The following is a 229,861-nucleotide window of genomic DNA, read 5'->3' as shown; positions in this document are numbered from 1 at the left end:
CCAGCGCGCGGGTGACCTGCTCGGCGGCCAGCGTGGCGTGCGCGACCGCGGGCGCGGTCTTGGCGAGGTCGAGGCGGTCGCCGTCGGGGGTCAGGATCGCCTCAGCGCCGATCTCGTCGCCCTGCGCCATCAGGACCGCGCGATGGATGGTGTTCTCGAGCTCGCGGACGTTGCCCTGCCAGCGGTTCGCGGTCAGGATGCGGCGGGCATCAGTCGAGATCGGACGGACCGGCATGCCGTTGGCCTCGGCATATTTCCTGGCGAAATGCTGCGCCAGCTCGAGGATGTCGGCCGGGCGGTCGCGCAGCGGCGGAATCTTCAGGTTGACGACGTTGAGGCGGAACAGCAGGTCCTCGCGGAAGGTGCCTTCGCGCACCGCCTCCGAGAGGTTGCGGTTCGAGGTCGCGATGATGCGGATGTCGACCGGGACCGGCTTGGTGCCGCCGACGCGGTCGATCACGCGCTCCTGGATCGCGCGCAGCAGCTTGGACTGCAGCCGCACGTCCATCTCGGAGATTTCGTCGAGCAACAGCGTGCCGCCGGTCGCTTCCTCGAACTTGCCGATGCGGCGCGCGACCGCGCCGGTGAAGGCACCCTTCTCATGGCCGAACAGCTCGGATTCCAAGAGGTGCTCGGGGATCGCGGCGCAGTTGATCGAGATGAACGGCCGCTTGGCGCGGGCCGAGCGGGAATGGACGTAGCGCGCCAGCACTTCCTTGCCGGTGCCGGACTCGCCGGTGATCATGACGGAGGCGTCCGAGCCCGCGATCTGCTGCGCCAGCTTGATCACCCGGCCCATCGCCTCGTCGCGGTAGATCAAATCGCGCGCGTCATTGGCGACCGCGGCCAGCACCGCTGCGATCAACTCGGGGTCCGGCGGCAGCGGGATGTATTCCTTGGCGCCGGCATGGATCGCGGCGACCGCGGCGCGGGCGTCGTTGGAGATGCCGCAGGCGACGATCGGCACGTGGATGTGCTCGGCGTCGAGCCGCATCACGAGGTCGCGGATGTCGAGACCGACATCGACCAGCAGGAGGTCGGCGCCCTTGCCGCCGCGCAGCACGTTCATCGCCTGTTCGGCGGCCTCGGCGTGGGTCACGGAGGCGCCGTTGTCCATCGCGATCTTGGTCGCGGTCGTGAGTTGGCCCTTCAGGGTGCCAACGATGAGAAGCCGCATGATGATCTCCTGTTCGTCTGGTCGCGCAGGTCCCGCGCGTGACCGCCTGAGTTATTAAGAGCGTTCTGCCTTGATGATTTCGGTCATGGTCACGCCGAGCTTGTCTTCCACCAGCACCACTTCGCCACGCGCCACCAGGCGGTTGTTGACGTAGATGTCGATCGCCTCGCCGACGCGGCGGTCGAGTTCGAGCACGGTGCCCGGTCCGAGTTTCAAGAGGTCGCCGACGTCCATCTTGGAGCGGCCGAGCACCGCCGAGACCTGCACCGGCACGTCGAACACGGCCTCCAGATCGGCCGCGATGCGCGCGGCATGTTCGTCCTCGTTGTAGCCGATGTCGTCGATGGTGGGCGCGTCGGCGGAATTGAGATCGGGAAGCGGGACTTGGGTGTCGGTGTCGGTCATGGTTCAGCCCTCAATCGCCTTCAGCCGGCCTCGCCGCGGGACGCCAGATAGCGCCCGACGAGTTCGTTGATCTTGCCTTCGATCGCGGCGCGTTCCAGCACGACGCCGCCATCGGCCCATTCGATCCGGCAGTCGCCGGTCGCAATCGTCGGCTCGGCCAGGATCACCAGCCGGCCCTGAAAGCCGGAATGCGCCGCCATCCGCTCGATATTGTCATGCGCCGCCTCGTAGAGCGCGTCGTTGATGCGGACCACGAGATGCGGCGTCGCCACCAGATGCGAGAAGCAGTCGGAGACCAGCGCGGTGATCTCGCCGAGCGGCTCGCGCGCGATCAGCTCGGAACAAAGCTTGCGGGCGACCGCCACCGCGACGTCCACCGCCTCGGTCTCCATCCGCGTCTCGATGCCGGCGAAGCGCGCCGCGATGCCCTTGATCGCGGTGCCGATCTCCTCCAACGCCTGCGCGGCCCGGCGGTCGCTCTCGACCTTGGCCTCGCGCAGCGCGGCCTCGTAGCCGGCGCGATAGGCCCGCGCCTCGGCGTCGGCGACCTTCTGCGCGACCTCGGCCGGCGTCGGCGCGCGTTCGCGTGCGCGGTCCGGCGCCGAGAAATCCGTGTCGAACAGGAATTTTGCGGGCGCGGCCATCAATACACCAGCTCGTCGTCGGCGCGGTTCTTGGTCAGCGTGATCTCGCCGCGGGCGGCGAGATCCTTGGCGAGGTTGACCAGAAGGGCCTGGGCCTCGTCGACGTCGCGCAGCCGCACCGGGCCCATCGCGGCCATGTCGTCCATCAGCATCTTGCCGGCGCGCGAGGACATGTTGCCGAGGAAGAAGCTGCGCACCTCCTCGTTGGCGCTCTTCAGCGCGACGCCGAGCTTGTCCTTGTCGATGTTGCGCATCAGCGTCTGGGCCGAGGCGGTATCGAGCTTGATCAAATCGTCGAAGGTGAACATCAGCGCCTTGATGCGCTCGGCGGATTCGCGGTTTTCCTCTTCCAGCGAGGTGATGAAGCGGGTCTCGGTCTGGCGGTCGAAATTGTTGAAGATCTCGGCCATCACCTCATGGGCGTCGCGGCGGCGGGTCTGCGACAGGTTCGACATGAACTCGGTGCGCAGCGTCTGCTCGACGCGCTCGATGACTTCCTTCTGCACGGCTTCCATCCGCAGCATGCGGCCGACCACGTCGAGGGCGATGTCCTCGGGCAGGATCGCGAGCACGCGCGCGGCGTGCTCCGGCTTCAGCTTCGACAGCACCACGGCGATGGTCTGCGGGTATTCGTTCTTGAGGTAGTTGGCGAGCACCTCTTCCTGCACGTTGGAGAGCTTCTCCCACATGTTGCGGCCGGCCGGGCCGCGGATCTCGTCCATGATGCCGGAGACGCGCTCGGCCGGCAGGTATTGCTGCAGCAGCCGTTCGGTGGCGTCGAAATTGCCCATCAGCGCGCCGGAGGCCGACATCCGCGAGACGAATTCCAGCATCAAGTCCTCGACCACGTCGGCCTCGACGGTGCCGAGGGTCGACATGTGGACCGACAGCTCGCGGACTTCCTCGTCGTCGAGCATCGACCAGATCTTGCCGCCATACTGCTCGCCGAGTGCGAGCATCAGGATTGCCGCGCGCTTGGGGCCGGGTAACGGCTTGCCCTTGGGCCGGGCGCTTTGCCGGTTCGCCAGCGTCGAGAGGACGGTGGCGATGTCGTTGGCGTTGGTGGTCTGGGGTACGGCGGCCATGTCAGTTCTCTACCGGCTCGCTCAGCCATTGACGGACGATGGAGACGGTTTCGTTCGGATTGCGTTCGGCGAGCTCGCCGACCCGGTGCACGGCCTGGGCGTGGACCTGGCCCTGGATCTGGGCGACGTCGATCAATTGCGCCGCGCCGCTGCCGCTCGGGATCAGCGCCTGACCTGGCGTTGCGGCGCTCTCGGCATGCGCTTCCGCCAACGCGGGCATGCCCGCGCCGGCCAGCGCCGGAATGACGTCGGCCGCCACGATGCGCTTGACCAGCGGGCGGACCACCATGAACAGCACGACGAGGCCGAGCATCATCATGACGCCGAGCTCGATGACGTACATCACGTCATCCTTGGTGAACTGCAGCATGCCGAGCACGCCGGTCGGCTCGGCGATCGGCTGCGCGGCGGGCGGCTCGGCGAAGCGCAGGTTGACGACCTCGACCTGGTCGCCGCGCTTCTGGTCGAAGCCGATCGCGGAGCGGACCAAAGCGGCGATGCGGTCGAGCTGCTCCTTGGTGCGGTCCTGATAGACCAGCTCGCCTTTTTCGTTCTTGGAGTAGCTGCCGTCGACCAGCACCGCGACCGAGATGCGATTGACGCGGCCGGCCTCGGTCACCTCGGTCTTGGTGGTGCGCGAAATCTCGTAATTGTTGGTCTCTTCGCTCTTCTTGCTCTGGTCGCGGGCGCGGGCGGCGTTGTCCTGGTTCTGGCCGCCCGGCAGCTCGTTGGCGACGGTGACCTGGCCGGAATTGTCGGCGGTGAGGCTACTTTCCTCGCGGGTCTGGGTCGAGCGCAGCACCCGTCCTTCGGGGTCGAACTTGTCCGAGGTCTGGGTGATCTTGTTGTAGTCGAAGTCGGCGGAGAGCTGGACGCGGGCGCGGCCGGCGCCGACCACCGAGGAGACGATGTCCTCGACCTGCTTGCGCATCCGCTTCTCGAAGGCGGCGCGGCGCTCGTCGCCGACCGCGGCGTCGGCATCGGACTGGGCGCCGTCGGCGAGCAGTTGCCCGGCCTCGTCGACGATCGAGACCCGCTGCGGCTTCAGCCCGTTGACGGCGGAGGCGACGACGTGGCGGATAGCCCGGATCTGCTGCGGCTCCAGCGCGCCACGCACCCTGAGCACGATCGAAGCGGAGGGCTCCGGCGTCTCGCGCGAGAACAGCGGCTTCTCCGGCAGTACCAGATGGACGCGCGCGGCCTGGACGCGGTCGATGGCGCGGATGGTGCGGGCGAGCTCGCCCTCCAGCGCCCGCAGATGATTGATGTTCTGGACGAAGCTCGTGGTGCCCAGGGCATCCGACTTGTCGAAGATCTCGTAGCCGACGCCGCCGCCCTTGGGCATGCCGCCCTCGGCGAGCTTCATCCTGAGCCGCGTCACCTTGTCCTTCGGCACCATGATTGCGGCGCCGTCATTGCGCAGCTCGAACGGGATCGCCTGGCGTTCCAGCTCCTTGATGATTCCAGAGGAATCCTCGGTCGACAGGTCGGTGAAGAGGGTGGTCATCTGTGGCGTCGTGACGCGCATGATGACGAAGGCGAAGAAGCCGATCAGGGCCGCGGTGACCGCAACCATGGCCGCGAGGCGGGCCGCACCAAGACCTCTCAGGAAAGCAACCAGACTTTGCACCAACGGCCCCCAGGATTCGGCCCGCGCGGGTCCGACTGGGCAAATATTGCCTAGGGTATGGTTTCCATATGGTTAACGAAGGTTAAGGACCGCGGCAAAATCGCGGACATGAAAAAAACCGGCTTCGCAAGGCGAGGCCGGTTTTCGTCAAATGCCACAGGATCGGCGCCGAATTACTGCCGATATTGCTGGATGCGGGTGGTGCGCAGCCCGGCCAGACCGTGCTGGTCGATCGAGAACTGCCAGGAAAGGAATTCATCGACGGTCAATGTGTAGCGGCTGCAGGCCTCCTCGAGAGAGAGCAGGCCGCCGCGGACCGCAGCGACGACTTCGGCCTTGCGGCGGATGACCCACCGTTTGGTACCGGGGGCCGGCAAATCCGCAATCGTTAACGGGCTGCCGTCAGGCCCGATGACGTATTTCACCCTCGGGCGATGGGGTTCTGTCATGGCGTACTCACAAACTCTCAACCACTGAACTCGCAAGGGGTAAGCTACGCCTCCCGGTTTAAAATTTGCCTAAGCCCAAGCGTTCAATACGAATCTCGTTGGAACGGCCGGGAACATTCGGGTCTGCCCGCCGTCGGGCAGACCGGCGCGCGGCGCAATTCGCGGTTCGGCGCGCTCAAATCGTGGGGCGCAGGGGACCGCGCGCCAGCGTCAGCAAGGCATCGGCGAGCGCCTCTGAGGCCTTGTCCGGCCGTCTTTTCTCGTAGATGGCGAATTCTAGATCGGGAAGCGGCGGCAGGCCGTCGCCAATTCCGAGAACGCGCAGGCCCGTGGTGACCGCGCTGAGCGGCAGCGGGGTGACGGCAAGTCCCGCGACGGCGGCGGCACGGACGCCGGTCAGGCTCGGGCTGGTATAGACGATCTCCCAGCCGAGCTCGCCGTCGCGCAGCGCGGAGAGTGCGGCATCGCGCGACACCGATCGTTCGCGGTACAGCGCCAGCGGCAGCGGCGCGCCGGGAACGAGATCGAACGTTTCCGCCGCGGTCCACACCAGCGGTTCGCGCCACACCAGACGGCCTTTCGACGTTCCGAGCGGCCGCTTGGCGAACACCAGATCGAGCCGGCCCGCATTGAGCTGCTCGATCAGTTCGGCGCTGACACCGATCTGCACCTCGAGCTTGACCCCGCGATGCAGCGCGGCGAAGCGGCCCAGCGCCGACGGCAATGAGCCGCCGGCGACTTCCTCGACCACGCCGAGACGGATCGAGCCGGACAGCCGCGGCGCCACCAGCCGCTGCCGCGCCGCTTCCTCGAGCTGCAGCAAACGCCGCGCATCGCCGAGCAGCATCTCGCCTTCGTCGGTCAGCGCGACGCTGCGCGTCGTGCGCCGGAACAGCGGCCGCCGGGTCTCGAGCTCGAGCCGCTTGATCTGCTGGCTGATGGTCGACTGGGTCAGATGCAATTGCTCGGCGGCGCGGTGGAAGCCGCCGCAATCGGCGACCGCGACGAAGGCCCGCAAAAGTTCGAGGTCGAGCATCGATTAATCCATATCTGTAATCAATCATATTATAGAATATCGTTTCTATTATCAATTCCGCCCGCCTACCTTCGCTTCAGATGATCAAGCAAGGAGAGGCCATCATGTCGGAGACGACACCACGAACCGATCGCACGGCGCGCCTCGTGCGCGCGCGAACTGTCTGCGGCACAAACGGAAAGGTCTGCCCGCCCGACCGCGCGATCGAGCTGCTGGAGGCGGTTATCGCATCCGGCGACCGGGTGGCACTCGAGGGCGACAACCAGAAACAGGCCGACTTCCTGGCCGCGTGCCTCGCCGGGGTGGACCCGGCGCGGGTGCATGATCTGCACATGGTGCAGTCGGTGCTGGCGCTTCCCGATCATCTCGCGGTGTTCGAGCGCGGCATCGCCAACCGCCTGGACTTCGCCTTTGCCGGCCCGCAGAGCCGCCGCCTTGCCGAGCTCGTCGCCGCCAAGGCGCTGCGGATCGGCGCGATCCATACCTATCTCGAGCTTTACGCGCGGATGCTGGTGGATCTGACGCCGCAGGTTGCGCTCATCGTGGCCGACAAGGCCGATCGCGACGGCAATCTGTACACCGGTCCGAACACCGAGGACACGCCGACCATCGCCGAGGCCGCGGCGTTCCGCGGCGGCGTCGTCGTGGCGCAGGTCAACGAAATCGTCGATCGCCTGCCGCGCGTCGATATCCCCGGCGACTGGGTCGATGTCGTGGTGCCCGGTCCGAAGCCGTATGCGATCGATCCGCTGTTCACGCGCGATCCCGCCAAGATCAGGGACGAGAACGTCCTGATGGCGATGATGGCGATTGCGGCGGTGTACGAACCTTATCAGGTGACACGGCTCAATCACGGCATCGGCTATGCCACCGCAGCGATCGAGCTGATCCTGCCGACCTTTGCCGCCAGGCGCGGGCTGAAGGGCAAGGTCGCGCGGAATTTCGTGCTCAACCCGCATCCGACGCTGATCCCCGCGATCGAAGCCGGCTTCGTCGACAACGTCTATTGCTTCGGCTCGGAGCTCGGCATGGAGCGCTATGTCGCCAGCCGTCCCGACGTGTTTCCGGTCGGCGCCGACGGCAATCTGCGCTCCAACCGCGCGCTGGCGCAGGTCGCCGGACAATATGCCTGCGATCTGTTCGTCGGCGGCACCTTGCAGATCGATCCCGAGGGCAACAGCTCGACCGCCACCAAGGACCGCATCACCGGCTTCGGCGGCGCGCCGAACATGGGGTGCCGATCCGCGCGGCCGACGCCACGACAGCGTTGCCTGGCTGCGTGCCGGCGAGGAAGCAGGCGAGCGCCTGCGCGGCCGCAAGCTCGTGGTGCAGATGGTCCAGACCTGGCAGCCGAACGGCGCGCCGAGCTTCGTCGAGCGCCTCGACGCGTTCGACCTCGCGGCCTCGGCCGGCTTCGCGCTGCCGCCCGTCATGATCCATGGCGACGATGTCACCCACGTGATCACCGAACGCGGCGTCTGCAACCTGTTGCGTTGCCGCTCGCCGCAGGAGCGCGAGGCCGCCCTGCGCGCGGTCGCCGGCGACACCGAGTTCGGCCGGCGGCAGGACGCCGGGACGACCGACGGTCTGCGCCGCCGCGGCATCGTGATGCTGCCGTCCGATCTCGGCCTCGACGTCGAGACGGCGACGCGCGACTGGCTCGCCGCGAAATCCATCGACGATCTCGTCGCCGCATCGGGCAACCTCTACACGCCGCCCGCCAAATTCCGCCGCTAGAAGGAGGCTCCCATGACCCACGCCGAGCACATCCCAGGCAGTCCACCGGCCTCACTCGACAAAGCGAGGCAGCTCGCCGCGGCATTGTTGTCCGAGCGCGGCGAAGCGTCGGGCGCCCTGATCGCGCGCCAATTGCAGCAGACCATGCGCGCGCTCGATGCCACCGGCCGGCACGGCTTTCAACGCTATCTGGCGAGCGCGTTCCAGCCCGACGCGACGGCGCTGCAGGATGCGGCGAAGCGCTATCTTGCCGACGGCACCGCGGCGGCCGCGGCCGCCTTGGCCGACGCCGCCGATCCGCCGCGCCAGGAGGTGCTGCGGCGGATGAATATGGCGCCCGGCGGCACGGCGAGCCTGATCGCGATGCGCAGCGAGATCGCCGGCCGTCTCGGCCCCGAACCGGAGCTGAAGCTGCTCGATGCCGATCTCAAGCATCTGTTCGTCTCATGGTTCAATCGCGGCTTCCTCGAGCTTCGCCGCATCGACTGGCAGTCGCCGGCCGCCGTGCTCGAGAAGCTGATCGCCTATGAGGCGGTGCACGAGATCAAGGGCTGGGACGATCTGCGCCGCCGCCTTGCGCCCGACCGCCGCTGCTTTGCCTTCTTCCACCCCGCGCTGCCCGGCGAGCCGCTGATCTTCGTCGAGGTCGCGCTGGTGCAGGGATTGGCCACCGCCGTGCGACCGCTGCTGGTGCAGGATGCGGATCAAGACAGCGCCGGCCTCAGGGCCGCGCATGCCGACACCGCGATCTTCTATTCGATCTCCAACTGCCAGGACGGACTGCGCGGCGTGTCGTTCGGCAACTTCCTGATCAAGCAGGTGGTCGAGGAGCTGCAAACGGAATTCCCGCAGCTGAAACGCTTCTCCACGCTGTCACCGATCCCGGGCTTTCGGCGCTGGCTCAGCCAGCAGCCGCAATCCGGCGGCAACGAGGTCGCGATGCTGCGCGAGCTGGACCGCGAAGGCTGGTGGCACGACGCGGCGACCAGCGAGACCTGGCGTCCGGTCCTGATGAGGCTATGCGCGCAATATCTCACGCGCTCGCCGGCGTCAGGAAATCGCATCGATCCGGTGGCGCGCTTCCATCTCGGCAACGGTGCCCGATTGGAGCGGATCAATTGGCTCGGCAACACGGCCGATCGCGCGATGGCGGAATCCTTCGGCATCATGGTCAACTATCTTTACGATCACGACAGCATCGAGCGTAACCATGAGGCCTTTGCGCGCGTAGGAGAGATTGTCCGTTCACCGCAGGTGGACGCGCTTCTCTGATTTTCAACTCAGCATACAACAACGGAGCAGTAACATGATGATGAACAGACGCGCCTTCTCGACCGCCTTGCTCGCTGGAGCCGCGGCTTCACTGGTGTCCACGCGCGGCATGGCCGCCACCACGCCGCCGGTCAAGGCGCGCAACGTCGTGCTGGTGCACGGCCTGTTCGCCGACGGCTCCTGCTGGTCCGAGGTCATTCCGCGCCTGCAGGCCGCCGGGCTCAACGTGACGTCGGTGCAAAATCCGTTGACCACGCTGCCTGAAGCGGTTGCCTCCGCGCAGCGGGTGCTCGATCGCCAGGATGGTCCGACCGTGCTGGTCGGCCATTCCTTCTCCGGCATGATCGTCACCGAGGCCGGCGTGCATCCGAATGTCTCGGCGCTGGTCTATGTCGCGGCGCGCGCACCCGATGCGGACGAGGATTACACCGCGCTGGCAAAGACCTATCCGACGCCGCCCGCGAGCGCGGGCATCGTGTTCGACGGCGACGAGGGCCGGCTCAGCGAACAAGCGTTCCTGCGCGATTTCGCCGGCGACCTGCCGGAGGCGAAGGCGAAGGTGCTCTATGCCGTGCAGCAGCCGTTCCACAAGCAACTGCTGACCGGCAAGACCAGCCATGCGGCCTGGCGCAGCAGGCCGAGCTACTACGCCGTCTCGACCGAAGATCGCACCATCAATCCGGATCTCGAGCGCTTCATGGCCAAGCGGATGGGCGCCACCACGATCGAGGTGAAGGCCAGCCATCTCGCGCTGATCTCGCAGCCGGACGCGATCGCGCGGCTGATCCTCGACGCCGCGCGGCAGTCGAGCTGAGCGTCGGCGTTGACCGTGCGTGGGAGAGCATCCGCTTCTCCCGCGCACGATGACGCGCTCTAGAGGATATGCGCGCCATGACCGTCGAAGATGCCGCGATCGCCGGCGCGCGGCACAAGGTCATGTCCGGCGGCATCGACATCCGGCGGCCGGGCGCGCTTGGTGCCGAGCGTGTTCAGCAGCGTCGCGACCGCGGCCATCACAAGGACACCGGCAAGACTGAGTCCGATCTGCATCGAGAGCCGGTTCGAGATGTCAAACAGGTCGCATTGGCTGGCGAGCGCCAGCAGGACGCCGAGACAATAGATCGGCAGCGAGTTCTCGCCACAACGCCTCGCGCTGCGCAGCATCGGCGTCGACAGTCCCTGCCAGCCCGCTGGAACGAGCCATGACACCACGATGGCAAGTGCCAGAAAATGCAGCAGCCGCAACGGGCTCAAATTCGACTTGTCCATCGGAAACAGCAGATCCGTCAGCGCCTGCGGCAGCAGCGGCGGCTTGATGCCGTGGCCCAGCGCAACGACGAGGCCGAACGCGAGATAGAGCGCGGACAGAACCAGCGCAGGGCGCGACGTCACCCATCCCTGGATCGTCCTTCCCTCGATGACGTACCATGCGCCCAGCACGACCGGAAGCTGCCAGGCCAGTGGGTTGAAGAACCAGACGCCGTCGGGCCAGGCGGGAATGCTCCAGCCGAAGACATGCACCAGCGCATAAAGCGACAGCGAAAGACCAAGCGCCAGGTTCGGCGCTCGCAGCAGCAGCCACAGCAGCGGTGCGAACAACACGTGACAGATCACAAAGACCGGCAGCACGTCGGTATTGACAGGGTGGAATTGCAGCACCGCGGCGTGCGCAAGCGCTGCGCCCGGACGTTCGAACAGAACCCGCGTATTGCTGTCGTCGGCGAGACGGTCGCTGCCCGCGAGGTAGACGACGATCGCGCAGGCGAGCGTCAGCAGCAGAAAGGCGGCATAGATATCCCATCCTCGCCGCAGCGAACGGCCGATCATGCCGCGCCAACCGTCGCGCTGACGCGCCCTGCCGTAGGCCAGTGCGCAGGTGACGCCCGAGATGAACATGAAGATTTCGGCGGCATCGCAGAAGCCGTAGTTGCGCAGGGTCAGCCAGCTTCCGACGTTGTCTGGAATGTGATCGAGAAAGATCCACCACAACGCGATCCCGCGACAGACATCGATGCGCGGGTCGCGGCCGGTCGATCTGAACTCCGGCGGAGTCTCGCCGAGCAATCGCTTCGAGCTGCGGGTTCGATCGTGCATCTATCGATCTGTCTGGCGGGCGCGCAGCCTCATCGGACCCAGGTCCATGAGACGCCCGGGTGCTCCGAGGCGTGCGCGTGCCGGACTAGCCTCCGGCCAACCTGTATGATTGTGCGCTCCAGCTACTACCCGAGGGTTGGCGGCGCTTCCGCCGGCCAGCCGCAATCACGGGGACCGGGTGGATCGCTATCCTCTGACGGCGCCGCCTGCGCGACGTCGCCGATGGCCGGCAACAAATGCTGCTTTCGCATTTCGGCGAGGCGGGCGCGACAGTATTCACGATAAAGCATGTCGAATATGATGGACATGATCGAACGCCTTCTTGATCACTAGGTTGACTTTCCCACGTGACAGATTTCGACCATTTCAACCGGCGGCGATAACCGACAGTGCCGCAGGCAGTCCGACGCAACCAAAATCGATATCAGTCGTTCTACTGAATGACCTGCGCGTGGCGTCTTAGCCAGGAAACCGCGTACAGGGGCACGACACTGATTTGCGCTTGCACGCTGCCCGGAATGTTTGAAACGGATCCGATGGCAGCAATTATAAATAGAGCGATCGCGACTGCTTCTTCTTAAAAGGGAAATTTGCCGCGATTTTCATGATGTCATTATATACGTAATATTCTAATCACCAAGTGAACCAGTTCACATCAGCATCAATCACAGGCGAGCAAGACTAGCAGACCGGTAGCGTGGCTTCTTGGACTCATGCGCACGGATCGAGCGAAGGCCGGTGCGTGAATCGCAAAATGCAGATACTGACTGTGGAGTGCCGCAGCATTTCATTCTGGTGTTTTGTGAAGGCTGGAGGTCCCCATGCCGATGGACGCAGCCAATTTCGCATCGTATCGATTTTCGACGTGCGAGCTTCCGGAACGCATTCGTATCCCGCTCTGGCGCGAGCACTTTGGCCGATGCATCGTGCACGCCGATATCGAGCCTCTCTCGAACGTTTCATTCCAGGCCGATGCGTCGCTGCGAGCGGTTCAGGGTCTACGCATGCTGGCGCTGAAGGGCACGTCGATGCGGTTCAAGCGTTTGCAGGCGAACCTTGCCGATGGCGATGACTCCATCGGGGTCATCTTCTGCTCTCCGGGCAGAGGTCAGCTATCGCAGCGCGGCCGAGACGCCGATTTTCGCGCCGGCGATGCAATCGCAATTCTGCATTCCGAGCCTGCCAGCGTCACCTATATCGACGGGTTGCAATTCGGCCTGGCCGTGCCGCGCGAGGCACTTGCGCAGCGCGTGAGCGACGTCGAAGGCCTGGTCATGCGGCCAATTTGGCACCGGACAGAAGCATTCCGACTCTTTATCTCATACCTGAAATCGGTGCTTAAGACGAAAGCGCTGAGCGCGCCGAAGCTTCGCGATACGGTCGTGACCCATATCCACGATCTCATCGCGCTCGCGATCGGCGAGTGTGCTGCGCTGGGCGAGAGCAGCGCGAGCGCCGTCGTCGCTGCGCGGCACCGTGCCGTGCTCGACTACATCGCCGCACACTTTGAGGAGCCCGGGCTCAACGTTCAAACGGTTGCGCGTGGCCAGGGCATCTCGTCGCGCTATCTGCAGCGCCTGATGGCGTCATCAGGACCGTCATTCACCGAGCGCTTGAATGAATTGCGGCTCCAGCGGGCGCTCAAATTGCTCACCGAGCCAGATGCCGGCCGTCGGCGAATTTCCGATATCGCGCTCGAGGTCGGTTTCTCGGATGTTTCGCATTTCAACCGTCTGTTCCGAGCCCGCTTCGGCGATTCGCCACGCGGTGTGCGGCTCGCACGAAAGGGCTCTCACTGAGCCGCCGCCCCTGATCGGCATGTGCGCGAGATGCTGCATGGGGGCGCTCCGGAGCGAAGGGCGAGGTGGGTTGAGGCCGGCTGCAAGTCTGGTTGGGGCAAAACCCGACGTTGGGGCGGGCCCGAGCCTCGAACGCCTCTCGCGGCTGTGCGCGCATTAGCTTATGTGAATCGACACAACTTATGTGAATCGAAGCGCTATGGTGGCGGCTCTGCTCCCGGAGTGGCGAGCCATTGGTCGATCTGGACGGCGCGCTCGGCCTCGCGGGCCTTCTTGAGAAGTCGTTCCCGCTCGGTGCCGGGAGGCAGATGCGAAGCCCTCGCGCGGGCCGCTTCCTCCAGCTGAATGAGGCGGTATGCGAGCGTCGTGGTTTGCTTGAAGCGATTGCGACGTTTCATGTGTGCAATTGGTGTTTCAACCCTGATGTAGGTCCGAACCGCGCTCGTCGTCGTTTGTTCCTATTGAACGGCGGGGCGTGGCCTGTCCTGGTCGCCTCCTTGAGAGCACCATGCGGCGGGCCGGCCAGGGAATGCTGGACATCGGCCGGCAGCGTCGGTCTGCGGGAAGCGAGCCGAGCCGAGCTGAGAACGATCGTTCCCCGTCAGACGCTCGTCGAAGCCAGGGGGATGCGGAAGAGTTCGCTATCGCCCGCATCGCGAACCGAAATGAAATTGCCGTCGCGAACCATCTCCGGCTTTTCGGTCCCGATCCGGTGAGCGATGAAGCTGCCGTGATCCTGGGCGTCCTTGTCGTCGGCACAGTCGTGACCGACGACGTCGTGTGCGGGGATGTCGCCCGCGAGATGGAAGAAGTATCTGGGCATCTAGGTCAGCTTGTCCAAATTGCCGAACGGCTTCGCGGGCGGCGCGTTCTCGGCCTTCTTGATCTGCTGCGCGCCTTCCTTGGCAAGCCTGCCATCGTTGATGATCTCGGCGATGAGCTGCTTGACCCGTCCGCCGATCCTGTCTGCAATGCCTGTCATGGCTTACCCTTGTTCGTGCTGCCGCCCGCGGCCTCTCACGACTGAAGTATCGCTCGTGGAGAATGTTCCTCCGAGGGGTGAGGACCCAGCCATCCAAGAAAGGAACAAATGACTGTCCGGAAGATTGGATCGCCAGCAACGGCCGAGGCTCAGGCCGAGCGGTTGACGCGAGAAATTCAGTGACGAAGCGCCTGACCAGGAAAGAGCAGTTCGATCGATCGAAGATCAACATGCACGATCTGCTTCAGGTGAGATGCTGGACACATGCCCTCGGTGTGTCGCGCGAACAGCTGCGTAAAGCCGTCGAGAAGGTCGGTGACTCAGCCGTGACGGTTCGCAAGGAGCTCGGAATTCCCGAGGAATGACATGGCCACCGTACAGCAGATCCGGGACTACGCGCGGCAGCTCTGGGAGAAGGCCGGAAAGCCCGACGGCAGGGACGAGCAATTCCGGCACGCGGCCGAGGTCGAACTGAATGCGGAGAACGAAAGTCCGGACGCGCCAGCACTGGACCAGCCGAACAAGACGATCATTCCCGGATGAAGCCGGTCTTGCCGCGAGAGGCGTGCCGGCGGCGCGATTGATGGGGATCCTCCATTAGGAACATTGCCATTCTGTCGCGGTTCTCGAAACGCCGCATGGAGCGGTGAGGAGGACGTTATGAAAAGACTGGTTTTGATTTCTGTTGCCGCCGTATTGGCGTCGACGGGCGCTTTTGCCCAGAGCACGATTGTCGGCACGACCGGTGCCGGACATGCCGCCACCGTGCAGATCGAGCCGCAATACCGTACGCGAATCCACAGCTATGTGACCGAACACAAGATCCGTCCCGTCGAGACGCGGGAGAGGATCGTCGTCGGCTCGCCTGTGCCGCGCGAGGTCGAGCTTGAAGCGGTGCCTGCCGATTGGGGCCCGTCGCTCACCAGATATCGCTATGTCTATACCGGCCAGCGCGTGATGCTGGTCGATCCCGACACCCGTACGGTCGTCCAGGAAGTCGAGTGAGGCCGCTCTGATGGCGGGCCGCCAGCAACGGCGGCGGCCCGCCATCAGCCGGAACGCCTGATCCGCGGGACAAGCGCCGTTCGGTCAGGGGTCATCGACCGCGTCGGCCGTCAGAGACCGATGCTGGCGACAGCCGCTTCCGCGATGCCCTTCGCGTCGAGGGCCCCGGTCTTGCCGATCTCGATGACCTTGCGGGCCACGATCTCGCAAAGCGGATCGTTGCGATCGACCAGACCCATCGAATGCAGCGCCAGGCTGAACGCCCTGTTGAAGAGCTCGATTTGCTCCGGCGTGTATTCGTCCGTCTTCAGCAAGCGATTGATCGGCATTGTCGAGCCCCACAGCAAGCAGCCAAGTGACGTGGCTATAGCATGGAACCGTCGCGATCGGCACCCGGCTTTCCCTGCGCCCTCCAGCAGAGGCGAGACGAGAAGCAAAAGCTCGGGCAAATCATGTCGCGAGAATGCGATCGTGTGACCACAAAACCCGCGCCACACACTCAGTGTCGTCCTGGCGAAAGCCAGGACCCATTACCCCAACTCTCAATTGTTGCGCGACGCTGGGGCCACGATCCCGTTCATTACCAAATGCGGTGGTTATGGGTCCTGGCTTTCGCCAGGACGACGATACAGTGTGGTGTGCGCGGTCGCCCGCTCAACGCGCAGCTACGGATCGTGGCAATGTGCTCAGCTCGAGCCAGTCGCCCCGCGCACCACGCGCTTGATCTTGTCGGTGGTGTAGGTCTGCCCGCCGATCGAGAGCAGCGGCGGGGAGGCGGTCAGGTCGACGGAGTCGACGACGCCCTGCACCTCGGTCGAGATGGCGATCGGGTTGCCCTTGGAATCCTTGCCGGTGGCGGTCAGCGTGTAGGTGCCGGCCGGCCATTGCGTGCCGTCATTGCCCTTGCCATCCCAGACGAAGCTGGCATTGCCCTGCTTCAGGCTGAAATTGCCGGAATAGGCGGTCTGGCCGGTCGCGCTGGTGATCGTGATGGTGGCGCTGGTGGCTTGCGGGGACACCAGATTCCAGGTCGCGGATTTGTCGAACTGCGTCTTGCTGCCGTCGACCGCGACCGTGTTGCCGACATAGACCAGCGCCTGGGTCGACTGCGCGCTCTTCTCGATCTCGATCAGCGACTTCAGCTGATCGTTGGATTTCAGCTGCTGCTCGACGCCCGCGAACTGCACCAGCTGCTGGGTGAACTGGTTGGTGTCGAGCGGGTCGAGCGGGTTCTGGTTCTGCAACTGCGTGGTCAGCAGCGTCAGGAAGGTCTGGAAATTGTCGGCGATGCCCTGCGAGGAGGTCGTCAGGCCGCTGCCGCTGCTGCTTCCAGAGTTCGTTCCGTTGCTGGTGCCCGGTGCTGAGACGACGGGCGTCGGCATAGTTGCATCGACTGCCATGGTGAACTCCTTACACTCTGATATCGACGCCGCCGAGGGCGCCGGTTGCACGGCCGTAGGAGCGGCCCGCCGCTGCGGCGGGAACGCTGTCCTCCTCGGTGACGATCAAACGATGGGCGTTCGGATTGGACTGGCCATTGTTGTTTTGGCCTGACTGCGACTGGTCGCGCAGGCTGAACTGCAATCCGCCATTGCCGGTCGAGAGGCCGGCATTGTCGAGCGCGCGCTGCAGCTGGTTGGCATCCTGGCGCAGCATCGACAGCGTTTCCGGACGTTCGACGGTGAGATGCGAGGTGACCTGGCCGTTGCGATCGACATCGATGCGGACATCGATGCGGCCGAGCTCGGCGGGGTCGAGCCGGATCTCGAAGCGACTCTTGCCGCTCTTGGCGGAGGCGGCGATCTGCATCGCAAGCCCGCTGAGCGGCACGGCGGCGCTTTGCGCAGCGTTGGTCACGGTCAATTGTGCGGTCGCAGACGGCGTCGTCTGGGTGGTCGCGGGTTGCGGCTGCAGTGCGTTCGCTGCCTGCGCGCTGGGATCGGGGGTCGTGAGCTGGGTCTGCGCGGCGGCGTGGCCGCCGACCGCCGGTGTCGGCGCGGCATTGCCGTCGCCGCCCGCGTCGGCCTTGATGGCATCGGCGGCACCGTCGGTGGCGGCCTTTGCCTTGCCGGCAACGGCGGCCGGCTGCGCGGCGGCGGGAACGATGTTGGTCGGAGCAGCCTGCGCGGTGTTGGCGCTGCCCGCTGTGGCGCCGTCCTGGTCGGCCGGCATCGTCGCCGTCGCGTCCTTCGTGGTGAGCTGTGTCTTGGCCTGCGCCGTCGTCTTGGTGGCGGGCGTTCCGGCGGCAACCGCGGCGGCGAATGTCGCATCGCCGGTTGCTGTCGCTGCGCCCGATGCCGTTGCCGCATCGCTGGTGGTGATGATCTGCGCGTCGGTCTTGACGCCGGCCGCCTTGGCGACCTTGTCGGCGTTCGCTGTGGTGGCCGCCGCCGCTGCGGTGTCGGCGCCGGCAGGCGCGCCGGTGCCGGCAGCGGCACCAGTGCCGGCGATGGCCGAGCTTGCCGCGATGGCCGCCGCCGCGATCGCGAGCGGTGCGGCCGGCTGGTCGGACGGCGCGGTGGCCGCCGGTGTCGGGGCGGTCGCCGGTGTCGCGGCAACAGGAGCAATCACGGCATTCACAGTTGCCGCACCGGGATCCTGCTGCGCAGCGGCCAGCGTCGCGTCCGGCTTGTCACTGGTCGAGTTCGCATCGGAGCTCGATTTCGAGTCGTCCGATTTCGATTTCGACTTGGTCTTGGACGGCGCGTCGCTGTCGACCTTGTTGTCGTCGCGCGAACTGCCGGAATCCCGCGACGTCCTGTCGGGGCCCGTGCTGGTGTCGCGGGGGCGTGCGTCGGTCGTCGAGGGCGGATCGTCGGACCGCCGCGAGGGCGCCGGCTGGGAGTCGTAGCGGCTGCTGTCGTTTGCGGACGCAGTGTTGCTGTCGACCAGCGCGGCAAAGCCGTCGTTCCCCGCCTGCGAAGCGGGATCGGGCCGCGCCGACCGCTGCGTCGCGCCCTGAAAAGACCGGCCTGCCAATGCTTCCGACGTGACGCTGACCACTGCCAACCCTCGCAAATGAGACTTCCGGCGTTTTGTCAGCAAGGAGTGGGCCAACCAGGGACGGCAATAAATAATGAGTTATTTCAGAAGGTTAGGGGCTGCCTTGGTCGGCTGGAGCGGGTTCCCGGCAGGTCTCCTTTTTGCCCGGCGGCAAGATTTGCCGTCCAGGCGCGGCACGGCACGGCTTCCGCGGATTGCCTCACCGGAATACGGCCTATATTAAAGGTGGCCTCCAACGCGTCCGAACCGACCGAACCGGCCTTGGATGTGTTCTAAGGCTCTCTGGACAAAAGGTTTTTTCCAATATCGTCGCGGAGCGTCTAAGCTCGCCGCGACAGTGACCAATGACCGCTTAAAGATGCTCAACAGTCTGGATCTCGAAGGCCGCCCTGAAGACACACGGATCGTCGTTGCCATGTCCGGCGGCGTCGACTCGTCGGTGACGGCTGCGCTGTTGAAGTCGCAGGGTTACGACGTGGTCGGGATCACGCTGCAGCTCTACGACCATGGCGCCGCGACCCATCGCAAGGGCGCCTGCTGCGCCGGCCGCGACATCCACGACGCGCGCAATGTCGCCGAGCGGATCGGCATCCCGCATTACGTGCTCGACTACGAAAGCCGCTTCAAGCAATCGGTGATCGACAATTTCGCCGACAGCTACGCGCTCGGCGAGACGCCGGTGCCGTGCATCGAGTGCAACCGTTCGGTCAAGTTTCGCGACCTGCTCGCGACCGCGCGCGAGCTCGGCGCGCAGGCGCTCGCAACCGGCCACTATGTCGCCTCGCGGCGGCTTGCCGACGGATCGCGCTCGCTGGTCTGTGCCGCGGATGCCGATCGCGACCAGAGCTATTTCCTGTTCGCGACCACGCGCGAGCAGCTCGACTTCCTGCGCTTCCCGCTCGGTGACATGACCAAGCCGCAGACCCGCGAGCTGGCGCGGCGCTTCGATCTCGAGGTCGCCGACAAGCAGGACAGCCAGGACATCTGCTTCGTGCCGACCGGCCGCTATACCGACATCATCGGACGGCTGAAGCCGAATGCGATCGCGCCGGGCGATATCGTCGATCTCGACGGTCATGTGATCGGCCAGCACCAGGGCATCGTTCATTTCACCGTCGGCCAGCGCAAGGGGCTCGGCATTGCCTCCGGCAGCCCGCTCTATGTGGTCAAGCTCGATGCGGCGACGCGCCGTGTCGTGGTCGGACCGCGCGAGGCACTGCGGATGGATCGCATCGCGCTGCGCGACGTCAACTGGATCGGCGACGGCGCGCTGGATCGCGTGATCGGCGAGGGCATCGAGATCTATGTCCGCGTGCGTTCGACGCGCGCGCCGCAGCCGGCGTGGTTGCGCGCCGTCGATGGCGGCTATGAGGTCGAGCTCGTCGCCGGCGAGGAGGGCGTGTCGCCCGGCCAGGCCTGCGTGTTCTACGACGCGGCCTCCGGGCAGGCGCGTGTGCTCGGCGGCGGCTTCATCAGAAGTGCAAGCGCCAGCCGCGCAATGCGGACCGCGACGCAGGACGCGTTGGCGCCGCTTGCAGAAGCGGTTCGCGGATAGCGCATGATCCGGAAAAGTGGGGACCGGTTTTCCGCGACGATCATGCGCAAACAAGAGTAACGTCGGGGCAGGGGAATGGCTGGGGACATCGACCGCGAAGGGGTCGAAAAGGCGTATGGCCGCTGGGCACCGATCTACGATCTGGTGTTCGGCAAGGTGTTCGATCAGGGCCGTCAGTCGACGATCGCGGAAGCCGACCGGATCGGCGGCCGCGTGCTGGACGTCGGCGTCGGCACCGGGCTCTCGCTGTCGGAATACAAGCGCACCACAAAACTATGCGGCGTCGATATTTCCGAGCCGATGCTGCGGCGGGCGCTCAAGCGCGTGCGCACGCAGGGCCTCAGCAATGTCGAGGCGCTGGCGGTGATGGACGCCAAGAATCTCGCATTTCCGGATGCGTTCTTCGACGCGGTGGTCGCGCAATATGTCATCACCGCGGTGCCGGATCCCGAGGCGACGCTCGACGATTTCATCCGCGTGCTGAAGCCCGGCGGCGAGCTGATCCTGGTCAATCACATCGGCGCCGAGAGCGGCCCGCGCCGCGTCTTCGAGCTCGCCTTCGCGCCGCTGGCGCGGCGGCTCGGCTGGCGTCCGGAGTTTCCGTGGGAACGGCTGACCAATTGGGCGGCGAAGCATGGCGGGGTCAGCCTTGCGGAGCGCCGCCCGATGCCGCCGATGGGGCATTTCTCGCTGATCCGCTTCCGCAAATCGTGAGGTTGCGGCGATTTTGCGAGGGAACATCGGCGCGCCGTCACGGTTTTCTCGTCATGAGGATCAATCGAACACTCGCTTTATCCTGTGTGCTGATGCTGGCACCCGCTGTTGCCGCGGCGCAGGCGCCGCCGACATCAGCCACGCCGCCGGCACAGACCGCGCCGCCGGCGCCGCAGCGCGCCGCCACGAATTGCGCGCCGCAGCAGCAGCCGTCGCATCCGGGTGCTGCAGTGCCGGAGGGAACCACGACCGGGCAGGCCGCCCAGCCGCTGGGCGACAAGCTCGCCAAATCCGATGGCGTGCTGTGCCCGCCGGCCGGTGTCGATCCCGAAATGCGTGCGCCGACCCCGCAAGGCGGCAACACGCCGGTGATTCCGCCGCCCGGCAGCCCCGGTGGCGACCCATGGGTCAGGCCGAAATAGCCCCTGCCTGCAATAAGTTGCTGCCCCGTCCGGGTTTGCTTGACAGGCGCGCATGCCACTCTTTATATGCCGCGCGTTCGCACCCGCGGCTCACCAGCCGCCGATGGCGAGCCCATGGCGGGGTAGCTCAGCTGGTTAGAGCACGGGAATCATAATCCTGGGGTCGGGGGTTCGAGTCCCTCCCCCGCTACCATGCGGCATTCGTCATACCGTCGCGGTTCACCGCCTTATCCAGCCTCCAAAGGGATGGTGCTTTCCACGCGGTCCGCCAGCTCGGGGGCCGGCGCGCTCTGCGGCCAAGGCACGAGTAGCGAGTGAAAGGCTGCCTGGTGTTCAGCTGTCGGGTCGGAGCCGCTGCATCCTCATGCTCGACTCTCGCCGTTTTGATGGCGGTCGTCATTCTAAGAGCTTCGTACGAGTGCGGTGCCTTGGCGACCATTGAGCGAATTAGTGGCGCCAAGCCTCCAGGCCGTCAGCGTCGTACCAAGATACGGCCCAGCAATGCCGTGCTGTACTCGCCGGTGGCCCTCGCCAGATTTCTTGCGCTCGAACTCGGCTGCCCCGCCGGAAAGTTGAAGGGCAGGCTGAGCGTCCAAGGCGCGATGAACCGGAATCCCCAAGAGTCGTCCTTTTGCGGCGGCTTTGAGATCGGTGCGAGTTCGATCTCCTCTGCCTTATGGGCGAAAGGCGAGGATAGCGCGATCTTGCCTTTGATGGGTTGAACGACCGCACCGCCAAGACCGTATTTCAGCATCGAGTAGATGAAATTGCCATCCGGCTGGACGCCCACCAGAGGTTGATCCAGTTTGTCGCGGAGTTGCTTGATGGCGAGATAGCTGTCGATGCCACCGGGCACGCCGTCGCGCTCGAACCAGGTTCTTATGGTGCCGGATGAGCTTCGCATGGAGAAGGAGTCATTATCATCCTGGATTCGTGCGACCTGTTTGTTGAAGCCGTAAAAATTCTGGCCGATCAACGTGGCTGCCAGCGAGCTCACGAACAATTGCGGCATGTAGCTGAACAGGACGTTCTGCAATGAAGGTGCGTTCTTATGGATAACGTCGGGAATCAGCTGGGCGATTTCGAGGTAGTGCGCGCCGCCGAAGGGCAGTGGTCCTGGACGCACGTTGCGTTGCCGGGCAAAGATCAGGACGACATGATGCGGTGGCTCGGGAATAATCTCCGGTGTCTTTTCCGTCTTGCCCTCTGCATCGGACGACGCGCCGTGATGCGCTGTCTTGATCGTGCTGTGGGGCGCTGGAGGTTCGAGGAGTGTCAGCCCATCGGGTAGCATCTTCTCGAGTTCGCAGCGCGGCCGTTGTTGGACGACGCAAAACGCCTCGATTTCGCCGGTACCGGCGACGGCGTTAGTGGCAAGCTTGCGCAACAGGTCCAATGCCGGCAACAAGGCGGTTGGCAGCGAAACGTCGTTGAAGTCGTTGGCGTTTGGCATGGCAATATCTACTCCTGCAATTGCGGCTGCCGCGGCGCGGCCCGCCATGACCGATGCTTCAATACAACCCGCATTAATACCGGTACGAACCCAGTCGCCGGCGAGAAAGAGATTGTCGACCCCCGACTTGCCGGCCTCCATGCGTTTGAACACGCTGCCGGGAACCGATAGCACATATCGGTCCGAGGGATTGATGTTCACCCTCGGATATTGCGCGAAGAACCGCCTTCGAGTCGGGGGAGAATAAGCACGATAGTCGAAGAATCGCTCCCACCGAATGGCATGGCCGGCGCCTTCAATTCCGGGCCATAGGAAGTGAAGGTTGCTCTCGACCCAGTGCAGCATCCTTCGCCTTTGCCGCGCGAGCATCCTGGCCGGATAACTGTGTTTGCAGAACGGGGGCGGCGGATTCAGGGGATCGTCGACCAGGGAGCCAACGAAATATGCCAACCCCTTGGGAGGCGGGTGAGGCCATTTTTCCAGTGGCAACATCAGGCTGAGGTCGGCCCAGGTATCGAGCGGCAATACGAATCCCGAAAGAGCCGTTCGATCCTGCTTGCAACCGAGCTCTCGCATGCCGACGTTTGTCCATGCCTGAAAGGCTACCGTCGCCGTCGTCTTGATGGCATCGACCATCTCTCGCCAGCCGGGCGTGTGGCAGATCAGGTCGCTGCATATCGTGCAAAATGCGCCGATGCCGATGCCGAGCACGACATCGTCGAAATCCCTCCCTCGCAGCAGCTTTCGGGGAGGGGCGACGCCGGGCCACTTCGTCCACGCCGATTCCAGGTCTATTCTTTGGTCCCGCAGAGCCTGTCCTTGGACCAGCTGAGAGTAGTCTGGATGGGAAGGCCAGCTCGGGATTGTGCCATCTGCGCCGATCCAGATCAGCGGATCGTAAGAATTGCCGGAGTGGGTGGTCGCCTGCACGGTGGTGTCGATGAACTCGATCGAAGCTTTGTCTTGAGACAGTCCGATGTGCTCGACCTTGGTAAAGAATTCGAATTTGACATGGCGTTTCGTGAGGACCTGGTAGAGCGGAGCGAACAGCAGCTCGCCCATGGTCGCCTTGAGAAGGTAGAAGAACGACCCGCGATATGTGAAGAGCAGCTTCAACAGGATGCGGGTGCCGGTGCCTGCCGCCACATTCCTGCAGGGAATGACATTCCCGTATTTATCCGTGTGGCGGCTACCGAAGAACCCGAACACATAATCATAGCAGCCACGGATAATGGCGGAATCCAGCGTCGAATCCGAGCAACCGTTCGACCTCATCCAATCGGTCCACTCCTGATGGTCGATGCAGTCGAAGCCCTGCCACAGCACGCCGTCGCTCAACATGCCGATCGCGATCGTCAGAGCGACCTCCGCCACGATCTCGCGCGGGTCGCGAGACATCGCAGCTGACACCGGCTTGTCGCAGAGCTGAGTCCGCGCATGCCTTAGTATCGTCTGTAGTTCGGCGGCGTCACTCGGGCTGACCGCCCTGGGATCCTGCGGCAGGATATCGATCTTCGCCCGCGCCGTTCTGAACGGACCGTCGGTTGTTCCGGCCGCCACGGCGGAGTGCTGGGTCCCCGCCGGCCATTGGTCGGTGAAACCAGCGATCGACTGGCTCTGCTGCACCGAGCATTCGAGCAGGGAGCGCAGAAAATCGACGAGTGAGACTGCGGGACGCGGTGTGCCCGGAATTCCTTCATGGGGTGGAATGTCGATAGTCCATGAAGTCCAACCGGAATTGAACGGCTCCATGAGCACGGATCGATCGAGGCCCTCGAAGGCGTTCTCGCGTGATCCGAACGGCGGGCTGAGATCGAGATCGTTCATCGCGGCATAAAGCCGGTCGACCAGTTCGAATGCGTTATCGTAGAAACCGGTCCAGACATGAAGTCCGTGTTCTTCGGCGCGATATCCTTTTTCCTTGTCGCGGCCGACCGCTCCCTTGCCGCCAAGCCGCCAGCCGATCGTGTAGACGGTGATGTCGAACAGTTGATGCTGCGGATCTTGCTCCGTCAGCTCGAACGCCGCGCTGAGCGCCGCGACACCGCCTCCCAGGATTGCAATCTTTCTGAGCGCCATGCGGCCGATCCTCATTCAGCGGGAGCGGGCGCGCAGCTGCGCATAACATCACAGAGAGACACAAATTGTCGGGTAGCGTGAAGGAAACGCTCGCCGGGAATTTCGAGCTCTGCGCCGGTGATCGCGCGCGCCGCCTGCATTCCCGAGATCACGGCTGTTTCAACGCATTCGGTGTTGAAGCCGGTGTCGATCCAGGTTCCGGCGAGGTACAGGTGCTTGAAGCCGGACTCGTCGGTCTTCAGGCGCCAGGCGCTGGTGCCGGCCGCGGTCGCGACACAGCAGTCCCAGGGACTGATATTGGCTTTGACGTGCTGAGCCCTGATCCGGCGATAGCCGTGGCGATCCTGATCGTCGTAAAGCACGGTCCAGTCAAACGCACCGTTCGTCATCACCTTCGGCCAGATGAATTTGGCCTTGTGCTCGAGCCAATCCAACGTCTTGAGATAGGCGAGCAGATTTGCCACCTCCTGGGCATGCCGGCTTGTCTGCGGCGCTGCGTACAATTTCGAAGGGAAGACGTCACAGAGGTAGTGAAGCGAGTAGGGAGGGTCGCGGCGCTCATACCGCAGGAGCTGGAACATGTCCGCCCAGATGTCGAGAGGATTGGGGCCTGACACCAGCGCGGGCTTTTGTCCGGACCAGCCGAGGCCGGCAAGCGAGCGCGTGCTCCAGAGCTGAACTGCGATGCTGGGCACCAGGCGAAGCTTTGCCGCCATATTCCAGAAGCCGGTGCTGTAGTTGTAAAGGTCGTCGAACGGCTCGTGCTTTGCTTCAATGCCAGATAGGCCTGGTCCGGGCGGTCGCTCGACACTCTTGTTGCCCGTGAACTTCTTGAAAGCGCCGAGCGGTATCGCCAGGACGACATCGTCGAAATCGTCGACGCGTGTCTTTACGTCGGTGCCGACCCGCTCGTTGCACCAGAACGATTCAAAATCAACGCAGCCGTTCGGGGGCACGTCGAGGTGAAGCCAGTCGGGTTGGCTGCTCCAGCCGGACAGTCCATCGCCAATCGGCACGGTCCATTCATAGCCGGACTTCGGTATCGCCTGCACGTCAAAGTGCAGTGAATCGACGGATCGCCCATCCGACGAGACCCTGATATCGGTCAGTTTGTGAAAGAACCGAAACTCGACGTCTCGCTGCTTGAGTATCTCGAACAGGGGAGCGACAATCACTTCGCCCGCACCGGCCTGCAGCTCCCACGCCACGGCTCCCTGATAGGTTCCGAGTGCTCGAAGCAGGACCTGGACCGCGGTTCCTGCGCCGTAGCTCGCGTTGGCGATGTCTCCGTCCGGATACTGAAACATCGTGTCGTAGAGCGCTCTCACCATTGGCGACTGCTTGACCAGTAAGGGCTCGGCGCCATGACGAACCAACCAGCGGCGAAAGTCCTCGCCGTCCATCTGCTGGATGGATCGTTGCTCAATCACGATGTCGTCGAAAATGCCGTCCACCAGCGGCCACGCTAGTCGCAAGGCCTGGTCGAACAAGTGACCGGCTGCGGTATTCGCAAAGGTCATATGACAACTGGCGCCAGCAGCGCCCTGAAGCACCCGGCGGACTAATTCCATGTCCGCGGGGCCAAACGAGATCATGTCTTCGTCGAGATGCAACAGCCATGCCGAGGCAATCTCCAGACAGGTCCTTGCCGTCACCACACCGAGTAGTCTTGAGGGGGGAAACCGCGGGTCGTCGCGCATTTTTATCGTTTCGATCGAAACTTCGTCGAGCTTGACGATCGGCGAGTCTGACCCGAGCGCATAGTCGTGGAAGTCGATCAACAGCCCTATCGCGTGCGACAGACAATTGGCGATGCTGAGGTCAGCCGGTTCTCTGCCGGGTATACCGACTTTCTTCGATGTCGGGAAGTTGACGTCATACACGGTCGGCTTGGCCCCATCGGGATCGCCGATCGGCGTGTAAGTCTGTGGGAGAATCAAGGTGTTCAAATCGACTTTCGCTCCCTTCCGCGGCAAGTTTCGGTAAACCTCAGCCAACATCTGGAAAGCGTTCAGGTAGTGGCCGAACCAGATATGCAGGCCATGCTCGATGTTGCGGCCCTGCGCATCGCGCCCGCTGGCGCACTTGCCTCCGAGCCGCCATCCCAGCTGATAGACCGTGACGTGATATTGCTTGCGCAATTCCGATGTAAGGCTGAGCTGATAGGCGGCGGAAAGTCCCGCCATTCCGCCGCCCACGATGATGATGCGGCGCTGGCTCAAGCCTGTCTCCATTGCGACGACGGCGATGGATGGACACGTTTCAGTTCGGCGAGCTCCTTGGCGGCGCCGAGGCGTTCAAAGATGTCGGCCGCCTGCCGCAGGCGAGACTCACGCTCAGGATCGCTCGCGCTGGTCGCAAGGCCGGTTCGATAGATCGCCTGCGCCTGCTCGCGGGGGGTTTGCAGCAGCTCGGCCACTTCGGCGGCGCGCTTCCAACTCTCGAGCGCCCGCGCCGGTTGACCGGTCAGGAAGCACAATCGGCCGTTCATTAACAGACTGTAGAGACGGCAGATCGGCGATGTTCGAGCCAGCCGGGAAAGCTCCCGGCACGCCAGCTTCGCCTGGCTTTGAATGTTCGAAGAGACTGCGCCGGAAGCTTGCTCCCAATGGCTCAGTAAGACATCGGCGATTCCTGCCGGCCCGAAGGCATATCCGCCCCACACAACGCCGCATTCGCGCAAGATCGGAAGTCCCCGTTCCGCAAGCTCCAGGGCGACCGCGGCCTCGCCGCGCTCGAGGTAGCCGGCCGCGGCCACGCCGGTGCAAAGCAATTGTTCCGTGCGGATCAACCGCTGGCCCGCCAGCGCTTTCAGTTTGTCGAGGCATCCGGTATCGGCCCCGCCCCGGGTGATGTCGATCAATGCCCGTAAGGAAAGACTCCAAGCGCGGATCTGCGGCGGGGAATCGTCGGAGAGTTCCGCGAACAGCCTGGCAAGCCGCTCGTCGGCGAGCGAAATATATCCCCGCAACAGCGCGATGAAGATCAACATCGTCTCGCTGTTCTGCGCACGCTTTCGGTCTCCCAGGCGCTCGTAACAACGTCTTGCATGTTCGCCATGCGCCTCGGCATTGTCCCATTCGGCGAGGCCATAAGAGAGAACGCCGAGCACGAGTCGGACCCGCGCGATCTCGGGCAGCGAGCCGTAACCTTCCGCAAGTTGGATCGCGCGCGCTGCGTAGCTGCGACCGATCCCCACCATGCCGGACATCCCCATTCCGAGCGCCAGCGCGCTGTATCCTCGAATCGTCTCCGGGGTCGCGCCGCATTTTTCGGCCAGGTTCAACGAGGCCAGGGTTCCGTTGAGCACGGCCAGCGAGTCATTCTGGTAGAAATACTGCTCCGACAGAAATTCGTGCATATGAGCGACGCGCTGCATGTCGGACCTGTCCTGCTCAGCCAGGGCCACTTGTTTCGACGAAGTGTACCGTAACCTCAACTGGGTTGCGGCGTTGCGAACAAGCGCGCCGATTCGTTCGGTCTTGCTCACCGGGAGACGATGACCAAGCAACTCCATCGCGCGGTGGTAGTGGTTGGCGGAGCTCTCGTAGTCCGACAATTCGTGACAAGCGTCACCGAGGATGACCTCCCAAGCCGCCTTGCGGCTGCGTCCGATCTGGATTGCTTCGCGCTGCGTGAGATCGAATAGCTTCTCCACGTAACGGATCGCTTCGCGATTTGCCGAGTTGTTGCGCGACTGTTGCGCCGCAAGCTCGAGGTAAGTGATCGCCCGCAACGGCTCGCCGCCAAGCTCGAGATGCCTTGCCAGGCGCGCATAATTCGGTTGCAGCTCCTCGGCGTGATGCTGCTCGATGAAGCCGGCAATCCGCCGATGGAGGATTTTTCGCTGCGCAAAAGACAAGACATGATAGGCAACCTCCATCGTTATGGAGTGCCTAAACACAAAGGAAAGTGGCCGCGTCTCGCGATCGAGTTGCAGGAAGTCGAAGTCGATCAATCGGCGGATGCATTCCGCCTTGGTGGCAGCGGACAACTCCGGGACGATTTGATCCAGCAACTCGGAGGAGAAGGCGTCGCCGACCGCGCTGGCGGCCTTGAGCACCAGCTGGTCGTCGAGCGATAGCAGGTCGATCCGGCTGACGATTGCGCGTTCAACGCTGGTCGAGAGCGAGATACTGGAATCGGCGAGGCTCTGTTCATCGAACGAACATATCCCCCGCGTAACCTGAATCTTTCCGGTGTCCCTGAGCGCGAGCGCGAGCTCCTCGCTGAAGAACGGATTTCCGCTGGCATGACCGTAGACATATCGCACCAGTTCCGGCGGAACCTCGGACGATCTCAGGCGCCGCTTCACCAGCAGCCGCACGTCGTCGCGCGACAGCCGGTCGAGCCGCAACTGCAGCGATGAGGCGAGTTCGACGACAAGACGCTGCTCTGCGATCGCTGTCGTCTGGGTCCGCTGAGTAACCACGATCAGGAAGTCCGAAAGCCGGCGCGCGACGGCGCCAAGCAGTTCGATCGAGGGGCCGTCGAACCAGTGGACGTCCTCCATCAGGAGGATGCGAACGCTCGATCGGCGAAGGATGAAGATCACGAGTTCTTCGATCGCGCTCGCGCGAGCCGAGCCGACGATCTGTTCGGTGAAGGCGAATTCGGAAAATCCCAGTGGAATGACTTCTTCGAGCAGCGGAAGCCAATTCAGCAGCGACTCGTTTTCGAGCAGCGCTTCCGACAATTCGCGTCGAACCCGCGGTCCGTCGCCCGGTCCTTCAAACTGCAAGATCTGCCGCAATACGGCGCGCCACACGAAATAGGGCGTCGATCTTTCGATCGCCGTGGCATTTGCAACCAGGACGGCGTGATTGTCGGCCTGCGCCGATCCGATGAAGTCTTCGAGTAGGCGCGATTTTCCGATGCCGGCTTCGCCTGCAATGAGGACGAGCTTACCGGTTCCCGTCTTCAGACCGTCGAGACAGCTCCTGAGCATCGCGGTTTCGCTGATGCGGTCGATGATGGTGCGCCGGGGTGGAGCATGGAAATCGTCGGTCACTGCCGCCGGACTGAACGCCAACATCGATGCGCCCGTCCCCTTGACCTGGAGATGTGGCAGCAGATTGAACACGATCCTGCGCCCGACGGCCTGGGCCGTCGTGGCGTCGCAGACGATGTCGCCCTGTGCGGCCTCGGCGAAATGCGCGGCGACATTGATCGCCTGCCCAAAAATCCCGAACGTCCTTTGATGGAGGCCGCCATAATTGCTGCAGAACAGGCGGCCGGTCGCCAGGCCGACAGAAATCGGAATGGCCTTCGCTTCCAGCTGGCGACGGAGGCGCAGACACGCCTCGACTGCCCTGAAGGGATCGTCTTCGTGGGCAAGCGGAGCCAATCCGAAGACGAGCGTAAGAGTCAGGCCCTTGTCGTCCATCAGGACCTGATGAACGGTTCCCTCGAGCCGTTCGGCGATTTGCTGGACGTCAACGACGAAGGCCTGCAGTCTCGTCAAGAAATCATCATCGAAATTGAAATCGGGGAGGCCGACCCGCGCCACTGTGAGCGTGCGAAACTCGCCGACCCAGTCGCTGGCATCGGCCTTGCCCGTGTGGCTTCCGAAGATGGTGCGGTCTATCGGTGCGACGGCATCAGGCGAGTTCATTCCAAGGAGCCGTGCTCCATAGGGCATGGGCTCGAGTTCGCACGAGCCCGTCAACAGCCGCGCGGCGTTTGCACACAACGCGATGTCGCCGATCGCGGCTTTCTGATAGGCGAGGCCGATGCTGTAAAAGGGTTCTCCGGCTGCAACATAGTGCCATTTGTCCTGCCAGCCGCCGAGCCTGCAGAAGAACACTTCGCCGGTTTCCACCGCCGTACGCGCACTGATCGCTTCTCGGCCCGGCCCGGCGGTCATGGCCTGTCGCAGCGCAAGGCCGCAGCGCACGGCCTGCGCGGTAGCGACGGCAGCGTCCGGATCGACCCAAATCGCGAGAATGGCGTCACCGGCGAAAGCGACGATGTCGCCTCCCTCGGAATCAATCACGTCGGCCAGTATCGCAAAGCAATCGTTGATGAAGTAGGTAAGGCTTTCAGCGCCGTCGCCGGCAGCGCGGTCGGTCTTCGCTGTGAAGCCGGCAATGTCGATAAGCAGCACCGCCGCGGTCCGAGCGTCCGCGCGGGGGTTGTTTGACCACTCTTGAGACCGGAGGCGTGCATTCACCCATTTTGGCGTGTGGGCGGCTTGCTCCCTCGCGACAGCTCCGGCAGGCATTGCAGGACCTCGGCTCAATGGAGCCGGAATGGAACCCTGTCTTGGAGAGAAAATCAACAAACCTGCGGTTCTCGGACCGCCGGAGACCGTCAGCGGTCTTGTCCAATGTCTAAAATGCCTTTTATCACTTCGGCCGCATGCGGGCTGTGGGGTGGCTCACAATGATCGTCAAACTTCGGGTCCGTTCGTGATCCGGAAAGAACGCGACCACAGGCGATGACCTTGTCACTCACACGCATGTCGACGTGCACATGAAGGGCTGGCCGAGCCGTGCGCATGACGCGACGCGAACGCGCGCCAAAGGACGGTGACTGGCTCTCTTGGCTTTCCAATCTTCATGAGGCTGCGCCTTCTGAACAAGCTCGACTTCCAAATTGAGGCTCAACCCATTGAAAACACTGGAGCAGGAAATGACGTGGCGATCCCGGCAGGAGGGATATCCCAAGCAAATTCAATGGCATGGACTGGATAACCTCGCGAATGCCGCCATTGCCTAGCGTTTTCGTTGCGGTGGCCACCGTGTTCGTCGCTGAAAGGGATATCAGCGCGAACAAAACGGACTAGCCGTTCTGCCCGTCGCGGGGTGCTGCCCGGCTGCAGGGATTGGATGGCTTTCAGTGCTGTGGGTTGACCAGGATCGGCTTACTGGTCGGGGCTGCCAGCCCGTCTCCGTGGGCCGTTCGCACGTCTCGATGCTTGCCGAAATTTGCGGAAATCTCCCTTGCGACGGGCAACCCGTGAAGGTCACCGACGCTCCCCGACCTCTCCCGACTGGCGGGTCGCAGGCGATACATTCTCGAACCGGTGCGCTTGCCAGCCTATGCTCAAGCCGAGCTGTCCTGCCGCCATCACCGCAGCCCGGGCCAAGATCCCTCCGTAGGTGGGGTAGGCTAGCCGCGACGTTCAGCCGCTTCGTGTCTGCGACCCAACCCACCGCCACAACCGCAAGCGAGGCTTCAGCATCCAACCGGGCTCCATTCTTCGTAAAGACCATGCGCACGCCAGCGGGTGTCTTCGCGAACGCCTCGATGGTGCCGAAACTCTCGTATCCTGAGCGTTATGGTGTCATTTGTCACTGCCTCGCAGCTCATGCCGATGCTTGCGATTTTGTTGAATCGAGAGAAGCGATGCCGTCACCCGCAACGTCGACAATCGAGCGTCTGCGTTGTGAAATTCAACCTGAGGTTAGTTAGCCCTCCGGACATGGCCGAAGACTCCTTCGCCTTTGTTTTGACGGACAGGAGTGTGACGAATGCTGCCAAGAGAGTAGCGAAGCTCCGGCCGGCAATCCCGGTATGCATCGAGGTGAGCAATGAGTTCATTCGAGGCTTTCCCGACAGCTCTGCACGACCGCCACTTGGGAGGGGTGTCGTGTGAGATGGCTGCCCACAGCGCCAGGCGGGGAGATCCAATCTCGCAACGCAAGCGGACGTCGATTCGACCGGTCTGGTTATGCATCTTGGCGCTGGCGGTGGCCGCGTTCGGCTGCGGCGCCCTTCACGCCCAAGCGGCCGCGGCGCCCGACAAGGAATTAGTCGTGGCGACCAAGCAGGCCCCTCCATTTGCCATCAAGCAGCCGGATGGGAGTTGGAGCGGTATGAGCATCGCGCTCTGGAAAAGGATCGCCGATCAGGCACACCTGCGTTTTCGCCTGGTCGAAACCCAGAGCGTGCCGGATTTGCTGGACGGCGTCGCAAACGGCAGATTCGATGTTGGCGTCGCGGCGGTCACAGTGACTGCCGAGCGTGCGCGCAAAGTCGATTTTACGCAGCCGTTCTACAACACCGGGCTCGGCGTTGCGGTACCGGTCAACGAAAACCCCTGGCTCGCGATCGGGCGGGCGCTTCTCTCTTTCGGATTCTTCCAGGCCGTCGCGGTGCTGCTTGGTTTCGCAATGGCGGTCGGATTCCTGATCTGGATGCTGGAACGGCGCAAAACGGAGCACTTCGGTGGCGGCGCCAAGGGACTCGGCTCCAGCTTCTGGTGGTCGACCATCGCCATGACGCAAGCCGGGGCCGCTCAGAATGCGCCGACAACCCTCCCCGGCAGGATCGTCGCAATGGGATGGATGATCGCTTCCGTGATCGCGATTGCGGTGTTCACCGCCGGTATCACCTCCACCCTGACGCGCAGAGGGCTCGAGGGCGCCGTTCACGGCTTCAACGACTTGCGGTCCGTGCGCGTCGGCGCGGTCGCGAACTCCGCGACGACCGACTACCTCGCTCGTCAGCGGCTTTCGTTTAGAACGTTTCCGGACATCCAAGGCGGCCTCTCCGCGCTGGGGCGTGGGACAATCGATGCCTTTGTTCATGACAAGCCGTTGCTGACCTGGATGGTTCGCAGCGACTTCCCGGCCTCGGCTCGCGTCGTCGATACCAGCTTCAGCAGCGAGAGCTATGCGATCGTGCTGCCCAAAGACAGCGCCTTGCGGCCGATGCTCGATCTCGCCGTACTCGATCAAATCGAAGGTGATTGGTGGCAGCAGACGGTGTTCGAGACGCTTGGAAACGCTCAATCTCGCTGACGATACCTGCGAGGAGCCCGGTCCGTTCAGCGCTGTCAGAGTCTCATCGTTGCAGCGGAACCGACAAAGTTCCGAACATCGGCCTCGCGAGCGATGCAAACCGTCAATAGCCCTGTGCGTAGGCGCGAGTTGCTGTTCCACCAAATCAGCTTCAAGCTTGGTTCATCCTCGGCGTGGCAGCTTGGCGCATTTTCTAACATGGCCCCCAAACCACGTGCGTGAGTTGCCGTTGCCGAGGAACTGCTCCAGCGCGCCTTGTCCGTAGGCCGAGTTCGATCCATCGGCCAACTACGCGGGCCAATCATTCCCATCTGAGCGGCCTTCCTATTGGCGCGGTCTCAACCTGTTGTCGGCAACTGTGCTGGCGCGAGTGCGTTCCATGCTTCTGCGAGATGTTCTTCGGTGCCGCGACTGGCGCCACCGGGCACGCAACGTGAGCGTGATTTCCCAACCGTCGCGTCCGTGCCTGACCAGCATTGTCGACCATCGGGGCCGGCTGCCCGCACGCTTTGATTCTTGCAGCACCAGAGTTGATCCTTTTCTCTGCCGGAGCGACTGGCATTTTCGACATCATCCTGACCGCACATCAAGCCGCCCCAACAGGCGATGGTCTCGAAAAGGAGGCCGCGTTACACGCGCGCGCACATCAGTGCGCAGCGCAGTTCCACGAAGCGAGGTTGAAAAAAAGCGCAATGGGTTTGTGCGTCGATCAATCTCTGCAATAGGGCATCAAGCACTTGAACGCAGCAGCCGTCGAGTGGCTTGCAAGTTGAAATAGGAGACCGGGTTGCAAACACATTTTTCGCGCATCAATCAGTCCAAGGCCGTCTTCGATGATATTTATGCCCTGGATGATCCCAGGGCATATTTCTCTGTCCTCGGAGATTTGGATTACATGATCCCGGACGTGGCCGAGCCGGTTGTGCGCCAAATTCTGGCAGCGAAGGTTTCGGAAACCGGCGTCAAGCCGACCGTGCTTGATGTTGGCTGTTCATACGGAATCAACGCAGCGGTGCATCGGTTTCCACTGACTTTCGGGGGCTTGCGCCATCGCTACGCCCGGCGCGAGATGAGGGCGATCGGTTCTGAGACATTGGTGCGTCTCGATCGCAATTTTTATGCGGCTTGGCCGGATGTCGGTCTCGCGCGATTTATCGGTCTCGATGTATCGGCGCCGGCGATTAGGTATGCAACGGGTGTTGGTCTGCTTGAGCAGGGCATTGTCGCAGATCTTGAAACGGAGGCGCTCTCGACCGACAGCGCGCATCTTGTCCGATCCGCTGATGTCATCATGTCGACGGGGTGCATCGGCTACGTCACCGAGAAGACGTTCAGCAAGATTCTCGATGCGACGGAGAAGCGTCCATGGATCATTTCGTTCGTGCTACGAATGTTCCCGTTCGAATCTCTAGCCGCGACGTTCGCGAAGCGTGGTCTTGTGACAGAGCGTCTTGCCGGCGCGACTTTCATCCAGCGTCGTTTTCGCGATGCTGAAGAGTTTGAAAGTTGCTTGGCCAGCCTGGCGGCTCTTGGCATCGATGCCACCGGTCTTGAGTCGGAAGGGCTGTTTCACGCCGACCTGATGTTGTCCCGTCCTGAGGCGGATGCGCGCGCCGCTCCCCTGGAAGACATTGTCACTGTTGCCAGCGGCAGGGGGCGTCCGATCGGACCGCGTTATGTCCATGTTGAGGGCGACGACGGCCTGCAGGTCGCGTTGGAGCCGTGACGGGCTCGCCTTCCGAAGATGGGCGTGGGTGTGACCCAGGGACCTGCGCATCCAAGCGGATCATGCCCTGACTCCCGCTTGGTCATTTTCTGCCAGTTCTGCAGTCTACAGGGAGGCCCTGTTCATGACAGCTTCGCCGATTTCGAATCCGTCCAATTCCGTGCCGTATATCGAGATCGATGCTGTATCGAAATCCTACGATGGGGGGCGGAGCGTTGCTGTTTCCAACGTATCGCTCGACGTACAGCAGGGGTCACTGGTCGCGCTCGTGGGCGGCTCGGGATCCGGCAAGACCACGCTGCTGAAGACGATCAATCGACTGGTCGATCCTGACGTTGGAGAAGTCAGGATCGACGGAGTGCCTGTAAGCAAAGCCGAACCGCCGATGCTGCGGCGGAGCATCGGCTACGTCTTTCAGGGGATCGGTTTGTTTCCGCACATGCGCGTTGCCGACAACATTGCCGTAACACTCAGGTTGCGTGGCTGGCAGGCGAGCGAGATCAAAGCGCGGGTGGCCGAAATGCTGGATATGGTGGACTTGCCGCAGGATTACGCCGGCCGCTTTCCGCACATGTTGTCCGGAGGTCAGCGCCAACGGGTTGGCGTCGCGCGTGCAATCGCCGCCCGACCGCGCATTGTTCTGATGGACGAGCCGCTGGGTGCGCTCGATCCTGTCACCCGCGACAGCCTGGGTTCTTCCTACCGCGAGCTGCACGACCGGTTCGGCATGACGACCCTGATGGTCACCCATGACATCCAGGAAGCTGCGCTGATGGCTGATCGAATCGTCGTCATGAAGAACGGCCGCGTACTCGCGGACGATACGCCGCACACGTTGATGATGGGCTCTGGTTCTGACGATCCGGACGTGACCGCCTTGATGGAAGTCCCGCGACGTCAAGCGGAACGCATCGCCGCGCTTGCGACCAAGAACGGACCTGCTCGTGCCTGATGCCGGCGCAGAGCTGCTTTCCAGTGCCCGATTAGACGCGTTGTTCGACGCCTGGCGCCTGCTTCCCACCTATCTCACACCACATATTGTACTTTGCGCCACGGCGCTGGCGCTTGGACTGCTCGTCAGCCTGCCGCTGGCTGCCCTCGCAGCGGAACGACCATGGCTACGCAGGCTGGTGCTTGCCATCGCCAGCTTGATCCAGACCATACCGGGACTTGCGTTGCTCGCACTGTTCTATCCATTGCTCCTTGCGCTCTCGACATTGACGGCACGGCTCTTCGGCTTCGGTATCCCCGCACTGGGATTCCTGCCGACGCTGATCGCATTGACGCTCTATGCGATGCTTCCGATCTTGCGCAACAGTGTGGTTGGTTTGAATGGCGTCAGTCCAGCTATCGTCGAAGCGGCAGAAGGCGTTGGTATGACGCCTCAGCAGATTCTGACGCGCGTCAAGGCGCCGCTCGCCACGCCCGTCATCATGGCCGGGGTGCGGACTGCAGCCGTATGGACGATTGGAGCAGCCACGCTTTCCACGCCCGTCGGCCAAACCAGCCTTGGCAATTACATTTTTACGGGGTTGCAAACCGAGAACTGGGTTTCCGTGCTGTTCGGCTGCATCGCCGCGGCCGGGCTTGCTCTGATCACCGACTTCTGTCTCGGTCTCGTGGAGACGGGGGCGTCTGAACGTAGCAGGAAACGTGTGGCGTTCGGTATAGCCGGGCTTGCTCTCGGCACGCTCGCCGGTTTCGCGCCGCTGCTCTCGAACGAAACAGCAACCTATGTCATCGGCGCGAAGAGCTTCTCCGAACAGTTCATTCTGGCGGATCTGATGGGTGACCGGCTGAAGGCCGAAGGGGTCGGCGTAACGCGTAAGGACGGGCTCGGTTCGGCTATCGCCTTTCGCGCGCTGGCTCACAATGACATTGATGCTTACGTCGATTACTCCGGCACGCTCTGGCGCAACGTTATCGGTCGCACCGATATGCCACGGCGCGAGGAGATGCAGGCGGAGATCGTCCGCTGGATGAAAGCGGAGCAGGGTGTCACGGTACTCGGTGCGCTTGGTTTCGAAAATGCCTACGTTCTCGCGATGAAACGGGAGAGAGCGCAGGAATTAAACGTCACCTCGATTGCCGATCTTGCTCGTGTTGCACCTCAACTCACCATCGGCGATGACCTTGAGTTTTTGGGCCGACCGGAATGGCGCTCGCTCAGGAATGCCTATGGTCTGTCGTTCAGAACGCGACGCTCGTACAATCCAACGATCATGTATCATGCTCTCGAGGCCGGTGAGGCCGATGTCATCTCCGCGTTCTCCAGCGACGGGCGTATCGCGGCGCTCGATCTGCTCGTGCTGGCTGACCCGAAGCATGCGATACCTTCCTATGATGCGCTGATCCTCATCGCGCCAAAGCGCGCCGCCGATGCGCGGCTGAAGCGAGCACTTGTTCCGCTTGTCGGCTCGGTGCCCGTTGAGGCGATGCGCGCCGCTAACCTCATGGTCGACGGCGATACGGACAAGGCTTCTCCGGAAGAGGCGGCGCGAGCCTTGGCAAAGGCCGTGCATTTGCAGTCGCGATAAGTACGAGAACACGATCAGGGGCGTTCTCGTTCGGGGTTCGACCATCGCCGATGGGGCGCGCTCGAGGTCGCGAACGAAATGGCGCGTCACGCAATGAACGATCACTTCGGCAGCGTGATTCATAATGAAGCCACGAATCGTTGTCACGAATGTACAACCGTATTTGGGGATGACAATGCGGGCAAAAAGAGTGGAAAGGGCGGTTGGTTCCAACCAATCGCTGCTTGAACTGCTCCAGGCAGAACTTGCAGCCCTCAACTCGCAAATCGAAGCGGTTGAAAAGACGCGGGCAGAAACGCAATCGATCGATGAGTTGAGAGAGTGTGCGATCCGCGCGTGTCGACGGATCGACGAGATTCGTTCCGTCGTTGCCGCCGAACAGTCGAATGACGCGCCCAACAGCGCAACTCCTGAATCTCCGTCTACGGTCGCTCGTTGAAGTTCGAGACGCTGTTTTAAGTCCCGGGGTCCTGGGCGGTAGACGCGATCAAGGCGCTGGCCGAGGGGGCGGCGATGCTCCGCTCGCTCGTCTGCGGCGGTCGTCCTGAAGGCGACGACGAATCTCGACCTGCGTCATGCGCTTGGGCATCGGCCCTAACCAAAATCGTCCCTTAGATCCCGACAGCGGTGCGTGTCGCAATCAGCCAACTTCCGGGTGTAGCGCGATCAGCAAGATCGCCACCGCGACCACTGCGAGCCAGCATTCAGCGGCGATGATGGCCCATTCGGTGCCTGTTCGATTTTTCATTGGCGCCACCTTTTTCGACGGCTCCGACGTGAGTCTGAGGGGCTTCAACGTCGAAGCTGTCTTCGCCAGTGCTTCGGCCTATCCGAGTTTGATGCGCTGTGGGGCTCGGCTGATCCGAATGACGATCAGATCACACTCGGCCTTGGATGGAAGTGCACTTTGTGCCAACGCAACTGGTTCCGCTGTCCTGCTTGTATCATGGTTCATGCACAACGCAGGTCGTCCTTCGTGCGGCACCCAATTGTGTTGCCGCCAGTGCATTCCAAGCCAGGCCGAAGCTCAGTCCGATGGACGACACTTGATCCGCGTTAAGCGCAAGCCTGATTTCCCATCCGCGTCCATGCTGGCGTGAAATCAAAACCTCGGACGACCCAAATCCGCGCACGTCGCGTTTCCATTCGCGCAGCATTAGAATCAATTCCTTCTCTTCCGCGCTCACTTCTATTCTCGACATCGCCATCACCGCGCATCAAGCCACCCCAACCGGCAAAGCTATTGAGCGCCGCAACGCCGCGTCAACACGCGCGCGTGCATATCCGACAATGGCACTTCACGGCTGTCGCCCATCTCGCAAGCTCCGCTGACGCAAGCGACGGCCCCGACGTGCTGTCTGAGGGCCGCGCCGGAGCCGTCTTTGCCAGTATTTCGGATTGGCCGAGCCGATGCGCGTGCTCGGTCGATCCGATGTGCGCAATGAGATCACAACCGCCTCGCGATGGGATGTGCAATCCGTGCCAACAGCGCCGGTTCCATGGTCACGATTGCATCATAATCAATCAACAACCAAAACGCCCACGCGTGTTGCTGTTCCATCGAATGCGTTTCACTTTGCATTTTCCTCGGCGGTGGTGGGCGACTCATGATCCAGCACTGGACTCGCAAAGTGTGTCGGCTAGCACTCGCCGGGGAACGGAGGCCATGATGAAACGCTGCGACCGCAAGCGCTCCGACATGACGCCGTGCGTGATTACCGACGGCGCGGATGCCTATAGCTTCGAGAGCGATCAGGACACTCAGCCGATCTGCGTTGGCTGCGGTCGCAGCCCGCAAGTTACAGGCGTGGCACCACCCGCCGATTGGGCTGAGCAGGTTGCCGACTATCTGAAGGCCGTGCAGATCAGGCAGCGGCGCTGAAGCCTCGAGCGCGCGGCGCCCATGCGGCAAATCCGACCGGCCTGCCAATCCACCAGCCCGGCCGAACCGCTCGCAACGTGTTCGCGCTCGATCAGCCCGATGAGCGTTAGCTGCCATCGTCCCTTGGAGGTCAGTTCCGTGACGCATTGATCGTCGTGCGTCATGTCGTCACGGATCAGTCCGTCAACGTGCGTCAATCGACCGCGCTAGAGGCTTCCAATCCGGGAGGAACCACCGTTCCAACGAAAAAGCTCCGGGCCTTTGTTTGGCCCGGAGCTCTCATGTCGCTTGGAGTTAAGCGAGCGATCAGTACCTGGCGACGGCCGGGCCGCCCAAGTTGAACCTGTAGTTCAAGCCCGCCTTGATGGTGTGCTGGTCGTTGCGGAAGCTGCCGATAAAGCCGAGAGAATCGGACACGTTGACGGTGCCGAAGTCATAGTACTGGTATTCGAGCTTGCCCGACCAGTTCTGGGTAAACATGTATTCGAGACCGGCACCGACGGTGTAGCCGTCACGGCCGCCGTCGCCGCCGAAGCCGTTCGAGAAGCGCGTGTCAGCCCAGGCATAGCCGCCCTTGACGTAAAGCAGCGCCGGACCCCAGGTGTAGCCGAGGCGGCCGGTTACCGAACCGAGGCCACGATTGGCGAAGCTCGAACTGGTATCCAGAAAACTATAGTTGGCTTCAAGACCCAGCACCCAGCTCGGCGCGAACTGGTAATCATAGCCAGCCTGCACGCCGCCCATGAACACACCGTCGTTGCCACCGCCGAAGCCGGGGGCGAGGACGTTGTCGTTGCCACCGAACGCACCACCGACGTGACCACCGATGTAGAAGCCGGTCCAGTTGTAGATCGGGGTCGGAGCAACATAGGGCGGAGCCTTGGTGTAGGGCTGAGGCGCGAGATCAGCCGCGGAAGCGGGCGCGACCGCGCCGAGCGCGATCATGCTGGCGGTGACAAGCAGAATTTTCTTCATCTTTTTCATTCCAACTTTCTTGTACTAGCCCAGCCCCAAGTTCATCGCCTATCAGACACGTGCGGAATTGCTGTAACTTGGCTGCAACAGGCGGCGCCAAACGCGGGCCGCTCATGGCAAGCGCGAGGGACGCTTGGCGTTAGGCGAGCTTGGAACTTTCGTGACGCGGATTATGCATTGCAGATCACATCGCAACGCGTCGGTGGATAGATGGTTGTCTTCGCATGGAACTGGGGCGAGCCCTAAAACCACCGAGAGCGAAGCGCGGGCCTGCAGCGCTTGTCGAGCCAAAAGGGAGAGTCACTATCGGGCTTCTGTCCCGTAGCGGAACGAAGTGGGAGGCCCCGACGCATACCAGCCCCGCGCCGCGGTCCGTTTGCGTGCGCGCAACACCCCGCCCGATATCTCTGACAGATTGATCCAGCGATAATGCAGGGCAGCGTCCCGATGATGGGAGTCCTGAACCAGGCTGTGTCAATCACCGGAGAGGATGTCGCAGCGGACTCGTCCGATGAGCCACGAAATAAGGCCAAGGGCGGCGATCACGACTCCAACTATTGGGGCAAACGCCACGTAATGGCGACAGGTCGTCGATTGGGGCGCTACGTAAGCCTTCTCGTTCGCTGGACGGTGCCGTTCTCGTGAAAACGGCGTGCTGTGCGTTCGGCCGGAGTAAAGTGCCCGTAATGCGGCCACATTCTCTGCGCTTGCAACGCGAACTCGGCTTCGTCGCTCGCGCTGAACTAGGAGCGCTTTTCGAGCCGCGGCCGCGGCCCTTCGGTGATGCGGAACCGGGACAGCACGTCGGTGCGAATGGCGCCGCGGAGGATCTTGCCGATTCCGTTGCGCGGCAATTCGTCGAGGGCAATCAGCAGGCGCGGACGCTTGTAGTCGGTCATGTTCGGCACCACGCGATTGATGCGCTCCTCCCAGCCTGGTGCGGGATTTTCCACCGCTGCCAGAATGACCTCGCCCCAATAGTCCGAGGGAATGCCGACCACCGCGACTTCCGATGGCTGCAGCGCCGGCGCAAGCAACCGTTCGACCTCTTCCGGCGCTACCTTGTAGCCGCCGGACTTGATGACGTCGGCGCTACGGCCGGTGAGGTGCAGCCGGCCGCGTGCATCGACGTAGCCGAGATCGCCGGTTTCGTGGAATTCATTCGGTGCGAGCGCGCTAAAACCCTCGGTGGTGAGATACCCGGTCATCAGGTGTTGTGCACGGATCAGAACCTCGCCGTCGCCGCCCCCCGCGGCGGGCCGGCCGTCCTCGCCGCGGATAACGATCTCAACACCGGGAGCGGGCCAGCCGACGCAGGCGTCCTCGCCTCCGGATGCATACCAGGACTCGGTCTCCTCAGCTTCAAGCACTGTGATCGGATTGAATACCTCGCTCTTGCCATAGGTCACCCGCACCACGGGGCCGAACATCTCCTTGACGCGCGCGTAGAGCGTGGGCTTCAGCACGGCCGTGCCGCAGAAGATCGTGCGCAGCGACGAGAACTGGCGCGTGCCCGCGGCAGCCACGATCTTTGCCAGCACGGTCGGCGGCGCAAACATCGCATCGCATGCGCCGCGTGCAAGGATATCAAGTACGCGCGGCGGGTCGACGCCGTCGAGCAGTGTCACGGCCGCACCCGACGACAGATAGGCATGCGTCATCAACGAGGAGCCGTGCGAGAATGGCGTCATCAGCAGGACGTTGCTGCCGGCACCCGGGCGGAACGGCAGGTTCGCCCGCAGCAATATGTTGGCCGTCCAGCGGCCGATCTGGCTGTGAACCGCGCCTTTCGGGCGTCCGGTGGTACCAGAGGTAAAGACGATACGCGCCGGCGCGTCGCCGTCGACCTGCGGAAAGGCGGCCGGATCCAACGCGGTCCGTTCGATGCTTTCGACCTCGATGATGATCGGACCGCCGGCGGCCTTTTCGGTCGCGACGGCCGCGCCGGTGATCAACAGACGAACGTTGGAGACCGCGAGGCAGTAAGCGCGTTCGTCGCTGCTCAGCGCAGGGTTGATCGGGACTTCGACGGCGCCCGCCAGCATGACGCCGAAAGTGGCCGCAACGGCGTCGGCGCTGTTGCGGAACAATGTAGCCACGGCATCTGTCGGCTCGATCCCGGCCTGCATCAGGGCATCCGCAACGCCGGCGGCTTTGGCGAACAACTCCGCATAGGACGTCGTGCCGGCGGCGTCGACGACAGCCGGCCTGTTGCCGTAGCGGAGCGCGAGCGCGGAGAATTCGCCGGCCCAATGGATTGATTTCGATGACATGCTCGAGCTCTCCGTCGAGACGATCCGCGTTGCTAGCCCGCGCCATAGACCAGATTGGGCAGCCAGAGCGAAAGCTGTGGGACATAGGTGATGATTGCAAGGCACAGCAGCAGCAGGCCGAGGAACGGCAGAACGCCGCGCACCACTTCGGTGACCGGCGCCGTCGAAATCGTGGCCAGCACGTAGAGGTTCAGTCCGACCGGGGGATGAACCAGCGCGATCTCCATGTTGTGGGTGAAGACGATCGCGAAATGGACGGGATCGATTCCGAGCGGTTTCAGCGCAGGCGCAAGGATCGGCATCACCACCAGCAGCGTGGCGGCGACCTCGAGAAAGCATCCGAGCACGAGCAGCAGCACGTTGATCGCGAGCAGGAATTGCCAGGGATGAAGCTGGTTGTCGAGCGTGAACTTCACCAGCGAGGCCGGGATGCCCGAGTCCGTCATCCAGTGGCCGAACGCCAAAGCGGTCGCGACGATGATCATGATCGTCGCGGCGCTCTTGATTGCCTCGGCGATCACCTCGAGCGTCTGGCTGACCTTAAAGCCGCGATAGAAGAACAGGCTGACGAGAAGAGCCACCGTGGCCGAGACCGCGGCTGCTTCGGTGACCGTCATCAGGCCGCCGTAGATTCCGACCATCACGATGAAAGGCACGCACAGCGCGGGCAGGGCATTGAGGCTCATCCGCACCAGTTCGGCGCGAGGCACGGACGGTTCGCGCGGCAGCTCGTATTTGTGCGAGTAGTAGAACACCCAGCCGAAGAACATCGCTGCCTGCAGCAGCCCGGGAAGGATGCCGGCCAGGAACAGGCGCGGCACGGACTGCTCTGCGATCAGCCCGTAAAGAATCAGCGACAGGCTGGGTGGAATCACGATGCCGATCGTGCCGGAAGCGCCGACCACGCCAAGCGCAAAATGACGCGGATAGCCGCGCTCGATCATCGCCGGCACCAGAATGGTGCCCATGGCGAGCGCAGTTGCAACTGAGGAGCCGCAGATCGCGGCAAACAAGGTACATGACACCACCGTCACGAGACCGAGTGCGCCCCGCAATCGTCCGAACCAGGCGATCGCGACATCGACCAGCGCCTTGGCGACGCCGCCGCGCCGCATGAATGCGGCGGCCATCACGAACAGCGGCAAGGCCATCAGTGTGCTGGAGTTCATTTCATCGGCGATCTTCTGCGCGATCGCCACCAAAGGCTGGTCGCTGAAGCCGAACAGGACCGCCGCGCAGAGACCCAACACCAGAAAGATCGGCATTCCCGCGCAGAGCAGCCCGAAGAACATCAGCAGGAAAAGCATCGTCCACATCGTGTCGGTCTCGTTGTTGCTGGACCTGAAGCGTCCCGATGCGGGACCACGACGGTCAGTTTGCCGATGGCAGATCGGTCATCAAGACGGCTGACGTCGTCGATCGCTCAGTGATCGTGAACGGCGATGACCATGGTGGCGGGATCGAAGCGGAATACGAGCAAATAAAGCTTGATGACGTAGCGCAACAGCATCAGCACGGCGCCGGTCAGGATGGCCGAGTAGTAGATCCACATCGGGAATTCGAGGCCCGTGATGCTGCGCTCGTCGAGGCTGCGGGCGACGTCGGCAACCTGGAAGCCGCAATAGGCCAGGCCACCACAAAACAAGATCGCGACACAGCAGTTGAATGCCTCGACCCATCTTTGCCCTTGCGGCGGCAACAGTCGCAGCACGACGTCGGGCCTGACATGCCCATCGGTCCGGACCAACTGGCTCGACGCCAGAAACACCGCCCAGACCGTCAGATAGACCACGACCTCCTCGCCATTGATGAAAGCGAAATTCTTGTTCACGTAGCGGCCGATGACCTGAGCGGTCCCGACCGTCAGTGCGGCGGCACCAAGAACTCCAATTAACAGGAGTTCAAGCCTGTTCCAGATCTTCATCATGGGGTGGCAATCAATGGCCGACGGTCGTTACATCCGCCTGCACCTGCTGCAGCAAGGCGGGCGAAATCCGCAACTCCTTCGCGATGCCGTCCTGCAAAGGCAGCATCTTGGCGCGGACCGCAGCGAGCGCGCTCTCGGACGGCGAAACGAACACGATGCCGTTCTTCTCCAGCGTGTGGCGTGCCTCGGTCTGAGCCTCTTCCATGCTCTTGCGGTAGGCCTGGATGTTCTCCTGCCAGAGATCGATGACCAGCTTCTGGAGATCCGGCGGCAGCTTCTTGTAGAAGCTCTCGCTGATCATCGGCACGTAGAACCCGACGAATTCGCGATCCGCAAATCCATATTTCACGCCGGATTCCCAGAGCTTTGCGCTGGCAAGGCTTTCATCGGTCGAGCTCAGCCCGTCGAACGTGCCTTGCGAGAGCGCCAGCGGAACGTCCGGCCAGGCTGTGACGTTCGGTGTTGCATTGAAGAACTTGGCTCGCGCCGATTGTCCGGCACCGCCGGAGTTGCGGATCTTCATGCCGGCCTGATCGGCGAAGTCGCGGATCGCCTTGTTGGTGCTGTAGGTGTTTTGATATCCGAGCTGCAGCCAGGGGCCGAGCAATTTGACATCAAGCTTGCTCTCGAATTGCTTGTTGATGATCTCGCCGATCTTGCCGTCGGCAGCAGCATAGACCACCGGATAGGGCTGCCCGAAAAATGCCGGCAGCTGGAAGACGTCTGCATCGGGGACGAAGCCGGTCAGCACCCAGGTGCCGGGGATCGCCATCTCGACGGCGCCCTGACGCAGCGCCTTCACCACGTCGCGGTCGCGAAACAACTGGCCGCTGTGGAACAGCTCGGTCGTGATCCGGCCGCCGGATTTTTCCTGCAGCTTCTTCAGGTAGTCGGCGGCAGACAATGTCCGTCCGTGTGTGGCCGACGTGTCCACCGAAGCCCGCAGCTTGAACTGAGTTTCGGCTGCTAGCGCTCCCTGGCTGCACTGAATCGCAAGCACGGCAAGCACGGCCGTCACGGCGCCCCGCATCATCGAGTTTCTCCCCTTGGCCGTCGTCTTCTGTCCGCGACGGGTCACGGAAGCTAACGGGCAGGCTAGGTTGATTCAAGTGGAACGTTTCATTGCATAGGTGTGTCAGTAGCGGTGCGTCGTTTGGAGTTCTGATGGATCGTTCGATCGACAGGGTAAATTGCTGTTATTATTCATATTTATTGCATGTCGAGAGCGGTGGCTCATCTCAAGCATAGCTGATCTGCCCTATTTTTCGTGAAACGTTTCATTGACAAGGCGACCTCCGCGCGCCTAGCGTCCCGGCGCCGAGCGATACGCGCGGCCCCGGAGCGGAACGCTTCGGGTTTCCACGCAACAAGTGGACGGCGCATGAGCCGCAACAAATTACGGGGGGAGTGATGAGCACTACGCGGAGAAATCTGCTGTTGTCCGGCATCGCCATCGGCGCTGCGCTGGCCAGTTCGAATGTTTCGGTGATGGCGGCGGGACAGGAATTGACGCTCGGCGTCGTCGGCGTTCTGTCGGGTCCCGCTGCGCAATGGGGCCTCGCGCTGCGCGGCGCGGTCGAGCTCGTCGCTGCCGAGGCCAACCGGGACGGCCTGATCAAGGTCGACGGGACGCCATGCAAGGTCAACGTCGTTGCCATCGACAGCAAGTACACGGCCGAAGGCGCCGCCGCTGCAGCCAACACGCTGGCAGGGCAGGGCGTTAAATTCATCATCGGTCCGATCGGCTCGCCCGAGCTCACCGGCGTGAAGCCGATCGCCAAGCGCAATTCGATGCTGGTGATGGGCAACGGCTACGCCAAGGATGCGCTATCGCCGCAGTTGCCGCTGGTCTTTCACATGGGGCCGGGTCCTTCGGGCTGGGCCGAGCCGATCATCAAGATCGCCAAGCAGAAGTTCGGCATGAAGAGCGTGGTGCTGGTCGCGCCGAACGACCAGGGTGGCACGGATATCGCGAGCGTCGACGCCGACGCATACAAGAGAACCGGCATCACCGCTTCCGAGGAATACTATCAGCGTGGCACCACCAATTTCGCGCCGATCGTGACCCGGATCATGAACGCGAAGCCCGACGCCGTCGATCTCGCTTCATCGCCCCCTGGCGACGCCGGCATCATCGTGAAGCAATTGCGTCAGGCTGGATTTGAGGGACCGATCGGACGTCTCGGCGGTCCGGGATACACCGAAATCTCCCGCGTCGCCGGTGGCGACGAGGTGCTGAAGGACTTCTATTGGTACGAGCCGGTTCTCATCGACGAGAAAGTGCAATTGATCGCCGACGAGTACAAGAAGTTGCTCGGCGCCGAGCGGCCGGAAAACAATCTGTTCTTTCAGTGGGTCTCCGCCGCCCGCATGGTAACCAAAGCCATCGCCAAGGCCGGTACCATCTCGGACACGGCCAAGGTTGCCGAGGCCCTGCGATCGTTGCCGGTTGAGGATCCCAATATCGGTCCCGGACACTGGATCGGGCAGGATTTCTTCGGCATCAACCAGGAACTGTCGTTCCCGTTCGGCGTCGGACTCGTGGAAAAAGGCAAGCTGCAACCGACCATCAGGGTCGAAGCGGCCGGCGGCAAGTAGCGGGTACTCCGTGCAAGGTTTTGTCGCCACCTGCCTCATCGGCATCAGCCTGGGTGCGCAGTACGCGCTGCTCGCCCTCGGCTTCACCCTGATCTTCGGCATTCTGGGAGTCGTCAATTTCGCGCATGGCGGCTTCTACGTTCTCGGAGGATATCTCGCTTATTCCGCGGTGACCTATCTTGGCGTGCCCTACGCGCTGGCGGTGATCTGCGCGGCGCTGGGCACCACGCTGCTCGGATTCTTGTTCGAACGCTTCGTACTGGATCGCGTGATCGACGATCATCTGGCGACGCTGATGCTGACGCTCGGCCTCTATTTGATGATGTCGAGCGGCATATTGGTGGTGTTCGGACCGCAATCTCCGGCCTTCGCCTTTCCATTGACCGGTGTCATTCACGGCCATGGCTTCTTTGTGCCGATCGAGAATCTCGTGGTGCTGGGCGTCTGCATCGTCGGGATCCTGTCGATCTACGGCCTGATCTATTACACCGATTTCGGCCGCGCGCTGCGAGCGCTGGCCGATGACCGCGCGGTGGCGACAGCGCAGGGACTGCGTCCTGCAATTCTGTTCCCGGCTGCCTTCGCCTTGGCGACGGGGCTCGCCGGCCTCACCGGCGCGCTGGTCACACCGATCCTGTCGCTCGCGCCGCATATCGGCGATCCTGTGCTGGCGACGTCCTTCCTGATCGTCATTCTCGGCGGTCTCGGTAGCGTCGGTGGTGCGACAGTCGCGGCTTTCATCGTCGGCATGGCGGAGGCGTTCTCTGCGGTCTATCTCGGTGGCTCGAAGGGCGCACTCGCGCTGTTCGTGCTCGTCCTGGTCATGCTGGTCGTCAAGCCATCGGGTCTGTTCGGTCACCGGGTTCGGGGAGCTTAAGCACATGACAGCCCGCACCCTTTCCAAGCGCGGCGACCTGGCCGAGGCAGCAAGCGTCGTGGTTATCGCGGCCGCCTTCGTAGTCCCCTGGCTCAGCCAGAACCCGATGGTCTATTCGCTGGCCAACCAGATGCTGATCGCGATTACGGCCGCGTTCAGCGTCTACATCATGCTGCGCATGAATCTGATGACCTTCGCGGTGCCGACCTTCATGGCGATCGGCGGTTACACCGTCGCGATCCTGGGGCTTCGTCACGGCGTGACCGATGTGCTGCTGCTGGGGCTTGCGAGCTTCGTGGTGCCGGCGCTGTTTGCGCTGCCGCTCGGCGCGCTGGTGCTCCGTCTGACCGGCGTCTATTTCGTGCTGGTCACGTTCGTCCTCACCGAGATCACGCAACTGTTGCTGTTTGAAACGCCGGGATGGACCGGCGGGTCCAATGGACTGGTCGGGATGCCGGCGGTGACGCTGTTCGGGCTGGAGCTCGCCGACAACCGCGCGGTGTTGCAGGTCACGATCGGGCTGGCGCTCGCCGGTGCTATCGTCACCGCTGCGGTGACCCGCACGCTGCGCCAGCATTTCGCGGCGATCGAGGAGAACGAACTGCTCGCCCAGAGTCTCGGCCTTGTCGTCTGGCACTACAAGGCGTTCGGCTTCGCCATCGCGGCGGGCGTATCCGGGCTCGCCGGCTTCGCCCTCGTCAACATGCTGCTCACCGCTCATCCGACCTCGTTCAGCGCGCTGTCATCGGTCAACTACATTGCCTATGCGATCATCGGTGGGAAGAGCAGCATGCTTGGCCCGGTTGTCGGTGGCGCTCTGCTGATCTGGGCGGGAGACGTCTTCGCATTGCGCGGGGAGTATTCCCAGTTCCTGTTCGGCTTCCTGATCGTGGTGGTGGTGCTGGTCGCGCGCGAGGGCGTCGTCGGGACGATCCATCGCCTCAGCGTCCGCATGCTTTCGCCATCGTCGCCGTCGCGGTCCTCCACCGTCGCCTCGTCGCCGACGCTGAGCGTGCCCAATGCGATGGAGCCCCTGCAATGACGACTGAACGCACCGGACGGACCGACGGCGGCGCGCTGCTCGAGGTCGCAGCCATCTCCAAGCGTTTCGGCGGGCTGCATGTCTTCGACAATGTCAGCTTCGCCATCCCGCCAGGCGACGTCCTTGGCGTCATCGGGCCGAACGGCGCCGGCAAGACCACGCTCATCAATGTCATTTGCGGCATGTTGCCGCCGACCACCGGCCGGGTGCGGCTCGACGGCAAGGATATGACCGGCAAGCCGCTGCATGCCGTCAGTCGCATGGGAATTATCCGCAGCTTCCAGCAGACCAACACCTTCCCCATGGCATCGGTCCGCGAGAATATTTCGCGGGCCCTTCGCTTCAGCGGCAGTGGGCCCGGATGGGACAGCGTCGCGCCGCTGATCGACGAGTTCGAGCTTGAACCGCAGCTCGACGAGCAGAGCGACAAGCTGCCGTACGGGCTCCAGAAGATGCTCGGTCTCATTCTGGCCTGCGCCGCCCGGCCGAAAGTCCTGCTGCTCGACGAGCCGGCGGCCGGCCTCGAGCGGCGGGAGCGCCTGCGGGTCGATGCTTTCGTGCGCCACGTGGGGACGGAGCTCGGTTGCGGGGTCCTGATCGTCGAGCATGACATGGATCTCGTGCGCCGCCTCTGTCCGAGAATACTGGTGCTCGATTCCGGCCGTGTCCTGGCCGAAGGCGCTCCGGCCGACGTCCTGGCACGCAAGGATGTCATCGACGCCTATCTCGGGACGGTGGACGAGGAGGTGGCCTGATGCTGGCGGTGAAAGACCTCGAAGTCCGTTATGGCGGCATCACGGCAATCAGCGGCGTCTCGATCGACGTCGCCGAGGGCGAGACGGTCCTGCTGATCGGCGCCAATGGCGCCGGCAAGTCGAGCCTGATCAACGCCATCATCGGTCTGGTCCAGGCCTCGCATGGCAGCGTGCGCTTCGCGGGCCGTGATCTCAGTGCCGTATCCTGCGATGGGCGCGCGCGGGCCGGAATTGGGTATTCGCCCGAAGGCCGCCGCGTATTCCCGACCATGTCGGTCGCCGACAACGTCCTGAGCGGCGCCTGCTGGCACGGCGGGGCGAGCCAGCGCCAAGCCTGGGCCTGGCTCTGTGGCATCTTTCCGATCCTGAAGGAGCGCGCCAGCCAGCCGGCCGGACAATTGTCGGGGGGACAACAGCAGATCGTCGCCTTGGCGCGCGCCATGAGTTCGTTTCCCAAGCTGCTGCTGCTGGATGAACCCTTCCTCGGGCTCGCGCCGGTGTGGATCGCGCAGATCAGCGAGGCGATCCGCCATATGCAACAGCGCGGCACGACCATTCTCATGACCGAGCAGATGGCGCGTCCGGCGCTCAAGCTTGCCACACGCGGCTACGTGATGCGCGGTGGCGAGGTCAGGCGGAGCGGCACCGTCGCCGAAATTCGCGACGTTGCGCTTGCCGAGGAGTATTTGTGATGTCCGCTACTTTGAACGCCACTGCGCTGCTCGGGACCTTCGCCGCAACGACGTCGGCGAGCGAACTGTCCCCGGATGTCGCCACGAAGGCAGCCATTTGCCTGCTGGACTCGCTGGGGCTCGCGCTCGCGGCGCGACACGAGCCGACGGCCGCGGCCGCGCGCGCGATGTCCGCGGAGGTGCTGCCTGGACCGCGCACCGCGCGCATCTGGGCGAGCGGCAAACATGCCGCGCTGTCCGAGGCGGTTCTCGCCAACGGCATTGCCGTTCACGCCCATTTTCAGGACGACACCGACCACGATTCATGGACGCACCCGGGATCCCTGATTGCGCCGGTCGCGGTGTCGCTTGGCGAAACGCTGGATGCGCCGCTGCGCACCGTATTGACCGCTCTCGCGGTCGGCTATTCCGCGCTCAAATGGCTTGGTGCGGGTGAAGTCGTTGCCCGCGGCCTGATCGGCCGGGGCGTGCGGACCAGCCCGACCTTCGGCACGATCGGCGCCGCGGCGGCGGCCGCCGCCGCACTTGGACTCGATCCACCGAGGTCCACCAGCGCGGTTGCAATCGCGGCCTGCACGACCGGCGGCACGCTGGAGCCGGTGCGCTGCGGCTCCGACGAATGGCGCGTACAGAACGGGCGGGCCGCCCAAGGTGGGCTGGTGGCCGCGGAGCTTGCGGCGCGCGGCGTCCAGGGGGCGCCCGATGCGCTGGAAGGACCGAAGGGATTGTTGCGCTCGCTTGCCGGCCTCGATCGCACGCCAGAACAATGGCAGCGAGGCCCCGATGTCGCGACGATGATCGGCATCATGGCAAAACCGTTCGCAACCCTGGGCGACAACATGTCGGCGGTGCTGGCGGCGCATATGCTTCACCGCGACGGCATCGATCTGTCGCAGGTGAAGCGGATCACCGTGACGATCTGGGAGCCCTATACGCAATATCCGGGAACGTCATTCAAGGGACCGTTCACGCGGACGGTGCAGACCCAGGCCAGCACCGCCTTTGCGGTCGCCGCCATGCTGCGCTACGGCCGCCTCGACTACGAGATGGGCGTCGAGCATCGCCAGGACCGGGAGATCATGACACTCGTCGAAAAGACGATCGTCGAGCCGGACGCGATCGGTACCCATCTCGACGCGACCGTCGAGTTGGAGATGGAAAATGGTGGGCGTCTTCGCCGGACCGCGCGCGAGGCGCCCAAGGTTCTGGTGTTCCAGGACGAAGCCCGCGCCATCGAGGTTTTTGATAGCCGCCTGGCCGGCACCGGAATTCCGGCCGGCGAAGGCGCCAGCCTTGCGGCCGAGGTTTTCGCCTCGGCACGTAGCGGCGGATCGATGCCTGTGCGCAGGCTGCTCGACCGCCTGACCCGATCTCAAAGGGATGCGATCAAATGAAACTTGGACTTGAAGGCAAGACTGCGATCGTCACCGGCGGCAGCAAGGGCATTGGTCTCGAGACCGTACGCCTGCTGGCGGAGGAGGGTGTCAAGGTTCTGGTCTGCGCGCGCCGCGAGGACGCGCTGGCCGAATGTCGTTCTGACGTCGAGCGGAGCACCGGCGTCAAGGTCGAAACGCTGTCGCTTGATGTGACCGATCTGAAGCAGATCGAGCGGCTGCCGGCGGTCGCCCGCGACCGTCTCGGCCGCATCGACATCCTGGTCAACAATGCCGGCACCGGCACCTACAAGCCGTTCCTCGAAGTCACCGACGAGGAATTGCAGTACGGCATGGCGATCAATTTCTTCGCTCAGTTCCGTATCTGTCAGCGCATCATCCCGATCATGATCGAGCAGAACGGCGGCAGCATCGTCAACGTGTCGGGCGAAACCGGGATCATGGTGACGATGCCGCCGTTCCTGTCGTCATGCACCGGTCCGGCCAAGTCGGCCGAAATCCGCTTCTCCAAGATTCTCGCCAACGAATTCGGGCCGCACAACATTCGCGTCAACTGCGTCGTTCCCGGTTTCGTCAATACTCCGGAACGTTTTGCAAAATGGGAGCGTGAGCTCGCCAAGCGCAATCTGGGCGAAGAGGAGGCGGAAGCCGAACGCAAGCGCTGGTCGGAAAATAACTCGATGCGCAACACGCGCTGGGGCGCGCCGGAGGAACTCGCCAATTTGATCGTCTTCGCGCTGTCCGACCGCGCGAGCTTCGTCAACGGCGCGGTGCTGGTTGCCGACAATGCGCAGGACAAGTCGTGAAAGCGACGCCGCTCGACATGATGAATCGATTGATGACAACAGGAACGGCGGCGGCCCTTGCGGCAGCCGGGAGGATTTGATGGACGTTGACAAGCCGCTCGCTGGTATCACCGTGATTGAACTCGGACACAGCGTGGCCGCCCCCTATGCCGGATTGATTCTGGCCGATCTCGGCGCCCGTGTGATCAAGGTCGAAAATCCCAAGAGCGGCGATTATGCGCGTGGCTGGGGGCCGCCGTTCTGGAACGGAACGGCAAGTGTGTTCCATAGTCTCAATCGCGGCAAGGAAGGCATCACCGTCGATTTCGGCGCAGCGGAGGACTGCGAGAGGCTGAAGTCGCTGATCCTGAACGAGGCCGATGCCGTCATCCAGAATCTGCGGCCTGGCATTCTGGACAAGTTTGGTCTCACCGCGGATGCGCTCAGCGCCGCGAAGCCATCGCTGATCTGGTGCGACATCGGCGCGTTCGGCGCCAAGGGGCCGCTCGCTAGCAAGCCCGGCTACGATCCGCTCGCCCAGGCCAGCACCGGCATCATGAGCGTCACCGGCGAGGGCGGCCGGCCGCCGGTGCGTGTCGGCGTCTCGCTGGTCGACATGGGCTCCGGCATGTGGGCAGTGATCGGCATGCTCGCCGCGTTGGTGGCGCGCAACAAGGGCGGTCAGGGCCGCAGCGTTGCGACCTCGCTTTACGAGACCGGGCTCGCGTGGATGACCGTTCCGCTGGCCGGCTATGCGGCGTCAGGTGAGGTGCGCAAGCCCTATGGATCGGGCACCGCGGAAATCGCGCCCTATCAGGCATTTGAGGCGTCCGACGGATGGCTGATGATTGCCGCCGGCAACGACAATCTGTTCCGCAAGCTGTGCGTGGCATTGAGTCTCGAGGCGCTTGCGCGCGATCCTGACTTCGCGACCAACGCGGCAAGGGTCGTCAACCGCGAACGACTGATCCCGCAAATCGCGGCCGCGGTGCGTAAGTATACGGCCGATGCGCTTGGCGGCATTCTCGACGGCGCCGGGGTTCCCAATGCACCGCTGCTGACCACCGATCAGGTTGCGGAGCATCCGCAAACCCGCGCCCTCGACATGATGGTGCGATGTGCTGGCGACGATATCGATCTTGTCGGCGTTCCGCTTGCCTTCGACGGTACGCGACCGCGCGCACGCACCGCTGCGCCGGCGCTCGGCCAGCACAATGCCATTCTTCGAAAGCCTGCGAGCAAGGGAGCCATCAATGCGAACTGATTTCCAGGCCATCAAGGTCGAACGGCGTGATGGCGATATCCTGCTGGTGACGTTGCACCGGCCGGAAGCGTCCAATGCGATGAACACCCAGATGGGCCTCGATCTGGTGGAATTGTTCGAGGGCTTCTCGACCGACATCGAAGGGTTGCGCGCGGTGATCCTGACTGGACACGGCGACAAGGCGTTCTGCGCCGGGGGCGATCTGAAGCAGCGCAACGGCATGACGGACGAGGCCTGGCAGGCACAGCATCTGGTCTTCGAGCGCATGCTGCGCGCTCTGCTGGGCTGTCCAATTCCCGTGATCGGCGCGATCAATGGTGCGGCTTATGGCGGCGGCTGTGAGATCGCGGCTGCGCTCGACTTCGTCTACGCCTCGACCAATGCACGCTTCGCGCTGACCGAAGTGACGCTCGGCATCATGCCAGGTGGCGGCGGCACGCAGAATCTGCCGCGCGCCGTCGGCGAGCGCCGCGCCAAGGAATTGATCCTGTCCGGCCAGCCGTTCTCGGCTGCCGAGGCCGAGCAGTGGGGGCTGGTCAATCGGGTGCTGCCGCCAGGGGAATTGCTGGAGGCGACCTTCGCCATCGCCCATCGCATCGCTGCCAATGGCCCGATCTCGGTGCGCCAGGCCAAGCAGGCGATCCATCGCGGTTTGCAGATGTCGCTCGCCGATGGCCTCGCCTTCGAGATCGAGGCCTACAACCGTCTGGTCCCGACCGCGGACCGGCGCGAGGGCGTGCTGGCGTTCAACGAGCGCCGCAAACCCAACTTTCAAGGCAAGTAGGAGGAGGCGCGAAATGCGTGAGAAAGCTCATGTTCGCGAGGTCGGACCCCGCGACGGCATTCAGATGGTCAAGACCATCTTGCCGAGCGCGCGCAAGCTGGCCTGGTGCCGTGGCGCGGTGGAGGCCGGAATCCGCGAGATCGAGGTGACCTCATTCGTGCCGGCCAAGGTGATCCCGCAATTTGCCGACGCGGAGGAGGTGGCCCGCGGCGCGCTGACAATGCCGGGCTTGCGGCCGTCGGTTCTGGTTCCGAATCTGAAGGGGGCCGAGCGCGCCTTCGCGCTCGGTGTGCCAATCGTCAACTATGTGCTGTCGGCGAGCGAGGAGCACAACCAGGCCAATGTTCGCCGCAGCACCGAGGAGTCGTTGCAGGATTTCGCGCGCATCGCCGCGGCGCGCGATAAGCGCGCCGGAGCACGAATCGGACTTGGTGCGGGCATCGCGACCGCGTTCGGCTGCACCATCTCGGGGGCGGTATCGGAGGCACGAGTGGTCGAGATCGCGGTGCGGCTCGCCGGGATGGGCGCCGACGAGATCATCGTCGCCGATACGGTCGGCTATGGCGATCCAGGTCAGGTCCGCCGCCTGATGGGCGCGGTGATCGCAGCGGTGCGTCCACTGCCGGTCGCCTGCCACTTCCACGACACGCGCGGTCTCGGTCTCGCCAATGTGACGGCGGCACTGGATGCGGGTGTACGCGCCTTCGACGCATCCCTCGCCGGACTCGGCGGCTGTCCGTTCGCACCCGGCGCCACCGGCAACATCGACACCGAGGATACCGTCTTCCTGCTCGAGCAACTTGGTTTCGATACCGGCGCCGATGTCGAGCGGCTGGTTGCCTTGCGACGCGAGGTCGAGAGCTGGCTGCCCGGCGAACGGTTCTCCGGCGCGATCGCCCGCGCCGGCCTGCCCAAAACGTTCCGCGTGTCGGCCAGCGCCGCCGCCTGAAAGGATATGACATGAACTATCACGACGCCGCCCAAACCGCCGACATGGAGGTCACCGTCACGTTGGGCGAGGATTTCTCCGACCTGCGCAACACGGTGCGGCAGATCTGCAAGGGCTTTCCGGGCGAATACTGGCGCAAGCTCGACGATCAAAGCGCCTATCCGACCGAATTCGTCGCGGCGTTGACGGAGGCGGGATTCCTCGGCGCGCTGATCCCGGAGGAATACGGCGGTTCGGGCCTGCCGCTGCGTGCGGCGGCAGTGATCCTCGAAGAGATCAATGCGAACGGCTGCAGCGCCAGTCCCGCGCATGCCCAGATGTACATCATGGGTACGTTGCTCCGTCACGGCAACGAGACCCAGAAGCGGACCTACCTGCCGGAAATCGCGGCGGGACGGCTGCGGCTGCAGGCCTTTGGCGTAACCGAGCCCAATACCGGCTCCGATACCACCCAGCTCAAGACCCGCGCCGAGCGTCAGGGGGACGTCTATGTCGTCAACGGCCAGAAGGTCTGGACGTCGCGGGCGCTGCACTCCGACCTGATGCTGCTGCTGGCGCGCACCAGTCCGGTCGATCAGGTGAAGCGGCGCACCGACGGACTTTCGGTGTTCCTCGTCGACTTGCGTGAGGCCAAGGGCAACGGCGTCGAAATCTGCCCGATCAAGGCGATGGTCAATCACAATACGACAGAGGTGTTCATCGAGAACCTGAAAGTGCCGGTCGCCAATCTCATCGGGGAGGAAGGCAAGGGCTTTCGCTACATCCTCGACGGCATGAACGCCGAACGAATCCTGGTTGCCTCCGAATGTGTGGGCGACGGACGCTGGCTTCTCGGCAAGGGCGTCGCCTATGCCAATGAGCGGCGCGTCTTCGGACGATCGATCGGCCAGAATCAGGGCATCCAGTTTCCACTGGCGCGCGCCTACGCCGAACTCGAAGCCGCCGACATGATGTGCCGCCGTGCCGCCGCGCTGTTCCAGGCCGGGCAGCCCTGCGGAGCAGACGCCAACATCGCCAAGCTGCTGGCGTCGGAGGCCACCTGGAAAGCGGCCGATACGACATTCCAGACCCATGGCGGCTTCGCCTTTGCGCAGGAATACGACGTCGAGCGCAAATGGCGTGAGGTCCGTCTTTACCAGACAGCCCCGATCTCGACCAACATGGTGCTGGCCTATGTGGCGCAGCACGTGCTCGGTCTTCCGCGTTCCTACTGAGGAGACGACCCATGCTGGATATCACGCGTCAGACGGCCAATTTTGTAGCCGGCCTCAAGCTGTCCGATCTGTCCGGCCGCTGCCGCGAGGCGGCGCGGATCGGCATCATCGACTGCGTCGGCGTCATGATCGCTGGTGCCGCCGAGCAGCCGGTGCGGATCGTGTCGGCGATGGTGGCCGCGTCCACCCAGAACGACGGCGCACCCGAGGTTCCGTCGGGCCGCAATCTCGCGGCGCCGGATGCTGCGCTCGTCAACGGTGTCGCAGCGCACGTGCTCGACTATGACGACGTGGCGCTCGCCGGACATCCGAGCACCGTGCTGGTGCCGGCCATCCTGGCCGAAGGCTGGTCGCTCGACTCCAGCGGTGCCGACGCGCTCGCCGCCTATGCCGCGGGCTACGAAGTCTGGGCGCAGGTCATTGCGCTGGAGCCCGGTCACCTCCATGAGCGCGGCTTTCATCCGACGGCCGTGATGGGCGCGCTCGCCACCGCGGCCGCCTGTGCGCGGCTGCGCAATCTCGACTCCACGAAGACCGCGCATGCCATCGCGATCGCCGCCTCGCTCGCCTCCGGACTGGTCGCCAATTTCGGCACCATGACCAAATCGCTGCATGCCGGCCGCACCGCCCAATCCGGCGTGCTTGCCGCGCGCCTCGCCGATCAGGGATTTACCGCATCGCTGGATGTGCTCGAACACCAAACCGGCTTCCTGCGCGCCCATTCGCCATCGGGCACGCCGGATATCGAAAACGGCACGATCGATATCGGCCGCAACTGGCGGCTTGCCGATCTCGGCATCAATGTGAAGCGCTATCCGACCTGCTATGCGACCCATCGTTCGATCGACGCGATGATTGGCCTGGTGAATGCGCACAAGCTCAAGCCCGACGACGTGAAGGAAATTCGGGTCCACACCGGCGTCACCCAAAGGCTGATGTTGCGCAACACCAATCCGCAGACCGGTCTCGAGGCCAAGTTCAGCATGGAATTCGCGATGACCGCCGCGCTGATCGCCGGCCGCGTCGGGCTGTCCGAGCTCACCGATGAGTTCGTCTCGCGGCCGGATGTCGGCGCTACCTTCGCCAAGGTCCGCTGCACGACGACGGACGAGATCATGCCGGGCGACCAGCCGTTCGCGCCGGCCGACCGCGTCAGCGTCGTGTTGACGTCGGGCGAAGTGCTTGAGCACGCGCCGGTGGTTCATGCCAAGGGCAGCTGGCAGCGCCCGCTCTCGCGCGATGAACTGCAGGATAAGTTCATGGAATGCGCGACCCGGGTGTTCAAGCAAGGCCAGGCCGCAGCGCTGTTCGAGCAGCTCTGGAATATCGAGGACCTCGGGTCGATCCGCTCGCTTCGCCTGACCAACGACCGGGGCGACGCATGAGCGCGGCAATGCCTGGGAAGGGATCGACGCCGCGCATCTGGCACCAGTCGGTCAACGAGCTCGATCATCTCGAAGTCTACAAGCGCGCGCTCGAGGCCCATGCGGCGGAAATCCTTGGCGACGACGCCGAGGTCGTCGTCCACGGGCTTCCGTCCGGATCATACGCCGGCGCTTCGGCCACTGCGGTGCTCGGCAATGCATTCGCCTATCACCGCATTCTCAGCCGGGTGATCGACAATGCGATCACCGCCGAGCGGCAGGGTTATGATGCCTTCGTGATCGGTTCGTTCAGCGAGCCGTTTCTGCGCGAGATCCGCTCCGCGGTGGATATTCCCGTCGCCTCGCTGACCGAGAGTGGTCTTCTGGTCGGCTGCTCGCTCGGCAGCTATGTGGCGTTGATCTCCAATGCGCCGGCGGTGCAGTGGATGACGAAGGTTGCGGTCGATAAGCACAAGCTCGCCGCCCGTGTGCTGGAGGTTGCGGCGATGGATCCGCCGCTCGACGAGCCGCAACTGGCGCGCGCTTACGTCGATCCGGCTCCGGTCATCGCAAATTTCACCGCCGCGGCCGAGCGCCTGGTGGCGCGCGGCGCTGACGTCATCATTCCGGCGGAAGGTGTGCTGGCGGAACTCCTGGTTCGTCACGGCGTCCACCGCATCGCCGGTGCTCCCGTGATGGACGTGTTTGCCGTCACCTGGGCCTACGCGCTGATGCAGATCAGGCTCTGGTCGAAGGCACAACTTGGCGTGGGCCGGAGCTGGCACCACAGGCGCGACGATCCAGCGATCGTTGCAAGATTTTGGCAAGGGGACGCACAATGAGCACTTCACCCTCAACGCAAGTCGCAGGAGTCTATCACCGCAGGCTTGGCGACGCGCTGGTCACCGGCCTCAGCGACGGTTACGTCGACATGGGATACACGATCTTTCGCAATATCCCCGAGGAGGAAACCAAGGCCATCCTGGCGCGCGATCATCGCACCTCGCCGCCGCGCATCTCGGTCAACGCCTTTGCCGTGCGCATGGACAACCGGACCTACCTGATCGACTGCGGATCGGCGGATCTGATGGGGCCGACCTGCGGCCGTCTGCCGGCAAATCTCGCTGCCGCCGGCATCGATCCGGCCTCGGTCGACGCGGTGCTGCTGACTCACGTCCATCCCGACCATTCCAACGGGCTGACAGATGCCGCAACCGGAACGCGGCTGTTTCCCAACGCGGAAGTCATCGTCCATGAGAACGAGATCAATCACTGGTTCAACGACGAGGCGATGGCCAAGGCGGCCGAGCGGCCCCGGCGCCGCTATTTCGAGGCCGGCCGCACCCAGCTGAAGCCCTATATGGCTGCCGATCGCGTCAAGACTTTCCGGAAGGGCGAGGTGCTCCCGGGCGTCACGGCGATCCCGATCCACGGTCATACCCCCGGCCACGCCGCCTATGTCGTATCGCGCGGCGGCGAATCAATGGTGGTTTGGGGGGACACGGTCCATGTGCCGGAGATCCAGGTTGCACGTCCGGAAGTGACGATGGAATTCGACACCGACCCCGAGGCCGCCGCAGCCGCTCGTCAGATGATGTTCGACATGGTGGTCACAGACGACATGCTGGTCGGCGGCATGCATCTGCATTTCCCCGGGTTCGGACATATGCGGCGCGAGGCAGGGCGATACAGCCTGGTGGCGGAGCAGTGGGCGTTCGAAGTATGAGCCGCAGTATCGTCGAAGCCGACGCCATCTGATCGTTTCCGGAACAAGGACGGGAGGCCAGGCCGTTTGGATCACGTTGGAGAAATGCACAAATCATTTGCCTTCGGCCGGCGGATAGCACCTGCGGCCGAATTGGCTTCCGCGTATTGTGCAGGGGATTGAGGTCTCAGCCCCGGTGATGGTGATGGCAGAACAGCAAACGGCAGGTCGCGGAAGCAAATTGACGATCCGCGACGTGGCGACCGCAGCGGGCGTATCGACCGGCACGGTGTCGCGGGTGCTCAATGCCAATGCCACCGTCCATCCCGACATCCGCCGGAAGGTCCAGCGCGCAATCGATGATCTGGGCTATACGCCGAATGCGGTGGCGCAGAGCATGCGCATCCGGTCGACCCACACGATCGGCTGCATCTTGCGTGAGATCAACATTCCGCAACTCGCTGGCTTCGTCAAAGCCGCGCACGACGTGCTGGACGAGGTCGGCTTCTCGCTGCTCATCTCCAACTCGGAAGGCCGCAAGGAGCGTGAGCGAGAGCTGCTCAGCCGGCTGTCGCGGCGGCAGGCCGACGGCGTAATGATGGGGCCATACACGCCGGTCGCCGGTGAGTTCGAGGCCTTCCTGCGCGATCTCGATATTCCGATCGTGCTGATCGATCGTGATCAGCCGGATTGGACTGATGCCGTTATGGCCGATCACGCCGAAGGGATGCGTGTCGCGGTCAGTCATCTGCTGGATCTCGGTCACCGGCGCGTGGCGCTGATCACCGGCGACGCCGGGCTCTATCCGGCGCGCGAACGCGTTCGCGGCTATCAGGAGGCTTTTGCCGCGCGAAATCTCGAGCCTGATCCTTCGCTCATTCACGCCGGGAGCTTCCTGCCCGGCGCGGGATTTCGTATCACCTCGGCATTGCTCGGCCAGCGCAACCCTCCGACCGCGATCATTTCCGGCGGCATCGACATGTTGTCGGGCGTGCTGCGCGCGGTGCGCGGGCGAGGCCTGCGGATACCGGAGGACGTGTCGCTGATCGCGTCAGGCCATTCCGAGCTCGCCGAGCTCGTCTCGCCGGCAGTCGCCATCATCGGCTGGGATCAGGCGGAGGTCGGCCGGATTGCGGCCGGCATGCTGCTCGATCGCATCCGAAACGACGGTCCGCACGAGCCGAGGCGCGTGCTCGTGCCCAACGAGTTCATTCCGCGCGCGTCGCTGGGGCCCCCAAGACGTACCTGAAGACTTGCCGTCCATGGCACGACCGGACGGCCATAGCATGCAAGGAGACAGTTCCATGAGTGGTGAGATGATCAACGGCAAGGATGACGAGCGGCCGATGCTGTTCCAGCCACTCACGATTCGAGGCCTTACGCTGAAGAACCGCCTCGTCGTGCCACCGATGGTCCATTACAGCTGCGAACCGGGAAATACCTGCGGAGCGTTTCATCTCGTGCATCTTGGTCGCTATGCGCTGGGCGGCTTCGGGCTCGTCTTCGTCGAAGTGACGGCGGTGGAGGAAGTCGGACTCACCAACGAAAACGACCTCGGCATCTGGAATGACGAGCAGGCCGAGAGCTTCAAGCCGCTGGTCGCCTTCATGAAGCGTCAGGGGACGGCGATCGGCATTCAGATCGGCCATGGCGGCCGCAAGTCGTCGGCACAGTCCGCCATGCAAGGCATGGGGCCGCTGACCGAGGAGAATCTGAAAGCCGGCGCCAGGATCTGGCAGCCGGTGGGCCCGACCGCCGAGCCGGTCGCCAAGGGCTGGCTGGCGCCACGGCAATTGACCACCGCCGAGTGCAAGGCCATGGTCGGCACCTGGGCAGCCGCTGCAAGGCGGGCGGTTGCCGCTGGGTTCGACACCATCGAGATTCACACCGCGCACGGCTATCTGCTGGCCTCGTTCCTGTCGCCGGTCTCCAACACACGCAATGACGAGTATGGCGGCGACCGCGCCGGGCGCATGCGTCTGCCGCTCGAGATCGTCGAGGCGGTGCGCCGCGAAATGCCGGTTGACATGCCGCTGTTCGTGCGCGTCTCGTCCGTCGACGGCACCGTCGAGGGCTGGAACATGGATGATACGGTCGCCTTCGCGCGCGAGCTGAAGGCGCGCGGCGTCGACGTCGTCGACTGTTCCTCCGGCGGAATCTCCGGCGCGGCTACGGCAGCGCAAGTGCCGCGCAGCCTCGGCTTCCAGGTTCCTTTCGCCGAGCGCGTGCGCAAGGAGGCGGATGTCACCACCATGGCCGTCGGCATCATTCTCGAGGCGCAGCAGGCCGAGGCCATCCTTCAGAAAGGCCAAGCCGACCTCATTGCCGTCGGGCGGCAATCGCAGTTCAATCCCAACATCGCCCACCACTGGGCGCACGATCTCGGCATCAACAGCCGTTTCGAAGATTGGTCGCCCGAGTTCGGCTGGTGGCTCGAGAAGCGGATCAAGACTCTCCACGGCTTTGCCACGCCGACGGGCGTCGTTACGCGTCACTCCTGACCGGCGTCACACACATCGCTCGCAGCCGGTGAACGGAACGCCGTCCACGGCATCGCTGCTATCTTTGAGGATCCGCGGTGCCGCGCGACGGGTATCGCAGCGCGGGTCCAGCAGCGCGTTTCAGGTTCGCTGCTGAACCTGCGCCGAGTAGATATCGGCGAAGCGGTCGCACGACAGGTTCTTCTGCACCCTCCCCATCGTGTTGCGTGGAAGTAACTCGACAAGGACAATCGAACCGGCTTCTTCGCTTTCAGCCGGATTCCGACAAGCGGCGGAATCATTTCGTGGAAGATCCGGGTTTTTACGGACTGAGCGTTAACGCTGCCGCACGAGCACAAAGGTGGGGGTCTTGTCAGGAAGCGATTTGGCCATTTTAATCGAGAGATTGCAGTACGTTATTCTTATTGTAGAGCGCATTTCCGATGAAAGCCATCGAGCAGATTGTTGCCGGCTACGTTTCGTTGAAGGATCGCCAAGCCCTGGAAAAGCTGAGGCACCATCGTCAGCAATTGCTGGATGATGTTCAGATGCACACCATCCCAGGGTTCAAGCCGTCGATCGTGAGCGATATCCTCCGCGAGGAGATCGAGGTCATCGAAGGCGCGCTAGCGCGCGTAGATGAGGATCGATCATTGTCATGAGCAAAAACTTCGACGAGATCGAGACACTGAAACCAATGGCCTGCAGTGCCATCACCGATCCCAGTCTGAGGATGATATACGAAGCTATCCGCGGCGCGCTCGAGGCCGACGATGAATTCGAGGCAAGCGGCAAAGATCCCAAATTCCGAGTCCGGTCAACGGCCGAATGGAAGCGGCATGCCCGCGATCTTGAGGCGGAGATGTTGAAGCGAGGGCTCGAGTTCGACGTTATCGATTGGACGAATGGTCAGAGTGAGCGGCGAGAAAGCCGGTGAAGGCACCCGCTGTTCATGCGTAAACGCCGTTGCGATGGCACCAACGGACAAACGTGTAGATGGACCAGACCCGCGACCAGTACATGCCGGGCGCTCCGTCGAGAAAGGCTCGCCATAGTCGCTCAACCGCGTCGGGATTCAGGCCGGTGGGTGCGATCGCCTGCGGATCGCGCATGGTTCGATCCATGGCGTCCTTCAATCCGCGGCGAATCCACCGGTCAAAGGGCATGACGAAGCCGGTCTTTGGGCGCTCGAAGAGCGCAGGATCGAGACCGCGCAATCCGATCCGCCGAAGCATTTCTTTGCGCCCCAAGGGCTGATATCGCGCTTCGTCCGACAGGGCGTCGACGCTTCCAAACAATACGTGGTCGACCAGCGGAACGCGCTGCTCGAGCGAGCTGGCCATGCTTGCTGCATCATTGTCGCGCAGGAGGCGTTCACCCAAAAAGAGACGTTGTTCCATCACGCTAATAGCGGAAACAGGGGTACGGCCGGCCGTTTCGGCCGTCAGCCGCCGGCGCATCGCGTCGGGAAGGCCTTCCATGAGCGCGCCCGCGAAATCCGGTGCAAGCAATTCACCCTGAAATCCAGGCAGGAAGAGCGCGTAGGCCATCTGGTATAACGCCAGCAGATCCTCGCTACGATCGACCATATCCGGAAGCTTCGCCCAGCGCGTTTGAGGCGGCACGGGATGCGAGGATCGTCGCAGGGGCCAAGTCAACAAAGCTGCAGCCCTGGCTTGCCATTTTCTGGGAAATGCGCGGCCCCGATGACACCACTGCTGCAAGATCGGAAGATCGCGGTACGTCGGATACCCGCCGAACAGCTCGTCACCCCCGGTTCCTGACAGCGCGACGGTAAAGCCTGCTTCGCGAATAGCCCGGGAGATGAAATAGGCGTTCAGTCCATCGAAGGTTGGCTGGTCGAGACTATCGAGGGCGTCGTCCAGACTGTCGACGAACCGCTGCTCGGACAACACCACCTCATGATGCTGAGTGCCGATTGCCGCAGCGGTCTGCCTTGCGAACGGCGCTTCGTTGAACTGCTGGTCCTCGAACGCGAGCGTGAAAGTATGAACCGGGGCGTCAGCGGTCCGTTGCGCGAGATTTGCCATCGCGGAGGAATCGATGCCGCCCGACAGGAAAACGGCGAGCGGCACATCGCTGGCGAGGTGAAGCCTCATCCCTGCGTCGAGGATCGAGGCAAGCGTCGCTTCGTCCATTGTCGGTTTTGGCGACTCTCCGGGAATGCGCCAGAAATCGCGCTCGCTTATTCTACGGCCTGTCCCGTCAAACTCGGCGTAGTGACCCGGCGCAAGAAGTTCAACGCCCTGAACGGCGGTGCAGGGGCCGACAACAAACCCGTTCCATACGTTGCTCGCAACCGCCTGCGGATCAAGACGCGGCGTTCCGAGCAAGCCTGAGGCCAGCAATGCACGCAATTCGGATGCAAATATCAGCGACCACGTCGTGTTCGGATTGCTGGACTGCGCGATATACAGCGGCTTGATGCCGAGCTGGTCGCGTGCAAGCAGAAGTCGTCGCTGTTGCGGATCCCAGCTTGCGAATGCGAACATGCCGCGCAGCCATCCAACTGCCTCCAGGCCATGCAGGCCGAGTGCCCGCAGCATGACGGCGGTGTCGCCGCTGGACCGAAAAGACTGCCCTTCGCTCTCGAGGCGTTTGCGCAGGGCGACATAGTTGTAGATTTCGCCGTTGAACGAAATCACGTGCCCGGTTGTATCGTCCACCATCGGTTGGGCGCCGGCGGACGACAGATCGAGGATCGAGAGGCGGCGGTGATCGAGCATGACACCCCAGCCGCGGGCATCCGGCGTCGAAGCCCACGAGCCATGGCCGTCCGGCCCGCGATGGATCATGGCCTTGCTCATCCGAGCGAGCGCGGCCCGGTTGTTTTCGTCAAGCCGGCCGATGATACCCGAGATACCGCACATTCAATCGTCGCCTCCGGGGCTTGAGCTTGAGCTGGACCGCACGAGGTAACGTTGCGGAGAACCTACCAAGACTGCTTCGGCAATGCTTCTACGTCGAAAATCCAAGCGGATAAATGGATACGGCGCCTTTCTATCATTGTTTCGTTAAGAGGAACGAGGCAACTATTAACGCAAGGCTCAGGCTTAAGCATTGAGTAAGCCGAGCTGTGTGAAATGTGGGCTTAGCGAGCATCTCAGTACCTGTCGATGTCGGCAGGCAGGTTTGGATCGATGCACTCAGACCGCCTAAATATTCTCTTCGTGTCACAGATGCCTGCGAGCCCGCCGCGGATCGGCGCGCAGGCACGCATGCACGGTTTGATGACGGAATTGGCTCAGCGCCATGACCTGACGGCAGTCATGCTCGTGGATGACGAGCACGACATCGACGAATGCCGAACTGCCATGCAGGCCTATTGCCGCAAGGTGGTGCTCGTGCGTAACCCGTTCGGTCGCGATGGGATGCCGAAGCGCTTGCTTCAACTGCGCTCCCTGGTGTCGCCCCTCAGCTTCGAGCGTTTGCGAATCACGGCAGACGTAGTGCGGCAGACGCTGGACGACTTGCTTGGGTCCACGCGCTTCGACGTGGTTAATCTCGAGTTCACGTTCCTTGGTCACTACGAGTTGCGCAAGGCGCCGGCAGGAGAGAAGCTTCCGGTATTGGTCGTGGATTCTCACAACATCGACTATGACCTTGCCCGCCAGTACGCCCAAAGCGGCGACAGCCTGTTTCGTCGCCTTTATTCCGAAGTCAATTGGCGCAAGCTTCGGAAGGAGGAGCTTGGGACCTATCGTGACGCAGACGGCGTCTATCTATGCAGCGCGACTGACGAACGACGGCTGCTTGAAGAAGTGCCGGAAGCCAGGACTACTGTCATTCCCAATGCCGCGGACATCGAGTTCTATCGCCCGCGTGCCGACGATCCGAAGCCCGACGGGCGCACTGTCGTGTTCTTTGGTCTTTTGTCATATGCACCGAATGTCGACGGTGTCATCCACTTCATCAATGATATATGGCCGCGCATCGCGGCCAGCCATCCAGATGCGCGTTGCAAGATCATTGGCGGTTCGCCGCCCTCCGCCCTGTTGGCGCTGGCAGGTCCCCGAATCGAGTTCACCGGCTTCGTGCCGGATTTGAGACCGCATCTTGCCGAGGCGGCGGTCGTCGTCGTCCCTCTGCGATTGGGAGGCGGGACACGGCTCAAGATTGTCGAGGCTATGGCGATGGGCAAGGCAATCGTCTCGACAACCCTGGGCGCCGAGGGGATCGAGGCCGTGCCGGATCGTGACATCATGATCGCGGACGATGTCGAGAGCTTTGCCGCCCGTGTCAGCGGCTTGCTGGGCGATGCCGATCGTGCTGCGGATCTCGGACGTTCCGCAAGGCAATTGGCTGAAAGCAAGTATGCCTGGAGTTCAGCAGCTCGCGCTCTCGAGAGCTTCTACCGAACGAGACTCGCCATCAGTTGCGGTACGGATGAGAAGGCGCCAATGCGTCGCCAGCAGCAACGGGGCGTCGAGCGCTGAAGAACCGCTTCAGTTCCAGGAAACGCTTTTCGACGAACTCATAGCTCAGATAAGCGATTAGCAGCGAGACGAGCGCGCCCGCTGTCGCCTGTATTGCCACGGCTGCGCTGTGAGAGCCAAGCCATTCGCCGAGTGTCAGTTCGGTTCGATGAGTCACAAGGTAGTACGATATGAAGTGATGGTAGACGTACAGGCCGTAGCTATAGGTCCCGAGAAGCATCAAGGGTCGGCTGCAGAAGAGGCGCGATACCAAGGAATGCTTTCGCGCAACAAGCACCCAGATGAGGAGACAAGCCAACAGCACGGTGATGATGGAAGACCGAACCGGAAGGACGAAAGCGTTGCCTTGGTCGGTCACCAGGCGCGTCCAGATGAAAGTCAGGGACAGCAAGGCAAATGCAGTGGTCGCAGCGTACGGAAGGGCGCCCACAAGTCGCTGAAGTCCGCCCGGTTGTCGGACGACCACGGCGAGAAAGGCGCCAAGGGCCAGACCGTCCAGGCGAAACGGTGTCAACACGTAGGTTGTCCACCAGCTAAGTCCGGCCAAGGAGCCGCCCAGGCGAGCGAGCATCGCAGCGACCGATAGGCCGAGGCTGACCGCAATCAACTTTCTCGGTTGCTTCGCGACCAGATATACGACGAGCGGCCAGAAGAAATAGAAATGTTCTTCGATGCAAAGCGACCAGAGATGCTCCAGATATGAGAATGACCAGTCACCGTTCCATGCGATGTAGACGTTGACTCCGTACAGCCAGGCCCAGGCCTGACGATCTATCAGATAGTCGAGGGTCGGACCACGCAGCGGGCTCACAAGCGGAGCGACGAAGAAGACAAGTGCGAGTACGCCATAGTAGAGCGGAAAAATGCGCAGCACTCGCCGTATATAGAAATTGCGGAAGAAGTTCGGGTCCTCCCGTGAATCATAGAGGATTCCGGTGATGAGAAAGCCGGACAGGACGAAGAACAACTCGACGCCATAGGAGCCGTAGTTGGTGATTCCGACGACGATCTTCTCGACAGCGTTGGTCGGCAACGTATTGCCGACGAAGTGCAGTAGCATCACCATGACGATGGCAAGTCCCCGCACGCCGTCGAGCGCAGGAATGTGTCCGTGAAGGCGTGGCCACCGGTCGCGGACTGTTGCCTCGGCGGATTCGGTTGCCGGCAGCATACCTGCCGCGCGAGCCGATTCCGCCAGGCCAATTGTCGTCATCGGGACGACGTAACGATGGTTGTCGCGCCAGAGATGCTGCCGTTGGCGAGTCCCTTCAGCGTGTAGGCATCGATCCCGGCGACGATTGGATCGCTCACTGTGCCGACGATCATCCGAAGGTAAGTCATGAACTTTGTCGCTTCGACAGAATTTGCGTTGGACGCGAAGATGACATCTTTATTCCGCATCTCGAATTCTGTCGCGATGAAGTAGCCGCCGGGATCTCTCAAATCGAGAATATAGATAACGGGGACAAGGGGTCCGCTATAGCGAGTGCAGTCGACGCCGAGCTGCTTGGCAACTTCGCGTGGCTCTCCTCGGTAGATAAACACGGATCCAGGGTCGGCGTGATCATCCTTGAGGCCGCCCGCCTTCGCCATGGCCTCGGCCAGTGTCAGGCGCCAGGCTCCAAACGAGAACTGCCCCTGTTGCCCGGAAGCGCCCATCGCGAGGAAGGTTTGCGGCTGCGTGAATACGTAGACCGTATCTTGGGGGCGAACGAAGATGTTGTTTGCCGGTTGGCTGAGCAGCGATCCGAACGGTGCGGTACCCTGCCGGCCGTCGCGTTCGAGGGTCACCCAGGTATCGAAGCCGGGATTCTTGGGGCCGCCCGCGCGTGTGATGATGTCGAGCAGCCGCTCGCCGCTGGCGCTTGCAGGCAAGCGTGCAGGCGTTCCGACCTCGCCCAATACGCTGATCGACGTTGCCTTCTGATCCACCAGCGCAACCACTGCCTGTGGTTCGATCGCACGGTCCTGCAGGGACTTCACGATCGCATTCTGGACTTCCTCCGGCGTCCGGCCCGCAGCGCGGATCGAGCCACCATACGGAACTGTGATGTTGCCTTTGTAATTCACGGCCTGATTGGGCAACGTGACATAGTTTCCCTGACGCGTGCCGGCTTCGGTCGGAGTAAACAGGCCACCGGCCATCGATTCAAACAGCGTCACGCTGACCGTGTCGCCGATGCCAAAGCGAATCTCGGGCGGGCCGCGGCGATCCGTGAAAACGCGGTCGATCCGCCTGGAGTTGCGCACCAGGACCCTCTCGGTGTCAGCCGTCAGGCGCACCAAAGCATAGTGCACGCTTTCAGGGTCGGTCTGCCCCGCGCGGACATAGGAGCTCGCCGGTCCCGAGGTCGGCATGGTCGAGCAGCCAGCGAGCGCGATTGTCGCTGTGATGGCCAGGGCGCCCAACAGGCGGCCACTGAGACGCGAGGAATTGCCAGCCGAATGCGCCGGCGCCACTTCACGAGTGGTCAGGCGCGGCGTTCGTTGACTACTCTTGCCTGCACTTCTCGGCACGACATTGGACCCTGGTTAACGAAGATTAACGAACGCAGTCTTGGTAAACGCCGGTCTCCTCTTCGCGCTTGTTTGCGCGCCGCTTGCGGTCGTCGCCGTCCGGCATCGACTGCCGTACTGCCGGACAGAGGCTCGGAAGAAATTTGCGCGAGTAAACATGTACTTACGCGGCATCCACAATTTCCCGGAATATCAATCGACCAAGCGAAACAGCCCGCCCTGTGCGCCACGCTAGGGGACAAGCGTTAACGAAGCGTTCACTATAAAAATTCAGGAAAGATTGACTTATCGTTGGTGTTCGCAGCCGTGTCTGAGTACGTGTTGGCGCCAGTGCCATTGAGAGGCTGATCGTATCGCTGCGCGGCCCCACGATCGGGCAAGGCAGGCGATTAACGATCAGCGTGCTGCCTTGGCGACTGGAGTTGACGGGCACCGAGCATGCACGAAGCCGTATTGCGTTCTCAGCGACCAGGCTTGGCGGCTCCCTCCGGTCGGGTAATCGATAGATACGCGATCATCCCGCTGCTGGCTTGTGTCTACGCCACGATTGCTTTTCCCCTGATCCTCGTGACCTGTAGTCCGACGGACTCGGCTTGTCTTTTGGAAGCTCGACCAGAGAGCAAAATCTTTTGGCCGATCCTGTCCGCAGTCGCGCTCGTCGTTGCGCTGCGCAATCGGTCGCGACTCCGCTTTCCGCCGATCCTGATCATACTGTTTGCCTATCTTGCGCTGGCGGGGGCGAGCGTTGCCTGGGCATTCAAGCCGGAGGCTTCGGGGATCAGGTTTGCGCAGCAGGCCATGATCATCGCCTCGATCGCGCTCCCGGCGATCGTTGCAACTCGATCGACCGACCTGTTGCGCGGCCTGTTCTGGTGCTTCTTTATCGCTGCCGTGCTGAACATGCTGTTCGTCATGGGCAGGCCGCCGATCGACGTGAAGTTCGCCACATGGGGCTACCCCGGCTATTTCTCGGGCAAGAACTATCTAGGTGAATGCGCTGCCGTTGCATTCCTGCTTGCGCTCCATGAGCTGCTTCATCCCGGACGGCGACGGGTTCTCGGCATCGTTACCGCGCTCATGTCTGTTGCGCTGCTGCTGCTGAGCAATTCAAAGACGGCGCTTGCTCTTGCGGTGCTTGTCCCGGCGTTCGCCTGGACCTTGCTCAAGCTTTCCAGGGCTACCCGCGTTCCGGTGTGGGTGATTGTCGTATCGATACCGATTTGCTGGATGGTCTTTTCGTTCGTTACCGGCTTCAGCATGAATCGCGTGTCGTACATGCTGTACGGCGATTCGACTTTCACGGGCCGTACCATCATTTGGGATTTTGCAAATATGCAAATCGCAAAGAAGCCGCTGCTGGGCTGGGGTTATCAGTCGTTCTGGCTGGTTGGACCCGACGCGCCGAGCATCGTGGAAGCGCCGGGCTGGGTCAAGGAGATGCCCAACGCCCACAATGGGTATGAAGACACGTTGCTCGAACTTGGCTATGCGGGATTTTTCCTGCTTGTCGCGTTCATCCTTGCGACGATACACGGCATTGGTCGCCTGGCGCGTTTTGATCTTTCGCGGGCACGGATCCTGCTGTCGATCGTTCTCTACGTTGCCATCACAAACGGTCTCGAGAGCACATGGATGCGCGGCTTCGAAATGCTGTGGGTCGTGTTCGTCATAGCCGCGGTTGAAGCTGCCAGATATTGGGGGCAGGCGTATCCCGCGGCCAGCTTGCGAATAGCCAGGCGTCCAGCAATGCGGCGCATCCACGGACCGCGGCTCAGGCCGCCGTCCACTCCCATCAACGTCGTGAGGTCACGCTAGCAGGCGCGAAGCCAGCGGGTTCTGCGCCGCAAGTCAGAGGATGTATGTTCAACCGGAAAGTCATCGCGACGCGGCGCAACCCTGGTCACGAGACGCTGCGAGCGGCCCCGCGGCGGCGGCCTTGGCGATGTTTGGCTGCAACGATGATCTTCGTTGCATGCTCAAGCCATTCGTCCGCATTTGCTCTCGACTCGATGGAGATACTGCCCTCAGATCGCGCGACCACCTGGCAACCCGGCCTGACGGCCGAGGGTGGTATACCCTCTCGAAAAACCATCTGCGCGACGCTGTCGCCTCGTGGCGGCACACTCGATGACGCTGCGGTAATCCAGGGCGCAATCAACGCATGTCCGGTAGGGCAGGTCGTGCAACTGTCCGCGGGACGGTTTCTGATCAATGGCGGCAATTTCCTGCTGCTCAACAAGGCAATTACCCTGCGCGGCTCCGGTCCGGGCCGGACGATGCTCGAAAAGCAAGATGGCGCGAAACCTTTCAACGACGCGGTCGGTGCCCGGCCATCTCCGCTGGTCGTGGTGGGACCGTCGCTTTTCTCCAGCACGAGCGATACGGTCAATGCCGTGCGGTCGGCGAACCTTCGAAATGATGCAATAAAGGGCGAAAGAACGGTCGAGGTCGACGACGCTGCGGGCTTTGTGCCTGGACAGATCGTGCTGCTCGACGAGGCGTCGGCCGCTGATTGGCGTGTCGACCCGCAGGGGCGAGGGGAGATCTGGGCGTCGGAAGATTTCAGGGTTGTCTGGCAAAAGCACAAGCCCGCAATTCAGTTTGTCGATGACTTTGCACCCGATGGGTTTCCGTCGACGCCGCAAAGCGCCGGATCGTGGTTCGGGAGACCTGATCGGCCCGTCGCCGAGATCAAGGAGATCAGCGCCGTCTCCGGTTCCAGGATCACCTTCACGACTCCAATTCACATCAGCTATCGGAAAGCAAACGCAGCTCAACTGTCGCGATTCGCGCAGCCGCATGTGAAGCACGCGGGCGTCGAAGATCTGGCGCTCAAGGGAGGCGACGCGGGCAATCTTCGCTTCAATTGGGCTGCTTCTTCGTGGGCGAAGAACGTCGACAATTCGGTTTGGCACGGCGAAGGCTTTGCAATTCACAGCTCCTTCCGCGTCGAACTGCGCGAGTTCTACGTGCACGACGCGGCCTGGGCTCAACCCGGCGGAGGCGGATATGCGATTAGCCTTTCCGCCGGATCGTCGGAAGTTCTGATCGAGAATGGAATTGCCGTGAGGGCCAACAAGCTGGTGGTGGCGCGTTCCGCCGGGGCGGGCTCCGTGGTCGGCTATAATTACATGGACATGGGCTACATCAATACGAATGGAGCCTGGATCGAGACCGGGCTCAACGCCAGCCACATGGTGGGCGCCCATCACGTCTTGTTCGAGGGCAACTACGCTCAGAACGCCGACAGCGACGACACTCACGGCAACAGCATCTATCACACGTTTTTCCGCAACTATCTGCGCGGCGTCCGGGCAGCGTTCGACAATCAGGCTGGCGGGACGATCGATGATGTGTCGCAGCCCCGCAATGGGCCGCGTCGCGCCGCCGGTCTGATGGCGTATTCCTACTGGATGTCTTTCATAGGAAACGTGCTCGGGGTTCCCGGTCAGATGGACGGCTGGTCGTATGAAACCCGTTTTACCGACGCAAAGCCCGGCGTCTGGATGCTCGGCTGGGACGCCGTGAAGCCATATCCGACGGACGCAAAGGTTGCGACGTCCACGATTCGATATGGCAATTTTGATTACCTCACCAACAAAACGCACTGGGATTCCGGAAGCGAGGATCGCGCCTTGCCTGCTTCCATGTACCTCACAAGCCGCCCCCCGTTCTTCGACGCCGGGCGCGGATACGAGTGGCCTTGGGTGGACCCGGTCGGAGAGACGAAGCTTCATGTGCTTCCGGCCAAAGCACGCTATGACGCCGGCACGCCGTTCGTGCAGCCGAATTTGGATGGATCGGCACGCAAAAGTTCGCAGTGAGCACACGCCTCGTGGGCAATGATTAAATATATTTTGAACAGGCGCGGTATTGCGTCAATGCGTCACCTGACCGACGCCGAGCTCAGAGGCTAACTAGGCGAGCGCCCCGATTTAAATGCTGCAGACGTCGTTAACTACAATAGAAGCTAAGGCCTTCTGATCCGCGCGGACCTTGGGCATTTCTGCACGTTTTGGTTTAATCAGATTGCCGATTCGCTATCCGGTTAGTCTCCGGAAGAGGAATTTGATGCGCAAATCGGTCTTTCACGAGGATTGGTGGCTGGATGCGCTGGCTCCCGGTGGCTGGCGCGAAGTCACTTGTTCGCGTGGCGGGCGCGTCGTGGGTTCTCTCCGGTTCGTCACGCGTACTGAAGGCGGGATGAACATATGTGAGATGCCTCAAATCACGCGCTTTCTCGGGCCGACGGTCACGCTGCAGTCCGGCAAGACGGAAGCGCGCATGCGGTTGGCGCATGCGGTCATCACTGACCTGCTCAAACAGGTCGCGGATTTCGATCACGTCGAGATGACGCTCGATACCGGGTTTAGCGATGTGGCCGCGTTCCTCGCGTGCGGCTACGAGGTGCGCGCGCATCCGACTTTCATGCTGAAATGCACGATCCCCCGAGACGAGCTCTGGTCGGGATTGCGCGACAAGACAAAGAACGTGATACGACGCGCGCGGGAACGGCTCGCCATTCGCGAAGTCACGTCCCCAAAATACTTCGTGAAGTATTACCAGGCCAACCTGGAGGGCGCGAAATCGTATTTCGACCTCTCTCGATTGGAAGCTGTCTATGCCGCCGCGAGCGAGCGACAGCAATGCAAGATCCTCGCGGCGGTGGACTCGAACAACAACGTCCACGCCCAGGTCTTCTTCGTCTGGGACCACAAGTTCGTGCACTATTTCCTGTCATCGCGGGACAGGAGCATTGCGCATCCAGGCGCAGTAAGTCTGCTCCTCTGGAGTGGCATCGAGCTGGCGCACGAGCGGGGCCTTCATTTCGATTTCGATGGCGGAATCGAAAACGAGGCGCGATACAAATTCGTTGTGGCGTTCGGCGGAGAACTGGCCAATCGCTTCGACGTCAGCCGCTCCACCACACGTTACCGGCTTCACCGGCAACTACGCAGAGTTCCCCAAGCGCTGCTGCGGCGTCTCTCGCCTGGCGCCGCTACCGGCGACGTCAACGATCATGGGGTACGGCTCAACCATTTTCCGTCGTCCTGAGCGGATCGTTCCCGCAATTTCAGGCGCGCCATTAACTAAGGTTTTACAAACACGTGCATCAGCGGGCGATTTTGAAATAAGTAGGCGAGATAGAAACAGAATAAATTTGGAGGCGTTTAGATGCGCGTTCTCGTGAGCGGACATCTCGGCTACATCGGAACAGTGCTCACCCCGATGCTACGGCGTGCCGGGCACGAAGTCGTGGGCCTCGACAGCGATCTGTACTCTCGCTGCACATTTGCAGAAGGCGGGTCGATCGTGGATGTGCCGGCCCTTTGCAAGGACACGCGAGACATCGAACTTGCGGACCTGAAGGCTTTTGATGCGGTCCTGCATCTTGCCGCGCTGTCGAACGATCCGCTCGGCAATCTGAGACCCGGCCTTACCGACCAGATCAATCATGTAGCCAGCGTGCGCCTCGCGCAACTGGCCAAGCAAGCCGGTGTGCGACGGTTCGTGTTCGCGTCCTCCTGCAGCAACTACGGCAAGGCGGGCGAGGGCATGATCGACGAAACCGGAGCGCTCAACCCGGTGACTGCCTATGGCGAATCCAAGGTGCAGTCGGAGCGCGATATTGCCGGCCTCGCCGGTGACGGATTTTGCCCGGTCTACCTGCGACCCGCAACGGCTTACGGCGTATCTCCCCGGCTCCGATTCGATGTCGTGCTGAACAATCTCGTTGCCTGGGCGGTGACAACGCGGAAGATCCTCTTGAAGTCGGACGGCACGCCCTGGCGGCCCATCGTTCACATCGAGGACATCTCCCGCGCCTTTATCGCGGCGATGGAGGCTCCCGAGGCGGCGGTGTTCAATGAAGCTTTCAACGTCGGCCAGACGGCGCACAACTACCAGATCCGCGATCTCGCGAAGATCGTCGCCGATGTTGTCCCCGGTTGTCAGATCGAATTTGCCGATGGCGCCGGTCCCGACACGCGGTCCTATCGCGTGAGCTTCGAAAAGATTCGAACCAGGCTGCCGGAGTTCAAGCCGCAATGGGATGCGAAGATGGGCGCGGAGCAGCTCTATAAGGCCTACCGGGTCTCGGGCATCACGCTCGAAGAGTTCGAAGGTCCCCGGTATCAGCGCATCAGCCACGTCAACAAGTTGCTGGCGGACGGCGTGCTCGATGCGGATCTCCGCCATGTAAAGTCGAGGCAGAGCGTCGGGCAATCGGCTCTCGCCGCGAACTAATACACGCGCCGATCGATTTGACACACCAGGAGGACGGCGTGTCGGCGGCAGACGATGTCACAAGTTCAGGCGCAAAGATCTTTGCGCTTGCCCAAAAGATCTACCCGATCTGCCGCAGCATTACCGGTAACGGTGTGCGGCAGACCCTTCGGGAGATCGGTGCGCACATCTCCCTTGATGTCCACGAGGTGCCGACCGGTACACCCGTTCTCGACTGGGTCGTGCCGCGCGAGTGGAACATCCGGGACGCGTACATCAAGGACCCGCGGGGCCGGAAGGTCGTGGATTTCAGCGAATCGAACCTGCACGTCATGAGCTACAGCGTGCCGGTGCGCCGCACCATGTCGCTGGACGAGCTTAAGTCCCACATCTTCACATTACCCGATCAGCCGGACCTGGTCCCCTACCGAACGTCTTACTACCAGGAAAACTGGGCTTTCTGCATGGCCCACCGACAGCTGGAGCAACTGCGGGACGATAGCTACGAGGTCGTGATCGACTCGACCCTCGCCGACGGGCATTTGAGCTATGGTGAGTATTTTCACCGGGGAGAGTCAGACGACGAGGTGCTTCTGTCGGCGCATGTTTGCCATCCCTCGCTTGCCAATGACAATTGTTCCGGTCTGGCCCTGCTTGCGGAGCTCGCAAGCCGCATCTCCCAGATGCGAACGCGATACAGCTATCGGTTTCTCTTTGCGCCGGGAACGATTGGCGCGATCACCTGGCTCGCCCGCAATGAGCATCGTGTGTCTCATATCAAGCACGGCCTCGTGGTATCAATGGTCGGAGACGGCGCCGGTCCGACATACAAGAAGAGCAGGCAGGGCGATGCCGAGATCGACCGTGCAATGATACACACGCTGCAGCATTCCAAACTGACGCCGACGATTTTGGAGTTTTCGCCCTACGGCTATGATGAGCGGCAATACTGCTCGCCCGGGTTCAACCTGCCGGTGGGATTGTTTCAGCGCAGCCGTTTCGGTGCCATCCCTCAGTATCATACCTCGGCCGACGACCTGAGCTTCATTCGGCCGGAGCACCTCGGGGAATCCTTCCGCATCATTTCCGAAGTCATCGACCTGCTCGAAGGCAACCGCAGCTACTACAACACGTCGCCGAAAGGCGAACCGCAGCTGGGTAGACGCGGACTCTATGGTGCGATCGGCGGCGACAAGGACGCCGCTGCAGCCAACATGGCGATGCTGTGGATTCTAAATCTGTCCGACGGACATCATTCTCTGCTTGATATCGCCAGGCGTGCCGACCTGCCATTCCCGGTCATTCTGAAGACAGCAAAAGTGCTCGAGCGCCACGGACTTCTCGCGCCTGTGCGGTAAGCGCTCAGGTACCGTGAAGCGGCCAGTTCAAGTCTTTATCGGAGATCGTGCTGACGGCCAGAGGCCAGCTGATGCCGAACATCGGGTCGTCGTATCGGACGCCGTTAGCAGCCGAAGGCTCGTAGAACTCCGAAATCAGGTAATTGACCTGAACGTTGTCGCTCAAGGTTTGAAAGCCGTGTGCGAACCCCTTGGGGATGTAGAGCTGCGAACCGTTCTCCGCTGAAAGCTCGAAGCCGCGCCATTGACGAAAGGTCGGCGAGCTCGCACGCAGATCGATGATGACGTCCCAAATCGATCCGTTCAAGCAGCGCACGAGCTTAACCTCGCCGTGCGGCTCATTCTGAAAGTGCATTCCGCGCAATGTTGCCTTGCGCGAGGAGCTCGAGATGCTGTGCTGGGGAAATCTGGTCACGAGCCCGTGTGCACGAAACTCGTCTTCGCAAAACGTGCGCGCGAAAAAGCCGCGCTCATCGTGTGCAGGCTCGACTTTGACGAGCCACGCTCCGTCAAGTCCTGTTGCTTCAAAGCGCATGGGACGTATCCACTCCCGGCCGAGAGGCCAATTGTCGACGACCAGTTCTATACAATTTTACTAAAATTTTCAGCAACTGCGTGGTTTACCTTGTTGTTCGATATCGCTTCATATTGTTCGCTTTCATACGATAAAATTCAATCTAACGAGCCCGATTTAAGCGCCGGCAATCTCATACTCGGCAATCCTATATTCATGGTACGGCCCAATGAACGCTCACTCGAGATTCAAATCAATTCGGTCGAAATCCTCTCACGGTAACTGCCGTCTGTGCGGCGCGACGTTGAAATCGACGTTTGTCGACCTGGGAATGTCGCCCCTCTGCGAAAGTTTTCTCACAGCCGACCAGACCGACGCCATGGAGCCGTACTATCCGCTGCACACCGTGGTTTGCGGGGCCTGCTTCCTGGTGCAACTCCAGGAATACGTCAAACCGGAGCATATCTTCACCGAGTATGCCTACTTCTCGTCTTACTCGACGTCGTGGGTGGAACATGCGCGGCGCTACTGTGAGATGATCAAGGCCAGGCTGAGCCTTGGTGCCGAGAGCCGCGTCTACGAGATCGCGAGCAACGACGGCTACCTGTTGCAGCACTTCCTGCCGCTCGGGGTGCCGGTCACGGGAATCGAGCCGGCGGCCAACGTGGCCGAAGTTGCTAGGCAGAAGAACGTCCCGACAATGGTCGAGTTCTTCGGCCTGGAGCTGGCGCGGAAGCTGGTGTCAGATTGCAAGCGCGCCGACCTGATTATCGGCAACAACGTGCTGGCACAGGTTCCGGATCTAAACGATTTCGCCGCCGGAATGGCGTGCCTGCTCACGCCGCAAGGCGTGATTACGCTCGAATTCCCGCATCTTGAGCGGCTCATCGACGAAAATCAGTTCGATACCATTTATCACGAGCATTTCTCCTATTTCTCGCTGGTCACGACCGATCGTCTGGCGCGGCGGCATGATCTGAAGGTTTTCGACGTCGAGCAGATCTCAACGCATGGCGGCTCGCTTCGCGTCTATCTCTGCCGCGCCGATGCGACTCACGCCGTCTCCGCCGCGGTGACCGCACTGCTGGCCCATGAGCGTCGGATCGGCCTGGAAGACATAGGTCAGTACGAGCAGTTTACATCGCGGGTTCATCGCACCAAGCGCGAACTGCTGTCGTTCTTGATCGCGAGCAAGAACAAGGGCGCGCGGATCTGCGGCTATGGCGCTCCCGGCAAGGGCAACACGCTGCTGAACTACTGCGGCATCGGTACGGACTTCCTCGACTTCACCGTGGACCGCAACCCCTACAAGCACGGCCGCTATACACCGGGAATGCACATTCCGATCCTCCCAGTCGAAGCCATCGACGAGGCCCGTCCCGACTACCTGTTCATCCTTCCCTGGAATTTGAAGAGGGAAATCGTCGCGCAAATGCGGCATGTCGCGGACTGGGGCTGCAAGTTCATCGTTCCGATTCCTAACGTCGAAATCATTGATCCGCGTGAGGTTGCGCCATGAAGGTTGTCCTTTTTTGCGGCGGTCTCGGTACGCGGATCCGCGAGTATTCGGAGAGCATACCGAAGCCGATGGTCCCGATCGGCCATCAGCCGATCCTCTGGCATGTGATGCAGTACTACAGCCAGTACAATCACAATGATTTCATATTGTGCCTTGGCTACAAGGCGAACGTCATCAAGGATTACTTCCTCAATTATCGCGCGACTGCGAACAGCGACTGCGTGATTTCGGAGTACGGCAAAAAGGTCGAGTTGATCGGCGAACATCAGCCGGACTGGCGGGTTTCGCTGGTGGATACGGGGACATGGCGCAACATCGGGCAGCGCTTGCTGGCCGTCCGCCATCTCGTCCAGGACGAGGAGATGTTCCTTGCGAACTACAGCGACGGGCTGACCGATGCGCCGCTGCCGGACATGATCCAGAAGTTCAAGGAAAGCGGAAAGATCGGCTGCTTCGTGGCGATCCATCCACCGATCAGCTTCCACCTTGCCGAGTTTGACGCCGAGGGGTCGGTGCAGCGGATTCGCTCGAGCCAGGAGTCCGAGATCTGGATCAACGGCGGCTACTTCATCTTCCGCAACGAAATCTTCGACTACATCAAGGAGGGAGAAGAACTCGTCCAGGAACCGTTCAACCGTTTGATCGAGGGCGGTCATCTCATGGCCTATCGCTATGAGGGTTTTTGGCGCGCCATGGATACCCTGCGCGATAGACAAGTGTTGGAGGATATGGTGGAGCGGGGCGACACGCCGTGGCGGCTGAATCACTCGTCGGTAGCCAGCGCGGCATAACCGGAATGAGAGCATTGCAGCTTGCCAGGCCCGGAGACCGTCTGTCGATCCTATGCCTCGGCGCCCATTCGGATGATATTGAAATCGGCGCGGGAGCGACGCTGCTTGGTCTGATCGAGCACGGTATCAAGCTGGACGTGCATTGGTGCGTTCTAAGCGGTGGCGCCATACGGGAGGCTGAGGCGAGTGCGTCGGCGGCTGACTTCTTGTGCGAGGCTGCATCCGCGAAGGTCGAGGTGCTGTCGTTTCCCGACGGATTTTTCCCGGAAAGGGGAGAAGCCATCAAGGAATGGTTTGAATCGCTGAAGCGGCGGGTCGAGCCCGACGTCATTCTGACGCATCGCAGGGATGATGCTCATCAGGACCATCGCCAGGTCTGCCGCCTGACCTGGAACACGTTTCGTGATCATCAGATTCTGGAATATGAGATCCCGAAGTGGGATGGCGACTTCGGTCAACCCAACGTTTACATGCCGGTGTCGGCGGCGGCGCTCGATCGTAAGATTGAACTCCTGCTCAAGCATTTCGGAACGCAGCGATCCAAGCAGTGGTTCGATGCAGACACCTTTCGCGGCCTCGCACGGATTCGGGGCATGGAGTGCAGGGCTACGGAACGCTTCGCCGAGGCATTTTTCGGGCGAAAGTTGACACTGATCTGACGATGGTTGCGCGGACGTCACGCAGCCGGTGAAGTTCTGATTGCAGGATTTATCTCAAGGCGCACGATATGAGCACGTTATTCTCAAGTATCTTTCGCGCTGGTGACCTGGTGGAGGTCAGAAGCAAGGAGGAGATCCTCGCGACGTTGGATGCCAACGGCCGCCTGGAGGAAATGCCCTTCATGCCAGAGATGCTGAAGCATTGCGGCAAGACGCTTCGCGTCGGCAAGCGAGCTCACAAGACCTGCGATCCCGCGCTAGGTATCGGCGGCCGCAAGATGCTGAACACGGTGCATCTCGAGAACATTCGCTGCAATGGCGCGGCTCATGACGGCTGCGAGGCGGCCTGTCTGATATTCTGGAAGGACGCCTGGTTGAAGCCGGCGGGCGAGAAAGGGCCGTCGCCAAATGGCGCGGGCAAGCCTTTCGGGTCTGGCGGCTGCAGCGAGGAAACGCTGTGGAGCACGATCAAGCATCCGCCGAAAGTCGGCGAAACCGAGCCGACCTACGTTTGCCAGAACACACAGGTAAAATTCGCCACGCAACCCCTGAAGTGGTGGGATCCGCGTCAGTATGTCGAGGACTACACTTCGGGTAACGTTCGGTTGCAGGACCTCGTCGTCGGATTGACGTTCTCGGTCTGGCGCACGGTCACCGAAGCAGGGCTCGGCATCGGCACCGCGATGCGCTGGATCTACGACACATTCCAGCGCATGAGAGGTGGCGTACCTTATCCGATCAGGCCCTTCGGTGTGCCGGAGGGGAGCAAGGTTCCGCAGTCCCGGCTTGATCTGCAGGTGGGCGACGTCGTGCGCGTCAAGCCGTACAAGGACATCCTCGAGACGCTGGACTGCAATTACCGCAACCGCGGCCTGTATTTCGATCCGGAGATGGTACCGTTCACGGAACGCGAGTACGAGGTCGAGAGGCGTCAAAAGCAGATCATCGACGAAGGTTCGTGCAAGATGGTCCGTTTCAAGACGGACGCGATCATCCTGAAGGATGTCGTGTGTGAGGCGCGCTATGCGATCTGCCGCCGCTTCTGCCCGCGCGCCATCTATCCCTATTGGCGAGAAATCTGGCTTGAGCGGGTACCTCAAAGCCAGAATCCGGCGAATTGAGCGGGAACGACGCGTGCATCGGAACGAACGTACCGATCAGTATTTTGCGGATAACAAGCCATATTCTGGCCTTGGCCGCAGGTCGCTGCACAGCGGCGTGGCGTTCATTGCTGCGCGTGGACTGAATATCTTCGTTCAATTGGCCTCGACGATCGTGCTGGCGCGACTGCTCGGACCGCATGATTTCGGGTTGGTGGCCATGATGCTGGCCCTGATCGGCTTTGCTCCCCTTTTCGTCGATCTCGGGATGAGCGAGGCCTCCGCCCAGCGGAGCAGCATCTCGCGCGCCGAGGTCAGCACGTTGTTCTGGCTGAATGTTCTGATCGGCGTCGTGCTGGCTGTCGTGCTGGCTGCGTCCGGTCGGTGGATAGCGCGTGCCTTCGGCGAGCCATCGCTCGCGGGCATAGCGGTGGCATTGTCGGTGACCTTCCTGATGATGGCTTTGTCGACGCAGCACTATGCGTTGATGCGTCGGGCAATGCAGTTTCGCCGCATCGCGATGATCGACATATCGGCGAACATCATCGGAAGCGCTGCAAGCGTCGGATTGGCGCTTTCGGGCTGGAGCTACTGGGCGCTGATCGCCAAGCCGATCATAACATCGGCCTTGACCGTCGTGGGAGCCTGGACCGCCTGTCGATGGATCCCAGGCAGGCCCAGGCTCACGCCAATGGTCAAGGAACTGCTGCGGTTCGGGCTGGGAGTGACCGGCTTCACCATGACGGATTACTTCGCTCGTTCGGCGGACAGAATCGCGATGGGGTATTTCCTCGGGGCGGGGCCGCTTGGCTATTTTCAGAACGCCTTCACGATCTACAATAACCTGCTGTCGATTCTCAGTGAGCCGCTGCATAACATCGCGGTTTCGGGACTGAGCAAGCTCCAGCACAGTGCGGCCGAATTGAAGCGCTCCTGGGAAGGCGCGCTTTCATTGCTTTGCTACTTTTCGGGGCCTGCCTTCGCGGCCCTGGCCGTGAGCGCTCATGACATCGTGATCGTGCTTCTCGGAGAAAAATGGTCTCCAGCGGGCTCCTTGCTCTGCATCCTGGCCATTCGCGGCATTGCAGATTGCATCGAGCGAACTCTCGGTTGGGTGCATGTCGCGGTCGGGCGTCCCGATCGGTGGATGCGATGGGGCATCTTCAGTGCAATCTGCCAATTGGTTGCGCTTGCAGCCGGACTGCCGTTCGGCGTGGTCGGAGTGACGATCGCCTACACGGTCACCATGTTTGTGCTGTTCGTTCCTGCGCTCGTCTATGCCGGCAGGCCTGTCGGGATCACAATCGGGGACGTCCTGCGCGCGACAGCGCCGCAGACCATTGCTGCGCTGGTCGCGGTAGCGATCGCCTTCTCGATACAGGGCGCATTCCTGCAGGAATTGCCGCGGTTGCTGCGAATTCCCGTCGCGAGCGTGATCTGTGTGACGGCCTACCTGGCCGTCGTGGTCGGGGTCTTCAGGATCACGCGGCCACTGCAACTCGCGTGGTCCTTGCTACGCGACTTCGGCATTGTACGACTGCAAGTCAACTCCTGATCCTGGATCACGCCCATGACCTCCGTTGAGCGCTTCCTGATTAACTTGGACACGTGGCCCGCCGGGGCATTCCTGAGGAGCGGCCTCGGCCTTTGCATTCTGCCGGTGTTCCGACTGCTGTCCGGCGGCGACGATCGTATCGTGGTCGCGTTGACGATGTTTCTTGCCTTGCTGCTCGCGCTTCGCCTTGTGCCGGCCGTGTGCCGACGTGTCCTTCCGTTTTCGCGCGAAGCGAAAGATCTGTGGTTCAAGCGTCGCAATCTTGGCAAGAGGTACGACTCCTACCAGTGGCAAAAGCTCTTCTGGATGAGTCTGGGCATGCTGCCCTACGCACTGATCTCTGGTGGATTGGGGCGCGGTGAAATCGTGCTGCTTGCGATCTGTACGATCGGCGGCGGAGCAGGGTTGCTGCTTTGGCGCAAGACCGGCCAGCTCAGCGTCGGTGCCGCCACTGCGAAAGCGACAAAGTTGCCGCCGGCCGCGGTCGCGTCGACGCCGCCCTAGGACCGGGCCGCCCTACATTACGGGAGCCTGCGGCACTCGGTGAACCTGTCGCCGTCCGGCGTTTCCGCCCTCTCGAGGCAATGAGCCTTATCGGTAACCTTGCCGGCTACGACAAAGTCGTAGGCCTGGTTTTTGAAGACCAGCACGTAACGGCCGGGTGAGAGGACGAGATCTGGGTTCACTGGCTGCAGCTCGACCATCTCGCGGCTTTCAGGGACCGGCGCTACGGTCAGGTCGACGGAAACGGACCGGATCGCCCAGGCATCGTTGGCCATGGCGACTGCCGGTGACGACGGTGTTCGTGCCACCTGGGCGAGAATGCGCAATTGTGCGTTGTCGGGCGCGCTTGTCATAAGCTCGCGCTGATACGCGACAAACGAAAGCGGGCCGTGCGGCACCACAACCGTGCCCGGCTTCGTGGTCAATACCGACACGGCGATCCGGCTGTCGGGAAGGCGGATGTTCATCGGCTCGAGCCGGATCATCCGCCCGTTGCTTGACGCAAAAATCCCATATGTCGTCGGCAGTGAACGTGCGGGTGGTGCGGGCGCGGCTGCATCGATCGGAGCACGATGTACGAACGTGGCAATTGCCGGCTTCAGCTTGCGTCTGCTTTGCGGTGGCGACTGAACGGGCGTCGCGTTCGAATGGCTGACAACCTGGGGTGTTGTATTGAGCACGGATGCAACATTGCCCCGCATGAGCATTCCGGTGCCAATCGCCAGCAGAACCGCTGTCGGAGCAAGGAACCACACAAAGTTGCGCACTTTCCATTCGCTGGTGATGGAACGTCGGTCTCGCGGCGAGCTCTGAAGTTCTTCCGCGATCAGCTTGTCGATCAGTATGATCCGCTGTTCCTGCACCGCGACGCTCGCCTCGGCAGTGCTGGTGTGCACGAGCGGTTGCACTGCTGGACGGATTGACGCCGGCGGTACCGAGTTCGGACCTGGGTCCGCGGCCGGACTGAATCCCTCTCCTTCATCTGCTTCAGGCGTGTACGAGGCAACGGCCGAGCCGGCATGCGAGTCCGGTGGCGCTGGCTGCGTGTCGTTGTCGGATTCCTCCGCTGAAGCATCGTTTGGATCGGCCGCAGAGGAGACGGACCCGTCGTCTGGTCCGGCATCAGGCGGAGCCACATTTGTCCAGCGGCCGATGTTCTCCGCGGCCTCATTCAGGCGCAGACTGACCTCATCCTGCGGGAGCACGATCGGCTGCAGGTGTTCCAAGTCGGGGACCGGGTGGGCTTCATTCGTCGGCCCACCGCCTGGCAAGCTCGGATTGTCGCCGAGGATCGTCGGTTGCTTGTCGGTCGGACTGTCTGGCGGCGGCTCGGCGGGATTTCGTTCCGGATTTACGGGCTCGCGCAGGCGGGCTTCGACGAATTGCGTCCAGGCGCCACGCCGTCGCAGAGGTGCAGCAAGCCTGTCTGCCTGACGTGGCAAGGGCGGCGCATTGAGGATGGCCGCCTGAGCCGAGGGGAGCTGACTGGACCGTTTCATGCCTGGATACGCAGCTTGACGTTTGTCCGCCATTGCGGACGTTCGCGACACCCTGGCGATCATATGAAAAGGATCGCCTACCTGCCGGGATGTAGCAGCCGCCGCTTAACAGGCCGTTAACCATAAACCGGCGGAAACGCCGCATTGCTCCGCACTGCGCGAGGTGACGATTTCAGGCGGCCGCTGGCAGCTCAAAGGATCCGGCGATCTGGCGCAGACGGTTGGCTCGTGCGCGCATCTGATCGGTATGAGCAATACCGAGGATGTCGAATACCGTCTGTATGCGGTAGAGCCAATCGTGCCTCAGCGCGGCTTCCCGGACGTTTGCGTTCTGAACCGCTCGCAGTCGCGCCGGGTCTGCGTCCAACGCTTCGAGGATCTGGCAAATGTCGGGCGAATCGAAGGGTACATGAATGACGGCGTCGGGCCAGTCGAACTGCCGTGCAAACTCTTCGGTGCGCGGCGCTTCTCCAACCATCACCGCCCCGGCTGCAGCGCCTTCATAGTAGCGAGCGGAAATCTCATCACGGCCGGCCGTGAATTCCGGGTTGTTGACGTGACTGCGATTGGCAATGAAATAGCGGCTGCGCTGCAGGATATTCGCAATCATGATGCGGTGTTCTTCCGGATTGTCGACCCGGAACGTCCTTTCTTTTCGGTTCGAACCGCTCGCCGCCACAGTGTCGTAGTAGTAGAAGAAGCGCTCTCTCTCGGCGCCGGCCAGCAACGCGGCGTGGGTCGTCGCCGAACGACGCCCGATGTTGCACACGGCGATCGATCGCTGCTGCTCGGGCCTCGGCGCGAACCGCTCCACGTCGACCGCCAGCGGCAGATAGCTGCACGGTCGACCTGCTATTCGCGCAATCTGCGGTGCGCAGTGATGCAGGCCGACGAATATATGATCAAATCCGGATAGGAGCTCGACCAGATACTCCGGGATGTCGTCTGCCCAGACTTCAGTGATGAAGCATGCGGCCTTGCGACACCGTTTGCGCCAGTCGGGAATCGCGGCGAGCGAGTGAAGTTGATACGCATTGCTGAAGATCGGGAAGAACAGTTCGTAATCACGTTGCAGCCGCAGTTGCGGCGGGGAGGGTGCCAGCACACCTGCCAGTTTGGTCGATCCTGATGCAAGGCGCGTCCACTTGTAGACCCGTCGCGAGAACTCCAGCGCAGCGCGATTTTGAACATCGAACCGATCGGCGCGCGTCATCGCCGCCAAATTGTCTTCGAACTCATAGCTGAGGCAAAATGCAACAAGATCGGAAATCCGACGCTGCGAGAGGAGTAAAACCTTGCCTTCCACGAGGCGCTGCCTCCGACCTATCAAATGCCGGAAAGTGCCGGCCACACGACTTCCGGAATCTCTCGACCAGGAGCGAGTTGCGCGTTGATCGTCGTCACGATGCGCGCAATGGCGCCAATCAACGCTAGTCCAGATACGCTATTTAATCTTGTTTTGTACAAGTTTTCCCGAAATTGGATAATGCGAGCCTGTGGAGTTCATTGCACGCGCATTGGCATTCCCGCCGTGCCGTTGCGAATGCAAGCACGAGGATGCATCGGCGAAGATTTGCGAATGGTACAGCGAATCCGCGTTAACCTGGAGAAGTTAAATCTGGAACTCGCTGGCAGTAGCGAAGAACGTCAGCGGACAATGACTGAGTGCGCGTTAACCCGAAAAGGTTAAATCTGGAACCGCCTGACAACAGCCGGCTTCGATGATGCGCAACGCGCTCTGCGGCAACTCCGAGAATTAGCTATAAATTTCATTTAACATGTGCCGAGCCAACGTTGGCGATGAACGCGTCGGGAAAATCCGGTAGCGTGCCGCATCATTTCGAAACGACAAAAATATTCAACACGGCAAATCATTGAACACAGGCGGCGTCGGGGTTCATGCGTATTCTTAGCGTATTTGGTACTCGTCCAGAGGCGATCAAAATGGCACCGCTTGTGCTTGCGCTGGGCGAAGCAGAAGGAATTGATACGCGCGTCTGCGTGACGGGCCAGCATCGTCAGATGCTCGATGATGTGATGTCGGCCTTCTCGTTGAAGGCTGACTACGACCTGAACATCATGCGACCGAACCAGTCGTTGAGTGAAGTGTTCAGCGCGGTCATGACCGGAATCGATCCGGTCATCGCCGATTACAATCCGGACTACGTTCTTGTACAGGGCGACACTGCAACCAGTACGGCGGCTGCACTTGCCGCGTTCTTCCGGTCGGTCAGTGTCGGGCATGTCGAGGCGGGATTGCGAACCGGCAATCTCATGAGTCCATGGCCGGAGGAAGCCAATCGGCGGGTCACTGCTGTCGTTACGACGAGGCATTATGCACCGACGTTGCGTGCGCGTTCTGCCCTGCTGAAGGAGGGGTATCCGCCAGACGCTGTCATTGTCACCGGCAATACCGTGATCGACGGACTGCTTCGTATGGCTTCAAATATCTCTCAACCGGGCGAGCTTCGTCGGTCGCTTGAAGCGAAATACTCATGGCTCGATACGTCGAAGCGACTTGTGCTCGTGACCGGACATCGGCGCGAGAGCTTTGGATCCGGGTTCCGGCAAATCTGCGAGGCATTGAAGACGATCAGTCGGCGGGACGATATTCAGATCGTGTATCCCGTCCATTTGAATCCGAACGTGCGCGGGCCGGTGTTCGACCATCTGCGCGATGCGTCGAACATCTTCCTGATCGAACCCCTGAACTATCCCGAGTTCGTCTACCTCATGACGCGCTCGTATCTCATCCTCACCGATTCCGGTGGAATTCAGGAGGAGGCACCGGCGCTTCGGAAGCCCGTGCTCGTCATGCGAGATACCAGCGAGCGGATGGAGGCCGTTGACGCCGGCGTAGCTCGCCTGGTCACCACCGACCCGGCTCGCATCGTTGCAGGCGTCGAGCGCCTGCTTGATGTACCAGCGGAGCACGAAGCCATGGCTCTCGGTGCAAATCCATTCGGTGACGGGCGAGCCAGCAAACTCATCGTGCGGGATCTTCTGAACGTCCGTCGGCCGCAACGTCCAACTGATCACATCACGAGCGTCAATGGTTTTCCGAATGCCGAGATGCATTCGCGGCCGACGCCACCGCTCTCCCAACCGGCGCACTGATCAAACGAAGCCATGGACACCAGAACCAATCAATTGGCTATTCAGGAATATGGCCAGCCGCTTGCGGAAGACTACGGTCCGCCTGCGGCGGGCCGTCCCGCTTTCGGCTTGTGGGACATCATCGACGTTCTGCGCCGCGAATGGCGGTTGCCCGTTATCGGACTGTTGATTGGGCTGGCGGTTGCCGTGGCTTCCGTTGTGGTCATGAAGGCGCCCTACAAGAGCAGTGCGCGCATCCTCATCGATCGAAGTCTGAATCGTTATCTGCAGACGAACAAGATCGTAGATCAGCCGACGATGGATGAAGTGGAGGTCGGCAGTCAGCTCTACGTACTGTCATCAGACAGGGTCCTGCTTCCGGTTATTCGCTCGCTGGGTCTGGCCAGTGATGGCGAGTTTGCCGGGCGATCTGCACTTGGCAGCGCCACAGACGGGAACTCCAGCACGGCGGAAGCCACTGCAGCCGCTGAACGAGCGGCGCTCGAATCTCTGCTGAAGCGGGTGACTGTTGCACGTGAGGATGTCGCGAACGTTATCAACGTAACGGTCGAGTCGCAGAGCGCGGAGAAGGCCGCGAAGATCGCCAACGGAATCGTGGATAGCTATCTCGCGTCCCTGCAGGACGCAAAGCTGAAATCAACGCAGAAGGTGAGCAAGTGGCTGCAGGAGCGGCTGATCGAGCTGAAGAAGCAGGTGGCCGATGCTGACAAGGCGCTGCAGGACTTCAAGACGGCAAACAATCTCAGCAGCACTGGCGCTCAGGATACCGAGCTCCTGGCAAGTCTGAATACCCAGCTGATGAATGCCAAGTTCGCGGCAGTCGAAGCAAAGGAGCGTCTCGACCGGATCAAGCGGACAGAGGCAAACGGGATTCCGTCGGCCGTGTCGACGGACGCGCTATTCAACGACAAGCGAGCGGCGGTCATCAACTTCGCGCTCAACAACAGCGAACTTGCACGTCTCCGCACGCAAAAGCGCGATCTTGCGTCTCGGCTTGCGGAGATGGAAGCTCGCGTCGGTCGCAAGCACGCGGCTGTCGTCAAGCTTCGTGCGCAGCTCAACAGCGTTGACGCCGCCATTCGGTCCGACGAGGGGCGCATTACCGATTCCTACGCCAGCGAATACGAAGTCGCTAGGGCACGACAGACTGAACTCGAAGACACCGCCGCGAAGCTTTCCGCGGAAACCGGAAGCCAGCTGCGCGAACTCGAGAGCGCCGCAGAGGCGCTGCGCAATCTCTATAGCGGATTTCTGCAAAAGCATAAGGAGATCGAGGCGGCGCAGGCGGAGACGCTTCCGGCCCAAAGTGCGCAGATCATCACGAGAGCAGTGCCGCCGCTGACAAAGAGTTCCAAGAAAACCCTCGTCGTGGCGGCAGGCAGCATTTTTCTCGGTCTGTTTCTCGGCATAGGCTCTGCCTTCGGACGTGAATGGATGGCGGATGTGTTCCGTACGCCCAAGGCCGTCGAGCAGGTGACCGAGACGCGGTGCATCGGACTGCCCTTCGTCTATGCTGGTCAATTGCCAATCGAGGAGCATGTCCTTGCTGCCCCCTTCTCGCGCTTCGCGGAAGGTCTTCGCAATGTGAAGGCGATGCTCGATCGTTCGTCCGCCTCGACCGGGGGCAAAGTCATCGGCGTCGTGTCGGCGGTTTCGAAAGAGGGAAAGACTGTCGTTGCCGCCAATCTTGCCGCGCTCATATTGTCGTCCTCTGGATCGCGCACGCTGTTGATCGATGCCGACCTTCATCTCCGGAACCTCACGACTGCACTGTCCCCCGATGCGAAGGTAGGGCTTTTCGAAGCGCTGGAAGATCCTTCCCGTCTTGGCGAGTTTATTTGCAAGCGACCGCATTCGGGGCTGGATGTCCTGCCGAATGCCTGCGCGCTTCGGATTCCCAACGCTGCTGAACTCCTGGGCTCGCGGGAAATGGAAAACCTGCTCGCCGTGGCACGGAAGTCCTATGACTACATTGTGGTAGAGGTGGCGCCGATCATGTCGGTCGTCGATGCAAGGCTGATCGAGCGCTTCATCGACGAGTTCGTCTTCGTTGTGGAATGCGGTCAGACCAAGCGTACGAGCGTGCTCGAAGCGTTGTCGGTAACGCAGCTCATCCGTGAGCGCGTGTCGACCATTGTGCTCAACCAGATCGATCCCGTCGAGCTTAGAACCATCGAGGCAAGAAATGGCGTCAGGTCCGAAGGATATTACCGGGAGTAGACCTGTGGACGAGCTTGACAGTCGCGCTTCAGGTGTTCCGCACAGCGCCACGCCGCGCAGGTATGTGTTGATTTCGCCCTGCCGCGATGAGGGAGCCTATCTCCGCCGCACGCTGGACAGCGTGGCTGCACAGTCGGTGCCGCCAGCGCTGTGGATCGTCGTTGACGATGGATCCACCGACGATACGCCACGGATTCTGGAAGAGTATGTGGCGCGGTTGCCTTATCTGCGCGTCGTGCGCCGCCAGGACCGAGGCCATCGGCGGGTAGGGCCCGGCGTGATTGAGGCGTTTTATGATGGTCTCGATCAAGTGTCGCTCGGCGACTTCGGCTATTTGTGCAAGCTTGATATGGATCTCGACCTGCCGCCTCGCTACTTCGAACTGCTGATGCAGCGAATGGAGGATAATCCACGTATCGGGACGACCTCAGGCAAACCCTGGTTCGTCCATCCCCAAACTGGCGATCTCGTGCCCGAGGTCTGCGGCGACGAAATGTCGGTTGGAATGACGAAATTCTATCGGGTTGAGTGCTTCGGGCAGATCGGGGGATTCGTGCGACAAGTCATGTGGGATGGCATCGATTGCCACCGCGCCAGAATGCTGGGCTGGATCGCGGAGAGCGTCGATTCAGAGCCAATTCGATTCGTCCACCTTCGTCCGCAAGGGGCCAGCCAGAAGAGCATCTGGGCAGGCAGAATTCGTGCTGGCTTCGGTCAGTATTTCATGGGCACTTCGCCGTTTTACTATCTGGCGGTGGCGGCTTCCCGTCTTCGCGCGCACCCAATGTTCATCGGAAGCATCGCGATGCTTTGGGGTTATTTCAGCAGCTGGGCAAAGGGGTTGCCGCGCTATAACGACCCCGAGTTCAGACGTTTTCTTCGTACGTATCAGCACGCGTGCCTGAGACTGGGTAAACGAGCTGCCACGGCTCGCCTGGACGCCGAGCAAGTGGCTCGGTGGCAAGCCAGCCGGCAATCGCCGCAGGGGAGTTGAGCAGATGAAGCAACACGCGAGCCTATTGGGCGTCGAATTTGATGCGGTTACGCTCGATCAGGCGGCGCAGCGCTGTGTCGATATCTGTCGCCGCTCGAACAGTTCTCACGTCGTGATGACGATCAATGCGTCGCATCTCTGCATGATGCGGCGAGACGTGGAGTTGGCGCACGCATGTTCCGCGGCCGATATGACGGTGGCGGACGGTATGCCGGTGGTTTGGGCAATACGAGCGTCAGGTCAACACATGCCGGAACGCGTGGCCGGCATCGATCTGATGGAAGGACTTTTAAGGGGGGCCGCGTCCAACGGACTTTGTGTCTATTTTCTAGGGGCGCACCAGCAAGTCGTCGAAAAGCTCGTGTGCGTCTGCGAGGCGCGCTTTCCGCAGCTGAAGATCGCTGGTTTTCGGAACGGCTACTTCGGTCCGGACGAGCACGAAATTATCGTCGATGAGATACGAGCCAGCGGCGCCCACATTCTCTTTATCGGCTTGCCGTCCCCGTTCAAGGAGGTATGGAGCGAACGCTATCGGGATCGGCTGCAAGTTCCCGTCATCCTGGGGGTCGGCGGCAGCTTCGACGTCTTGGCCGGCTTTATCAGGCGCGCTCCTCGGCTATTCCAATCGCTCGGTCTCGAGTGGTTCTGGCGCCTGATGATGGAGCCGCGCAAATTATGGCGGCGATATCTTTCCACCAACAGCGAGTTCATCTGGCTGGCGCTCCGCGAAGTGGTGGCGCGCAGGGCTTACGCCGCCCGTCCGGGAAGAGCGATCGCCGGATCGGCAAGCGTGGTGCGGAGAGACGACCGAAAAGTGGGTACGGAACGCAGGGTAGCTGATCGGCGAATTCTTGTCAGGCGAAGGAGCAACGTGTGGGATTCGCAGCTTCCGATGCCCGATCGCCGGCGCGGCATAGAGCGACGTATCTCAGAGCGTCGGGCACGGTCGGCTAACGCCCTCAAGGGTATCGAGGTGAGCGCCTGATGTATCGGCTGACCAACCAGGATCACTGACCCAAGCAGGCAGCTCAGCGATTAGCCTCATGGCGCAAGCGCGGGAAGCATCAAAGTGATTAAACCGCCAAGCAGTACCGATTCCTTCGGGTACGATAACGCAGACCAACCCATCGTCGTTAAGCTAAAGCCTGATGTGTACGTATTTGGGTATGAGTTCTGCCACGTTCTGCAAACGCTGATCAAACACGGCTGCGTGCCCGCCGAGCTTATCTATGAAGACGGAGGGGCGCTCATCCTTATTTTTGATCCCAATGAGAAGAAAGCGGAACTATGGTCAGGATGGTGGAGGTGCGACAAACCCGACATTTACTCCATCATTGAACCAGAGCATCGCGGGCTCGTGAATCAAATATTCGAAACCGCAGACGCCTTCATGGAGTTTTCCAATGCTCGATCTCCTCAGATTGAGCTGATCCCAGGCCAGATCCAAAAGATTCAAAGATCGGAGGCTGCGGTTTTCCGCGGGGACGCCCTTCGTCCTCGACCTCTATAAAGAGCTGCTTCCGCACAGCGCGCATTGGAGGCGTTTTTCTGAGTGTTGGGAATGACGGCAGCGCTCCCCCGCTACCACGGGCTACGAATTTCGCCACGCCAAGCGTCGATCCTCCACCATTGCACAATCCGGACAGCAGCGGCGGCTCAGAAATTTGAGGTTGAAGCAAGCCGAGGCGGAGCACCGCTGTCGGTCAATTTCGAACAGCCTGTTGTGATCCTCGTTACGGCTCAGCCCGATAGGCCGGCTTTGCGCAAGCCGTCGAGGAAGTGCTCGCGTTCGGCAGAAATTCTGTACCTTTCGGCCCGTGCTCGAACGAGATCGAGGGTGTTCGCTGGCGGCGTTGCGCCGTTCGCGCTCATTTCTCGACAACGTTCCGTGACGAACGCTTCGGCTTCGGATCGCGCTTCGCTGAGCCGACCCATCTGCGCATAACAGGCGGCAAGCAGACTGTGCGACCAGCGGTCGGGGGATCGTGCCTCCATCAGCGTCTTGACTGCTTCATCGTACTGGCGCCCCGAATAGAGCGCGAGCGCGTGGTACCAGTGGTACAGATTGGGCGGGAAGGGATTCAGTCGTTTGGCCGCACCGATCCATGTGAGGGCCTCTCGCCACCGTCCCCAGTAGACCAGAATGTTCGCGAAAACGGCGGCGACGTCGGCGTCGTTTGGATTGAGCGCGAGAGCCCGGCTGAAATGGATTTCGGCCTTGGCGTCCTCGCGACGCAGGAACAGCAATTGCGCGAAGACGCCATGGGCCCAGGCGTCGCCGCCGTCGATGTCGAGCGCGGTCTCGATCTCGCTCAACGCGTCGTCGAGCTTCGCCGTGCCGGGCGATTCGAGAAACACGTCGCAGACGATCGTCCAGGCTATGTTGACGTGAGCGCGGGCATATTGCGGATCGAGCGCGACGGCGTCCCGGAAAAACTGCCTGGCTTCCGCCATGCCCTTCACCGTCAATTGACGCCACCGCTCGTTGCCCAGCAGAACCAGGTCATAGGCGGTGATGCTCGGGGTCGGCTTGCGTCTGGCGATCTCGCGGCCGGCGTCCTCGAGCCGGCCCGGAAGGGCTGCGACGATTGCGCGGACGATCTCGTCCTGCAGGGCGAAGACGTCCTCGAGTTCGCGGTCGTAGCGCTCGGTCCAGAGATTGTAACCGCTGGCGCCATCGAGAAGCTGGACGGTCACCCGCATCCGGCTGCCGATCTTGCGCACGCTTCCTTCGGCCACGTACCTGACGCCGAGTTCGCGGCCGACCTGCTTGATCTCGGGCGTCTTGCCCTTGTAGGCGAAGCTGGAGTGGCGGGCGACAACGAACAGCGAGCGGAAGCGCGACAGTTCGGCGATGATGTCTGCCGTGATTCCGTCGGAAAAATATTCCTGCGCGGCATCGCCGCTAAGATTCGAGAACGGCAGCACCGCAAGCGACGGCCCATCCGGCACCGTCGGTGCCGGCGAGGTGGGCAGGCCGGCGCCGGATTCGGCAGCGACCAGTGGCCCGACGTAACGGTAGCCGCGGCGCGGCAGGGTCTCGATCCAGGTCGCACCGCCCTCGACGTCGGCAAATACCCGCCGCAGAGCAGCGATCTGCACCGTCAGGTTGCTCTCCTCGATCGCAAGCCCCGGCCACGCCGCCTGCATCAATGTGTCCTTGGAAACCGGCGTTCCGGCCTGCTCGACAAGCAGGCGAAGCAGCGTCACCGCGCGCCGCCCGAGCGCGACCGGTTCGGACTCTCGAAACAACATCACGGCTTCCGCGTCGAGGCGGTAGGGGCCGAATTCGTGGATCGTCGCCATGGTTCGGGAGACTACATTTTTTGCATCTTTTTCGGAACAGATTCAGGGCCTCCGGGAATTCGGCGACCCGCCCCGCTGCCGCTGACGCGCAGCTTTGCGCGACCGATTTCCGCTTTCGCCTTGATCCACCTCGCGCGGCACCTCCGCCAGCCGTTCGCGCCGCCGCGGCGAGGCGACGGTCGCTTGACAATGTAAGTAAGAATATTATTACAAGCTGCTGCTTTCGGAGAACGCGTTGATGCTGCAGACCAAGCGAAGCTATAGCGGAATGGTGACCGCGCCGCATCACCTTGCGGCGCAGGCCGGGCTCGCCGTCCTCTCCGAAGGCGGCAATGCGGTCGAGGCGATGATTGCGTCCGCCGCCACGATCGCGGTGGTCTATCCCCATATGAACGGCCTCGGCGGCGACAGCTTCTGGCTGGTCGGCCGGGCGGGCTCTGCACCTGTCGGAATCCAGGCGTGCGGACGGTCGGCGAAGGCCGCCAGCCGCGCCTGGTATCGCGAGCATGGCTGCAGCACCATCCCAAGCCGCGGACCGCTCGCGGCACTCACCGCCGCCGGGACCGTCGATGGCTGGCAGAAGGCCTATGAGCTCAGCCGCGATCGCCATGGGGGGCGCATGCCGCTGGCGCGGCTGCTCGAACCTGCGATCGGCTATGCCGCCGATGGCGTCGCCGTGACCCAGACCCTGCACGACAACACCACGAAGAAGCGCGCTGAACTGCAGGATGTGCCTGGCTTTGCCGAGGTCTATCTGCCGCAGGGCAATCCGCTTGCAGTCGGCGCACGGTTGCGGCAGCCGCGCGTCGCGGCCACGTTGCGGCAGCTGGCGCAAGCCGGCCTTTCCGATTTCTATCGCGGCGACCTGGCGCGTTCGATGGCCGCTGATCTCGAACGGCTCGGCAGCCCGCTCCACCTATCCGATCTGGAGCAGCATCAAGCCGCGCTGGTGACACCGCTGTCGGTCGATGTGGCCGGGCACAAGGTGTTCAATATGCCGCCGCCGACGCAGGGCCTGGCCTCGCTGTTGATTCTTGCGCTCTATGCCCGGCGCATGGCGAAGGAGGCGGACGGGGTCGATCATCTGCACCGGCTGGTCGAGAGCACGAAGGCGTCGTTCCGCATCCGCAATCGCTACGTGACCGATCCCGACTACATGGCGCGGTCGGCGGCCGAGTTTCTCACCGACGAGTCCATTGCGGCGCTCGAAAAGACCGTCGCCGTCGATCATGCAGCGCGCTGGCCTGACCCGCCGGCCCAGGGCGATACGGTCTGGCTCGCTGCGACCGACCGGAACGGCCTTAGCGTCAGCTTCATTCAGAGCATCTATTGGGAGTTCGGCTCGGGCATCATCCTGCCCCAAAGCGGGGTCACCTGGCAGAACCGTGGGACGAGCTTCGGTCTCGCCGAGGCCGACATCAACCGCCTGGAACCTGGGCGGCTGCCGTTCCACACCATTCAGCCCGCAATGGCTGAACTCAGCGATGGCCGGCTGTTGTCCTACGGCACGATGGGCGGCGAAGGGCAGCCGCAAACCCAGGCGGCGATCTTCACACGCTACGCATTGCACGGTCAGGACCTTCAGTCGACAGTGACCGCGCCGCGCTGGCTGCTCGGTCGCACATGGGGCGAGGAGAACAACAATCTCAAGATCGAATCGCGTTTCGATCCTGCCGTCATCGACGCGCTGCGGGCGCTCGGCCACGACATCCAGATGGTCGGGGCGTTCGAGGAATTCATGGGCCACGCCGGCGCAATCGTCTGGCACCCGGATGGACTGCTCGAGGGTGCCAGCGATCCCCGCAGCGACGGCGTTGTCGCCGCCCGGTGAAGCGAGCACCTAGCGCTCACCCGCAGGCTGTTCGGAATTTGCCGCGCGTGAGCTAGCGTGCGGCGCCCGCCGGTGTTCTGGCTGCGGACGGTTTCCGTTTTCCCTCGCTTGCGGCCGCCGTCGCCGTCAACCAGGTCATGATCACGTCAAGCGCGTGATGGCGACGCTTCTCCAGCCAGTCGGGCTCTCCCAGATCCTTGTCGAACATCGCCGACAGCGTGTAGCGGTTGGAGACATGAAAATAGCTCATGGCCGTGATCGTGACGTAGAGCTGAACCGGATCGACGTCGCTGCGGAACAGCCCGACCGCAAGGCCCCGGCGAAGGATATTTTCGATGCTCGCGACCAAGGGCAGCGTGAGGTCGGCGATCTTGCGCGATTTGCGCAGGTTACGCCCACGCTGCAGGTTCTCATTGTTGATCAGGGCAATATAGTTCTGGTGCGCTCCGAAAAAGGTGAACGTGAAGTTGATCAGCTCGCGCATGGCCGCGACCGGATCGAGGTCGTCGAGCTTGAGTTGCTGTTCGGCCGCGCGGATCTCGGTGTAGACGTGTTCGAGCACGGCGAGATAAAGGCCGTTCTTGTCGCCGAAATAGGCGTACAGCAACCGCATGTTGGCTTTGGCGCGCTTCGCGATGGCTTCAACCCGAGCTCCGCCAATGCCGTTGCGGCAGAATTCGAACGTCGCCGCCTGCAGGATCGCTTCCTTGGTCAACGCGGAATCGCGTGCCCGTCTGCCGCGTGTGGCGCTGCGGGCCGGGTTGGTCGATGCTGTCGTTTCAGTCACGGGACAAGCTTTTCTCAGGTTGTACGAGCCCAGCGCGGACAATATGCCCCCGCCCATCATGTTCAACGGGATGCGGGGCCCTGCCGTGCAGGCTCGCGGGATTGAGATCGCTATTGCGGTGGCTCGTCAAGGGGTAACCTTCCCGATGTTCCGGTCTCCACATCCACATCAACGCGCCGACGTCACGACCGTGCCGCCATGCGCGACGAGGCGCCCATTCTTGTAGACGTCGCGCGGCCTGGGCCGGGCCACCACGGCCTCTTGCACGTGCTGGGCGTCGATCACGACGAAGTCCGCCGCCGCGCCCTCGGCCACCCCATAGTCCGGGAGGCCGAGTGCCTGCGCGGCGTTGGTGGTCACCATGTTGAAGGCCGCCGCCAGGTCGGCATCGGTGCTGAAGCCGGAGCGGTAGCCGACGATCATGGCGCGCTCCAGGAGGTCGCCGTCGCCGTAGGGCCACCAGGAATCGCGGATGTTGTCATTGCCAGCGAACACATTGACGCCGGCATCGCGCAGCAGCAACACCGGCGGAAACGCATGCGCTCCGGGCGCGTTGGTCAAAATCGCGACCCCGGCCTCGGCGAGCAGCTGCGCGGTGCGCTGAACGACGTCACGCGGCACCTCGCCGAGCGCATAGGCATGGCTGATCGTGACCTTGCCGCCGAGCCCGAGGGCCTTCGTCCGGCGTGCAATGTTCTCGATCTCGAAGATACCGAGCAAGCCGCCGTCATGCAGGTGAATGTCGATGCCGACCCCGCGCCGGTCGGCAATGCCGAAGATGACGTCGAGATGCCCGTCGATGTCTGCATCGTAACCCGCCGGATCGAGGCCGCCGACCAGGTCCGCGCCGGCGCGAACCGCCTCGTCGAGCAATCCGGCCACGCCCGGCGACGTCACGATGCCGCTTTGCGGAAAGGCGACGATCTGGACCGACACCTTGTCGCGGTGCGCGTCACGCGCCGCCATGACCTGCTCGAGATTGCGCAACCCGACCTGAAGGTCGATATCGACGTGGCTGCGCATCCGGGTCGTGCCGTGCGCGACGCAGAGGTCGATCAGCGCGGCCGCCCGCACCGCAATCGGCCTCGCGCCGGCAAGCGCCTCCTTCTCGAACTTGACGCGCTCGCGCACGCTGAAACCGGCGGTGCAGGGGCGGTGGGACTTCCAATCGTCGCCGACGAAGCCCTTGTCGAGGTGGATATGACCATCGACCAGCCCCGGCAACACCAGGCGTCCGGCCAGATCAAGGGTTTCGCCGGCCGCGACCGGCGATTGCGACGCGATCGAGGTGATGCGGCCATCGCGCACGGCGATATCGACGGTGCGCCCATCGACCAATCGGGCGTTTCGAAACAGCGTGTCGGCAGTGCTCACTGGTCGTCTCCGGTTCGTCGCAACGGCGAAGCGATCGGGGCCCGATTTGTTTTCATCATGTTGGGACGATGCCATCGGGCAGCGCGCGCGAGAATGCGGCTATACCTCCGGCGGTGGTGATCCAGATCTCGTCACGCCGCGCCAGGATTGTCTGCAGGGCGCGCCGCAGCGGACGCAGGCGGTGCGGCTGGCCGACCAGATAGGGGTGCAACGCAATTCCCATGACGAGCGATTGCCTTTTCGACTGTGCCAGCATCTCCTCGAACGTCTCGGTGATCATGGCGGCGAACTGCTCGCCGGAGTCCTTGCGACCGACGATCGAAGGGATATCGTTCAACTCCTGCGGATAAGGCACTGAAAGGATGCGGCCGCCGTTCCGCGTCGAGAACCACACCGGCTGATCGTCCATGCACCAGTCGAGCAGGTACTCGTAGCCTGCTTCGGCCAGCAGATCGGGCGTGACCTGTGATTGCGAAATCCAGGGCCCCAGCCAGCCGCGCGGCGGCCGCCCTTCGGCTCGCGCGATGACATCGGTCGCTTCCGCGATCAATTGCCGCTCCTCGTCGGGCGCAAGCACACCCTGGCGCTCGGAATTGGTGCGGCCGTGACCGACAATTTCGTCGCCGCGGGCGCGAAATGCCTCCATGACTTCAGGGCAGTAGTGATAGATGCTGCTGTTTGCGAGCACCGACAGCGGCAGCTTCAGCTCGTCGAACAGCTCGATCAGGCGCCACACGCCGACACGGTTGCCATAGTCGCGCCAGGCATAGTTGAGGACGTCCGGATGCGGACCGCCGGGGCAGAGCTCGGCACCGAGCCCGTCGCCGAATGCGAAATGCTCGAGGTTGAGACCGACGTAGACGGCAAGCCGCCGCCCTTGCGGCCAATTGAAATCCGGGCGTTGCCCGATCGCGCTGTAGCGATAGCGTCCGTGAGCGGCGAGGACCGGTCCGACAGAATCCGAGCGCAGCACGGCTTCCCTGCGCGACAGGCGGTCGCCATCTTCCGCGATCGAGATCAACACGTCGCCGGCCTCGACATTCCTTGGGTCCATCGGAATTTTCCCCGCGCGGTTGATCGCTCGCTTGACATCGGAATATTTTTGAAGAAAGTTTTTACTTCCGTCAAGTCCGCGCATAAGCGGCAGCGGAGGAACTGGCGGCTTCGATGCCGAGGCCGCCATCAGCGGAGGAACACCGAACATGAACTTCAGGAGCATAGTCTCGTCCGGACCTGCGCGTCGTTGGCCGGCTTGGCGCGCCGCAGCGACGATCCTGCTGGCCGCGTTGCCGTTCGCGTCCGGCGCGCGCGCGGCCGAACCGATCAAGATCGGCCTGGTGACCGCCCTGTCGGGACAGTCGGCGCGCGCCGGCGAGGCGCTCACCCGCGGAGCGACGATCGCCATCGAGGAAATCAATGCAAAGGGCGGCGTGCTTGGACGTCCGCTCGAGCTCGTCCGCCGCGACGACGAGAGCAATCCGGCCAAAGGGCTGATCGCCGCACGCGAGCTGATTCAGCGCGAGAAGGTCGCGGTCCTGGTCGGCGGCCTCGACACGCCGGTCGAGCTTGCCATCGTGCCGTTCGTCAACAACGTCAAGGTGCCGTTCGTGGTGCCGTGGGCCGCCGGGACCAACATCACGCGGAACGGCGCGCCGTCCAACTACGTGTTCCGCGTCTCGGCCATGGACGATGAGGTCGACAAGGCGATCGTCCAGTTTTCGCGCAAGACCTACAATGCGAAGAAGCCCGGGCTCATCCTGGTCAACAATCCCTGGGGCGAGTCGAACGAGCATGGCCTGAAGGCGGCATTGAAGGCCGCAGGAATCGAGCCTGCCGGCGTCGAGAAGTTCGAAGGCAACGACGTCGATGTCGTTTCCCAACTGTCGCGCCTGAAGCAGGCAGGCGCCGATACGCTCTACCTGGTCGGCAATGTCGGACCGTCCTCCCAGGTGGTGAAATCGCTCGACCGCATGGGCTGGGCGCCGCCGATCGTCTCGCATTGGGGGCCGGCCGGCGGCCGCTTCACCGAGCTCGCCGGGCCGAGCGCGGAGAACGTGATCTTCGTCCAGACCTACAGCTTCTTCGGCAACCTGTCGCCGGTCGGCAAGCGGGTGATGTCGGCCCTGCAGGCGAAGTATTCGGACATCAAGGGGCCTGCGGACGTGACGCCGGCGGTTGGCGTCGCCAACGCCTACGACTCCATCCTGGTCATTGCGCGAGCGATCGAAAAGGCCGGTGACACCGAACCGACCGCCGTCCGTGACGGCTTCTACGCCATCGATCGCGTGGATGGCTTGATCAAGACTTACGAGAAGCCGTTCGCGCAGGACAAGCACGATGCGCTGACGGCGGGCGACTACATCTGGGCGCGGTTCGAGGACAACCACATCATGCCGTTCGCGCGGAACTGACCGCGCGAGATCGTCCGACAAACAAGCAGGGTAGTCATCGATGTCATTTCTTCCCGCGGTGATAACAGGACTGGCGCTCGGGAGCATGTACGGGCTGCTTGCGCTTGGCTTCCACGTCACCTATGCCGTCTCCGGCACGGTCAATTTCTCCCAGGGCAGCTCGATGACCCTGGGAGCCGTTGCCGGCTACTTCTTCCTCGTGCTGTGGGGCTGGCCGGCCGCGGCCGGCATTCCCGCCGTTCTGCTCGTCTGCGCGGTCTACGGCCTGCTGATTGAGCGCTTTGCCGTTCGGCCGTTCGTGCAGCGTGGCTCCGACAACTGGCTGATGGCGACCGTTGCGGTCGGCATCATCGTCGACAACGTGATGATGTTCGTCTTCGGCAAGGAGCCGCGCAGCTTTCCGTCCGTCCTGGCGGCCAAGCCGATCCAGATCGTCGAGGGCGCGGGGGTCTATCCGTTGCAGCTCCTGATTCCCGTGGTCGGATTGCTGCTGGCGCTGGCACTTCATCTACTCAGTCGCCGAACGCGTCACGGCGTCGCCATGCTCGCGGTGGTCCAGAACCCGAACGCAGCGCGGCTGATGGGCATCAACGTCAGCGGCGCCATCGCGGCAAGCTACGCGGTCTCGGCGATGCTGGCCGGGGTTGCGGCGCTGCTGATCGCGCCCCTGTTCAACGTGTCCTCCGAAATGGGCACGCTGTTCGGCATCAAGGCCTTCGCTGCGGCGATCATCGGCGGCCTCGGCAGCGCCTGGGGCGTGATGCTGGCCGGGCTCTGTCTCGGCCTGATCGAGGTGTTCGCGACCAACTATCTGGGATCGGTCTACACCCAGATCATCACGTTCGCCTCGGTGATCGCGATTCTTGTCGTCCTCCCCCACGGGCTGCTCGGCCGAGCCGGAGTGAAAAAGGTATGACCTCTCGCGTCTCCATTCTCGCCGCCGTCGCGGCACTCGCGGCCGCCATCCTCTATGCCGCCGTTGCCGATAGCTACGGCGTGTTCCTGGTCGCGACCATCTCGCTGACGGCGATCGCCTGCATCGGCCTTAACGTGCTGCTCGGTCTCGCAGGGCAGATCTCGCTCGGCCACATCGGTTTCATGGCGATCGGGGCCTATACGACCGTGCTCCTGATGGAGAAGGCAGGGTGGCCCTATCTTGCGGCGACGGCTGCAGCGATTGCTCTTGTCAGCGTCGTCGGTGGCCTGCTCGCCATGCCGGCCTTGCGTGTGCGAGGTCCATATCTCGCGATGGTGACAATCGCCTTCGGCTTCATCGTCGAGCACGGCACGATCGAGTGGCGCGACCTCACGGGCGGCGGCAACGGCCTGATCCTGACCGCGCCGCCGCAGGTGTTCGGCTTTCCGCTGTCGGAGCGGCATTTGGCGATCGCGGGCATCGTGCTGGTGTTCGCCGGCCTCATCCTGTTCGAGTGCTTGAAGCGCAGCGGCTGGGGCTACGCCATGCGTGCCGCCCGCGACACCGAGGTTGCGACGCGCTCGATCGGCATTGATCTCGTGCGGGTCCGCACCGTGGCGTTCATCATCTCGGCCGCAGCGATGGCACTGGCGGGGGCGTTATTTGCGCCCCTCCAGGGCTATATCAGTCCGAGTTCGTTTCCCTTTCTGCAATCGATCCTGCTGCTGTTCGGCGTCATGGTCGGCGGCGCCGGCTCGGCGCTGGGGCCGGTGATCGGGGCGGCGCTCGTCGTGCTGCTACCGGAAATGCTGTCCGATCTCGCGGAGTATCGTCTGCTTGCCTTTGGCGTGCTGCTCTTCGCCGTGCTGCGGGTCGCGCCCTCGGGCATCATGGGGCTGATCGAGCAATTCGCGGCAAGGTTCCTGCCGACGGGATCGAAGGCCGATACGGGCGCGGTGGGCGTCGAACCGGTCGCCGACCTCGGCATCGGGACCAGCAGCGTGTCGCGTCTTGACGTCGCAAACCTCTCGATCTCGTTCGGCGGTGTCCGCGCCGTGCAGGACGTCTCGTTTACCGCCGAACCCGGCACAGTGACCAGCGTCATCGGCCCCAATGGTGCGGGGAAAACCAGCGCGCTGAATCTGCTTTGCGGCTTCTACCGCCCGAAATCCGGCACCGTGAAGCTTGGCGACCGCGACGTCACCGGCTTGCCGTCGCACCAGCTTGCGCGTGTCGGAGTGGCGCGAACGTTCCAGACGACGCAGCTCTTCGGTTCGCTCTCGATCATCGAGAACGTCCTGCTGGCGGCGACGGCCGGCAAGCTCGGTAACATCGTGTCCGCGCTGCACAATGACGCGCAGGAGCGCCTTGCGCGGTCGCTGTTGCGCTTTGCGGGTGTCGACGGCGATTTGAGCAGACGCGCGGACGCGCTGCCCCATGGCGAGAAGCGATTGGTCGAGATCGCGAGGGCGCTCGCCTTGCGTCCGAAGGTCCTGTTGCTCGACGAGCCGGCCGCGGGTCTTTCGAAGGGCGACAAGCAGCGGCTGACGGTTCTGCTCCGTCGCATCGCGGAGACCGGGATCGCGGTCATCATCGTCGAGCACGACATGCCGATGATCATGTCGCTAAGCGACCTCATCGTCGTTCTCGATGGCGGCAAGCGCATCGCGATCGGCGATGCGGCGGCGATCCGCAACGATCCGCTGGTCCGCAAGGCCTATCTCGGCGATGCGCCGTCGGGTGAGCGGCGCCGCGCGACGCGCCCGGCGAAACAAGGCACGGCGCTCGAAGTCCGCACGCTCGATGCCTTCTATGGCCTGTCGCGGGCGCTCGGTGGGATCGACCTTGCCGTCGCGCCCGGCGAGGCCATCGCCGTACTCGGCGCCAATGGAGCGGGCAAAACCACCCTGATGCGCTCGATTGCCGGTCTCGAACCACCGCGGTCGGTCGGCGAGATCCGGCTGTCCGGCGCCCGCGTCGACAAGATGCCGGCGCATATCCGCGCCAGGGCCGGCATCGTGCTGGTACCCGAAGGACGGCAGGTGTTTCCCGAGCTGACGGTGCGGCAGAACTTGCAGCTCGGCGCTTTCGCACGCAAGGGTCTCGAACTCGACGCGGAGATCGACGCGATGTTTGCCCGCTTTCCGCGCCTGAAGGAGCGTATCAACCATCGCGCGGGCCTTTTGTCGGGCGGCGAGCAGCAGATGCTCGCAGTCGCGCGTGGGCTCCTGACCGCGCCCAAGGTCTTCATGCTTGACGAGCCGTCGCTTGGACTGGCGCCGCTTGTCGTCGACGAGTTGTTCGCCTCGTTCGAGCAGCTTCGCGTCGAGGGGATGACCCTGATCGTGGTCGACCAGATGGCCGGGCAAGCCCTTGCGCTTGCCGACAGGGCCTATCTGCTTGAGACCGGCACCATCCTGAAGAGCGGTGCGGCCGAAATCATCGCGGAGGATCCCTCGCTTGAAGCCGCCTATCTCGGCGGAGAGGCCCACGGGAGTAGCGTGCCGCGAACCGCCGTGCTCACGTCCTGACGCCATGGTTGCGCAGCAGGAGATCGGTGTGATGCGGCCAGGCAATACGTTTCGCGACCTACCCGGCGCGCCCGTGTCTGAACGATTCGACGGCGGTGCCGTAATCGAGGTCGGCGTGCTTGCGCGCCGCGCGCTGCGCAGCGGACGGCGCGGCCGTATTGCGGCGGTGTTCGAGCGCAGCTTTTATGCGGTGCTCGACGATTGCTGGATCTGCATCGGTGTCAAAGACCTCGGCTCCGGCCCGCTGCATCTTCGGTGCACCGGGATCGAGCCGCGGCTGCTCGTTCCCGGACAAGAGGTTGCGATCGTCGACACGATGCTGCTCGTCGACGGTATGCGGTTTGCCGGTTTCGAGACGGCCTCCGTATGGGCGCCGCCGCCTTCGCCGGAATGGACGCTCGACAGTTTGCGGGTAGGGCTTGCGATGGTCGATCAGGTCTGGCGTCGCTTGCCGGTCGAGCAGGGGCTGGCCGCCTCGGGTGGCGCGGAGCCGCCCACAAGGCCGTCGCGGGTGCTCGCTGCCGCGGCGCCGGCGCTCGCCGCGCTCAAGCAATTGATCGAGGCCGGGCTTCGCGGAGAGCGATGCGTACCGCGTGACTACCCGGAGATCGTCGAATTGATCGGACTTGGTCCCGGGCTCACGCCATCCGGCGACGACTTGATCGGCGGCGCGCTGGTCGCGCTCGCCAACCTCGGCCGTCTCGCGACGCGCGACGCGCTGTGGAAGACCTGTCGCGCGCATCTCGGCCGGACCAATCAGATCAGTGCCGCCCACCTGCACAGTGCCGTGCTCGGCTTCGCGGCGGCGGCGCTCCATGAAGCCATCGACGCGACGATTGGCGGACGGGTCGATCGTATCAAGTCCGCGGTCGCGGCGCTGTCGCGGATCGGGCAAAGCTCTGGACTGGATGCGTTTGCAGGTGCGCTGATGGTGTTGCGCGCGATCGAGTGCCGGCTGCTCAACGACAGCGCGCTGCATCATGCCGGCCTCACCGGCAACGGCCCGCCGACGCGATCAATCGCAGGGGCCTAAACGATCATGCGACACAACGGGAATTCGGACGACAGGTCGCGCGTGTTTGACAAAGTAAAAATTTTCTTACTAAGATCGATGCATCGGATCTCGGGAGGCCGCAAGTGGTGACCAAGCAGGAAGGGACGCCGAGCGGGCGTTTGTTGATGAGCAAGCCGAGCGTGGTGAACGTCGGGCTGGCAGGCTTTGTGAAGGACTTGCGGGACTGCGATATCGAGGTCGTGCAGGTCGACTGGACGCCGCCCGCCGACGGCGATCCCAAAATGGCGGCACTGCTCGCCAAGCTCGGTACGTGAGAGCGCGGCCATGAAGCTGATCGAAGACGCCAACAAGCAGGCGCTGGCCCGCATCCTCGAGGGTGAGCCCAGGCTGATCGATATCGTTCCGGCACGCGACGTGCTGGAAGGGTTGAAGGAACGCATGATCCTTCATGCCGGGCCGCCGATCACCTGGGACCGAATGTGCGGTCCGATGCGTGGCGCGGTGGCAGGCGCCATCGTGTTCGAAGGCTGGGCTCCGGATCTTGAAGCCGCCTTCGAACTCGCGGCCGGCGGCGGCGTCGCCTTCCACCCCAACCATCATTTCGGCGCGGTCGGTCCGATGACCGGCATGACCACGGTCTCCATGCCGGTGTTCGTCGTCGAGAACGTCAAATATGGCAACCGCGCCTACTGCGCCATCAACGAGGGCCTTGGCAAGGTTATGCGCTTCGGCGGCAATGACGATAGCGTGCTGGCCCGCCTCGGCTGGCTGCGTGATGTATTCGGGCCGGTGCTGGCCAGGGCGATCCGCGCGCATGGCGGGATCGACCTGAAGGCGATCATCGCGCGCGGACTCTCGATGGGCGATGAAATGCACCAGCGCAACCTGGCCTGCTCCAGCGTGTTCCTGCGCGAGATCGGGTCGGCGCTGGCGCGCACCTCGACGGACAACGAGGTTCTCGCAAGCTGCATTGGCTTCATCGCGCAGAACGATCAGTTCTTTCTCAACATCGCGATGGCGATGGGCAAAGCGCTGACCGATCCCGCCAGCGGGATTCGCGGTTCGACGGTGGTGACCGCGATGTGCCGCAACGGAACCGACTTCGGGGTCCGTGTCAGCGGATTGGGCGATCGCTGGTTCACGGCGCCGGTGGAAATGCCGGAAGGGCTCTATTTCCCGGGCTATTCGCGCAAGGATGCCAATCCCGACATGGGCGACTCCGCGATCGTCGAGACGGTCGGGCTTGGTGGCTTCGCGATGGCAGCAGCTCCGGCAGTTGCCGGATTCATCGGCGCCGGGGCGCCGTCGTCGGCGGGCAATTTCACGCGGGCAATGAGTGAAATCACCGTCGGGCAGAATCCGGAATGGACGATCCCCGCGCTCGACTTTGCCGGCGTGCCGACCGGCATCGACGTTCGCCTGGTGGTGGAGACCGGCCTCGCACCGGTCATCAACACCGGCATTGCGCATCGCGAGCCCGGCATCGGCCAGGTCGGCGCCGGCGTGGTGCGGGCGCCGATGGCCTGCTTCCGGCAGGCCGTCCTTGCCATTGCGGAAGATCTGGGGGTGTCATGAGCGCGTTTGTCCTGAACGAAATTCGCAAGGGATTCTATCTCGACTCGGTCGCGTTGATGCGGTTGTCGCGCGAGATCGCGTCGGCGGCGGGCGTCGTCGAAGCCGCGCTGATGATGGGCACGCCGTCCAACCAGGCGATCCTGCGCAACGCCGGATTGCTCGACGGCGCGGTGATCGCCCAGGGCAATGATCTGATTCTCGCGATCAAGGCCGAGAGCGAAGCGGCGGCGAGCGCCGCGCTTGCCGAAGCGCAAAAGGCGCTCGATCGCCCCAAGACGAGCAGCACCGGCGAAGCAGCGTGGCGGCCGCGCAGCATTGCCGCAGCCGTCAAGGCCGCGCCCGCCGCCAACCTCGCCCTGATCTCCGTTCCCGGCGAGTTCGCCGCGGCGGAAGCGCGCAAGGCGCTGAACCGCGGACTTCATGTCCTGATGTTCAGCGACAATGTCTCGATTGCGGATGAATTGTCGCTGAAGCAGCAGGCGCGCGAAGCGGGCCTCTTGATGATGGGGCCGGACTGCGGCACGGCGGTCATCGGCGGCGCGCCGCTCGCCTTCGCCAACCGACTGAAGCGCGGCAGGATTGGGATCATCGGCGCATCCGGGACCGGGACGCAGGAGGTGTCGTGCCTGCTGTCCGAGGCGGGCGAAGGCATTTCCCACGCCATCGGCGTCGGCGGACGGGATTTGAAGAAGGAGATTGGCGGCATCACGACATTGATGGCGATCGACGCCCTTGATGCCGATCCCGAGACCGATCGCGTCGTGCTCATCTCCAAGCCGCCGCATCCGGACGTCGCCAGGGCCGTGCTCGGCCGGATCGGCCAGAGCTCGAAGCCCTACACGGTGTGCTTCATCGGCGCCGCCTCGGCGGATCTGCCGTCAAATGCACGCTTTGCCGGTACGTTGAGGGAAGCGGCCGAGAAAGCCCTCGGCAACGGCCGGAGCATTGGCGGCAAGTTCGACGCTGCCGCCGTGGCTGCGCGTTTGCCGCCGCGACGCAAGGCGGCGCAGCGCATCGAAGGGCTGTTCGCCGGCGGCACCCTCTGTGCCGAGGCTCAGGTGATCCTTGCTGCGGGCGGTCGCAAGGTGGCATCGAATGCCGCCATTCCCGGCGTCCCGCATTTCAGCGACCCGGAGGCGCAGGGGAAGGACCGCATCGTCGACCTCGGGGCCGACGAATATACCCAGGGCCGGCCGCATCCGATGATCGATCCCTCGGTGCGCGACGATGCCTTGCGGGCGGCGCTGGTCGATCCCGCGGTCGCCGTCATCCTGCTCGATCTCGTGATCGGATACGGCGCACATGACAATCCGGCAGCGCATCTTGCGGCTGTCGTGGCGGGCCGTGCGGATGACGCGCCGGTCCTGGTTGCGTCGGTGACGGGGACCGAGCTCGATCGCCAGGTGCGTTCGGCGCAGATCAGGCTGCTCGAGGACGCCGGCATCGTGGTGGCGCCGTCGAATGCCCAGGCCTGCGACCTTGCTCTCGCTCTTTCCGTCAACGACGTCAGGATGCCGCGCTATGCGAACACTCAATGAGGTCCCGCGCCGTCTCGTGATCGCGATCGGCGGCAATGCCGTCCACCCTGAAGACATCAGCGGCACCTCGGACGAGCAGAAGGCCGTCGCCCAGCACACGGCCGAGGCGCTGCTGCCGCTCGCCGAACTCGACAACGAACTGGTGATCACCCACGGCAACGGGCCGGTGGTGGGCAAGATCATGATGCGCCAGATGCTGACGATGAGCCGGATCCCGCCGATGTCGATGGACATCTGCGTCGCGCACAGCCAAGGTGGCATCGGCTATCTTCTGATGCAGGCGATCGAGAACGTCTTGCGCGCGCATGGCAACGGCCGGCACGTCGCCAGCCTGCTGACCCAGGTCGAGGTCGACGCCAACGATCCCGCCTTCGCCAATCCGACCAAGTTCGTCGGACCGTTTTTCACCGAGCAGGAAGCCCAGCGCATCAGCGCCGAGTTGAACTGGAAAATGCGCGAGGACTCCGGGCGTGGCTGGCGCCATGTCGTGCCGTCTCCGAAACCCAAACATGTCTGCGACATTTCGCTGGTCGACGCGCTGGTCAAGCGCGGCACCATCGTCATCGCAGGCGGCGGCGGCGGTATGCCCGTGATCCGCGACGAACGGGGCGTGCGCACCGGCGTGCCGGCAGTGATCGACAAGGACCTGACCTCGGCCCATATCGCCAACGTGCTTGGCATCGAGGAACTGCTGATCCTGACCGCGGTGCCCCGCGTCGCGATCAATTTTGGCAAGCCCGACAAGAGGGAGCTGGATCAGGTCAGCCTGGCGCAGATTAAGGCCTATCATCGCGAGGGCCATTTTCCGCCGGGAAGCATGGGGCCCAAGGTCGATGCCGCCATCCGCTTTCTCGAAGGTGGTGGCAAGCGCGCGATCATCAGCCACCTCAATTGCGCAATGGCCGCGCTGACCGGCGAGACCGGGACCCACATCGTTCCCTAGCGCTCGTCAGATGCGATGGCGGCGCCATTGATGATGGCCGCCGGGATCTGCCCGGCGGGATACCGATGTCGGTCGGCCGCGAGCACAGGTCCGGATCCATGCCGCTCCGCTCGGGCTGCCTGCGCGCCTATTTCAGCATCGCCGCGACGTTGTCCTTCGTCACAACGTCGAGACCGGTGTGGATGATCGGCGGCGCCTTCTGGCCTTTCTTGATGGCAAGCAGCGTGTCCATCGCTTTCTCGCCCATTTCGAACGGGCGCTGGCCGATCAGCGCATTGGCGTAACCCTCATTCAAAAGCTCAAGCTGCATCTTGAGGGTGTCGGCCACGACGAGCGTGAACTCGCCGGCGTCCATGTCCTTCTTGCTCTTGCTGGCGAACGCCTTGAAGCCTTCGGGCGCGAACATCGGCCAGCCACCGACCGGGATGATGGCTGCAAGGTCGGGAGCAGCGGTGCGCAGATCGGTCATCTGCTGAACGCCGAGCGCGGGATCGTCGTTGCAGAAGGTGGGCGAGCCCCCGACCTCGGTCCACTTCGAGCCCTTGAGTGCCTCACGCACGCCGTCGACCCGCTCGGCCAGGTTCTCCGCACCCGGCCCGCCGGAGATCATCGCGTATCTGCCGCCATCAGGCCGCAGCTTCAGCAATTGCTTGCCGAGCGCGAGGCCGAACTCCTTGTTGTCGGTGCCGATATAGGCAATCCGCTTCGAGCCCGGCGCGTCCGAGTCGAAGGTGATGACGGGAATGCCGGCTGCACTTGCCGCCTCGATCGACTTGGTCATCGCGGCAACGTCGGCAACCGAGATGGCCAGGCCATCCACCTTTTGAGTGACGAAATCCTGGATGATCTGCGCTTGCGTCGCCGGCTCGTGCTCGACAGGACCCTTGTAGATGCATTCGATGTTGCCGAGCTCCTTGGCGCGTTTCTGGCAGCCGTCGCGCGCGAAATCGAAGAACGGGTTGTTCATGGCCTTGGGCACGATCACGAATCTGTAGCTCTGGGCCAGGCCAGGCGTTGCCATCATGGCGAGGACCGCAGCGGCCAGAAGTGCCTTTCTCATTGTTTCCCTCCACATTTCTTATCGTGCCTATCCGTTCAAATCTGCGGCTCCGGGAGGCGGATAGGCGGACATCCATGATCCTCCAGGACGAACTCTTCAGGCCATGCGCGACCGGAGACGATCGACCAGCACCGCGGCGATGATGATCACGCCCACCAGGGTCTGCTGCCAGTACGAGTTGACCTGCGCGAGCACGAGGCCGTTGCGGATCACCTCGAGCAGCACGCAGCCGACAATGGCCCCGAGCGGGCCGCCGGCGCCGCCCGCGAGATTGGCGCCACCGATGACAGCGGCCGCAATCACGTTGAGCTCATAGGATGTGGCCATGTTCGCCGGCGCCGATCCCAGCCAGCCCGAGACGATGATGCCCTGCAGACCCGCCGCGAGCGCACAGATCACGTAGATCTCGATCTTCACCCGGACGACCGAGATGCCGGTCAGCGCGGCCGCCTTCTCGTTGCCGCCGACGGCAAAGACGTGGCGGCCGAAACCAGTGTGATGCAGCACGACCGCCATCGCCAGCGCGAGAACCACGAGATAGATGAACGGCGCCGGCATGCCGAACACAACGCCGGATGTCAGCGTGTAGAAATATTCGGCGTCGGGGCCGCCGGGAAAACTGCCGCGGCCGTTGGAGACGACGTAGCCGAGGCCGCGCACGATCGAGAGCATGCCGAGCGTCGTGACGAACGGCGACAGTCCAAGCACCGCGATGCAGAAGCCATTGACGAGGCCGACAATCAGCGCGACGCCGAGCCCCGCCAGAACCGAGACGAGCAGAATCAAGCCGGGCATATTGGCAATCACGGTCTTGCCGTCAGGGGCTAAATGCACGAACCACTCCGCGCCGGGCATGCCCGGTGTCGAGACGTGCGTCATCACCATTGAGGTGGTCATCGCTGAAAAGCACATCACGGAGCCGACCGAGAGATCGATGCCGCCCGTGATGATGACGAAGGTCATGCCAAGCGTGGCGATGGCGATGAAGGAAAAGTTCTTCGCCACATTCTGTATGTTGCCTGCGGTCAGGAAATAGGGGCTGGCGAAGTTCATCAGCACGAACAGCGCCGCCAGCGCCAGCAGGACGTAGCCGGTCTGCGAGGCGAACAGGCCGCTGCGCCACCATCTGGCCTTGCCGACATTGGTGAAGGTGAGGGGAGATTCCAGGGGCGTGGCCATCACGCAGCCTCCTTCGCTCCCGTGATGAGGGAGGTGACTTCCTCGGGGCTGGTGTCGCCGATCGCCTTGTCGGCGCGCTTCTCGCCGCGCCGCATGACGACGACGCGGTCGCAGACAGCGAACACGTCGGGCATGCGGTGCGAGATCAGCATGACCGCGACGCCCTGTTCCTTCAGGCGATGGATCAGGCCGAGGACCTGCTCGACCTGGCGAACCGAAATCGCGGCGGTCGGCTCGTCCATCATCACCAGCCTGGCGTTGGAGAGCCGCGTCCGCGCGATCGCGACCGCCTGGCGCTGGCCGCCCGACATCTGCTTGACGAGATCGTGCGGGCGGGTCTCGGAGCGCAGCTCGCCGAACAGCTCCAGCGCGCGCGCTGCCATCGTCTTGTGGTCGAGCAAGGCGAATGGACCAAGCTTGCGCTTGAGCTCGCGGCCGAGGAAAACATTGGCCGCCGCCGTGAGATTGTCGGCGAGTGCGAGGTCCTGATAGACCACTTCTATGCCGACCGCACGGGCATCGATCGGACGGGCGAAATCAACCGCCTTGCCTTCAAAGCGGATCTCGCCGTGACTTGGCGGAAAGTTGCCGGCAATGATCTTGACGAGCGTCGACTTGCCGGCGCCGTTGTCGCCCATCAGGCCGACCACCTCGCCGGGCGACACGCGGAGGTCGACGCCATGCAACGCGCGAATGGCGCCGAACTCCTTGCCGATGCCCTTCAACTCCAGGACTGCTAGCCCGGCGTCGTGAGGGGTTACCATGGCTGGCTTTGCTCAAGCATGCTGGCCACCTCCGCTCAGAAGTGCACCAGCGTGCGCAGACCGAGAATCCAGGCGTTGTCGGTCTTCACGCCGGCGGCATTGTACCCGCGCCCGCCAGGATGCATCACATACTGGGCGTCGAACTTCAGGTTCATCCAGCCCGTCGCCTGCCACCCGTACCAGGCTTCGATCGGAACTTCGTTTCCTCCGGCGTTGGGCGTGAGCGCAGCGGTATTCACATGGGTCGTACCGACCGCAAAGCCGACTTCGTCCTCCGGGCGCGAGGCGAACGTTCCGGTGTGCCTGAAGCCGAATGCAATCTGGTAATCCTGGTACGACGTGCGGTGGTCGGCGACGGTCGTATTGAGGAAGGTGTACCAGCCCTGTGCCTTGGGACCTTCAACCGTCAGCCGCTGCAGGATCGATTCATAGACGCCATAACGACCGCGCGAATCTCCGAGATTCTGGTCCGAGACGCCGCCGGTGCCCGGAGAGATCGCAATGATCCCCGGCAGGCCGCCATCAATTGTCGATGCGCTGTCATACCAGCCGCCAAATCTCCAGGTCCCGTTCAACGGACCGCTCGGCGCCCAGACCACCTCGACCGGCACCAGAACGCCCGAGGCGGGGCTAGAGCCGGGGACACCCGGCAGGAAGTAAGTCGCGGAGTCCGACGTCGTCAGGTAGTTCGGGTTGGCGTCGTAGACGCCGACCGAGAGCTGCCATTCCTTGGCGAAGTTGTAGTGCACCACACCGGCCCATTGGCTCACCGGCCAATTGTAGATGTAGCCACCCTGGATGTTGCCGGGCTGGCCGCCGCAGAAGGTCAGGTTGATGAACTCGCAGAGGCCAAAGAAGAAGTCGGAGCCGACCGGAAGACGGCCGCCCTTGAGCTCAAGGCGATCATCGAACAGCTTCTGCGAGTAGTAGAGTTCGGTCAGGCGAAGAATGCTGCCGCGGCCGAACACTTCGTTGGTCAGCTGCAGCGCCGGAATTCCCGCCTCGTCATTCAGGTTGCGGCCGAAGCGGTCGACCAGCGTGAGGCCAACCGTGCCGCCCTGGATGCCGGCAAGTTTTGCCATGTCGAACTTGGCCTGAAAGAAAAGCTGTCCGGCTTGGGTCGCGGTGTTCCTGTTGCCGCCCGACAAATTGCCGACGGCTTCGTCGCCCAGCGTCAGGGCCAGCGAGATCCCTCGCTCCTTTAGTTGCGTCCTGCCGAGATCGCCGAACAGATATGGTCTTGTCCAGAAATCATCGGTCTCGGTGTAAGGCACCGGCGGAGCCTTCGTCATGAGATCGGCCGCATGCGCGCCGCCGCCGCTGAACAGAGATAACAACGCGATCCCCACGCCGCACGCCCGCGCGGTGTCTACAGACCTAAGTGACATTTTCTGCACTCCCAGCGTCTCCGGCTTTGTCTATTTTTGTGCCACGTTCCCGCCCAAAGCCCTTCAGCGGGGAACGCGATCGTTTCAGTGCATCGATCCATCAACCAGAGATAGAATTCGTGCGCGCGCAAAGCCCTTCAAGACGGCGGCGAGGGGTCTGCCTGCGGCTCAGCTGGGCCAGGCCTGCTGCGCCAATTTGGATACGAGCGCCGCGAGCTTGATTGATCTTGCGCCTAGGACTCCTTCCCCTCGTTCCTCTACTCAAGCCGCCGCGACCATATTCCCGGTCCGGGTTCTTCCTTTTCGAGTTGTCATGCCTGATCGCCCGTCGTCGTCGGCAACGCAGCCGCGCTATGCGAAGCCGCGCCTTGCAGAATTGTGCTTTCCTTCGATCTTGGCGCAGTGCGGGCGAGGCCTGCGAGCACGGCCTTGCGCCGTCGACGGGCCTGCAATTGCTGATCCGCCAGCACGCCGATCAGTATCACGGTCCCCATCACCGCGAAGTTCAGCGAATTGGGAATGCCGAGGATGTTCACGAGGTTCTGCAGCACCTGCAGCAACGCCGTCCCGAGCACGATGCCCAGAATGGAGCCCTCGCCGCCGCGCAGGCTGCAGCCGCCGAGGACGGCCGCCGCGATCGCATAGAGTTCGTAGAAGTTGCCGAAGGAACTCGGAGAAACCGAGTTGGTGTAGAACACGAACATCACGGTCGAGACGCCGGCGAGCCCGCCGCTGATGACGTAGGCGGTGGCGATCACGAGGTTGGTGTTGATGCCGGAGAAGCGCGCCGCTTCCTCGTTCTTGCCCACGGCATAAAGCCAGCGCCCGTAGACCGAGCGGTGCAACAGCACGCCGAGGATCAGCGCAAGGATGATCAGGAAGATGAAGGTGTTCGGGATGCCCGCAATATTGCCGGAGGCGATATTGCTCAGCGTGCTCGCCTCGTCGCCGTAGCCAAAGCCGCGCGTCGAATCGCTGGTGTAATAGCGCGCGGCGCCGCGATAGATCAGCAGCCCGCACAGCGTCACGATGAAGGGCTGCATTTTCAGCCGCGTAATCAGGAAGCCCTGGATGCCGCCCAGCGCAAGCCCGCCCATCAGGACCAGCACCAGCGCGAACGGCCAGGGCACCTGATAGGTCGTCAGCAGGTCGACGAAGATGACGCCGAGTAGCGCGAACATCGAGCCGAGCGAAAGATCGATTCCTCCGGTGATGATGACGAGGCCTTCACCGAGCGCGAACACGCCGAACAGGCCGATCAGATTGGCCATGTTCAGCAGATTCACGACCGACAGGAAGGCCGGATTGATCGCGCCGGTGATGGCGGAGATCACCGCCAGCAGCAAGAACAGGCCGAGTTCCTTCTTCATCATGGCGCAGCGGCCTCCATGGTTTCGAGTGCTTGGCCGACCGCCAGCCTCAACACGTTGTACTCGCTGAACTGGTTGCGCTCGATCACGCCGCTGACACTGCCTTCATGCATCACCGCCACCCGGTCGGAGACGCCGATGACTTCCTCCATGTCCGAGGAGATCATCACGATCGCGACGCCCTGGTCGGCGAGGCTGCGCATCAGCGCGTAGATCTCGCTCTTGGCGCCGACGTCGATGCCGCGGGTCGGCTCGTCGAAGAACATCACGCGCGGCTGCATGGAGAGCCACTTGCCCAGCACTACTTTCTGCTGGTTGCCGCCGGAGAGCGTCGCGGCTTCGATGTCGATGCTCGGCGCCTTGATGGACAGCCGCCTGGCCTGGTCTTTGGCGATTCTGCGTTCGGCCGCCCCGTTGACCAGCCACATCCGCGCATGATCCAGCAGGCTCGCGAGCGTCACGTTCTCCCGGATCGGCAGTTCCAGCACCAGACCGGATTTCTTGCGATCCTCCGGCACCAGGTAGATCCCTTGCCTGATCGCGTCCCGCGGCGAGGCGACGCCGACCGGCGCGTTGTCGATCCGGATCTCGCCGCCCAGCAGCGGATCGACGCCGAACACCGCGCGGGCAAGCGAGGTGCGGCCGGCGCCGACGAGCCCGGCGAGGCCGAGGATCTCGCCGCGCCGCACCGACAGATTGATCTGTCGGTCGGGAAAGGCAGTGGTCACGACGCCGGCGATATCGCAGCCGCCCGGCTGCGGCGTGCAGGACGGCGGTGTATATAGCGCCTTCAGGTCGCGGCCGATCATCAGCCTAATCATGCCGGCGTGGCTGAGCTCGTCGCGCGCCAATTGCCCCACCGTGCGCCCGTCGCGCAGCACCACGACGCGATCGGCGCAGCTCATGATCTCGCCGAGCCGGTGAGAGATGTAGATCACCGAGATGCCGTGCGTCTTCAGGTCGGCGATCGCCTCGAGCAGCCGCTCCGTCTCCGAAATCGTCAGGCTGGAGGTCGGTTCGTCCATGATGATGACGCGGGCGTCGATCGAGAGCGCCTTGGCTATCTCCACCATCTGGCGCTCCGCGATCGACAAATTCTCGACCAGCGTGCCCGGCGTGAAATCGGCGCCCAGCCGTTCCAGCAGGGGCATCACGCGGGCGTGCATCTGCGCATTGTCCACCAGCTTCAGCGGGCCGCCGGCCAGCTTCTCGCGTCCGATGAAGACATTGGCCGCGACGTCGAGATTTTCGAACAGGTTCAGTTCCTGGTGCACGAAGGCGATGCCACATCGCGTCGCCTCGGTCACCGTCATCCGGGCGTGCTCGGTGCCGCCGATGCGGATCACGCCGGTGCTCGGCGCGATCACGCCGGCCAGCACGCGCATCAGCGTCGATTTGCCGGCGCCGTTCTCGCCGATCAGGCCCAGCACCTCGCCGCGATTGACGCGCAAATTGACGTCGTCGAGCGCCCTGACGCCGGGATAGGTCTTGCTGATTCCGCTGAGTTCCAGCAGCGTTTCCGCCATTCGGCATGTCCTCCTGCACAACGCCCGGCGGCCTGTGGCGGCCGGGCGTTGAAGCCGACTGAAGTTACTTCTTGAGCAGTTCCTTCAGATGTGCGGCGAACTCCGCGACGTTGGTCTTGCTGATCACCTTGGTCGGCACGATCAGCTTGCTGTCCTTCGGAATCCAGGACTTGTCGCCGTTCAGCGTCTTGATGATGTTGGTGGCGGAGAGATAGCCGAACTCGTAGGGCTGCTGCACGACCGTGGATTCGATCGTGCCGTCGGAAATGCCGCGCAGCGTCCGCTGGTCCTCGTCGAAGCCGACGATCTTGACCTTGCCGGCCTTGCCTGCGGCCTTTACCGCGTCATAGATCAGCGGCGTCTCGTAGCTCCATAGGCCGGACAGCAGCGCGATGTCGGGATATTTGACGAGCACGTTCTCCATGTTCGCCTTGGCCTTGGCGAAGTCCACCTGGTCGGTGAACACGTCGACCAGTTCGACCTTGGTGCCGGCGATCGCTTCCTTGATGCCCTGCACCCGCTCGCGGGCGTTGTCGGCGTCCATCGTTCCGACGAACAGTGCGATCTTGCCGCCGTTCGGCAGCGCCTTCTTGATCTCCTCGCCGGCCTGTCGCCCCGCCGCGACGTTGTCGGTGCCGATATAGGCGAGGCGATTGCTCTGCGGCGCGTCGCTGTCCGTGGTGATCAGCACGGTCTTGGCGGCAACCTTGTTGAGTTCTTCGGTTGCATGCGGTGCATCGTCGACCGAGATCGAGATACCGGCGACGCCGCGCACCAGCAGATCGTCCAGTTCGCGCCGCTGGCCGGCCGCCGTCCCTTCATTGGTGACAATCAATTCGATATTGTAGTCCGGGTGCTCCTTCTGCGCCTTCTCAAGCCCACGGCCCGCGATGGTCCAGAAGTCGGCCGCGACATTGGTCACCAGCGCGATGGTCTTTTTCTGCTGTGCCTGTGCTACCCCCGTCGCCATGGCGAGCGCGGCAGCGCCCGCCATGAGCGGCACGATCAATTTTCTGGTTGAGACATTCATATGCACCTCCCTGTCGACACCCCCGGTGAGGGGATTTCACGCCCGGCGCTTTTCACGCCTTATTTTATTCACGTAACTAATAAATTAGCGCGACAAAATGTCCAGTCAAGGATGTTCATGATAACGCCTTCAGCCAATAATAGTATGGGAGTGATGTTTTTCAGTCGCTATCCGCGCTTTTTGACCCACAAACGAGTAGCCTCCGTTGAATAATTTCATCAAGCGAATTAAAAAGCGCAATATGAACGAACAGCCCGAGCCGTTGAGACGTGCTTCGAGCCTGGCCCGCGGATCGAACCCCGGCCGTCTCGTCGAGGTACTGCGACGCCAGGGGCCGTTGCCGCGGGTCGAGCTCGCACGCAGCACGGGCCTGAGCTTCCCCGCCATTTCGGCCATCACGTCGAAGCTGATGGCGGAGGACCTGCTGTGCGAAGCCGAGACAGATGCGGCGACGCTGTGGCCCGACGACGCCGACGAAGAGGACGCGGATGGTGGCCGTCGCCGCGGCCGGCCGGCAGTCCTGCTGACCCTGAATCCCGAATTTGGCCGCATCATCGCGGTCTCGCTGCGCATGAATCTGGTCGAGACACTGATCGCCGATTTCAGCGGCTCCGCCCTGGCGCAATCGCGACTTGAACTCGCGACGCGCGCGCTCGATGCAAGCGCACTATGCGAGCTCGTGATCGCACAGATCGACGCCATGCTTGAGGCGACCGCCACGCCGCGACATCGCTTGCTCGGAATCGGAATAGCGCTGCAGGGCATCGTCGACGGCGATACCGGCCGGCATCTGTGGAGCCCGGCGCTGTCGATCACCGACGTCGATCTTGCCAAGCCGATCCACCAGGCGTTCGCCGTCGAAGTCGTGATGGCGAACGACGCGGTCGCGGTCGCGCTGTCCCTCGCTGCCGCCGAACCGGCACTGGCGCAGGGCCTCACGGCCACGATCATGGTGGGCCACGGCGTCGGCATGGGCATCATTGTCGACGGTGAAGCGCGCTGGGGTGCCGGCGCGGGCAGTGAGATCGGTCATGTCAAATTGGCGCTGAACGGCCCGCAATGCCGCTGCGGTCAGCGCGGCTGCATCGAGGCCCATCTTGCCGACTATGCGCTTTACCGCGATGCCCGCACCTTTCTCGACCTGCCGCCGGCGGCGTCGCAGCAACCGTCCGAGGCGCAGATGGCTCTGTTGCGCGATCGGGCGCGGAGCGGCGATTCCCGTCTCGAGCACTTGTTCCAGCAGGCGGGTCACGCGCTTGCCGAAGCGGTCGCCACGACGATATCGGTGCTGCGCCCGCATCATGTCATCCTCGCAGGTCCCGGCCTGCAGGCATTCGACATGATGCGCAGTGCCTATGAGGAGAGGCTCGACCAGGCGGTGCTGCCGTGGCTGCTCAAGTCCACGGCAATATATGTGCGTCCAAGCGAGTCGGCGACCATCGTCGACGGCATGGTGCGGCGGACGCTGCGGGTCGTGGACCGCAGCCTCATGGAGACAACCGAGTGAACCTCGGAATCTGTGGCCCTTTTGCCTGAGCCGCAGCAACGCAACCGACGCCTTCAGGCGCCAATATCGAGAGGATGCCAATGCAGGGCGCCATCTATCCAAGTCTCAAGGACCGGACCGTACTGGTCACCGGCGGCGGTTCCGGCATCGGCGAGGCGATCGTCCGCCGGTTCATCGGCCAGGGCGCGCGGGTCGGATTCATCGATATCGATCTGACGTCGTCGGAGCAGCTGCTGTCCGATCTCGGGGCACAAGCCCGCGTGCACTTCGAACATGCCGATCTGCGCGACATCGGCGCGCTGCGGCGCGCGGTCGCCGGCATCCGCGAGGCGCTCGGGCCGGTCACCATCCTGGTCAACAATGCGGCCCGCGACGACCGTCACGCGATTGAGGACGTCACACCGGAATTCTGGGACGAGCGGATCGCCGTCAACCTGAAGCACCAGTTTTTCAGCGCCCAGGCGGTCGCGCCGGACATGAAGCAGGCAGGGGGCGGTTCGATCGTCAACATCGGCTCGGTGAGCTGGGTGATCGGCCAGGGCAACATGCCTTGCTACACAACGGCCAAATCAGCCGTTCAGGGCCTCACCCGTGCGCTGGCCCGCGATCTCGGGCCGCACAACATACGGGTCAATTCCATCCTGCCCGGATGGATCATGACCCAGCGGCAGCAGGATCTGTGGTTGACGTCTGAAGGCGTGGCCGAGCTGATGCAGCGCCAATGCCTCAAGCGCAAACTCGTGCCTGATGATATCGCCCGCGTCGTGCTGTTCTTTGCCGCCGATGACAGCGGTGCCTGCACCAACCAGAGCCATATCGTGGATGGTGGCTGGGTCTAGCGCTTCAAGTAATCCGGCAAGGTAAACCCGTCATAGAAGCGGTCGGACAGGATCGCGGTCTTGAATGTCTGTGACTTGTAGCCGGCGACGATGTCCTGCGCCCACGGCGAGCCCGCATTGGCCTGCTTCACCGCGACCACATTGATATAGGGCGTCGTCATCTTCTCCAGGGCGAATGCATTGGTCAGCTTCAAGCCGCTGTAGATCGCGAAGTTGCCCTGGATGGCGGCGAAATCAACGTCATCGAGCGCGCGCGGCGCCTGTGCCGCTTCCAGCGGCACGATCTTGATGCCGCCGGGGTTCTTGATCACGTCGAGTTCGCTGACATCGACCGGCTTGGAGTCGCGAATCTCGACGAGGCCGAGATCGCGCAGGATCCAGAGCGCACGCTGCAGATTGACGGGATCGTTGGGCACGGCCACGGTCGAACCGGGCTTGATCGGCGAGCCGACCGGGTGCTTCTTCGAGTAAAGCCCCATCGGGGGCGTCGGGACGTGGACGATGCCGACGAGGTCGGTTTGCTGCCGCTCGTTGTACGAGTTCAGGAAGATCGTGTGCTGCATGACGTTGGCGTCGATCTCGCCCTTGAACACTGCATTATTGGCTTCCAGCCCGGTCGAAAACTCGACATAGCGGATACGGTAGCCCTTCTTCTCGAGTTCCGGCGCGACGCCAACCTTGAATTCGTCGATGTAGGGGCCCGGCACGAAGCCGACTTTCAGATCGGATTTGGCTGATGTCTCCGCGTGCAGGGCGGCGCCGGTCAGAGCACCGAGAATGAGCAGGGTCGAAAGCAACAGGACGCGCGCAGTGGTCATTGAATTCTCAAATCCTCAGGCTGTGGGCAAATAGCGATCCGGCCGACGCGGGGTCGGCGGTTTCGATCACGTCAGGCGATCGCCTTGATCGATCCGGAAAATAGGCTTTGCGGCCGGCTCAGTCCGTAATGGTCACGCAGCGTCGTGCCGCTGTACTCGTCGCGGAACAGGCCGCGCTTGCGCAGGATCGGCACGACCTGCTCGGCGAAGATATCGAACCCGCCGGGTAGCCAGGGCGGCATCACGTTGAAGCCGTCGGCCGCGCCATTCTCGAACCAGGTCTGGATGTTGTCGGCGATCTTCTCCGGCGGGCCCGCGATCACCCAGTGGCCGCGCGCCCCGGCGAGACGCTGCACGAGCTGGCGGATGGTCGGCTGCTCGCGATCGACGATCTCGACCACGAGCTTGAAACGGCTGGCGACCCCGCGGGCGCTGCCGGTGTCGATCAGGTGGCGCGGAAAGGGACCGTCGAGGTCGAAGCCGGAGAGGTTGAGCCCGATCATCTGGCGAAGTTGGGTCAACGAGTATTCCGGCTGGATCAGCTCGTTGAACTCGTCCTGCAACAGGTCGGCTTCGGCCTGCGTGCTGGCGATGAACGGACTGATGCCCGGCAGGATCCTGACCTGATCGGGGCTGCGGTCGAACGCGCGTGCCTGCCGCTTGATGTCCGCATAAAACTCCTGGGCGCTCGCCAGCGTCTGATGCGCGGTGAAGATCGCTTCGGCATAGCGCGCGGCAAAGGCGCGTCCGTCATCAGACGAACCCGCCTGGACATAGACCGGCCGTCCCTGCGGTGTCCGCGAGATGTTGAGCGGACCGCGCACCCGGAAGTGCTTTCCGACGTGATCGATCGGATGGATCTTTCCCGTATCGGCGAAAATGCCGGATGCGGGGTCGTTCACCACGGCGTCGTCTTCCCAGCTGTCCCACAGCCGCGTGATGACATCGATATATTCCCGCGCCCGCTCGTAGCGCTCGTGGTGAGGTGGATGCTCGGGCAAGCCAAAGTTCTGCGCCGCCTGTGCCGTGCTGGTCGTGACGATGTTCCAGCCGGCCCGGCCGCCGCTGAGGTGATCGAGTGAGGCGAACAGGCGGGCCAGATTGTAGGGCTCGGTATAGGTCGTCGACGCGGTCGCGATCAGGCCGATCCGTTTCGTGGCGCCGGCGATCGCGGCCAGCCAGGTGATCGGCTCGAACCGGAAGCGTTGTGCGTAGCGAACATTGTCGGCGAGCGCGGGGCCGTCGGCGAAGAAGATCGCGTCGAATTTCTGCGCCTCGGCACGCTGCGCCAGCTCCTGGTAATAGCTGACGTCAAGGATGCGATCCGCCGCAGACCCCTGGTAGCGCCACGCCGCCTCGTGATGGCCGCCGGGATAAATAAAGAGGTTAAGGGAAAGCTGTCGTTTGCTCATCTCGGATCTCGTGAGTTTTGCTGATTATTATTGGTGGGACGGCGCCTTGTGCGCAAACGCGAAGCGCAGGTAGCGCTCCAGCTTCAAACCTTCGGGCGTGCGCTGTTCTTCGACAAGGCGCGCGAAGGTGCGGCGCACCAGTTCGCGCTCGTGAGAGGTGAACGCTTCGAGGAAATTTCCGAATGCGCTCGCTTCCGACCACTGCAGCAGCGATGCCGCATCGTCGTGGATATCGATCAGCGCGCGCAGCTCGCTGCGGTAGCCGGCGAAGCCGTGTGCCGCGAACAGCGATTTGAGCTCCTCGTCGGTCGATCCGAGCACCGGGTTCGAGTCCTGGCGATCGCCGGCAAGACCCGCCTCGATGATGGCGCGACGAAGCAGCAGGCGCGACTGGTGCGGCCTGGACGGATCCTGCACATTCAACCCGAGGCGGCCGCCGGGCTTGAGTACGCGCCGGATCTCCCGCAGCGCGCGATCCTTGTCGGAGATCCAATGGAAGACGCTATTGAGATAGATCGCGTCGAACTGCGCGTCGTCGAAGCGCGACAGTTCTTCGGCGCGCCCGGTGGCGAACTGGAGGTTATCCCCTTGCCGAAGGCGCGCAATTTCGATGCGGCCGGCAAGTGGATCGATACCGATCACGCGGCCGTCCGGACCGACCAGTCCGGCGACGAATTCCGCAAGTCGGCCGGTTCCCGTCCCGATGTCGAGCACGTGCTCGCCGGTCTTGATGGCGAGCGGCCCGATCAGGAACTTGCCGTGGCGAAATTGAACGAGTCCCGCTTCATCATAGGAGCGGGCGAGCTCCGGGGTATCGTGTTCAAGGCTGATGTTGCCAGCAGTTCGCGGCATTTCGAGAGATCCATCGTTGCTCGCCGCGCGTCGACGTCAGGCGCGTGCGCTGCGTCAGACTCTATGTCGGCGGCGGTGAAATGAATTTGCGTTGTTGCACGGCAAGCGAGCATGAACGTGACGAGTTCGTCGTTCACCGGAGATGACTGCGATCGCGCCGATCCCGGCGACGTATGATTTGGGAAGTTCTCCCGATCGATCGCGCCGATCCCGCACGTCGCAATGCACATGAGATGATCGGTCAGGCGGCGATCATCGCAAATATTTCAATGCCCGCGTTGTCCACGACGCGAACATTGCCTGCTATCAAAAACAAAGCTGGTTTCGTTTCATTGACTGAATGTCGATCGCTTTTACGATTTGTAACGTCAAAGCGAGGTGGTCATTCATGCCGCAATCCGATCCCGACAGCGTCGCCCGCGAGGCCCTCCGGCTGATCGGGGCCGACCCACAGAACTGGGTGCCTGATCGCGACGGAATCGATCACAACGTCGTCGTGGTCGGCGGTGGCCAGTCCGGCGCGGCCTTCGCGTTTGCGTTTCGGCGCGCCGGGATCGGCAAGGTCTCGGTGATCGATGCCGCCGCCGACGCCAGCAAGGCCGGCGTGTGGCTGACGAGCGCGCGAATGCACAAGCTTCGCACCCCGAAGACGCTTCCAGGTCCGGAGCTCGGTCTGCCCGGTCTCGGTTTCCAAGCATGGTATGAAACGCGCCATGGCGCGGCGGCCTTCGACGCGCTCGATCGGATTCCGCGGCTCGACTGGGCGGCCTATCTCGACTGGTATCGCCGCGTGACAGGCGCCGGCATTCGTTACGGTACGCGGCTGCTCCGCATCGAGCCTGCAGCCGATCATTTGCGGTTACATCTGGAGCGGAGCGGGGTCACGACCATCGAGACCACGCGCAAGCTGGTGCTCGCAACCGGCTTTGCGGGTAGCGGGGGCGCTTATGTCCCCGACGCGCTGCGTGTCCTGCCGAAACGATTCCGTGCGCATACATCGGAGAAGATCGATTTCAGGACGCTGCGAGGTCTTTCCGTTGCGGTGATCGGGAGTGCTGCGTCGGCCTTCGATGCGGCGGCCGCAGCCCTTGAGGCCGGAGCGCGTGATGTTCATCTGTTTGCACGCCGGGAAACCTTGGCCGCGTTGCCGGTCATTCGGATCCGCGGCTACCCGGGAGCCTATGACAACTATGGCAGCTTGCCCGACGCGGTGCGCTGGCATCAAGCGATTCGGTTCAGGCAGGCTGGGTCGACCCCGCCGCCGGATGCGATCTCGCGCGCGGTAGCCTTCCCCAATTTTCATCTGCACCTGGGCGCACCCTGGACCTCGGCGCAATTGAAGGGGGTGCGGCCGGTCGCCATCACTCCGCAGGGCGAGTTCGCGTTCGATTTCGCGATTGCGGGAACTGGCTATTCCGTCGATCTGGGCGCGCAGTCAGAGCTCGGCGATTTCGCCGACGAAATCCTTCTGTGGCGAGATCGCTTCGTGCCGCCTGACGACGAAAAGGACGATCGCCTGGCGGCCTATCCTTATCTCGGGTCCGGGCACGAGTATCTGGAGAAAGTTCCGGGCCGCGCGCCGTATCTGAAGGACATTCACGTCTTCAACCCGGCAGCATTTGTCAGCTTCGGCCTGCCGATCGGCGACGTTCCAAGCTTCAAGCGCGACATTCCGGGGATCACGGCCAGGGTCAGCCGCGATCTGTTCCTGGCCGACCTTGCATCTCACGAGGCGCGCATCAACGGAGAGATCGCGGAGGATTTCACCGCCGAGCTCTATGCACCGGCTGTCTGGCGACCGCCGCAGCCCGTCGCGGCGGAATAGCGAGGATCACGACCACATCATTGATCTCCGCCGTCGTTTCCGCGACCGGCGCATGGCGGAGCCTTGTCCAGGGGATCGCGGCGACGAGACCAACATCATGAGCAAGACGACCACCATCGACAACGTCATTCCGCGCGCCGACATCGTCAAGCGTGCCGCCCGGCTTGGTGCCGAGATCAAGAATGTGAAGCTGTCGGGTGACCTTCCCGACGCGGTCATCCGTGCTGTCAACCAGGTGCTGCTCGAGCACAAGGTGATCTTCTTCCGCGACCAGGAGCACCTCGACGACGCCGAGCAGGAGCGCTTCGCGGTCAGGCTCGGCAAACTGGTGCCGCATCCGACCGTCGGCCCGAGCAAGGGTACGTCGTCGATCCTCGAGCTGGACTCGGGGCGTGGTGGCGGCCGCGCGGACCAATGGCATACCGACGTCACGTTCGTCGATGCCTATCCGAAGATCTCGGTGCTGCGCGGTGTGGTGATCCCGCCCTATGGCGGTGACACCGTCTGGTCCAACACGGCGGCCGCCTATCTCGATCTGCCTCCGCCGTTGCGCAAGCTCGCCGACGAGCTCTGGGCGGTTCACAGCAATGCCTATGGTTACGCGGTGAAGTCTCGCGCCACCGACGCCGACAGAAAGCATTTCGACGAGGTATTCACCGGGACGATCTATGAGACCGAGCATCCGGTCGTGCGCGTCCATCCCGAAACGGGCGAGCACACGCTGGTGCTCGGCAATTTCGTCCAGCGCTTTGTCGGCCTGCCGAAATATGACGGCCAGAAGCTGTTCGATCTGTTCCAGTCCCACATCACGGCTCCGGAGAATACCGTGCGCTGGAGCTGGCGGGCCGGAGACGTCGCGATCTGGGACAATCGCGCGACCCAGCACTACGCCGTCAATGACTACGGCGATCAGCATCGTGTGGTGCGCCGCGCCACCATCGACGGCGAGGTTCCGGTCAGCGTCGACGGCCGCCACAGCGTGACGCGGATCAAATCGCCGAAGCCGCAAGCGGCGAAGGCAGCCTGAGCATGTCGCCTATTGGAGCAACACAATGAATGCCATCATTCGAATTCTGCGCGCGCGGCGAGCCGCTGCGCGCCGGGCGGCGCGATTGCTGCTGGCCGGCGTCTTTGCGTTGGGCCTGATCGCTTCGGCCTTCGCCGAGCCACCGCTCGAGAAGACCGAGATCCGTTATCAAGGCTGGGCCGGGCAGGTGACGTTCACCGAGCTCGCCGAGGACCTCGGCTACCTCGCGCCGCTCAAGCTCAAATGGGTCGGCAACACCATCAGCGGACCGCAGGACATCCAGACCGTCGTCACCGGCGACATCGACGTCGGCGGCGCTTTCTATGGCGCGATTATCAAGCTGATCGCGGCCAAGGCACCGATCAAGGCGGTGGTCGGCTACTACGGCTCCGACGCGAACACCTATTACGGCTACTATGTGAAGGATGACAGTCCGATCAAGACGGCCCGTGACCTGATCGGCAAGAAGGTCGCGGTCAATACGCTTGGCGCCCATCTGGAGTTCGTGCTGCGTGAGTATCTGGCGCGGAACGGTCTTAGCGCCGGCGAGACCAAGCAGGTGACATTGGTGGCGGTCCCACCCGTTACCGGCGAGCAGGCGCTGCGGCAAGGGCAGGTCGAGGTGAGCGCGCTCAGCGGCGTGTTGCGCGACAAGGCGCTGGAGCGTGGCGGGATCCGTTCGCTCTTCAACGATACCGATCTGTTCGGACAGTTCACCGGCGGTGCCTATGTGCTGCGGGAGAAGTTCATCAAGGACAATCCGAACACCGCCCGCAAGCTGGTTGAGGGGATCTCGCGCGCGATCCAGTGGGCGCAGACGGCGCCGCCCGATGAAGTGCGGGCTCGCTTCAACCGGATCATCGCGGAGCGCAAGCGCAACGAGGACGCCTCCTCGATCAAGTACTGGAAGAGCACCGGCGTCGCGTCCAAGGGCGGCGTGATCTCGGATGCTGAGCTGCAGGTCTGGGTCGACTGGCTGGTCAAGGATGGCCTGCTCAAGCCGGGCCAGATCAAGGCCTCGGACACCTACACCAACGAGTTCAACTATTTCCGTCCCGGAAAGACGGCGGAGGCGCGATGACGTCGGTCAAGATCAGCTTTGACAAGGTCCGCAAGGAGTTCGTCACCCGAGGCGAGGGAGGCCGGCCGGCGGGCCATTTCACCGCGCTCGAGGACATCACGTTCGACGTCCGCGCCGGCGAATTCCTTGCCCTGGTCGGTCCAAGCGGTTGCGGCAAGTCGACATTGCTCGATCTGCTCGGCGGGCTCGCAACGCCGACCAGCGGCCGCATCCTGCTCGATGGCCGGCCGATCATCGGTCCCGGACGCGACCGCGGTGTCGTGTTCCAGCAATATGCGCTGTTTCCATGGCGCACCGCCGTGCAGAACGTCGAGTTCGGGCTCGACATTGCCGGCCTCAAGCCGAAGCAGCGCGGAGAGATCGCGCGGCACTTCCTCGACTTGGTCGGGCTGTCCGGCTTTGCCGACCGTTACCCGCACGAGCTTTCCGGCGGCATGAAGCAGCGTGTCGCGATTGCGCGGAGCCTGGCCTACGATCCGGAAGTGCTGCTGATGGACGAGCCGTTCGCCGCGCTCGATGCCCAGACGCGCGAAACGCTGCAGGGCGAGCTGCTGCGGATCTGGCGTGCCACTGGCAAGACCATCATCTTCATTACCCATGGCATCGACGAGGCGATCGTGCTCGGCCAGCGCGTGGCGGTCATGACGTCGCGTCCGGGGCGGATCAAGGAGATTGTCGATATCCCCGCGGCCTTGCGCAGCGAAGCCGAGGACGTGCGCTCGCTGCCGGAATTCGGCCGCGTGCGCCATGAGATCTGGAGCCTGCTCCGCGAGGAGGTGCAGAAGGCGCAGCAGGGGCAATCGGCGGGCAGGGTCAGCGCAGGCCGTGTCGAGCGTGAAGTAAAGGAAGTCGCTCATGTCTAGCCTGGAGATGCTGACATTGCTGGAGCTCGCGCATGAACGGCGAGACGAGCAAGCGGCGGCGGCGCGGTCACCGCTGGTGAGCGCGGCCCGCGCCGCGACCCGCGGTCTGGCAGCTTTCGGGCGCCGCTCCCTGCTGCTGATCGCCCTTCTGGCGATCTGGGAGGCCGCGCCCAGGCTCGGCTTGATCGACGCGGTGTTTCTGCCGCCATTCTCTGGTGTCATCGCCGCAGGCTGGCAGCTCGCGCAAACCGGCGAGCTCTATGACGACGCCTCCGCGAGCCTGCTCCGCGCCCTGAGCGGGTTTCTGGTGTCGGTCGTGTTGTTCGTCCCGCTCGGGCTGGCCGTCGGCTGGTACACAAGGCTCGGCGATCTGCTCAACCAGTTCATCGAGATTTGCCGCAATACCGCGCCGCTCGCGCTCCTGCCGGTGTTCATCCTGCTGCTTGGCATCGGCGAGCTCTCGAAGGTCACGATGGTAGTCTATAGCTGCGCCTGGCCGCTCCTGCTCAACACCATCGCCGCGGTGAAGCAGGTCGATCCGCTCTTGATCAAGTCGGCGCGGACCATGGGCGCGACCCCACAGCAACTGTTCCGCAAGGTGATCCTTCCGGCGGCGCTTCCGACGATCTTTGTCGGCATTCGCCTCGCCAGTGCGTCAGCCATGCTGGTGCTGGTCGCATCCGAGATGGTCGGCGCCAAGGCCGGTCTCGGCTATCTCATCATCAACAGCCAGTACAGCTTCCTGATCCCGCAGATGTATTTCGGCATAATCGGGATCACCGTGATCGGGTTGGCATTCAATGCGGTCCTGGAGGCGTTGGAACGGCGCTTGATGCGATGGAAGGCACAGGTTGCGGCGTGATGAGATCGTGGTTCAGGCGCCGCTCGGGCTGTTTCGTGCGGTGGCCTGCGTCACAATGCTGTTCGGCGGCACGTCCTTGGTCAGCCAGACGTTGCCGCCGATGGTCGAGCCGCGGCCAATCGTGATCCGGCCGAGTATGGTTGCGCCGGCGTAGATCACGACGTCATCCTCGACGATCGGATGGCGGGCGTCGCCCTTGATCACATGGCCCTCGTCGTCGGTCGGGAAATGCCGCGCGCCGAGCGTGACCGCCTGATAGATCCGGACGTTGTTGCCGATGATGGCGGTTTCGCCGATCACGACGCCGGTTCCGTGATCGATGAAGAAGCCGGAGCCGATCCGGGCGCCGGGATGGATATCGATGCCGGTCCTTGTGTGGGCGATCTCCGACATCAGGCGAGCCACCAGCCGCGCGCCGATCTGGTAGAGCAGATGTGCAAGACGATGGTGGATGATGGCGGTCATCCCCGGATAGCCGATCAGGATCTCGGGAAAATTCCGCGCCGCCGGGTCTCCAACGAATGCCGCCCGCAGATCGTTGATCAGAAGTCCGCGGACCGGCGGCAGATGGGTGGCGAATGCGCGTGTCAGCTCGATCGCCTCCTCATGCACAAAGCCCGGCTCCAGCTCGTCGCCGACGAACAGCGCGCCGCGATGGATCTGCGCGCTGAGCGAATCCAATGCTGTGCTCAGCGTGTTGCCGACGAAATAGTCGATGTTCTCGCCGTCGAGGTCCGATTGGCCGTAGTGGCGCGGAAACAGCGCCTCGGTGAGGCCGTCGAGGATCGCCTCCAGCGCGTCCCGCGAGGGCGCGCGGCGTGCCTCGCCGTCGCGCCGGATGCTATGGGTCTCCTCGCGGGAGGTGCGCAGCTCGGCCACGATCCGGTCGAGCTGCCAGCGGCCCGGTGGTCTGCTGACCGGGCTGGCCGTTGACGGAGGCGATGCTGGCGGCAATTCGCGTTTCATGCTGCACCCTTTCTCTGCCCTAACGGACATGCGCCAGAGGAATGCTGACTTCGGCCAATAGGTCGAGATCGGCCTCGTGATCGATCTGGACATACTGTCCATTCCAGTAGGTGAGGCCGGACAGCCGATGCGACAATTCCATGCTGGCGAGGCGGCCCACGATGATGCCATGGGAATGCCGCTCGATGATCTCCTCGACCTGGCATTCGATCATCGCAAGCGAACGCTGCAGCAACGGCACGCCCGAGGCTCCATGGGTCCAGTCGGTGCCCTCGAAGCGTTCCCTGCCTTTCAGCCGGCCATTGCTGAAGCGCTCGGCCAGGGCCTGCTGGTCGGAGCCGAGGATGTTGACGCCGAACAGCCGATGGCGGGCGATCGGTGCGAAGGACGATGCCTGCCGGTTGATGCTGACCAGCAGCCGGGGTGGGCTGGCGCTGAGCGACGTCAGCGAGGTCACCGTCATGCCGGTGATGTCCTCACCCTGTCCTGCGGTGATGATGCAAACGCCGCCCGGGAGGCGGCGCATGACAAGGCGAAATTGACGCTCGATCTCGTGGTCGGCATCCACAAGATGAATATCCGGCTTGCTCATCGGGATTCTCCCTTGCATTGCCTCGCCGGATTGGACCTCGCCAGAGCGTTTTCGAGCGAAGTGGATACCGGTTCGCGTGAAGAAAACGCATCAAAACAACAATCCAGAGCTCCGTTCCGATTCGATCGGAGTGGGGCTCTAGAAGAAGCCCTTGGCGGGTAGCGGCGTGCCGCTGATCTCGTATTGTCCGATCGAGCGCGCCTTGAAGGTGTTTGGATTGTGCGACGCCAGGGTGCGCGCGTTGCGCCAGTGGCGGTCGAAATTGGTCGCCTTCTTGGTGGCCGATGCGCCGCCGACATCGAACAGCAGGCTGCCGCTCCGGATCGCGAATTCGTCCGCAACGATCTTGGCCTTGGCCGACAGCAGCGCGGCCTTGTGCGCGGCATCGACGGCGCTTTCGTCACCTGCATCGAAGGCGTCGGTGGCGGCATCGAGCGCCTCCCCGGCCGCAAGCACCACGGTCTCGGCGGCGAATGCGCTGCTGGCGATCTGACCGACGGTCTGTTGCAGCAGCGGGTCGTCCGCCGGGACCTCACTCGGCGCGTAATAGAACGTCCGCTTGCGGGTCCGCACCAGGGCGCTGGCGTCGCGCAGCACGGCGCGCGCGATGCCGGCATTGATCGCGGTCAGGAACAGCTGGGCAAATGTGTTGGAGTAGGGAATGCCGTAGCCGGTATCCGGTGCATCGAACACGACCTCCTGGCGCTTGACGCGCACGTTGCGGAAGTGGGTGGTGCCGGTCGCCGTCAGCCGCTGCCCGAGACCGTCCCAGTCGTCGATCAGCTCAATGCCCTCGCGGTTCACCGGAATCAGCACGGCTGCATTGGTGGCGGATGTGTCGGCGGTGCGAACGAGGACGTAGTCCGAATACAGTGTGCCGGTGCTATAGTATTTCGTGCCGTTGAGCAGGTAGTCGTCGCCGTCGGCAGTGAGTGTCGTGTTCGGCGTGAGATTGCCGACCTTCGGCGTGTCGAGCTCGGTCGCCGCGAGCCCGATGATCGCGCCGTCGGCAACTGCCTTCTGCCACTGCCTGTGCTGATCGTCCTTCGGCCGGCGCACCAGGCGTTCGACGACGCTGAAATGGTTGCGCAGGATATGCGCGACATTGGCGTCGGCCTCGCCGAGACCGATGACGATCTCGAACAATGCGCGAATCGACAGGCCGGCGCCGCCGGCTTCGATCGGAAGCCGCAACGCGCCGAGGCGGGCCTTGCGAATGAGATCGACTTGCGCGAACGGCAGGACGCGCTCGCGTTCGCGGTCGGCGGCGCCTTCCGCGATGCGGCCGAGCAGCGCGTCGATATCGGGTGCGCGGCTGTGAAGGCGGTCGGAAGGCTCCAGCGAGGTGGCGGACAGAGGCTTGTTCATTGGTATCACCCAAATGGCGTTGATTGATATGACGGCTACTGATCAGAGCTGGGCCAGGTGGTCGGTGACTTTGATCGGCTCCGGGAGCACCTTGCGCGCGACCAGCCAGTCGGCGGCCCTTTGCAGCTCGGCGAGGAAGTTTTCGTCGTTGGCGGCGAAGTAGCGATACTGCCGGTTCAGCGCGATGAACTGGTCGCGGACCTGGTCGCTGTACTTGCCGGCCTTCTGCGCGATGTATTCGGCATCCTTGCTGTTCGCGGAGATCCACTTGCCTTCAGCGCGGAAGGCATCGTTGACGGCCCGGACCAGCGCAGGATTGTCGGTCGCAAATTTTCGGGTGGTCAGGTAGGACGTGTAGTCGATCTGGAACTCGAGATCGCGACCTTCCAGGAAGATGTCGTGCGCCTTGTATTCGAGCCGCGCGATATCGACGCCCGGGCTCCACATCGACCAGGCGTCGACCTTCCCGGAGGCCAGCGCCGGCGCTGCGTCCGGCGGGTTGAGATAGACGAACGTCACCTTGGAGCGGTCGACCTTGTGCTTCTCGAGCGCGGCAACCAGCAGGAATTCGCCGAGACCCGAACGGTTCACCGCCACCGACTTGCCGACGAGATCCTCGACCTTGTTTATGCCAGAGTCATCCCGCGCGATGATCGCAGTGGTGCGCGGCTCGTAGACCACGAATTGGGTGAACACCAGCGGCGAGCCGGCGATGATCGCGGCGAGTGCCGGCGTCGTGCTGCCGCCGAAGCTGAAATCGGCGCTGCCGCCGGTCACAGCCTGCAGCGTCGGCGCATGATTGGGGAACGGCCCGAGCCACTCGACCTTGATGCCGTCCCTGGCCAGCAGCTTCTCGAACTCGCCGCGCTCCTTGGCAATCAAATTGAGGCCGCTCAAACCCCAGGTCAGACGCACCGTGTCGGTGACGCGGCCGGTCGCCGCATGCGCCGGCTCGGACAGGTCAAAGCCGGCAAGCGCGCCGATGCCGAAGGCGGCGCCGCCAAGGAAGCTGCGACGGGTGGGGTTGGTGAACCGGGGGATAGACATTGAGTGGTCCTCAGGCAGGAATGGGGTGAGAGGTGTCGACGCCGAGCTCGGCCAGCAGGTCGGTGCGGGCGATCGGCGCTGCGCCGTTACGTTTCATGGGATGCTCGAACGCGATCCGGCCCTCGCGCATCACCAGGATGCGGTCGGCGAGCGCGATCGCCTCGTCGACGTCGTGGGTGACCAGGAGCACGCCGGGCCGATGGACGGCGACCAGCTCGCGCACCAGATCGTGCATGCGAATGCGAGTCAGCGCATCGAGCGCTGCGAACGGCTCGTCGAGCAAGAGCAACTCGGGCTCCTGCACCAGCGCGCGCGCCAGCGCCACGCGCTGCGCCTGTCCGCCCGAGAGGTTGCGCGGCCAGTCATCGAGACGGCCGCCGAGTCCGACCTCGGTGAGCGCGGTGGCGGCGCGCTGACGGGCGTCGCTCGCATTGAGGCCGAGCGAGACGTTGCGCCACAGACTGTCCCACGGCAGCAGCCGGTGCTCCTGGAAAACGACGGCCGGCCGCCGTGGTGCCGTGATGCGCCCGCCGTCGATCGCATCAAGGCCGGCCAGCGCCCGCAGCAGCGTGGTCTTGCCGCAGCCGCTTTCGCCGAGCAGGACGACGAACTCGCCGCGCTCGATGCGCAGGTTGAGGTTCTCGATCACCACGCGGCTGCCATAGGCGCGATGCAGTCCCGTCACCAGGACGGCCGGCGCAATCGCGGCCGGTGAGGGCACGGCGTGCAGCGTCATCGCGCGCCCCCATAGTTCGGATGCCAGGCTAATAGCCGTCGCTCCAGGGCGCGCGCGATGCCGTCGGCGGCGACGCCGATCAGCGCATAGATCACGATCGTCAGCACGATCACGTCGGTGCGCAGGAACTCGCGCGCATCCATGGCGAGAAAGCCGATGCCGGACTGGGCGCCGATGGTCTCCGCGACCACCAGTGCCAGCCACGCGGTCGCCAGCGCATAGCGCACACCGGTCAGGATCGAGGGCAGGGCGCCGGGCAGGATGACGCGCCGGATCAGCTCGAGTGTCCCGAGGCCCTGGACGCGGCCGAGCTCGAGCAGCTTCGGGTCGACCTGCCGGATACCCAGCGTGGTGTTGATGTAGATCGGGAAGGCGACGCCGAGCGCGACCAGGAAGACCTTCTGGGCTTCGCCGACGCCGAGCCAGACGATCACCAGCGGCAGCGCGGCGAGAAACGGGATCGCGCGGATCATCTGGATGCTGCGGTCGATCGCGGCCTCCGCGATCCGCGAGAAGCCCACGAGGATACCGAGCGCGAATCCGACGCTGCCGCCGATCGCAAAACCGGCCGTTGCGCGCAGCAGGCTGACGCCGAGATCGTTCAGCAGGCTTCCGGACGTCGCCAGCTTGAATGCCGTGCGGACGACCTTGCTCGGTGCCGGCAGCACCTGCGGCGAGAGCCAGCCGGCCTGCGCCAGCAATTCCCAGACGATCAGAAGCACGACCGGGGCGAGCCACGACAGCAGCAGCATGCCGCGCCGGCCGATCTCTACTCGTGGCTTCCGGGACGGCGATGCCGTTTGAACGCTGCGCGGCGTTGAATCAAACGCGATCGATGACGCAGCCTGTTCGAGGTTGCTCAAGTCTGTTCTGTCCTCGTCTAACATTGCGCGCGAGCATCATTGATCGCGCGCGGCATGGTTCGCCGTTCTCTCGATGAACGGCGCGTCGCCGCACGAAAGAAGGCGTTGTTTATCTCGCGCAAACTGTCCCACGAATTTTCTCGAACAGAAATAGAGCCGTATTCCAATTGTCGCTGCGTCCGGAGTTTTCTGGTTTATCGGCGCGCGCGGCGCGGCAAGGAAAATCTTTTGATGCGCCGCTGCTTGATCTGTCGCCGTGCTTCTTTGAAAACACGCCGACGTAACGTCAGGGAAATCGGAGAGACGGCATGTCGACACGACCGCTTCGCTTTGGCATCTGGGCGCTGGTCCATGGTTCGCGCGCGGCCTATCAGGATCCGGAGGAGCCGTATGACGCATCGTGGGAGCGCAATCGCGACCTCGTGCTTGCCGCCGAGGCACTGGGCTACGATTCCACGCTGATCGCGCAGCACACCATCAATCCGCATCGGGAGGATTTCGATCAGCTCGAGGCCTGGAGCGCGGCGGCGGCCGTTGCGGCATTGACCAGCCGGATCGAGATCATCGCGGCCATCAAGCCCTATCTCTATCATCCGGTGGTTCTCGCCAAGCTCGCGCTCGGGATCGAGAACATCAGCCGCGGACGCTTCGCGATCAACCTGGTCAATGCCTGGAACCGGCCCGAACTCGACAAGGCCGGCATCGGCTTTGCCGAGCACGATGCCCGTTACGCCTATGGCCGCGAGTGGATCACGATTGTCTCGCGCCTGATGCAGGGCGAGCGGTTGACCTACAAGGGCGAGCATTTCGACGTCCGCGATTATCTGTTGCGGCCGACGAGCCTCTACCGACCGCGACCATTGATCTATGTCGGCGGCGAATCCGAGCCGGCGCGCGCTTTGGTCGCCGACCACGGGCGACGTCTGGTTCATCAATGGTCAGCCGCTCGAGGATGTCGCGGGCCTCATTGCCGACGTGGCGGCGCGGCCGCGGACGTCGGCGCCGCTTCGCTTCGGGCTGTCCGCCTTCGTCATCGCGCGCCAGACGCAGGCCGAGGCCCAGGCCGCCTATGAGCGGCTGCTTGAGCTGTCGCGGAAGGACGCCTCGATGAAGGTGATCCAGCGACAGAACACCGACCCGAAGGTCGTGATGATGCAGACCATGCAGAAGTCGGAGCGGATCGGCAGCAACGGCGGCACCGCTGCCGGGCTGGTCGGCAGCTATGATGACGTGGCCGCCCGAATCGGGGCGTTCCATGCCGCAGGCATCGAGTTGTTCATGCTGCAGTTCCAGCCTTTCGAGGCCGAGATGGAGCGCTTTGCGAAGGAGATCATCCCGCGCGTCCGCGCAGCGTCATCTGCTGCGAATGACACCCCACCACTGCTGGCGAGCTCGCGGTAACTGCGTCACGCGGTTGCGGCGGCTTCCGTCTGACGCGCAAAGCGGCTGATCGGCCGAGGCAGGCCAAAATGCTCACGCAAGGTGGTGCCGGCGTAATCGGTTCGGAACAGACCGCGGCGCTGCAGGATCGGCACCACGTTGTCGACGAAGACCTCGAGCCCGGTCGGCAGCACGTCCGGCATCAGATTGAATCCGTCGGCCGCGCCGGCCTTGAACCAGGCCTCGATGTCGTTGGCGATCTGCTCGGGCGTGCCGACGATGATGCGGTGTCCGACCCCGCCGCCGAGCGCGCGCAACAACTGCCGGACGGTGAGGTTACCGCGGCGCGCAAGGTTCACCGTGCCCTGGAACATGGTGTGGTTGGCGTTGGCCGGCAGCGGCAGCGGATCGGGTAGCGGCTTGTCGAGCTCAAGGATCGCAGGATCGACCTGCAATGTGCCCGCGAGACGCGCCAGGCCGTACTCGATCGGAACCAGCTCCCACAGCTCATCCTGCCGCCGTCTCGCCTCGGCTTCGGTGCTGCCGATCACTGTGGCAAGGCCCGGCAGGATGACGATGGAGTCGCCGGCGCGGCCGTAGGTCGCGGCGCGGGCGCGCAGATCGCGCGCATAGGCGACGCCTTCCTCGATCGTCTGCGCCAGCGTGAACACAGCTTCGGCCTGCGCGGCAGCGAGATCACGTCCGTCGTGCGAGCCACCGGCCTGCACGGTCACCGGGCGGCCCTGCGGCGAACGCGGCACGTTAAGCGGACCGGCCACGGCGTAATGGGCGCCGCGATGCGCGATCGGATGAACCTTCGACGTATCGACAAATCGCGCCGAGGACTTGTCGCCGACAAAGGCGTCGTCCTCCCAACTGTCCCACAGCGCATGGACGACCTCGGCGAACTCCTTGGCGCGCTCGTAGCGGGCCTTGTGCTCCAGCACGTTGCTGAGGCCGAAATTGCGGCTGGCCGACGCGTCGGCAGTGGTCACCGCATTCCAGCCGGCGCGGCCGCCGCTCGCGAGATCCAGGGTCGCGAAGCGGCGCGCGATGTTATACGGCTCGTTGTAGGTGGTCGAGGCGGTCGCGATCAACCCGATATGGCTGGTCGCCGCGGCCACCGATGCCAGCACGATCGTCGGTTCCATCGACATGAAGGAGCGGTAGTCGATGCGGTCGGTGATCGCCGGTGTGTCGGCAAGGAAGATCGCATCGAGCTTGCCGCGCTCGGCGATCTCAGCCACGCGCACATAATGGCCGACGTCGAAGCAGGCGCGAGGATCGCTTTCGGGCAGCCGCCACGCCGACGCATAGACGCCGGAGTGCAGCAGATTGACATTGAGATGAAGCTGACGATCGGACATGGCGACCCCGCATTGAGGTGAGACGACTCACGAAGTATCGCCTGTCAGGCCACATGAAAACGAACGGCCGGCGCGTGCATGCAAAAAGAAATATCCGTCTCCGCTGCGCGATCTGCGAACAAATCTGGTGTCGATCTTCTGCGATGAGCGGAACATCCCCTCCGCCGCCGCATGAATATTCTGCCACGTGCCGCGGCAGGGGAAGCTTCGTCCAAGTCTGCGCAAATATCTGAAATTGCCAGGGCAGCCTGCGCGCGTAACGATGCTGTTGCGGCGCGTTGCAAGCAATCGGTGCCACCCGGAGAACTGAACGATGACAGTCCACGAGCGACGCGCCGAACAGCGAACCGCGCCAGGCGGTTCGGTCGAATTCGACGCCGACGTGCTGGTGATCGGCGGCGGACCGGCAGGCACGTGGGCCGCGGTGAGCGCAGCCGAGTGCGGCGCACGCGTCGTGCTCGCCGACAAGGGATTTTGCGGCACGTCGGGTGCCACCGCGGCTGCCGGCACCGGCGTCTGGTATGTCGATCCCAATCCGGCGCTGCGCAAGGCCGCGATGGCCAATCGCGAAAAGATGGGCGGGCACCTGCAGGATCGCCGCTGGATGGCGCGCGTGCTCGACCAGACCTACGAGGACAGCAATCGTCTGGCCGCCTGGGGTTACCCTTACCCGGTCGACGACAGCGGCACATCGCAGCGCAACTCGCTGCAGGGGCCGGAATACATGCGCCTGATGCGCAAGCGCACCAAGCAGGCCGGCGTCACCATTCTCGATCACAGTCCGGCGCTTGAGCTGCTGGTGGATGACGACGGCTCGGTTGCGGGAGCCAGCGGCGTGCGCCGCCAGAAGCACGATCGCTGGATCGTGCGCGCCAAGGCTGTCGTCATGGCGACCGGCGGCTGCGCGTTCCTGAGCAAGACGCTGGGATCGAATGTGCTGACCGGAGACGGCTATCTGATGGCCGCGGAGGTCGGGGCCGAGTTCAGCAGCATGGAATTCTCGAATCCCTATGCGATCTCGCCGGCGTTCGGCTCCGTGACCAAGACGCTGTTTTATGGCTGGGCGACCTTCAGCTACGAGGACGGCAGCGTCGTTCCCGGTGCGGCATCCAAGGGCGGGCGATCGGCGATTGCGCGCGCGCTGCTTCAGGGACCGGTCTATGCGCGCCTCGACAAGGCCGACGACGAGGTGCAGCGTCACATGCGCGCATCGCAGCCGAATTTCTTCCTGCCGTTCGATCGCACCGGCATCGATCCCTTCAGGGAGCGTTTCCCCGTCACCTTGCGGCTCGAAGGCACCGTGCGCGGCACCGGCGGCCTTCGCATTGTCGACGATAGCTGCGCCACCAGCGTGCCGGGACTCTATGCCGCCGGTGATGCAGCGACGCGCGAATTGATCTGCGGCGGCTTCACCGGCGGCGGCAGCCACAATGCCGCCTGGGCGATGTCATCGGGGACCTGGGCCGGATGGGGCGCTGCCGGCTATGCAAGGCAGCTGGGCCCGGCACGTCAACGACGACTGGCGTCCGCCGGTACCGTCGCGTTCCGAAGCAAGGCGGGTCGCGCGTTTGAGCCCGCCACGCTGACAAAGGCGGTCCAGGACGAGGTCTATCCGTTTGAGCTGAACTACTTCCGGCATGCCTCGCGTCTCGAAGGCGCCCTCGAGCGGCTGGATGCGGCGTGGGTCAATGCATCATCGGCCGATGCGGCGAGCAAGGACGATCTGCTGCGCGCCCGCGAGAGCGCGGCCATGCTGGCGACGTCGCGCTGGATGTACCGCAGCGCGCTGGCGCGGAACGAAAGCCGCGGCATGCATCGCCGCGACGACTATCCCGATCAAGACGACCGCCAACGCCATTACGTGACGAGCGGCGGTTTGGACGAGGTCTGGACCACGGTGCGGCCGCATGCCGAGGCCAGCTATGCAGAGGCCGCGGAATGATCGAGGTGATCGACGCCGAGCGCTGCACGTGCTGCGACATCTGCGTGAATGTCTGCCCCACCAATGTCTTCGACAAGACGGAGGGGATTCCGGTGATCGCCCGTCAGGGCGATTGCCAGACCTGTTTCCTCTGCGAACTGTATTGTCCCGAGGACGCGCTTTACGTGTCGCCTTATGCGGAGGAGCCTCGCCCGACCGACGTGGTCGCGTTGCGGCAGACTGCCGCGTTGGGCAGCTACCGCCGCGCGGTCGGCTGGACCGACGAGACGCGCGATCTCCGCGGCATCGACCGCAGCTATCTGCTCTTTGGTCATTGAGCCCGGGCTGTGCCCGGCGACCGAAGCGATTTCCCAATTGGACCGACTGAATGAATGTACATCAATCCCTGACGACGGCGCAGCCTGTTGCGCCGCTGCCGTCGATTCCGCTCGCTTCCAACGCGAGCGAAGCCATGATCCGCTTCGAGGCGGTCTCGAAGGTCTATCCGGCCTATCGCGGCAAGCCGAGCGTGCATGCCTTGCAGGCGATCGACTTCGCGATCCCGCGCGGCTCGATCACCGGCGTGATCGGCCGCTCCGGCGCCGGCAAATCGAGCCTCGTCCGCCTCATCAACGGGCTTGAGAAGCCGTCGAGCGGCCGCGTCGTCGTCGATAACAGCGAGATCTCGGCGCTTGCCGGTCGCGAGCTGCGCCTGGCGCAGCGCTCGATCGGCATGATCTTCCAGCACTTCAACCTGCTGTCGTCGCGGACGGCGGCGGACAATATCGCCTTGCCGCTCGAGATCGCCGGCTGGTCCAGGGCCGACATCGCCGTCCGTGTAGCCGAGCTGCTCGAGCTCGTCGGCATTGCCGACAAATACGATCGTTATCCCTCGGAATTGTCCGGCGGCCAGAAGCAGCGCATCGGCATCGCCCGCGCGCTGGCGACTCGGCCGAATGTGCTGCTGTCCGACGAGGCGACGTCGGCGCTCGATCCGCAGACCACGCGCGCGATTCTGGACCTGCTGGCCAACATCAATCGTGAACTCGGGGTCACGATCGTGTTGATCACCCACGAGATGTCGGTGGTCCGCCAACTCGCCAAGGAAGTCGCGGTGATCGACGGCGGCCAGGTCGTCGAACGCGGCCATGTCGCGGAAATCTTCACGCATCCGCAGCATCCGGTCACGCAGGCGTTCCTTTCCGAGGTGATCGGGGACAGTGTTCCGGTCTCGCTGGCGAGCCGCCTTTCGCCACAGCCGGTTGCCGGCGGGCAGACGGTCCTTCGCGTGCAGGTGCGCGGTACTGAAGCCGGCGACACCGTGGTGGCGCGGCTTTCGCGCGAACTGTCCCATGACGTGGCGCTGCTATCGGCCCGCATCGATGAGATCGGCGGCCAGCACGTGGGCTCGCTAATCCTTGGCATTCCCGGCGGTGAAGCCACGGCCAGGCAGGCCCTGGCCTATCTTTCTCAGCATGACATTCTGGTGGAGCGTCTCGGCTATGTCGCGTGAACTCATCAACCTGATCGTTCAGGCCACGGGCGAGAGCCTTTTCATGGTCTCGGTGGCTGCGCTGGTTGCGACCGCGCTGGGCCTTCCGCTTGGCGTCTTCCTGGCGACCAGCCGGAAAGGGGAGCTGTTCGCCGCGCCGCCAGCCAATGGCGTGCTCGGCGTCATCGTCAATGCGGCCCGCTCGACGCCGTTCATCATCCTGGTGGTTGCGATGATTCCTTTCACGCGGCTGATTGCCGGCACCTCGATCGGATCGGGCGCGGCAATCGTGCCGCTCACCATCGCGGCAACGCCGTTCATTGCCCGTCTGGTCGAGGCGGCGATCCGCGAGGTCGATGCCGGTCTGATCGAGACGGCGTCCTCGTTCGGTGCAAGCCCGCTGCAGATCGTGTTCAAGGTCCTGATCCCGGAGGCTTTGCCGGGCCTGGTGCTGGCCCTGACGCTCGCGGTGGTCAGCCTGCTCGGCTACTCCGCAATGGTCGGGGCCGTCGGAGGCGGCGGCCTCGGCGACCTCGGCATTCGCTATGGCTATCAGCGCTTCATGCCCGAAATGATGCTGGCGGTCGTCGTCGTTTTGATCGCGCTGGTTCAGACCGTGCAGACCGCCGGCGACTATCTGGCGCGCCGCGTCAACCGCCGCCTGCGTCATCGCTAAAGGTGCGGTGGCGTCACGATCCCTTCGGTGCCCAGATCCTGACGTCGCCGGTATCGACCTTGCGTGGCAGCAGACCTTCCGCCGTGAAGGTATCGGCGATCTTCTGCTGCTCGGAAAGGCCGGCCGCGGTGACCACGCCGACCTTGTAGGAGCGATGGCTGTTGGCCTCCTCCACCGTGGCGGCGTCGATGCCCCACAGGCCGGCGAGCAGCGCCGCGGCCTCGTTCGGATTGGCTTTGATCCAGGTGCCGGTTTCCACCAACCTGGCAAAGATGACATTCAGTGCATCGGCCCGCTTTTCGGCGAACGCGGCCGAGGCAAGATAGTAACGCTTGTAGTTGGCGAGCCCGCCGCTGCCGTCGGTCAGGATGCGCGTGCTGGACTGGCGTTGCGCGCTGCTGAGGAACGGATCCCAGGCGACCCAGGCGTCGACATTGCCGCTGACGAATGCCGCGCGGCCATCGGCCGGCGTCAGATAGGCCGGTGTGATGTCCTTGAAGGACAGTCCGGCCTTGGCAAGTACCGCCAGCAGCAGGAAGTGGCTGCCCGCGCCCTTGGTGACCGCGACCTTCTTGCCCTTGAGATCGGCCGGCGCTTTGATCGCGGAATCCTTCGGCACCAGGATCGCCTGCGCCGATGGAGAAGCGGCTTCCTCGGCGACGTAAGCGAGCTTGGCGCCGGCGGCCTGGGCGAAGATCGGCACGGTGTCGGCGACGTCGGCTCCGAAATCGATGCTGCCGACATTGATGGCCTCGAGCAGCGGCAGGCCGCTTGTGAACTCGTGCCACGACACGGTGATGCCGAGCGGCGCCAACGCCTTCTCCAGCGCGCCGTTGGTCTTCAGGATAGCGGTCAGCGTCGACGATTTCTGGTAGCCGATCCGGATTTCCTCGGCGGCCGCAGGCCGAACCAGCGAGGTCATCGCAAGCAGCCCGATGGCGGCGACAGCAAGACGGCGCGACATCGCAGTCGCCGATGATGCGGCCTGCGCTGGCGGGATGAGGCGGGCAAAGATGGGCATGGCAAGTTGTCCTTAGCCGGTTCGATCTGTTGCCATTTGTGTGCAATCGGTGCGCCGGAGGCAATCGCGGAGAAGTCGTCCGAACGAGTGCAATTTTCTCTGCAAGCGAAGTCCGCGAGAAAAGCATTTTTTTCTGCGCGTTGCAGCTGGCATCAGCAGATAAGTCGCTCGCTGCGCCAAGATGCCCGGCCGGCTCCATTCTCTTTTCATCGCGGCCACAGCAGCGGCGACTCGTCATCGGGAAAAATTTGGATTCTCATTTCATTGATTTCGTCCCTGGCGCGAGCGATGAACTTGATAGCGAGTTCAGTTCCATGGAGACAAAGATGTTGCTTCGATCCATTTTCGCTCTTGCAGGCGCTGTTGCGATCTGGTCGACGGCCGCCGCGGCAGAAACGATCAAGATCGGCGTGACGCCCGGGCCGCATGCACAAATCCTCGAGGCCGTGAAACCGATCGCGGCGAAGAGCGGGCTCGAGCTTCAGCTTATCGAGTTCTCCGACTATGTCGTTCCGAACGCGGCGCTCGACGCCGGCGACATCCAGGCCAACTCGTTTCAGAACCAGCCTTATCTGGACAACCAGAAAGCCGATCGCGGCTACAAGATCGAGCAGGTGGGACTGACGGTCAATTTTCCGATCGGCGTCTATTCGCGCAAGCACAAGAACTGGGCCGACGTTCCTGACGGAGCCAAGGTCTCAATTCCCAATGATCCGACCAATGGCGGCCGGGCGCTGCTTCTGCTGCGCGACAAGGGCGCAATCAAGCTGAAGAGCGACGTCGGTTTCAAGCCGACCGTTATCGACATCGCCGACAATCCCAAAAACCTGAAATTCGTCGAGGTCGACGCAGCCCAGGCGCCCCGGGCGCTCGACGATGTCGATGCGGCGGTCATCAACACCAACTATGCGACACAGGCCGGTCTCGATCCGGTCAAGGATCCGATCCTGCGCGAGGATCCGAAAGGGCCATACGTCAATCTGATCGCGGTTCGCTCCGCCGACAAGGACAAGCCGTGGGTCAAGATCCTGGTCGACAGCTACCACACGCCCGAGATCAAGGAATTCGTCCAGACCAAGTTCAAGGGCGCGGTGCTGCCCGGCTGGTAGTTGCCGCCCCAATTGCTGAAGGATGATGATGCGTATTCTGATGACGGCGGTTGCCGCGGTAACGCTCCTGGTCGGCACCGCGAGGGCCGAGACGGTCCGCGTTGGCGTCACGGCCGGACCACACGCCGAGATCCTCGAAGTCGTCAAGAAAGTGGCTGCGGGCCATGGGTTCGACATCAAGGTGGTCGAATTCACGGACTACGTGATCCCGAACCAGGTGCTCGCGCTCGGGGATCTCGCGGCCAATTCGTTCCAGCACGAGCCTTATTTGAAGAACCAGATATCGAAGACCGGCTGGAAGATCGTCAAGGTCGCCAACACGATTGCGTCGCCGCAGGGTGTCTACTCGTTGAAATACAAGAAGCTGGCCGATCTTCCGGATGGCGGGCGGGTGGCGATCGCCAACGATCCTTCCATGGCGCGCGCGGCCTGATGATCCTTGCGCTGCACGGCGTGATCAAGCTCAAGGACCCCAACAACGTCGCGTCGACCATTGCCGACGTCACTGACAATCCGAAGCATCTGCGCTTCGTCGAGCTTGATGCCGCGCAGTTGCCGCGTTCCCTGCAAGATGTCGATCTGGTCTCGATCAACAACAATTATGCGGTTCAGGCCGGGCTCAATCCCGCCACCGATGCAATTGCCCGCGAGGCGGCCGATGGCCCGTGGGTCAACATCGTTGCCGTGCGCGAGGCGGACAAGGACAAGCCCTGGGTCAAGCAGCTGATCGATGCCTACCATTCCGAGGAGGTCAAGGCATTCCTCGAGAAACGCTTCAAGGGCACCTACATCGCAACCTGGTGACGGGCGTTGACCGCCCATCGCCGGGAGGTTTCCAGGCCGATCTATTCGGCGGCTTCGGTGCGCGCTGCCGTCGAGGCGCGGCGGAAGCCGGCGCCGGGATGCGTGGCGTCAAGATAGGGTCCGCGTCCGGGGAACAGCTTCTCGCGGAGCGTGCCTTCGCGATAGGCTGTCTTGTAGACTCCGCGTGACTGCAATTCCGGCACGACGAGGTCGACGAATGACGTCAGTGATTCCGGCGCGACGAGGCGGAACAGGTTGAAGCCGTCGACGTCGGTTTCGTCGGCCCAGGCGATCAGCTCATCGGCCACGTCCTGGGGTGAGCCGACCACGAATGGCGAGCGTGCGCCGATCCGGCTCAGCGTCGCGAGATCACCGACCTTGACCGGCCGCTCGCTCCGCAACGTGAAATTCTCGACCATCGACTGGATCGCGTTGCTCTCGACATATTGTACCGCCTGATCGGGACGATAGTTCGAGAAGTCGATGCCGGTCCAGCCCGAGAGCAGAGCCAGCTGGCCGGCTTGATCGACATACCCTGCGTACTCCTCGAGCAGATCGTTGGCCTCCGCGCGCGTCGGGGCAACGATCACGGTCGCGCCGGCGAACAGGCGGATATCATAGAGATCTCGTCCGAACGCCTTGGCCGCTTCCCTGATCTCGCGTACGGCACGAGCCAGAATGGGCCTGGTCTGGCCGTTGAGGAAGATCGCCTCCGCGTGCCTCGCCGCGAAGGCGCGGCCGCGCTTCGAGGTTCCCGCCTGATACAGCAACGGTGTGCGTTGTGGCGAGGGTTCGGCGAGGTGGATGCCGTCGACCTGGTAATGAAGTCCCTGGTGCCGCACATTGTGGATCCTTGTCGGATCCGTGAACACGCGCGCTGTCCGGTCACGGCGAACCGCGCCGTCCTCCCAGCTGCCTTCCCATAGCTTATAGCTCGCAATGAGAAACTCCTCGGCCGCCTCGTAGCGTTCATCATGCGCGCGGTTGGCCTCAAGGCCCATTCCGCGGGCGCCGCTGTCGAGATAGCCGGTGACGATGTTCCAGCCGATCCGCCCGCGAGTGAGATGATCGAGCGTCGAGAAGCGGCGGGCGAACTGGTAGGGATGCTCGTAGGTGAGGTTGGATGTGATGCCGAAGCCGAGATGCTTCGTTGCGTAAGCCATGGCGGAGACGAGCAGGGTCGGCTCGGCGTTCGGCAATTGAACGGCGTGACGCAGCGCAGTGTCAGGACTGCTGCCGTAGACGTCATAGATACCAAAGACGTCGGCGAGGAAGATGCCGTCGAGCAGGCCGCGTTCGGCGGTTCTGGCGTAGTCGACCCAATAGTCGAGCGAGTTGTAGTTAAGTGAAGTGTCGCGCGGATGCGACCAGAGACCGGCCCAGTTGTGGCTCGGCGCCATCATGTTGAACGCGTTGAAGCGAAGTTCCTTTGGTCTGGTCATTGCGCAATTCCGCTAATTGAGGACTGAGAGGTGATTTATCACGTCAGCTGCGCGGCTTTATTTTCTATATGGAAAGACAGGATCAAAATCGTGCTTTGTCTTCGATCCGGCGCAGCAGAGATTCGTTTGTTCGACGTCGTCGTGCTGTTCGAAATGACGGTATGCACGACATTGCGTACTGATTTGCAGGCGCGATCGGCAGATGACTCATCAGCTCCACTGAGCCGTTCAAACCGGCGGAGCAGTGAAACAAATGTTACGCGACAGGCGCCGCGGCTGAAAAATTAGCGACGCCATCAGACGCGCCGCCAGCACGCTCATCGCTATTTTCTCCGATGTCTCGACAGTCGCGGACGCTGCTGCGCATCATTCCTTGCCTTTTGATGCTGGGTCCGCGGATTTCAGGAGAATTTCGAGATGCCGATCGAAACCAAGAATGTCGAGACGCTCGCCTTGCATGGCGGATCGTACCGGTCCGACCCGGCGACCGGCGCCGTCGCCGTTCCGATCTACCAAACGACGTCCTTTCAATTCGAGAATACCGATCACGCATCGCGGCTGTTCGCCCTGGAGGCGATCGGACAGATCTACACCAGGATCAAGAATCCGACGGCTGACGCGTTCGAGGAGCGCCTAGCCGCGCTGGAAGGCGGCGTTGGCGCGCTGGCCGTGGCGTCGGGCCAGTCGGCGACGGCTTACGCGATCTTCAACATCGCGCAAGCCGGCGACAATATCGTCTCATCGACCGATCTGTACGGCGGCACCTGGACGCTGCTGTCGCAGACGCTGAAGCAGTTCGGCATCGAGGTTCGCTTCGTCGATCCGGCCGATCCGGAAAACTTCCGCCGGGCGACCGATGCGAAGACCCGGGCCTATTTCGCCGAGACGCTGCCGAACCCCAAGCTCAACGTCTTCCCGATCAGGGAAGTCGCGGATATCGGCCGTTCGCTCGGCGTGCCGCTGATTCTCGACAACACCGCCGTCCCGCTCATTGCGCGCCCGTTCGAGCACGGCGCAGCGATCGTCGTCTATTCCGCGACAAAGTATATCGGCGGCCACGGCACGTCGATTGGCGGAGCGATCATCGATGGCGGCAATTTCGACTGGGCGGCGCACGCCGAGCGCTTCCCGCTGCTGACGCAGCCGGACGATGCCTATCACGGGGCGATCTGGACCGAGGCAGCCAAGCCGCTCGGTCCGATCGCCTACATCCTGCGCGCACGCGTGAAGCTGCTGCGCGATCTCGGTGCCGCGGTCGCTCCCCAGAACGCATTTCAGTTCATCCAGGGACTCGAGACCTTGCCCCTGCGGCTGCGTCAGCACAACGAGAACGCGATCAAGGTCGCGAATTTCCTGGCACGACATCCCGCCGTTTCGCACGTAATCTTCCCCGGACTGCAGAGCGGGGAGGACCGGCGCCGCGCCGATCTCTATCTGAAGGGCGGCTATGGCGGGCTGGTCGGCTTCGAGCTGAAGGGGGGCGTCGAGACCGGCCGTCGTTTCATCGATGCGCTGAAACTGTTCTATCACGTCGCCAATATCGGCGATGCGCGCTCGCTGGCGATCCATCCGGCATCGACCACCCATCAGCAACTGAGCGGCGCAGAGCAGCTCGCGGCAGGCGTGACGCCCGGCTACATCAGGCTTTCGGTCGGCATCGAACATCCCGACGACATCCTCGCCGACCTCACCCAGGCATTGACTGATGCTGAGGCGGGAAGCAGCGGCCGCAAGGCGGCCTGATCGATCCCTGAAGACGGAGTTGAAACCGAGACCATGAAGACATTGTTGCGCCTGGCGCAGGCGGCTGGCGTGCTGCTTGCCATGACTGCGGCCGCCGTTGCGGACGAACCTCTCAAGATCGCGACCAGCGCCGGCCCGGTCGGTCAGCTGGCTGGCTTTGCCGCCAAGCTCGCCAAGGACAAGGGACAGGACGTCAAGATCGTCGAGCTGTCGGACTGGGTCGCGTTGAACGAGGTGGTGAACAGCGGCGACGTCGACGCCAACCTGTTCCAGCACGCCACCTATCTCGCGATCCAGAACAAGCAGCGCGGCTTCGACCTGGTCCAGGTCGACAAGGTCGGCGTGATCGCGCCCGTCGGGCTGTTCTCGAAGAAGATCAAGTCGCTCGAGGAGATCAAGTCCGGCGACAGCGTTGCGATCCCGAACGAGCCGCTCAACGGCGCGCGTGGCTTGATCCTGCTCGAACGCGCCGGACTGATCAAGCTGGCGCCGGGCAAGGGTTTTTCGGTCAATCGGTTTGATATCATCGAAAATCCCAAGAACCTGAAGATCGTCGAGCTCGATCCGGCGCAGACCTACCGGTCGCTCGATGACGTCACGCTTGCGCTCGTCAACATCACCTATCTGATACCGGCCGGCGGTGATCCAAAATCGGCGCTGGTGATCGACCGCACGGTCGATGACGGTCTCGTGCTGCGCTTTACCGCGCGGCCGGACAAGAAGGACGATCCGCGCCTGAAGGCCTTCATCCAGGTCTTCAATTCACCCGAGGTCAAGCACTTCATCGAGGAGAAGCTGCCGGCGTTCATTCCGGCCGGCTTCGGCAGCTAGAGCTTTCCCGAGCGAAGTGGACGCCGGTTCGCGGCAGGAAAGCGCGTCAAAAACTAGAATCTAGAGCCCCGTTCCGATTCCATCGGAACGGGGCTCTAGACGCGCGCGAAGGATGCGACCGCCGTTCCTCGTCGGCGCGAACCGGTAGAGCGGGCGCTGTCATGCTATCGCTCTGTGTGTGATCCTGCCGCACGACATGTGCGGCGTGGGCAGACTGACGTCGGCGTGGCGATGGATCACATCTGCTGCGGTCTCGACTGGGCATGCGTCGCGCCAACGAGCGATCAGCCGTGAGGACCAAACAGAAAGAGTTCGTACATGTCCTTGCCGTCGGGGTTGGCGGCGCGGGCCAGCCGCCGCTGCCATCTCTTCAGCCGACGGGCCGCGCGACGAAGGACGTGGAGCCAAGAGGATGTCCGCACCCAGAGCCTCCTTCGCATTCCGAGCCGTTCAATGAACGATAACACGCTCCTGTTCGGGACGCGCGCGAAACTCGGCGGCGCCGCGAACTTTGCAATCAGACGCGCATGGCGAGGCGATTTGCAGCAGAGAGATGCTCTCGCGACGCGGCGCCAGGAAAATTCATTCCGGGCAATGTTGCCCGATCGCCGGGCTTATGGAATTGTCCGACCGGATGGTCAATAAATAGCGGTTCGGAGGCGGGGCTGTGGTCCCGGAACCTTGCGACTATTGACTGACATCTCTGGACGATGGCCGAACGGCCGCCTGGTGAAACGGACAAGACATGGCCCGATCGCGCGCCAAGGACTATGACGACAAGCGCCTCTCGATGCTGCATCGCTCGGCCGAGCTGTTTGCCGCATCGGGATATGTCGGCACGTCGATGAACACCATCGCCGATGCCTGCGGGGTTTCGAAGGCGCTGCTCTATCACTATTATCCCGACAAGGAAGCGATCCTGTTCGATATCCTGTCGTCGCACCTCGCGAAGCTGGTGGCGGCGGTCCGCAAGGCGAGCGCACAGGCCGGCGATCCGGTCGCGCGCTTCAGGACGATCGTTGCGACCCTGCTCGAGCTCTACCGGCATGCCGACGCCGAACATCAGGTCCAGATCTCAAGTCTCAAGCTGTTGCCGAAGGACAAGCAACAGCCGCTGCTCGCAAGCGAGCGGATCCTGGTTGGGATCATGTCGGACGCACTCGCCGCCGCCGTGCCGGCGGCGAAGCACAAGCGCCTGCTCAAGCCGCTGACGATGAGCGTCTTCGGCATGCTGAACTGGCATTACATGTGGTTTCGCGAGGGCGGGCCGATGACCCGCGCCGAATATGCCGGTTTCGTCGCGCAACTCGTGCTGGCCGGCGCCGACGATGCCGCGGCCGCCGCCACCCGGCCGCGCGGCAGGGCGAAATCGGCCGGCCGCAGCCGGCAGGCCGAGTTGCTCTGACGCGGGCCGTTAAGCCCGCATCGCATTCATCGTCAGCAGCTCGTAGGTCGCCGCGGTTTCGCCGGTGCCGGTCGTGATCTCGACGTCCCAGCGTACCTCGCCATATTGCTTGTTGCGCGGCATCTTCTCCTTCGCGGTCAGCCGCACCTGGATCTGTTCGCCGGGCTGGACGGGTTTGACGAAGCGCAGCGAGTCGAGGCCGTAATTCGCCAGCACCGGCCCGTAGTCGGGATCGACGAACAGGCCGGCCGCAAACGACAGCAGCAGATAGCCATGCGCGACGCGGCCTGGGAAGAACGGATGCCCCTTGGTCGCTTCCTCGTCCATATGGGCGTAGAAGGTGTCGCCCGTGAAATGCGCGAAGTGCTCGATGTCGTCGAGCGTGATCTGCCGCGACTTCGAGACCAGCGTGCGGCCGATCTCGAGATCGTCATAGTGATAGCGGAACGGATGCAGGTCGCCTTCGAGCATCGGGCTGCTCTTGAACCAGCGGCCGGTGACGCCGCTCAGCATCGCCGGCGATCCCTGCAATGCGGTGCGCTGCATGTAGTGCTGGAGGCTGCGGACGCCGCCCAGTTCCTCGCCGCCGCCGGCCCGGCCGGGGCCGCCGTGAACCATCTGCGGCATCGGCGAACCGTGTCCGGTGTGCTCGCTCGCGCAGTCGCGGTCGATGATCGCGACGCGGCCGTGAAAACTGCCGATGCCAAATGCCAGTTCGGTCGCAGCCGGGATGTCGTGCGTGTAGATGGATGCGACGAGGCTGCCGCCGCCGCGATTGGTCAGCGCGATCGCCTGCTCCAGATCGTCGTAACCCATCACGGTGCTGACAGGCCCGAACGCCTCGATCTCGTGGACTGCGGATGCGGCGAGCGGCTTGGCGCAATGCAGCAGCAGCGGCGGAACGAAGGCGCCGCGCTTCGCGTCGGCATCGAGCAGCCCGAAGTTGCCGGGATCGCCGGCCACCAGTTCGGCTTCGGCGCGAAGCTTCGCGACATGGGCAAGCACATCGCTGCGCTGGCCGAGCCCGACCAGCGGCCCCATCCTGACCTTGTCGTTTTCGGGATTGCCGATCGTGACCTTGGCCAGACGGTCGCGCAGCGCCGTGATCACGGCATCGAGCTGCGCCGACGGCACCAGCGCGCGACGGATCGCGGTGCATTTCTGGCCGGCCTTGACCGTCATCTCCTTCGCCACTTCCTTGACGAAGAGGTCGAACTCCGGACTTCCCGGCACTGCGTCCGGAGCGAGGATTGCGGCGTTCAGCGAATCCCGTTCGGCGATGAACCTGACCGCTTCGCGCGCGATGACCGGATGCCGCTGCAGTTTTTGCGACGTGTCGGCCGAGCCTGTGAAGGACACCACGTCCTGGCAGGTCAGATGGTCGAACAAGTCGCCGGTCGATCCGACGATGAATTGCAGCACGCCTTCGGGCAGCACGCCGGATTCGGTGATGATCCGGACCAGTTCGTGGGCGACATAGGAGGTGACCGTCGCGGGCTTGGTCACGACGGGCACGCCGGCCAGCAGCGCGGGCGCCAGCTTCTCCAGCATGCCCCAGCACGGAAAGTTGAATGCGTTGATGTGCACGGCGACGCCGTGCAGCGGCGTCACGATATGCTGACCGGCGAATGCGCCACCCTTGGAGAGCCCTTCGACATTGCCGTCGAGCAGGACTTTGCTGTTCGGAAGTTCGCGGCGTCCCTTGCCGGCAAAGGCGAACAACGTGCCGATGCCGCCGTCGACGTCGATGACAGCGTCGGTGCGGGTTGCGCCCGCATGGAACGATAGTTTGTAGAGCCGGTCCTTGTGCTGGGTCAGATAGTCGGCCAGCGCCTTCAGTAGGCCCGCGCGCTGATGGAACGTCAGCTTTCTGAGATGTTTGCCGCCGATCGCGCGGCCATAGGCGAGGATCTCGCGCATGTCGAGATCGCTCCTGGTGGTGACCGCCACCACATCGCCGGTGACGGCACTGTGAATCTCGGCTGCCGGTTCGCCCGGGCCGGACCATTTTCCGCGCACGAAGCTGTCGAGCTTCATGACGTTGCCCGCCGTCCGTGCACCACTGGATTGAGGCTGTGTCATCGCAATTGGACCTTCTGACTTGTGATCAATGATGCGTCTCGCCTTGACGGCGGAATGTTCAATCCGAACGTTCAAGCTTTGGCTCGTCCGACAAAGCGCGTCGCGCGCTTTTCGAGAAAGGCGTTGAGCGTCACGACGCGATATTCGGCGCGGATATCGGTCAACACCAAATCGCTGACCATGATGACCTCCCGTTGCGGCTTCTGGTGGCCGAAGGTTGCGTGACGTGCGCTTGGATTACTATTGACCGTCCGGTCAGTCAATTATAATCCGCGTAACGGCTTGGGATGACGACACCGGGCAATATCGAGCGAGCACGATTTCGGTCTCGGTTGCGATTTCAGATCCGGCAATAGCGTCAGGATGATCCGGCGAGCATCGCCTGTCTGCAGCAAAAGTGCCGACGCGTAAGCACGGTCCCGTGCACTCGAGCGGTGTCATGCTGCCACAAATCGGCCCCATATCACCGGCGACCTCCCGCCGCCATGAGGATTGGCCGATGACGATGCAGTCGCCGGATATCGCCGGGTTTCGGTTCTCGGCCGCGGATTTCGGCGAGCGCGACCGCTTGCCGATCTTTCGCGAGCAGATCGGGCGGATGATCGTGAAGCTCGATCCGGAGCCACTGAGCGTCGGCGCGTTCCATGCCGAAGCCAATGTGCGCGAGCTGCCTGGGCTCGGGATCGGATCCTGGGCGTGCAGCAACCTCAAGATCGCACGGTCGCGCGAGCTGCTCGACGGCAATGACGACCTTGTGCTGACGATCATCACGAGCGGCAACGCCCGCGCGTCGCAGCGCGGCCGCGACATCGAGCTGGGCCCGGGGCAGGCCGTGCTGGAGTCGAGCGCGGAGGTCGGCAACATAGTGGTCCCGGTCTCGCCGAGCCGTTTCGTCGGTCTCAGGCTGCCGCGCAAGGCGCTGGCACTGCTGGTCCGCGATCCCGAGGACATGCTGAACCGGCCGTTGCCCGCGAACACCGAGGCGATGCGTCTGCCGGCGCTCTACATCAGGGAGCTTGACGACAGCTACCAGCTCGCGACGCCCGAGCTGCGCGGCGCCGTCGTCCGGCATCTGGTCGATCTCGGGCGACGTCGCAAACAGCGCTCTCCGCCAGCCTGTGTGCTGTCGCGCACACAACATCGCCGCCCAATCACGTCCGCTGCGGGCGATTTCAGACGTCAATGCACGACAACGTGTTTCACATTGTTGCCCGATGTCGCATATGTCCAATCCCCTGTCGCCTCAGTCCGAGCCTGCCAATCGTCTCGCGCTTAAAAGGCAGCCCCCCGGTGATCGTTGCAATCGGCGGATTCGTCGACTGCGATGCATTGAGGCGACTTGAGACCATCGAGGAGAATGTGATGAAGTTTGCACTTCGAGGATATTTTCTTGCGCTCGGCGCGAGCCTGGCCTTGTCCGGCGCCGCCATGGCACAGGATATCAGTGTTGCCGTGGTCGGGCCGATGACCGGCTCCGAGGCGAGCTTTGGCCAGCAGTTCAAGAACGGTGCTGATCTCGCGATTGCCGACATCAATGCGGCGGGTGGCGTGCTTGGCAAGAAGCTGAAGCTGGAGGTCGGCGACGATGCCTGCGATCCGAAGCAGGCGGTGTCGGTTGCCGAGAAGATGGCAGGCGCGAGGATTCCGTTCGTCGTTGGGCATTTCTGCTCATCGACCTCGATCCCTGCGTCGGACGCCTATGCAGAGGGCAATGTGCTGCAGATCACGCCGGGCTCGACCAATCCGCAATTCACCGAGCGCGGGTTGTGGAACACGTTCCGTGTCTGCGGCCGGGATGACCAGCAGGGCACGGTTGCGGCCGCCTACATTATCAAGAACTACAAGACCAAGAACGTCGCGATCATCCACGACAAGACGACCTACGGCAAAGGCCTTGCCGACGAAACGAAGAACGCCATCAACGCCGCGGGCGTGAAGGAAAAGCTCTATGAGGCCTATACCAAGGGCGACAAGGATTTTGCTGCCCTGGTATCCCGCTTCAAGAAGGAGTCGATCGATTTCGTCTATGTCGGCGGCTATTATGCCGAGGCAGCGTTGATCCTGCGCCAGATGCGCGAGCAGGGCGTCAATGCGGTGCTGATGGGCGGCGACGCCCTGGTCGACAAGCAGTTCGCCGCGATCGCAGGTCCGCTCGCCGAAGGCTCGCTGTTCACCTTCTCGCCCGACCCGCGCAAGAAGGCGACCGCGGCCGCGACCTTGAAGAAGTTCAAGGACAAGGGCATCGATCCCGACGGCTACACGCTCTACAGCTATGCCGCGTTCCAGATCTGGAGCCAGGCCGCAGCCCGTGCCCAGACCACGGACGCCAAGAAGGTCGCGGCGGCCATCAAGGCCGGAAGCTGGGATACCGTGCTCGGCAAGATCAGCTACACGCCGAAGGGTGACATCACCCTGATCGACTACGTCGTGTACCGCCGCGACAAGGACGGCAACTACGCCGAACTGCCGGCCGGTCAATGATCGCCGGAGCGTTTTCGAGCGAAGCTGATATCGGTTCGCGTGAAAACGCGTCAGAGCAAAATCGAGAGCCACCGTTCCGATGCAATCGGAACGGTGGCAACCCTGGCCAGGCTGAATCCTTTCCCGCTGCGTTCGTGACCGGCGCGTCCGGTCACACGTTCCGGGCAAAGCGCGCAGCGCCGGGGATCGGCGTGAGCCATGCGACGGCGCGATCGGTATAGATCTCGGCTTGCGGCTGCAATCCTTCCATGCTGTCGAGCGTGCCGGCTTTCACCACGACCTTGCCGGGCATCAAAGCGGTCTTCGCCAGCAGAGGGGACCCGCAGCGCCCGCAGAAATGACGATGGACCGGATGGCCGCTGTCGCCCTTGTCGACGAACACCACCGTCTCGCCCGACTGCTGGTAGTCGGCTTCGCGGATCACGAGGTTGAACGAGAACAGGCTGCCGCTTTGCCGCTGGCAATGTGTGCAATGACATATCGCGATGCTCCGCGGTTCGCTCTTGAGCGTGTAACGCACCGCGCCGCACAGGCAGCCGCCGTTCCGTTCCTGCATGCTGGTTTCTCCGTTACGATGACGCCGTCGCCGGGACAGGGACGCCGCCTCAGGCGTCGCCAATCACGGCATCGATGAATGTGGTGGCGGATTCCCTCAACTGCTTGCGGCTGTATCCGGCGCGCTCCATCACGGCGAGCCCGCGCGTGAACGTCACGATGACGCGCGCCAGCCGGTTCGCGTCGGCCGTGCTGCGCCTGTTCGGCGCCGCGCTGATGGCCTTGCCGACCAGCTGCTCGAGCCGGGTGAGCACGTCCTGCACGCGCTGACGCACATCCGCGCTCGAAACGGACGCGTCCAGCGCGGTGCGCGTCGTCAGGCAGCCCCGCTGCGGCGTGCCGTCGGTCATGTTGACGATGATCATGTCAAAGAAGTCCCTCAGTCTCGCTGCGGTATCGCCCTGCGCCAGCGCGCCGCCGGCCGCGTCCAGGAATTGCGCGGCATACTGGTCGAAGGCGCGCAGGAAGATCGCTTCCTTGTCGCCATAGGCGTTGTAGAGGCTGCCGCGCTGGACGCCGGTCGCGGCCGCGAGGTCCTGCATGGTCGCATCGTGCAGGCCCTTGCGCCAGAACACATCGAGCGCGGTTGCGATCATCTCGTCCTCGTCGAACTGACGCACGCCCACCATTCGATCCACTCCATCGGGTCATTCTTGACACAATCGTCAATATTGACAATGATGTCAAGAATGAAGCCGAGGAGATCCGGATGATTACCGCAATCACGACGTTCAAGCTGCCGAAGCCGATCACGCGCGAGGAAGCCCGCAGCATCTTCCTGAGTACCGCGCCGATCTATCGCGGCATTCAGGGGCTGTTCCGAAAGACCTATTTGCTGTCCGAGGACGGGATGACGGCCGGCGGTATCTATTTCTGGAACTCGAGAGTGGAGGCGGAAGCGCTGTACACCGATGCGTGGCGCGCCCGCGCACGGGAGAAATATGGCGCCGATCCGATCGTCACCTATTTCGAGAGTCCTGTGGTGGTCGACAACCTTGCCCAGCAGATTGTTGCCGACGATTAGCAACGAAGCGGCGGTGGCGGATGCGCATCACAGCGCATTGAGCGCCTTGCGCGACGGAGCGAGCGGCAGCCATTCCGGAATCTGCCGCCTGGCGAGCCAGTACGGACGCCAGATCGCGCGCCAGGTCGGGCGGTCGAGAGGCGCGGTGCCCCATCTGCGTTGCTCGACCTCCATCCGCAACAGGCCGTGGCTATGCAGCCATTGGCGCGCTGCCCACCAGACCTCGCGCGGCATCTCGGCGTTCCGGATACCGGTGAGCTCGGCGATACCTGGCAACGGACCCTCAAAACGCGCCGCAACTCTCAGGGTGGCGACGCGTTGCCCGCTCCGCTTGACGCTCCACAGCCGCGAGCGATTGTGGGCGAGGTTGGGACCGTAGGTGCGCAGGCAATTCTGCATCGCTTCCGCCTCCTCCGAAATATCCGTGGTCGAGTTCAGCGGGATGAAGTCGTAACCGTCAACGCGGCCCGGCCGCAGCCACATATCCGCGATCTTCTCCGAGCCGAGGCTGACATGCAGCGCGATCATCGTGCGCCACGCATCGGCGGCCGCGAGCGCCGAGCCGATCTGCATGCTCGGCGTCCACCTCCGGTCGATCAGCGTATGTCCCAGCGTCGCCGGCTGCGTGGAGAACCACGCCCACAGGCCGACGAGCCGCAATCGCGCAGGATCGGTGCGCGGCGGCGCTGGGACCAGCTCGCGCGCGATCCAGACCGCCGCCGGCCCATGTGCGAGCTCGGCAACCGCCGCGACGGATTTCAGCCAGATCGGCGCGAGCTTAGGTGACGGCGGCAGGTGGTTCGCGATCTGCCGGCGAAACAGCTCGTCATCGGGCAGTCCCGTGATCGGAGCGGTGAATGCTTCCGGCGGCAATCTGCGCAGCCACAGCGGAATGCCCGCCGCGGCCGCGGCGTCCGCGAGCGAGCGGCCGTCGATGACGCATGCGCGTGCGCGCGCCGAAGCGATCCCGGCTCGCGGGACCGCCAGCGCGAACAACAGCGCAGGAAAGCTCGCGGCAAGGTCCGCAAGACGCGTGTGCCGCATGGCCAGCGCGCGGACCCTTCCCTGAACGTGTGGATGATACCTCCGCAGCTGATGTTCGAGCAGCACGGAGCGTGTGGCTCGCGACGAGAGGTCACCTGAAGCGTCGAGGTCATGACAAAAGTTCCGCAAGCGCGGAGCCCAAGGCCCGCGGCAGATTCGATTGCGGGTGGGTGTTGCGATTTTACCCGGGATCCGATCCCGGGACGCGCGTCAAATATCGCGCGGCGAACCCGGGAAGCGCACAGACCTGAACATCGTCGCCTCCTGCGTTGAAGTTGCGGAGCGCTCCCATAGCCTATTTCCCGCCGATAGGCAACGTGAAGCTGTGCATTGCATTTTAGCGATGTGGTGCGCGCGCGATGAGAGACCTCACCGCGGCGTCGGCCGCCAAGGTCTCTTCACGATCCTGGTCAACGACGCTAGTCTGATGAGGGGCTGACAAGAAACGCAGGCGGGAGGCCATAATGACCCAACAACAATCCTCCGATCCAGGCTCCCCGGCACTGCCACGTCGCAGGCTCGGCCGCACCGGGCTCGATGTCTCCATTCTCGGCTTCGGCACAGCACCGCTCGGCGACCTGTTCGCGCGGCTCGACGACACTGCTGCGATCGCAGCAGCGGAGCGGGCGTTTGCGCTGGGCGTCAACCTACTGGATTCCTCGCCGCTCTACGGCCATGGCCTCGCCGAACACCGCAGCGGCACCGCGCTGCGCCGCGTGGCGCGCGACGACGTCGTCGTCTGCACCAAGGTCGGGCGCTGGATGGACCCGTTCCACGGCCGCGGCGACGGCTCCAATTTCGCCGGCGGCGCGCCGCATCGCGCGGTGTTCGACTATTCCTATGACGGCACCATGCGCTCGGTGGAGCAGTCGCTGCTGCGGCTCGGCACCGATCGCATCGACCTGCTGCTGATCCACGACGTCGACGTCTGGACCCACGGAGCTGACGCGATCGAGGCGCGGTTTCGCGAGGCGATGGAGGGCGCGTATGTCGCGCTCGACAAGTTGCGTTCCGAGCGCGTGGTCAAGGGCATCGGGATCGGCGTCAACGAGGCCGAGATGTGCGTGCGCTTCGCCAAGGCCGGAACGTTCGACACCATGCTGCTTGCCGGTCGCTACTCGCTGCTCGAGCAACCCGCACTCGCCGAATTCCTGCCGCTGGCGCAAGCAAAGGACATCGGCATGATGCTCGGTGGCGTCTTCAACTCCGGCATCCTGGCGACCGGCGCGGTTGCCGGTGCCAAGTACAATTACAAGGACGCGCCGCCGGACGTGATGCAGAAGGTGGCGGCGATCGATCGGGTCTGCCGCGCCCACAACGTGGCGCTGCCGACCGCGGCGCTGCATTTCGCGCTCGGCCATCCGGCGGTGGCAAGCCTCGTGCTCGGCGCGCAGACGCCGCAGGAGGTCGAGCGCAACGTCGCCGCGTTGTCGTCGCCCGCGCCTGCCGCGCTGTGGCGCGACCTGAAGAATGAGGGGCTGCTCGACCAGCATGCGCCGGTGCCGACATGATGCGGATCGACGCCCATCACCATGTCTGGACCTTGGCGCGCGCGGATTACGGCTGGCTGACGCCCGAGCGCGGGCCGATCTACCGCGACTTCGGCCTGGCCGATCTCGCGCCGCATCTCGCCGCGGCCGGGATCGAAGGCACCATCCTGGTGCAGGCCGCGCCGACTGAAGCGGAGACCGCATTTTTGCTTGATATCGCAAAAGGCGCCGAGCAGGTGCGCGGCGTGGTCGGCTGGATCGACTTCGACGCCGCCGACGCCGCGGCGCGGATCGACGCGTTTGCCGGGCGCGAGCTCCTGGTCGGTCTGCGACCGATGGCGCAGGACATCGCCGATGACGACTGGCTGCTGCGCCCCGAACTGGCGGCGCCGCTCGAGGCCATGGCGCGGCATGACCTCGTCTTCGACGCGCTGGTGCTGCCGCGCCATTTGCCGCGGCTCATTCAGGTGGTCGATCGCCATCCGGACCTGCAATTCGTGCTCGACCATTTCGGCAAGCCGCACCTTGCGACCGGCGACATCGCAGCCTGGAAGGACGACATCGCAAGCCTCGCCACACGATCCAACGTCGTCTGCAAACTCTCGGGCCTTGCGACCGAGGCGGCACCGAACTGGCAGGTTGCCGATCTCAGCGAGGCCGTGGATCATGCACTGGCATGTTTCGGGCAGCAGCGGATGCTGTGGGGCAGCGACTGGCCCGTCGTCAATCTCGCCGGCGGCTATGCGCACTGGTTCGCGGCGGCGGAGACCTTGCTGGCTGATTTGTCAAGTGACGCTAGGGTCGCGATTTTCGGCGGCAATGCGGCGCGCATCTATTTGTCAAGCCGCGGACGGCCAACATCCCGGAAATAGATTGCGGCCCGCGCCCAATTTGATCCACAGCGCGCCTTGATGAATCAATCCGGGATGGTTCATAAGCGGCCTCCGCGCCATCGGTGATCCGGCGGCGCAACGGAATTTCAGAGAGACGGGCGTGGCAAAGATTCATCATCAGATTGCGCAGGAGCTGGGGGTTCGCGACGAACAGGTCGAGGCGGCGGTGACGCTGCTCGACGGCGGCGCCACGGTGCCGTTCATCGCGCGATACCGCAAGGAGCTCACCGGCGCGCTTGATGACGCCCAGCTGCGCACGCTGGAAGAACGGCTGACGTATTTGCGCGAGCTCGAGGAGCGCCGCACCGCGGTGCTCAATTCGATCCGCGAGCAGGGCAAGCTCGACGCCGCGCTCGAGGCCCAGATCATGGCCGCCGACAGCAAGGGCCGGCTCGAGGACATCTATCTGCCGTACAAGCCGAAGCGTCGCACCAAGGCCGAGATCGCCAAGGAGGCCGGCCTCGAGCCACTCGCCGATCAGCTCCTGACGCAGCCCGAGAGCGATCCGAACGAGGCCGCGACGCCCTTCGTCAATGCCGAGAAGCAGGTCGCCGACGTCGCCGCGGCGCTCGACGGCGCGCGCGCGATCCTGGTCGAGCGCTTCGCCGAAGATGCCGACCTGATCGGCGCGCTGCGCGAGGAGATGTGGTCGAACGGCATCATGGCCTCAACCGTCCGCACCGGGAAGAAGACCGAAGGCGAGAAGTTCAAGGACTATTTCGATTTCTCCGAGCCGCTGCCGAAGTTGCCGTCGCATCGCATCCTGGCGCTGTTCCGCGGCGAGAAGGAAGAGATCCTCGACCTCGCCATCAAGCCGGAGGCGCAGGAGCCGGTCGTAGGCCAGCCCGGCCTCTACGAGCTCAAGATCATGAACCGCTTTGCGATCTCCAACCAGGGCCGCAAGGGCGACAAATGGCTGACCGAGACGGTGCGCTGGGCCTGGCGCACCAAAATCCAGATCCACCTCAACATCGATTTGCGGCTGCGGCTGTGGACGGCGGCCGAGACCGAGGCGGTGCGCGTGTTCGCCTCGAATCTGCGCGACCTCTTGCTCGCGGCGCCGGCCGGCGCGCGCGCCACCATGGGGCTCGATCCCGGGTATCGCACCGGCGTCAAGGTCGCGGTGATCGATGCGACCGGCAAGGTGGTGGCGCATACGGCGATTTTCCCGCACGAGCCGCAGCGGCGCTGGGATGAGGCGCTCGCCATCCTCGGCAAGCTCGCGATCGAGCATGGGGTCGAGCTGATTGCGATCGGCAACGGCACCGCCTCGCGCGAGACCGACAAGCTCGCCGCCGAGCTCGTGAAGCGGCTGCCCGAGCGCAAGATGACCAAGATCGTGGTCTCCGAAGCCGGCGCATCGGTCTACTCGGCCTCGGCCTTCGCCTCGAACGAATTGCCCGACCTCGACGTCACCATTCGCGGCGCGGTCTCGATCGCGCGGCGCCTGCAGGATCCCTTGGCCGAGCTGGTCAAGATCGATCCGAAGGCGATTGGCGTCGGCCAATACCAGCACGATCTCGGCGAGGCCAAGCTCGCCCGCTCGCTCGATGCCGTGGTGGAAGACTGCGTGAACGCGGTCGGCGTCGATGCCAATACCGCCTCGGTGCCGCTGCTCGCGCGGGTGTCGGGCATCGGCCAGGGACTGGCGCAAAGTATCGTGCAGCACCGCGATGCCAACGGCCCGTTCAAGTCGCGCAAGGCGCTGAAGGAGGTGCCGCGGCTCGGCCCGAAGGCGTTCGAGCAGTGCGCCGGCTTCCTGCGTATCAGCAATGGCGAGGATCCGCTCGATTCATCCGGCGTGCATCCGGAAGCCTATCCGGTAGTGCGCCGCATCCTCGAGGCGACCAAGAGCGACATCAAGGCGCTGATCGGCAATGCCGACGTGGTGCGGGGTCTCAAGCCGCAATCCTTCGTCGACGATACATTCGGATTGCCGACCGTCACCGACATTCTGCGCGAGCTGGAAAAGCCCGGCCGCGATCCGCGTCCGGCGTTCAAGGCGGCGGTGTTCAAGGAAGGCGTCGAGGAGGTCAAGGACCTAAAGAAGGGCATGATCCTCGAGGGCACCGTGACCAACGTCGCCGCGTTCGGCGCGTTCGTCGATATCGGCGTGCACCAGGATGGGCTGGTGCACATCTCGGCGATGTCACGGAATTTCATCAAGGACCCGCGCGAGGTCGTGAAGCCCGGCGACATCGTCAAGGTCAAGGTGCTGGACGTCGAGGTCGCGCGCAAGCGCATCGCGCTGACGCTGCGGCTTGACGACGAGATCGGGCCGAAGAAGGACAATGCGGCGCCGTCGCGCGATTTCTCCCGCGGCTCCGGCAAGATGACGTCGTCGGCTCCGCGCCGGCCGCAGGAGCAGTCCGGCGGCGGCGCGCTCGCCGACGCGCTGCGCCGCGCGGCCGAGAAGAACGGACGCGGCAAGCCGACCTAGTCCGCGCGGGCACAATTCCGTTCCCGTCATGCTGAGGAGGCCGCGGAGAGGCCGTCCCGAAGCACGACGGTCCGGCTGTGGCCGTTCATCCTTCGAGGCGCGCTACGCGCGCACCTCCAGCGACAATGGCTGCGCCATTGCGCGGGGATGACGGGACGCAGTGCTTCATTCGTTACGGCATTCGCTACAAATTGCCCGCCGCAAACCTCGCCAGCGCATCCGCGACGCCCTTGCCGTAGGCCGGGTCGGCCTTGCTGCAATTCGCGACGTGCCGTTCCTGGATGTGCTTCGATGCATTGCCGACCTGACGGGCGGTGTTGTCGAACAGGGCCTGCTTTTGCGCGGCATTCATCTTGCGGAACAGGTCGCCCGGCTGCTGCCAGTGGTCGTCATCCACGCGATGATCCCAATGCGCAGCCGCGCCTGACAATTCGAATGGCGGCTCGTTCAGCTGCGGCTGGTCGGTCCACTCACCATGGCTGTTCGGCCAGTAGGTCAGCGTGGCGCCCAGATTGCCGTCGGTGCGCATCGCGCCATCGCGATGATAGCTGTGGAACGGGCATTTCGGCGCGTTGACCGGGATCTGGTGGTGGTTGACGCCGAGCCGGTAGCGCTGCGCGTCGCCATAGGAGAACAGGCGGGCCTGCAGCATCTTGTCCGGCGAATAGCCGATGCCTGGCACCACATTCGCCGGCGTGAACGCCGCCTGCTCGACCTCGGCGAAGAAGTTCTCCGGATTGCGGTTGAGCTCGAAATGCCCGACCTCGATCAGCGGATAATCCGCCTTGGGCCACACCTTGGTCAGATCGAACGGATTGAACGGGAATGCCTTGGCCTGTGCATCCGTCATCACCTGGATGAACAGCGTCCAGCGCGGGAAGTCGCCGCGCTCGATGCTCTGGAACAGGTCGCGCTGGTGGCTCTCGCGGTCCTTGCCGACCAGCGCCTCGGCCTCGGCGTCGGTCAGGTTCTGGACGCCCTGCCGGGTGCGGAAATGGAATTTCACCCAGACGCGCTCATTGTCGGCATTGATCATGCTGTAGGTGTGGCTGCCGAAGCCGTGCTGGTGACGGAAGCTTTTCGGGATGCCGCGCTCGCTCATGACGATGGTGACCTGGTGCAGCGCTTCCGGCAGCAGCGTCCAGAAATCCCAGTTCATGTCGGGGTCGCGCACCCCCGTGCGCGGATGCCGCTTGATGGCGTGGTTGAGGTCGATGAAGCGCAAGGGGTCGCGGAAGAAGAACACCGGCGTGTTGTTGCCGACCACGTCCCAATTGCCTTCATCGGTGTAGAATTTCAGCGCGAAGCCGCGAATGTCGCGCTCGGCGTCCGCCGCGCCGCGCTCGCCGGCGACCGTCGAGAACCGCGCGAACATCGGCGTCTGCTTGCCGATCTCCGAGAAGATGCTGGACTTGGTGTAGCGCGTGATGTCGTGGGTGACGGTGAAGGTGCCGCGCGCGCCGGCGCCCTTGGCATGCATCCGCCGCTCCGGGATCACCTCGCGGTGAAAATGCGCCAGCTTCTCGATCAGCCAGACATCCTGCAGCAATGCGGGTCCGCGCGGCCCCGCCGTCAGGATGTTCACATTATCGGCAACGGGGGCGCCGGAGGCGTGGGTCAGAAACGGTCTTTTGGTCTCGTCGCTCATCGAAAGCTCCTTGCTGAAGGTCAGCACTTCGCCGTCCCGGCGCCCGAGGGGAGCCAGGCGAAAGGCGAATTGCATCGCGGATGGATGACGGCCGGCGAGGAAGGGAGAGCCCGGTGATCGACAAATTGTGAAGCGGGTCTGCGATCCCTCGACGCCGTCGTTGTTCTCCGACAGCTGCAGGATTAAGAACCGCGGCCGATCGATTCAACGAGCGCTATCCGCCGATTCCAGCCAAATGTCCGTCGATCCCGGCCAACGCCATCGTGGCCGCCGGTCCGGGCAACTGCCGCTCGGCATGCCGGCACGCGAATTCTAAATCCGGTGTCAGAATCTGGCGCATTTGTCAGTTGAAGTCGGGCATCGGCTTGCGTCTTCTGATCATGCTCGCGTGCGGCGATACGAGTTCGCCGCGGTCCCAATCAGGGAGGGTTTCATGAAGAACAGGCTTCTCACGTGTCTCACGGCAGCGACGCTCGCTGTCAGCGTTGCGCTTGCACCCGCTGCCCTCGCCAGAGGCGGCGGTGGTGGTGGCGGACATGGCGGAGGTGGCTTCGGTGGCGGCCACGGTGGTGCCATGGGTGCCATGGGTGGTGGCATGCACGGTGGCGGCTTTGGCGGCGGCATGCATGGCGGTGGTTTCGGCGGCGGAATGCGTGGCGGTGGCGCGGCGTTCGCCGCCATGGGCGGCGGCGGGCATTTCGCGGGCGGGCACGTTGGTGGTCCCCGCTTCGTCGGTGCACCGGCAATCGGCCCGCGGTTTGCCGGCGCCGGATTCCGCGGTTCGCGCTTCTTCCATCATGGCGGCTTCTTCCGCAACCACCGCTTCCATCGCTTCGCATTCTTCGGCGCGCCCTATCTCTACGCCGGCTATGACTACGGCTGCTACCGCAGGGTATGGACGGCTTACGGTCTGCAATGGGTCAATGTGTGCGGGGACTATTGGTGATAGCCCAACCAACCGCACCGTTGTCGCGGTCGTCGCCAGACGTTCCATCCTGCCCCGGAATGGGATAGTCTGGCGGCGATCGTCGCGGGGCGGCCGCTCGGAGAGTTTGAGAACTCGGAGGAGTTCGACACACCTCGGAGAGTTCAGGAATATGACCGGTGCTCACCGCCGCATTCTCGTCGTCGAGGACGATCCGGAAACCGCGGATCAGCTCGTCGAGGAGCTCACCACCAGCGGTTATGATGTGGATCTGGCGGCGAACGGCCGCGAGGCGCTGAGCCAGGGTGCGGCGCGCGACTATGCCGTGATCACTATCGATCGCATGCTGCCCGACATCGACGGCATCACGGTGATGCGTCAGATGCGCGACGGCGGCATCGCAGTGCCGTTCCTGATCATCAGCGCGCTCGGCGAAATCGACGACCGGGTGCGTGGCTTGCGCGCCGGCGGCGACGACTATCTTGTCAAGCCGTTCTCCTTTGTCGAACTGCTAGCGCGGCTGGAGGCGCTTGGCCGCCGCAGCGAGACCGTTGCAAAGGAGACCATCCTGCGGGTCGGCGATCTCGCGATCGATCTGATTTCGCGGACGGCGAGCCGCCGCGGCCGCAGGATTCCGCTGCTGCCGAAGGAATTCCAGCTGCTCGAATACCTGGCGCGCAACGAGGGCCGCGTGGTGTCGCGCGCCATGCTGCTGCGGCATGTGTGGGACCTGCACTTCGATCCCTCGACCAACATCATCGACGTCTATGTCGGACGTTTGCGCCGCAAGGTCGACGACCAGCAAGCCTATCCGCTGATCCACACGATCCGCGGCATCGGGTACTGCCTCCGTGCTCCTGGCTAAGACCCTCAAGTCGTCGACGTTCCGCCTGGCGTTGATCGCCATCGGTGTCTTCGGCCTGATCGTCTCCGCGATCTTCGCCTATGTCTACTGGTCGACGTTGTCCTATGTGCGCGACAGATCCGACCGCGCGATCATGACCGAGCAGGCGAGCCTCGATGATGCCTATGCGCGGTCCGGCCGCGATGGACTGACCGCGTTGATCGCGCAACGCGTCGCGGACAAGGGCTTTGCCGATCATGTGTATTTGTTGGTCGGTCCCGGATCGACCGTGCTGGCGGGAAATCTCAGACAGTGGCCGGCGGGCGCTGCCGAGAAGGGATGGGCTGAATTTCGTGCCTCCCTGCCACAGCTTTCCTCGGGCCCCTCCCTGCTGCGAGGCGTGACGGAAACCCTGTCAAACGGCGATCGGCTGCTGGTCGGCCATGACATCAGCGATCTCGACGGCTTCATGGCGCAGATCAGGGCCGCCGGCATTGCCGTCGTCGTGCTGATCATCGGGCTTGCGGCTGCTGCCAGCATCGGCGTCACGCGGCGAACCGTCGGCCGGATCGAGTCGATCAATGCGACCAGTCGCGCTATCATGCTCTCCGGCCTCGACCAGCGCATCCCGCTTCGCGGCAGCCATGACGAATGGGATCGCGTCGCCGAGAATCTCAATCTGATGCTGGACCGGATCCAGACCCTGATGGGAGACGTCAAGCAGGTCAGCGAAAATATCGCCCACGACCTGCGCACGCCGCTGACCCGGATGCGCGGCCGGCTCGAGAAGGCCTATCACGCCCCGCGGAGCGGCGAGGGGGATGCTGCGCTGATCGGCGACACTATCGCCGATCTCGACGCGGTGCTCGGGATGTTCGCGTCGATCACGCGGATTTCTGAGATCGAGACGCGAGCCCGCAAGGGTGCGTTTCGCACCGTCAATCTCGTCGAGATCGCCGCCGAGGTGGTCGAGCTCTACGATGCCGCGGCTGAGGAGGTTACCACCCGGCTCGACCTTGTCGGCGATCAGGCGGTGCTGGTTACCGGGGACCGTGACCTGCTGTTCGATGCGATTGCCAATCTCGTCGACAACGCCATCAAGCATGGCCGCCCGGGTGGGCGGGTGACGGTGATCTGCGACAACGATGAGCGAGGCGCGGTGATTTCGATCGCCGATGACGGCCCCGGCATACCCGCCGAGCAGCACGACCGCGTCTTCAAGCGGTTCTACCGGCTCGAGCAGAGCCGCTACACGCCGGGCAACGGCCTCGGCCTCAGCCTGGTCGCGGCGGTCGCGAGCTTGCACGGCGCACGGATCGAATTGCGCGACAATGCGCCGGGATTGTTGTGCAGGCTGGTCTTTCCCGCCGCGGAAACGTAGGGCTAGCGCGGAGTGACCCACAAAATCGTTTCGCGAGAATGAAAGCGTATGACCCGCCGGCCAAGCCATACATTCGATGTGGTCCCTGCTTTCGCACTAGCGTATATACATATCCTCCGCAGTCTTTCCGGAGTCTTCTCAAAGAGTTGGCCGAAAACCGCAGAGAACTTACTCATCTGCACTAGGGTTGCGCCCGCCGATTTCGGCTCTCGCCTAGTAGCTAACCCCTTGATGATGAGTCGGTTTTCTAGCCTCGAAGAGATGTGTAAATGCCCTAGTGCTTTCGCAGGGACCACGACGGAGTGGAGTCTCTTTCAAAACCTCCCTGCCATCTCCACCAGCCGCCGGTGCGCCGCCTCGCGGGCGGCGCGGATCGGCTCGGTGGGCCCGGTGGTAGGGCCGATCGGTACGAAGCGCACGTCGCTGATGCCGATGAAGCGCAGCGCCTCGCGCAGATAGGGCGTTGCCATGTCGATGCGGCCGCGGTTCATGCCGGTGACGAAGTCGCTGCCGCTTGCGAGGATCACGATCGTCGGGCGGTCCTTGAGCAGCGGCAGATAGCCCTGCGCCGGATCGAAGCGGAAGGCCAGCCCGGGCTGGATGATGACGTCGAGCCATTGCTTGAGCTTGTAGGGAATGCCGAAATTCCACATCGGCGTCGAGATCAGCACGCGATCGGCCAGCGATAGCCGCAGCGCGAGGCGCTCGGCGATTGCGAAGGCGTCGTGCTGCGAACTGGTGAAGCTCTTGCCGTCGATCCGGGCGTATTTGGCCTCGAGCAGATATCCCTCGAATTCCGGCAGCGGCTCGCGCCAGAGGTTCATCGCGTCGATCTCCCAGTCCGGCCGCGCCTGACGGAAGCGATCGAGAAAGGCACGCGCGCCGGCCGCCGATTCCGAATCGGGGCGCGGTGAGCAGTTAAGGTGCAGCAGCTTCGGCACCGCGCCTCCCTAGCCGAGTGCCTTGATCACGGTGTCGGCGTTGGTCACGACGGAGACGTTCTGGAGCGCGAAATTGATCGCGGCGTTGTGCCAGTCGGCATTCATGGTCGAGCAGCAATCCTCCGGCACGATCATGAAATAGCCTTTGTCGGCGCCGGTGCGCGCGGTGTGCTCGACCGACATGTTGGTCCAGGCTCCGGTATTGATGATCATGTCGCGGCCGGTTGCCTTCAGGATGGTCTCGAGCCGGGTGCCTTCCCAGGCGCTCATCCGCATCTTCTCGACCACGAAGTCGCCCGGGCGCGGCTCGAGTCCCGAGACTGGTGCCGCGCCCCAGCTGCCGCGCACCATCGCCTTGCTGTCGACCAACCCCTCGAACAGCGGCGCATTGAGCGTGACGCCGGGCGCGCCCGGCTCGACGACGAACCAGACATGGATGATGACGACGCCGCGCGCTCGCGCAGCCTCGGCCACGCGGCGCACATTCTCGACGACATGCTGCTGGCGGGCGTGTGCCGGCGCACCGGACTCGGCGAACGCGCCGCCATCCATGATGACGTCGTTCTGCATGTCCTGGATGATCATCGCGCAGCGTTGCGGATCGAGCTGCATCTCACCGGCGGCGAGATTCGGCGCAGGCGTGGACGAAGCGGCACCCGCGCCGCCGCGCTTGCCGCTCATATAGGGCTCGTGGCGCGGGCCGACCTTGGTCGGGATCGCATAGACCGAATGGGTCGCGGTCAGATAGAGCGTGCGGAAGTCGGCGCCGCCCCAGGCGAGGTTGGCGACGAGCTCGGGCAGGCGGACCTTGCCGAGCAGGTCGGCGGCGGGTGAATAGACCCAGACGCCGCCGGGCGCGGTGACCCAGACATTGCCGCGCTGGTCGCATTTCATGCCGTCGGGCAGGCCGGGCTCGAGCTCGGAGCGGATACCGGAGGCGAACACGCGCGGATTGGTAAGCGAGCCGTCGGCATTGACGTCGAAGGCGCGGATCAGCGCCTGCACGGTGTCGTTGACATAGAGGATGCGCTCGTCGGGCGAGAAGCACAGCCCGTTCGGCTGCTCGAACAGGTAGCGGTCGACCAGCAGTTTCGGCGCGCCGCCGCCGGGCGGCACGCGGTAGACGCCCTGGAAGCCGAGCTGGCGCGGCCGTTCGACGCCATAGACCGGCATGCGGCCGTACCAGGGATCGGAGAAATAGATCGCGCCGGAGGAATGCACACAGACATCGTTCGGACTGTTGAGCTCCTGGTTCTCGTAATGCGAAGCCAGCACCTCGCGCCGCCCGTCGGGCCGCTCGCGGATCAGCGAAGACGTCGCGTGCTCGCAGACGATCAGATTGAGGTCCGCGTCATAGGTCATGCCGTTGCATTTGTTCGATGGCCGCCTGACCTCGACGACGCCGCGCCGCGCATCCCAGCGCCGGCGCACATCGCCCGGCATGTCGGAGAACAGCAGGAAATGATCGGCCGGATGCCAGATCGGTCCCTCCGTGAAATCGAAGCCGGTCCCGACCTGGCCGACCGGCGCGTAGGGATCGATCAGGTCTTCGAACTCGCCGCGCAGCGTGACATGCGTCATCGCCTCGATCCTCTACGCCGGGAACCAGTTGCGCTGCGGCAGGCTCTGCACGACAGGCCCGGGTACCTGGTCATGCAGGCGGCCGACCACCATGCCGCCCTCGATCTTGGCCGGGCGATCGTGCACCGGCAGCAGATAGCGCGAGCTCGAGAGCAGCTTCTTGATCGCGGCCTTCTCGGCGCGCTTGCTGGTGCCGTGGTTGCCGGTGGTGCGCGGCTCGGCGTCGTGGATCTCGTTAAAGGGATTCACGATCTGGTCGTTGAAATCGTAGATCACATCGCCGCAGATCGTCGCGATGCCGTCGGCGGTGTGGACATGGATGTTCATCGAGCCTTCGGTGTGGGCGTTGGCGGCGTCGCAATAGACGCCCGGCATCAGCTCGACCGGGCCGGTGATTTCGAGGTCGAGAAAGCGCAGCGCGCTCTTGGTGTGCAGGCGGTCGATCAGGTGCTTGATGTCCGGCGCCGGATACTGAGGGTGCATCAGGCCGGAGACGGAGTATTCCAGCTCCTTGCGGTTCAGCACGACGGTCGTGTTCATCGGGAACAGATCGTCCTTGCCGGCATGGTCGATGTGCAGGTGGGTGTGACAGACGAAGCGGACGTCGCCCATCCGCACGCCGTGGCGGGCGAGCTGGTTCTCGATCATGTTCTCGTGGAACTGGAGCCCGCGCATGCCGAGCGTCTCCATGATCTGGTTGGAGCGATAGCCGGTGTCGACCAGCACGGGGTAGGGGCCGCCGAGGATCAGGAAGCCGAGCGTCAGCACGCGGCGAGTGCGGCCGCAATTGTGCCCGAGCACGAGGAAGCTCGATTCCAGCTCGATATCGCCATAGTCCAGAATCTTGATCTCTAGCGGCATCTGTCTCCCTCCCAATTCGTGTTCGTTGTTATGTTCGACCCCGCGGTGCGGCTATGGCTGTAGCCGATAGACCCGCGCCGCCGTCGTGCTGAAGATCGCATCGCGCTGTTCGGGGCTCAGCCGCCCGGCGGCCGCTTTGAAAGCGGCGATGAGTTCGCGGTAGCTGGTCCACAGCTTCTCGATCGGAAAGTTCGAGCCGAACAGGCAGCGGTCGGCGCCGAAGATCGCGACGGTATCGGTCACCACGCCGGCGATATGCGCGGCATCGTTGCGATGGATGAAGGTGCCGAGCCCGGACAATTTCGACACCACGTTCGGGCATCGCGCGAGCCGCGTCATCCCGGTGCGCCAGGCGGCGCGGCCCTGCGGCGACAGATCCTCCAGCATGCCGGCATGCTGCAGGATGAAGGTCACGTCAGGGCAGGCCTCCGCAAGGCCGGCCGCATCGGCCATCTGCGACGCGAACACCTGCAGGTCAAAACTCCAGCCATAGTCGGCGAGGTGGCCGACATTGTGCCGGATCACGGGGTCGGTGCAGAGATCGGCACGCGCGGCGAAGCGGTACAGCGGGTTCTCGTGCCAGTGCAGCTGCATGCGCACGCCGCGCACCAGCGGATAGCGCTTCAACCGATCGAGTTGCGGCCGGACGTCGGCGACGGAGAAATCGGCATAGGCGACGAGGGCGTGCGGCCAGCCGTGCTGGTCCGCGGTCTGCTGCACCCAGGCGGCCTCGTCCTCGAATTGGCCGTTCGGCCAGTTGGTCTGGACATAGACCGAGCGGGTGACGCCGGTGCCCTTGAGGTCGTCGAGATATTCCTCGATCGGATAGTCGCGGCGGATCGGCTCATAGGGGCCGAAGATACGCGGCTGCATCGGGCCGGACAGCCAGGCGAGATCGGCCTGCCGCCAGATGTGATGATGTCCGTCGACAACGCCAGTCACGCGGCTCTCCTTGTTCCAAGCGACAGCAGATGCGCGACGACAGCCGCGCTGGATCCGCCGTCCACGAGATCGTCGACAAAGCGCTGGATCGCGATCAGCGCCTCGGTTTGCGGCGTGAAGTCGGGCGAGGTTGCGAGCGGCGTCAGCCAGCTGAGGCGCCAGGCCCGCCGCGACAGTTTTGCCACGGCATCGCGCAGCGCAGCCGGATCGCCGCGTTCCAGGCCGTCGGAGACGATCACGACCGCGGCGCCGCGGGCATATCCGCCGAACCGGGGCACGGCGAGGAACGCCTGCAGCGCATCGCCGATCCTCGTGCCGCCGTCCCAGTCGCTGACCAGGAAGGACGCCGCGTTCAGCGCCTGCTCGCGCCGCTTCAACCGCAGCGCCGGCGTGACGCGGGTCAGTCTTGTGCCGAAGGTGAAGACCTCGACATTGCCCGCCGCCTGCACCAGCACATGCGCGAGCTTCATGTTCTCCTCGGTGCGCGCCTTCATCGAGCCGGAGACGTCGATCAGGAACAGGATCCTGCGCGGGCGCTGGCGGCGGCGCATCCGCCCGAGCCGCAGCACCTCGCCGTCATTGCGCACGCTGTCGCGCAGCGTGCGGCGCAGATCGGCGAACGGGCCAATGCGTGCACGGCGACGCCGGTGGCCGCGCCGTCGCGGCAGCCGCCGTGCCGCCTCGCGCGACAGTTTGCGCAGCGGATCGCTGGTTGTGGTCTGGGCAAAGCGGCGCTCGACCAATGCCTCGGCGCGCGCCGCGGCGAGGCCGGACTCATTGGCCTCGTCGGCGAGCGGTGGCTCGTCCTCGCCGCGGCCTTCCTCCTGCAGGCGAACGGTCTCCTCATCCTCGCCCTCGGCCTGCTCGATCGCCTCGGCGCCGCGAAAATGGATGTCGAACAGCCGATCATAGGTCGCGCGGCGCTCCGGCGGCGGCGCCAGCGTCGCGAGCCCGGCCTGGCGGATGTGCTCCAGGCCGCGCGGACCGAGCAGCTCGATTGCCGCGAGGAAGCTCGTCGTCTGCTCCGGCGCAACCGAAAAGCCGTTGGCGCGCAGCAGCGCGACGAACGAGACAAATATCCGCGCGGCGCGCGGCAGTTGCAGGTCGTCGTTCACGCGGCCGCCTCCGCGATGATCGCATCGAGCCGCGGTGAAATGAAATGCAGATCCTCCTCGTCCTTTAACGCGACGCCGATCGAGCGCTTGAACGCGTCCGGCCAGCGCGCGCCGCCCTTGTTGAGCAGGGTCGCGGCCTCCGCCCAGTCGACCGCCTCGGCGATCCCGGGCGCCTTGCTCAGCGGCTCGCGGCGCAGCCGGCCGACGGCGGCGACCACCGCGCGGGCGGTGGCCTCGGCGACGCTGGAGGCGCGCATCATCACGATGCGCGCCTCGCGCTCGGCATTCGGATAATCGATCCAGTGATAGACGCAGCGCCGCCGCAGTGCCTCGTGCAGATCGCGCGTCCGGTTCGAGGTCAGCACCACGACGGGATGCTCGGCAGCGCGCACCGTGCCGCGCTCGGGGATCGAGATCTGGAAGTCGGAGAGGAATTCGAGCAGGAAGGCCTCGAACTCCTGATCGGCGCGGTCGATTTCGTCGATCAGCAGCACCGTCGCATCGGGCGCGCGCAGCGCGGCCAGCATCGGACGCTCGATCAGGAAGGCGTCGCCATAGATGTCGATGCTCTCCTCGCCGGCCTGCCGGATCGCCAGCATCTGGCGCGGATAGTTCCACTCGTAGAGGGCAGCGGCGGCGTCGATGCCTTCGTAGCATTGCAGGCGGATCAGCCTGCGGCCGAGCACGGCGGCGATCGCTTTTGCAGCTTCGGTCTTGCCGACACCCGGCGCGCCCTCGAGTAACAGTGGCTTGCCCAGCGCAAGCGAGAGATAGGAGGCGGTCGCGATGCCGTCGTCGGCGAGGTAATAGGCCGCGCGTAGCGCCTTCTCCAGCGCCTCGGGGCTGTCGATGCCGACGATGTTGCTGCGGACCGGCATAGAGAAACCTCAGCGCCGCGGCTGCGGCCGCGCGCCGCCTTGCGCCTTGATCGCGCGGAGCACCTTCTCCGGCGTGATCGGCAGATCGTCGATCCGCACCCCAACCGCGTTGAAGATCGCATTCGCGACCGCAGGAAGCACCGGATTGGCGCACATCTCGCCCGGTCCCTTGGCGCCGAACGGGCCGTCGGGCGCCGGGCGCTCCAGCACTGCGATGTCGTGCGGGCAGATGTCGCCCGGACCCGGCATCAGATATTCGACGAAATCGCGCGGACCGTGCACCGGCTCCGGATAATAGGGCTCCGGCGTCTCGTAAAGCGCGTGGCTGACGCCCATCCAGGCGCCGCCGACCAGCTGCTGCTCGACCAGCCGTGGATTGAGCGCGCGGCCGAGTTCATAGGCGGAGTCCATCCGGACCATGTCGACCTCGCCGGTCTCGTCGTCGACCTCGACCTCGGCAACCAGGCAGGCATGCGCGTAGCATGTCGCAGGCGACATCTCGCCGGTCTCGGGGTCGACGTCGGACAGCGGCACCAGGAAGATGCCTCGGCCGGAGATCGTCTTGCCCTGCTTGAACTGCGCGGCGATCGCGACGTCCTTGGTGGAGATCGAGCGATGCGGCGCGCCCTTGACGTGGATGTTGCCGCGGCCGTCGGTCTCGAGATCGGCGGCATTCACTTCGAGCTCTTCGGCCGCCGCCTCCATCATCACACCGCGCGCCTCGCGCGCCGCCGCCATCACGGCGTTGCCGACGCGATGCGTGCCGCGCGAGGCGAACGAGCCCATGCAGTGCGGGCCGGTGTCGGAATCCGCGGTGTCGACATAGACGTCCTCGACCGGCACGCCGAGCGTCTCGGCGCAGATCTGCCGCGTCACCGACTTCATGCCCTGGCCGAGGTCGATCGAGGACAGCGCCACGGTGAACTTGCCGCTCGGGTTGGAATGCACCAGCGCCTGGCTGGGATCGCCGCCGAGGTTCATGCCGATGGGATAGTTGACCGACGCGATGCCGCGTCCGCGATGCCGGGTCATGGTCAGCGCCTCCTGGTACCGAAGACGGAAGAGAAGCGGGTGGCGCCGTGCGACGGCGCGCCCGGCCGCGGCGGCGGAGACGACGGTGGCGGCGAAGAGGGCGGCGGTGGCGGCGGCTCGCGGGTCGCGGCCGGCGCGCGGTCATACGTCGTGCGCTGCTGGGATGGTGAGGCCGGCGGTGCATGCGGCTCGCGCGGGGTCGGCGTCACGGCGGCTCGCGCGCCGCCACCATCCTTGCGCGACGACATCCGCTTGAAGTCTTCGCGGAGCGGCCACTTGGCCTTCTCCGCTGCGACCTGCACGCATTCGATCAGCGCGGTGTTCTTGGCCTCGCGGCGGTGCGCCTTCATGTCGCCGTCGCGATACGCATTGAGGATCCGGAACTCCATCGGGTCCATGCCGACGAGATGGGCGAGCTTGTCCATCTGGCATTCGATGGCGAAATCCATCGCGGTGACGCCAAAGCCGCGCATCGCGGTCGCGGGCGTCCGGTTGGTGAAGACGCAGTAGACGTCGCCATGAACGTTCGGGATCGTGTAGGGGCCGGGCAGATGGGCGGCGCATTTCACCGCCGCATAGCTCGACAGCCGCGTATAGGCGCCACTGTCGAAATAGGCGCGCACCTTGCGGGCGACAACGCGGCCGTCGCGCATCACGCCATCCTTGATGTAGATCCGCTCGGCGCCACGCGGCGGCCCGTATTGCATCTCCTCCTCGCGCCCGAACACGTAGCGCACCGGGCGACCGGTCAGCATCGCGCCGAGGATGCAGAGCGGTTCGGTCAGCGTATCGACCTTGCCGCCGAAGCCGCCGCCGACCGTGCCGCCGATGAAATGGAAGGTGTTGGACGGCACGTCGAGGATCTTCGCGCAGGTGTCGACCGAGAAGAACAGCGCCTGCGTCGAGGTGTAGACGATGTAGCGGCCGTTGGTGTCGGGAGCTGCGATCGAGCCGTTGGTTTCGGTCGGCGCGTGCTCGATCGGCGACATCTGGTAGCGCTGTTCCAGCACATGGTCGGCCGTCGCGAGCGCGCGGTCGGCGTCGCCGAAGCGCAGCTGCTGGTGATCATAGGTCTCGTGATAGGTGAAGGTGTTCTTGGGATAGACCTCGTTGACCACGGGCGCGCCCGCCTTCAGCGCGTCCTCGACATCGAACACCGCCGGCAGCGGCTCATAGTCGATCTTGACCTTTGCGATGGCCTCATAGGCCTCGCGCGGGCTGTCGGCGACGATCGCGACGATGGGTTCGCCCTTGTAGCGCACCTTGTCGACCGCGAGCGAGGGCTCGTCGTCCTTGCCGAAATTGATCAGGCTGAGCAGCGTGTTCAGGTTGCGCGGCACGTCGGAGGCGCGGATCACGCGCCGGACCCCCTGCGACCGCTCGGCCTCCGAGGTGTCGATGCGGCGGAGTCTTGCGTGGGGATGCGCGCTGCGCACCACCTTCAGATGCAGCATGCCCTGCAGCTTGTGGTCATCGAAATAGGGCGAGGTGCCGGTGACATGGCCGAGCATATCCTGGCGCTGCGTGCCTTTGCCGATCTCCTTCAGATTGTCGTCGCGCTCGTCGGCGAAGATGTCCTTGCGCAATTCCAGCATGGCACTATTCCCTTACGCACGCGCCCGGCCGCCGGAAGCGGCTGATAGCACGGCGTTGATGATCGGCTCGTAGCCGGTGCAGCGGCAGATGTTGCCGGAGATCGCCTCGACCACTTCGGCGCGGCTCGGCTGCGGATTGCGGTCGAGCAGCGCCTTCGCGGCCATCAGCATGCCCGGCGTGCAGTAGCCGCACTGCGCGGCGAAATTGTCGGCGAACGCGCGCTGCAGCGGGTGCAGATTGGGGCCGTCCTTGACGCCGTCGAGCGTCTCGACCGAGCGGCCGGCGACCGTTTCGGCGAGCGTCAGGCAGGAGAGATGCAGCTCGCCGTCGATCAGCACGCTGCAGGTGCCGCAGCCGCCCTGGCCGCAGCCGAACTTCGGCGTCATGTCGCCGATCAGTTCGCGGAGCGCGACCAGAAGGTTGGTGCCGCCGTCGACGAAGATCGCGACGTCACGGCCGTTATGCTGGAATTGAAGGGCAGTCTTGGCCATCACGATTTATTCCTGACCGGACAACAGACGACGTAGATGCACGCCGACGATCTCGCGGCGATACCAGGCGCTGGCGAGCGCATTGTCGCCGGGTGACGTTCCCTCAACGGCTGCCGCAGCAGCTGCGCTGATGGTGGAGGCGTCGAGCGCGCGGCCTTCGAGCGCGCGCTCGACGGCACGGGCGCGGATCGGCGTCGGCGCCATCGAGCCAAGCGCGACGCGGGCGCCGACGATGCGGCTGCCGTTAACGGGCAGGTGCGCCGCGAGCGTGATCACCGCGCCGCCGTTGGGCTTGATCCGCGCGATCTTGCGGTAGCGGAGGGCCTCAGTGCTGCCGGGTCTGGCAAAGGAGATCGCCAGCACCAGCGATCCGGCCTGCCGGTCGCGCGATTGCAGGAACTCCTCGATCGGGATCTCGCGCCCTCCGAGGCCGCCCTGGACGGACACGGTGGCATCAAGCGCGAGCATCGCGACCGTGAAGTCGCCATACGGCACTGGCGCGAACAGATTGCCGCCGACGGTACCCATGTTGCGCACCGCCGGCCCGCCGATCGAGCGCGCCGGGGCGTGCAGGAAGGCGAGGTCGCGTTCGGCCAGGATGCGGGCGAAGGTGACGCCGGCGCCGAGCGTGATGCGCGAGCCGGTGGCATCGATCCGTGTCATAGCATGGTCGCTGGCGCGCACGATGGTCGAGATCGAGATGTCGCCCTCGTTCAGCGCCCGCATCACCAGCGTGCCGCCGCCGAGATAGCGGGCGCTGCGATCCGAGGACAGCGCCGCCGCGGCGTCATGGGTGCTGGTGAAGGTCTTCACCGTAATTGGCATGATGGTGCTCTCCGCTTACGCGGCCTCCTTCAGATGCCGGCGGATGGCGTCGAAGCCGGCCTGGTAGATGTCTTCCGAAACCATCTGCGTGATGCGCTCGCTGTCTTCGGTCCGCGTCGTGAAGCGCGACTCCCAGTGCCAGAAAGTGCGGTCACCATCGGTGACCGGCAGCAGGCGGACATGCGCCATGTAATTGAACATCGGGATCGGCGTATCGAGCAGGCAGTAGCTGAACGATTGCTCAAGATCGGACAGCGCCAGCAATTGCTCGCGCAGCTCGGCGCCGTCCTTCAGCTTGAAGCGCCTGACGCAGCCGATCTTGTCGGACGGCTGTGCGCGCTCGATGCCGCTGGTTGCGACCGCTGGATGCCAGCGGTCATGGCCGTTGAAATCGCGCAGCACGGCCCACACCGCATCGGTCGGTGCATCCAGGATCGTGCTCTTGACGATATGCGGCACGGCCTATCCCCCGAACGCCCGTTTCAGCGCGTCGAAGCCACCCTGGAACACGCCGCCGCCGATGTTGTTGACGAGCTCCGCCTCGCGTTCCGGCGCGCAGTCGAATTCGGCGGTCCATTCCAGGAAGGTCTGGTCGCCGTCGGTGACCGGCGTGAGCCGCAAGGTCGCGACGTAGTTCTCGACGCCCATCGGCGATTCCAGGATCGAATAGGTGCAGAACATGTCGTAGTCGGACAGGCCGAGCAGCTTCTCGCGGATGCGATCGCCGTTGCGCAGCCGGAAATCCCTGACGCAGCCGATCTTGTCGGAGGGCTCGCCGCCCTCGATCCGGCTTTCGGCGATCGCGGGATGCCAGTTCGGCAGCCCGTTGAAATCGCGGACGCGGGCCCAGACCCGGTCGTTGCGGGCGTTGACGACGGTGGAGACGTAAACCCGTGCCATGGCGTCAGCTCAGTCCTTCTTGCGCGGCGTGCGCTCAGGGCGCGCCGGCTCGCCGCCGCCCTCGGGCGCCGCCGGCTTGGCCTCGCCGCCGCTCTTGCGCGCGGAGTCCTTGATGCCTTGCATGTCGCGGGCTTCGCGGATCAGGCCGGGCATCTTGGCGAGGCTGCCGCCCTCGACGCCGATATCCGAGAGGATCGAGTCGATCAGCGGCGCCTGCACGCGGTAGCGCAGCGCCGAGTCGATCACCTCGTCGGTGGCGCTGCGGCCGGTGCCGTTGCCATGGCCATTGCCGTTGAGGCCGTCGACCTGGAGGATGCGGATGCCCTCGATCTTCTCCATCGGCTTGACGCTCTCGCGGACGATGCCCTCGATGCGGTCGAGCAGCTTGCGGCGGAACAGCGAGTAGCGCGCCTGATCGGTCAGCACGTTCTCGGCCTCGTTAAGCAGACGCTGCGCCTCGGCCTCGACCGTGGCACGGACCCGTTCGGCCCCGGCTGCGATCCTGGTTTCCTCGGCCTGCTTTTCGGCGAGCAGCACCTCGACGGTCTTGCGCCGCTTTGCGATCTCGCTTTCGCGCGCGGTGACGACGCGTTCGGCCGCTTCGGTGGCGTGGATCCGGGCGTCCTCGGCCGCGGCGCGCGCCGCGGATTCTTCCAGTGATTTCTGATGCAGTGCGATGGCCTTTTCCATCAGCGCGGTCTCGACATCCTTCTCGCGGTTGACCTCGAGCTTGCGCAGCTCGCGCTCGCGGCCGATGCGGGCCTCGTCGAGGCCACGGTCGGAGGCGATGCGGGCGCGCTCGACCTCCTCGCGGGCGCCGATCTCGGCCTCCTGCAGCGACTGGTTGCGGGCGACCTCGAGCTGCTCGATCGCACGGCGCCGCTCGATCCGAGCCGCCTCCAGCGCCTGCTCGCGCGAGACGTCGGTGGTGTCGATGTCCTTGCGTGCCACAATTTCGGCCTGCCGGACCTGCCGGTCGGCATCAATCCGCTCGGAGCGCTTGGCGGCGAGCGCGATCACGCGCTCCTCGTCGGCGAGCTCGATCGCCTTCTTCTGGTCGATGTTGAGCACCTCGCGGGTCCTGGAGGAGGCGATCCGCTCGCTCTCCAGCGTCAGCTCGACATCGATGCGCTGCCGCTCGATGGCGTCGCGGCGCTTCAACTCAGCGGCCTCGATCGCCTCGGTGCGCGCGATCTCGAGCCCGCGGGTTTCGCGCTCGGCGCGGATGCGCTGCGCGGCGACCGACTTCTCCTGCGAGATCCGCGCCGCCTCGATCGCCTCGCGGGAGGCGATATCGGCTTCCTCGATCGCGCGGGTGCGGGCGATCTCAAGCGCCCGGACGTGCTCTTCCTGGGCGATCCGCGACGCTTCGGTGGCTTCGCGGGCACTGATCCCGGCGATCTCGACCGCCTGGTTGCGCTCGATCTCGAGCTTGCGCGTGGTGTGGTCGGCGGCGATGCGCTCGGCGGCCAGCATCTTCTCGCGCGCGATGCGGGCGGCCTCGACCGCCTTCTGCGCCTCAATCTCGGCTTCCTGGATGGTGCGGACCTGCTGGATTTCCAGCGCGCGGGTGCGCTCGTCCGAGGAGATGCGCTCGACATTGACCGTCATGGTCTGGGCGATGCGCGCCTTCTCGGTGGCCTCGCGCGCGGCGATCTCGGCCTCGTCGACCGCGCGGGTGCGCTCGATCTCGCGGCGCCGGGTCTCCTCCTCATTGGCGATGCGGGCATCGGTGACGACGCGGTCCTGCTGGATCCGGGCCTTCTCGATCGCCTCGCGAGCGGCGATCTCGGCTTCCTCGACCGTGCGCATCCGCTCGATCTCGCGCTGGCGCACCTCGCGCTCGGAGGCGATGCGGGTGGTGTCGACCGAGCGCTGGTTGGCGATCCGGACCTTCTCGATCTCCTCGCGCGCCAGCAGCTCCTTCTCTTCGACCGCCCGCGTCCGCTCGATCTCCTTGTGCCGGGTCTCGCGCTCCGAGGCGATGCGTGCTTCGGTGATCGCCTGCTCGTTGGCGATGCGCGCTTTCTCGATGGCTTCGCGCGCCGCAATCTGGGCCTGCTCCGACTCGGTCTCACGCAGCGCGCGCTCGCGGGCGACTTCGGTGCGCTGCAGGGCGCGGCGCATCTCGATGTCGCGTTCCTGCTCGAGGCGGGCGGTCTCGCTTTCGCGCTCGATCTCCAGCGCCTGCCGCTCGGCCTCGAGATTGCGGGAGCGGATCTTGATCATCGAGTCCTGCTCGATGTCGTTGCGCAGCTTGCGCTTGGCCTCGATGTCCTCCATCAGGCGGGTCAAGCCTTCGGCGTCGAAGCGGTTCGAGGGATTGAAATATTCGAGGTCGGTCTGATCGAGATCGGTGATCGCGACCGACTCCAGTTCGAGGCCATTCTGCGCCAGTGCTTCGGCGGCATTGGCCTTGACGCGCGCCACATAGTCGCCGCGCTGCTCGTGCATCTGCTCCATCGTCATCTCGGAGGCGACTGAGCGGATCGCGGAGATGAATTTGCCGGAGAGCAGGGTGTGGAGCTGCTCGGGCTCCATGGTGCGGCGGCCGAGCGTGGCGGCAGCGATCGAGACCGCTTCGCGGGTCGGCTGAACCCGGACGTAGAAATCGGCCTCGATGTCGACGCGCATGCGGTCGCGGGTGATCACCGCGTCCTGCCTGGAGCGCACGATCCCCATCGGCAGCACGTTCATGTTGACCGGCGTGTAGTCGTGGATGAAGGGCAGCACGAAGGCGCCGCCATTGATCACCACGCGCTCGCCGAGGAAACCGGTGCGGACGAAGGAGACCTCCTTCGACGAGCGGTGATACAGCCAGTTCACGACATAGACGATGATGACGATCGCGACGATTGCGACGATGAGCCAGAGGATCAATTCACCGACCAGCATCCCCGACATCTCTTCCTCCCTTGGTCACGGCGGCTAGCGCGCGCCGATCGCCTTGAATTTGCGAACCTGATCCGTCAGCGCCCGCTCGACCGGCAGGCGCTCCATCGAGGAGGCGCCGTAGAAGCCGTGGCAGTTGCGGGTCTGCTTCATGATGAAATCGGCATCGGCGGGGTCCGCGATCGGACCGCCATGCGCGAGCACGATGATGTTCGAATTGACGCTGAGCGCGGCCTCGGCCCAGGCCTCGATGCGGGCAGGGCAGTCGGCGAGCTTCGGCGCGGTCTGCGCGCCGATCGTGCCGCCGGTGGTCAGGCCCATATGGCAGACGATGATGTCGGCGCCGGCGATCGCCATCGCGGCGGCCTCCTGCTCGCTGAACACATAGGGCGTGGTCAGCATGTTCTTCTCATGCGCCTTCGCGATCATGTCGATCTCGAGCGCATACGACATTCCGGTCTCTTCGAGATTGGCGCGGAAGGTGCCGTCGATCAGGCCGACGGTCGGGAAGTTCTGCACGCCGGCAAAGCCGAGGGCCTTGAGCTGGTCGAGGAACACATCCATGTCGCGGAACGGATCGGTGCCGTTGACGCCGGCGAGCACCGGCGTCCTGGTCACGACCGGCAGCACCTCGCCGGCCATCTCGACGACGATGGCGTTGGCATCGCCATAGGGCATCAGTCCGGCGAGCGAGCCGCGGCCGGCCATGCGGTAGCGGCCGGAGTTGTAGATCACGATCAGGTCGACGCCGCCGGCCTCCTCGCATTTCGCCGACAGTCCGGTGCCGGCGCCGCCGCCGACGATCGGCTCGCCGCGTGCGATCATGGCGTGAAACTTCTTCAACAGCGCCGTGCGTTCAAACCTGGCCATGGGTCACCTCGCCACTCTCCGCCGACCACCGGCGCGTCCAAGCAAGGGGCGGAACGCGCTGACGATGGCGGCGGTGAACTCGGGATCGTTGATGTTGCGTTTGATGCGGATGATCTGCCGATTGCCGGTCTGGCGCACGGTGCGCTCCAGCGCGCGGAACAGCGCCGCATCGGCCTCCGGGTCCCAGAACGGCTGGCCGGCTGCATCGAGCGCGGAGACGCCGCCCTCGGCCAGGAAGAAGCGCACCGGCCCGTCCATCTGGTTGAGCCGTTCGCCGATCCAGCGGCCCATGCGCTCGTTCTCTTCCGGCGTGGTCCGCATCAACGTGACCTGCGGATTGTGGATATGGAATTTGCGCTGCCGATAGCGCTCCGGGATCGTGTCGGGTGCGCCGAAGTTCACCATGTCGAGCGCGCCGACCGAGCCGACATAGGGCACGCGGCTGCGGATGATGGCGCCGAAGCGATCCTCGGTCGCCGGGAACACGCCGCCCATCAGGAGGTCGCAGACCTCGGTCGTGGTGAGGTCGATCACGCCGGCGAGTTGGCCGGACTCGACCAGCTTCTCCATCGAGCGGCCGCCGACGCCGGTGGCGTGGAAGACGAGGCACTCGAAATCCTCGCGCAGGTCGGCTGCGATCTTCTGCACGGCCGGCGTGGTGACGCCGAACATGGTGATGCCGATCGCCGGAAGGCTCGCGCCTGCATCGCGCTGCTTGCCGGCCTGCTCATCGAGCCGCGCCTTGACCATGCCGACCAGCGCATGAGCGCCGTTGCCGAGCACCGTGCGCGAAATCGAGTTGAGACCCTGCACGTCGGCCACCGAATACATCATGGTGATGTCGGCGGGACCGACATAGGGACCGACGTCGCCGGACGCGACCGAGGAGATGATCAGCTTCGGCACCCCGACCGGCAGCGCGCGCATGCCGGGCGCGACCAGCGACGCGCCGCCGGAGCCGCCGGCGGAGATGATCCCGGCGATATTGCCCTGGCGACGCAGCCATCGCTCGAACGCCTCCGCCATCGCCGTCACCGAGGCGCCGCGATCGGCGCCGAACACGCCCGAACCGGCGCGGCCGTGGTTGAGTGCGATCTCCTGCGCGGTGACGTCGCAGCTCGCCGCCTTGCCGCTGGTCGAGACATCGACCAGTCGGGTGCGCAGGCCGCTGCCGGCGATGATATCGCGGATGAAGCGCAGTTCCGCGCCCTTGGTGTCCAGCGTGCCGACGACCAGCACGACGGGTGGCCCCGACGTTCTGGACGTCGCCGGTTCGCGCCGCGAGCGACTTGTTTCCTCGAGCCGCGTGACCCCGGCGGACTGCGTCCGCGCGGCGGCCTCGATGCGGGCGATCGGCACCGGCTGCGACCAGCGGGTCGGCAGCACGGGATTGGAGACGTAGATGCGGGTCGGCCCCTTGCGTTCCGGCTGCGGGGCACCGACCGCTTCGGCCTTCGCCGGTGCTGGCTCGGCGTCGGTCTCGTCGGCGCCATGGGTGCCGACGCCGAGCAACCGCTGCTGCAGCTCGCGGTCGGTTGCAAGGCGGGCGGAATCGATGATCCGGTTGATCCGGCCATTGACCATGATGGCGACGTTGCGCGACACCGCCGTCGCCACACCGATGTTCTGCTCGATGACCAGCACGGAGATGTCCCCCTCATCGCCGAGCCGCAGCAGCATGTCCTCGACCTGGGCGACGATCACGGGCGCGAGACCTTCGGTCGGCTCGTCCATGATCAGCAGATGCGGATTGGTCAGCAGCGCGCGCGCGATCGCGAGCATCTGCTGCTCGCCGCCGGACAGCTGGTTGCCGCCATTGCTCTTGCGCTCGGCAAGGCGCGGGAAGGTGTCGTAGATTCGCTCGATGGTCCAGGCGCCGCGCCGCAGGCCGCCGGCAAGCGCGAGGTGTTCGTCGACGGTCAGCGAGCGCCACAGGCGGCGGCCCTGCGGCACATAGCCGACGCCGAGCCGGGCGATCCGCGCCGGATTGAGCCGCGTGACCTCCTCGCCGCGGATCCGGATCGAGCCGCCGCTGGCGCGCACGAGGCCCATGATGGCCTTGCACAGCGTGGTCTTGCCCATGCCGTTGCGGCCGACCACCGAGAACACGCCGGACTCGAGCGTGAGATCGACGCCCTGCAGCGCATGCGAATGGCCGTAATAGACGTCGAGGCCCTTCACCTCGAGCGCGGGCACTGCTCGGCGGTCATTCATGGCCGCCTCCGAGATAGAGCTCCTGCACCTCGGGATCGGATTCGATCTCGCGCGGCAGGCCTTCCTTGAAGATGCGGCCGTTGTGCATCATCGTCACGCTCTCGACCACGCGCAGCGCGACGTCCATGTCGTGCTCGATGATGATGTAGCCGATATGCGCCGGCAGCGAGGTCAGGATCTCGATCAGCTCGCGCCGCTCGGTAGGCGACAGCCCCGCTGCCGGCTCGTCGAACAGGATGAAGCGCGGCGCGCCGGCCAGCGCCAGCGCGATCTCGAGCTGCCGCTGCTGGCCATGTGCGAGTTCGGCGACGCGCTGGTCCTTCACGCCGCTGAGGTGAACCGCCTGTACCAGCGTTTCGGTCGCGTGCATCAGCGCATCGTTCTGCCCCGGGCGCAGGAACGAGAACCGGTCGCGCGAGACGCCGCGGCAGGCGAGGTAGACGTTGTCCTGCACCGTGAGGCCGGGGAACAGCGCCGAGATCTGGTAGGTGCGGCGTAAGCCCCGGCGGATCCGCTCATAGGGCGGGAACTGGGTGATATCCTCGCCGAAGAAGCGGATCGTGCCGGAGGAAGGCGCAAAGTCGCCGGTGATGCAGTTGAACAGCGTCGTCTTGCCGGCGCCGTTCGAGCCAAGCACCGCGCGCCTTTCGCCGGGCCGCACCGTGATGGTGACGTCGGTCAGCGCCGCCAGCGCGCCGAACAGCCTGGTCACGCCGCGCAGCTCGAGCGCCGCGCCAGCGCCGACCACGGACAGCCGCTGCGCGACGCTATCCATGGCGACCTCCGCCTGAACGTTGCGTCGAGGATGCGTTGCGCCGCCGCCAGCGTTCCCACAGGCCGATCACGCCGTCGGATGACCAGAACACGATGGCGAGGAAGCCGAGCCCGATCAGCAGCCGGAAGCGGTTGCCGTCGAGTCCGAACTTGATCAGCACGTCGAGCGCGAAAGTCCGCAGCAGCACGAAGATCAGCGCGCCGATGAAGGGTCCGATCGGCCGCGTGATGCCGCCCACCACGGCGATGATCAGGACGTCGATGCAGGCGCCGACGCTGACCGAGCCGGGCGAGATCTGCCGGTAGTTCCAGACCTGCAGCACGCCGCCGAGCGCGGCGATGAAGGCGGCGAAGGCGTAGGCCGCGATGCGGTGCGCATTGGGGTTGAAGCCGAGCGCCGCCATGCGGCGGGAATTGTCGCGGACGCCCTGCAGCGCGAGGCCGAACGGCGCCCGCGAGACATACTGGACGGCGAAGTAGCAGATCGCGGCGACGCCGAGCGTGACATAATAGAAGGCGATATCGGCGCGCCAGTCGACGCCCCAGAACTGCGGCGTCGCGACGGTGTTGATGCCGGTGTGGCCGTTGAAGATCGCCCAATTCTGGTTGGTAAAGTAGTAGAACGCGGCACCGATCGCGAGCGTAATCATGATGGTGTAGATGCCCTCGGTGCGCACCGCGAGCGCGCCGCCGAGCGTGCCGAACAGCGTCGCCAGCGCCAGCGCCATCGGGGTTGCCAGCCACCACGGCCAGCCGAGGCTGATATTGGCGTTGCCGCTGATGCCGAACACCGCGACCATGTAGCCGGCGAAGCCCGCGATGGTGAGCTGCATCAGGCTGACCATGCCGCCATAGCCGGCGAGGAACATCAGGCTGAGCGCGATGATGCCGAGGATCAGCGTGGTGGCGAAGATCTCGATCAGGAAGAAACCGTTGGCGATCAGCGGCATGATCACGAGGATCAGCGCGACCAGCCAGGCCGCCGGGTTCTGGAATTCCGGCCAGGCACGGATGAAGGCTCGGCGGGCCGCGTTGGCGGATGGATCGGGGCGGAACTGGGTGCTCTGGAGCAGCGACATCTGTCATCGCCTCGCGAGCAGGCCCTGCGGCCGCAGCGCCAGCACCAGCACCATGATCAGGAAGGTGACGACGATGGCGTAGGTCGGGATGTAGACCGAGCCGAGCTGCTCGGCGAGGCCGATGATGACGGCGCCGAGCGCCGCTCCCGGGATCGAGCCCATGCCGCCGACGATCACGACGACGAGGGAGGCGAGCAGGAACCGCGTATCCTCGCCCGGCGACAGCGACTGGAAGGTGCCGCCGACCACGCCGGCAATGCCGGCAAGGCCCGCGCCGAGCGCGAACACCAGCACGAACACCAGCTGGATCCGCACGCCGGTGGCGGCCAGGATGTCGCGGTCGTCGACGCCGGCACGCACGATCATGCCGATCCGCGTCCGGTTGAGCGCCAGCCACATCGCGATTCCGATCACGACGGACGCAGCGAAGATCACCAGCCGCACCAGCGGGTATTGCAGATAGACCGGTTCGCCCGTTGATTTGATCGCGGTCAGCAGCGGCAGCTGGATCGGGCCGATCAGCCAGCTCGGGGTCTGGATCTGGTAGAAATCGCCGCCGAACACCCAGAGCATCAGATCGGCGAACACGATCGACAGCCCGATCGTCACCATCGTCTGCCTGAGGTCCTGACCCTCCATGCGTCGGAACACGACGAGCTGCAGGATCACGCCGACCAGCGCCACCGCGATGAAGGCGATGATGAAGCTGAGGAGCCACGACCCGGTCCAGCTGCTGATCGCGTAGCCGACATAGCCGCCGAACAGATAGAGCGAGCCGTGCGCAAGGTTGACGTTGCGCATCAGGCCGAAGATCAGCGTGAAGCCGCTGGCCACCAGGAAGTAGAGCCCGCCGAGCGTGATGCCGTTCAGCACCGCGTTGAGGAACACGCGCTTGCGGCCGATCGCGGCCTCCAGCCCCGGCGGCCAGATCGCGAACACCAGCCACGCGAGCACCGCGACCGCGATGATCACGATCAGCGCCCAGGCCGGATGGCGTTCGATGAACCTGGCCATCTCCGTCGCGTTCCCTCACTGGTCGCGACCGTCTGCCGGGCCGCGTGTCCAGTATCCTACCGAGGGCGTAAGCTCAGGATTTGATCGACAGTATCTTTTATCGTGCGCTCCGGAACTCCTTCACGGCCGCAACACCTTGGCGGCGCGGCGATAGTCGGTCGGGGCCATGCCGACATTGGCGGCGAAGAAGCGGGTGAAGCCGCTCTGCGAGGAGAAGCCGAGGTCGAAGCCGATATCGGCGATCGGCGTCTCGGTCGCCACCAGCGCATCGAGCGCCTGCTCCATGATCAGCGTGTTCATGTAGAGGTGAGGGGTGACGCCGGTCTGGGTGCGGAACAGCCGGTAGAAATGCGGCCGCGACAGCCCGGCCTCGCGCGCGATCGCATCGAGCTCGATCTCGGCGCCGGGGCTTTCCGACATCAGCTTGATCGATTTGCGCACCCTGAAATCGGTCACCGCGGCCGCCGCGCGCGCATCCTGCGCGGCCTGCCAGCTCTCCTCGTAGCAGGAGTCGATCAGCTGCCGGAGTTCGCAATCGAGGCTGCGCAGCGACGGCGCGCCGCACACTAGTGCTGCGGTGCGGCGGATCAGCCGGTCGAGCGCTTCGGTGCGCGGAAAGAAGGTGCGGCCGAACCGCAGGCCCTGTGCCGTCGCGGGCTGCGGCGCGAACCATTCGGCGTTGACATAGAGCACGAAGAAGATCGCGCCGTGATCCATGTCGGTCGGCAGAAAGTTGTGCGGTTCCCACGGGTTGACCGCGACGACGGTGTCGTCCTTGAGCAGCAGCCGCTGCTCCGAGACGTCGATCTGCGCCGGCGTTCCGCCGACATGAAAGATCAGATGCCCCTCGCGGTGCGCATGCACGTTGAAGGGACGGTTCAACTGATAGACCGTCGCGCGACCGAACCGGCCGTGGAAGACGGCAAGCGCCCTGCTCATGCCTCCCCTCCCGCGGGATGTTCTTGTCTTTTCGACAAGCGTTCATCATCCGCCCGCGGAAAGCAAGGGCGAGCAGGGCTCTTGATGCAACCGCGCACCATGCCCCGGCCGTTCAGCCTGCACTGCAACAAATACGTCAGTACTTCTTGCACTCCGGGACCGTGCGGCTCGGCAGGCCGATCTTGGCGAACACCGCCGGATCGTAGCCCAGCGTCTGGTTGACGTTCGGGATCACCTTGACGACCTTGCTGAACAGTGCGCCCTTGCCGTCATCGACCACCTCGGTGACGAAATTGGTGCCGATCGCCTGGCGGTTGGAGTCGAGCTTGATCTTGCCGTTCGGCGCGTCGATCTCGATCTTCGCCAGCGCGTCCTTGAGCTTGGCCTGGTTGTTGGAGAGATCGCCATTGACCTGGCGCAGCGCCAGGATCAGCGCCATCGTCGAGCCGTAATAGTTGGTCGCGAGCAGCGACGGGCTCGGGAAGCGTTTGGCCGGCGGGAAGGCATCCTGATAGGCCTTCACGAATTTCTGCCAGCCCGGATCCTCCCAGGTATCGGCCTGGCCGCTCGCGGCGATGGTGCCGATCAGCGCGTTCTTGGCGCTGCCCTTCGACGACAGGATGGTCTGGTCGATCATGATCGAGCCGCCCATCAGATGCGCCTTGCCGCCGGCCTGCTGATACTGGTTGAGGAAGTTGACGGCGTCGGCGCCGCCGAGGCCGAGATAGATCGCGTCGACGTCGTCAGGCAGCGCGGCGATCACGGAGGCAAAGTCCTTGGTGCCGAGCGGCACCCATTGTCGGTTGGTGACCTGGCCGCCGGCGCCGCAGAACTCGAGCACCAGGCCAAATACCTGGGTGTAGATGAAGGAGTAGTCCTCGCCGACGGTCGCGATCTTGCGATAGCCCTTGGTCTCGTAGGCGTATTTGCCGAGGCCGACCTGCCACTGCGCGCCGTCCATGTTGTAGCGGAAGAAGTTCGGCGCCGGATCGACATAGGTCGTCTCCTGCGCGCCGGAGGCGGCGTTGACGAAGGTCAGCTCCGGATGGGTCTTGGCGAAGTTCTTGACCGCGATGCCTTCGTCGCCGGACAGCGGCGACAGCAGGATCTGCACCTTGTCCTGCTCGATCAGCTTGCGCACCGCGCGCACCGCGGAGTCGGGCGTCGCGTCGGTCGAGGCGACGACGAATTCGAGCTCCTTGTCGCCGATCTTCTTGCCGAGCACGTTGAGCGCCGTCTGGAAGCCGCGCATGCCGTCCTCGCCGAGCACCGTGTAGGTGCCCTCGAGCGTCGCGGTGACGCCGACCTTGATCTTCTCCTGAGCGAACGCCGTGCCCGAAAGCAACAGGCTGCTCAACGCAATCAGTCCCAAACTGCCTTTCAACATCGCGCTCCTCCCTCTGCGTTGTCGCCGGCGTCCACTTGCCGTGCGAAGGCTGATGGGCGTCCGGTTGTTGCCGGCAAAGCTAGCCGAAGGCAGGCGCGGCGCGGATGTCGTCGACGCGGGGTGGCTTAACGGGCAGTCTCATTTTGATTGTTGCGCCGCAGCGCGGCTCGCGGCGCAAAGCCGCGGAGCTTGTTCGGTGTCGTCACCCGGGAAAGCGGGTGATCCAGTATATTCGAGAAACGGCGGTGCTGGAGCCGAGAGGTTGGGGCGTACTGGATGCGCGGATGACGACGCCGGAGAGGAATGCGAGCAGGCAGCTTCCTTCGCGTCGTCCCGGCGAAGGCCGGGACCCATACGCCGCGGCGGACGTTGTTGTAAGGACACGTCGTTCCAGCGATGCTTGACAATCGGAATTTGTGGTTATGGGTCCCGGCCTTCGCCGGGACGACACTCAATTTGTTGCGCGACTTGTGAGTCATACCGTTTGCGTTCTCGCGACATATTTTGTCCGAGCTTTGCTCTTCTTTCCGCCCTCTCTTGAACAGAGGGCGCAGGGAAAGCCGGGTGCCGATCGCACCCATGGGCCCCGAGCAATGGGTAGAAAGCTCGGGGGTAGGACCACAGGTGTAACCGGAAACAACCCGGCTTTCCTGCGCGATGGGTTACGGCTTATACATGCTCTCCCCGGCGAGACTGGGCTTTTTTGTCACCGCCCTCGCAAACGCTTGCGCGCTTTGCGAGAGGACACCTGCCGCTAGGGCGTCAGGCCTGCACGATTTCGCCGTCCGCTTCATGCGCACTCGTCAGTTGCGCTTGTCGCGTCCACCGCATCTCACCGCAACACCCGTGACGATGCGCAGCGCCCCTCGATCGGGTGAGACGGGCGTTTCTATACACTGAGTTACGCTTCGGATAAAGCGAAATATTTTTGCTGCGGGGACTTGCGCCGTCGGGCAAATCAGTGGCAGGGGGCACGCTCATGCCAGCTCCAGTCCGCCGTCGACGGTTATGATCTGACCGGTCATCCATTGCGTGGCGGGACCGGCGAGCCGCACGATCCATTCGGCCACGTCGTCCGGAAGGCCGCGTCGTCCAAGCGGGATGCGTGTGCGTTCCTGCTCCTTTACGGCCGCCGCCTGCTCGTCGCTGAGACCCATCATGCCGGTGAGCGCGCCGGATTCGGTCGGCCCCGCCGCAACGGCGTTCACTCTCACGCCGAGCGGCGCAAGCTCGAGCGCCCAGCAGCGGGTCAAATGCTCCAGCGCCGCCTTGCTCGCTGCGTAGTGCGACAGGCCTGCCGCCGGCTTGTGTCCGTAGGTGCTGGAGACGTTGACGATGGCGCCGCGCGTCGCCGTCAGGTGCGGAAGCGCGGCGGCGGCGAGCAGGCTCGGCCCGACCACATTGACCGCGAAGATGTCCGCGATCCGGTCGGCCGTCGCATCTTCCAGCGCCAGGATCGCGCCGGCGCCCGCATTGTTGATGACGGCATCGAGCCTGCCCCAGGCCGCGATCGCCTTGGCGACCGTGCGCCGCGCATCATCGGCGGAGGCGGCATCCGCGATCAGGCCCGTGATGTTCGGATGCTCGGCAACCGCTTCCTCGAGGGGGCCGGGCCGGCGGCCGGTGACCAGCACCTTGTCGCCTTGCCGTGCGAAGGCGAGGGCGGCCGCGCGGCCGATGCCGGAGGTGCCGCCGGTCAGGATGATGACCTTGTCGTTCTTCATGTGATCGTCCTTTACGAAACTGCGATTGAGGTGAGGTCGAGCGCGAGCAGCAAGAGAGGCTCACCTCTTCCCATCGGGGAGAGCCAGGCTGAAGCCGGGCTCGATCATTCGATTCAAAATCAGGCCCTTCGGGCCGAGATGAACGCGAGGATGTCGGCATTGACGATGCCGGGCTGCGTGGTGCAGAGGCCGTGCGGCAGCAGGTCATAGATCTTGAGCTGGCTGTGCTGCAGCAGCTTGGCCGACAGCAGGGCGGAATCGGAGACCGGCACGATCTGGTCGTCGCCACCATGCAGAACGAGCGTGGGAACGGTGATGGCCTTCAGGTCATCGGTGAAATCGGTCTCCGAGAAGGCCTTGATGCAGTCGTGGTGCGCCTTGGCGCTTCCGGTCATGCCCTGGCGCCACCAATTCCAGATCACCGGCTGCGATGTTTCGGCACCGGGACGATTGTAACCGTAGAACGGGCCGGATGCGAAATCGAAGTAGAATTGCGCGCGGTTGGCGGCGAGCTGATTGCGCAGGCTGTCGAAGACCTCGATGGGCAGGCCACCGGGATTGGCCTCGGTCTTCAACATCAGCGGCGGCACGGCACCGATCAGGACCAGCTTCGCCACACGATTCTTGCCGTGGCGCGCGACATAACGCGCGGCCTCGCCGCCACCGGTGGAGTGGCCGATGTGAATGGCATTGCGAAGATCGAGATGCTCGACGAGGGCCGCGACATCAGCCGCGTAGTGATCCATGTCGTGCCCGTCGCTGACCTGGCTCGATCGGCCGTGACCGCGTCGATCATGGGCGATGACGCGGTAGCCGCGGCCGAGGAAGAACAGCATCTGGGCATCACAGTCGTCGGAGCTGAGCGGCCAGCCGTGGTGGAAGACGATCGGCTGGGCAGATTTCGGTCCCCAATCCTTGTAGAAGATGTGCACGCCATCTGTTGTCGTGATCGAGGTGACGGGACGCACCGTGTCGCCGGCGCCGGTCGGAGCTTTTGTTTCCTTGCCGACGGCGGATGTCGAGCGGATTGTCAGCGACATTGCCGACATGATCGAAGCCGTGAGCAGCTCTCGTCGCGACGTCCGTGCGAGCCGGGCGACCGAGTTGTTCCAGGCCATCTTGCTTGTCTCCTGTTGTTAGCGTGGGCATGCTGATGGTTTACGCCGTCAATTGCGCCGCTGCCCCAGAGCGATTGAGACCGTTGCAGCGCAATTGCTGCTAGCGCATGCGGCGCCGCCAATTGCTCGGCGTATCTCCGGTCAACCTCCTGAAGGCCGCGGCAAACGCGGTCTGGGAGGCGTAGCCCAGCGCGGCCGACACCGTGACGACGGACGCGTCGGTATCGCGCAGCATCTTCATGGCCTGCTCGAGTCGGTGCTGGCGCAGGAAAGCATGCGGCGAGAGCCCGGTGCTCTCCTTGAAGGCGCGGCAGAAGTGGAAGCGCGACAACCCCGCATCCGACGCCAGCGCGGCGAGCGAGACGTCCGCATCGCTGTCCGAGCGCAGGCGCTCGATGGCACGACGAAGCACCGCAGGCGACAGCCCGCCGACCGCCGGCGGCACATTGATGGTCGAGCCGGAATGCGCGACGAGCAGGCGGGTCGCCAACAGGTCCGTCAGCTGCTGCCTGAACAGGGTATCCAACGCGGTGTTGTTCTCCAGGAGGTCAGCCCCGCTGGTCAGCAATCGCGCCGTGATGGCGTCGGGATGTCCGATCCGTTCGGTCAGATCTGCCAGAGCACCCAGATCGGCTTCGCTTGCGATGCGCTCGAGCGTGGCGTGTGGAAGATAAAGCTGGATCAGATTCAAGAGTTGAGGCGAATCTGCGCGGCCCGCCGAACCGGCCGCAACGACATCCCACCGCGAGGTCGCGCCGGCGGGAATGACCGTCACCACCCCCGGCCGCGCGGTGCCGATCGCAACCGATTTTCCGCTCCGCCGCTCGAGCCGTTGAATGCCGGCGGGATAGGCCATGATGACGTGGTCGGCCATCGGCTTGACGATCTCATGCACGGGATCGTGTTGCCAGTAGGCAATCGAGCCGCCGGATGGCTCCAGAGCGAAGCGGACCGGCCTCGTCTTCAGCACGCGTGCCATTTCGGTATTGGCCGAGCGCTGGCCGGGAAGCGGCGGGCCATCCGGGCGGTCGTCGGGTGTCGCCGGCCGATCGTTCGGAAGATCATGCAGGACAGGCTTGTTCATGGATTTGCCTTCGCGCCGCTGACGGTGCCACTGATATCGAGCATGACGGCTTTCCCGGATCATGAGTGCGCGGCCGGCATGCCAGCTGGCCGCGATGCGGGAAAAAAGGCACGGTTTCCGAGACGGCGATACTGTGCCGCGGGATAGCCTCTGTTCGCCGGTCGTCAGGTCATCCCACGTCCTCCGCTGCGGCGATCCATCCGGCTGCGAACGGGACGCCGGCGTACATGGGTTTCCATGAGGTGCGGCCGGGACGTGGCGGGGTTACAATCGGGGCGTAAACCGCCCAGCTTGATCAACTCCGGCCCTCATTTGACCAATAGCGCCAAACACGACAGTGCCGATCTTGAGGCTGCTCCCAAGATTGACGCCAAGATTGACCGCAAGGCTGATCGCTCGCGGGCGAGGCAGCCCAGCACGATGCCAGCGTTGCCCCGCCAGCGCGCTTTCCTGGCGATCGCAGCCTGCCTCGCCGGCATTACCGCCAGCTGGCTCACGAAATCGCCCTTCGGCCTGCTGGCCGTGGTGGCTGCCCTATACCTCCATGTCGACCGACGGGCAGCCCTGCTCCTGCGGGTCGTGTGGGCCGTCGCGTTCGTCGGCGCGATTGCCGCGCATTTCCATGCGCACGACCCCCAGAGCGCCGCGCTATCGCTGGCGCTGTTTGCCATCCTCGCGCTTTGCATCGGCGAGATCGTCGCGATCCCGTCATCGGTAAAGCTGAGCGCCGATGCGGTGCAGGCCATGCGGATCATCGAGAGCATGCCGGCCTACACCTGGTCGGCGAGCCCGGATGGTCACATCACCCATGTGAGTGCGAGTACGCTGGCCTATCTCGGCGAGCTCGCCGACAAGACCGGGCTGTTTCACGTTCTGGACAATGCCGGCTGGCGGCGTGCCATCCATCCCGACGACTATGCGCAGGTGATGGAGATCCGCCGCCATTCCCTGAAGACCGGCATTCCGTTCGATGCAGAGTATCGGGTGCGCGGCTCGGACGGAACCTATCGCTGGTTTCGGTCGTTCGGTTCGCTGTCGCGCGATGAGCGGGGCGAACTGGCCGGCTGGTACGGCACGATGATCGATATCGAGGCGAAGAGGCAGGCGGAGGACGCGCTGCGCAAGAGCGAACGCCAGCTTCAGCAACTGATCGACGCGGTGCCCGCGCTGATCTGGAGCACGACGCCGGATGGAACGCCGACCTATGTCAACAAGCGGTTCAAGGTCGCAACCGGTGCTTCCCTCGAGGACATCACCGCGCCCGACGGATCGCCGTCGCTGAGTGTCGTTCACCCGGACGACAGGGCGGCCGCGATTGCGGCGATCACCCACTCGTTCAGGACGGGCGAGCCTTACGTCATGATCTATCGCCAGCTCCGCGCCGGGGGTGCCTACCACTGGACGGAGACCCGCGCCGAGCCGCTGCGCGACGATGCCGGCAATATCATCCAGTGGTACGGCGTGAGCGTCGATATCCACGACCTGGTGACGGCCCAGGAGGCGGTGAAGGAGAGCGAGCGATCGCTGCGCCAACTCGTCGAGACGCTGCCGGCCATGATCGATTGCGCCGCGCCGGATGGCGAGCCGATCTATCGCAGCCGTCAGCTCCGCGAGTTTCTTGGATACGATCTCGAGGAGCTCGACGGCAATGAGAAGGGGCGCCTCGAAGCGACGCTCGACGCCGGTGTCCATCCCGACGACCTTGACGGCGTCAAGCAGCGATACGCGCACTCATTGGCGTCGGGCGAGCCGTATGCCCGCAGGCACCGTCTGCGGCGTTTCGACGGCGAGTATCGCTGGGTCGAGACCCGCGCCGGCGCGATGCGCAACGCCGATGGCGCCATCGTGCAGTGGAATGTGATCTGTCTGGACATCGACGCCGAGGTGCGGGCGCAGGAAGAGTTACGGATGGCGCAGGCCGAGCTTGCCGGCGCAAGCCAGGCGGCGAGCCTTGCCGAGCTCTCGGCATCGATCGCGCACGAGGTGAACCAGCCGCTGGCCGCCGTCGTGGCCAATTCGCATGCCTGCCAGCGCTGGTTGACGGCGGACCCGCCAAACCTGGAGCGGGCGCGCAAGACGGTCGAGCGCATCATCCGCGACGCGAATGGCGCCGCCGATGTCGTGAGCCGCATCCGCGCCTTGTTCAGGCAATCGCTCGACAAGCGAAGCAGCGCGGAGTTGGGCAGCATCATCGCCGAGGTGCGCGAGCTGATGTCCGAAGAAGCCGTGCGGCGCCGCATCCGGCTCGATATCGATGTCGAATCCGCCATACCGCCCGTGACCGTCGATCGCGTTCAGATCCAGCAGGTTCTGAGCAACCTGATCCGCAACGGCATGGAGGCCATGGAGCGGGCCATCGACGACAGATCGATCCGGATCCGCCTCGATCGGATCGAGGATGCGGTTCGGGTGCGGATCAGCGACCGTGGCCCGGGCGTCGAATTCCCAGACCGGGTGTTTCAGCCGTTTTTCACGACGAAGGAGTCCGGGATGGGCATGGGCCTTGCGATCTGCCGCTCGATCGTCGAGTCGCATGGTGGGCATTTGTGGGCGGAAGAAAATGAGCCGCACGGCGCCAGCTTCATTTTCACATTGCCGATCGAGGCGAACAGGGCGACATGACGGCCGAGGAGCAGATTGTCTTAATCGTGGACGACGACGAGCGCACTCGCGAGGCGTTGAGCGAGCTGTTGGCCTCGCATGGCGTCGAGACCGCGACGTTCGCCTGCGCCGGGGCGTATATCGACGCCGGGAAGCCGGACGTGCCGGCCTGTCTGGTGCTCGACGTCGAGCTACCCGACATCAACGGGCTCGATCTGCAGCGGCAGATCGCGCAGGGCGATCATCCGCCGATCGTGTTCATCACCGGGCATGGCGATATCCCGTCGTCGGTTCGTGCCATCAAGCATGGTGCGCTGGATTTTCTGACCAAGCCGTTCAGCGATGACGACGTGATGGCCGCGATCCGGGCGGCGATCGACCAGGACCGGGTCAGGAGGGCGGATCGCGCCGAACTCTCCGGCTTGCGGCAGCGTTACCTCAGCCTGACGCCGCGTGAGCGTGACGTGCTGCCGCTCGTGGTCAGCGGCCTCATGAACAAGCAGGCGGCAGCGGAACTCGGCATCAGCGAGGTGACGCTTCAGATCCATCGAAGGAATGTGATGCAGAAAATGGCGGCGGCGTCGCTCGCCGACCTCGTGCGCAGCGCGGAGCGGCTGCAAATTCCCGTCACCCACTCCCGGCGCGGCGGAGGGACCGACCGTGAGTAAGAGGGTTGTCGCTGTTGTCGACGACGATCCGAGGCTGGTTGAATCGCTGGCGGAGCTGTTGGAGTCCGCAGGCTATCAGACATGCTGCTTCTCGTCGGCGCAGGCGCTGCTCGCTGCCGGCTTTGCCAATGTGGACGTGCTCATCACCGATGTCGGCATTCCCGGGGTTGATGGCTTCGAGCTTCGCAGGCGCGCCCTGAAGCAGCGGCCGGACCTGCCGGTGTTCCTGATCAGCGGTCGCCATGAGGTGGCGGATCAGAGCCGTGCCCAGGGATTGAGCGGATTCTTCCGCAAGCCGTTCGACGGCCAGGCGCTGCTCGCCGCGGTGGATGATGCCCTGCGTGACGGAAGGGAGGGGAAGCATGAGGATTGACGCGCCGCTGCAACGACGCCTGCCGTCAGCCCGGCCGCTGCCGGGCGATAATGCTGCGCAACCGGTCGTCCTGATCGTCGATGACGATGCGTCGGTGCGGGAGGCGTTGTCCGAATTGATCCTGTCGGTCGGCTTCCAGTCGATCGGCTTCGCTTCCACCAGGGAGTTGCTCGAGGCGGATGTCCTGCAACGCCCCGGCTGTCTCATCCTCGACGTGCGGATGCCGGGCGCCAGCGGTCTCGACCTGCAAGCCTATCTGGTCCAGAACGGCAATCCCAAGCCGATCATCTTCCTGACCGGACATGGCGACATTCCGATGACCGTGCAGGCGATGAAGGCCGGCGCCATCGACTTCCTCACCAAGCCAGTGCGGGACCAGGCGTTGCTCGACGCCGTGCTCGCCGGCATCACGATGGATGCGGCGCGCCGGCAGCAGGCCCTGGTCGTCAAGGGCTATCTCGAACGCGTCAGGATGCTGACACCGCGCGAGCGCGAGGTGCTGCACAGGGTTGCGCATGGCGGCGTCAACAAGCAGATCGCCTTCGAGCTCGGGATCAGCGAGGTGACCGTCAAGCTGCATCGTGCCAACGTCATGCGCAAGCTGCAGGCGTCTTCGATCGGTGACCTCATCCGGATCTGGGAGGCGCTGCCGAAAGCCGTGCGCGAGACCGCCGTCGAAGGATGATCCTGGCACTCTTCCGCAAGCTGAGCAGGAACTCGATCACGCGTTGGAACAACACGCGGCCCGATGACGCAGCTCTCGGTTGACCTGCCGACGGTTCGAGCATCAGGCCAAACGATGGCGCGACGCGCGTGGCGGATTGTTCGCAAAGCGCAGTTGCCGGAACCGATCGCAGCGAGCGTCGGAAATTTCGATAATTGGGACGAACGTCGAAGTTCCCCTACGTTTGCCCAACATTGTCCATCATGAGTCTATCAACTTCGCGTGTGGTGCCTGTTGAATGCGGAGACAGGGGATCGCCGGAACCTGAGGTGCAGAGACTCGGGTCGCGTCAACAGGCAGGCGGAGCGGAACAATCAAGCAAATCGTGGTGCAACGATGCCCGCCGCCTTTGCCGGGGCGGGCAAGGCGAAGGTATTTCATTGCTGCGGCGCGACGCGTTCTGCGTTCAGCGTGCGTCGCTGTCGTCGGTTGCTCGCTGTGCGAGCAGGCTCACGCGCTCGACTTCTTTGGTCTGTTCGGTTCCGACGATCCGCCGCCGGTCAGCGCCACGACGCTGTCCTATCGGTTGGAGATCGAAGCCAAGACGCCGGAGGGCAAGAACGATAGCGACGCCGAACAGGCATTGCGCGATGCCGCCGGCACCTATCGCCTTCGACAGGAACCGCCCCCGGACGGGGAAGGTCTCGCGCGCCGGCTGCAGGCAGATATCAATCCGCTGCTCGATGCCCTTTGGGGGCTTGGTCGCTACAACGCTCAGATCGATGTGACGATAGATGGAGTTCCAATCTCCCTCGACGAGATCGGGCTGGCCGCGGCGGCGCGTCGGGCCGACAGCTTTCGCAATCGGACCGTTGTGCCCGTCAAGGTCATCGCGCGACTTGGTCCGTTGTTCAAGCTGCGCGCCGTAGATGTAGACTATCCGCGCGACCAAGCGCCGCAGGGATTGCCGCGCCGCGCGTTTGCGCTGAAGTCCGGCGATCCCGCGATCTCTGCCGACCTGCGCGCCGCGCAGGTGAAGCTCGTCGACTGGTTCCGCAGCAACGGACATCCGCTCGCGAAGGTCGCCGACGTCAAGGCCACCGTCGATCATGGCGCCGCCGCGATGGACCTTCGGCTGCGGGTCGAAGCGGGCCCCAAGGCCGGCATCGGCGCCGTGACGATCTCGGGCGGAGACGTCGATCCGAGAGTGGTGGCCACGCACGTCTACCTGAGGGAAGGCGAGCCTTATTCGCCAGAGCGGCTCGCCTTGGCGAAAACCTCGATCGCAAAGATCCCGGCCATCGGGGGAATTCGCGTCCGCGAGGCGGACCAGCTCGATGAGAATGGCAATCTGCCGGTCTTCATCGATTTGACGGAAAGGCCCAGGCACGCGGTGGGCCTCTCGGCGAAATATTCCACCGTCGATGGTCCCGGCATTGCTGGCTACTACGAGGATCGGAACATATTCGGCGGCGGCGAGCGCCTGAGGCTCGAAGCGTCCGCCTCGCTTTTGCAACGGATCGACGGCACGTCCTTCACCGGCTTCAATAATCTGAGCGGCTCGGATTTCGGCGCACGCTTTACCGGCACCTTCATCAAGCCGGGCTTGTTCGGTACGGCCAACGATCTACTGATCGAGGCCACTGCGTTCCGCGAGCGTGTCGGCAACAACGACCTCGGCGGTTACACTGACGACACGGTGCGCGGCACATTCGGCGTGATCCATCGCCTTTCGGAGGCGGCTTCGCTGCAGGCCGGTCTCCAGGTCGAGCAATCGAAATCGCAGGACGTGCTGGGGCGGGTCGATGCGACATTGATCGGCTTCACGGCGACCGGCCGCTACGACACGACAGACAATCCGCTCGACCCCACGCGCGGTGTGCGCCTCTCGGCGACCGTCAATGCCTATCCGAAGCTGATGGGTTCCACGATCGATCTGTTCGAAGCGCGGGTTGCGGGCTCGGCCTATTATGCGCTCGACGAGCAGGCCGACTACGTGCTGGCGGGTCGGTTGGCCGCAGGCTCGCTTGCGGGCGCGCCGCTCGACCAGATTCCGGACGCACATCGCTTCTTCGCTGGCGGCGGCGGATCCGTACGCGGTTACGGCTTCAACACCATTTCGCCGATGATGTTCGGTCAAATCACCGGTGGTCGCAGCCTGATCGAGGGCTCCGCCGAGGTGCGGGTCAGGATCACTCCCACCATCGGCCTCGTGCCATTCTTCGACTTTGGCACCGCCTCCCGATCGTCCCTGCCAGGCTTCGACGACTATGTGGGCTACGGCGCGGGACTTGGCTTGCGCTATCTCACGCCGGTCGGCCCGATCCGCCTTGACGTTGCGACACCGCTGAACCCTCGCCCCGGCGACAGCCGTTACGCGATCTATGTCAGCATTGGGCAGGCCTTCTGATGCGCATCCGACGGCTGTTCATTATCGGTTCCGCCGTCGCGGCCTTGGGTCTCATCGCTGTCGCGGTGCTTGGTGTCGTTCTCTACCGAATGGTGGGCGGTAGCGGCGAGAACCAGCAGGATGTGCTAGCCAGTCTCGTCTCGCGGACGCTCTCGACGCCGGCGACCCAGGTCCATGTCGGCGCCGTCGATGGTGTGCTGTCCTCGGATGCAACGGTCCGCGACGTTAGCATCACCGACAAGGACGGTGTCTGGCTGACGCTCGACAAGGCGCGCCTCGTCTGGCGACGCAGCGCATTGTTGCTGGGGCGGCTGGAAATCGACCGTCTCGAGATCGGCACGCTTGAGATCAAGCGAAAGCCGCTTCCGTCCGATCAGCCTGCCGCCGAGTCCGATCAGCCGATCCTGCCTGACCTTCCGGTGAAGGTGCAGGTGAAGGCTTTCGACCTGCGGGCCCTGACGCTGGGACAGTCGATTCTGGGTGAAGCTTTGAGTGTCGCGGCGACCGGCAATACCGAGCTCGGCTCGCCCTCGGAAGGGCTCGTCTTCAACCTCGATGCCACCCGCAAGGATTTTCCGGGCCACTTCAAGGCCGCTCTCGCCTACGTTCCGCAGGGAAATGCGCTTACCCTCGACGTCACGCTCGACGAGCCAGCCCACGGACTCATGTCGAAGCTCGGCCATCTGCCGGGCGAGCCGCCCGTCACATTCGCACTGGGCGGCAAGGGCACGCTCGACAGCTTTCGCGGTGCCCTGAAGTTGCAGGCCGGCCCCACGATCGATGCGACCGGCACGATTGCGCTTGACCGAAACGGCGCGGCCCGAGTGCTCGCAACGCGCCTTGCCAGTCACCTCGAACCGTTGTTGCCGGCGATCGCCGCGCCGGTCTTCGCCGGCGAAACCCATCTCGACAGTACGACACATTTTGGTGACGACGGCAGCATCGCCCTGGACGGGCTGACGCTGACGAGCCGTCTCGCACGGCTCGACGCGAAAGGTTTGCTCGGAGCCGACAAGGTCGTGGATTTTGCGGCTTCGATCCGCTCCTTGCCAAGCAACGGCGACGTGACCGAGACTGACCAAGGCTCGATCCGCAGCCTCGTTTTCGACAGCCGCGTCAACGGCCCAATCAAGGCTCCCACAGCATCGGTCAAGCTCGCGCTGTCGGGTGCTCATCTGCCGGACGGAGACATCGAGACGCTTGATGCTTCGATCACGGCCGTTCCTCGTGCCGAGGCCGGCGATCCGGCAACGCGCATCATCCTTGACGCGAACCTGCGTGCTTCCGGCATCGCGCCACGCGACGCGAGTTTGGCGGCCGCGATCGGCAACACCGCGTCGCTCGTGCTCCACGGCGATACCGACCTGGGCGGCCGCGCCAGGATCGAGCGTCTCGAGATCGGCACATCAACGGTTCAGGCCACCTATACAGGCGATGTCAGCGCCGATCGCCTGAATGGCCGGGCAACCGGAACCGTGCCCGACCTCGGCGCCTTTGCCGACCTTGCCGGGTTGAAGCTCAAGGGCTCGGTGGCGTTCGGCCTCGATCTCGACACGGATTTACAGCGTGGCAGCTTCGATATCAGAATGTCAGGTGCCGGCGAGAAGCTTGCGACGGGACTTGCGGCGCTCGATGGGCTTGCGGGGGCGCGGCTCGCACTCGCAGCCGACATCTCTGCTGATGGTCGCGACACTTACACGGTCCGCGACGCGTCGATCGATGGTGCCCGTGTTGCGGTTCGCGCCAAAGGAACAGTGACGCGCGACTCGAGCGACCTGTCGGCGCGTGTGGACCTGCCGGATCTCTCGGCGGCCGATGCGCGCCTCACCGGTGCGGGAGCTGTCGACGTCGGCCTGACCGGCGGGCTCGCACATCCCGGGGTTTCGTTCGCGGCCTCGGTGGATCGCGCCACCGCGATGCGGCGTCCGATTCCGCATCTGGCGCTCGCCGCGACGGTCAACGACATCAACGGAGTCTGTGCTGTCGAGGTCAAGCTCGACGGCTCCGTCGACGGCAAGCCAGCGCGCGGGATTGTTCAGGTGAGCCGTCGATCGTCGGAGCCCGACGATCGCGCAGCTCCCGCCGCTGCCGGTTGGCACGCAAAGACCATCGACATCGCGATCGGATCGGTATCCCTGAAGGGGGCAGCAACGATCGACGCCCAGAGATTCGCCAGCGGGCAGATTCGCTTCGCAGCCGGGGCGCTCGCCGATCTCTCGCCGCTTGCCCTTACAGAGCTCGCCGGTTCGGCCTCACTCGACCTTGCCGCTTCGGCCGATGGCGGCCAACAGTCGATCCGGCTTGCCGGCAAGGGCGCGGGAATCCGTGCCGCGGGTGCGGCCGTCCGCAGTTTCGATCTGCGCGCCGATGGCGCCGATCTCTACAGCCATCCGGTGCTCAATGCTGATGCGCAGGTCAATGGTGCCGAGTTCGGCGGTCAGACAGTCTCAAACGTCACGCTGGCGGCCGCGGGCAATGCCGATGCGAGCACGATCGGCCTGTCCGCCAAGGCTGCCGGATTCGATCTCGATGCCGCGGGTGCACTGACCACCAGGGAGCGGGTGCGGTTCGATCTCAACCGCTTCACCGCGCGCCGTGGCGCCAAAGCGATTGCGCTGCAGGGCCCCGCGGGCTTCACGCTCGACGATGGCACGGTGTTGATCGAGCATCTGGCGCTCGGGATTGGACGTGGCCGCTTCACGGTGGACGGCAAAGCCGGTCAGGTGCTCGACCTTAAGGCCATGGCCAGCGCGATCCCGCTCGGCGAGGCCGATGTCGCGATACCCGGTCTGGGCCTGAGCGGGACCCTCGACGCGTCAGCGGCCATTGCGGGCTCCATGAGCGCGCCGACCGGCCAGTACAAGGTCGCGGTCAAGCAGCTCACCGCGCCGCAGACCAGAAGCGCCGGCCTGCCGCCGATCGACGTTGCCGCGGACGGACGGCTCGATGGCAGCCGCGCGAGCCTGAACACCACAATTGCCGCGGGAAGAGCCGGTGCGATCGCGGCGTCGGGCACGGTGCCGCTCGACGCCACGAGTCCGATCGCGCTGACCGCGAAGGGCCGCCTCGATGCCGCCATCGCCAATGCCGCGCTTTCCGCCTCCGGCCGTACCGTGTCCGGCAGCGTTACGCTCGATGCCCGTGTCGGCGGCACGCGTACCAGGCCACAGATCGGCGGTGTCGCCACCATGAGCGGAGGTACCTTCCGTGACAGCATGCTCGGTACGCGCCTCGATGCCGTCGAGGCGAAAATCACCGCCGAAGGAGAGCGCATCGTCGTGGAGCGCCTGACCGCGGTGACGCCCAACGGCGGTACGTTGTCCGGCTCCGGTGAGGTACGGGTCGCCCCGGATGCAGGTTTTCCAGGCACGGTCTTGATTCGCGGTCAGCAGGCGACGCTTGCCTCCAGCGCGCTGGCGACCGCGCAGGCCAATCTCGCTATCGACGTCACAGGCGCCCTGGCGCGCGATCCGCGGATCGTCGGTCGCGTCGACTTGACTCGCGTCAACGTCGATATTCCGGATCGCCTGCCGTCGACGCTGAAGCCGATCGACGGCATCAACCATGTGAACGCCTCGGGACAGGCCGCTGTACGGCTTGCAGCTGCGCGCAAGGCCGAAACGCCGAAAGGCAACAAGAAGCGTCCGGCGCTCTTCAACGCCGCGCTGGACGTGACAGTTTCGGCGCCGAACCACGTCTTCATCCATGGCCGCGGGGTAACCGCGGAACTCGGCGGCTCCGTTCATGTCGGCGGTACGAGCAACGCGCCGGTTCCGAAGGGAGCCTTCTCACTCTATCAGGGCAAGCTGGTGGTGCTCGGAAAGACGCTGACCTTCACCAAAGGCAATCTCTCCTTCAATGGTGATCTCGCGCCCGAGCTCGATTTCGCGGCAGAGATACAGGCCTCTGACATCACCGCGCAGGTCGGAATCTCGGGCCCGGCGGCCGCGCCGGTCTTCGCCTTCCATTCGCAGCCCGAGTTGCCGCAGGACGAGATCCTGTCGCGCATTCTCTTTCAGAAAGCTTCGGGCAGCCTGACGACCTCGCAGGCCGTGCAGCTCGCAGGGGCCGCGGCTCAGTTCGCAAGCGGTGGCGAGGGAACGGTGGACCGCATGCGCCGCTCGCTCGGGGTCGACAATCTGGATGTGGGCGCCGGAGCGGGCGGTCCGATGGTCGGCGCCTCGCGCGCGATCGGCGACAGGCTGAGCGTGGGCGTGCGGACGGGCGCGAGCGCCAGCCAGTCAGGAGTGTCGGCCAATGTCGACGTGACGCGCCATATCCGCGTCGAGTCGGATGTCGATGCGAAGGGCTCGACATCCGTCGGTGTCGGCACGCGATTCGAATGGTAAAGGCGACCGAGATCGCCCCTCACTTCGTGGTGTAGCCGCCGTTGACCAGGATGGTCTGGCCGGTCATCCACCAGCCGTCCGACACCAGCAGGCGGATCCACGGCACGATGTCCTTGATGTCGGTGAGCCCGTTCCTGGAGAAGCCCGACAGCGCCGCCGCCGATTTGTGGTAGGCGACCGCGTCCGCGCCTTCGGCCGGATAGAAGAACGGCGTGTCCATCGGACCCGGGCCGATCGCGGTGACCGAGATGCCGCGCGCGCCGAACTCCTTCGATGCCGCGCGGGTGAAATGCTCGACCGGCGCCTTGGTGCCGGCATAGGCCGCATAGAACGGCGTGTAGGCGCCGAGCAGCGACGTCACCAGCGTGCAGATCTTGCCGTTGTCGTTGACGTGGCGGCCGGCCTCCTTGAGGAAGAAGAACGCGGACTTGGCGTTGACCGCGCTCATCGCGTCATATTCGGCCTCCGAGATCTCGACCATCGGTTTCTTCAGCACCTTGCCGACGGTGTTGATCGCGATGTCGGGGCGGCCGATCGCGGCGACCGCGTCGGCGAACAGCTTCTCCATCGCGCCTACTGTTGTGAGATTGGCCTGGAAGGCGACCGCCTTGCTACCTGCGGCCTGCAGCGCCGCCACCGTCGCGTCGGCATCGGCCTTGGTGGCCGCGCTGTTGTAGTGGATCGCGATCGCCCTGGCGCCGTGGGCGGCGAGATCGCGCGCGATCAGGCCGCCGAGATTCTTGGCGCCGCCGGCGATGATGACGGTTTTGCCCTTGATGCTGTGGTCGGTCATGGCGTTCGCCTCTCCAGGTCTCGCGGCCGCGCCCTGCGGCCGCTTTCTGGAGACGACAATATCGTCTGGAATTTGCCGATAAAGCCATGCATCCTGATATCACTTGTCGGGAATGGCGAACAATCGGGGACGATTTTGGACCGCATCGACCTGTTCCGCATCTTCGCTCGCGTCGTCGAGTGCGCGAGTTTTACGCGGGCGGCCGATACGCTGGGCGTGCCGCGCTCGTCGGTCTCGTCAGCGGTCGCAGAACTGGAGCAGCGCGTCGGCGCGCGGCTGCTGCATCGCACGACGCGAAAGGTGTCGCCCACGCATGACGGCGCGGCGTTTTACGAACGAGCCTTGCGCGTCGTTGCCGATGTCGACGAGGCCGAGACCCTGTTTCGGCACGCCGCCGCCGAACCGTCCGGCAGGCTCAGGGTCGACGTGCCCGGGCGGATCGGCCGCCTGATCATCGCGCCGGCGTTGCCGGCTTTCCTTGATCGTTATCCGCAGATCAACATCGATCTCGGCGTCACCGATCGCGCTATCAACCTGATCGAGGATTCCGCCGATTGCGTCGTGCGCGTCGGCCCGCTCAGCGATTCCGGTCTGATCGCGCGGCCGCTCGGCAATCTGACGCTGATCAATGTCGCAAGCCCCGGATATCTCGCGTGCCACGGCACGCCGCGAACGCCCGACGATCTCGGCGCGCATTGGGCGGTCAACTACGCCTCGCCTTCCACCGGCCGCATCGAGGAATGGGAGTGGTGCGAGCAGGGCGCAACGCGCAGCATCGCGATGCGCGGCCGCGTCACCGTCAACAGCGCCGAGGCCTATATCGCCTGCTGCCTCGCCGGCCTCGGCCTGATCCAGATTCCCGCCTACGACGTGAAGCGGCACCTCGATGCCGGAGAGCTCGTCGAGCTGATGCCGCGGCACCGCGCCGCGCCGATGCCGATGACCTTGCTCTATCCGCACCGTCAGCATCTGTCGCGGCGGCTGCAGGTGTTTGCCGACTGGTTGACGGATTTGCTGAAGCAGAAGCTGCTCGCGGTGGAGTAGGGGCGCAGGCTGGCGTTCCCGGTCGTCGGGACGTATAATCTCGGTGCTCGTGACGGTAATCTGATGACCACTTTGGTAAGCAAACTCGGCCCCGCAATCGCAGTGTTGGCGCTGTGCCTGAGCGGCCAGCAGCAGGCCAATGCCCAAGCCGGCCCGGTGCGCTACTGGACGCCGGGCTCGCTGTTCGGCTTCGGCGGCAGTCTCGCCGACGGCCAGAAGGCAGATACCTACGGAAACTTTCCGAGCTTTGACGCCGCCGGCGCGCGAGGCGGCGATTTCTCGTATCTGAACGGCCGGCCCGACGGCTGGTTCGCCGGCAGCGAAGGCGGTCGCGTCGGCTGGAACGCGCTCGGCCAATCGGCGGCGTTCGGCTCGCTGGAATATCAGGGCGCGCAGTTCGGCTACAATTTCAGGGGTGTCGGTAATACGCCCGTGACCTTCTTCGCCGGCTTCGACACCCTGAAATACAATCCGCCCGGTGCCGGCGGGCCGCTGGCGCCGTTCAGCGGCAATCCCGGTGTCAACGCCGGCTATTCGGCGCGCGCGGGACTCGAGTTCCGGCCGACTTCGAATCTCAGCCTGTCCTTCGGCGCGAGCTTCACCCAGCAAGGGGCGGAGCGGATGGACAGCGACATTCATTCGCAGCTGCTGCCCGGCCAGTCTCCGGTCCTGTTCGGCGGGCGCTGAAGCGCGATGAGATTAGGCTGAATCGTTATCGCGCTTTAGCTCTTTGTTTGAGCATGATCTTTTCGGAAAACCGCTTCGCACTTTTCCGAATCATGCTTTAGCGCGTCAGCGCAAGACGGCAGCGCCGCGGTCCTGATTCAACCAAAACTTCAGAACCCAAGAAGGCTCGAAGTCACGGGCACAGTCAGGATCGAAACATGGACATGCAGGGCAAGATCGCACTCGTCACCGCCGCGGCATCCGGCGCGGGCCGCGCCGGGGCACGCATCCTCGCGCGCGAGGGCGCGGCGGTCGCGGTGGTCGACCAGAACGAGGCTGGCGCGAAGGCGGTGGTCGACGAGATCAAAAAGGGCGGCGGGCGCGCGCTGGCGCTGACCGGCGATCTGCGCGACGACGGCTTTGCGCGCGACATCGTCACGGCGACCGTGAAGGAATTTGGAGCGCTCGACTGCGTGTGGAATCACCTCGGCATTCCCGGTCCGTCCGTGATCGACGATCTGGAAGGCTGGGATCTCAGCGTCGATCTCAACTTGCGCTCGCAGCTGATCACCACCAACGCGGCGCTCGGCCAGATGACCGCACGGCGGCAGGGCAGCATCCTGTTCACTGCATCGACCTCGGGCCTGGTCGGCTCGCCGTGGAGTCCGACCTATTCGGCGGCCAAGGCCGGCGTGATCGGGCTGGCGCGCGCGCTCGCCAAGCGCCACGCCAAGGACGGCGTCCGCGTCAACGCGATCTGCCCCGGTGCGATCGACACGCCGATGCTGCGGGTGTTCGTCAACCGGCCGGACCAGCCGGGCCACAACGAGGCCGATCCAGAGGAGCTGATCAAGGCCGCGGTCACCCGCAATCCGATGGGCCGCGCCGCGCGTCCCGAGGAGATCGCGGAGGTCGCGGTGTTCCTGCTGTCGGACAAGGCGTCGTTCGTCACCGGCATCGCGATGCCGGTCGACGGCGGGACGGTGGCGTAGCGTCTTCCAGGAATTGCCCTAAAGCATGATCCGGAAAAGTGCGAAGCGGTTTTCCGAAAAGATCATGCTCAAACAAAGAGCTAAAGCGCGATGACGATTCAACCTAATCTCATCGCGCTTTAGAACTTCGCCCTGATGCCGGCATAGGCCGCGAGCGGCATGCCGGGCACGAAGGTGCGCGGATCGGTCAGCTGCGCCATCAGGTTGGGCGCAGCTCCGGCGCTGGCGAAGCCGCCGGTCTCGTAGAACGCGCCGCCGAGATAATAATGCTGGTTGAAGACGTTGTTGATCAGGCCGAACACCTCGATATTCGGCGTGATCTTGTAGGAGGTGTGCAGGTTCACGACCGCGTAGGCCGGGACCTTCTGGCTCTGGTTGGTGTCGTCGCCGATCAGCCATTGGCTGCCGACCACGTTGATGTCGGCGCCGACCTTCCATGCGTCGGTGGCGAGGTACTCGACACCTGCCTTGAAGCGGTGCGCCGGAATGCCCGGGATTTGGTCGCCCGGCTTGACGTTGATGAACCGGACGTCATCGTTGTTCGGGTCGGTCAGGGCGTTCGGGTTGTCGGGAGCCGGCAACGTGTTTGCGCTTCGATAGGTCGCGTCGATGAAGGTGTAGTTGGCATAGGCGTTCCAGCGATTGACGCGGTAGTCGAGCTTGGCTTCGATGCCCTGCCGCAGGGTCTGCCCCGCATTCTGGAAATAGCCGAAATTACCTGTGCCGATGGGGCTCTGCACCCGGATGATATCGTCGTCGGACAGAGTGTGGAACGCGCCGAGGCCCCAGCTCAGCATGCCGGTCCTGGCATCGTTGCCCCAGGTGCCGCGGAAGCCGGCCTCGATAGTGTGCGACACCACCTGCTTGAGCGGCGGATCGGACACCAGGAAGGAATCGATGACGCAGGGGCGGGCCGGATCGGAGCAGCCGAGCTCGAGCGGCGTCGGCGCGCGGTTGGCCTCTGAATAGCCGGCATAAACGGTGAGGTTCGGCGTGATCTTGTAGGTGCCGCCGATCACCGGGTTGAGGCGCTGGAATCGGTTGCTGCTGTTGAGCTGGTCATTTGTCCCGGTCTGGTCCTGCAGATCGATCTGGGCATAGTTGAATCGTCCACCAGCAGTGACCGAGAACCTGTTCGTCACGTCGAAGGTATCGGTGAGATATACGCCGGTGTAGGTGTTGGTTGCGCGCAGGTCGACCGGGGCGAGACCGGCATCGGGCTGGTTGATGAAGATGCCGGTGCCGGTCACGAACAGGTTGTTCGGATCGATGGTTCCGAGCTCGCTGGTCGCCGTGAATTTCGTGTTGCCGTGGTCGACACTGACGCCCATCACAACGTGGTTGTCGTGTCCGAACAGCTTGTCCGAGTTGGTCAGCTGGGCTGTGCCGCCGAAGCTGTTGGTCGCGGCCCGGTTGCGGTCGACTTCGCCAAGGAAGGCGTTGCCCAGCGTGTTCGGAACCGAGGGACCTCCCGCCGGACCGAAAATCGGCAGGTCGTCGCCGATGCACAAACTGTCTCCCGCGTCGCAGGCATGCACGTCGGTGCCGTTGCCGTCGACATGGGTCTGCCGGAAGCCGCGGAAATAGGCATTGCCCTGGAAGGACCAGGTATCCGAGAAATTATGGTTCAGCGTGGCGTTGACGAAGGCGAGCTGAAGCAGCGTCGTCTGCGGCCAGGTGTAGACGCTCGACCAGCGCTGATTAAGCATCTGCACCGGCGTCGCTGCGACGTTGCCGAGCAGGTTGCTGGCGCCGGTGAAATTGACATGAAATTCGGTGTCGTCGCTGCGTGCGCCAACGTCCACATACATGCGGTTGATGTGCGACGAATTGGCGTAGTCGCGCCAGCCGCGATCATACGCGGATTCGAACGCAGCGTAGGCGGAGATGTTGTCCCTCTGGCCGCCGGCCTGCACGCTGCCCTGCACGCGCCCGTAAGAGCCGCCGAACAGTTCAGCCTCGGAGCCCTGATAGGTGAAGCCGTTCTTCATCTGGATGCTCAGCGCGCCGCCGATCGCGTTGAGGCCGAACACCGGATTGTTGGGAAACAATGCGACGCTGTCGATGGCCTTTTCCGGGATGAAATCCCAGTTGACCACGTCGCCCCAGGATTCGTTGATGCGCACGCCGTTCTGATAGACCGCGATGCCCTGCGGCGTGCCCTGGACCGGCGAGGCGGTAAAGCCGCGGTAGTCGAGATTGCGCTGGAACGGATTGCCGGTCTGGTCGCCGAGCGTGACGCCGGGCAGCTTGCGGTTCACAGCATCGAGGAAGTTAGTCGAGTAGTTGTGGCTGAAATCCTGCGTCGTCATCACCGCGGTGTTGGACGGGACCTTGTCGCGATCAATCAGGGTGGAGTCGCGGTCGGAGGGGCTGGGTGCAGCGGTGCCGACATCGGGTCCCGCTGCCGGAGCAACAGGTCCGGTTCGGGTTCGCGCGGTTCGCGTGGTCCGAACCACCGGCCGTGCCGCCGGCCTTGCGCTGCGGGTGCCGGCCAGCGGTGTGGGCGCAATCACGTTGACGGGCGGCAGTTCGGTGGGGGCCGGATCGGCCGTCTGAGCATGCAGGACAGTCGATGGCAGTGCAGAGCCAATAACGGCCAGCACGGCCGCAGCGCCGTGCGTATAGACCGAAGAAGACAAAGACCGTGTTGCCGCACGCAACAACGCACCAGCCATGACGCCCACCCCTAAGCCGCGGTTCGGCTTGATCCCCAACGAACCTTGGCTCGGAGACTGCGGGAGCGGCGTGGCTTTGGCAAACAACATCAGTCCCGGAAGGCCGGGATTCTTTTCCAACTGTAATCGGGAAAAATTCCCGATTTTGATGGACGGGCACGTGAGCCCAATAGGGGCCGGATGATTCCGGCCGACTTGGCGCAAATTGCTGCCCAAAAGGTGGGCATCGCCGCCTTTTGGGACCGCCGATCGTCTAGTCCTTGAACTCGCAGCCGAGGCGCAGCAGGGCCTCGTCGACCCAGCGGCGGTCGCTGGTGCCGGCGAGGATTTGCTGGATGGCCTTTTCCTCGGTCGCCTTCTTGGCCTCGGTCAGCTTGCAGATCGCCTCGGCGTCGTCATAGGGCACGCAGAGCACGCCGTCGTCGTCGGCCACGACGAGATCGCCGGGCTCGACGATCATGCCGTCGATCGAGACGGCGCAGTTGATCTCGCCCGGGCCGTCCTTGTAGGGTCCGCGATGGGCGACGCCGGCGGCGAACACCGGGAATGATCCGGCGCGGATCGCGCCGGCATCGCGGATCGAGCCGTCGATCACGAAGCCCGCGACGCCCTTCTTCTCGGCCAGCGTCGACATGATCTCGCCGATGATGGCGTTGACCAGCACGCCGCCGGCATCGACCACGATGACGTCGCCGGGCTGGGCCAGGTCGATCGCCTTGTGGACCATCAGATTGTCGCCGGGCCGGGTCTTGACCGTCAGCGCCGGGCCGCCGAGCCAGCCGCCCGCGTGCATCGGCCGCAGCCGGTTGGTGCCCGCGATCCGTGACATCGAATCGCTGATATTGGCGACCGGCAGGGTGCGGTAGCGCGCGACGAGATCGGGCGACACTTTCCGCTTCGCCTTGTGAATAGCAAATCCTATGGCCATCGGTTTTCTCCGGTGTGTTGGGCGTGATTGTACGTTTGCAATCGGGACGACGGAAATATCTTGCTTGTAGGACCATCACCGTCATTGCGAGCGAAGCGAAGCAATCCATGCTTCCGCAGATGCGGAGCGATGGATTGCTTCGTCGCCGACGCTCCTCGCAATGACGGGGCCGTAAACATCGATCGCTTCGCTCAATGCGCGCGGCGGTCGAGATGGGCGTTGAGGCGAGGATAGACGCGGCGGGCATTGCCTTCAAAGATCTTGGCCTTGTCCGCCGCGCTCAGCGGCAGCGCGTCGATATAGCGCCGGGTGTCGTCGAAGTGATGACCGGTTTCAGGATCGATGCCGCGCACGGCGCCGACCATTTCCGACGCGAACAGGATGTTCTCGACGGGAATCACCCTGGTCAACAGCTCGATGCCGGGCAAGTGATAGACGCAGGTGTCGAAGAACACGTTCTTCAAGAGATGCTCCGACAGCGGCGGCAGCTTCATGTCCTGCGCCAGGCCGCGGTAGCGGCCCCAGTGATAGGGCACCGCGCCGCCGCCATGCGGGATGATGAACCGCAGGGTCGGGAAGCGCTTGAACAGGTCCGAGGTCAGGAACTGCATGAAGGCGGTGGTGTCGCCGTTGAGGTAATGCGCGCCGGTGCCGTGGAAGCAGGGATTGCAGGACGAGGAGACATGGACCATCGCCGGCACGTCGAGCTCGACCATCTTCTCATACAGCGGATACCACCATTCGTCGGTCAGCGGCGGATCGCACCAATAGCCGCCGGCGGGATCGGGGTTGAGATTGCAGCCGACGAAGCCGAGCTGCGTCACGCAGCGCTCCAGCTCCTCGATGCAGTTCGCGGGCTTGACGCCCGGGCTCTGCGGCAGCTGGCAGACGGGGACGAAGTTCTGCGGGAACAGCGTGCAGACCCGGTGCACGAGGTCGTTGCAGATCGTGGTCCATTCGCGGCTGGTCGCTTCCTTGCCGACGTGATGCGCCATGCCGGCCGCGCGCGGCGAGAAGATGGTGACGTCGGTGCCGCGCTCCCTTTGCAGGCGAAGCTGCGCGCCCTCGACGCTGGAGCGGATCTCGTCATCGGTGATGCCGAGATTGGTGGTGAGCGGCCGGCGCGACTTGTCGGCGAGGCCCGCGAGCTGCTTGTCGCGGAAGATCTGCAGCTTGGCCGGCTCGGTGGTGTAATGGCCGTGACAATCGATGATCATGGTTGCTTCCTTGGCAGGGGTGTCAGTGGGCGACGGATGACGGGATCGCGTCCGTCAATTCCGTCTCGCGCGGCTTGACGCGCATGGTGGCGGCGATGGCGGAGGCGACGAGCAGGAAGCCGGCGATCCCGACCAGCGCCCAGGAGAAGCTTCCGGTGGAGTCCTTGATCAGCCCGATGCACCACGGCCCGATCAGCCCGCCGAACTGCGCCAGCGTGTTGACCAGCGCGATCGAGGCGGCGCCGGCCGCGCCCGTCAGCAGCGAGGCATTGATGCTCCAGAACAGCGGGTTGCCGGCATTGAGGCTGAAGCCGACGATGCACAGGAACGCGAAGGCCAGCACCGGGCTCGCGACATAGGCGCTGCCGAGCATCGCGACCGCGGCCAGCAGATAGACCGCCGCGAGATGAAACTTGCGATCGCCGGTCTTGTCCGAGCTGCGACTGACCACGATGGTGCCGATGACGCCGAGCAGCGGCGGGATTGCCGAGAGGAAGCCGACCTGGATGTTGCTGAGATTGCCCATGCCCTTGATGATCTGCGGCAGCCACAGCAAGAGCCCGTAGATCCCGACCAGTGCGCAGCCGAACAGCGCCGCCAGCAGCCAGACCCGGATATCGAGCACGCATTCGATCAACCTGTGCTGCCCCTGTTGTTCAATCTCGGCCCGCTCGGCGGCGAGTTCGCCCTCCAGCCAGGCCGCCTGTTCCTTGGTGAGCCAGCTCGCCTTGGCCGGGCGGTCGGTGAGATAATAGAGCGTGAACAGGCCGAGCAGAATGGTCGGCACGCCCTCGGCAAGGAACATCCATTGCCAGCCGTGGAGACCGGCAGTGCCATCGAACCAGGTCATGATGCTGGTCGAGATCGGCCCGCCCAAAACCGCCGAGAACGAGCCGGCGATGATGTATCCCGCCACCGCGCGGGCGCGATAGCGCGCCGGGAACCAGTAGGTGAGGTAAAGCACCACGCCGGGCATGAAGCCGGCTTCCGCGACGCCGAGGCCGAACCGCATCACATAGAGGCTGAGCGGATCCCAGACGAAGGCGGTCAGCGCGGCGACGAGGCCCCAGGTGATCAGGATGCGCGCCAGCCAGATCCGGGCCCCGAGCCAGTGCAGCATCAGGTTGCTCGGCACCTCGAGCACCATGTAGCCGAGGAAGAAGATGCTGGCCGCGAAGCCGAAGATCGCGGGGCTGAGGCCGAGATCCTTGTTCATCGTCAGCCCGGCATAGCCGAGATTGATACGGTCGAGATAGTTGAAGAACATCATCACGAACAGGATCGGGATCAGCCGCCAATAAACGCGGTGGATGGTCTGCTGTTCGAGCTCGCTGACAGAAGATGCGGTCACTGAAATCCTCCCGTTCATTGCGATGGCGTTCATTGGGTCGCGACGCCATTTCGGATGTTGTTGGGCTGTCCGGTCTCTCGTTCGTGCGGCAGGCGTTCGGCCCCGTCCGGCGCGCCGCCCGCTGCCATTGTTCTGAGGTCGATGCCCTGCTGCTCGGGCAGCAGCAATGCCGCGCAGAAGGCGGCGGTGTAGCCGCAGATCGCGCAGATCGCCATTGCGTCGCCGAGATGCATTCGCGTCGAGAGAATGCCGACGGTCGCCGGCACGATCGAGCCGAGGCCGCGCCCTGCGCTCAGCGCAAAGCCGGCGCCGTTGGCGCGGATGCTGGTCGGAAACAGCTCGGCAAAGGTCGGCATCAGGCCGGAGGCGAGGCCGGCCTGCAGCGCGCCGAGGAAGAATCCGAGGATGATGGTGATGCCTTGGCCGATCGGCGCCTGGGTGTAGACGACGACGTTCAGTGCCTGGCAGACCAGGAACAGCATGAAACCCTTGCGGCGGCCGATGCGGTCGGCGATCAGGCCGAAGGCGATCGGTCCGACGAACGATCCGAAGATGTTGACTGCGAGATAGCCGGCGGTGTGCGTGACCGGCAGATGCAGCCCGGTTTGCAGATAGGTCGGCAGCCAGGTGATCATCACATAAGCCGCGCCGAGCGTGCCCGTGGTGAAGAAGGTCGCGACCAGCGTCTTGAACAGATGCTCGCCGGTGAAGATGGTCCAGAAGCTGTGCGTCGGCGAGGCGGCGCGCTGTGCCTTCTCCTCGACGAAGATCGTGGATTCCGGCACGAAGCGGCGGACGAAGAAGACCAGCAGCGCGGGGAGGATTCCGATCGCGAAGAACACGCGCCAGGCCATGTTCTGCGACAGCCAGCCGAAGATGACGGGAAACAGCGCCACCGACAGCGCATTGCCGACGGCGTATCCGCTCTGGATCGCGGCGGCGACGCGGCCGCGCATGCCGGCCGAAACCACTTCGGCGACCAGCACGGCACCGACCGCGGCCTCGCCGCCATAGCCCATGCCCTGGACGGCGCGTGCGACCAAGAGATACCAGAAGCCGTCGGCAAAGGCGGCGGCAAAGGTCGAGACCGCGACCAAGAGGATGGTGAATTGCAGCACGCGCACCCGGCCGAACCGGTCCGCGGCAATTCCGGCGACCCAGCCGCCCAGGGCGGTGCCGATCAACGAGCTGGAAGCCAGAATGCCGGCGTCAGGCCGCGACAGGCTCAGCGTTGCGATCAGCGCCGGCGTGACGAGCGCGTAGATCGTCGTGTCCATCGAATCGAGTGCAAGGCCGCCGAAGGCGGCGAAGAAGGTCTTGCGTTCGACGGCGGACAGCTTGGACAGCCACCCCAGATCCATGTTCGTTTCCTCTTGTTGCGGCCTCTTGCTGGGCCGTTTCTGCGAGATTTAAGGTGCGTCGAGTGCCGCCGGGTTCACCACATTCGCGCGATCGATGTCGCGTTGCGTGAGGACCGCGACAATGTTGCGCGCAGCCTCGACGCCGGTCCGCGTGATCGATGCGCCGGTTTGGGCTGCGATATGCGGCGTCACGATCAGGTTCGGTGCCTGCAGGATCGGCCTGTCCTTGGCCGGCGGCTCCTCCGCCAGCGTGTCGAGGCCGGCACCGGCGAGATGGCAGCTTCTCAGCGCCGCGCACAGCGCGTCCTCGTCGACCAGCGCGCCGCGCGCGGTGTTGATCAGGAGGGAGCCCGGCTTCATGGCGTTGAGCCGCCCGGCATCGATCATGCCGCGCGTCGCATCGGTCAGCGGTGCATGCAGGCTGACGATGTCGGAGACCGCGAGCAGCTCGGCGAGATCGGCGGCTTCGCGCGCCAGCGCCGGATCGACGCGGCCTCTGGTTCGGCCGAGCGCGACGACGCTCATGCCGAGCGCGGCCGCCGCGCGCGCGACGTGCCGGGCGATGCGGCCGAAGCCGACCAGGCCGATTGTGCGGCCGCGGATTTCGCGGCCGCGATAGGTGGCGCGGTCCCAGGCGCCGGAATGGGTTCGCGCGTTCAAGCTGACGACGTCGCGCCCGAGCGCGAGGATCAGCGCGATGGTGTGCTCGGCAACCGCAGGCGCATTCGCATCGCCCGCGACCATCACCAGCACGCGCCTGGCGGTTGCGGCATCGATATCGACGCTGTCGACGCCGGCGCCGTGCTTTGCGATCACGCGCAGGTGCGGATTGCCGGCGATGGTGGCGGCGGAGAACACCGGATTGCCGCGCATCAGGATCGCCTGCGTCGGCGCCCGCGCCATCTCGTGCGCGAGACGCTCGGGCGTGACGGCATCGCGCATCAGCACGACATCTGCACCGATCTCGCTGAGGACATTGACGGCAGCCGGCGCGAGGCTGTCGCCGGTGACGAGAACGCGAAACGGAACGGTCATCTTCTATCGTCCGCTGCGATATTGCATGGCTGACCCGCTGCGAGCGCCGCGCCGTCGTGCCTGAACCTGACGCATTTCGCGCGCTTCTCCCTTGGAGGACTGGTGATTTCGCGCGAAGATCGGGAAACGGCCCCGTGAGGTCAAATACCTTGTTGACCCCCGACTTATAGGGAATCGGAATAAGCGATGGATTACAGGCAGCTTCGTTACTTCATCGCGGTAGCCGAAGAGCTCAGCTTCAGCCGCGCCGCCAAACGCTTGCATGTCAGCCAGCCGCCGCTGAGCACGCAGATCAAGGCGATGGAGGAAGAACTCGGCACGCGCCTGTTGGCGCGCACGCGGCGCGCGGTGGAACTGACGCAGGCCGGGCAGTTGCTGCTGGAACATGCGCGGCGTGCGGTCAGCGAGCTTGATCTGGCGTCGGAGACGGTGCGCCGTGCGGCGCGCGGCGAGGCCGGGATGATCCGGGTCGGCTTCACCGGCTCGGTCCCGATGCTCGACATGTTCGCCGAGCTGTTCCGCAGCTTTCGCGCCAGCTATCCGCGGGTGAAGATCGAGCTCCGGCACATGTCGACGGCAACGCAGCTGCGCGCGCTTGCCGACGCCGAACTCGATGTCGCGATCATGCGCCCGCCGCTCGATTTCAGGCCGGCGGCCGATCTGCAGGTCCATCTGGTGTGGCGCGACCGGCTGATGGTGTTCCTGCCGCTGGATCATCCGCTGGCCGGCGCGAAGGGCGCGCTCGAGATGGCCAACCTTGCCGAGCATGAATTCGTCGGTATGGCCGAGAGCGGCTGCGGTGTCGGCGATCAGGCCGCGATGCTGTGCCGGCGGGCGGGCTTTGCCCCGCGTGTGGTGCAGGAGGCGCATGAATTGCGCACCGTGCTCAGCCTGGTCGCGGCCGGGATCGGGCTTTCGATCCTGCCGTCCTGCTACCAGCAGGCCGGCGTGATGAATGTGGTGGCGAAGCCGCTGGACACGCCGGATGCGGAGAGCCGCATGCTGGTGGCGATGCGCTCCAACGCTTCGCTGCTGCCGCGCCGGTTCGTCGAATGCGCGCTGCAGGCGGCGTCGCGCAGCGCACCGCCGCTCGTCCCCGAGGTCGCAGCAATGAGTCGTTGATCGTGCTTCACGCCCTATACTTTCGTCGACCGTAGTCTTCCGGCATCCCGTCTGGCCCTGCTCTTGCATCGTTCAATGTCAGGTGCTGGGGCGCGGATGTGTCGTGTTCTCGCCTGCGGCGGCAGCGTCGCAGACGAGCAGTCTGTGACGCGCGCCCGCAGCTGGATCGACACTTACGGAGACGACGACATGCACGCCATCACGCGTGCGGCACTGCTGCTCGGGACGATGTGGCTGACATCGCCGACCCTGGCGCGAGACGACGGCCGCTACGCCAATTCACCGCTGAAGCCTTGGTTCGAAAGCCTGCGCAGCGGCTATGGACAATGCTGCTCGGATGCCGACGGCTATGTGGTCGCCGATCCCGACTGGGAGTCGGATCACGGCCACTATCGCGTGCTCATCGACAATGAATGGGTTGTCGTGCCGAACGAGGCGGTGATCACCGAGCCGAACAAGGTCGGGCGCACCATGGTGTGGAAGCACTATATCGACGGCCACCCGCGCGTGCGCTGCTTCATGCCGGGCAGCATGACCTGAGGCGCATCGTCCGGGCTGCAACTCAGGCCGGCGGGACGAACACCCGGTTCGGGAATGCCTGCTCGACGACGTCGAGAAACGCGCGAACCTTTGCGCCGACCAGCCGTCGCGAGCTCTGCAGTGCCCAGATCTCGACCGGAGGTCTGGCATCTGTTCCCCAATAGGCAAGCCGACCCGCGGCAATGTCGTCATCGACCAGCAGCTTCGGCAGCAGGGCCGCGCCCGCGCCTGCGAGCACCGCATCGCGCATCATCAGCATCGATGAGAGACGCAGCATTGGCCGCGGCCTGAGCATCATCTCTTCGCGTTCATTCCGGATGCGCCAGACCATATCGGGCGGCGTCGGCGACATCAGAACGGCATCGACGGTGACGCCATCGGGATCGCGCGCGGCGGTCATCGGTCGTTGCTGATCGGGATGCGCCACGACCAGCAGCTCGTCGCTGAGGAAGCGGCGGCCGACCAGACGTTCATCCGGTGACGGGTTGATACGGATGACGAGGTCATAGCCGTCTTCCACCGGATCGACCAGGCGATCCTCGGCGACGATCTCGAGCTGGACGTCGGGATAGGCGCGCGCAAAGCGCGCACCGATCCGGCCGAACGCGACATGGGCGAGCAAGACCGGCGCGCTGACCCGCAAGCGGCCGCGCGGTGTCGATGCGCCGAGCACCACGGCTTCGCCGGCCTCGGCGATGTCGGACAATGGACCGCTGGTGCGCTCGTGCAGCGCGCGGCCCTCATCGGTCAATCGCAGGCTCTGCGAACCCCGCTCGATCAAGCGGACGCCGAGACTCTGTTCCAGTTCGGCGACGCGGCGGGACAGCGTGGCCTTGGCCCGTCCGGAAGCGCGGCTGGCGCGGCCGAGCCCGCCATGAGCGGCCACCAGATTGAAATCGGCGAGTGCCTGAAGGTCCAACTGTTCCATATTCGAAACGATGTGTTCAGATAATGCCATCTCCAAAGGAAAATTGGAACAGATAGCTTCTCCGCAACGGCAGACGGTCTGCCCCAAAAGAGGAGTATGCGACATGACCATTCTGGTGACAGGCAGCACGGGCACCATCGGCACCCAGGTTCTCAATCATCTCGCCGGTCAGGGCGTCGAGGTTCGGGCCCTGACGCGTTCGCCCGGCAAGGCGCAATTTCCGCAGCACGTGACGGCGGTTCGCGGCGATCTTGCCGACGTGGATTCGGTCCGCGCGGCGCTCATTGGCGTCAGCACGCTGTTCCTGCTGGTGCCGAATGCCGCCGACGAACTGACGCAGGCGATGCTGACGCTGACCGCCGCGCGCGAGGCCGGCGTCAAGGGCATCGTCTATCTCTCGGTGTTCAAGGGCGAGGCCTATGCGGACGTGCCGCATTTCGCCGGCAAGCACACGGTCGAGCGGATGATCGAGGCGCTCGATCTTCCCGCGACCATCCTGCGTCCGTCCTATTTCATCCAGAACGATCTTCGGCTGAAGGAGCCGCTGCTGAACTTCGGCGCCTACGGCATGCCGATCGGCGCGAAGGGCATCTCGATGGTCGACATCCGCGATATCGGCGAGGCGGCCGCGATCGAGTTGCTGCGCCGCGAGCGCGCGTCCGCACCGCTGGGCCGCGAGACCTACGCGCTGGTCGGCCCCGACGTCGTGACCGGCGAGGGCGCGGCTGCGATCTGGCGCGATGAGCTTGGCCGCGCGGTCAGCTATGGCGGGGACGATCTCGCGGCGATGGAGCAGCGTTTCAAGGCAGCGATGCCGGCATGGCTCGCGCTCGACATGCGCCTCATGTTCGGCCGGTACCAGAGCGACGGCGCGGTCGCGACGGCCGATGAGCTGGCACGCCTGACGAAGCTGCTCGGCCGCGCGCCGCGGGCCTATCGCGATTTCGCCCGCGACGCCGCCGCGCAGTGGCACAAGGGCTAGCTGCGAATGAAGGCTTTACAGCGAAGCAAGCGCTTCCTTCACCTCTCCCCTGCGTGCGGGGAGAGGTCGCATCGCATCGAAGATGCGATGCGGGTGAGGGGGAGCCTCCGCGAATTTTTCTGGCTCCGTTGACGTGGTGACAGCCCCTCACCCCAACCCTCTCCCCGTAAGAACGGGGCGAGGGAGCGCAGTTCCGTTGCGGCCGCCAAGCGAACACGATGTCTAGTTGCTACGGCGCACGAGGAAGCGCGTGATCACGCCGCCAAGCGTGGCGTGGTCGAGCGGTTCGGTGAGCGAAGTCTTGGCGGCTTCGATCAGGGCATCCGGCGCGAGGCCGCGGCGCAGGTCGCAAAGCGCGCCGGCATAGTCGGCGGTGAATTCCGGATGCGGCTGCACCGACAGCGTCGTGCCGTTGGCGTAGAGCAGGGCGGCGTGCGGCGTGAACGCGGACGACAGGATGGTGCGTGCGGAGGCGGGCGCGTCGACCACCTGGTCCTGATGCGAGCAGGCGACGGCGATCGTCTCGCCGTCGATCAGTCCGTTGTCCGGCGCGATCCGATAGACATGGCGTCCGATGCCCCAGCCTTTCTCGGATTTGCGCACCGTGCCGCCGAGCGCCTGCGCGATCAGCTGATGGCCGAAGCAGACGCCGACAGTCGGAATGCGCTTGTCATGGGCCGTGCGCACGAAGGCTTCGAGCGGCGCGATCCACGCGACGTCGTCGTAGACGCCGGCGGCCGATCCCGTGATCAGGATCGCATCCAATGCGACCGGATCCGGCAGCGTCTCGCCATTGGCGAGGCTGACGACGTCGCAGCCAACAGATGGATCGGCGGTCGCCACCATCCGCTGAAACATCTGCGGATAGCTGCCGTGGCGCTCGCGGGCTTGCGGGTTGACGAGCCCGGTTTCGATGATGGTGATGCGGGGCATGGAACGCGCTGACGGATGAGCGGGGACGCCTCAGCCTTTACTCCGAAAGCGCCAATGGCGACAAGCTGCGCGTGGGCGGTTGCCGATCAATTCCGCGACGGTACCGCCGCGTCGATCGTGGCGGTGTGCTGCGCTGTCGGCGCCGGCGTCGTTGCGACGATCACGGGCTCGGTGCGGTAGCGCGGCAGCTGATCCTCGAGCGAGTAGCCGACGCAGAGCGCGAGGCTCGACCAGACCGCCATGCTGAAATACAGCGACATCCAGGCGATCTCCTCGCGCCATTCCGCGATGTCATGGGTCACGACCCAGCGCCGGCTGACGTCGCGCAGGCCTTCCAGCGGATGCAGCAGCGTGCCGCCGGCGGCGAGGTTGGCGCGCCAGCGATTCAGATACATCGGGACGTCGACGGTCATCAGGAAGGCGAGGAAGCCGGCGATGCCGACGATCGCGACGATGAAGGCCCAGCGCACCGGGCCATGAAACTCCGGCAGCAGCCGGCACAGAGCAATCCCGACCAGGAAGAACACCACCGCCCAGATCGAGTTCTCGATCGCGTTGCAGAGATAATGGGTGGTCAGCACCGCATACCAGGAGAAGCATTCCGCGATCACGATCAGCGGCACGATGATCCAGGCGATGTTCACGGTGGTCTCGGCGCCGGTCATGGTGCCGAGCTGATGCAGGATGATCGCCCATTGCGCGGCGAAGCAGACCTCGGCGACGGTGGCGACGGTGCGGCCGACCACGACGCTCGACAGCCAGGTGTCGAACAGGCAGATGCGCTGCACGTCGGCGCGCGGCAGGACCGAGCGGAAAGCACAGCCGAACACATAGGCCGCGCACAGCAGCATCATCAGGCCGATGCCCGAGGTGTTGCTGAAGCTGCCATTGGCCTGTTCATTGAACTGGCGGTAGAGCGCGAACCAGACCGCGATGTTGGCGGCGCTGACGAGGCTCAAGAAGCCCCACCACCGGACCACTGGATTTGACCAAGCCAGCGAAACCGGCCGTGCCCGCCACTCCATGCTCATTCACCGCTCCGCGTGTAACCGAATTGATATTGAACTGTAGCAATTCTGTCATAGAAGGCGGCGAATCACGAACTAAAAAAATTGCGTGTGGGAGCGAGCCGGGCAGATCCGATTGTGACAGTGCCCGATTGTGACAGTGTCCGATTGTGACAGTGCGCGATTGTGACAGTGCGTGGTGGTGCGTGACCGTCAGCCGCGCAGCGCGGTCTCGGGAATGGTGCGGCGGACCACTTCGCGCATCGCGAAGCTGGAATGGATGCGGGCGACGCCCGGCATCCGCGACAGATGCTGCTTGTGGATGCGCTCGAAGTCGGCGATGTCGCGGGCGATCACCTGCAGATGATAATCGTCGCTGCCCGACATCAGATGGCAGGACACGACGTCGGGACAGCGTGCGATCGCCGCCTCGAAGGCTGCGAGATAATCCTCGCTCTGCTTCTCCAGCGTGATGGTGACGACGACGGTCGTCACGAGTCCAAGCGTTGATGGTTCGAGGTCGACGCGATAGCCGCGGATCACGCCGATCTCCTCGAGATGGCGGATGCGTCGCGCGCAGGCGGTCGGCGACAACCCGACCTTCTCGGCAAGCTCGATCTGGCTGGCGCGGGCATCAGCGACCAGCTCGGCGAGGATTTTGAGGTCGATACGATCGAGACCGTCCACGCAGATTTCCTTCAAGGGCTGAGCTGGAAGCGAAGGATATGGGCGTAATCGGCTGTGAGCAAGCCGGAAATCGCTGAGAAACGCCATGTGACGGGGCATAGCCTTGATGGCGGCGGAAACGAATCCTTCAAGGAGCGGACCATGCGCATCGGCGTGCCCAAGGAAATCAAGGTCGAGGAATATCGGGTCGGGCTGACGCCTGCCTCGGTGCGGGAATATGTGGCGCACGGCCACGAGGTCGTGGTCCAGCGCGGCGCCGGTGACGGCATCGGTGCCGGCGACGACGTCTACACCCTGGCCGGCGCGCGCATCGCCGACACCGCCGAAGAAGTGTTTTCCGTCGCCGAGATGATCGTGAAAGTGAAGGAGCCGCAGCCGACCGAATGGATCAGGCTGCGCGAGGGACAGATCCTCTTCACCTATCTGCATCTCGCGCCCGACGTGCCGCAGACCTCGGGTCTGATCGCCTCCGGCTGCACGGCGGTGGCCTATGAGACGGTGACCGACGCACATGGCGGACTGCCGCTGCTCGCGCCGATGAGCGAAGTCGCCGGGCGGCTCGCGATCGAGGCCGCGGGCGTCGCGCTGCGCAAATCCGCCGACGGCATGGGCAAGCTGCTCGGTGGCGTGCCCGGCGTTCCGCCGGCGCGGGTTGCGATCATCGGCGGCGGCGTGGTCGGCACCCATGCGGCGCGGATGGCGGCAGGCCTTGGCAGCGAAGTCACCATTCTCGACCGCTCATTGCCGCGGCTGCGCGCGCTCGACGACCTCTTCCTCGGCCGCGTCCGCACCCGTTACGCCACGCTGGAAGCGATCGAGCAGGAGGTCTTCGCGGCTGATGTTGTGATCGGCGCGGTGCTGGTGCCGGGCGCCAGCGCGCCAAAGCTGGTGTCGCGCGCGCAGCTTGCAGGCATGAAACGCCGCGCGGTGCTGGTCGACGTCGCGATCGACCAGGGCGGCTGCTTCGAGACCTCGAAGCCGACCACGCATCAGGCGCCGACTTACCTCGTTGACGACATCGTGCATTATTGCGTCGCCAATATGCCGGGCGCGGTGCCGGTCACCTCGAGCCACGCGCTCAATCATGCCACCTTGCCGTTCGGGCTGGCGCTGGCATCGAAGGGGCTGCGCGCGCTGGTCGAGGATCCGCATCTGCGCGCCGGCCTCAACGTGCATCGCGGCCGCATCACCAACCGCGCCGTGGCCGAAAGCCAGCATCTGTCGGCCGTGATGCCGGAAGAAGCGCTGGCGTCGTAGGAAATTCGAAAGATCTAACTGCAGCGCGGGTCCCAACCTCCCCTTCAAAAGGGGAGGTTGCTTTGCTCGCCAGAGCAAAGCGGGTGGGGATCAACTCTCTCCACATAGAGCGTCGCCTGCGGCTGACCCCCATCCCGACCTTCCCCCTTTCAGGGGGAAGGAGAAGACAGATATTTAGTCCGAATGCTTCGCTTCATCCGGGCTACGGCTCCGTCATCCGCACGACGCGTTATGCGTCCCAAGAGGTCATTTCTCAACGAATCTTGGCCCGGCTTCATCTGTCAATTCTTTCAGCCGGCTCTGCATGACATCAATGATGTGCGCGCGCTTTGCCGCGATACGTTCGATGGGGCCGCCGATGCCGATAGCCAGCGGAGCGCGTCGCTTTGGCAGAGGAACGAGCATGCCTATTGTGTTTGCGCCCGGCGTCGTGCGGCCGCCTGACTCGGAATAGCCGCGGCGGCGAATGCGCTCGACCTCCTCGAGAAAGGCGGATTCGCGAACGCGCGCCGATTGACTCGGCTCCTCGGCGTTGTTGCGCCGGATAATGCCGCGAATTTTGGTGTTCGGCATTTGGCTCAGCAGCACATGTCCGAGCGCGGTCCGCACCATCGGTCGTATTTGACCGGCTTGTGCCGTGTACTGAAGCTGAGAGCCGCCAGGGACCACGTGCAGATATTGCATCCCGGCCGCGCCGGCCTGTTGTCCGAGCATGACGGTTTCGCCGCCCGTCGCGGTCCAGAGTTCCTCCATCAGATCGGTGAGCTTGGTATCACGGAACGGGGAACGACGGATCCAGTCACCGAGCAGATTGACCCGGTAACTGGGGATGAAGAGCCGGGTCTTTCGCTCGTATTCCAGGTAGTTCAATTCGACGAGACATCGAAGCAACATTGACGTGCTCGATTGCGGCATCTCCAACGCGGACGATATTTCGGTCACGGAAGCAGCCCGCTTTGTTTTCCGAAAGAACTCCAGAACTGCAAACGTCCGCATGGCCGATTTGACGATGGCCGTCTTATTCGGATTCGGCATGGCTGGCTCCTCGGTGGGTCAAGTACCGCACCTCCATCACATATGTGATGTTAGGGCAAAACTGCTTCACTTGACGACAACTTTGGCCCAGATTGGCGCCAATAAGATCAAGCCGCATGGAAACGCAGAGAGCAGGGGAAGGCGGATGCCCGGCCGAAGTTTGCTCGAGAAGATCTGGGGCCAGCATGTCATTGCTCGCCTCAGCGAAGACACAGACCTCCTTCATATCGACCGCCATCTGCTGCACGATCTCGGTGGCTCGCGCGGCCTGCTCGATCTGAAGAGCCGGAGCCTCAAGGTCCACAATCCCGAACTGACCTTTGCAACGCCGGATCACGCGCTGTCGACGGCGCCGGGCCGCGCCGGAACCAGCAAGATCGGACTGGAATTGCTGGCTGCGCTGCGGGTCGAGACCTCGGCGAGCGGCATCACGCTGTTCGACGTCGATCAGCCCGGCCAGGGCATCGTCCACGTCATCGGTCCGGAGCTCGGCCTGAGCCTGCCAGGCGCGACCATCGTCTGCGGCGACAGCCACACCTGCACCCATGGCGGCTTGGGGGCGCTCGCCTTCGGCATCGGATCGAGCGAGCTCACCCATGTGCTGGCGACGCAGGCGCTGATCCAGCGCCGCCCGAAGACGATGCGCGCGCGCTTCGAGGGCAAGCTGCCGCTCGGCGTCACCGCCAAGGACATGATCCTGGCGCTGATCGGCCATATCGGCGCCGCCGGCGGCACCGGCTATGCGGTCGAATATGCCGGCAGTGCGATCCGCGCGCTGCCGATCGAGGGCCGGCTCACGATCTGCAACCTCTCGATCGAGCTCGGCGCCAAGATGGGCATGGTCGCGCCGGACGAAAAGACGTTCGAATTCCTCCGCGGCCGTCCCTATGCGCCGCAAGGCGAGATGTGGGATCTCGCGGTGAAAGCGTGGCGCGAATTGCCGAGCGATCCCGACGCGGTGTTCGACCGCGAGGTCGTGATCGATGTCGAGAAGATCATCCCGCAGGTGACCTGGGGCATCAGCCCCGAGCACGTCGTCGGCGTCGACGGCGTGATTCCCGACCCGAAGGCGGTCGACGATCCCTTGCGGCGCGCCGCGATCGAGACTGCGCTCGAGTATATGGGCCTGCAAGGCGGGGCGCCGATCGCGGGCACGCCGGTCGATTGGGTGTTCATCGGCTCCTGCACCAACAGCCGGCTCAGCGATCTGCGCGCCGCGGCCGAGGTTGCGCGCGGCCGCAAGGTCGCGGCCGGGGTCCGCGCCTGGGTGGTACCAGGCTCGGAGAACGTCAAGCGCGAGGCGGTCGCCGAAGGGCTCGACAAGATCTTCATCGACGCCGGCTTCGAGTGGCGCGAGCCGGGCTGCTCGATGTGCCTTGCCGCCAATGGCGAGGTGGTGGCGCCCGGGCAGCGCTCGGTCTCGACCTCGAACCGCAATTTCGTCGGCCGGCAGGGGCCGCGCGCGCTGACGCATCTGGCGAGCCCCGCGAGTGCCGCAGCATCCGCCATTGCCGGTGCGATCGCCGATGTCAGGATGATGGGACGCTAGAGTATGCCAAAACCGTTCGACAAGCTCACCGCAACCGCCGCGCCGATCATGCGCGGCAATATCGATACCGACGTCATCATCCGCATCGAGCGGCTGGTGGGCAATTCGATCCGCGGCACGCTCGGTAAATGGGCGTTCGGCTCGCTGCGCTATCTGCCCGACGGCTCGGAGAATCCGGAGTTCATCCTGAACCGCGAGCCGTACCGCGAGGCGGAGATTCTGGTGACCGGGCCGAATTTCGGCTGCGGCTCCTCGCGCGAGGGCGCGGTGTGGTCGCTGCAGGAGCGCGGCATCCGCGCCATCATCGGCTCCGGCTTCGGCGACATCTTCTTCGCCAACTGCTTCCAGAACGGAATCCTGCCCGTCATCGTCGACAAGGCGGTGGTCGATCAGCTTGCCGCCGACATCGAGGCGACGCAGGGCGCGGGCAAGGTCTCGATCGACCTCGAGGCCCAGACCGTCGTCTCGCCGTCGGGCGCGCGGCATTCGTTCGAGATCGATCCGCGGCGGCGCGAGGGGCTGCTGAAGGGGCTCGACGAGGTGGCGCTGACGCTGCAGCGCGACGACGAAATCCACGCCTTCCAGGCCTCCGACCGCGCGGCGCGGCCATGGATTCATTCGACAACGACACCCGCTTCAAGGACACCGGCATGAGCACGCAATCCAACATGGTCAAGGTCGCCGTCGTCGGCGGCGAGGGCATCGGCCCCGAGGTCACCGCGCAGTCGCGTCGCGTGCTCGACTGGTTCGCGGCGAAGCGTAACGTGCCGATGACGCTGCGCGAGGCGCAATACGGCTTGATCCCGTATCTGGCGACCGGCAAGGTGCTGCCCGAGGACACCGCCGAGGCGATGGACGAGGCCGATGCGATCCTGTGGGGCGCGACCGGCGGGCCGGAGACCACCGAAGTGCCCGCGGCCGCGCGCAAGGCCGGCAGTCTGCTGGGGCTGCGCAGCAAATACGATCTCTACGCCAATCTGCGGCCGATCGTGGCGAGCCCGGCACTGTCGGCCTCCGCGCCGCTCAAGGCCGAGGTGCTCGACGGCGTCGATTTCGTCATCATCCGCGAATTGACCAGCGGCATCTATTTCGGCGAGCCGCGCGGCATCGAGACGCTGCCCGACGGCCAGCGCCGCGGCTTCAACACCGAGCAATACACCACGAACCAGATCCGCCGCGTGGCGCGCTCGGCCTTCGAACTGGCGCGGACCCGGCGTAACAAGGTCTGCTCGGTCGACAAGGCCAATGTGCTGGAGACCAGTGTGGTCTGGCGGGAGGAGGTGATCAAGCTGCACAAGGAGGAGTTCTCCGACGTCGAGCTGACCCATCTCTATGTCGACAACGCCGCGATGCAGATCGTGCGCGAACCGCGGCAGTTCGACGTGATGGTGACCGGCAACATCTTCGGCGACATCCTGTCGGACTGCGCGGCGATGGCTTCGGGCTCGCTCGGCATGCTGCCGTCGGCCTCGCTCGGCCCGGTCGATCGCTTCGGCCGGCGCAAGGCGCTCTATGAGCCGGTGCATGGCAGCGCGCCCGATATCGCGGGCAAGGGCATCGCCAATCCGCTCGGTTCGATCCTGAGTGTCGCGATGCTGCTGCGCCTGACGCTAAACCGGCCCGAGGACGCCGACCTGCTCGAGAAGGCGGTGCAGACCGCGCTGGCCTCCGGCGCCCGCACGGCCGATATCGCCGAGGCCGGGGCGAAAAAGCTGTCGACCGTCCAGATGGGCGATGCGGTGCTCGGCGCACTCGACAGGATCTCGGCCAAGGAGCACGCGTGATGGCGCGCCTCACCATGCCCCACATTTCAAGGCGATCGGCGCTGACGGTCATCGCCGCCGGCGGCGCCGCGCTGGCGACCGGGCGTGCGTGGGCGCAGGCGGCCGCGGGCCGCGCGATCTATCCGGTCGCGGTGCCAGTCTATCAGACGCAGTTCGTCGCCGACCGTATAGGCTACTTCAAGGAGGCCGGGCTCGACTGCAAGCTGGTGCAGGGCGGCAGCGGCGTGAAGACCCGCGAGATCATCGCCTCGTCGCAGGGCGATATCGGCATCGGCGACGTCACCCATCCGATGCAGCTGACCAATCACGGCCGCGCCGCGCGCGTGCTGTTGCCGGTCGACACGCGATCGAACTCGGTGATGTTCATTATCCGCAAGGATCTGAAGGACCAGGGCATCAACTCGCTGGAGGCGTTCACGCAATGGAAGCGGCCCGACGGCCGCAAGCCGATCGTCTCGGTCTCCTCGCTCGGCGGCACCAACCATGTCTGGTCGTCCTATTACATGGAAACCATGGGGCTTGACGACAAGGTGACCTGGATCGGCACCGGCAATGTCGACACCATGCTGGGATCGCTGAAGTCGAAGCAGGTCGATATCCTCGTCAGCTCGCTGTCGCTGTTGAACGAGGCACAGCAGCAGGGCTGGGGCGAATTGCTGTTCGATGGCACCGACGAGGCGATCTGGAACAAGCATATCGGCGGCAAGGTGCCGGTCACGGCGCATTTCACGCTGCAAGCCACCATCGACAAGGACCCGGCCAAGATGCAGGCCTACGTCACCGCGCTGTGGCGGGCCTCGCAGTGGATCAAGACTCACAAGCCGACCGAGGTCTACGACGCCATCGAGCCCTATGTCGGCAGCACCTCGCGCGAGGCCAATCTGCTGGAGATCACGTCGATCCAGAAGGTCGCGGATTATGAGGGCTCGATCGACGCCGCGAGCTTCGCTCGCGGCGAGAAGGTCTGGTTCCGCGAGATGACCGGCATCAAGCCGCTCAAGATCGCCGATGTGGTCAATTCGAACCTGATCGAAGCGGCGCGAAAGGCCTATCCGGGTTGAGCGCGCTCGAGACAAGCGCAACCGTATCGCCGCGCGCCTCGGCCGATCGCCGCGTCGAGGTCAAGGGCCTGAGCAAGTCGTTCCAGCTCGCCAAAACCACGATCGAGGCCGTGCGCGACGTCACCTTCGACGTCCGCCGCGGCGAGTTCGTCGCGCTGCTCGGGCCGTCGGGCTCCGGCAAGAGCACCGTGCTCAACATGATCGCCTCGCTGATCCGCCCGACCGGCGGCGAGATCCTGATCGACGGCAAGCGCGTCGTCGCCGGCAAGGCGACGCCCAATGTCGGCTATGTGTTCCAGCGCGACACACTGTTTCCGTGGCGGACCGTCGGCGACAATATCGGCTACGGGCTGGAGTTATCAGGCGTGCCGGCTCACGAACGGAACGAGCGCATCGCCGAATGCGTCGCGCAGGCCGGCCTGAAGGGATTCGAGAACGCCTATCCGTCGGCGCTGTCGGGCGGCATGCGCCAGCGCGCGGCGCTGATGCGGACGCTGATCGTCGAGCCGCAGATCCTGTTGATGGACGAGCCGTTCGGCGCGCTCGACACCCACACCAAGATCGACATGCACGAGGTGCTGCTTCGGATCTGGGAGCGCGAGCAGCAGACCGTGCTGTTCGTGACCCACGATCTCGGCGAGGCACTGACATTGGCCGACCGCATCATCCTGTTCTCGGCGCGGCCGGGCCGGATCAAGGACATGTTCGAGGTCGATTTCGACCGCCCGCGCGATGCGGTGAAGGTGCGCGAGACCCCGCATTATGCCGAGATGTTCCAGCACATCTGGCATTCGCTGGGCGAGGAATTCGTCAAGGGCCGCAGCACATGAAACGGTACGGCACGCTCGG

The 229,861-nt window shown here is 64.0% G+C and carries 197 protein-coding genes, 1 tRNA gene and 3 pseudogenes (2 of these 201 only partly in view); 109 read left to right on the top strand and 92 right to left on the bottom strand.

Annotation, left to right across the window (positions count from 1 at the left end; genetic code table 11):
• The 7 genes from flbD to ACVIHF_RS28885 all read right to left on the bottom strand — a co-directional run.
• Positions 1–1,177: the 5' portion of a sigma-54-dependent transcriptional regulator FlbD gene (gene flbD, locus ACVIHF_RS28915; protein WP_225161424.1), read on the bottom strand. 209 nt of this gene lie to the left of the window's left edge; the window shows 1,177 of its 1,386 coding nt (coding positions 1–1,177); the start codon lies at positions 1,175–1,177; its stop codon lies off the left edge, out of view.
• Positions 1,178–1,231: 54 nt separating this feature from the next.
• A complete protein-coding gene (gene fliN / locus ACVIHF_RS28910) occupies positions 1,232–1,582 on the bottom strand; it encodes a flagellar motor switch protein FliN (RefSeq protein ID WP_028333458.1) in 351 nt (116 codons plus the stop codon).
• A 20-nt stretch (positions 1,583–1,602) separates the two neighbouring features.
• Positions 1,603–2,226 carry a FliH/SctL family protein gene (locus ACVIHF_RS28905; protein ID WP_253606921.1) on the bottom strand — a complete coding sequence of 208 codons (624 nt, stop codon included), beginning with the start codon at positions 2,224–2,226 and terminating at the stop codon, positions 1,603–1,605.
• The gene (fliG, locus tag ACVIHF_RS28900) at positions 2,226–3,311 is read right to left on the bottom strand and encodes a flagellar motor switch protein FliG (protein WP_018273552.1); all 1,086 of its coding nucleotides are present in this window, start codon (positions 3,309–3,311) and stop codon (positions 2,226–2,228) included. The genes ACVIHF_RS28905 and fliG overlap by 1 nt, the downstream gene beginning before the upstream one ends.
• A gap of 1 nt (position 3,312) precedes the next feature.
• Positions 3,313–4,941 (bottom strand): flagellar basal-body MS-ring/collar protein FliF, encoded by a 1,629-nt coding sequence (gene fliF / locus ACVIHF_RS28895; protein WP_253606922.1) that lies wholly within the window; start codon positions 4,939–4,941, stop codon positions 3,313–3,315.
• A 173-nt stretch (positions 4,942–5,114) separates the two neighbouring features.
• Positions 5,115–5,390 (bottom strand): CtrA inhibitor SciP, encoded by a 276-nt coding sequence (gene sciP / locus ACVIHF_RS28890; protein WP_002714638.1) that lies wholly within the window; start codon positions 5,388–5,390, stop codon positions 5,115–5,117.
• A 175-nt stretch (positions 5,391–5,565) separates the two neighbouring features.
• Positions 5,566–6,426: a LysR substrate-binding domain-containing protein gene (locus ACVIHF_RS28885; RefSeq protein ID WP_253606923.1), complete on the bottom strand. Its 861-nt coding sequence runs from the start codon at positions 6,424–6,426 to the stop codon at positions 5,566–5,568.
• An 80-nt stretch (positions 6,427–6,506) separates the two neighbouring features.
• On the opposite strand from ACVIHF_RS28885, the pseudogene mdcA reads away from it, so the two are divergent.
• The 3 genes and pseudogenes from mdcA (at position 6,507) to ACVIHF_RS28870 (ending at position 10,249) form a co-directional block, all read left to right on the top strand.
• A pseudogene (gene mdcA, locus ACVIHF_RS28880) lies at positions 6,507–8,163 on the top strand (malonate decarboxylase subunit alpha).
• Positions 8,164–8,175: 12 nt separating this feature from the next.
• Positions 8,176–9,435 carry a malonyl-CoA decarboxylase gene (locus tag ACVIHF_RS28875; protein WP_253606925.1) on the top strand — a complete coding sequence of 420 codons (1,260 nt, stop codon included), beginning with the start codon at positions 8,176–8,178 and terminating at the stop codon, positions 9,433–9,435.
• A gap of 34 nt (positions 9,436–9,469) precedes the next feature.
• A complete protein-coding gene (locus ACVIHF_RS28870) occupies positions 9,470–10,249 on the top strand; it encodes an alpha/beta fold hydrolase (protein ID WP_253606926.1) in 780 nt (259 codons plus the stop codon).
• Positions 10,250–10,308: 59 nt separating this feature from the next.
• On the opposite strand, the gene ACVIHF_RS28865 is transcribed toward ACVIHF_RS28870, so the two are convergent.
• Complete coding sequence (locus tag ACVIHF_RS28865; protein WP_253606927.1) at positions 10,309–11,529, bottom strand: OpgC domain-containing protein; 1,221 nt, start codon at positions 11,527–11,529, stop codon at positions 10,309–10,311.
• 821 nt (positions 11,530–12,350) lie between these two features.
• Here ACVIHF_RS28865 and ACVIHF_RS28860 point away from each other — a divergent pair.
• Positions 12,351–13,328, top strand: a complete 978-nt coding sequence (locus tag ACVIHF_RS28860; protein ID WP_253606928.1) for a helix-turn-helix transcriptional regulator — start codon at positions 12,351–12,353, stop codon at positions 13,326–13,328.
• 197 nt (positions 13,329–13,525) lie between these two features.
• On the opposite strand, the gene ACVIHF_RS28855 is transcribed toward ACVIHF_RS28860, so the two are convergent.
• Complete coding sequence (locus ACVIHF_RS28855) at positions 13,526–13,726, bottom strand: hypothetical protein (RefSeq protein ID WP_057017332.1); 201 nt, start codon at positions 13,724–13,726, stop codon at positions 13,526–13,528.
• Positions 13,727–13,836: 110 nt separating this feature from the next.
• Between ACVIHF_RS28855 and ACVIHF_RS28850 the strand changes: the two genes are divergently transcribed.
• The 4 genes from ACVIHF_RS28850 (at position 13,837) to ACVIHF_RS28835 (ending at position 15,315) form a co-directional block, all read left to right on the top strand.
• The gene (locus ACVIHF_RS28850; RefSeq protein ID WP_253606929.1) at positions 13,837–14,355 is read left to right on the top strand and encodes a hypothetical protein; all 519 of its coding nucleotides are present in this window, start codon (positions 13,837–13,839) and stop codon (positions 14,353–14,355) included.
• Positions 14,356–14,489: 134 nt separating this feature from the next.
• Positions 14,490–14,675 (top strand): DUF3606 domain-containing protein, encoded by a 186-nt coding sequence (locus ACVIHF_RS28845; RefSeq protein WP_028333447.1) that lies wholly within the window; start codon positions 14,490–14,492, stop codon positions 14,673–14,675.
• 1 nt (position 14,676) lies between these two features.
• Positions 14,677–14,853, top strand: coding sequence for a DUF2934 domain-containing protein (locus ACVIHF_RS28840; protein WP_253606930.1), 177 nt, complete (start codon positions 14,677–14,679; stop codon positions 14,851–14,853).
• 117 nt (positions 14,854–14,970) lie between these two features.
• The gene (locus tag ACVIHF_RS28835; RefSeq protein ID WP_092089173.1) at positions 14,971–15,315 is read left to right on the top strand and encodes a DUF1236 domain-containing protein; all 345 of its coding nucleotides are present in this window, start codon (positions 14,971–14,973) and stop codon (positions 15,313–15,315) included.
• Between the two features lie 110 nt (positions 15,316–15,425).
• Here ACVIHF_RS28835 and ACVIHF_RS28830 read toward each other — a convergent pair whose 3' ends face one another.
• From ACVIHF_RS28830 to ACVIHF_RS28820, 3 genes are all read right to left on the bottom strand, one after another.
• Positions 15,426–15,644, bottom strand: coding sequence for a hypothetical protein (locus ACVIHF_RS28830; protein WP_225161433.1), 219 nt, complete (start codon positions 15,642–15,644; stop codon positions 15,426–15,428).
• Between the two features lie 357 nt (positions 15,645–16,001).
• Complete coding sequence (locus ACVIHF_RS28825; RefSeq protein ID WP_016844363.1) at positions 16,002–16,715, bottom strand: flagellar hook assembly protein FlgD; 714 nt, start codon at positions 16,713–16,715, stop codon at positions 16,002–16,004.
• Between the two features lie 10 nt (positions 16,716–16,725).
• Positions 16,726–18,318: a flagellar hook-length control protein FliK gene (locus ACVIHF_RS28820; RefSeq protein ID WP_225648622.1), complete on the bottom strand. Its 1,593-nt coding sequence runs from the start codon at positions 18,316–18,318 to the stop codon at positions 16,726–16,728.
• A gap of 358 nt (positions 18,319–18,676) precedes the next feature.
• On the opposite strand from ACVIHF_RS28820, the gene mnmA reads away from it, so the two are divergent.
• The 4 genes from mnmA (at position 18,677) to ACVIHF_RS28800 (ending at position 21,202) form a co-directional block, all read left to right on the top strand.
• Complete coding sequence (gene mnmA, locus ACVIHF_RS28815) at positions 18,677–19,873, top strand: tRNA 2-thiouridine(34) synthase MnmA (protein WP_253606932.1); 1,197 nt, start codon at positions 18,677–18,679, stop codon at positions 19,871–19,873.
• Positions 19,874–19,948: 75 nt separating this feature from the next.
• Positions 19,949–20,587, top strand: coding sequence for a class I SAM-dependent methyltransferase (locus ACVIHF_RS28810; RefSeq protein WP_028333443.1), 639 nt, complete (start codon positions 19,949–19,951; stop codon positions 20,585–20,587).
• A 53-nt stretch (positions 20,588–20,640) separates the two neighbouring features.
• Entirely contained in the window at positions 20,641–21,009 is a 369-nt protein-coding gene (locus ACVIHF_RS28805) for a hypothetical protein (protein WP_456792920.1), read from the top strand.
• Between the two features lie 116 nt (positions 21,010–21,125).
• Positions 21,126–21,202: transfer RNA gene (locus tag ACVIHF_RS28800), tRNA-Met, on the top strand.
• Between the two features lie 279 nt (positions 21,203–21,481).
• On the opposite strand, the gene ACVIHF_RS28795 is transcribed toward ACVIHF_RS28800, so the two are convergent.
• The 3 genes from ACVIHF_RS28795 to ACVIHF_RS28785 are packed head-to-tail and all read right to left on the bottom strand — an operon-like array spanning position 21,482 to position 30,647.
• Complete coding sequence (locus ACVIHF_RS28795; protein WP_456792919.1) at positions 21,482–24,541, bottom strand: NAD(P)-binding protein; 3,060 nt, start codon at positions 24,539–24,541, stop codon at positions 21,482–21,484.
• An 11-nt stretch (positions 24,542–24,552) separates the two neighbouring features.
• Positions 24,553–26,763, bottom strand: a complete 2,211-nt coding sequence (locus ACVIHF_RS28790) for an NAD(P)-binding protein (RefSeq protein ID WP_456792918.1) — start codon at positions 26,761–26,763, stop codon at positions 24,553–24,555.
• A complete protein-coding gene (locus ACVIHF_RS28785; RefSeq protein ID WP_456792917.1) occupies positions 26,760–30,647 on the bottom strand; it encodes an AAA family ATPase in 3,888 nt (1,295 codons plus the stop codon). The genes ACVIHF_RS28790 and ACVIHF_RS28785 overlap by 4 nt, the downstream gene beginning before the upstream one ends.
• Before the next feature lie 1,576 nt (positions 30,648–32,223).
• On the opposite strand from ACVIHF_RS28785, the gene ACVIHF_RS28780 reads away from it, so the two are divergent.
• The 5 genes from ACVIHF_RS28780 to ACVIHF_RS28760 all read left to right on the top strand — a co-directional run bounded on the left by ACVIHF_RS28780 (position 32,224) and on the right by ACVIHF_RS28760 (position 37,990).
• Entirely contained in the window at positions 32,224–33,288 is a 1,065-nt protein-coding gene (locus tag ACVIHF_RS28780; protein ID WP_253606937.1) for a transporter substrate-binding domain-containing protein, read from the top strand.
• A 787-nt stretch (positions 33,289–34,075) separates the two neighbouring features.
• On the top strand, positions 34,076–35,014 hold the full coding sequence (locus ACVIHF_RS28775) for a class I SAM-dependent methyltransferase (protein ID WP_316399361.1): 939 nt from the start codon (positions 34,076–34,078) through the stop codon (positions 35,012–35,014).
• A gap of 124 nt (positions 35,015–35,138) precedes the next feature.
• Positions 35,139–35,966, top strand: coding sequence for an ATP-binding cassette domain-containing protein (locus ACVIHF_RS28770; protein WP_310881527.1), 828 nt, complete (start codon positions 35,139–35,141; stop codon positions 35,964–35,966).
• 40 nt (positions 35,967–36,006) lie between these two features.
• Positions 36,007–37,551, top strand: coding sequence for an ABC transporter permease/substrate-binding protein (locus ACVIHF_RS28765; protein WP_456792916.1), 1,545 nt, complete (start codon positions 36,007–36,009; stop codon positions 37,549–37,551).
• A gap of 175 nt (positions 37,552–37,726) precedes the next feature.
• Complete coding sequence (locus ACVIHF_RS28760; protein ID WP_253606940.1) at positions 37,727–37,990, top strand: hypothetical protein; 264 nt, start codon at positions 37,727–37,729, stop codon at positions 37,988–37,990.
• Positions 37,991–38,495: 505 nt separating this feature from the next.
• On the opposite strand, the gene ACVIHF_RS28755 is transcribed toward ACVIHF_RS28760, so the two are convergent.
• Positions 38,496–38,759, bottom strand: a complete 264-nt coding sequence (locus tag ACVIHF_RS28755) for a hypothetical protein (protein WP_225642640.1) — start codon at positions 38,757–38,759, stop codon at positions 38,496–38,498.
• Positions 38,760–39,220: 461 nt separating this feature from the next.
• Between ACVIHF_RS28755 and ACVIHF_RS28750 the strand changes: the two genes are divergently transcribed.
• Positions 39,221–39,433, top strand: coding sequence for a hypothetical protein (locus ACVIHF_RS28750; RefSeq protein ID WP_310881530.1), 213 nt, complete (start codon positions 39,221–39,223; stop codon positions 39,431–39,433).
• 306 nt (positions 39,434–39,739) lie between these two features.
• Here ACVIHF_RS28750 and ACVIHF_RS28745 read toward each other — a convergent pair whose 3' ends face one another.
• The 5 genes from ACVIHF_RS28745 to dctP form a co-directional block, all read right to left on the bottom strand.
• Positions 39,740–40,408: an outer membrane protein gene (locus ACVIHF_RS28745; RefSeq protein ID WP_057017476.1), complete on the bottom strand. Its 669-nt coding sequence runs from the start codon at positions 40,406–40,408 to the stop codon at positions 39,740–39,742.
• Positions 40,409–41,151: 743 nt separating this feature from the next.
• The gene (locus ACVIHF_RS28740; RefSeq protein WP_456792915.1) at positions 41,152–42,681 is read right to left on the bottom strand and encodes a class I adenylate-forming enzyme family protein; all 1,530 of its coding nucleotides are present in this window, start codon (positions 42,679–42,681) and stop codon (positions 41,152–41,154) included.
• Between the two features lie 32 nt (positions 42,682–42,713).
• Positions 42,714–43,997, bottom strand: a complete 1,284-nt coding sequence (locus ACVIHF_RS28735) for a TRAP transporter large permease (RefSeq protein ID WP_229188887.1) — start codon at positions 43,995–43,997, stop codon at positions 42,714–42,716.
• Positions 43,998–44,104: 107 nt separating this feature from the next.
• Positions 44,105–44,608 carry a TRAP transporter small permease gene (locus tag ACVIHF_RS28730; RefSeq protein ID WP_057017373.1) on the bottom strand — a complete coding sequence of 168 codons (504 nt, stop codon included), beginning with the start codon at positions 44,606–44,608 and terminating at the stop codon, positions 44,105–44,107.
• Positions 44,609–44,618: 10 nt separating this feature from the next.
• Complete coding sequence (gene dctP, locus ACVIHF_RS28725) at positions 44,619–45,641, bottom strand: TRAP transporter substrate-binding protein DctP (RefSeq protein WP_456792914.1); 1,023 nt, start codon at positions 45,639–45,641, stop codon at positions 44,619–44,621.
• A gap of 377 nt (positions 45,642–46,018) precedes the next feature.
• Here dctP and ACVIHF_RS28720 point away from each other — a divergent pair, with 377 nt between their 5' ends.
• The 18 genes from ACVIHF_RS28720 to ACVIHF_RS28635 all read left to right on the top strand — a co-directional run bounded on the left by ACVIHF_RS28720 (position 46,019) and on the right by ACVIHF_RS28635 (position 63,448).
• Positions 46,019–47,206: an ABC transporter substrate-binding protein gene (locus tag ACVIHF_RS28720; RefSeq protein WP_225158779.1), complete on the top strand. Its 1,188-nt coding sequence runs from the start codon at positions 46,019–46,021 to the stop codon at positions 47,204–47,206.
• A 10-nt stretch (positions 47,207–47,216) separates the two neighbouring features.
• Entirely contained in the window at positions 47,217–48,083 is an 867-nt protein-coding gene (locus ACVIHF_RS28715) for a branched-chain amino acid ABC transporter permease (protein WP_310881534.1), read from the top strand.
• Positions 48,084–48,087: 4 nt separating this feature from the next.
• Complete coding sequence (locus ACVIHF_RS28710; protein ID WP_253606945.1) at positions 48,088–49,125, top strand: branched-chain amino acid ABC transporter permease; 1,038 nt, start codon at positions 48,088–48,090, stop codon at positions 49,123–49,125.
• Positions 49,122–49,880 carry an ABC transporter ATP-binding protein gene (locus ACVIHF_RS28705; protein WP_456792913.1) on the top strand — a complete coding sequence of 253 codons (759 nt, stop codon included), beginning with the start codon at positions 49,122–49,124 and terminating at the stop codon, positions 49,878–49,880. The genes ACVIHF_RS28710 and ACVIHF_RS28705 overlap by 4 nt, the downstream gene beginning before the upstream one ends.
• A complete protein-coding gene (locus ACVIHF_RS28700; RefSeq protein WP_050387518.1) occupies positions 49,880–50,572 on the top strand; it encodes an ABC transporter ATP-binding protein in 693 nt (230 codons plus the stop codon). The genes ACVIHF_RS28705 and ACVIHF_RS28700 overlap by 1 nt, the downstream gene beginning before the upstream one ends.
• Positions 50,572–51,966 (top strand): MmgE/PrpD family protein, encoded by a 1,395-nt coding sequence (locus ACVIHF_RS28695; RefSeq protein WP_456792912.1) that lies wholly within the window; start codon positions 50,572–50,574, stop codon positions 51,964–51,966. Before ACVIHF_RS28700 ends, ACVIHF_RS28695 begins: the two co-directional genes overlap by 1 nt.
• A complete protein-coding gene (locus ACVIHF_RS28690; protein WP_456792911.1) occupies positions 51,963–52,772 on the top strand; it encodes an SDR family NAD(P)-dependent oxidoreductase in 810 nt (269 codons plus the stop codon). The genes ACVIHF_RS28695 and ACVIHF_RS28690 overlap by 4 nt, the downstream gene beginning before the upstream one ends.
• Before the next feature lie 79 nt (positions 52,773–52,851).
• Entirely contained in the window at positions 52,852–54,015 is a 1,164-nt protein-coding gene (locus ACVIHF_RS28685; RefSeq protein ID WP_456779130.1) for a CaiB/BaiF CoA transferase family protein, read from the top strand.
• A complete protein-coding gene (locus ACVIHF_RS28680; protein ID WP_253606950.1) occupies positions 54,005–54,799 on the top strand; it encodes an enoyl-CoA hydratase/isomerase family protein in 795 nt (264 codons plus the stop codon). Before ACVIHF_RS28685 ends, ACVIHF_RS28680 begins: the two co-directional genes overlap by 11 nt.
• A gap of 13 nt (positions 54,800–54,812) precedes the next feature.
• Complete coding sequence (locus tag ACVIHF_RS28675; protein ID WP_253606951.1) at positions 54,813–55,748, top strand: hydroxymethylglutaryl-CoA lyase; 936 nt, start codon at positions 54,813–54,815, stop codon at positions 55,746–55,748.
• An 11-nt stretch (positions 55,749–55,759) separates the two neighbouring features.
• Positions 55,760–56,962, top strand: a complete 1,203-nt coding sequence (locus ACVIHF_RS28670) for an acyl-CoA dehydrogenase family protein (RefSeq protein ID WP_375167053.1) — start codon at positions 55,760–55,762, stop codon at positions 56,960–56,962.
• A gap of 11 nt (positions 56,963–56,973) precedes the next feature.
• Positions 56,974–58,347 carry an MmgE/PrpD family protein gene (locus ACVIHF_RS28665; protein WP_253606952.1) on the top strand — a complete coding sequence of 458 codons (1,374 nt, stop codon included), beginning with the start codon at positions 56,974–56,976 and terminating at the stop codon, positions 58,345–58,347.
• 8 nt (positions 58,348–58,355) lie between these two features.
• Positions 58,356–59,168: an aspartate/glutamate racemase family protein gene (locus ACVIHF_RS28660; protein ID WP_225158767.1), complete on the top strand. Its 813-nt coding sequence runs from the start codon at positions 58,356–58,358 to the stop codon at positions 59,166–59,168.
• Positions 59,165–60,052 (top strand): MBL fold metallo-hydrolase, encoded by an 888-nt coding sequence (locus ACVIHF_RS28655; protein WP_225158766.1) that lies wholly within the window; start codon positions 59,165–59,167, stop codon positions 60,050–60,052. Before ACVIHF_RS28660 ends, ACVIHF_RS28655 begins: the two co-directional genes overlap by 4 nt.
• Positions 60,053–60,272: 220 nt before the next feature.
• On the top strand, positions 60,273–61,280 hold the full coding sequence (locus tag ACVIHF_RS28650) for a LacI family DNA-binding transcriptional regulator (protein WP_456792910.1): 1,008 nt from the start codon (positions 60,273–60,275) through the stop codon (positions 61,278–61,280).
• A 55-nt stretch (positions 61,281–61,335) separates the two neighbouring features.
• Complete coding sequence (locus tag ACVIHF_RS28645) at positions 61,336–62,532, top strand: NADH:flavin oxidoreductase/NADH oxidase (RefSeq protein ID WP_253606954.1); 1,197 nt, start codon at positions 61,336–61,338, stop codon at positions 62,530–62,532.
• 422 nt (positions 62,533–62,954) lie between these two features.
• Positions 62,955–63,173, top strand: coding sequence for a hypothetical protein (locus ACVIHF_RS28640; protein WP_253606955.1), 219 nt, complete (start codon positions 62,955–62,957; stop codon positions 63,171–63,173).
• A complete protein-coding gene (locus ACVIHF_RS28635; protein ID WP_253606956.1) occupies positions 63,170–63,448 on the top strand; it encodes a hypothetical protein in 279 nt (92 codons plus the stop codon). Before ACVIHF_RS28640 ends, ACVIHF_RS28635 begins: the two co-directional genes overlap by 4 nt.
• A gap of 13 nt (positions 63,449–63,461) precedes the next feature.
• Here the strand turns inward: ACVIHF_RS28635 and asnB are convergent, their stop codons facing one another.
• Positions 63,462–65,402: an asparagine synthase (glutamine-hydrolyzing) gene (gene asnB, locus ACVIHF_RS28630; RefSeq protein WP_456792909.1), complete on the bottom strand. Its 1,941-nt coding sequence runs from the start codon at positions 65,400–65,402 to the stop codon at positions 63,462–63,464.
• Between the two features lie 270 nt (positions 65,403–65,672).
• Here asnB and ACVIHF_RS28625 point away from each other — a divergent pair, with 270 nt between their 5' ends.
• Positions 65,673–66,968, top strand: a complete 1,296-nt coding sequence (locus ACVIHF_RS28625) for a glycosyltransferase family 4 protein (protein ID WP_253606958.1) — start codon at positions 65,673–65,675, stop codon at positions 66,966–66,968.
• On the opposite strand, the gene ACVIHF_RS28620 is transcribed toward ACVIHF_RS28625, so the two are convergent.
• On the bottom strand, positions 66,904–68,181 hold the full coding sequence (locus ACVIHF_RS28620) for an acyltransferase family protein (protein WP_253606959.1): 1,278 nt from the start codon (positions 68,179–68,181) through the stop codon (positions 66,904–66,906). The genes ACVIHF_RS28625 and ACVIHF_RS28620 overlap by 65 nt on opposite strands.
• Positions 68,178–69,326 (bottom strand): polysaccharide biosynthesis/export family protein, encoded by a 1,149-nt coding sequence (locus tag ACVIHF_RS28615; protein ID WP_309145012.1) that lies wholly within the window; start codon positions 69,324–69,326, stop codon positions 68,178–68,180. The genes ACVIHF_RS28620 and ACVIHF_RS28615 overlap by 4 nt, the downstream gene beginning before the upstream one ends.
• A gap of 597 nt (positions 69,327–69,923) precedes the next feature.
• Here ACVIHF_RS28615 and ACVIHF_RS28610 point away from each other — a divergent pair.
• The 5 genes from ACVIHF_RS28610 (at position 69,924) to ACVIHF_RS28590 (ending at position 77,068) form a co-directional block, all read left to right on the top strand.
• Entirely contained in the window at positions 69,924–71,300 is a 1,377-nt protein-coding gene (locus ACVIHF_RS28610) for an O-antigen ligase family protein (protein WP_253606961.1), read from the top strand.
• Positions 71,301–71,443: 143 nt separating this feature from the next.
• Positions 71,444–73,309 carry a hypothetical protein gene (locus ACVIHF_RS28605; protein ID WP_253606962.1) on the top strand — a complete coding sequence of 622 codons (1,866 nt, stop codon included), beginning with the start codon at positions 71,444–71,446 and terminating at the stop codon, positions 73,307–73,309.
• A 247-nt stretch (positions 73,310–73,556) separates the two neighbouring features.
• Positions 73,557–74,540 (top strand): GNAT family N-acetyltransferase, encoded by a 984-nt coding sequence (locus tag ACVIHF_RS28600; RefSeq protein WP_225158756.1) that lies wholly within the window; start codon positions 73,557–73,559, stop codon positions 74,538–74,540.
• 120 nt (positions 74,541–74,660) lie between these two features.
• Positions 74,661–75,731: an NAD-dependent epimerase/dehydratase family protein gene (locus ACVIHF_RS28595; protein WP_253606963.1), complete on the top strand. Its 1,071-nt coding sequence runs from the start codon at positions 74,661–74,663 to the stop codon at positions 75,729–75,731.
• Between the two features lie 17 nt (positions 75,732–75,748).
• Positions 75,749–77,068: a DUF4910 domain-containing protein gene (locus ACVIHF_RS28590; protein WP_253606964.1), complete on the top strand. Its 1,320-nt coding sequence runs from the start codon at positions 75,749–75,751 to the stop codon at positions 77,066–77,068.
• 4 nt (positions 77,069–77,072) lie between these two features.
• Here the strand turns inward: ACVIHF_RS28590 and rfbC are convergent, their stop codons facing one another.
• Positions 77,073–77,603, bottom strand: a complete 531-nt coding sequence (rfbC, locus tag ACVIHF_RS28585) for a dTDP-4-dehydrorhamnose 3,5-epimerase (RefSeq protein WP_092081503.1) — start codon at positions 77,601–77,603, stop codon at positions 77,073–77,075.
• A gap of 208 nt (positions 77,604–77,811) precedes the next feature.
• Between rfbC and ACVIHF_RS28580 the strand changes: the two genes are divergently transcribed.
• From ACVIHF_RS28580 to ACVIHF_RS28555, 6 genes are all read left to right on the top strand, one after another.
• Positions 77,812–79,101 (top strand): class I SAM-dependent methyltransferase, encoded by a 1,290-nt coding sequence (locus ACVIHF_RS28580; RefSeq protein ID WP_310881547.1) that lies wholly within the window; start codon positions 77,812–77,814, stop codon positions 79,099–79,101.
• Complete coding sequence (locus ACVIHF_RS28575; protein WP_028338408.1) at positions 79,098–79,892, top strand: glucose-1-phosphate cytidylyltransferase; 795 nt, start codon at positions 79,098–79,100, stop codon at positions 79,890–79,892. The genes ACVIHF_RS28580 and ACVIHF_RS28575 overlap by 4 nt, the downstream gene beginning before the upstream one ends.
• 5 nt (positions 79,893–79,897) lie before the next feature.
• Complete coding sequence (locus ACVIHF_RS28570; protein WP_310881548.1) at positions 79,898–80,551, top strand: PIG-L deacetylase family protein; 654 nt, start codon at positions 79,898–79,900, stop codon at positions 80,549–80,551.
• Positions 80,552–80,661: 110 nt separating this feature from the next.
• Positions 80,662–81,672 (top strand): hypothetical protein, encoded by a 1,011-nt coding sequence (locus tag ACVIHF_RS28565; protein WP_456792908.1) that lies wholly within the window; start codon positions 80,662–80,664, stop codon positions 81,670–81,672.
• Between the two features lie 13 nt (positions 81,673–81,685).
• Positions 81,686–83,206: a lipopolysaccharide biosynthesis protein gene (locus ACVIHF_RS28560; RefSeq protein ID WP_456792907.1), complete on the top strand. Its 1,521-nt coding sequence runs from the start codon at positions 81,686–81,688 to the stop codon at positions 83,204–83,206.
• A gap of 15 nt (positions 83,207–83,221) precedes the next feature.
• Positions 83,222–83,710 carry a hypothetical protein gene (locus tag ACVIHF_RS28555; RefSeq protein ID WP_456792906.1) on the top strand — a complete coding sequence of 163 codons (489 nt, stop codon included), beginning with the start codon at positions 83,222–83,224 and terminating at the stop codon, positions 83,708–83,710.
• A gap of 17 nt (positions 83,711–83,727) precedes the next feature.
• Here ACVIHF_RS28555 and ACVIHF_RS28550 read toward each other — a convergent pair whose 3' ends face one another.
• Both ACVIHF_RS28550 and ACVIHF_RS28545 read right to left on the bottom strand, forming a co-directional pair.
• Positions 83,728–85,242: a hypothetical protein gene (locus ACVIHF_RS28550; RefSeq protein ID WP_456792905.1), complete on the bottom strand. Its 1,515-nt coding sequence runs from the start codon at positions 85,240–85,242 to the stop codon at positions 83,728–83,730.
• A gap of 139 nt (positions 85,243–85,381) precedes the next feature.
• Positions 85,382–86,515 carry a glycosyltransferase family protein gene (locus tag ACVIHF_RS28545; RefSeq protein WP_253606972.1) on the bottom strand — a complete coding sequence of 378 codons (1,134 nt, stop codon included), beginning with the start codon at positions 86,513–86,515 and terminating at the stop codon, positions 85,382–85,384.
• A gap of 593 nt (positions 86,516–87,108) precedes the next feature.
• Here ACVIHF_RS28545 and wecB point away from each other — a divergent pair.
• The 5 genes from wecB (at position 87,109) to ACVIHF_RS28520 (ending at position 93,050) form a co-directional block, all read left to right on the top strand.
• Entirely contained in the window at positions 87,109–88,326 is a 1,218-nt protein-coding gene (gene wecB, locus ACVIHF_RS28540) for a non-hydrolyzing UDP-N-acetylglucosamine 2-epimerase (protein ID WP_253606973.1), read from the top strand.
• Between the two features lie 12 nt (positions 88,327–88,338).
• Complete coding sequence (locus tag ACVIHF_RS28535; protein ID WP_253606974.1) at positions 88,339–90,546, top strand: GumC family protein; 2,208 nt, start codon at positions 88,339–88,341, stop codon at positions 90,544–90,546.
• Positions 90,547–90,550: 4 nt separating this feature from the next.
• Entirely contained in the window at positions 90,551–91,540 is a 990-nt protein-coding gene (locus ACVIHF_RS28530; RefSeq protein ID WP_253606975.1) for a glycosyltransferase family 2 protein, read from the top strand.
• A 4-nt stretch (positions 91,541–91,544) separates the two neighbouring features.
• Complete coding sequence (locus ACVIHF_RS28525) at positions 91,545–92,525, top strand: WecB/TagA/CpsF family glycosyltransferase (RefSeq protein WP_456792904.1); 981 nt, start codon at positions 91,545–91,547, stop codon at positions 92,523–92,525.
• Between the two features lie 84 nt (positions 92,526–92,609).
• The gene (locus tag ACVIHF_RS28520; RefSeq protein WP_253606977.1) at positions 92,610–93,050 is read left to right on the top strand and encodes a hypothetical protein; all 441 of its coding nucleotides are present in this window, start codon (positions 92,610–92,612) and stop codon (positions 93,048–93,050) included.
• A gap of 230 nt (positions 93,051–93,280) precedes the next feature.
• Here the strand turns inward: ACVIHF_RS28520 and ACVIHF_RS28515 are convergent, their stop codons facing one another.
• The gene (locus ACVIHF_RS28515; RefSeq protein ID WP_253606978.1) at positions 93,281–94,846 is read right to left on the bottom strand and encodes a winged helix-turn-helix domain-containing tetratricopeptide repeat protein; all 1,566 of its coding nucleotides are present in this window, start codon (positions 94,844–94,846) and stop codon (positions 93,281–93,283) included.
• Between the two features lie 238 nt (positions 94,847–95,084).
• Between ACVIHF_RS28515 and ACVIHF_RS28510 the strand changes: the two genes are divergently transcribed.
• On the top strand, positions 95,085–96,677 hold the full coding sequence (locus ACVIHF_RS28510; RefSeq protein ID WP_253606979.1) for a gamma-glutamyltransferase family protein: 1,593 nt from the start codon (positions 95,085–95,087) through the stop codon (positions 96,675–96,677).
• A 52-nt stretch (positions 96,678–96,729) separates the two neighbouring features.
• Here ACVIHF_RS28510 and ACVIHF_RS28505 read toward each other — a convergent pair whose 3' ends face one another.
• The 3 genes from ACVIHF_RS28505 to ACVIHF_RS28495 all read right to left on the bottom strand — a co-directional run bounded on the left by ACVIHF_RS28505 (position 96,730) and on the right by ACVIHF_RS28495 (position 100,021).
• A complete protein-coding gene (locus ACVIHF_RS28505) occupies positions 96,730–97,506 on the bottom strand; it encodes a TetR family transcriptional regulator (RefSeq protein ID WP_253606980.1) in 777 nt (258 codons plus the stop codon).
• A 126-nt stretch (positions 97,507–97,632) separates the two neighbouring features.
• Positions 97,633–98,838, bottom strand: a complete 1,206-nt coding sequence (locus ACVIHF_RS28500; protein WP_253606981.1) for an amidohydrolase family protein — start codon at positions 98,836–98,838, stop codon at positions 97,633–97,635.
• 55 nt (positions 98,839–98,893) lie between these two features.
• On the bottom strand, positions 98,894–100,021 hold the full coding sequence (locus tag ACVIHF_RS28495; protein WP_168855413.1) for a polysaccharide deacetylase family protein: 1,128 nt from the start codon (positions 100,019–100,021) through the stop codon (positions 98,894–98,896).
• Positions 100,022–100,040: 19 nt separating this feature from the next.
• Between ACVIHF_RS28495 and ACVIHF_RS28490 the strand changes: the two genes are divergently transcribed.
• The 8 genes from ACVIHF_RS28490 to arcC all read left to right on the top strand — a co-directional run bounded on the left by ACVIHF_RS28490 (position 100,041) and on the right by arcC (position 109,767).
• Positions 100,041–101,249, top strand: a complete 1,209-nt coding sequence (locus tag ACVIHF_RS28490; RefSeq protein ID WP_456792903.1) for an ABC transporter substrate-binding protein — start codon at positions 100,041–100,043, stop codon at positions 101,247–101,249.
• A 40-nt stretch (positions 101,250–101,289) separates the two neighbouring features.
• Complete coding sequence (locus tag ACVIHF_RS28485) at positions 101,290–102,165, top strand: branched-chain amino acid ABC transporter permease (protein ID WP_076826929.1); 876 nt, start codon at positions 101,290–101,292, stop codon at positions 102,163–102,165.
• Positions 102,162–104,696 (top strand): branched-chain amino acid ABC transporter ATP-binding protein/permease, encoded by a 2,535-nt coding sequence (locus ACVIHF_RS28480; protein ID WP_253606982.1) that lies wholly within the window; start codon positions 102,162–102,164, stop codon positions 104,694–104,696. The genes ACVIHF_RS28485 and ACVIHF_RS28480 overlap by 4 nt, the downstream gene beginning before the upstream one ends.
• Before the next feature lie 73 nt (positions 104,697–104,769).
• Entirely contained in the window at positions 104,770–105,729 is a 960-nt protein-coding gene (locus ACVIHF_RS28475; protein WP_253606983.1) for a DUF2877 domain-containing protein, read from the top strand.
• Between the two features lie 104 nt (positions 105,730–105,833).
• Positions 105,834–106,025, top strand: a complete 192-nt coding sequence (locus tag ACVIHF_RS28470) for a hypothetical protein (protein ID WP_028333377.1) — start codon at positions 105,834–105,836, stop codon at positions 106,023–106,025.
• Positions 106,026–106,035: 10 nt separating this feature from the next.
• The gene (locus tag ACVIHF_RS28465; RefSeq protein ID WP_253606984.1) at positions 106,036–107,286 is read left to right on the top strand and encodes a YlbE family protein; all 1,251 of its coding nucleotides are present in this window, start codon (positions 106,036–106,038) and stop codon (positions 107,284–107,286) included.
• The gene (gene fdrA, locus ACVIHF_RS28460; RefSeq protein ID WP_253606985.1) at positions 107,283–108,824 is read left to right on the top strand and encodes an acyl-CoA synthetase FdrA; all 1,542 of its coding nucleotides are present in this window, start codon (positions 107,283–107,285) and stop codon (positions 108,822–108,824) included. Before ACVIHF_RS28465 ends, fdrA begins: the two co-directional genes overlap by 4 nt.
• A complete protein-coding gene (gene arcC / locus ACVIHF_RS28455) occupies positions 108,808–109,767 on the top strand; it encodes a carbamate kinase (RefSeq protein WP_253606986.1) in 960 nt (319 codons plus the stop codon). The genes fdrA and arcC overlap by 17 nt, the downstream gene beginning before the upstream one ends.
• Positions 109,768–109,894: 127 nt before the next feature.
• On the opposite strand, the gene ACVIHF_RS28450 is transcribed toward arcC, so the two are convergent.
• The 7 genes from ACVIHF_RS28450 to ACVIHF_RS28420 all read right to left on the bottom strand — a co-directional run bounded on the left by ACVIHF_RS28450 (position 109,895) and on the right by ACVIHF_RS28420 (position 118,084).
• Complete coding sequence (locus tag ACVIHF_RS28450) at positions 109,895–110,827, bottom strand: sugar-binding protein (RefSeq protein WP_253606987.1); 933 nt, start codon at positions 110,825–110,827, stop codon at positions 109,895–109,897.
• 96 nt (positions 110,828–110,923) lie between these two features.
• On the bottom strand, positions 110,924–112,006 hold the full coding sequence (locus ACVIHF_RS28445) for an ABC transporter permease (RefSeq protein ID WP_225642737.1): 1,083 nt from the start codon (positions 112,004–112,006) through the stop codon (positions 110,924–110,926).
• Positions 112,006–112,770, bottom strand: coding sequence for an ATP-binding cassette domain-containing protein (locus tag ACVIHF_RS28440; RefSeq protein WP_253606988.1), 765 nt, complete (start codon positions 112,768–112,770; stop codon positions 112,006–112,008). Before ACVIHF_RS28440 ends, ACVIHF_RS28445 begins: the two co-directional genes overlap by 1 nt.
• A 35-nt stretch (positions 112,771–112,805) precedes the next feature.
• Complete coding sequence (locus tag ACVIHF_RS28435) at positions 112,806–114,158, bottom strand: carbohydrate porin (RefSeq protein ID WP_229189717.1); 1,353 nt, start codon at positions 114,156–114,158, stop codon at positions 112,806–112,808.
• A gap of 311 nt (positions 114,159–114,469) precedes the next feature.
• The gene (locus tag ACVIHF_RS28430) at positions 114,470–115,531 is read right to left on the bottom strand and encodes an ABC transporter permease (RefSeq protein ID WP_253606989.1); all 1,062 of its coding nucleotides are present in this window, start codon (positions 115,529–115,531) and stop codon (positions 114,470–114,472) included.
• Entirely contained in the window at positions 115,528–117,054 is a 1,527-nt protein-coding gene (locus ACVIHF_RS28425) for a sugar ABC transporter ATP-binding protein (RefSeq protein ID WP_253606990.1), read from the bottom strand. Before ACVIHF_RS28425 ends, ACVIHF_RS28430 begins: the two co-directional genes overlap by 4 nt.
• Before the next feature lie 64 nt (positions 117,055–117,118).
• On the bottom strand, positions 117,119–118,084 hold the full coding sequence (locus ACVIHF_RS28420; protein ID WP_225158724.1) for a sugar-binding protein: 966 nt from the start codon (positions 118,082–118,084) through the stop codon (positions 117,119–117,121).
• 241 nt (positions 118,085–118,325) lie between these two features.
• On the opposite strand from ACVIHF_RS28420, the gene ACVIHF_RS28415 reads away from it, so the two are divergent.
• Positions 118,326–119,591 carry an ROK family protein gene (locus tag ACVIHF_RS28415; RefSeq protein WP_168855345.1) on the top strand — a complete coding sequence of 422 codons (1,266 nt, stop codon included), beginning with the start codon at positions 118,326–118,328 and terminating at the stop codon, positions 119,589–119,591.
• Between the two features lie 80 nt (positions 119,592–119,671).
• The gene (locus ACVIHF_RS28410) at positions 119,672–120,430 is read left to right on the top strand and encodes an SDR family NAD(P)-dependent oxidoreductase (protein ID WP_057017428.1); all 759 of its coding nucleotides are present in this window, start codon (positions 119,672–119,674) and stop codon (positions 120,428–120,430) included.
• On the opposite strand, the gene ACVIHF_RS28405 is transcribed toward ACVIHF_RS28410, so the two are convergent.
• The 3 genes from ACVIHF_RS28405 to ACVIHF_RS28395 all read right to left on the bottom strand — a co-directional run bounded on the left by ACVIHF_RS28405 (position 120,427) and on the right by ACVIHF_RS28395 (position 123,365).
• Positions 120,427–121,248 (bottom strand): MetQ/NlpA family ABC transporter substrate-binding protein, encoded by an 822-nt coding sequence (locus tag ACVIHF_RS28405; protein ID WP_253606991.1) that lies wholly within the window; start codon positions 121,246–121,248, stop codon positions 120,427–120,429. The genes ACVIHF_RS28410 and ACVIHF_RS28405 overlap by 4 nt on opposite strands.
• Positions 121,249–121,319: 71 nt before the next feature.
• Entirely contained in the window at positions 121,320–122,660 is a 1,341-nt protein-coding gene (locus tag ACVIHF_RS28400) for an LLM class flavin-dependent oxidoreductase (RefSeq protein WP_456792902.1), read from the bottom strand.
• Between the two features lie 27 nt (positions 122,661–122,687).
• Entirely contained in the window at positions 122,688–123,365 is a 678-nt protein-coding gene (locus tag ACVIHF_RS28395) for a class I SAM-dependent methyltransferase (protein WP_253609888.1), read from the bottom strand.
• On the opposite strand from ACVIHF_RS28395, the gene ACVIHF_RS28390 reads away from it, so the two are divergent.
• The 6 genes from ACVIHF_RS28390 to ACVIHF_RS28365 all read left to right on the top strand — a co-directional run bounded on the left by ACVIHF_RS28390 (position 123,249) and on the right by ACVIHF_RS28365 (position 129,170).
• Positions 123,249–123,596 carry a hypothetical protein gene (locus ACVIHF_RS28390; RefSeq protein WP_253610083.1) on the top strand — a complete coding sequence of 116 codons (348 nt, stop codon included), beginning with the start codon at positions 123,249–123,251 and terminating at the stop codon, positions 123,594–123,596. The genes ACVIHF_RS28395 and ACVIHF_RS28390 overlap by 117 nt on opposite strands.
• A 304-nt stretch (positions 123,597–123,900) precedes the next feature.
• Entirely contained in the window at positions 123,901–125,337 is a 1,437-nt protein-coding gene (locus ACVIHF_RS28385; RefSeq protein ID WP_253606993.1) for an FAD-dependent oxidoreductase, read from the top strand.
• A gap of 97 nt (positions 125,338–125,434) precedes the next feature.
• Positions 125,435–126,364, top strand: a complete 930-nt coding sequence (locus ACVIHF_RS28380) for a TauD/TfdA dioxygenase family protein (protein ID WP_253606994.1) — start codon at positions 125,435–125,437, stop codon at positions 126,362–126,364.
• 25 nt (positions 126,365–126,389) lie between these two features.
• Positions 126,390–127,445, top strand: coding sequence for an ABC transporter substrate-binding protein (locus ACVIHF_RS28375; protein WP_253606995.1), 1,056 nt, complete (start codon positions 126,390–126,392; stop codon positions 127,443–127,445).
• Positions 127,442–128,308, top strand: coding sequence for an ABC transporter ATP-binding protein (locus tag ACVIHF_RS28370; RefSeq protein ID WP_253606996.1), 867 nt, complete (start codon positions 127,442–127,444; stop codon positions 128,306–128,308). Before ACVIHF_RS28375 ends, ACVIHF_RS28370 begins: the two co-directional genes overlap by 4 nt.
• Complete coding sequence (locus tag ACVIHF_RS28365) at positions 128,301–129,170, top strand: ABC transporter permease (protein WP_253606997.1); 870 nt, start codon at positions 128,301–128,303, stop codon at positions 129,168–129,170. The genes ACVIHF_RS28370 and ACVIHF_RS28365 overlap by 8 nt, the downstream gene beginning before the upstream one ends.
• Positions 129,171–129,182: 12 nt before the next feature.
• Here the strand turns inward: ACVIHF_RS28365 and epsC are convergent, their stop codons facing one another.
• From epsC to ACVIHF_RS28335, 6 genes are all read right to left on the bottom strand, one after another.
• Positions 129,183–130,136 (bottom strand): serine O-acetyltransferase EpsC, encoded by a 954-nt coding sequence (gene epsC, locus ACVIHF_RS28360; protein WP_253606998.1) that lies wholly within the window; start codon positions 130,134–130,136, stop codon positions 129,183–129,185.
• 19 nt (positions 130,137–130,155) lie between these two features.
• On the bottom strand, positions 130,156–130,728 hold the full coding sequence (locus ACVIHF_RS28355; protein ID WP_057017437.1) for a flavin reductase family protein: 573 nt from the start codon (positions 130,726–130,728) through the stop codon (positions 130,156–130,158).
• Positions 130,729–130,866: 138 nt separating this feature from the next.
• Positions 130,867–132,096, bottom strand: a complete 1,230-nt coding sequence (locus ACVIHF_RS28350) for an acyl-CoA dehydrogenase family protein (protein WP_310881578.1) — start codon at positions 132,094–132,096, stop codon at positions 130,867–130,869.
• A gap of 42 nt (positions 132,097–132,138) precedes the next feature.
• Positions 132,139–133,143, bottom strand: coding sequence for an NrtA/SsuA/CpmA family ABC transporter substrate-binding protein (locus tag ACVIHF_RS28345; RefSeq protein ID WP_050387474.1), 1,005 nt, complete (start codon positions 133,141–133,143; stop codon positions 132,139–132,141).
• 10 nt (positions 133,144–133,153) lie between these two features.
• Positions 133,154–133,879 (bottom strand): ABC transporter ATP-binding protein, encoded by a 726-nt coding sequence (locus tag ACVIHF_RS28340; protein WP_253607000.1) that lies wholly within the window; start codon positions 133,877–133,879, stop codon positions 133,154–133,156.
• Positions 133,876–134,631 (bottom strand): ABC transporter permease subunit, encoded by a 756-nt coding sequence (locus ACVIHF_RS28335; protein ID WP_085970476.1) that lies wholly within the window; start codon positions 134,629–134,631, stop codon positions 133,876–133,878. Before ACVIHF_RS28335 ends, ACVIHF_RS28340 begins: the two co-directional genes overlap by 4 nt.
• Positions 134,632–135,050: 419 nt before the next feature.
• Between ACVIHF_RS28335 and ACVIHF_RS28330 the strand changes: the two genes are divergently transcribed.
• Positions 135,051–135,815, top strand: coding sequence for an LLM class flavin-dependent oxidoreductase (locus tag ACVIHF_RS28330; protein ID WP_456792901.1), 765 nt, complete (start codon positions 135,051–135,053; stop codon positions 135,813–135,815).
• Positions 135,718–136,143, top strand: a complete 426-nt coding sequence (locus ACVIHF_RS28325; protein ID WP_456792900.1) for an LLM class flavin-dependent oxidoreductase — start codon at positions 135,718–135,720, stop codon at positions 136,141–136,143. Before ACVIHF_RS28330 ends, ACVIHF_RS28325 begins: the two co-directional genes overlap by 98 nt.
• Before the next feature lie 5 nt (positions 136,144–136,148).
• On the opposite strand, the gene ACVIHF_RS28320 is transcribed toward ACVIHF_RS28325, so the two are convergent.
• The gene (locus tag ACVIHF_RS28320; protein WP_456792899.1) at positions 136,149–137,489 is read right to left on the bottom strand and encodes an LLM class flavin-dependent oxidoreductase; all 1,341 of its coding nucleotides are present in this window, start codon (positions 137,487–137,489) and stop codon (positions 136,149–136,151) included.
• A gap of 313 nt (positions 137,490–137,802) precedes the next feature.
• Here ACVIHF_RS28320 and ACVIHF_RS28315 point away from each other — a divergent pair, with 313 nt between their 5' ends.
• The 4 genes from ACVIHF_RS28315 to ACVIHF_RS28300 are packed head-to-tail and all read left to right on the top strand — an operon-like array spanning position 137,803 to position 141,578.
• Entirely contained in the window at positions 137,803–139,431 is a 1,629-nt protein-coding gene (locus ACVIHF_RS28315; protein WP_253607003.1) for an FAD-dependent oxidoreductase, read from the top strand.
• Positions 139,428–139,748, top strand: coding sequence for a 4Fe-4S dicluster domain-containing protein (locus ACVIHF_RS28310; RefSeq protein ID WP_253607004.1), 321 nt, complete (start codon positions 139,428–139,430; stop codon positions 139,746–139,748). The genes ACVIHF_RS28315 and ACVIHF_RS28310 overlap by 4 nt, the downstream gene beginning before the upstream one ends.
• Before the next feature lie 50 nt (positions 139,749–139,798).
• Positions 139,799–140,923, top strand: a complete 1,125-nt coding sequence (locus tag ACVIHF_RS28305; protein ID WP_253607005.1) for a methionine ABC transporter ATP-binding protein — start codon at positions 139,799–139,801, stop codon at positions 140,921–140,923.
• A complete protein-coding gene (locus ACVIHF_RS28300) occupies positions 140,913–141,578 on the top strand; it encodes a methionine ABC transporter permease (protein ID WP_253607006.1) in 666 nt (221 codons plus the stop codon). The genes ACVIHF_RS28305 and ACVIHF_RS28300 overlap by 11 nt, the downstream gene beginning before the upstream one ends.
• Positions 141,579–141,591: 13 nt before the next feature.
• Here ACVIHF_RS28300 and ACVIHF_RS28295 read toward each other — a convergent pair whose 3' ends face one another.
• A complete protein-coding gene (locus tag ACVIHF_RS28295) occupies positions 141,592–142,599 on the bottom strand; it encodes an aliphatic sulfonate ABC transporter substrate-binding protein (RefSeq protein WP_253607007.1) in 1,008 nt (335 codons plus the stop codon).
• A 314-nt stretch (positions 142,600–142,913) separates the two neighbouring features.
• Between ACVIHF_RS28295 and ACVIHF_RS28290 the strand changes: the two genes are divergently transcribed.
• Together ACVIHF_RS28290 and ACVIHF_RS28285 are read left to right on the top strand one after the other, a co-directional pair.
• On the top strand, positions 142,914–143,708 hold the full coding sequence (locus tag ACVIHF_RS28290; protein ID WP_057017483.1) for a MetQ/NlpA family ABC transporter substrate-binding protein: 795 nt from the start codon (positions 142,914–142,916) through the stop codon (positions 143,706–143,708).
• A gap of 28 nt (positions 143,709–143,736) precedes the next feature.
• Positions 143,737–144,512 (top strand): annotated as a pseudogene (locus ACVIHF_RS28285) (MetQ/NlpA family ABC transporter substrate-binding protein).
• 41 nt (positions 144,513–144,553) lie between these two features.
• Here the strand turns inward: ACVIHF_RS28285 and ACVIHF_RS28280 are convergent.
• Positions 144,554–145,954, bottom strand: a complete 1,401-nt coding sequence (locus ACVIHF_RS28280; protein WP_253607008.1) for an LLM class flavin-dependent oxidoreductase — start codon at positions 145,952–145,954, stop codon at positions 144,554–144,556.
• A gap of 417 nt (positions 145,955–146,371) precedes the next feature.
• Between ACVIHF_RS28280 and ACVIHF_RS28275 the strand changes: the two genes are divergently transcribed.
• The 3 genes from ACVIHF_RS28275 to ACVIHF_RS28265 all read left to right on the top strand — a co-directional run bounded on the left by ACVIHF_RS28275 (position 146,372) and on the right by ACVIHF_RS28265 (position 149,933).
• Complete coding sequence (locus tag ACVIHF_RS28275; RefSeq protein WP_253607009.1) at positions 146,372–147,697, top strand: O-acetylhomoserine aminocarboxypropyltransferase/cysteine synthase family protein; 1,326 nt, start codon at positions 146,372–146,374, stop codon at positions 147,695–147,697.
• A 33-nt stretch (positions 147,698–147,730) separates the two neighbouring features.
• Positions 147,731–148,528, top strand: a complete 798-nt coding sequence (locus ACVIHF_RS28270) for a MetQ/NlpA family ABC transporter substrate-binding protein (RefSeq protein WP_253589216.1) — start codon at positions 147,731–147,733, stop codon at positions 148,526–148,528.
• Between the two features lie 745 nt (positions 148,529–149,273).
• Positions 149,274–149,933, top strand: coding sequence for a TetR/AcrR family transcriptional regulator (locus ACVIHF_RS28265; protein ID WP_225158698.1), 660 nt, complete (start codon positions 149,274–149,276; stop codon positions 149,931–149,933).
• Positions 149,934–149,942: 9 nt separating this feature from the next.
• On the opposite strand, the gene paaZ is transcribed toward ACVIHF_RS28265, so the two are convergent.
• Complete coding sequence (gene paaZ, locus ACVIHF_RS28260) at positions 149,943–151,970, bottom strand: phenylacetic acid degradation bifunctional protein PaaZ (RefSeq protein ID WP_253607010.1); 2,028 nt, start codon at positions 151,968–151,970, stop codon at positions 149,943–149,945.
• A 116-nt stretch (positions 151,971–152,086) separates the two neighbouring features.
• Positions 152,087–152,278 (bottom strand): hypothetical protein, encoded by a 192-nt coding sequence (locus ACVIHF_RS28255; protein WP_253607011.1) that lies wholly within the window; start codon positions 152,276–152,278, stop codon positions 152,087–152,089.
• Positions 152,279–152,514: 236 nt separating this feature from the next.
• On the opposite strand from ACVIHF_RS28255, the gene ACVIHF_RS28250 reads away from it, so the two are divergent.
• Both ACVIHF_RS28250 and ACVIHF_RS28245 read left to right on the top strand, forming a co-directional pair.
• Entirely contained in the window at positions 152,515–153,291 is a 777-nt protein-coding gene (locus ACVIHF_RS28250) for an AraC-like ligand-binding domain-containing protein (protein ID WP_253607012.1), read from the top strand.
• An 86-nt stretch (positions 153,292–153,377) separates the two neighbouring features.
• The gene (locus ACVIHF_RS28245; protein WP_038382395.1) at positions 153,378–154,496 is read left to right on the top strand and encodes a branched-chain amino acid ABC transporter substrate-binding protein; all 1,119 of its coding nucleotides are present in this window, start codon (positions 153,378–153,380) and stop codon (positions 154,494–154,496) included.
• Positions 154,497–154,647: 151 nt separating this feature from the next.
• On the opposite strand, the gene ACVIHF_RS28240 is transcribed toward ACVIHF_RS28245, so the two are convergent.
• Together ACVIHF_RS28240 and ACVIHF_RS28235 are read right to left on the bottom strand one after the other, a co-directional pair.
• Positions 154,648–155,115, bottom strand: coding sequence for a GFA family protein (locus ACVIHF_RS28240; protein ID WP_253607013.1), 468 nt, complete (start codon positions 155,113–155,115; stop codon positions 154,648–154,650).
• Positions 155,102–155,680 carry a TetR/AcrR family transcriptional regulator gene (locus ACVIHF_RS28235; RefSeq protein WP_253607014.1) on the bottom strand — a complete coding sequence of 193 codons (579 nt, stop codon included), beginning with the start codon at positions 155,678–155,680 and terminating at the stop codon, positions 155,102–155,104. Before ACVIHF_RS28235 ends, ACVIHF_RS28240 begins: the two co-directional genes overlap by 14 nt.
• Positions 155,681–155,760: 80 nt before the next feature.
• Here ACVIHF_RS28235 and ACVIHF_RS28230 point away from each other — a divergent pair, with 80 nt between their 5' ends.
• Positions 155,761–156,075 (top strand): monooxygenase, encoded by a 315-nt coding sequence (locus tag ACVIHF_RS28230; RefSeq protein WP_253607015.1) that lies wholly within the window; start codon positions 155,761–155,763, stop codon positions 156,073–156,075.
• Positions 156,076–156,102: 27 nt separating this feature from the next.
• On the opposite strand, the gene ACVIHF_RS28225 is transcribed toward ACVIHF_RS28230, so the two are convergent.
• A complete protein-coding gene (locus ACVIHF_RS28225; protein WP_253607016.1) occupies positions 156,103–157,119 on the bottom strand; it encodes a hypothetical protein in 1,017 nt (338 codons plus the stop codon).
• Between the two features lie 464 nt (positions 157,120–157,583).
• Between ACVIHF_RS28225 and ACVIHF_RS28220 the strand changes: the two genes are divergently transcribed.
• The 3 genes from ACVIHF_RS28220 to ACVIHF_RS28210 all read left to right on the top strand — a co-directional run bounded on the left by ACVIHF_RS28220 (position 157,584) and on the right by ACVIHF_RS28210 (position 161,942).
• Complete coding sequence (locus ACVIHF_RS28220) at positions 157,584–158,630, top strand: aldo/keto reductase (protein ID WP_253607017.1); 1,047 nt, start codon at positions 157,584–157,586, stop codon at positions 158,628–158,630.
• On the top strand, positions 158,627–159,481 hold the full coding sequence (locus ACVIHF_RS28215; protein WP_253607018.1) for an amidohydrolase family protein: 855 nt from the start codon (positions 158,627–158,629) through the stop codon (positions 159,479–159,481). The genes ACVIHF_RS28220 and ACVIHF_RS28215 overlap by 4 nt, the downstream gene beginning before the upstream one ends.
• A gap of 121 nt (positions 159,482–159,602) precedes the next feature.
• Positions 159,603–161,942 (top strand): Tex family protein, encoded by a 2,340-nt coding sequence (locus ACVIHF_RS28210; RefSeq protein ID WP_141340393.1) that lies wholly within the window; start codon positions 159,603–159,605, stop codon positions 161,940–161,942.
• Positions 161,943–162,126: 184 nt separating this feature from the next.
• On the opposite strand, the gene ACVIHF_RS28205 is transcribed toward ACVIHF_RS28210, so the two are convergent.
• Positions 162,127–163,590, bottom strand: coding sequence for a catalase (locus ACVIHF_RS28205; protein ID WP_456792898.1), 1,464 nt, complete (start codon positions 163,588–163,590; stop codon positions 162,127–162,129).
• A 433-nt stretch (positions 163,591–164,023) separates the two neighbouring features.
• On the opposite strand from ACVIHF_RS28205, the gene ACVIHF_RS28200 reads away from it, so the two are divergent.
• The 3 genes from ACVIHF_RS28200 (at position 164,024) to ACVIHF_RS28190 (ending at position 166,740) form a co-directional block, all read left to right on the top strand.
• Complete coding sequence (locus ACVIHF_RS28200; RefSeq protein ID WP_253607020.1) at positions 164,024–164,536, top strand: hypothetical protein; 513 nt, start codon at positions 164,024–164,026, stop codon at positions 164,534–164,536.
• Positions 164,537–164,687: 151 nt separating this feature from the next.
• Positions 164,688–165,380 carry a response regulator transcription factor gene (locus ACVIHF_RS28195; protein WP_028333329.1) on the top strand — a complete coding sequence of 231 codons (693 nt, stop codon included), beginning with the start codon at positions 164,688–164,690 and terminating at the stop codon, positions 165,378–165,380.
• Positions 165,367–166,740, top strand: coding sequence for a sensor histidine kinase (locus tag ACVIHF_RS28190; RefSeq protein ID WP_253607021.1), 1,374 nt, complete (start codon positions 165,367–165,369; stop codon positions 166,738–166,740). The genes ACVIHF_RS28195 and ACVIHF_RS28190 overlap by 14 nt, the downstream gene beginning before the upstream one ends.
• A 314-nt stretch (positions 166,741–167,054) precedes the next feature.
• Here the strand turns inward: ACVIHF_RS28190 and ACVIHF_RS28185 are convergent, their stop codons facing one another.
• From ACVIHF_RS28185 to ACVIHF_RS28075, 23 genes are all read right to left on the bottom strand, one after another.
• Positions 167,055–167,681, bottom strand: coding sequence for an FMN-dependent NADH-azoreductase (locus ACVIHF_RS28185; protein WP_229192923.1), 627 nt, complete (start codon positions 167,679–167,681; stop codon positions 167,055–167,057).
• A 9-nt stretch (positions 167,682–167,690) separates the two neighbouring features.
• Positions 167,691–169,262, bottom strand: a complete 1,572-nt coding sequence (locus ACVIHF_RS28180) for an isochorismatase family protein (protein WP_253607022.1) — start codon at positions 169,260–169,262, stop codon at positions 167,691–167,693.
• A 12-nt stretch (positions 169,263–169,274) separates the two neighbouring features.
• Entirely contained in the window at positions 169,275–170,123 is an 849-nt protein-coding gene (locus ACVIHF_RS28175; protein WP_026193286.1) for an MBL fold metallo-hydrolase, read from the bottom strand.
• Positions 170,124–170,174: 51 nt separating this feature from the next.
• Positions 170,175–171,065 carry an amidohydrolase family protein gene (locus ACVIHF_RS28170; protein ID WP_253607023.1) on the bottom strand — a complete coding sequence of 297 codons (891 nt, stop codon included), beginning with the start codon at positions 171,063–171,065 and terminating at the stop codon, positions 170,175–170,177.
• Entirely contained in the window at positions 171,062–172,180 is a 1,119-nt protein-coding gene (locus ACVIHF_RS28165; RefSeq protein ID WP_456792897.1) for a vWA domain-containing protein, read from the bottom strand. The genes ACVIHF_RS28170 and ACVIHF_RS28165 overlap by 4 nt, the downstream gene beginning before the upstream one ends.
• Positions 172,177–173,058 carry an AAA family ATPase gene (locus ACVIHF_RS28160; RefSeq protein WP_028338483.1) on the bottom strand — a complete coding sequence of 294 codons (882 nt, stop codon included), beginning with the start codon at positions 173,056–173,058 and terminating at the stop codon, positions 172,177–172,179. Before ACVIHF_RS28160 ends, ACVIHF_RS28165 begins: the two co-directional genes overlap by 4 nt.
• Positions 173,059–173,067: 9 nt before the next feature.
• On the bottom strand, positions 173,068–174,090 hold the full coding sequence (locus ACVIHF_RS28155) for a xanthine dehydrogenase family protein molybdopterin-binding subunit (protein WP_028333322.1): 1,023 nt from the start codon (positions 174,088–174,090) through the stop codon (positions 173,068–173,070).
• Between the two features lie 2 nt (positions 174,091–174,092).
• Complete coding sequence (locus tag ACVIHF_RS28150) at positions 174,093–175,685, bottom strand: xanthine dehydrogenase family protein molybdopterin-binding subunit (RefSeq protein ID WP_253607025.1); 1,593 nt, start codon at positions 175,683–175,685, stop codon at positions 174,093–174,095.
• A 12-nt stretch (positions 175,686–175,697) separates the two neighbouring features.
• Positions 175,698–176,177 carry a (2Fe-2S)-binding protein gene (locus ACVIHF_RS28145; protein ID WP_141343042.1) on the bottom strand — a complete coding sequence of 160 codons (480 nt, stop codon included), beginning with the start codon at positions 176,175–176,177 and terminating at the stop codon, positions 175,698–175,700.
• A 6-nt stretch (positions 176,178–176,183) separates the two neighbouring features.
• Positions 176,184–177,002 carry an FAD binding domain-containing protein gene (locus tag ACVIHF_RS28140; RefSeq protein ID WP_253607026.1) on the bottom strand — a complete coding sequence of 273 codons (819 nt, stop codon included), beginning with the start codon at positions 177,000–177,002 and terminating at the stop codon, positions 176,184–176,186.
• 15 nt (positions 177,003–177,017) lie between these two features.
• Complete coding sequence (locus ACVIHF_RS28135; RefSeq protein WP_253607027.1) at positions 177,018–177,461, bottom strand: SRPBCC family protein; 444 nt, start codon at positions 177,459–177,461, stop codon at positions 177,018–177,020.
• Positions 177,462–177,464: 3 nt separating this feature from the next.
• The gene (locus ACVIHF_RS28130; RefSeq protein ID WP_016847814.1) at positions 177,465–177,902 is read right to left on the bottom strand and encodes an SRPBCC family protein; all 438 of its coding nucleotides are present in this window, start codon (positions 177,900–177,902) and stop codon (positions 177,465–177,467) included.
• A 9-nt stretch (positions 177,903–177,911) separates the two neighbouring features.
• Positions 177,912–180,806: a flotillin family protein gene (locus ACVIHF_RS28125; RefSeq protein ID WP_253607029.1), complete on the bottom strand. Its 2,895-nt coding sequence runs from the start codon at positions 180,804–180,806 to the stop codon at positions 177,912–177,914.
• A gap of 24 nt (positions 180,807–180,830) precedes the next feature.
• The gene (locus ACVIHF_RS28120; protein WP_253607030.1) at positions 180,831–181,664 is read right to left on the bottom strand and encodes a phosphoenolpyruvate hydrolase family protein; all 834 of its coding nucleotides are present in this window, start codon (positions 181,662–181,664) and stop codon (positions 180,831–180,833) included.
• 3 nt (positions 181,665–181,667) lie between these two features.
• Entirely contained in the window at positions 181,668–183,878 is a 2,211-nt protein-coding gene (locus tag ACVIHF_RS28115; RefSeq protein ID WP_253607031.1) for an ABC transporter permease, read from the bottom strand.
• Positions 183,871–184,653 carry an ABC transporter ATP-binding protein gene (locus tag ACVIHF_RS28110; protein ID WP_253607032.1) on the bottom strand — a complete coding sequence of 261 codons (783 nt, stop codon included), beginning with the start codon at positions 184,651–184,653 and terminating at the stop codon, positions 183,871–183,873. Before ACVIHF_RS28110 ends, ACVIHF_RS28115 begins: the two co-directional genes overlap by 8 nt.
• Positions 184,646–185,731 carry a branched-chain amino acid ABC transporter permease gene (locus ACVIHF_RS28105; protein WP_253607033.1) on the bottom strand — a complete coding sequence of 362 codons (1,086 nt, stop codon included), beginning with the start codon at positions 185,729–185,731 and terminating at the stop codon, positions 184,646–184,648. The genes ACVIHF_RS28110 and ACVIHF_RS28105 overlap by 8 nt, the downstream gene beginning before the upstream one ends.
• Before the next feature lie 3 nt (positions 185,732–185,734).
• Positions 185,735–186,745, bottom strand: a complete 1,011-nt coding sequence (locus tag ACVIHF_RS28100) for a branched-chain amino acid ABC transporter permease (RefSeq protein ID WP_168855385.1) — start codon at positions 186,743–186,745, stop codon at positions 185,735–185,737.
• A 120-nt stretch (positions 186,746–186,865) separates the two neighbouring features.
• Positions 186,866–187,684: a helix-turn-helix transcriptional regulator gene (locus ACVIHF_RS28095; RefSeq protein WP_016847806.1), complete on the bottom strand. Its 819-nt coding sequence runs from the start codon at positions 187,682–187,684 to the stop codon at positions 186,866–186,868.
• Between the two features lie 136 nt (positions 187,685–187,820).
• Positions 187,821–189,071: an ABC transporter substrate-binding protein gene (locus tag ACVIHF_RS28090; protein ID WP_038382412.1), complete on the bottom strand. Its 1,251-nt coding sequence runs from the start codon at positions 189,069–189,071 to the stop codon at positions 187,821–187,823.
• Between the two features lie 977 nt (positions 189,072–190,048).
• The gene (locus ACVIHF_RS28085; RefSeq protein WP_253607034.1) at positions 190,049–190,795 is read right to left on the bottom strand and encodes an SDR family NAD(P)-dependent oxidoreductase; all 747 of its coding nucleotides are present in this window, start codon (positions 190,793–190,795) and stop codon (positions 190,049–190,051) included.
• 119 nt (positions 190,796–190,914) lie between these two features.
• Positions 190,915–191,913 (bottom strand): alpha/beta fold hydrolase, encoded by a 999-nt coding sequence (locus ACVIHF_RS28080; protein ID WP_456792896.1) that lies wholly within the window; start codon positions 191,911–191,913, stop codon positions 190,915–190,917.
• 100 nt (positions 191,914–192,013) lie between these two features.
• The gene (locus ACVIHF_RS28075) at positions 192,014–192,997 is read right to left on the bottom strand and encodes a helix-turn-helix domain-containing protein (RefSeq protein ID WP_309145013.1); all 984 of its coding nucleotides are present in this window, start codon (positions 192,995–192,997) and stop codon (positions 192,014–192,016) included.
• Positions 192,998–193,744: 747 nt separating this feature from the next.
• Between ACVIHF_RS28075 and ACVIHF_RS28070 the strand changes: the two are divergent.
• The 4 genes and pseudogenes from ACVIHF_RS28070 to ACVIHF_RS28055 all read left to right on the top strand — a co-directional run.
• Positions 193,745–195,619: pseudogene (locus ACVIHF_RS28070) on the top strand (PAS domain-containing protein); the annotation flags it as partial.
• A complete protein-coding gene (locus tag ACVIHF_RS28065) occupies positions 195,616–196,266 on the top strand; it encodes a response regulator transcription factor (RefSeq protein WP_253607038.1) in 651 nt (216 codons plus the stop codon). The pseudogene ACVIHF_RS28070 and the gene ACVIHF_RS28065, both read left to right, overlap by 4 nt.
• The gene (locus tag ACVIHF_RS28060) at positions 196,259–196,639 is read left to right on the top strand and encodes a response regulator transcription factor (protein WP_456792895.1); all 381 of its coding nucleotides are present in this window, start codon (positions 196,259–196,261) and stop codon (positions 196,637–196,639) included. Before ACVIHF_RS28065 ends, ACVIHF_RS28060 begins: the two co-directional genes overlap by 8 nt.
• Entirely contained in the window at positions 196,629–197,324 is a 696-nt protein-coding gene (locus ACVIHF_RS28055) for a response regulator transcription factor (RefSeq protein WP_253607040.1), read from the top strand. The genes ACVIHF_RS28060 and ACVIHF_RS28055 overlap by 11 nt, the downstream gene beginning before the upstream one ends.
• A gap of 445 nt (positions 197,325–197,769) precedes the next feature.
• On the opposite strand, the gene ACVIHF_RS28050 is transcribed toward ACVIHF_RS28055, so the two are convergent.
• Positions 197,770–198,414 (bottom strand): hypothetical protein, encoded by a 645-nt coding sequence (locus ACVIHF_RS28050; RefSeq protein ID WP_253607041.1) that lies wholly within the window; start codon positions 198,412–198,414, stop codon positions 197,770–197,772.
• A 12-nt stretch (positions 198,415–198,426) separates the two neighbouring features.
• On the opposite strand from ACVIHF_RS28050, the gene ACVIHF_RS28045 reads away from it, so the two are divergent.
• Complete coding sequence (locus ACVIHF_RS28045; protein ID WP_456792893.1) at positions 198,427–199,713, top strand: autotransporter assembly complex protein TamA; 1,287 nt, start codon at positions 198,427–198,429, stop codon at positions 199,711–199,713.
• Complete coding sequence (locus ACVIHF_RS28040) at positions 199,713–204,062, top strand: translocation/assembly module TamB domain-containing protein (RefSeq protein ID WP_253607043.1); 4,350 nt, start codon at positions 199,713–199,715, stop codon at positions 204,060–204,062. The genes ACVIHF_RS28045 and ACVIHF_RS28040 overlap by 1 nt, the downstream gene beginning before the upstream one ends.
• A 19-nt stretch (positions 204,063–204,081) precedes the next feature.
• On the opposite strand, the gene ACVIHF_RS28035 is transcribed toward ACVIHF_RS28040, so the two are convergent.
• Positions 204,082–204,855, bottom strand: coding sequence for an SDR family oxidoreductase (locus tag ACVIHF_RS28035; RefSeq protein ID WP_253607044.1), 774 nt, complete (start codon positions 204,853–204,855; stop codon positions 204,082–204,084).
• 135 nt (positions 204,856–204,990) lie between these two features.
• Between ACVIHF_RS28035 and ACVIHF_RS28030 the strand changes: the two genes are divergently transcribed.
• From ACVIHF_RS28030 to ACVIHF_RS28020, 3 genes are all read left to right on the top strand, one after another.
• On the top strand, positions 204,991–205,899 hold the full coding sequence (locus tag ACVIHF_RS28030) for a LysR family transcriptional regulator (protein ID WP_253607045.1): 909 nt from the start codon (positions 204,991–204,993) through the stop codon (positions 205,897–205,899).
• A 63-nt stretch (positions 205,900–205,962) separates the two neighbouring features.
• Positions 205,963–206,586 carry a hypothetical protein gene (locus ACVIHF_RS28025; protein ID WP_253607046.1) on the top strand — a complete coding sequence of 208 codons (624 nt, stop codon included), beginning with the start codon at positions 205,963–205,965 and terminating at the stop codon, positions 206,584–206,586.
• Between the two features lie 197 nt (positions 206,587–206,783).
• Complete coding sequence (locus tag ACVIHF_RS28020) at positions 206,784–207,557, top strand: SDR family NAD(P)-dependent oxidoreductase (protein WP_253607047.1); 774 nt, start codon at positions 206,784–206,786, stop codon at positions 207,555–207,557.
• A 119-nt stretch (positions 207,558–207,676) separates the two neighbouring features.
• Here the strand turns inward: ACVIHF_RS28020 and ACVIHF_RS28015 are convergent, their stop codons facing one another.
• From ACVIHF_RS28015 to ACVIHF_RS27990, 6 genes are all read right to left on the bottom strand, one after another.
• Positions 207,677–210,163 (bottom strand): TonB-dependent receptor, encoded by a 2,487-nt coding sequence (locus tag ACVIHF_RS28015; RefSeq protein WP_309145014.1) that lies wholly within the window; start codon positions 210,161–210,163, stop codon positions 207,677–207,679.
• Positions 210,164–210,488: 325 nt separating this feature from the next.
• A complete protein-coding gene (locus ACVIHF_RS28010) occupies positions 210,489–211,163 on the bottom strand; it encodes an RraA family protein (protein WP_253607048.1) in 675 nt (224 codons plus the stop codon).
• A 191-nt stretch (positions 211,164–211,354) separates the two neighbouring features.
• On the bottom strand, positions 211,355–212,380 hold the full coding sequence (locus tag ACVIHF_RS28005) for an amidohydrolase family protein (RefSeq protein WP_253607049.1): 1,026 nt from the start codon (positions 212,378–212,380) through the stop codon (positions 211,355–211,357).
• Between the two features lie 22 nt (positions 212,381–212,402).
• Positions 212,403–213,731, bottom strand: a complete 1,329-nt coding sequence (locus tag ACVIHF_RS28000) for an MFS transporter (RefSeq protein ID WP_253607050.1) — start codon at positions 213,729–213,731, stop codon at positions 212,403–212,405.
• 29 nt (positions 213,732–213,760) lie between these two features.
• Positions 213,761–215,092, bottom strand: coding sequence for an MFS transporter (locus tag ACVIHF_RS27995; protein ID WP_253607051.1), 1,332 nt, complete (start codon positions 215,090–215,092; stop codon positions 213,761–213,763).
• A 48-nt stretch (positions 215,093–215,140) separates the two neighbouring features.
• Positions 215,141–216,127 (bottom strand): NAD(P)-dependent oxidoreductase, encoded by a 987-nt coding sequence (locus ACVIHF_RS27990; protein ID WP_456792892.1) that lies wholly within the window; start codon positions 216,125–216,127, stop codon positions 215,141–215,143.
• Positions 216,128–216,313: 186 nt separating this feature from the next.
• Between ACVIHF_RS27990 and ACVIHF_RS27985 the strand changes: the two genes are divergently transcribed.
• Both ACVIHF_RS27985 and ACVIHF_RS27980 read left to right on the top strand, forming a co-directional pair.
• A complete protein-coding gene (locus ACVIHF_RS27985) occupies positions 216,314–217,249 on the top strand; it encodes a LysR substrate-binding domain-containing protein (RefSeq protein WP_253607053.1) in 936 nt (311 codons plus the stop codon).
• 189 nt (positions 217,250–217,438) lie between these two features.
• Positions 217,439–217,789, top strand: coding sequence for a hypothetical protein (locus ACVIHF_RS27980; protein ID WP_225158832.1), 351 nt, complete (start codon positions 217,439–217,441; stop codon positions 217,787–217,789).
• A gap of 22 nt (positions 217,790–217,811) precedes the next feature.
• On the opposite strand, the gene ACVIHF_RS27975 is transcribed toward ACVIHF_RS27980, so the two are convergent.
• On the bottom strand, positions 217,812–218,708 hold the full coding sequence (locus ACVIHF_RS27975) for a LysR family transcriptional regulator (RefSeq protein ID WP_253607054.1): 897 nt from the start codon (positions 218,706–218,708) through the stop codon (positions 217,812–217,814).
• A gap of 112 nt (positions 218,709–218,820) precedes the next feature.
• Between ACVIHF_RS27975 and ACVIHF_RS27970 the strand changes: the two genes are divergently transcribed.
• The gene (locus tag ACVIHF_RS27970) at positions 218,821–219,699 is read left to right on the top strand and encodes an NmrA/HSCARG family protein (RefSeq protein WP_253607055.1); all 879 of its coding nucleotides are present in this window, start codon (positions 218,821–218,823) and stop codon (positions 219,697–219,699) included.
• Between the two features lie 222 nt (positions 219,700–219,921).
• On the opposite strand, the gene ACVIHF_RS27965 is transcribed toward ACVIHF_RS27970, so the two are convergent.
• The 3 genes from ACVIHF_RS27965 to ACVIHF_RS27955 all read right to left on the bottom strand — a co-directional run bounded on the left by ACVIHF_RS27965 (position 219,922) and on the right by ACVIHF_RS27955 (position 222,341).
• A complete protein-coding gene (locus ACVIHF_RS27965; protein WP_253607056.1) occupies positions 219,922–220,632 on the bottom strand; it encodes a type 1 glutamine amidotransferase in 711 nt (236 codons plus the stop codon).
• Between the two features lie 86 nt (positions 220,633–220,718).
• Complete coding sequence (locus tag ACVIHF_RS27960) at positions 220,719–221,657, bottom strand: hypothetical protein (RefSeq protein WP_253609890.1); 939 nt, start codon at positions 221,655–221,657, stop codon at positions 220,719–220,721.
• Between the two features lie 195 nt (positions 221,658–221,852).
• Positions 221,853–222,341, bottom strand: a complete 489-nt coding sequence (locus ACVIHF_RS27955) for an Lrp/AsnC family transcriptional regulator (RefSeq protein ID WP_253607057.1) — start codon at positions 222,339–222,341, stop codon at positions 221,853–221,855.
• A 126-nt stretch (positions 222,342–222,467) separates the two neighbouring features.
• On the opposite strand from ACVIHF_RS27955, the gene ald reads away from it, so the two are divergent.
• Positions 222,468–223,583 (top strand): alanine dehydrogenase, encoded by a 1,116-nt coding sequence (gene ald, locus ACVIHF_RS27950; protein ID WP_253607058.1) that lies wholly within the window; start codon positions 222,468–222,470, stop codon positions 223,581–223,583.
• A gap of 246 nt (positions 223,584–223,829) precedes the next feature.
• Here ald and ACVIHF_RS27945 read toward each other — a convergent pair whose 3' ends face one another.
• Entirely contained in the window at positions 223,830–224,618 is a 789-nt protein-coding gene (locus ACVIHF_RS27945) for an IclR family transcriptional regulator (protein ID WP_253607059.1), read from the bottom strand.
• Positions 224,619–224,763: 145 nt separating this feature from the next.
• On the opposite strand from ACVIHF_RS27945, the gene leuC reads away from it, so the two are divergent.
• The 6 genes in view from leuC to ACVIHF_RS27915 are tightly spaced (at most 3 nt apart) and all read left to right on the top strand, a layout consistent with a single transcriptional unit that may run on beyond the window.
• Entirely contained in the window at positions 224,764–226,167 is a 1,404-nt protein-coding gene (gene leuC, locus ACVIHF_RS27940) for a 3-isopropylmalate dehydratase large subunit (protein ID WP_456792891.1), read from the top strand.
• 3 nt (positions 226,168–226,170) lie between these two features.
• Positions 226,171–226,821 carry a 3-isopropylmalate dehydratase small subunit gene (gene leuD / locus ACVIHF_RS27935; protein WP_057016901.1) on the top strand — a complete coding sequence of 217 codons (651 nt, stop codon included), beginning with the start codon at positions 226,171–226,173 and terminating at the stop codon, positions 226,819–226,821.
• Positions 226,818–227,951: a 3-isopropylmalate dehydrogenase gene (gene leuB, locus ACVIHF_RS27930; RefSeq protein ID WP_253609891.1), complete on the top strand. Its 1,134-nt coding sequence runs from the start codon at positions 226,818–226,820 to the stop codon at positions 227,949–227,951. The genes leuD and leuB overlap by 4 nt, the downstream gene beginning before the upstream one ends.
• Positions 227,951–229,012 (top strand): ABC transporter substrate-binding protein, encoded by a 1,062-nt coding sequence (locus tag ACVIHF_RS27925; RefSeq protein ID WP_141340739.1) that lies wholly within the window; start codon positions 227,951–227,953, stop codon positions 229,010–229,012. The genes leuB and ACVIHF_RS27925 overlap by 1 nt, the downstream gene beginning before the upstream one ends.
• Positions 229,009–229,842 carry an ABC transporter ATP-binding protein gene (locus tag ACVIHF_RS27920; protein WP_253607061.1) on the top strand — a complete coding sequence of 278 codons (834 nt, stop codon included), beginning with the start codon at positions 229,009–229,011 and terminating at the stop codon, positions 229,840–229,842. The genes ACVIHF_RS27925 and ACVIHF_RS27920 overlap by 4 nt, the downstream gene beginning before the upstream one ends.
• Positions 229,839–229,861, top strand: the beginning of a protein-coding gene (locus tag ACVIHF_RS27915; RefSeq protein WP_057016904.1) for an ABC transporter permease. It continues 850 nt past the right edge of the window; 23 of the gene's 873 nt are visible here — the first part of the coding sequence; it begins with the start codon at positions 229,839–229,841; its stop codon lies beyond the right edge, outside the window. Before ACVIHF_RS27920 ends, ACVIHF_RS27915 begins: the two co-directional genes overlap by 4 nt.

The sequence above is a fragment of the Bradyrhizobium sp. USDA 4506 genome (assembly GCF_054058795.1).
This window is presented reverse-complemented; position numbering and strand designations above follow the sequence as displayed.

Bases quoted from the DNA above. Each gene is read 5' to 3' on its own strand.
- fliN (WP_028333458.1), bottom strand. From the start codon at position 1,582: ATGACCGACACCGACACCCAAGTCCCGCTTCCCGATCTCAATTCCGCC.
- ACVIHF_RS28905 (WP_253606921.1), bottom strand. From the start codon at position 2,226: ATGGCCGCGCCCGCAAAATTCCTGTTCGACACGGATTTCTCGGCGCCG.
- fliG (WP_018273552.1), bottom strand. From the start codon at position 3,311: ATGGCCGCCGTACCCCAGACCACCAACGCCAACGACATCGCCACCGTC.
- sciP (WP_002714638.1), bottom strand. From the start codon at position 5,390: ATGACAGAACCCCATCGCCCGAGGGTGAAATACGTCATCGGGCCTGAC.
- ACVIHF_RS28885 (WP_253606923.1), bottom strand. From the start codon at position 6,426: ATGCTCGACCTCGAACTTTTGCGGGCCTTCGTCGCGGTCGCCGATTGC.
- ACVIHF_RS28875 (WP_253606925.1), top strand. From the start codon at position 8,176: ATGACCCACGCCGAGCACATCCCAGGCAGTCCACCGGCCTCACTCGAC.
- ACVIHF_RS28870 (WP_253606926.1), top strand. From the start codon at position 9,470: ATGATGATGAACAGACGCGCCTTCTCGACCGCCTTGCTCGCTGGAGCC.
- ACVIHF_RS28865 (WP_253606927.1), bottom strand. From the start codon at position 11,529: ATGCACGATCGAACCCGCAGCTCGAAGCGATTGCTCGGCGAGACTCCG.
- ACVIHF_RS28860 (WP_253606928.1), top strand. From the start codon at position 12,351: ATGCCGATGGACGCAGCCAATTTCGCATCGTATCGATTTTCGACGTGC.
- ACVIHF_RS28855 (WP_057017332.1), bottom strand. From the start codon at position 13,726: ATGAAACGTCGCAATCGCTTCAAGCAAACCACGACGCTCGCATACCGC.
- ACVIHF_RS28850 (WP_253606929.1), top strand. From the start codon at position 13,837: ATGCGGCGGGCCGGCCAGGGAATGCTGGACATCGGCCGGCAGCGTCGG.
- ACVIHF_RS28840 (WP_253606930.1), top strand. From the start codon at position 14,677: ATGGCCACCGTACAGCAGATCCGGGACTACGCGCGGCAGCTCTGGGAG.
- ACVIHF_RS28835 (WP_092089173.1), top strand. From the start codon at position 14,971: ATGAAAAGACTGGTTTTGATTTCTGTTGCCGCCGTATTGGCGTCGACG.
- ACVIHF_RS28830 (WP_225161433.1), bottom strand. From the start codon at position 15,644: ATGCCGATCAATCGCTTGCTGAAGACGGACGAATACACGCCGGAGCAA.
- ACVIHF_RS28825 (WP_016844363.1), bottom strand. From the start codon at position 16,715: ATGGCAGTCGATGCAACTATGCCGACGCCCGTCGTCTCAGCACCGGGC.
- mnmA (WP_253606932.1), top strand. From the start codon at position 18,677: ATGCTCAACAGTCTGGATCTCGAAGGCCGCCCTGAAGACACACGGATC.
- ACVIHF_RS28810 (WP_028333443.1), top strand. From the start codon at position 19,949: ATGGCTGGGGACATCGACCGCGAAGGGGTCGAAAAGGCGTATGGCCGC.
- ACVIHF_RS28805 (WP_456792920.1), top strand. From the start codon at position 20,641: ATGAGGATCAATCGAACACTCGCTTTATCCTGTGTGCTGATGCTGGCA.
- ACVIHF_RS28795 (WP_456792919.1), bottom strand. From the start codon at position 24,541: ATGGCGCTCAGAAAGATTGCAATCCTGGGAGGCGGTGTCGCGGCGCTC.
- ACVIHF_RS28770 (WP_310881527.1), top strand. From the start codon at position 35,139: ATGACAGCTTCGCCGATTTCGAATCCGTCCAATTCCGTGCCGTATATC.
- ACVIHF_RS28760 (WP_253606940.1), top strand. From the start codon at position 37,727: ATGCGGGCAAAAAGAGTGGAAAGGGCGGTTGGTTCCAACCAATCGCTG.
- ACVIHF_RS28755 (WP_225642640.1), bottom strand. From the start codon at position 38,759: ATGGCGATGTCGAGAATAGAAGTGAGCGCGGAAGAGAAGGAATTGATT.
- ACVIHF_RS28750 (WP_310881530.1), top strand. From the start codon at position 39,221: ATGAAACGCTGCGACCGCAAGCGCTCCGACATGACGCCGTGCGTGATT.
- ACVIHF_RS28745 (WP_057017476.1), bottom strand. From the start codon at position 40,408: ATGAAGAAAATTCTGCTTGTCACCGCCAGCATGATCGCGCTCGGCGCG.
- ACVIHF_RS28740 (WP_456792915.1), bottom strand. From the start codon at position 42,681: ATGTCATCGAAATCAATCCATTGGGCCGGCGAATTCTCCGCGCTCGCG.
- ACVIHF_RS28735 (WP_229188887.1), bottom strand. From the start codon at position 43,997: ATGTGGACGATGCTTTTCCTGCTGATGTTCTTCGGGCTGCTCTGCGCG.
- ACVIHF_RS28730 (WP_057017373.1), bottom strand. From the start codon at position 44,608: ATGATGAAGATCTGGAACAGGCTTGAACTCCTGTTAATTGGAGTTCTT.
- dctP (WP_456792914.1), bottom strand. From the start codon at position 45,641: ATGATGCGGGGCGCCGTGACGGCCGTGCTTGCCGTGCTTGCGATTCAG.
- ACVIHF_RS28720 (WP_225158779.1), top strand. From the start codon at position 46,019: ATGAGCACTACGCGGAGAAATCTGCTGTTGTCCGGCATCGCCATCGGC.
- ACVIHF_RS28710 (WP_253606945.1), top strand. From the start codon at position 48,088: ATGACAGCCCGCACCCTTTCCAAGCGCGGCGACCTGGCCGAGGCAGCA.
- ACVIHF_RS28705 (WP_456792913.1), top strand. From the start codon at position 49,122: ATGACGACTGAACGCACCGGACGGACCGACGGCGGCGCGCTGCTCGAG.
- ACVIHF_RS28700 (WP_050387518.1), top strand. From the start codon at position 49,880: ATGCTGGCGGTGAAAGACCTCGAAGTCCGTTATGGCGGCATCACGGCA.
- ACVIHF_RS28695 (WP_456792912.1), top strand. From the start codon at position 50,572: ATGTCCGCTACTTTGAACGCCACTGCGCTGCTCGGGACCTTCGCCGCA.
- ACVIHF_RS28690 (WP_456792911.1), top strand. From the start codon at position 51,963: ATGAAACTTGGACTTGAAGGCAAGACTGCGATCGTCACCGGCGGCAGC.
- ACVIHF_RS28685 (WP_456779130.1), top strand. From the start codon at position 52,852: ATGGACGTTGACAAGCCGCTCGCTGGTATCACCGTGATTGAACTCGGA.
- ACVIHF_RS28680 (WP_253606950.1), top strand. From the start codon at position 54,005: ATGCGAACTGATTTCCAGGCCATCAAGGTCGAACGGCGTGATGGCGAT.
- ACVIHF_RS28675 (WP_253606951.1), top strand. From the start codon at position 54,813: ATGCGTGAGAAAGCTCATGTTCGCGAGGTCGGACCCCGCGACGGCATT.
- ACVIHF_RS28670 (WP_375167053.1), top strand. From the start codon at position 55,760: ATGAACTATCACGACGCCGCCCAAACCGCCGACATGGAGGTCACCGTC.
- ACVIHF_RS28665 (WP_253606952.1), top strand. From the start codon at position 56,974: ATGCTGGATATCACGCGTCAGACGGCCAATTTTGTAGCCGGCCTCAAG.
- ACVIHF_RS28660 (WP_225158767.1), top strand. From the start codon at position 58,356: ATGCCTGGGAAGGGATCGACGCCGCGCATCTGGCACCAGTCGGTCAAC.
- ACVIHF_RS28655 (WP_225158766.1), top strand. From the start codon at position 59,165: ATGAGCACTTCACCCTCAACGCAAGTCGCAGGAGTCTATCACCGCAGG.
- ACVIHF_RS28645 (WP_253606954.1), top strand. From the start codon at position 61,336: ATGAGTGGTGAGATGATCAACGGCAAGGATGACGAGCGGCCGATGCTG.
- ACVIHF_RS28640 (WP_253606955.1), top strand. From the start codon at position 62,955: ATGAAAGCCATCGAGCAGATTGTTGCCGGCTACGTTTCGTTGAAGGAT.
- ACVIHF_RS28635 (WP_253606956.1), top strand. From the start codon at position 63,170: ATGAGCAAAAACTTCGACGAGATCGAGACACTGAAACCAATGGCCTGC.
- asnB (WP_456792909.1), bottom strand. From the start codon at position 65,402: ATGTGCGGTATCTCGGGTATCATCGGCCGGCTTGACGAAAACAACCGG.
- ACVIHF_RS28625 (WP_253606958.1), top strand. From the start codon at position 65,673: ATGCACTCAGACCGCCTAAATATTCTCTTCGTGTCACAGATGCCTGCG.
- ACVIHF_RS28620 (WP_253606959.1), bottom strand. From the start codon at position 68,181: ATGACGACAATTGGCCTGGCGGAATCGGCTCGCGCGGCAGGTATGCTG.
- ACVIHF_RS28615 (WP_309145012.1), bottom strand. From the start codon at position 69,326: ATGCCGACCTCGGGACCGGCGAGCTCCTATGTCCGCGCGGGGCAGACC.
- ACVIHF_RS28610 (WP_253606961.1), top strand. From the start codon at position 69,924: ATGCACGAAGCCGTATTGCGTTCTCAGCGACCAGGCTTGGCGGCTCCC.
- ACVIHF_RS28605 (WP_253606962.1), top strand. From the start codon at position 71,444: ATGATCTTCGTTGCATGCTCAAGCCATTCGTCCGCATTTGCTCTCGAC.
- ACVIHF_RS28600 (WP_225158756.1), top strand. From the start codon at position 73,557: ATGCGCAAATCGGTCTTTCACGAGGATTGGTGGCTGGATGCGCTGGCT.
- ACVIHF_RS28595 (WP_253606963.1), top strand. From the start codon at position 74,661: ATGCGCGTTCTCGTGAGCGGACATCTCGGCTACATCGGAACAGTGCTC.
- rfbC (WP_092081503.1), bottom strand. From the start codon at position 77,603: ATGCGCTTTGAAGCAACAGGACTTGACGGAGCGTGGCTCGTCAAAGTC.
- ACVIHF_RS28580 (WP_310881547.1), top strand. From the start codon at position 77,812: ATGAACGCTCACTCGAGATTCAAATCAATTCGGTCGAAATCCTCTCAC.
- ACVIHF_RS28575 (WP_028338408.1), top strand. From the start codon at position 79,098: ATGAAGGTTGTCCTTTTTTGCGGCGGTCTCGGTACGCGGATCCGCGAG.
- ACVIHF_RS28570 (WP_310881548.1), top strand. From the start codon at position 79,898: ATGAGAGCATTGCAGCTTGCCAGGCCCGGAGACCGTCTGTCGATCCTA.
- ACVIHF_RS28555 (WP_456792906.1), top strand. From the start codon at position 83,222: ATGACCTCCGTTGAGCGCTTCCTGATTAACTTGGACACGTGGCCCGCC.
- ACVIHF_RS28550 (WP_456792905.1), bottom strand. From the start codon at position 85,242: ATGGCGGACAAACGTCAAGCTGCGTATCCAGGCATGAAACGGTCCAGT.
- wecB (WP_253606973.1), top strand. From the start codon at position 87,109: ATGCGTATTCTTAGCGTATTTGGTACTCGTCCAGAGGCGATCAAAATG.
- ACVIHF_RS28535 (WP_253606974.1), top strand. From the start codon at position 88,339: ATGGACACCAGAACCAATCAATTGGCTATTCAGGAATATGGCCAGCCG.
- ACVIHF_RS28525 (WP_456792904.1), top strand. From the start codon at position 91,545: ATGAAGCAACACGCGAGCCTATTGGGCGTCGAATTTGATGCGGTTACG.
- ACVIHF_RS28515 (WP_253606978.1), bottom strand. From the start codon at position 94,846: ATGGCGACGATCCACGAATTCGGCCCCTACCGCCTCGACGCGGAAGCC.
- ACVIHF_RS28510 (WP_253606979.1), top strand. From the start codon at position 95,085: ATGCTGCAGACCAAGCGAAGCTATAGCGGAATGGTGACCGCGCCGCAT.
- ACVIHF_RS28495 (WP_168855413.1), bottom strand. From the start codon at position 100,021: ATGGCGGCCTCGGCATCGAAGCCGCCAGTTCCTCCGCTGCCGCTTATG.
- ACVIHF_RS28490 (WP_456792903.1), top strand. From the start codon at position 100,041: ATGAACTTCAGGAGCATAGTCTCGTCCGGACCTGCGCGTCGTTGGCCG.
- ACVIHF_RS28485 (WP_076826929.1), top strand. From the start codon at position 101,290: ATGTCATTTCTTCCCGCGGTGATAACAGGACTGGCGCTCGGGAGCATG.
- ACVIHF_RS28480 (WP_253606982.1), top strand. From the start codon at position 102,162: ATGACCTCTCGCGTCTCCATTCTCGCCGCCGTCGCGGCACTCGCGGCC.
- ACVIHF_RS28465 (WP_253606984.1), top strand. From the start codon at position 106,036: ATGAAGCTGATCGAAGACGCCAACAAGCAGGCGCTGGCCCGCATCCTC.
- fdrA (WP_253606985.1), top strand. From the start codon at position 107,283: ATGAGCGCGTTTGTCCTGAACGAAATTCGCAAGGGATTCTATCTCGAC.
- arcC (WP_253606986.1), top strand. From the start codon at position 108,808: ATGCGAACACTCAATGAGGTCCCGCGCCGTCTCGTGATCGCGATCGGC.
- ACVIHF_RS28450 (WP_253606987.1), bottom strand. From the start codon at position 110,827: ATGAGAAAGGCACTTCTGGCCGCTGCGGTCCTCGCCATGATGGCAACG.
- ACVIHF_RS28445 (WP_225642737.1), bottom strand. From the start codon at position 112,006: ATGGCCACGCCCCTGGAATCTCCCCTCACCTTCACCAATGTCGGCAAG.
- ACVIHF_RS28440 (WP_253606988.1), bottom strand. From the start codon at position 112,770: ATGGTAACCCCTCACGACGCCGGGCTAGCAGTCCTGGAGTTGAAGGGC.
- ACVIHF_RS28435 (WP_229189717.1), bottom strand. From the start codon at position 114,158: ATGTCACTTAGGTCTGTAGACACCGCGCGGGCGTGCGGCGTGGGGATC.
- ACVIHF_RS28430 (WP_253606989.1), bottom strand. From the start codon at position 115,531: ATGATGAAGAAGGAACTCGGCCTGTTCTTGCTGCTGGCGGTGATCTCC.
- ACVIHF_RS28425 (WP_253606990.1), bottom strand. From the start codon at position 117,054: ATGGCGGAAACGCTGCTGGAACTCAGCGGAATCAGCAAGACCTATCCC.
- ACVIHF_RS28420 (WP_225158724.1), bottom strand. From the start codon at position 118,084: ATGAATGTCTCAACCAGAAAATTGATCGTGCCGCTCATGGCGGGCGCT.
- ACVIHF_RS28415 (WP_168855345.1), top strand. From the start codon at position 118,326: ATGAACGAACAGCCCGAGCCGTTGAGACGTGCTTCGAGCCTGGCCCGC.
- ACVIHF_RS28410 (WP_057017428.1), top strand. From the start codon at position 119,672: ATGCAGGGCGCCATCTATCCAAGTCTCAAGGACCGGACCGTACTGGTC.
- ACVIHF_RS28405 (WP_253606991.1), bottom strand. From the start codon at position 121,248: ATGACCACTGCGCGCGTCCTGTTGCTTTCGACCCTGCTCATTCTCGGT.
- ACVIHF_RS28400 (WP_456792902.1), bottom strand. From the start codon at position 122,660: ATGAGCAAACGACAGCTTTCCCTTAACCTCTTTATTTATCCCGGCGGC.
- ACVIHF_RS28385 (WP_253606993.1), top strand. From the start codon at position 123,901: ATGCCGCAATCCGATCCCGACAGCGTCGCCCGCGAGGCCCTCCGGCTG.
- ACVIHF_RS28380 (WP_253606994.1), top strand. From the start codon at position 125,435: ATGAGCAAGACGACCACCATCGACAACGTCATTCCGCGCGCCGACATC.
- ACVIHF_RS28375 (WP_253606995.1), top strand. From the start codon at position 126,390: ATGAATGCCATCATTCGAATTCTGCGCGCGCGGCGAGCCGCTGCGCGC.
- ACVIHF_RS28370 (WP_253606996.1), top strand. From the start codon at position 127,442: ATGACGTCGGTCAAGATCAGCTTTGACAAGGTCCGCAAGGAGTTCGTC.
- ACVIHF_RS28365 (WP_253606997.1), top strand. From the start codon at position 128,301: ATGTCTAGCCTGGAGATGCTGACATTGCTGGAGCTCGCGCATGAACGG.
- epsC (WP_253606998.1), bottom strand. From the start codon at position 130,136: ATGAAACGCGAATTGCCGCCAGCATCGCCTCCGTCAACGGCCAGCCCG.
- ACVIHF_RS28355 (WP_057017437.1), bottom strand. From the start codon at position 130,728: ATGAGCAAGCCGGATATTCATCTTGTGGATGCCGACCACGAGATCGAG.
- ACVIHF_RS28350 (WP_310881578.1), bottom strand. From the start codon at position 132,096: ATGAACAAGCCTCTGTCCGCCACCTCGCTGGAGCCTTCCGACCGCCTT.
- ACVIHF_RS28345 (WP_050387474.1), bottom strand. From the start codon at position 133,143: ATGTCTATCCCCCGGTTCACCAACCCCACCCGTCGCAGCTTCCTTGGC.
- ACVIHF_RS28340 (WP_253607000.1), bottom strand. From the start codon at position 133,879: ATGACGCTGCACGCCGTGCCCTCACCGGCCGCGATTGCGCCGGCCGTC.
- ACVIHF_RS28335 (WP_085970476.1), bottom strand. From the start codon at position 134,631: ATGCTGCTGCTGTCGTGGCTCGCCCCGGTCGTGCTTCTGATCGTCTGG.
- ACVIHF_RS28330 (WP_456792901.1), top strand. From the start codon at position 135,051: ATGTCGACACGACCGCTTCGCTTTGGCATCTGGGCGCTGGTCCATGGT.
- ACVIHF_RS28320 (WP_456792899.1), bottom strand. From the start codon at position 137,489: ATGTCCGATCGTCAGCTTCATCTCAATGTCAATCTGCTGCACTCCGGC.
- ACVIHF_RS28315 (WP_253607003.1), top strand. From the start codon at position 137,803: ATGACAGTCCACGAGCGACGCGCCGAACAGCGAACCGCGCCAGGCGGT.
- ACVIHF_RS28310 (WP_253607004.1), top strand. From the start codon at position 139,428: ATGATCGAGGTGATCGACGCCGAGCGCTGCACGTGCTGCGACATCTGC.
- ACVIHF_RS28305 (WP_253607005.1), top strand. From the start codon at position 139,799: ATGAATGTACATCAATCCCTGACGACGGCGCAGCCTGTTGCGCCGCTG.
- ACVIHF_RS28300 (WP_253607006.1), top strand. From the start codon at position 140,913: ATGTCGCGTGAACTCATCAACCTGATCGTTCAGGCCACGGGCGAGAGC.
- ACVIHF_RS28295 (WP_253607007.1), bottom strand. From the start codon at position 142,599: ATGCCCATCTTTGCCCGCCTCATCCCGCCAGCGCAGGCCGCATCATCG.
- ACVIHF_RS28290 (WP_057017483.1), top strand. From the start codon at position 142,914: ATGGAGACAAAGATGTTGCTTCGATCCATTTTCGCTCTTGCAGGCGCT.
- ACVIHF_RS28280 (WP_253607008.1), bottom strand. From the start codon at position 145,954: ATGACCAGACCAAAGGAACTTCGCTTCAACGCGTTCAACATGATGGCG.
- ACVIHF_RS28275 (WP_253607009.1), top strand. From the start codon at position 146,372: ATGCCGATCGAAACCAAGAATGTCGAGACGCTCGCCTTGCATGGCGGA.
- ACVIHF_RS28270 (WP_253589216.1), top strand. From the start codon at position 147,731: ATGAAGACATTGTTGCGCCTGGCGCAGGCGGCTGGCGTGCTGCTTGCC.
- ACVIHF_RS28265 (WP_225158698.1), top strand. From the start codon at position 149,274: ATGGCCCGATCGCGCGCCAAGGACTATGACGACAAGCGCCTCTCGATG.
- paaZ (WP_253607010.1), bottom strand. From the start codon at position 151,970: ATGAAGCTCGACAGCTTCGTGCGCGGAAAATGGTCCGGCCCGGGCGAA.
- ACVIHF_RS28250 (WP_253607012.1), top strand. From the start codon at position 152,515: ATGACGATGCAGTCGCCGGATATCGCCGGGTTTCGGTTCTCGGCCGCG.
- ACVIHF_RS28245 (WP_038382395.1), top strand. From the start codon at position 153,378: ATGAAGTTTGCACTTCGAGGATATTTTCTTGCGCTCGGCGCGAGCCTG.
- ACVIHF_RS28235 (WP_253607014.1), bottom strand. From the start codon at position 155,680: ATGGTGGGCGTGCGTCAGTTCGACGAGGACGAGATGATCGCAACCGCG.
- ACVIHF_RS28230 (WP_253607015.1), top strand. From the start codon at position 155,761: ATGATTACCGCAATCACGACGTTCAAGCTGCCGAAGCCGATCACGCGC.
- ACVIHF_RS28225 (WP_253607016.1), bottom strand. From the start codon at position 157,119: ATGCGGCACACGCGTCTTGCGGACCTTGCCGCGAGCTTTCCTGCGCTG.
- ACVIHF_RS28220 (WP_253607017.1), top strand. From the start codon at position 157,584: ATGACCCAACAACAATCCTCCGATCCAGGCTCCCCGGCACTGCCACGT.
- ACVIHF_RS28215 (WP_253607018.1), top strand. From the start codon at position 158,627: ATGATGCGGATCGACGCCCATCACCATGTCTGGACCTTGGCGCGCGCG.
- ACVIHF_RS28205 (WP_456792898.1), bottom strand. From the start codon at position 163,590: ATGAGCGACGAGACCAAAAGACCGTTTCTGACCCACGCCTCCGGCGCC.
- ACVIHF_RS28200 (WP_253607020.1), top strand. From the start codon at position 164,024: ATGAAGAACAGGCTTCTCACGTGTCTCACGGCAGCGACGCTCGCTGTC.
- ACVIHF_RS28195 (WP_028333329.1), top strand. From the start codon at position 164,688: ATGACCGGTGCTCACCGCCGCATTCTCGTCGTCGAGGACGATCCGGAA.
- ACVIHF_RS28180 (WP_253607022.1), bottom strand. From the start codon at position 169,262: ATGACGCATGTCACGCTGCGCGGCGAGTTCGAAGACCTGATCGATCCC.
- ACVIHF_RS28175 (WP_026193286.1), bottom strand. From the start codon at position 170,123: ATGCCGCTAGAGATCAAGATTCTGGACTATGGCGATATCGAGCTGGAA.
- ACVIHF_RS28160 (WP_028338483.1), bottom strand. From the start codon at position 173,058: ATGCCGGTCCGCAGCAACATCGTCGGCATCGACAGCCCCGAGGCGCTG.
- ACVIHF_RS28155 (WP_028333322.1), bottom strand. From the start codon at position 174,090: ATGACCCGGCATCGCGGACGCGGCATCGCGTCGGTCAACTATCCCATC.
- ACVIHF_RS28150 (WP_253607025.1), bottom strand. From the start codon at position 175,685: ATGCTGGAATTGCGCAAGGACATCTTCGCCGACGAGCGCGACGACAAT.
- ACVIHF_RS28145 (WP_141343042.1), bottom strand. From the start codon at position 176,177: ATGGCCAAGACTGCCCTTCAATTCCAGCATAACGGCCGTGACGTCGCG.
- ACVIHF_RS28140 (WP_253607026.1), bottom strand. From the start codon at position 177,002: ATGCCAATTACGGTGAAGACCTTCACCAGCACCCATGACGCCGCGGCG.
- ACVIHF_RS28130 (WP_016847814.1), bottom strand. From the start codon at position 177,902: ATGGCACGGGTTTACGTCTCCACCGTCGTCAACGCCCGCAACGACCGG.
- ACVIHF_RS28125 (WP_253607029.1), bottom strand. From the start codon at position 180,806: ATGTCGGGGATGCTGGTCGGTGAATTGATCCTCTGGCTCATCGTCGCA.
- ACVIHF_RS28120 (WP_253607030.1), bottom strand. From the start codon at position 181,664: ATGGCCAGGTTTGAACGCACGGCGCTGTTGAAGAAGTTTCACGCCATG.
- ACVIHF_RS28115 (WP_253607031.1), bottom strand. From the start codon at position 183,878: ATGAATGACCGCCGAGCAGTGCCCGCGCTCGAGGTGAAGGGCCTCGAC.
- ACVIHF_RS28110 (WP_253607032.1), bottom strand. From the start codon at position 184,653: ATGGATAGCGTCGCGCAGCGGCTGTCCGTGGTCGGCGCTGGCGCGGCG.
- ACVIHF_RS28105 (WP_253607033.1), bottom strand. From the start codon at position 185,731: ATGTCGCTGCTCCAGAGCACCCAGTTCCGCCCCGATCCATCCGCCAAC.
- ACVIHF_RS28100 (WP_168855385.1), bottom strand. From the start codon at position 186,745: ATGGCCAGGTTCATCGAACGCCATCCGGCCTGGGCGCTGATCGTGATC.
- ACVIHF_RS28095 (WP_016847806.1), bottom strand. From the start codon at position 187,684: ATGAGCAGGGCGCTTGCCGTCTTCCACGGCCGGTTCGGTCGCGCGACG.
- ACVIHF_RS28090 (WP_038382412.1), bottom strand. From the start codon at position 189,071: ATGTTGAAAGGCAGTTTGGGACTGATTGCGTTGAGCAGCCTGTTGCTT.
- ACVIHF_RS28085 (WP_253607034.1), bottom strand. From the start codon at position 190,795: ATGAAGAACGACAAGGTCATCATCCTGACCGGCGGCACCTCCGGCATC.
- ACVIHF_RS28080 (WP_456792896.1), bottom strand. From the start codon at position 191,913: ATGGCCTGGAACAACTCGGTCGCCCGGCTCGCACGGACGTCGCGACGA.
- ACVIHF_RS28075 (WP_309145013.1), bottom strand. From the start codon at position 192,997: ATGAACAAGCCTGTCCTGCATGATCTTCCGAACGATCGGCCGGCGACA.
- ACVIHF_RS28065 (WP_253607038.1), top strand. From the start codon at position 195,616: ATGACGGCCGAGGAGCAGATTGTCTTAATCGTGGACGACGACGAGCGC.
- ACVIHF_RS28055 (WP_253607040.1), top strand. From the start codon at position 196,629: ATGAGGATTGACGCGCCGCTGCAACGACGCCTGCCGTCAGCCCGGCCG.
- ACVIHF_RS28050 (WP_253607041.1), bottom strand. From the start codon at position 198,414: ATGATCGACGGTGGCCTTGACGTCGGCGACCTTCGCGAGCGGATGTCC.
- ACVIHF_RS28045 (WP_456792893.1), top strand. From the start codon at position 198,427: ATGGACCTTCGGCTGCGGGTCGAAGCGGGCCCCAAGGCCGGCATCGGC.
- ACVIHF_RS28040 (WP_253607043.1), top strand. From the start codon at position 199,713: ATGCGCATCCGACGGCTGTTCATTATCGGTTCCGCCGTCGCGGCCTTG.
- ACVIHF_RS28035 (WP_253607044.1), bottom strand. From the start codon at position 204,855: ATGACCGACCACAGCATCAAGGGCAAAACCGTCATCATCGCCGGCGGC.
- ACVIHF_RS28025 (WP_253607046.1), top strand. From the start codon at position 205,963: ATGACCACTTTGGTAAGCAAACTCGGCCCCGCAATCGCAGTGTTGGCG.
- ACVIHF_RS28020 (WP_253607047.1), top strand. From the start codon at position 206,784: ATGGACATGCAGGGCAAGATCGCACTCGTCACCGCCGCGGCATCCGGC.
- ACVIHF_RS28010 (WP_253607048.1), bottom strand. From the start codon at position 211,163: ATGGCCATAGGATTTGCTATTCACAAGGCGAAGCGGAAAGTGTCGCCC.
- ACVIHF_RS28005 (WP_253607049.1), bottom strand. From the start codon at position 212,380: ATGATCATCGATTGTCACGGCCATTACACCACCGAGCCGGCCAAGCTG.
- ACVIHF_RS27995 (WP_253607051.1), bottom strand. From the start codon at position 215,092: ATGGATCTGGGGTGGCTGTCCAAGCTGTCCGCCGTCGAACGCAAGACC.
- ACVIHF_RS27990 (WP_456792892.1), bottom strand. From the start codon at position 216,127: ATGACCGTTCCGTTTCGCGTTCTCGTCACCGGCGACAGCCTCGCGCCG.
- ACVIHF_RS27985 (WP_253607053.1), top strand. From the start codon at position 216,314: ATGGATTACAGGCAGCTTCGTTACTTCATCGCGGTAGCCGAAGAGCTC.
- ACVIHF_RS27980 (WP_225158832.1), top strand. From the start codon at position 217,439: ATGCACGCCATCACGCGTGCGGCACTGCTGCTCGGGACGATGTGGCTG.
- ACVIHF_RS27970 (WP_253607055.1), top strand. From the start codon at position 218,821: ATGACCATTCTGGTGACAGGCAGCACGGGCACCATCGGCACCCAGGTT.
- ACVIHF_RS27965 (WP_253607056.1), bottom strand. From the start codon at position 220,632: ATGCCCCGCATCACCATCATCGAAACCGGGCTCGTCAACCCGCAAGCC.
- ACVIHF_RS27960 (WP_253609890.1), bottom strand. From the start codon at position 221,657: ATGGAGTGGCGGGCACGGCCGGTTTCGCTGGCTTGGTCAAATCCAGTG.
- ald (WP_253607058.1), top strand. From the start codon at position 222,468: ATGCGCATCGGCGTGCCCAAGGAAATCAAGGTCGAGGAATATCGGGTC.
- ACVIHF_RS27945 (WP_253607059.1), bottom strand. From the start codon at position 224,618: ATGCCGAATCCGAATAAGACGGCCATCGTCAAATCGGCCATGCGGACG.
- leuC (WP_456792891.1), top strand. From the start codon at position 224,764: ATGCCCGGCCGAAGTTTGCTCGAGAAGATCTGGGGCCAGCATGTCATT.
- leuD (WP_057016901.1), top strand. From the start codon at position 226,171: ATGCCAAAACCGTTCGACAAGCTCACCGCAACCGCCGCGCCGATCATG.
- leuB (WP_253609891.1), top strand. From the start codon at position 226,818: ATGAGCACGCAATCCAACATGGTCAAGGTCGCCGTCGTCGGCGGCGAG.
- ACVIHF_RS27925 (WP_141340739.1), top strand. From the start codon at position 227,951: ATGGCGCGCCTCACCATGCCCCACATTTCAAGGCGATCGGCGCTGACG.